At 63.3% G+C, this 230686-nt stretch carries 204 protein-coding genes and 1 other RNA gene (2 of these 205 only partly in view); 85 read left to right on the top strand and 120 right to left on the bottom strand.

All coding sequences use genetic code 11. The features are described 5' to 3' along the window. From murI to hemP, 9 genes are all read left to right on the top strand, one after another. On the top strand, nt 1–38 hold the final stretch of the coding sequence (murI, locus tag CDV44_RS17665; protein ID WP_087689211.1) for a glutamate racemase. The gene continues 835 nt to the left of window position 1, outside the view; only the last 38 of its 873 coding nucleotides appear in the window; its start codon lies off the left edge, out of view; the stop codon is at nt 36–38. 224 nt (nt 39–262) lie between these two features. Continuing rightward, complete coding sequence (locus CDV44_RS17670; RefSeq protein WP_058377508.1) at nt 263–529, top strand: bacterioferritin-associated ferredoxin; 267 nt, start codon at nt 263–265, stop codon at nt 527–529. Between the two features lie 432 nt (nt 530–961). Further along, on the top strand, nt 962–1660 hold the full coding sequence (locus tag CDV44_RS28280; RefSeq protein ID WP_058377507.1) for an energy transducer TonB: 699 nt from the start codon (nt 962–964) through the stop codon (nt 1658–1660). A 39-nt stretch (nt 1661–1699) separates the two neighbouring features. Continuing rightward, nucleotides 1700–2440, top strand: a complete 741-nt coding sequence (locus CDV44_RS17680) for a MotA/TolQ/ExbB proton channel family protein (RefSeq protein ID WP_058377506.1) — start codon at nt 1700–1702, stop codon at nt 2438–2440. 27 nt (nt 2441–2467) lie between these two features. Continuing rightward, a complete protein-coding gene (locus CDV44_RS17685; RefSeq protein ID WP_058377505.1) occupies nt 2468–2890 on the top strand; it encodes a biopolymer transporter ExbD in 423 nt (140 codons plus the stop codon). A gap of 222 nt (nt 2891–3112) precedes the next feature. After that, nucleotides 3113–4021 carry a pirin family protein gene (locus CDV44_RS17690; RefSeq protein ID WP_058377504.1) on the top strand — a complete coding sequence of 303 codons (909 nt, stop codon included), beginning with the start codon at nt 3113–3115 and terminating at the stop codon, nt 4019–4021. A 165-nt stretch (nt 4022–4186) separates the two neighbouring features. Next, nucleotides 4187–4597, top strand: coding sequence for an OsmC family protein (locus CDV44_RS17695; protein ID WP_058377503.1), 411 nt, complete (start codon nt 4187–4189; stop codon nt 4595–4597). 109 nt (nt 4598–4706) lie between these two features. After that, the gene (locus CDV44_RS17700) at nt 4707–5177 is read left to right on the top strand and encodes an SRPBCC family protein (RefSeq protein WP_087689213.1); all 471 of its coding nucleotides are present in this window, start codon (nt 4707–4709) and stop codon (nt 5175–5177) included. Between the two features lie 185 nt (nt 5178–5362). Then, the gene (gene hemP / locus CDV44_RS17705; RefSeq protein ID WP_058377501.1) at nt 5363–5614 is read left to right on the top strand and encodes a hemin uptake protein HemP; all 252 of its coding nucleotides are present in this window, start codon (nt 5363–5365) and stop codon (nt 5612–5614) included. Nucleotides 5615–6010: 396 nt separating this feature from the next. On the opposite strand, the gene CDV44_RS17710 is transcribed toward hemP, so the two are convergent. The 3 genes from CDV44_RS17710 to CDV44_RS17720 form a co-directional block, all read right to left on the bottom strand. Next, nucleotides 6011–6418 carry a heme-binding protein gene (locus tag CDV44_RS17710; RefSeq protein WP_087689215.1) on the bottom strand — a complete coding sequence of 136 codons (408 nt, stop codon included), beginning with the start codon at nt 6416–6418 and terminating at the stop codon, nt 6011–6013. 119 nt (nt 6419–6537) lie between these two features. Next, complete coding sequence (locus tag CDV44_RS17715; RefSeq protein WP_087689217.1) at nt 6538–7329, bottom strand: YdcF family protein; 792 nt, start codon at nt 7327–7329, stop codon at nt 6538–6540. A gap of 122 nt (nt 7330–7451) precedes the next feature. Continuing rightward, nucleotides 7452–7940: a Dps family protein gene (locus CDV44_RS17720; RefSeq protein WP_087689219.1), complete on the bottom strand. Its 489-nt coding sequence runs from the start codon at nt 7938–7940 to the stop codon at nt 7452–7454. 207 nt (nt 7941–8147) lie between these two features. Between CDV44_RS17720 and CDV44_RS17725 the strand changes: the two genes are divergently transcribed. Then, complete coding sequence (locus CDV44_RS17725; RefSeq protein ID WP_087689221.1) at nt 8148–8825, top strand: thiamine phosphate synthase; 678 nt, start codon at nt 8148–8150, stop codon at nt 8823–8825. Nucleotides 8826–8828: 3 nt separating this feature from the next. On the opposite strand, the gene CDV44_RS17730 is transcribed toward CDV44_RS17725, so the two are convergent. From CDV44_RS17730 to recG, 3 genes are all read right to left on the bottom strand, one after another. Then, nucleotides 8829–10289, bottom strand: a complete 1461-nt coding sequence (locus tag CDV44_RS17730) for a catalase (protein WP_087689223.1) — start codon at nt 10287–10289, stop codon at nt 8829–8831. Between the two features lie 350 nt (nt 10290–10639). Continuing rightward, nucleotides 10640–11584: a LysR substrate-binding domain-containing protein gene (locus CDV44_RS17735; RefSeq protein WP_087689225.1), complete on the bottom strand. Its 945-nt coding sequence runs from the start codon at nt 11582–11584 to the stop codon at nt 10640–10642. A 190-nt stretch (nt 11585–11774) separates the two neighbouring features. After that, nucleotides 11775–14096 carry an ATP-dependent DNA helicase RecG gene (gene recG / locus CDV44_RS17740; RefSeq protein ID WP_371328795.1) on the bottom strand — a complete coding sequence of 774 codons (2322 nt, stop codon included), beginning with the start codon at nt 14094–14096 and terminating at the stop codon, nt 11775–11777. Between the two features lie 115 nt (nt 14097–14211). Between recG and queA the strand changes: the two genes are divergently transcribed. The 7 genes from queA to CDV44_RS17775 all read left to right on the top strand — a co-directional run bounded on the left by queA (nt 14212) and on the right by CDV44_RS17775 (nt 22186). Next, nucleotides 14212–15294, top strand: coding sequence for a tRNA preQ1(34) S-adenosylmethionine ribosyltransferase-isomerase QueA (gene queA / locus CDV44_RS17745; protein WP_087689229.1), 1083 nt, complete (start codon nt 14212–14214; stop codon nt 15292–15294). A gap of 137 nt (nt 15295–15431) precedes the next feature. Continuing rightward, entirely contained in the window at nt 15432–16568 is a 1137-nt protein-coding gene (locus CDV44_RS17750) for an MBL fold metallo-hydrolase (RefSeq protein ID WP_087689231.1), read from the top strand. A 90-nt stretch (nt 16569–16658) separates the two neighbouring features. After that, nucleotides 16659–17789 (top strand): tRNA guanosine(34) transglycosylase Tgt, encoded by a 1131-nt coding sequence (gene tgt, locus CDV44_RS17755; RefSeq protein WP_058377492.1) that lies wholly within the window; start codon nt 16659–16661, stop codon nt 17787–17789. 228 nt (nt 17790–18017) lie between these two features. Beyond that, complete coding sequence (gene yajC / locus CDV44_RS17760; protein ID WP_233179920.1) at nt 18018–18284, top strand: preprotein translocase subunit YajC; 267 nt, start codon at nt 18018–18020, stop codon at nt 18282–18284. A 137-nt stretch (nt 18285–18421) separates the two neighbouring features. Continuing rightward, nucleotides 18422–20314 carry a protein translocase subunit SecD gene (secD, locus tag CDV44_RS17765; RefSeq protein WP_087689232.1) on the top strand — a complete coding sequence of 631 codons (1893 nt, stop codon included), beginning with the start codon at nt 18422–18424 and terminating at the stop codon, nt 20312–20314. Nucleotides 20315–20338: 24 nt separating this feature from the next. Next, the gene (gene secF / locus CDV44_RS17770; protein ID WP_087689234.1) at nt 20339–21316 is read left to right on the top strand and encodes a protein translocase subunit SecF; all 978 of its coding nucleotides are present in this window, start codon (nt 20339–20341) and stop codon (nt 21314–21316) included. A 183-nt stretch (nt 21317–21499) separates the two neighbouring features. Beyond that, nucleotides 21500–22186: a cytochrome b/b6 domain-containing protein gene (locus tag CDV44_RS17775; RefSeq protein ID WP_087689236.1), complete on the top strand. Its 687-nt coding sequence runs from the start codon at nt 21500–21502 to the stop codon at nt 22184–22186. A gap of 159 nt (nt 22187–22345) precedes the next feature. Here CDV44_RS17775 and CDV44_RS17780 read toward each other — a convergent pair whose 3' ends face one another. Continuing rightward, on the bottom strand, nt 22346–22795 hold the full coding sequence (locus tag CDV44_RS17780; protein ID WP_087689238.1) for a cytochrome c: 450 nt from the start codon (nt 22793–22795) through the stop codon (nt 22346–22348). A gap of 124 nt (nt 22796–22919) precedes the next feature. After that, nucleotides 22920–24293 (bottom strand): adenylosuccinate lyase, encoded by a 1374-nt coding sequence (gene purB / locus CDV44_RS17785; RefSeq protein ID WP_058380106.1) that lies wholly within the window; start codon nt 24291–24293, stop codon nt 22920–22922. A gap of 274 nt (nt 24294–24567) precedes the next feature. On the opposite strand from purB, the gene CDV44_RS17790 reads away from it, so the two are divergent. Further along, nucleotides 24568–25176, top strand: coding sequence for a glutathione S-transferase family protein (locus CDV44_RS17790; RefSeq protein WP_087689239.1), 609 nt, complete (start codon nt 24568–24570; stop codon nt 25174–25176). Between the two features lie 130 nt (nt 25177–25306). Here the strand turns inward: CDV44_RS17790 and CDV44_RS17795 are convergent, their stop codons facing one another. From CDV44_RS17795 to CDV44_RS17865, 15 genes are all read right to left on the bottom strand, one after another. After that, on the bottom strand, nt 25307–26212 hold the full coding sequence (locus tag CDV44_RS17795; protein WP_249277612.1) for a lytic transglycosylase domain-containing protein: 906 nt from the start codon (nt 26210–26212) through the stop codon (nt 25307–25309). After that, nucleotides 26209–27291, bottom strand: coding sequence for an EscU/YscU/HrcU family type III secretion system export apparatus switch protein (locus CDV44_RS17800; protein ID WP_087689241.1), 1083 nt, complete (start codon nt 27289–27291; stop codon nt 26209–26211). The genes CDV44_RS17795 and CDV44_RS17800 overlap by 4 nt, the downstream gene beginning before the upstream one ends. Nucleotides 27292–27297: 6 nt before the next feature. After that, on the bottom strand, nt 27298–28179 hold the full coding sequence (gene sctT, locus CDV44_RS17805; RefSeq protein WP_249277613.1) for a type III secretion system export apparatus subunit SctT: 882 nt from the start codon (nt 28177–28179) through the stop codon (nt 27298–27300). After that, nucleotides 28176–28442 carry a type III secretion system export apparatus subunit SctS gene (gene sctS / locus CDV44_RS17810; protein WP_087689243.1) on the bottom strand — a complete coding sequence of 89 codons (267 nt, stop codon included), beginning with the start codon at nt 28440–28442 and terminating at the stop codon, nt 28176–28178. Before sctS ends, sctT begins: the two co-directional genes overlap by 4 nt. A 20-nt stretch (nt 28443–28462) precedes the next feature. Further along, a complete protein-coding gene (sctR, locus tag CDV44_RS17815) occupies nt 28463–29113 on the bottom strand; it encodes a type III secretion system export apparatus subunit SctR (RefSeq protein ID WP_058377482.1) in 651 nt (216 codons plus the stop codon). A 132-nt stretch (nt 29114–29245) separates the two neighbouring features. Beyond that, on the bottom strand, nt 29246–29464 hold the full coding sequence (locus CDV44_RS17820) for a hypothetical protein (protein ID WP_087689245.1): 219 nt from the start codon (nt 29462–29464) through the stop codon (nt 29246–29248). Beyond that, nucleotides 29440–30108, bottom strand: coding sequence for a type III secretion system domain-containing protein (locus CDV44_RS17825; protein ID WP_170936033.1), 669 nt, complete (start codon nt 30106–30108; stop codon nt 29440–29442). Before CDV44_RS17825 ends, CDV44_RS17820 begins: the two co-directional genes overlap by 25 nt. Further along, nucleotides 30105–30854: a type III secretion system inner membrane ring lipoprotein SctJ gene (gene sctJ / locus CDV44_RS17830; protein ID WP_087689249.1), complete on the bottom strand. Its 750-nt coding sequence runs from the start codon at nt 30852–30854 to the stop codon at nt 30105–30107. Before sctJ ends, CDV44_RS17825 begins: the two co-directional genes overlap by 4 nt. 17 nt (nt 30855–30871) lie before the next feature. Beyond that, entirely contained in the window at nt 30872–31219 is a 348-nt protein-coding gene (sctI, locus tag CDV44_RS17835; RefSeq protein WP_087689251.1) for a type III secretion system inner rod subunit SctI, read from the bottom strand. Then, nucleotides 31216–31665: a DUF1039 domain-containing protein gene (locus CDV44_RS17840; RefSeq protein ID WP_087689254.1), complete on the bottom strand. Its 450-nt coding sequence runs from the start codon at nt 31663–31665 to the stop codon at nt 31216–31218. Before CDV44_RS17840 ends, sctI begins: the two co-directional genes overlap by 4 nt. After that, nucleotides 31662–31880 carry a type III secretion system needle filament subunit SctF gene (gene sctF / locus CDV44_RS28085; RefSeq protein ID WP_170936034.1) on the bottom strand — a complete coding sequence of 73 codons (219 nt, stop codon included), beginning with the start codon at nt 31878–31880 and terminating at the stop codon, nt 31662–31664. The genes CDV44_RS17840 and sctF overlap by 4 nt, the downstream gene beginning before the upstream one ends. After that, a complete protein-coding gene (locus tag CDV44_RS17850) occupies nt 31877–32677 on the bottom strand; it encodes a helix-turn-helix transcriptional regulator (RefSeq protein WP_249277614.1) in 801 nt (266 codons plus the stop codon). Before CDV44_RS17850 ends, sctF begins: the two co-directional genes overlap by 4 nt. A gap of 216 nt (nt 32678–32893) precedes the next feature. Further along, complete coding sequence (locus CDV44_RS17855) at nt 32894–34495, bottom strand: FMN-binding glutamate synthase family protein (RefSeq protein WP_087689260.1); 1602 nt, start codon at nt 34493–34495, stop codon at nt 32894–32896. Between the two features lie 73 nt (nt 34496–34568). Next, the gene (gene mnmA / locus CDV44_RS17860) at nt 34569–35741 is read right to left on the bottom strand and encodes a tRNA 2-thiouridine(34) synthase MnmA (RefSeq protein WP_170936035.1); all 1173 of its coding nucleotides are present in this window, start codon (nt 35739–35741) and stop codon (nt 34569–34571) included. After that, nucleotides 35738–36214 carry an NUDIX hydrolase gene (locus CDV44_RS17865; RefSeq protein WP_087689263.1) on the bottom strand — a complete coding sequence of 159 codons (477 nt, stop codon included), beginning with the start codon at nt 36212–36214 and terminating at the stop codon, nt 35738–35740. Before CDV44_RS17865 ends, mnmA begins: the two co-directional genes overlap by 4 nt. A gap of 396 nt (nt 36215–36610) precedes the next feature. Between CDV44_RS17865 and CDV44_RS17870 the strand changes: the two genes are divergently transcribed. The 4 genes from CDV44_RS17870 to CDV44_RS17885 all read left to right on the top strand — a co-directional run bounded on the left by CDV44_RS17870 (nt 36611) and on the right by CDV44_RS17885 (nt 40409). After that, complete coding sequence (locus CDV44_RS17870; protein WP_087689266.1) at nt 36611–37741, top strand: Re/Si-specific NAD(P)(+) transhydrogenase subunit alpha; 1131 nt, start codon at nt 36611–36613, stop codon at nt 37739–37741. 19 nt (nt 37742–37760) lie between these two features. Next, nucleotides 37761–38081: an NAD(P) transhydrogenase subunit alpha gene (locus CDV44_RS17875; protein ID WP_058377458.1), complete on the top strand. Its 321-nt coding sequence runs from the start codon at nt 37761–37763 to the stop codon at nt 38079–38081. After that, nucleotides 38078–39520: an NAD(P)(+) transhydrogenase (Re/Si-specific) subunit beta gene (locus CDV44_RS17880; RefSeq protein WP_058377457.1), complete on the top strand. Its 1443-nt coding sequence runs from the start codon at nt 38078–38080 to the stop codon at nt 39518–39520. The genes CDV44_RS17875 and CDV44_RS17880 overlap by 4 nt, the downstream gene beginning before the upstream one ends. A gap of 121 nt (nt 39521–39641) precedes the next feature. Beyond that, nucleotides 39642–40409: a 5'-methylthioadenosine/adenosylhomocysteine nucleosidase gene (locus CDV44_RS17885; RefSeq protein WP_087689268.1), complete on the top strand. Its 768-nt coding sequence runs from the start codon at nt 39642–39644 to the stop codon at nt 40407–40409. 90 nt (nt 40410–40499) lie between these two features. On the opposite strand, the gene CDV44_RS17890 is transcribed toward CDV44_RS17885, so the two are convergent. The 5 genes from CDV44_RS17890 to edd form a co-directional block, all read right to left on the bottom strand. After that, on the bottom strand, nt 40500–41810 hold the full coding sequence (locus CDV44_RS17890) for a class I SAM-dependent RNA methyltransferase (protein WP_087689271.1): 1311 nt from the start codon (nt 41808–41810) through the stop codon (nt 40500–40502). A 49-nt stretch (nt 41811–41859) separates the two neighbouring features. Next, entirely contained in the window at nt 41860–42402 is a 543-nt protein-coding gene (locus CDV44_RS17895; protein ID WP_087689274.1) for a gluconokinase, read from the bottom strand. A 70-nt stretch (nt 42403–42472) separates the two neighbouring features. Further along, nucleotides 42473–43828, bottom strand: a complete 1356-nt coding sequence (locus CDV44_RS17900) for a GntP family permease (protein WP_058377453.1) — start codon at nt 43826–43828, stop codon at nt 42473–42475. A 175-nt stretch (nt 43829–44003) separates the two neighbouring features. Continuing rightward, on the bottom strand, nt 44004–44630 hold the full coding sequence (gene eda / locus CDV44_RS17905; RefSeq protein WP_058377452.1) for a bifunctional 4-hydroxy-2-oxoglutarate aldolase/2-dehydro-3-deoxy-phosphogluconate aldolase: 627 nt from the start codon (nt 44628–44630) through the stop codon (nt 44004–44006). A gap of 55 nt (nt 44631–44685) precedes the next feature. Next, entirely contained in the window at nt 44686–46521 is a 1836-nt protein-coding gene (gene edd, locus CDV44_RS17910; RefSeq protein ID WP_087689277.1) for a phosphogluconate dehydratase, read from the bottom strand. A 424-nt stretch (nt 46522–46945) separates the two neighbouring features. Here edd and CDV44_RS17915 point away from each other — a divergent pair, with 424 nt between their 5' ends. Then, the gene (locus CDV44_RS17915; RefSeq protein ID WP_058377450.1) at nt 46946–47791 is read left to right on the top strand and encodes an SIS domain-containing protein; all 846 of its coding nucleotides are present in this window, start codon (nt 46946–46948) and stop codon (nt 47789–47791) included. Nucleotides 47792–47800: 9 nt separating this feature from the next. Here the strand turns inward: CDV44_RS17915 and CDV44_RS17920 are convergent, their stop codons facing one another. The 3 genes from CDV44_RS17920 to CDV44_RS17930 form a co-directional block, all read right to left on the bottom strand. Further along, nucleotides 47801–48781 carry an NAD(P)-dependent oxidoreductase gene (locus tag CDV44_RS17920; protein ID WP_087689299.1) on the bottom strand — a complete coding sequence of 327 codons (981 nt, stop codon included), beginning with the start codon at nt 48779–48781 and terminating at the stop codon, nt 47801–47803. A gap of 41 nt (nt 48782–48822) precedes the next feature. Beyond that, the gene (locus CDV44_RS17925; protein ID WP_087689301.1) at nt 48823–49443 is read right to left on the bottom strand and encodes a 2-hydroxychromene-2-carboxylate isomerase; all 621 of its coding nucleotides are present in this window, start codon (nt 49441–49443) and stop codon (nt 48823–48825) included. A 74-nt stretch (nt 49444–49517) separates the two neighbouring features. Continuing rightward, nucleotides 49518–49934: a CopD family protein gene (locus tag CDV44_RS17930; RefSeq protein WP_087689304.1), complete on the bottom strand. Its 417-nt coding sequence runs from the start codon at nt 49932–49934 to the stop codon at nt 49518–49520. A 279-nt stretch (nt 49935–50213) separates the two neighbouring features. Between CDV44_RS17930 and ruvC the strand changes: the two genes are divergently transcribed. The 3 genes from ruvC (at nt 50214) to CDV44_RS17945 (ending at nt 52964) form a co-directional block, all read left to right on the top strand. Further along, the gene (gene ruvC, locus CDV44_RS17935; RefSeq protein WP_058377446.1) at nt 50214–50756 is read left to right on the top strand and encodes a crossover junction endodeoxyribonuclease RuvC; all 543 of its coding nucleotides are present in this window, start codon (nt 50214–50216) and stop codon (nt 50754–50756) included. A 26-nt stretch (nt 50757–50782) separates the two neighbouring features. Next, nucleotides 50783–51868 carry a Holliday junction branch migration DNA helicase RuvB gene (gene ruvB / locus CDV44_RS17940; protein ID WP_087689308.1) on the top strand — a complete coding sequence of 362 codons (1086 nt, stop codon included), beginning with the start codon at nt 50783–50785 and terminating at the stop codon, nt 51866–51868. 109 nt (nt 51869–51977) lie between these two features. After that, the gene (locus tag CDV44_RS17945) at nt 51978–52964 is read left to right on the top strand and encodes an oxygenase MpaB family protein (protein WP_087689310.1); all 987 of its coding nucleotides are present in this window, start codon (nt 51978–51980) and stop codon (nt 52962–52964) included. A gap of 22 nt (nt 52965–52986) precedes the next feature. On the opposite strand, the gene CDV44_RS17950 is transcribed toward CDV44_RS17945, so the two are convergent. From CDV44_RS17950 to tyrS, 4 genes are all read right to left on the bottom strand, one after another. Further along, nucleotides 52987–53697, bottom strand: a complete 711-nt coding sequence (locus CDV44_RS17950) for a histidine phosphatase family protein (protein WP_087689313.1) — start codon at nt 53695–53697, stop codon at nt 52987–52989. 105 nt (nt 53698–53802) lie between these two features. Further along, nucleotides 53803–54429: a YbhB/YbcL family Raf kinase inhibitor-like protein gene (locus tag CDV44_RS17955; RefSeq protein WP_058377442.1), complete on the bottom strand. Its 627-nt coding sequence runs from the start codon at nt 54427–54429 to the stop codon at nt 53803–53805. A gap of 81 nt (nt 54430–54510) precedes the next feature. Then, nucleotides 54511–54978 (bottom strand): D-aminoacyl-tRNA deacylase, encoded by a 468-nt coding sequence (gene dtd / locus CDV44_RS17960; RefSeq protein ID WP_087689316.1) that lies wholly within the window; start codon nt 54976–54978, stop codon nt 54511–54513. Between the two features lie 30 nt (nt 54979–55008). After that, nucleotides 55009–56253: a tyrosine--tRNA ligase gene (tyrS, locus tag CDV44_RS17965; RefSeq protein WP_087689318.1), complete on the bottom strand. Its 1245-nt coding sequence runs from the start codon at nt 56251–56253 to the stop codon at nt 55009–55011. A 269-nt stretch (nt 56254–56522) separates the two neighbouring features. Between tyrS and CDV44_RS17970 the strand changes: the two genes are divergently transcribed. Next, nucleotides 56523–57800 (top strand): M23 family metallopeptidase, encoded by a 1278-nt coding sequence (locus tag CDV44_RS17970; RefSeq protein WP_322788727.1) that lies wholly within the window; start codon nt 56523–56525, stop codon nt 57798–57800. Between the two features lie 113 nt (nt 57801–57913). Continuing rightward, nucleotides 57914–59071 (top strand): anhydro-N-acetylmuramic acid kinase, encoded by a 1158-nt coding sequence (locus CDV44_RS17975; RefSeq protein ID WP_087689321.1) that lies wholly within the window; start codon nt 57914–57916, stop codon nt 59069–59071. Nucleotides 59072–59174: 103 nt separating this feature from the next. Here the strand turns inward: CDV44_RS17975 and erpA are convergent, their stop codons facing one another. The 4 genes from erpA to rplM all read right to left on the bottom strand — a co-directional run bounded on the left by erpA (nt 59175) and on the right by rplM (nt 61686). Beyond that, on the bottom strand, nt 59175–59540 hold the full coding sequence (gene erpA / locus CDV44_RS17980; protein ID WP_058377438.1) for an iron-sulfur cluster insertion protein ErpA: 366 nt from the start codon (nt 59538–59540) through the stop codon (nt 59175–59177). A 97-nt stretch (nt 59541–59637) separates the two neighbouring features. Then, on the bottom strand, nt 59638–60681 hold the full coding sequence (gene argC, locus CDV44_RS17985; RefSeq protein ID WP_058377437.1) for an N-acetyl-gamma-glutamyl-phosphate reductase: 1044 nt from the start codon (nt 60679–60681) through the stop codon (nt 59638–59640). A 171-nt stretch (nt 60682–60852) separates the two neighbouring features. Further along, nucleotides 60853–61248 carry a 30S ribosomal protein S9 gene (gene rpsI, locus CDV44_RS17990; RefSeq protein WP_058377436.1) on the bottom strand — a complete coding sequence of 132 codons (396 nt, stop codon included), beginning with the start codon at nt 61246–61248 and terminating at the stop codon, nt 60853–60855. A 9-nt stretch (nt 61249–61257) separates the two neighbouring features. Continuing rightward, nucleotides 61258–61686: a 50S ribosomal protein L13 gene (rplM, locus tag CDV44_RS17995; protein WP_010805091.1), complete on the bottom strand. Its 429-nt coding sequence runs from the start codon at nt 61684–61686 to the stop codon at nt 61258–61260. Nucleotides 61687–62352: 666 nt separating this feature from the next. On the opposite strand from rplM, the gene CDV44_RS18000 reads away from it, so the two are divergent. Then, on the top strand, nt 62353–62775 hold the full coding sequence (locus tag CDV44_RS18000; RefSeq protein WP_087689323.1) for an OsmC family protein: 423 nt from the start codon (nt 62353–62355) through the stop codon (nt 62773–62775). A gap of 104 nt (nt 62776–62879) precedes the next feature. Here the strand turns inward: CDV44_RS18000 and rnpB are convergent. The 3 genes from rnpB to pyrC all read right to left on the bottom strand — a co-directional run bounded on the left by rnpB (nt 62880) and on the right by pyrC (nt 65249). Continuing rightward, an RNA gene (rnpB, locus tag CDV44_RS18005) (RNase P RNA component class A) lies at nt 62880–63288 on the bottom strand. Nucleotides 63289–63341: 53 nt separating this feature from the next. After that, entirely contained in the window at nt 63342–64178 is an 837-nt protein-coding gene (locus tag CDV44_RS18010; protein WP_249277615.1) for a DUF3025 domain-containing protein, read from the bottom strand. Nucleotides 64179–64211: 33 nt separating this feature from the next. Then, nucleotides 64212–65249: a dihydroorotase gene (gene pyrC, locus CDV44_RS18015; protein ID WP_058377434.1), complete on the bottom strand. Its 1038-nt coding sequence runs from the start codon at nt 65247–65249 to the stop codon at nt 64212–64214. A 174-nt stretch (nt 65250–65423) separates the two neighbouring features. Between pyrC and CDV44_RS18020 the strand changes: the two genes are divergently transcribed. Then, entirely contained in the window at nt 65424–66254 is an 831-nt protein-coding gene (locus tag CDV44_RS18020) for a class II glutamine amidotransferase (protein ID WP_058377433.1), read from the top strand. A 139-nt stretch (nt 66255–66393) separates the two neighbouring features. Here the strand turns inward: CDV44_RS18020 and CDV44_RS18025 are convergent, their stop codons facing one another. From CDV44_RS18025 to CDV44_RS18055, 7 genes are all read right to left on the bottom strand, one after another. Then, nucleotides 66394–67119 (bottom strand): amino acid ABC transporter ATP-binding protein, encoded by a 726-nt coding sequence (locus tag CDV44_RS18025; RefSeq protein WP_058377432.1) that lies wholly within the window; start codon nt 67117–67119, stop codon nt 66394–66396. Next, on the bottom strand, nt 67116–67796 hold the full coding sequence (gene gltK, locus CDV44_RS18030) for a glutamate/aspartate ABC transporter permease GltK (RefSeq protein WP_058377431.1): 681 nt from the start codon (nt 67794–67796) through the stop codon (nt 67116–67118). Before gltK ends, CDV44_RS18025 begins: the two co-directional genes overlap by 4 nt. Next, nucleotides 67796–68536, bottom strand: a complete 741-nt coding sequence (locus tag CDV44_RS18035) for an amino acid ABC transporter permease (RefSeq protein ID WP_058377430.1) — start codon at nt 68534–68536, stop codon at nt 67796–67798. Before CDV44_RS18035 ends, gltK begins: the two co-directional genes overlap by 1 nt. Before the next feature lie 107 nt (nt 68537–68643). Beyond that, nucleotides 68644–69552 (bottom strand): glutamate/aspartate ABC transporter substrate-binding protein, encoded by a 909-nt coding sequence (locus tag CDV44_RS18040; RefSeq protein ID WP_087689329.1) that lies wholly within the window; start codon nt 69550–69552, stop codon nt 68644–68646. 165 nt (nt 69553–69717) lie between these two features. Further along, nucleotides 69718–71007: a Glu/Leu/Phe/Val dehydrogenase gene (locus CDV44_RS18045; RefSeq protein WP_058377428.1), complete on the bottom strand. Its 1290-nt coding sequence runs from the start codon at nt 71005–71007 to the stop codon at nt 69718–69720. Nucleotides 71008–71151: 144 nt separating this feature from the next. Beyond that, nucleotides 71152–72108, bottom strand: coding sequence for a LysR family transcriptional regulator (locus tag CDV44_RS18050; RefSeq protein ID WP_058377427.1), 957 nt, complete (start codon nt 72106–72108; stop codon nt 71152–71154). A gap of 94 nt (nt 72109–72202) precedes the next feature. Beyond that, complete coding sequence (locus CDV44_RS18055; RefSeq protein WP_087689332.1) at nt 72203–74125, bottom strand: ABC transporter ATP-binding protein/permease; 1923 nt, start codon at nt 74123–74125, stop codon at nt 72203–72205. A gap of 207 nt (nt 74126–74332) precedes the next feature. Here CDV44_RS18055 and CDV44_RS18060 point away from each other — a divergent pair, with 207 nt between their 5' ends. Beyond that, the gene (locus CDV44_RS18060) at nt 74333–74752 is read left to right on the top strand and encodes an acyl-CoA thioesterase (RefSeq protein WP_058377425.1); all 420 of its coding nucleotides are present in this window, start codon (nt 74333–74335) and stop codon (nt 74750–74752) included. Nucleotides 74753–74862: 110 nt separating this feature from the next. On the opposite strand, the gene CDV44_RS18065 is transcribed toward CDV44_RS18060, so the two are convergent. The 20 genes from CDV44_RS18065 to CDV44_RS18160 all read right to left on the bottom strand — a co-directional run bounded on the left by CDV44_RS18065 (nt 74863) and on the right by CDV44_RS18160 (nt 100638). Next, nucleotides 74863–75630, bottom strand: a complete 768-nt coding sequence (locus tag CDV44_RS18065) for an enoyl-CoA hydratase (RefSeq protein ID WP_087689335.1) — start codon at nt 75628–75630, stop codon at nt 74863–74865. A 126-nt stretch (nt 75631–75756) separates the two neighbouring features. Beyond that, a complete protein-coding gene (locus tag CDV44_RS18070) occupies nt 75757–76956 on the bottom strand; it encodes an acetyl-CoA C-acyltransferase (protein ID WP_058377423.1) in 1200 nt (399 codons plus the stop codon). A gap of 17 nt (nt 76957–76973) precedes the next feature. After that, a complete protein-coding gene (locus CDV44_RS18075) occupies nt 76974–79418 on the bottom strand; it encodes a 3-hydroxyacyl-CoA dehydrogenase/enoyl-CoA hydratase family protein (RefSeq protein ID WP_087689338.1) in 2445 nt (814 codons plus the stop codon). A gap of 17 nt (nt 79419–79435) precedes the next feature. Further along, nucleotides 79436–81223: an acyl-CoA dehydrogenase C-terminal domain-containing protein gene (locus tag CDV44_RS18080; protein ID WP_087689341.1), complete on the bottom strand. Its 1788-nt coding sequence runs from the start codon at nt 81221–81223 to the stop codon at nt 79436–79438. Between the two features lie 39 nt (nt 81224–81262). Next, nucleotides 81263–81856: a TetR/AcrR family transcriptional regulator gene (locus tag CDV44_RS18085; RefSeq protein WP_058377421.1), complete on the bottom strand. Its 594-nt coding sequence runs from the start codon at nt 81854–81856 to the stop codon at nt 81263–81265. A gap of 174 nt (nt 81857–82030) precedes the next feature. Continuing rightward, nucleotides 82031–83188, bottom strand: coding sequence for a cardiolipin synthase ClsB (clsB, locus tag CDV44_RS18090; RefSeq protein ID WP_087689344.1), 1158 nt, complete (start codon nt 83186–83188; stop codon nt 82031–82033). Nucleotides 83189–83203: 15 nt separating this feature from the next. Next, nucleotides 83204–83665, bottom strand: a complete 462-nt coding sequence (gene nudB / locus CDV44_RS18095) for a dihydroneopterin triphosphate diphosphatase (protein ID WP_087689347.1) — start codon at nt 83663–83665, stop codon at nt 83204–83206. A gap of 159 nt (nt 83666–83824) precedes the next feature. Continuing rightward, nucleotides 83825–85627: an aspartate--tRNA ligase gene (aspS, locus tag CDV44_RS18100; RefSeq protein ID WP_058377417.1), complete on the bottom strand. Its 1803-nt coding sequence runs from the start codon at nt 85625–85627 to the stop codon at nt 83825–83827. Between the two features lie 47 nt (nt 85628–85674). Further along, a complete protein-coding gene (locus CDV44_RS18105; protein WP_058377416.1) occupies nt 85675–86319 on the bottom strand; it encodes a DUF502 domain-containing protein in 645 nt (214 codons plus the stop codon). A gap of 143 nt (nt 86320–86462) precedes the next feature. Continuing rightward, entirely contained in the window at nt 86463–86843 is a 381-nt protein-coding gene (locus CDV44_RS18110; RefSeq protein WP_087689350.1) for an FmdB family zinc ribbon protein, read from the bottom strand. A 213-nt stretch (nt 86844–87056) separates the two neighbouring features. Then, a complete protein-coding gene (locus CDV44_RS18115) occupies nt 87057–88502 on the bottom strand; it encodes a sodium:solute symporter family protein (RefSeq protein ID WP_087689353.1) in 1446 nt (481 codons plus the stop codon). A 387-nt stretch (nt 88503–88889) separates the two neighbouring features. Beyond that, complete coding sequence (locus tag CDV44_RS18120; protein ID WP_087689356.1) at nt 88890–89585, bottom strand: methyltransferase domain-containing protein; 696 nt, start codon at nt 89583–89585, stop codon at nt 88890–88892. Then, complete coding sequence (gene ubiB / locus CDV44_RS18125; RefSeq protein ID WP_058377412.1) at nt 89575–91137, bottom strand: ubiquinone biosynthesis regulatory protein kinase UbiB; 1563 nt, start codon at nt 91135–91137, stop codon at nt 89575–89577. The genes CDV44_RS18120 and ubiB overlap by 11 nt, the downstream gene beginning before the upstream one ends. Nucleotides 91138–91140: 3 nt before the next feature. Continuing rightward, nucleotides 91141–91752: an SCP2 domain-containing protein gene (locus CDV44_RS18130; protein WP_087690699.1), complete on the bottom strand. Its 612-nt coding sequence runs from the start codon at nt 91750–91752 to the stop codon at nt 91141–91143. Between the two features lie 167 nt (nt 91753–91919). Beyond that, complete coding sequence (locus tag CDV44_RS18135) at nt 91920–92906, bottom strand: Tim44 domain-containing protein (RefSeq protein WP_087690701.1); 987 nt, start codon at nt 92904–92906, stop codon at nt 91920–91922. A 243-nt stretch (nt 92907–93149) separates the two neighbouring features. Beyond that, a complete protein-coding gene (ubiE, locus tag CDV44_RS18140; RefSeq protein ID WP_058377411.1) occupies nt 93150–93884 on the bottom strand; it encodes a bifunctional demethylmenaquinone methyltransferase/2-methoxy-6-polyprenyl-1,4-benzoquinol methylase UbiE in 735 nt (244 codons plus the stop codon). 47 nt (nt 93885–93931) lie between these two features. After that, nucleotides 93932–94348, bottom strand: coding sequence for a gamma-butyrobetaine hydroxylase-like domain-containing protein (locus CDV44_RS18145; protein WP_087689359.1), 417 nt, complete (start codon nt 94346–94348; stop codon nt 93932–93934). An 82-nt stretch (nt 94349–94430) separates the two neighbouring features. Beyond that, the gene (locus tag CDV44_RS18150) at nt 94431–94874 is read right to left on the bottom strand and encodes an HIT family protein (RefSeq protein ID WP_058377409.1); all 444 of its coding nucleotides are present in this window, start codon (nt 94872–94874) and stop codon (nt 94431–94433) included. A gap of 27 nt (nt 94875–94901) precedes the next feature. After that, a complete protein-coding gene (locus CDV44_RS18155) occupies nt 94902–96590 on the bottom strand; it encodes a Na+/H+ antiporter (protein ID WP_058377408.1) in 1689 nt (562 codons plus the stop codon). 52 nt (nt 96591–96642) lie between these two features. Then, nucleotides 96643–100638 carry an FAD/FMN-binding oxidoreductase gene (locus tag CDV44_RS18160; RefSeq protein WP_087690703.1) on the bottom strand — a complete coding sequence of 1332 codons (3996 nt, stop codon included), beginning with the start codon at nt 100636–100638 and terminating at the stop codon, nt 96643–96645. Between the two features lie 492 nt (nt 100639–101130). Here CDV44_RS18160 and CDV44_RS18165 point away from each other — a divergent pair, with 492 nt between their 5' ends. Continuing rightward, on the top strand, nt 101131–101589 hold the full coding sequence (locus tag CDV44_RS18165; protein ID WP_058377407.1) for a (2Fe-2S)-binding protein: 459 nt from the start codon (nt 101131–101133) through the stop codon (nt 101587–101589). 140 nt (nt 101590–101729) lie between these two features. Continuing rightward, nucleotides 101730–103844: a xanthine dehydrogenase family protein molybdopterin-binding subunit gene (locus CDV44_RS18170; protein WP_249277659.1), complete on the top strand. Its 2115-nt coding sequence runs from the start codon at nt 101730–101732 to the stop codon at nt 103842–103844. A 53-nt stretch (nt 103845–103897) separates the two neighbouring features. Here CDV44_RS18170 and CDV44_RS18175 read toward each other — a convergent pair whose 3' ends face one another. After that, nucleotides 103898–104524, bottom strand: coding sequence for a YqaA family protein (locus tag CDV44_RS18175; RefSeq protein ID WP_087689363.1), 627 nt, complete (start codon nt 104522–104524; stop codon nt 103898–103900). 120 nt (nt 104525–104644) lie between these two features. Between CDV44_RS18175 and CDV44_RS18180 the strand changes: the two genes are divergently transcribed. The 4 genes from CDV44_RS18180 to queF all read left to right on the top strand — a co-directional run bounded on the left by CDV44_RS18180 (nt 104645) and on the right by queF (nt 108704). Then, nucleotides 104645–105265 carry an NTP transferase domain-containing protein gene (locus tag CDV44_RS18180; RefSeq protein WP_087689365.1) on the top strand — a complete coding sequence of 207 codons (621 nt, stop codon included), beginning with the start codon at nt 104645–104647 and terminating at the stop codon, nt 105263–105265. Between the two features lie 120 nt (nt 105266–105385). Next, on the top strand, nt 105386–106915 hold the full coding sequence (ilvA, locus tag CDV44_RS18185; protein WP_087689367.1) for a threonine ammonia-lyase, biosynthetic: 1530 nt from the start codon (nt 105386–105388) through the stop codon (nt 106913–106915). Nucleotides 106916–106966: 51 nt separating this feature from the next. After that, nucleotides 106967–107890 (top strand): 5'-nucleotidase, encoded by a 924-nt coding sequence (locus CDV44_RS18190; RefSeq protein ID WP_058377403.1) that lies wholly within the window; start codon nt 106967–106969, stop codon nt 107888–107890. Continuing rightward, complete coding sequence (gene queF, locus CDV44_RS18195; RefSeq protein WP_087689370.1) at nt 107877–108704, top strand: NADPH-dependent 7-cyano-7-deazaguanine reductase QueF; 828 nt, start codon at nt 107877–107879, stop codon at nt 108702–108704. Before CDV44_RS18190 ends, queF begins: the two co-directional genes overlap by 14 nt. A 43-nt stretch (nt 108705–108747) precedes the next feature. On the opposite strand, the gene CDV44_RS18200 is transcribed toward queF, so the two are convergent. From CDV44_RS18200 to CDV44_RS18220, 5 genes are all read right to left on the bottom strand, one after another. Then, nucleotides 108748–109260 carry a hypothetical protein gene (locus CDV44_RS18200; protein WP_087689373.1) on the bottom strand — a complete coding sequence of 171 codons (513 nt, stop codon included), beginning with the start codon at nt 109258–109260 and terminating at the stop codon, nt 108748–108750. Nucleotides 109261–109264: 4 nt separating this feature from the next. Continuing rightward, complete coding sequence (locus tag CDV44_RS18205) at nt 109265–109756, bottom strand: hypothetical protein (protein WP_141118761.1); 492 nt, start codon at nt 109754–109756, stop codon at nt 109265–109267. A gap of 195 nt (nt 109757–109951) precedes the next feature. Next, nucleotides 109952–110338, bottom strand: a complete 387-nt coding sequence (locus tag CDV44_RS18210; protein WP_044457733.1) for a RidA family protein — start codon at nt 110336–110338, stop codon at nt 109952–109954. A gap of 41 nt (nt 110339–110379) precedes the next feature. Then, entirely contained in the window at nt 110380–111873 is a 1494-nt protein-coding gene (locus CDV44_RS18215) for an amidohydrolase family protein (RefSeq protein ID WP_087689379.1), read from the bottom strand. Nucleotide 111874: 1 nt separating this feature from the next. Then, nucleotides 111875–112756, bottom strand: coding sequence for a MurR/RpiR family transcriptional regulator (locus CDV44_RS18220; protein ID WP_087689381.1), 882 nt, complete (start codon nt 112754–112756; stop codon nt 111875–111877). 187 nt (nt 112757–112943) lie between these two features. On the opposite strand from CDV44_RS18220, the gene CDV44_RS18225 reads away from it, so the two are divergent. Beyond that, entirely contained in the window at nt 112944–114215 is a 1272-nt protein-coding gene (locus CDV44_RS18225) for an amino acid deaminase (protein ID WP_087689384.1), read from the top strand. 146 nt (nt 114216–114361) lie between these two features. Here CDV44_RS18225 and CDV44_RS18230 read toward each other — a convergent pair whose 3' ends face one another. Then, nucleotides 114362–114904, bottom strand: coding sequence for a MarR family winged helix-turn-helix transcriptional regulator (locus CDV44_RS18230; RefSeq protein WP_087689386.1), 543 nt, complete (start codon nt 114902–114904; stop codon nt 114362–114364). A 4-nt stretch (nt 114905–114908) separates the two neighbouring features. Beyond that, nucleotides 114909–116504 carry an MDR family MFS transporter gene (locus tag CDV44_RS18235; RefSeq protein WP_087689389.1) on the bottom strand — a complete coding sequence of 532 codons (1596 nt, stop codon included), beginning with the start codon at nt 116502–116504 and terminating at the stop codon, nt 114909–114911. A 401-nt stretch (nt 116505–116905) separates the two neighbouring features. Between CDV44_RS18235 and CDV44_RS18240 the strand changes: the two genes are divergently transcribed. Then, nucleotides 116906–117439, top strand: coding sequence for a hypothetical protein (locus CDV44_RS18240; RefSeq protein ID WP_141118762.1), 534 nt, complete (start codon nt 116906–116908; stop codon nt 117437–117439). A 413-nt stretch (nt 117440–117852) separates the two neighbouring features. Next, on the top strand, nt 117853–118362 hold the full coding sequence (locus CDV44_RS18245) for an AAA family ATPase (protein WP_087690707.1): 510 nt from the start codon (nt 117853–117855) through the stop codon (nt 118360–118362). A gap of 216 nt (nt 118363–118578) precedes the next feature. Here the strand turns inward: CDV44_RS18245 and CDV44_RS18250 are convergent, their stop codons facing one another. The 16 genes from CDV44_RS18250 to CDV44_RS18325 all read right to left on the bottom strand — a co-directional run bounded on the left by CDV44_RS18250 (nt 118579) and on the right by CDV44_RS18325 (nt 147043). Then, nucleotides 118579–131208, bottom strand: a complete 12630-nt coding sequence (locus CDV44_RS18250) for a filamentous haemagglutinin family protein (protein ID WP_249277616.1) — start codon at nt 131206–131208, stop codon at nt 118579–118581. 320 nt (nt 131209–131528) lie between these two features. After that, a complete protein-coding gene (locus CDV44_RS18255; RefSeq protein ID WP_087689398.1) occupies nt 131529–132521 on the bottom strand; it encodes a FecR domain-containing protein in 993 nt (330 codons plus the stop codon). Between the two features lie 127 nt (nt 132522–132648). Then, a complete protein-coding gene (locus CDV44_RS18260) occupies nt 132649–133155 on the bottom strand; it encodes an RNA polymerase sigma factor (protein ID WP_087689401.1) in 507 nt (168 codons plus the stop codon). Then, nucleotides 133152–133880 carry a TonB family protein gene (locus CDV44_RS18265; protein ID WP_087689403.1) on the bottom strand — a complete coding sequence of 243 codons (729 nt, stop codon included), beginning with the start codon at nt 133878–133880 and terminating at the stop codon, nt 133152–133154. The genes CDV44_RS18260 and CDV44_RS18265 overlap by 4 nt, the downstream gene beginning before the upstream one ends. A gap of 181 nt (nt 133881–134061) precedes the next feature. Further along, nucleotides 134062–134571 (bottom strand): flavin reductase family protein, encoded by a 510-nt coding sequence (locus CDV44_RS18270; protein WP_087689406.1) that lies wholly within the window; start codon nt 134569–134571, stop codon nt 134062–134064. A gap of 136 nt (nt 134572–134707) precedes the next feature. After that, nucleotides 134708–135736: a methionine synthase gene (locus tag CDV44_RS18275; RefSeq protein WP_058377389.1), complete on the bottom strand. Its 1029-nt coding sequence runs from the start codon at nt 135734–135736 to the stop codon at nt 134708–134710. A gap of 27 nt (nt 135737–135763) precedes the next feature. Beyond that, nucleotides 135764–136747: a DUF1852 domain-containing protein gene (locus CDV44_RS18280; RefSeq protein ID WP_087689408.1), complete on the bottom strand. Its 984-nt coding sequence runs from the start codon at nt 136745–136747 to the stop codon at nt 135764–135766. A 97-nt stretch (nt 136748–136844) separates the two neighbouring features. Then, the gene (locus CDV44_RS18285; RefSeq protein WP_087689409.1) at nt 136845–137516 is read right to left on the bottom strand and encodes an epoxyqueuosine reductase QueH; all 672 of its coding nucleotides are present in this window, start codon (nt 137514–137516) and stop codon (nt 136845–136847) included. A gap of 149 nt (nt 137517–137665) precedes the next feature. Continuing rightward, entirely contained in the window at nt 137666–138556 is an 891-nt protein-coding gene (locus CDV44_RS18290; protein WP_087689410.1) for a LysR family transcriptional regulator, read from the bottom strand. 154 nt (nt 138557–138710) lie between these two features. Further along, a complete protein-coding gene (locus CDV44_RS18295; RefSeq protein WP_087689412.1) occupies nt 138711–139586 on the bottom strand; it encodes a hypothetical protein in 876 nt (291 codons plus the stop codon). 180 nt (nt 139587–139766) lie between these two features. Continuing rightward, a complete protein-coding gene (locus CDV44_RS18300) occupies nt 139767–140912 on the bottom strand; it encodes a YgeY family selenium metabolism-linked hydrolase (protein ID WP_087689414.1) in 1146 nt (381 codons plus the stop codon). Nucleotides 140913–140949: 37 nt separating this feature from the next. Then, a complete protein-coding gene (locus tag CDV44_RS18305; protein ID WP_170936036.1) occupies nt 140950–142293 on the bottom strand; it encodes an MFS transporter in 1344 nt (447 codons plus the stop codon). Between the two features lie 199 nt (nt 142294–142492). Continuing rightward, on the bottom strand, nt 142493–143431 hold the full coding sequence (locus CDV44_RS18310; protein WP_087689416.1) for an N-carbamoyl-D-amino-acid hydrolase: 939 nt from the start codon (nt 143429–143431) through the stop codon (nt 142493–142495). A 124-nt stretch (nt 143432–143555) separates the two neighbouring features. Continuing rightward, complete coding sequence (locus CDV44_RS18315; protein WP_087690710.1) at nt 143556–144830, bottom strand: Zn-dependent hydrolase; 1275 nt, start codon at nt 144828–144830, stop codon at nt 143556–143558. 14 nt (nt 144831–144844) lie between these two features. Then, nucleotides 144845–146107, bottom strand: coding sequence for a diaminopropionate ammonia-lyase (locus CDV44_RS18320; RefSeq protein WP_087689418.1), 1263 nt, complete (start codon nt 146105–146107; stop codon nt 144845–144847). A 75-nt stretch (nt 146108–146182) separates the two neighbouring features. Next, complete coding sequence (locus tag CDV44_RS18325; RefSeq protein WP_087689420.1) at nt 146183–147043, bottom strand: MurR/RpiR family transcriptional regulator; 861 nt, start codon at nt 147041–147043, stop codon at nt 146183–146185. A gap of 296 nt (nt 147044–147339) precedes the next feature. Here CDV44_RS18325 and CDV44_RS18330 point away from each other — a divergent pair, with 296 nt between their 5' ends. From CDV44_RS18330 to CDV44_RS18340, 3 genes are read left to right on the top strand one after another with little or no spacing between them, the layout of a single operon-like run. Further along, complete coding sequence (locus tag CDV44_RS18330; protein ID WP_170936037.1) at nt 147340–147810, top strand: CreA family protein; 471 nt, start codon at nt 147340–147342, stop codon at nt 147808–147810. Continuing rightward, nucleotides 147807–148253 (top strand): GNAT family N-acetyltransferase, encoded by a 447-nt coding sequence (locus tag CDV44_RS18335; protein ID WP_087689423.1) that lies wholly within the window; start codon nt 147807–147809, stop codon nt 148251–148253. Before CDV44_RS18330 ends, CDV44_RS18335 begins: the two co-directional genes overlap by 4 nt. 39 nt (nt 148254–148292) lie before the next feature. Beyond that, entirely contained in the window at nt 148293–149270 is a 978-nt protein-coding gene (locus CDV44_RS18340; protein ID WP_087689426.1) for an Ldh family oxidoreductase, read from the top strand. Nucleotides 149271–149504: 234 nt separating this feature from the next. On the opposite strand, the gene CDV44_RS18345 is transcribed toward CDV44_RS18340, so the two are convergent. Further along, nucleotides 149505–150398 carry an NmrA family NAD(P)-binding protein gene (locus tag CDV44_RS18345; RefSeq protein ID WP_087689429.1) on the bottom strand — a complete coding sequence of 298 codons (894 nt, stop codon included), beginning with the start codon at nt 150396–150398 and terminating at the stop codon, nt 149505–149507. 191 nt (nt 150399–150589) lie between these two features. On the opposite strand from CDV44_RS18345, the gene CDV44_RS18350 reads away from it, so the two are divergent. Then, nucleotides 150590–151519, top strand: a complete 930-nt coding sequence (locus tag CDV44_RS18350) for a helix-turn-helix domain-containing protein (protein WP_087689432.1) — start codon at nt 150590–150592, stop codon at nt 151517–151519. On the opposite strand, the gene CDV44_RS18355 is transcribed toward CDV44_RS18350, so the two are convergent. Continuing rightward, nucleotides 151475–152779, bottom strand: a complete 1305-nt coding sequence (locus CDV44_RS18355; RefSeq protein ID WP_087689434.1) for an MFS transporter — start codon at nt 152777–152779, stop codon at nt 151475–151477. The two genes, CDV44_RS18350 and CDV44_RS18355, sit on opposite strands and share 45 nt — an antisense overlap. 92 nt (nt 152780–152871) lie before the next feature. Between CDV44_RS18355 and CDV44_RS18360 the strand changes: the two genes are divergently transcribed. The 9 genes from CDV44_RS18360 to CDV44_RS18400 all read left to right on the top strand — a co-directional run bounded on the left by CDV44_RS18360 (nt 152872) and on the right by CDV44_RS18400 (nt 163561). After that, entirely contained in the window at nt 152872–153792 is a 921-nt protein-coding gene (locus tag CDV44_RS18360; protein ID WP_087689436.1) for a LysR family transcriptional regulator, read from the top strand. After that, a complete protein-coding gene (locus CDV44_RS18365) occupies nt 153789–155021 on the top strand; it encodes a glycosyltransferase (protein ID WP_087689438.1) in 1233 nt (410 codons plus the stop codon). Before CDV44_RS18360 ends, CDV44_RS18365 begins: the two co-directional genes overlap by 4 nt. Before the next feature lie 154 nt (nt 155022–155175). Beyond that, entirely contained in the window at nt 155176–155490 is a 315-nt protein-coding gene (locus tag CDV44_RS18370; protein WP_058377377.1) for a multidrug efflux SMR transporter, read from the top strand. Between the two features lie 185 nt (nt 155491–155675). After that, on the top strand, nt 155676–156035 hold the full coding sequence (gene ndhC / locus CDV44_RS18375; RefSeq protein WP_212677131.1) for an NADH-quinone oxidoreductase subunit A: 360 nt from the start codon (nt 155676–155678) through the stop codon (nt 156033–156035). Nucleotides 156036–156292: 257 nt separating this feature from the next. After that, nucleotides 156293–157078, top strand: coding sequence for a DUF3050 domain-containing protein (locus CDV44_RS18380; RefSeq protein ID WP_087690714.1), 786 nt, complete (start codon nt 156293–156295; stop codon nt 157076–157078). A 102-nt stretch (nt 157079–157180) separates the two neighbouring features. Then, the gene (locus CDV44_RS18385) at nt 157181–158104 is read left to right on the top strand and encodes a diiron oxygenase (protein WP_087689440.1); all 924 of its coding nucleotides are present in this window, start codon (nt 157181–157183) and stop codon (nt 158102–158104) included. Nucleotides 158105–158114: 10 nt separating this feature from the next. Continuing rightward, entirely contained in the window at nt 158115–161699 is a 3585-nt protein-coding gene (locus CDV44_RS18390; protein WP_087689442.1) for an amino acid adenylation domain-containing protein, read from the top strand. Nucleotides 161700–161753: 54 nt separating this feature from the next. Further along, a complete protein-coding gene (locus CDV44_RS18395; protein WP_058377374.1) occupies nt 161754–162245 on the top strand; it encodes an SRPBCC family protein in 492 nt (163 codons plus the stop codon). Between the two features lie 89 nt (nt 162246–162334). Continuing rightward, nucleotides 162335–163561: a PLP-dependent aminotransferase family protein gene (locus CDV44_RS18400; RefSeq protein ID WP_087689444.1), complete on the top strand. Its 1227-nt coding sequence runs from the start codon at nt 162335–162337 to the stop codon at nt 163559–163561. Between the two features lie 60 nt (nt 163562–163621). On the opposite strand, the gene CDV44_RS18405 is transcribed toward CDV44_RS18400, so the two are convergent. After that, on the bottom strand, nt 163622–164560 hold the full coding sequence (locus CDV44_RS18405; protein ID WP_371328783.1) for a LysR family transcriptional regulator: 939 nt from the start codon (nt 164558–164560) through the stop codon (nt 163622–163624). A 181-nt stretch (nt 164561–164741) separates the two neighbouring features. Here CDV44_RS18405 and CDV44_RS18410 point away from each other — a divergent pair, with 181 nt between their 5' ends. Beyond that, entirely contained in the window at nt 164742–165824 is a 1083-nt protein-coding gene (locus CDV44_RS18410) for a sigma-54-dependent Fis family transcriptional regulator (protein WP_087689448.1), read from the top strand. A gap of 191 nt (nt 165825–166015) precedes the next feature. Here CDV44_RS18410 and CDV44_RS18415 read toward each other — a convergent pair whose 3' ends face one another. Beyond that, nucleotides 166016–167014, bottom strand: a complete 999-nt coding sequence (locus CDV44_RS18415; protein ID WP_087689450.1) for an aldo/keto reductase — start codon at nt 167012–167014, stop codon at nt 166016–166018. A gap of 408 nt (nt 167015–167422) precedes the next feature. Here CDV44_RS18415 and CDV44_RS18420 point away from each other — a divergent pair, with 408 nt between their 5' ends. The 6 genes from CDV44_RS18420 to CDV44_RS18445 all read left to right on the top strand — a co-directional run bounded on the left by CDV44_RS18420 (nt 167423) and on the right by CDV44_RS18445 (nt 172749). After that, the gene (locus CDV44_RS18420; protein WP_087689452.1) at nt 167423–168205 is read left to right on the top strand and encodes a 4'-phosphopantetheinyl transferase superfamily protein; all 783 of its coding nucleotides are present in this window, start codon (nt 167423–167425) and stop codon (nt 168203–168205) included. A 105-nt stretch (nt 168206–168310) separates the two neighbouring features. Continuing rightward, complete coding sequence (locus tag CDV44_RS18425) at nt 168311–168940, top strand: glutathione S-transferase family protein (RefSeq protein ID WP_087689463.1); 630 nt, start codon at nt 168311–168313, stop codon at nt 168938–168940. A 145-nt stretch (nt 168941–169085) separates the two neighbouring features. Beyond that, the gene (locus CDV44_RS18430) at nt 169086–169559 is read left to right on the top strand and encodes a hypothetical protein (protein WP_087689465.1); all 474 of its coding nucleotides are present in this window, start codon (nt 169086–169088) and stop codon (nt 169557–169559) included. Between the two features lie 181 nt (nt 169560–169740). Continuing rightward, nucleotides 169741–170532, top strand: a complete 792-nt coding sequence (locus tag CDV44_RS18435) for an alpha/beta hydrolase (RefSeq protein ID WP_087689467.1) — start codon at nt 169741–169743, stop codon at nt 170530–170532. A 121-nt stretch (nt 170533–170653) separates the two neighbouring features. Next, complete coding sequence (locus CDV44_RS18440; protein WP_087689469.1) at nt 170654–171328, top strand: heavy metal response regulator transcription factor; 675 nt, start codon at nt 170654–170656, stop codon at nt 171326–171328. 11 nt (nt 171329–171339) lie between these two features. Next, nucleotides 171340–172749 carry a heavy metal sensor histidine kinase gene (locus CDV44_RS18445; RefSeq protein WP_087689471.1) on the top strand — a complete coding sequence of 470 codons (1410 nt, stop codon included), beginning with the start codon at nt 171340–171342 and terminating at the stop codon, nt 172747–172749. A 15-nt stretch (nt 172750–172764) separates the two neighbouring features. On the opposite strand, the gene CDV44_RS18450 is transcribed toward CDV44_RS18445, so the two are convergent. Further along, complete coding sequence (locus CDV44_RS18450; RefSeq protein ID WP_087689473.1) at nt 172765–174351, bottom strand: PLP-dependent aminotransferase family protein; 1587 nt, start codon at nt 174349–174351, stop codon at nt 172765–172767. Nucleotides 174352–174650: 299 nt separating this feature from the next. On the opposite strand from CDV44_RS18450, the gene tauA reads away from it, so the two are divergent. The 4 genes from tauA to CDV44_RS18475 all read left to right on the top strand — a co-directional run bounded on the left by tauA (nt 174651) and on the right by CDV44_RS18475 (nt 179232). Next, nucleotides 174651–175709: a taurine ABC transporter substrate-binding protein gene (gene tauA / locus CDV44_RS18455; RefSeq protein ID WP_087689475.1), complete on the top strand. Its 1059-nt coding sequence runs from the start codon at nt 174651–174653 to the stop codon at nt 175707–175709. Nucleotides 175710–175782: 73 nt separating this feature from the next. Beyond that, nucleotides 175783–176607, top strand: coding sequence for a taurine ABC transporter ATP-binding protein (locus CDV44_RS18460; protein WP_087689477.1), 825 nt, complete (start codon nt 175783–175785; stop codon nt 176605–176607). A 24-nt stretch (nt 176608–176631) separates the two neighbouring features. Then, nucleotides 176632–177555 (top strand): ABC transporter permease subunit, encoded by a 924-nt coding sequence (locus CDV44_RS18465; RefSeq protein WP_087689479.1) that lies wholly within the window; start codon nt 176632–176634, stop codon nt 177553–177555. 273 nt (nt 177556–177828) lie between these two features. Then, nucleotides 177829–179232 carry an amino acid permease gene (locus CDV44_RS18475; protein ID WP_058377361.1) on the top strand — a complete coding sequence of 468 codons (1404 nt, stop codon included), beginning with the start codon at nt 177829–177831 and terminating at the stop codon, nt 179230–179232. 115 nt (nt 179233–179347) lie between these two features. On the opposite strand, the gene CDV44_RS18480 is transcribed toward CDV44_RS18475, so the two are convergent. From CDV44_RS18480 to CDV44_RS18495, 4 genes are all read right to left on the bottom strand, one after another. Further along, nucleotides 179348–180301 (bottom strand): GTP-binding protein, encoded by a 954-nt coding sequence (locus tag CDV44_RS18480; RefSeq protein ID WP_249277618.1) that lies wholly within the window; start codon nt 180299–180301, stop codon nt 179348–179350. 11 nt (nt 180302–180312) lie between these two features. After that, nucleotides 180313–181980 (bottom strand): amidohydrolase, encoded by a 1668-nt coding sequence (locus tag CDV44_RS18485; protein WP_087689485.1) that lies wholly within the window; start codon nt 181978–181980, stop codon nt 180313–180315. Between the two features lie 2 nt (nt 181981–181982). Next, nucleotides 181983–183401 carry a sodium:solute symporter gene (locus tag CDV44_RS18490; protein ID WP_058377359.1) on the bottom strand — a complete coding sequence of 473 codons (1419 nt, stop codon included), beginning with the start codon at nt 183399–183401 and terminating at the stop codon, nt 181983–181985. A gap of 99 nt (nt 183402–183500) precedes the next feature. After that, nucleotides 183501–183701, bottom strand: coding sequence for a DUF3311 domain-containing protein (locus CDV44_RS18495; protein WP_087689487.1), 201 nt, complete (start codon nt 183699–183701; stop codon nt 183501–183503). Between the two features lie 247 nt (nt 183702–183948). Here CDV44_RS18495 and CDV44_RS18500 point away from each other — a divergent pair, with 247 nt between their 5' ends. From CDV44_RS18500 to CDV44_RS18520, 5 genes are all read left to right on the top strand, one after another. Continuing rightward, the gene (locus CDV44_RS18500) at nt 183949–185409 is read left to right on the top strand and encodes an NAD(P)/FAD-dependent oxidoreductase (protein ID WP_371328784.1); all 1461 of its coding nucleotides are present in this window, start codon (nt 183949–183951) and stop codon (nt 185407–185409) included. A 67-nt stretch (nt 185410–185476) separates the two neighbouring features. Beyond that, nucleotides 185477–185866: a nuclear transport factor 2 family protein gene (locus CDV44_RS18505; protein ID WP_087689489.1), complete on the top strand. Its 390-nt coding sequence runs from the start codon at nt 185477–185479 to the stop codon at nt 185864–185866. A 335-nt stretch (nt 185867–186201) separates the two neighbouring features. Next, entirely contained in the window at nt 186202–188034 is a 1833-nt protein-coding gene (xsc, locus tag CDV44_RS18510; protein WP_170936039.1) for a sulfoacetaldehyde acetyltransferase, read from the top strand. Between the two features lie 138 nt (nt 188035–188172). Continuing rightward, the gene (gene pta, locus CDV44_RS18515; RefSeq protein WP_087689491.1) at nt 188173–189210 is read left to right on the top strand and encodes a phosphate acetyltransferase; all 1038 of its coding nucleotides are present in this window, start codon (nt 188173–188175) and stop codon (nt 189208–189210) included. Nucleotides 189211–189214: 4 nt separating this feature from the next. Then, complete coding sequence (locus CDV44_RS18520) at nt 189215–190000, top strand: sulfite exporter TauE/SafE family protein (protein ID WP_087689493.1); 786 nt, start codon at nt 189215–189217, stop codon at nt 189998–190000. Here CDV44_RS18520 and CDV44_RS18525 read toward each other — a convergent pair whose 3' ends face one another. Both CDV44_RS18525 and CDV44_RS18530 read right to left on the bottom strand, forming a co-directional pair. Continuing rightward, nucleotides 190001–191740: a cobalt chelatase gene (locus tag CDV44_RS18525; protein ID WP_087689495.1), complete on the bottom strand. Its 1740-nt coding sequence runs from the start codon at nt 191738–191740 to the stop codon at nt 190001–190003. Next, nucleotides 191737–192714, bottom strand: coding sequence for an AAA family ATPase (locus tag CDV44_RS18530; protein WP_212677139.1), 978 nt, complete (start codon nt 192712–192714; stop codon nt 191737–191739). Before CDV44_RS18530 ends, CDV44_RS18525 begins: the two co-directional genes overlap by 4 nt. Nucleotides 192715–192966: 252 nt before the next feature. On the opposite strand from CDV44_RS18530, the gene CDV44_RS18535 reads away from it, so the two are divergent. Then, on the top strand, nt 192967–193755 hold the full coding sequence (locus CDV44_RS18535; RefSeq protein WP_087690720.1) for an IclR family transcriptional regulator: 789 nt from the start codon (nt 192967–192969) through the stop codon (nt 193753–193755). A 59-nt stretch (nt 193756–193814) separates the two neighbouring features. Here CDV44_RS18535 and CDV44_RS18540 read toward each other — a convergent pair whose 3' ends face one another. Then, nucleotides 193815–194675 carry an IclR family transcriptional regulator gene (locus CDV44_RS18540; protein ID WP_087689498.1) on the bottom strand — a complete coding sequence of 287 codons (861 nt, stop codon included), beginning with the start codon at nt 194673–194675 and terminating at the stop codon, nt 193815–193817. 351 nt (nt 194676–195026) lie between these two features. Between CDV44_RS18540 and CDV44_RS18545 the strand changes: the two genes are divergently transcribed. The 4 genes from CDV44_RS18545 (at nt 195027) to CDV44_RS18560 (ending at nt 200994) form a co-directional block, all read left to right on the top strand. Continuing rightward, nucleotides 195027–196700, top strand: coding sequence for a GMC family oxidoreductase (locus CDV44_RS18545; RefSeq protein WP_087689500.1), 1674 nt, complete (start codon nt 195027–195029; stop codon nt 196698–196700). Nucleotides 196701–196752: 52 nt separating this feature from the next. Continuing rightward, nucleotides 196753–198081: an MFS transporter gene (locus CDV44_RS18550; RefSeq protein ID WP_058377348.1), complete on the top strand. Its 1329-nt coding sequence runs from the start codon at nt 196753–196755 to the stop codon at nt 198079–198081. Between the two features lie 141 nt (nt 198082–198222). Then, nucleotides 198223–199518 carry an MFS transporter gene (locus CDV44_RS18555; RefSeq protein ID WP_087689503.1) on the top strand — a complete coding sequence of 432 codons (1296 nt, stop codon included), beginning with the start codon at nt 198223–198225 and terminating at the stop codon, nt 199516–199518. A gap of 225 nt (nt 199519–199743) precedes the next feature. Beyond that, nucleotides 199744–200994, top strand: a complete 1251-nt coding sequence (locus CDV44_RS18560) for an EAL domain-containing protein (protein WP_087689505.1) — start codon at nt 199744–199746, stop codon at nt 200992–200994. A gap of 40 nt (nt 200995–201034) precedes the next feature. Here CDV44_RS18560 and CDV44_RS18565 read toward each other — a convergent pair whose 3' ends face one another. Then, a complete protein-coding gene (locus CDV44_RS18565; RefSeq protein ID WP_087689507.1) occupies nt 201035–201964 on the bottom strand; it encodes a LysR family transcriptional regulator in 930 nt (309 codons plus the stop codon). 154 nt (nt 201965–202118) lie between these two features. Between CDV44_RS18565 and CDV44_RS18570 the strand changes: the two genes are divergently transcribed. The 3 genes from CDV44_RS18570 to CDV44_RS18580 all read left to right on the top strand — a co-directional run bounded on the left by CDV44_RS18570 (nt 202119) and on the right by CDV44_RS18580 (nt 206242). Further along, on the top strand, nt 202119–203528 hold the full coding sequence (locus CDV44_RS18570) for an MFS transporter (RefSeq protein WP_087689509.1): 1410 nt from the start codon (nt 202119–202121) through the stop codon (nt 203526–203528). Between the two features lie 188 nt (nt 203529–203716). After that, nucleotides 203717–204781, top strand: a complete 1065-nt coding sequence (locus CDV44_RS18575; RefSeq protein ID WP_141118763.1) for a porin — start codon at nt 203717–203719, stop codon at nt 204779–204781. A 33-nt stretch (nt 204782–204814) separates the two neighbouring features. Beyond that, entirely contained in the window at nt 204815–206242 is a 1428-nt protein-coding gene (locus tag CDV44_RS18580) for a M20 family metallopeptidase (RefSeq protein WP_058377343.1), read from the top strand. A gap of 77 nt (nt 206243–206319) precedes the next feature. On the opposite strand, the gene CDV44_RS18585 is transcribed toward CDV44_RS18580, so the two are convergent. Next, nucleotides 206320–207426 carry an NADH:flavin oxidoreductase/NADH oxidase gene (locus CDV44_RS18585; RefSeq protein ID WP_058377342.1) on the bottom strand — a complete coding sequence of 369 codons (1107 nt, stop codon included), beginning with the start codon at nt 207424–207426 and terminating at the stop codon, nt 206320–206322. A 171-nt stretch (nt 207427–207597) separates the two neighbouring features. On the opposite strand from CDV44_RS18585, the gene CDV44_RS18590 reads away from it, so the two are divergent. Both CDV44_RS18590 and CDV44_RS18595 read left to right on the top strand, forming a co-directional pair. Then, nucleotides 207598–208521, top strand: coding sequence for a LysR family transcriptional regulator (locus CDV44_RS18590; protein WP_087689513.1), 924 nt, complete (start codon nt 207598–207600; stop codon nt 208519–208521). Nucleotides 208522–208611: 90 nt separating this feature from the next. Continuing rightward, nucleotides 208612–209730, top strand: coding sequence for a DJ-1/PfpI family protein (locus CDV44_RS18595; RefSeq protein WP_087689515.1), 1119 nt, complete (start codon nt 208612–208614; stop codon nt 209728–209730). Nucleotides 209731–209739: 9 nt separating this feature from the next. Here CDV44_RS18595 and CDV44_RS18600 read toward each other — a convergent pair whose 3' ends face one another. Both CDV44_RS18600 and CDV44_RS18605 read right to left on the bottom strand, forming a co-directional pair. Beyond that, a complete protein-coding gene (locus CDV44_RS18600) occupies nt 209740–210759 on the bottom strand; it encodes a GlxA family transcriptional regulator (RefSeq protein ID WP_249277619.1) in 1020 nt (339 codons plus the stop codon). 80 nt (nt 210760–210839) lie between these two features. Continuing rightward, nucleotides 210840–211994 (bottom strand): ABC transporter substrate-binding protein, encoded by a 1155-nt coding sequence (locus CDV44_RS18605; RefSeq protein ID WP_087689519.1) that lies wholly within the window; start codon nt 211992–211994, stop codon nt 210840–210842. Between the two features lie 219 nt (nt 211995–212213). Between CDV44_RS18605 and CDV44_RS18610 the strand changes: the two genes are divergently transcribed. After that, complete coding sequence (locus CDV44_RS18610; RefSeq protein ID WP_087689521.1) at nt 212214–213605, top strand: LLM class flavin-dependent oxidoreductase; 1392 nt, start codon at nt 212214–212216, stop codon at nt 213603–213605. On the opposite strand, the gene CDV44_RS18615 is transcribed toward CDV44_RS18610, so the two are convergent. Beyond that, complete coding sequence (locus CDV44_RS18615; RefSeq protein ID WP_087689523.1) at nt 213572–214672, bottom strand: tartrate dehydrogenase; 1101 nt, start codon at nt 214670–214672, stop codon at nt 213572–213574. The genes CDV44_RS18610 and CDV44_RS18615 overlap by 34 nt on opposite strands. A 112-nt stretch (nt 214673–214784) precedes the next feature. On the opposite strand from CDV44_RS18615, the gene CDV44_RS18620 reads away from it, so the two are divergent. Continuing rightward, nucleotides 214785–215753, top strand: a complete 969-nt coding sequence (locus CDV44_RS18620) for a LysR substrate-binding domain-containing protein (protein ID WP_087689525.1) — start codon at nt 214785–214787, stop codon at nt 215751–215753. 11 nt (nt 215754–215764) lie between these two features. Here the strand turns inward: CDV44_RS18620 and bglX are convergent, their stop codons facing one another. Beyond that, entirely contained in the window at nt 215765–218086 is a 2322-nt protein-coding gene (gene bglX, locus CDV44_RS18625; protein ID WP_087690722.1) for a beta-glucosidase BglX, read from the bottom strand. A gap of 282 nt (nt 218087–218368) precedes the next feature. Between bglX and CDV44_RS18630 the strand changes: the two genes are divergently transcribed. From CDV44_RS18630 to CDV44_RS18640, 3 genes are all read left to right on the top strand, one after another. Next, a complete protein-coding gene (locus CDV44_RS18630; protein WP_371328796.1) occupies nt 218369–219913 on the top strand; it encodes a glucan biosynthesis protein G in 1545 nt (514 codons plus the stop codon). Between the two features lie 369 nt (nt 219914–220282). Then, nucleotides 220283–221662 (top strand): MFS transporter, encoded by a 1380-nt coding sequence (locus tag CDV44_RS18635; RefSeq protein ID WP_087689529.1) that lies wholly within the window; start codon nt 220283–220285, stop codon nt 221660–221662. Between the two features lie 262 nt (nt 221663–221924). Beyond that, nucleotides 221925–222395: a hypothetical protein gene (locus CDV44_RS18640; protein ID WP_087689531.1), complete on the top strand. Its 471-nt coding sequence runs from the start codon at nt 221925–221927 to the stop codon at nt 222393–222395. Between the two features lie 18 nt (nt 222396–222413). On the opposite strand, the gene CDV44_RS18645 is transcribed toward CDV44_RS18640, so the two are convergent. Beyond that, nucleotides 222414–222776: a MarR family winged helix-turn-helix transcriptional regulator gene (locus CDV44_RS18645; protein WP_249277660.1), complete on the bottom strand. Its 363-nt coding sequence runs from the start codon at nt 222774–222776 to the stop codon at nt 222414–222416. Nucleotides 222777–222950: 174 nt separating this feature from the next. Continuing rightward, a complete protein-coding gene (locus CDV44_RS18650; RefSeq protein ID WP_141118764.1) occupies nt 222951–223913 on the bottom strand; it encodes an alpha/beta fold hydrolase in 963 nt (320 codons plus the stop codon). Nucleotides 223914–224151: 238 nt separating this feature from the next. On the opposite strand from CDV44_RS18650, the gene CDV44_RS18655 reads away from it, so the two are divergent. Next, entirely contained in the window at nt 224152–224628 is a 477-nt protein-coding gene (locus tag CDV44_RS18655; RefSeq protein WP_087689544.1) for a GNAT family N-acetyltransferase, read from the top strand. Here the strand turns inward: CDV44_RS18655 and CDV44_RS18660 are convergent, their stop codons facing one another. The 7 genes from CDV44_RS18660 to CDV44_RS18690 form a co-directional block, all read right to left on the bottom strand. Continuing rightward, on the bottom strand, nt 224629–225447 hold the full coding sequence (locus tag CDV44_RS18660; protein WP_087689546.1) for a DUF4852 domain-containing protein: 819 nt from the start codon (nt 225445–225447) through the stop codon (nt 224629–224631). A gap of 56 nt (nt 225448–225503) precedes the next feature. Beyond that, nucleotides 225504–226289: a hypothetical protein gene (locus CDV44_RS18665; protein ID WP_087689548.1), complete on the bottom strand. Its 786-nt coding sequence runs from the start codon at nt 226287–226289 to the stop codon at nt 225504–225506. Nucleotides 226290–226527: 238 nt separating this feature from the next. Beyond that, on the bottom strand, nt 226528–227217 hold the full coding sequence (locus tag CDV44_RS18670) for a hypothetical protein (protein ID WP_087689550.1): 690 nt from the start codon (nt 227215–227217) through the stop codon (nt 226528–226530). Next, entirely contained in the window at nt 227214–227963 is a 750-nt protein-coding gene (locus tag CDV44_RS18675; protein ID WP_087689551.1) for an RNA polymerase sigma factor, read from the bottom strand. Before CDV44_RS18675 ends, CDV44_RS18670 begins: the two co-directional genes overlap by 4 nt. Nucleotides 227964–228070: 107 nt before the next feature. Beyond that, nucleotides 228071–228496, bottom strand: a complete 426-nt coding sequence (locus CDV44_RS18680) for a hypothetical protein (RefSeq protein WP_087689553.1) — start codon at nt 228494–228496, stop codon at nt 228071–228073. A 74-nt stretch (nt 228497–228570) separates the two neighbouring features. After that, a complete protein-coding gene (locus CDV44_RS18685) occupies nt 228571–229992 on the bottom strand; it encodes a histidine-type phosphatase (RefSeq protein ID WP_141118765.1) in 1422 nt (473 codons plus the stop codon). Between the two features lie 207 nt (nt 229993–230199). Further along, on the bottom strand, nt 230200–230686 hold the 3' portion of the coding sequence (locus CDV44_RS18690; protein WP_087689557.1) for an IclR family transcriptional regulator. The gene runs 338 nt beyond the window's last position; the window shows 487 of its 825 coding nt (coding positions 339–825); its start codon lies off the right edge, out of view; its stop codon occupies nt 230200–230202.

Raw genomic sequence — 230686 nt, forward strand, 5'->3', positions numbered from 1 at the left:
ATGCACCAGTCAAAACGGGCTCGGCACTCGCCAACTGAGATTTAGCGGCGGCGAATGCCGGTCATCGGCCGCTGCCGCCCGTCCCACGGGCTTCTGCCCCACGCATCGCCCGGCAAACCTTCCCATAATTCCCAACTGTTTAGCCCGATTCAAACACCCGTATATCCATGAGCGTGCTATGGGATAGGGTATTTAGGCTTGCAAAATCTGATCGGTTAAATAATAATTATTCTCATTAGTGTTACATTTTGACGTTTTCATCATGATCGTTTGCGTCTGCAAATCCGTCTCCGAGCGCCAGATCAAGGCCTGTCTCGACGCTGGCGCCACTTCGATGGAAGATCTCCAGATCGACCTCGGCGTGGCCCTGTGCTGCGGCAAGTGCGGTCCGTTCGTTCAAGAAATGGTGGCCGGTGCGTCGCCGTGCTGCGGCCGCTCGTGCGGTGGCTGCTGCCAGTCCGCCTGCGACGTCACCACGACGACCACGACGGAAGTCGTCGTCATGCAAGAACTCGCGTTGGCAGCGTAATTCAGCGTTCGCGCCCGCCGCTGATTCATGAGCGCCGGGTAGCGCCTGTAACGTGTCATCCGTTTGGATTTCGCCATTGCGACAGGGCAACAACGTCGCGACGGCAAGGGAGCCAGCCAGGCGTCTCGCATGCGGTCAACCGCATCAGGCGGCCATGCGCCAGCCAGCGATTCGCGTCACCCACGGAGGTGTCAAATGGAACTCCTGATTGGCTTTGTCTCAACGTTATGCTTATCGTTCTTCCTGTTTCGAAGGTGAGTGCCCGGCAATCTCTCGGTTCACTGCTTTCGCGACATTCGCAGTTTTCGCCGACCGCGCCCCTTGGCGCGGTTTTCCTTTGATCGCACGTCCGGCCTTTCCGAACTCCCGAGTTCCGCACACCGCGCTTCTCTCACCGTTCACCGCCGCAATTAGCGTACCCTAGCCGTTACCATGTCGACCGTGCCCCCTACGACCCTCGCGCTCATGCCGAGCCGCGATCCGTTGATGTCGCCGCGAGCTATCGCGGTCGCCACAGCGATCGTAGTCGTCCATATTGCCGCCCTGATCGGGCTTTCGTTGATGCACAACGAACCCGAGAAGGCAACGATCGAGCCGACGACGTTTACCGCAACGATCATTCCGCTCACCCCTGCGCCCACGCCGCCGCAACCGGCACCGCCCAAGCCGCAACCTGAACCGCCCAAGCCGAAGGTCGCGCCGCCGCCGCCCAAGCCGCGCGTGCAGCCGCAAAACGCCATCACGCAGAAGGCCGAGCCTGTTGCACCGCCGGCCCCGGCCGAACCGACGCAGAACGCTGCCCCGACACCGCCCGCACCGCCCGCGCCGACGCCGGCCCCCGCACCGTCGGGTCCGATCGAAGGTCTGGCCGTCAAGTGCGACGAGCCGCGCGTGGTCTATCCTACGCAATCACGACGCGTTGGCGAGGAAGGCACCGTCACGCTGCGTCTGGTGATCGATACGCGTGGCGTGGTGTCGACGGCCAATATCGTCAAGTCGAGCGGTTTCCCCCGTCTCGATCAGGCGGCCCGCACCGCCGCGCTGGCGATGCGCTGTGCGCCCCCGATGCAGGGCGGCCGCGCGGTGGAAGCCGCCGCGACCAAACCGTTTAATTTCAATCTCAACGATTAACGTAACGATTCACGAACTGGATCTCCCGAGGAACGCAAAATGCAAGAGTATGGTTTGAGCCACGTCTGGGCGCAGGGCGATTTCGTCACCCGTGCCATCGCGATCGTGTTGTTGGTGATGTCGGTGCTGTCCTGGACGGTCATCCTCATCAAGGGCACGCAGATCTTCCGCCTGAGCCGCCTCACGCGCACGGCCGAGCCGGACTTCTGGCATTCGGAAAACTTCACCGCCGGTCTGCAAAAGCTGGGCGAATCGTCGGGCAGCAACAACCCGTTCCTCGCACTGGCACTCGCCGGTCAGGACGCGGCCGAACATCACCGCCAGAGCCAGCCGCATCTGCACGACAAGATGGACGTGAGCGACTGGATCACGCGCGCGCTGAAGAACTCGGTGGACGACACCGTCTCGCGCCTGCAAAGCGGTCTGGCCATGCTGGCCTCGATCGGTTCGACCTCGCCGTTCGTCGGCCTGTTCGGCACGGTGTGGGGTATCTATCACGCTCTGCTGGCGATCGGCGCGTCGGGTCAGACGACCATCGACAAGGTGGCCGGCCCGGTGGGTGAAGCCCTGATCATGACGGCCTTCGGCCTGTTCGTCGCCATCCCGGCTGTGCTCGGCTACAACGCCCTGACGCGCGGCAACAAGGGCGTGGTCTCGAAGCTCAACCGCTTTGCCCACAGCCTGCACGCCTACTTCCTGACCGGTGCCAGCCTGCATTCGCCGCAGTTCGCGAACAACGTCACGCCGGTGCGCAAGTCCACCCCGGCCAGCGCCAGCTAAGCCGCCGCAAGAGAGAAGGAGTTCGCCATGGCCATGGGGTCTTATAGCAGCGACGAAAGCATGGACGACGGCATGATGAGCGAAATCAACATGACGCCGCTGGTCGACGTCATGCTGGTGCTGCTGATCATCTTCATCGTGACGCTGCCGGTGCTCAACCACGCCGTCAAGCTCGACCTGCCGCAGGCAAGCAGCCAGCCGGAAGACACCAAGCCGGCCAAGATCGATCTGTCGATTCAAGCCGACGGCACGGTCTTCTGGGACAAGCAGCCGGTCGACGAGGCCACGCTGCACGCCCGCCTGCAACAAGCCGCCGACGCGCAGCCGCAACCCGAGCTGCACCTGTTCGCCGACAAGAACGTGCGTTACGAGAGCGTCGCCAAGGTGCTCGCCGACGCGCAATCGGCTGGCGTCACCAAACTGGGCTTCGTGACCGAACCGGCCAAGTGAGCGTCCGGGCAATTCACAAGTTGCAGAAGTCGAAAAGCGCGGTGTTCATCACCGCGCTTTTTTTTCGTCTTGTGCCACGACTTCCGCCCGATTGTTCCAATCGGGTAACAATCCTTCCCCGCTTGAGGGCTACTCCCCGCCCCACTCACCCCGATATAGTCTGCACATGACAACGGACTGATTACGCCACGGCGTGTCAGCCCTCCACAGGAGAGTCCCCTCATGAGCACGACCTACACCCGCCCGGTTGCCCGCGTCTTCACGGCTGCGCAAACGCAGGAAGGTGCCGGCTTTTACGTCAACCGCCCGTTCCCCACGCGCATGCTGATGGACTTCGATCCGTTTTTGCTGCTCGACGAGATGGGCCCGATGCAGGTCGCCCCCGGCGATGCCAAGGGCGCGCCCGACCATCCGCACCGCGGGTTTGAGACGGTGACCTATCTGCTCGCCGGCGAAATGGAACACCGCGACTCGCAAGGTCACGCAGGCAAACTCACGCCCGGTGACGTGCAATGGATGACGGCCGGGGCCGGTGTCATTCACTCCGAGATGCCGTCGAAGGCGTTTCAGGAACGTGGCGGTGAAATGCACGGTTTTCAGCTGTGGGTGAACCTGCCGCGCGTGGACAAGATGATGACGCCGCGCTATCAGGAACTGCCGGCCGCCGGTATTCCGAGCGCCACCAGCGCGGACGGCAAGGTGTCGGTGCGCGTGATTGCCGGTGAAGCCCTCGGTACGAAGGCCGCGATCGAGACCCGCACGCCGATTCTGTATCAGCACTTCACGCTGCAACCGCAGGCGCTGCTAGAACAGGCAGTACCGGCCGACTTCAACGTGTTTGCGTATGTGGTCGACGGGGAAGGCGAGTTCGGTACGGAAGCATCGGCGGCCAAGAAGCATCAGATGGTCGTGTTCGGCAGCAACGATGACGGCAAAGGCGAAGGCGTGACCGTACGCAACGTCAGCGACAAGCCGCTGTCGTTCCTGCTGATCGGTGGCAAGCCGCTGGGCGAACCGGTCGCACGCTACGGCCCGTTCGTGATGAATACGGAAGGCGAGATTCGTCAGGCGATTCTCGATTTTCAAGCGGGACGCATGGGTCACATTCCGGCCACGGGTTCCGCCGCCTGATCGAAGCCCATCCGACGTATCGACGTAGCGGCAGTAAGACGAACGGCGGGTATCAAGGTGCGAGGGTGCACCGAGATACCCGCCGTCGCACTTGAGGGACCAATTTGGGTCACAATGACACGCAGAGTGCGTTGTGATCCATTGGAGCATCTAACAGGAGTTGTTATGAGCGCAGAAGCGATTGTCACCGCCCATCTGGGTGCGGCCGGTTTTACTACGCGCCTGTCGGATGGCAAGCACGAATGGATCGGCGACGAACCCGCCTCGCTGGGTGGCGGTGATCTGGGCCCGATGCCCTCTGCGCTGCTGCTCTCGAGTCTGGGCGCCTGCACGTCGATCACGTTGCAGATGTATGCCCGCCGTAAAGAATGGCCGCTCAAGGAAGTGAAGGTCACGCTGGCCATGAATCCGGATGGCAAACCCGCGGCAGGCACGACGCAAATCACGCGCAAGATCGAGCTCGGTGGCGATCTGTCGGAAGAACAACGGCAGCGCCTCTTGGAAATCGCCAACGCGTGCCCAATTCACAAGGTGTTGTCGGGTACGATCGCGATCGACAGTTCACTCATCGAGTAACGCGACGACGGATGGCCGTCATTGCTGTGGATACGCGTCACAGCCCGCACCTGCTCCGCCGGCCCGCCAATGTGGCGCGCTGGCGGTTATCGATTCAAGGGGAAATTTCTTGCAGTACGAACACCTGATCGAGGTCAACGACCTCCTGAACCCGCTGGCCTTTTCGCTCTCGCGCGAACAACTCTGGAACGGGCTCGTGCTGCGCGCCGAGCAGCCGGCAAACTTCGTGCTGGGTCTGGACGAGTGCATCCTGCACGCGCGCACGGACGACACGCTGGAGCGCGAACTGCGCTTCGGCCAAGCCGTGGTGCGCGATCGCGTGATCTTCACGGCGCTGCAATCGGTGCGCTACGAGACCGCCGCCACCGAGCAGCACGCGGGCGGCACGCTCACGATGGCGATCGAAGAGCCCTCGCCCACGCACTACTTCGTGCGCTTCATCTACAGCACCACGCTGCCGGAAGACGCCGCCACGGCCGATACCCGCTACAGCGAGTTCGTGAAATCGGCCTATCGCGAGGCCGACATCGACACCATCGCGCATATTCGTGCCCTCGCCGAGCAAGGCGCCCTCGACTGAGCTGCGCGTTGCCCTTCGGTTGACGTCAGCAGTGACGTCGTGCCGGACGCCTCGTCATCGCGTCCGGCACGCTACGGCACACCACGAATTCAATAAATCTATCGTCATTAACAAAACAATAGACAAATTCAAATACAAATGGGAATGATTCTCATTTAATATTCTTCTCACAGTCAGACATACGGATGAGCGAGATGAGCGCAAGCCACACCACAGCACGCCAGACCACGCCCGCTACGGCGCCGCGCCGCACCTTGTCGGTGTCGCGTACGCAAGTGGCTAGCCCGGTGGCAGCCAAGCCGGCAAGCACGACCCCCGGCCGCGTCCTGACGAGCGACCATCTGCTGCAAGGCACGCAATGCGTGAACATCCTGCACAACGGCCAGACTTACCAACTGCGCGCTACGCGCTACGGCAAGCTGATTCTGACGAAGTAACCGAAGTAAGTTGCAAGAAGCAGCAAGAAGGCGAAGTAAAGAATTTTGGCGGTGGCTTGACCACGACCTTGCCGCCGCCTTCACCGAGTTTTGTGGGGACCACCTCGCCTAAGAGGTGTTTGGCAGTAGCCAGCGAACGCAACGCGATCCCATGTAGTTACGGCAAGCCCCTCTCTACCTGCGTTGCGCGCCAGCCAAGCCACTTTTTTTGTCCAGCCACAAGGGTTTCATTGATGTTCTCCTCGTGGCCCAACCTGCCAAGCCTCAGGTTGCGGCCATCCGGCCTGACAAGCCTTTAACCCGTTCGCGAGAGCGGGTTTTTCTTTTTTGGGCTGCCGGATGTGTGGTGGCGCTCAACGCGTCGCGAGACTTTCATCCCGCGACGCAGGCGCTAATTTACGCGCTAACGACAGCAGCAATACCGGCGCGCGCGATTTGCGCGTCCTGCGCCGACTTCACGCCCGACACACCCACGGCACCGATCACATTGCCGTCGACAACGATGGCAACGCCGCCTTCGAGCATGGCCGTGTTCGGCGCGCTCAGGAAAGCGTAGCGGCCGCCATTGATCATCTCTTCGAACACGCCGCTGTCGCGACGGCTCACCGCCGAAGTCTGCGCCTTGCCCAACGACATCATCGCGGTGCTGGGGGCAGCGCCGTCCATGCGATGCAGCGACAACGCGTGGCCGCCGTCATCGACGATCGTGATGCACACGTTCCAGCTGTTCGCGGTGGCTTCGGCCACGGCGGCAGCGTTGATCTTTTGTACGTCTTCAGCGGTCAGGACTGCTTTGGTCTTCATATGTCTCTCTCATTCGGGTGGGTGAGCAAAACAGAAAGCCGGCGCTCCGGTCGCGGCACGTGCGGCCGTTCACACGAACTATGCCGCCGCTTCGTGACATCAGGCACACCGGGGGCGGCTCAATGCCCCACGGACATTGCCATCCACTCGCGCAGGGCCACGCGCGTGGCGCGCATGCCGTCGAGTGTCGGCCACCAGCCGGGAATCGCATCGGGATCCAGCGCGCGCTCGTTGCAGCACGGTGCGGGTACCACCGTGAGTCCGGCGCGGACAAACTGGTCGCGGGCGCGGCGCATATGCCAGGCGCTCGTCACCAGATAGACGCGCGTGACGCCGGCATTGGCCAGCATGCGCGCACTGAACGTGGCGTTTTGGGCCGTGTTCAGCGATTGGGCCTCGGTCCAGCGGACCGGGACGCCGAATTCGTCGGAGAGCACTTGCGCCATCAGGCGGCCCTCCGCAATGGGATAGCCCGACGGCGCACCGCCGGACACAAGAACGGGAAGTTGGGCCCGTCGCGCGAGAAAAGCGCCGTAGCGCACGCGGCCAAGGGTCATCTCACTTACATCGGCACCGTCGGGTCGGCCGAATTCCGGCGCACCAAGACTGGTGCCGCCACCGAGGATGACCACCGCCTGCGGCAGCTTGGCGGCGGCCTCCGGCGACTGGCGCGCGGCGTCGAGCGCCTTCACATCGATCGGCACCCCGACATTGAGCGGGTGCGAGATACGGCTCGCCACCCACGGCATCGCCTGAAACCACAGCGCCAGCACGGACACTACGGCCAGTGTCTTGCCCAGCCGGGGCCAGCGCCGCCAGCATGCGAACGCCAGCACCGCCAACACCAGAACATTGGCGGGCGGAAGGAACAGACTGACGAAGAGATTGCGGATAAGCCAATCGGTAGGCATCCGGCCAGTGTACTGGACTGCCTATCCGAGTGCACCCTTTCTCTATGACATTTCTCGTACGATAGGGCGCTTATGCCAGCAACTCATGTCAGCAACTCATGTCAGCAACTTCTGTCAGCAATTTATGCCAGCAAGCTGCGTAGCATCCAGGCGTTCTTCTCGTGCAACTGCATGCGCTGGGTGAGCAGGTCGGCGGTCGGCTCGTCCGATGCGGCGTCCACGGTCGGGAAGATGCCGCGTGCGGTGCGCGTTACGGCTTCCTGCCCTTCGACCAGTTGGCGAATCATCTCTTCCGCGCTCGGCACGCGCTCGGCCTCGGGAATCGACGACAGCTTTGCGAATTCCTTGTAAGTGCCCGGTGCCGGATAGCCCAGTGCACGAATCCGCTCGGCAATCTGATCGACCGCGAGCGCCAGTTCGTTGTACTGGCCTTCGAACATCAGATGCAGCGTGTTGAACATCGGACCAGTCACGTTCCAATGAAAGTTGTGCGTCTTCAGATACAGCGTGTAAGTGTCGGCGAGCAGGTGATTCAATCCTTCGACGATGCGCTTGCGGTCCTTTTCGCTGATCCCGATATTCACGCTGGCGACGTTGTTTTTCTTAGCCATGATCACTCCGTTCGTTAGGTTCACTTTATTGGCCCTCGCGGGCACGCTCTCGCGAAATCGGCAGGCTTGCGGTGTCACGGCTTGCCGCCTGTCTTGTCACCCGAATCGCGTGACGATGCGAGGCACACTATTTGTCTGATGCGGCAACGCAGTGAATGTTCCGGTTACACTGCGCCCATGCCTGCCGACCTAGCCCGATTCCTGTCGATGTCCAGCCTGTCCGGTTCTTCAAGTGCGTCCAGCGCCGCCAACGCGCAGGGCGACAGTGCTGATGCCGCCCTGCCCCGTCAACTTCTGGTGACGCCGGAAGTCACGTCGCGCGCAGAGATCGCGTCGTTTGCGTCACGGCTCGCACAGGCGCTCGCGCGCGGCACCCGGCTTGTGCAACTCCGTAACCGTTCACTCGACGCCGACGGCTATCGCGCACTTGCGGAATCGGCGCTGGCACTCACGCATGCGGCAGGCGCGCAGTTGCTGCTCAATCCACGCGCCGACGTTGCCGATCTCTGGCTCGACGCCGCGAAGGGTCTTCACGCCGACACGGTGCCGCATGCCGACGGCTGGCATCTCACGAGTGCGCGGCTGTTGGCCTGCCGTGAGCGGCCGACCGGCTGGAAACTCGTGAGCGCCGCCTGTCATGACACTGAGCAACTCGTACACGCCGGTCGTCTTGGCGTCGACTTCGTGACGCTCTCACCGGTACTCGCCACCGCCACGCATCCCGACGCCACGCCCCTCGGCTGGCCGGCGTTCTCGGCGCTCGCCGCACAGACAACGTTGCCGGTCTTCGCGCTCGGCGGCATGCGTGCCGACAGCCTGACGGCCGCGCGTCACGCGGGCGCCTACGGCATCGCTGCCATCCGAGCGTTCTGGCCAGCCAGCTAAGCGTTACGACTTCGCCAGCGCCTCGCGCGCCGCCTTCACGCCCTGCGCGTAGGCCGGATCGATCTTGCCGAAATGCTCCAACTGGCGGTCCGCCACATCGTCGGGCACGCCCTGCATCGACGCGGCGACATTGCCGAACAGGCGCGCTTTCTGTGCATCGTCGAACAAGCGGAACAACGCGCGCGGCTGCGAGTAGTAATCGTCGTCGACGCGATGGTCGTAACGATCGGCAACCGCTCCGACGGCTTCGGGCGGATCACGAAACTCGGGTTGATCGGCGAACGCGCCGTAGCGGTTCGGCTGATAGTTCGTCGTGCCGCCCAGATTACCGTCCACACGCATCGCACCATCGCGATGGAAGCTGTTGTGGAACGGGCATTTCGGTGCGTTCACCGGAATCGCGCTGTGATTCACCCCGAGGCGATAACGCTGCGTGTCGCCGTACGAGAACAGGCGCCCCTGCAACATGCGATCGGGCGAGAAGCTGATGCCCGGCACCACATTCGCCGGGTTGAACGCCGCCTGCTCCACTTCCGCGAAGTAGTTCTCCGGGTTGCGATTGAGTTCGAGCACGCCCACGTCGATCAACGGGTAATCGCCATGCGGCCACACCTTCGTCAGATCGAACGGGTTGATGGCGTACGTCGCTGCGTCGGCCTCGGGCATCACCTGCACCTGCATGCGCCAGCGCGGGAAGTTGCCCGCTTCGATAGCATCGAACAGATCGCGCTGGGCGCTCTCGCGGTCACCGGCCACAACTTCAGCGGCTTGTGCGTTGGTCAGGTTCTCGACACCCTGCATCGACTTGAAGTGGAACTTCACCCAGAACCGTTCGTTCGCCGCATTGATGAAGCTGAACGTGTGCGAGCCGAAGCCGTGCTGCTGGCGGTAGTTCGCAGGCAAGCCACGGTCGCTCATGAGAATGGTGACCTGATGCAGCGATTCGGGGTGACGCGACCAGAAGTCCCATGCGGCCGTCGGGTTACGCAGGTTGGTCTTCGGGTCGCGCTTCTGCGTATGGATGAAGTCGGGGAACTTGAGCGGATCGCGCACGAAGAACACTGGCGTGTTGTTGCCCACGAGATCCCAGTTGCCTTCATCGGTATAGAACTTCAACGCGAAGCCGCGCACGTCGCGTTCGGCGTCGGCCGCGCCACGCTCGCCGGCCACCGTCGAGAAGCGCAGGAACACCGGGGTTTCTTTGCCAATGCCTTCGAACACGCGGGCACGGCTGAAACGGGTGATGTCGTGCGTGATGGTGAGCTTGCCGTAGGCGCCGGAACCCTTGGCGTGCACACGACGCTCGGGAATCACTTCGCGGTCGAAGTGGGCGAGTTTTTCGAGGAACCACACGTCTTGCAGCAGCGCCGGGCCGCGCGGGCCGGCAGTGATCGTGTTCTGGTTGTCGGGCACCGGTGCACCGGCGGCGGTCGTGAGTTTCTTGGGATTCGTGGAATCTGACATGCGACGCTCTCCTGTTTCTTGATCGGTCAGCCTGTCGGGCAGGCTGTGGGGGGAATGGGCTTACGCCGCCATCTGCGCAAACTCGGCAAGCATGTGCTCCAGCGTGGCTTCGATGTCGTGCAGATAGGTTTTCAGTGCGGTCATCGTGGTCGCCTCCAGTGGGTCGCAAAGGTTCGCAAACGCGTGTCGCTAGGTTAATAATTCTAATTAAAACAGTCGAATTAATCGTTTTTATCTATCGCATAGCCAAAAGCAATGCGCCGCGGCGGGAAGCAGCGGCGCATGACGTTCTTGGGGGAGAGACGGCCCGGTGGCGGGCCGCAGGCGTCTGGCTGGCCTTGGTTGGCCTCTTAGTTGGCCGTAGCCGGCAGATCGAGCGTGATCACACCGGGCAGATTGCATCGCGCGATGGCCTGCGCCACCGCCTCGATCGCGGGCAGGCGCGTGAAGCTCTTGCGCCATGCAAGCACGACGCGACGATCGGGCACCGGGGCCGAGAACGGCACGTAGCTCAGCAGGCTGTCGGACGCCTGAACCTCAGGCACCGACGTCTTCGGCAACACGGTGATGCCGACACCGCTCGCGACCATATGACGAATCGTCTCGAGCGACGAGCCTTCAAAGGTCTTCTGAATGCCATCGGCGTTCTGCGAGAAACGCATGAGCTCCGGGCAGACGCCAAGCACGTGATCGCGGAAGCAATGGCCGCTGCCCAGCAACAGCATCGTTTCCTGCTTCAGATCACCCGCGTCGATCTGATCACGGTTGGCCCACGGATGGGCGCGCGGCAGCGCCACCACGAACGGCTCGTCGTACAGCGGGCGCACCATCAGCCCGCTCTCGGGGAACGGCAGCGCCATGATCGCCGCGTCGATTTCGCCCTGCTTGAGCAACTCGATCAGCTTGAGCGTGTAGTTCTCTTGCAGCATGAGCGGCATCTGCGGCGTGGTCTCGATCATCTGCTTGACCAGCGCGGGCAGAAGATACGGCCCGATCGTGTAGATCACGCCCAGACGCAGCGGGCCGGCGAGCGGGTCGCGCCCCTGCTTGGCAATTTCCTTGATGGCAATCGTCTGTTCGAGCACGCGCTGCGCCTGCGCGACGATCTGCTCACCCAGCGGCGTGACGCTCACCTCAGCGGCGCCACGTTCGAAAATCTGCACATTCAGCTCGTCTTCGAGCTTCTTGATCGCCACCGACAGCGTCGGCTGGCTGACGAAACAGGCTTCCGCTGCGCGACCAAAATGGCGTTCTCGCGCCACCGCCACGATGTACTTGAGTTCCGTGAGGGTCATGTCGTCCTAACCTGTAAATTAATCGGATTACCGCAATCGATAGATTTTGTTTTTTATAGCACAATCGAGCGGTCATTGCCCGTTTTCAGGCGACGTCCGATCGTCGTCGCCGCATTGAGCGTGCCCCGGATTCAGCCAATGGCAGCCTGTTTCGACAAGACCGGCTTCCCGCTGAAGCGCACGTCTCCGCTCAGGCTTTCAGATAGTCTTCCCGCGCGCCGAGCCAGCGTTCCAGATGCGCCGCCACGGCGCCCGGATGCGAGGCCAGCAGTTGCTCGGCGGCTTCCTGCGCACCGGGAATCATCCAGCCGTCTTCGTTCAGATCGACGAAGCGCAGCATCGCGGCACCCGATTGCCGCGCCCCGAGAAACTCCCCGGGACCGCGAATTTCGAGATCGCGACGCGCGATGACGAAGCCGTCGGTCGTCTCGCGCATCGTTTGCAGGCGCGCCTTCGCGCCCATCGACAACGGCGACGCATACATCAGCAAACACACCGATTCGGCGGAACCCCGCCCAACGCGCCCGCGCAACTGGTGCAACTGTGCGAGGCCGAAACGCTCGGCATGTTCAATCACCATCAGTGACGCGTTAGGCACATCCACACCCACTTCGATCACGGTCGTGGCTACCAGCAGATGCGTGTTGCCACGCGTGAAGTCCTCCATCACGGCCGCCTTCTCGGCCGGCGAGAGACGTCCGTGGACGAGGCCCACACGTAACTCGGGCAGCGCGACCATCAGTTGCGCATGGGTGTCGACGGCGGTCTGCAATTGCAGCGCCTCGCTTTCCTCGATGAGCGGACACACCCAGTAGACCTGACGCCCGGCCAGCGCCGCCGCACGCACACGGTCGACCACTTCGGCGCGCCGCGTGTCACTAATCAGCTTAGTCACCACCGGGCTGCGGCCCGGCGGCAGCTCGTCAATGACGGAGACGTCGAGATCGGCGTAGTACGTCATGGCGAGCGTGCGCGGAATCGGCGTCGCACTCATCATCAACTGGTGCGGCATGGCGTTCGCGCCCATCCCCGCCGTCTGCATCTTGCTGCGCAACGCCAGACGCTGCGCAACACCGAAACGGTGCTGCTCGTCGACGACGGCCATACCGAGGCGCGCGAAAGTCACCGTGTCCTGAATGATCGCGTGCGTGCCGATGACGAGTTGCGCCTCGCCGCTGGCGACACGCGCCAACGCTTCACGCTTCTCTTTCGCCTTCATGCTGCCGGCGAGCCACGCGACCTGCACACCCAGCGGCGTCAGCCACCCGGAGAGCTTGCGCAGATGTTGTTCGGCCAGAATTTCGGTCGGCGCCATGATCGCGGCCTGATATCCGGCGTCGATGGCTTGCGCTGCGGCGAGCGCGGCAATGATCGTCTTGCCGCTGCCCACGTCGCCTTGCAGCAAGCGCTGCATCGGGTGCGGTTCGGTCAGATCCGCGCGAATTTCCGCCCACACGCGCTGCTGCGCGCCAGTGAGCCGGAACGGCAGCGCCGCCTCGAAGCGTTCGAGCAGGCCGCCGGGGACATGCTTGCCAAGCGAAGGCGCCGCCAGTCGACGACGTGCGGCCTGTGCCCGCTTGAGCGAGAGTTGCTGCGCCAGAAGCTCTTCACACTTGATGCGCAGCCATGCCGGGTGCGAGCGCTCCATGAGTGACGTCTCGGAGACCTTCGGCGGCGGCGCATGAAGCAAGCGCACGGCGTCGGCGAGCGACGGCAGCGGATGGTCCGGCCCGATCGAGGCTTGCAGGAGCCCGGGCGGCAGCAGTTCCGGGAGCGGCGTGCGCTCCATGGCGTTATGAATGGCTTTGCGCAGATACGCCTGCGACAGACCGGCGGCGCTCGGATAGACCGGCGTGAGCGCTTCGGGCAGCGGCTGAGCAGCATCGGACACCACGCGATACGACGGGTGCACCATCTCCAGACCGAAGAAGCCGCCGCGGACTTCACCGCGCACACGCACGCGGGTGCCGACGGAAAGCTGTTTTTGCTGGCTGCCGTAGAAATTCAGAAAACGCAGCACTAATTCGTGCCCTTCGTCTTCGATGCGTACCAGCCATTGGCGTCGCGGACGGTAGGCGACGTCACTCGACGTCACCGTGCCTTCGACCTGCGCGAGTTCACTCGGCAGGACGTCACCGATCTTGCTCAGGCGCGTCTCGTCCTCGTACCGCATCGGCAGATGCAGAATCAGATCGATGTCACGCTTGAGGCCGAGTTTGGCCAGCTTGTCCGCACTGCCCTTGCGGGCGGCGCTGCTGGTGGCAGCAGCGGGCTTTTCGGAAGATTTTGAAGACGCTTTTTTGGCGGCGCTTTTGGTGCTGTTTTTGGCCGATGCGCCAGCCGCGGTATCGTCGTTGGCGGAGACACCAGCCTTCGATTTCGCACCGCGCTTCGTGACAGCTTTGCCCCCGGTTTGCGCCGCGTCACCCCGTGCGGACGCGGCGCCGGTGGCAGTGCCATCGGCAGCATCGGCAAGGTCTACAAGGTCGGCGGCAGGCGCTGGGGCAGGCATTCGGCGTTCGGTCATGCAGTCGCGGCGTCGGGCGTTCGCCCTCGGGTGCACGCCTTATCGGCAAGCCATCGGACGAACCAAGTAAAATGTCGGTTGCTACGCATTGTAAACGCTGATGTATACCCTTTCCGATTTCGATTTCGACCTGCCGCCCGAACTGATCGCGCAGACCGCGCTCGCCGAGCGCTCCGCCAGCCGCCTGCTGGAGGTCGACGGCAGCGTCACGCCGCCGCATCTCTACGACCGCCGCTTTGCCGACCTGCCGGGCCTGCTGGCCCCGGGCGACCTGCTGGTGTTCAACGATACCCGCGTCATCAAGGCCCGCCTGTTCGGCCAGAAAGCGAGCGGCGGCAAGATCGAAGTGCTCGTCGAGCGTGTGATCGACAGCACCACGGTGCTCGCCCAGATCCGCGCCAGCAAGAGCCCGGGCCCCGGCACCGTCCTGCGGCTGGCCGACGCCTTCGAAGTCACCGTCGGCGAGCGCGTCGACCAGTTCTACACCCTGCATTTCCCGAGCGACTGCTACCCATTGCTGGAAACTTACGGCCACCTGCCGTTGCCGCCGTATATCGCTCACGAAGCTGATGCGGGTGACGAGACCCGCTACCAGACCGTCTACGCCCGTAACCCGGGCGCTGTGGCCGCACCGACCGCCGGCCTGCACTTCGACGATGCCCTGTTCGAACGCCTCGACGCGCTGGGCGTGCAGCGCGCCACGCTCACGCTGCACGTGGGCGCAGGCACCTTCCAGCCGGTGCGCGTGGAGAATCTCGGCGAGCACAAGATGCACTCGGAGTGGTACGAAATCACGCCCGAACTGGTCGATGCGATTGCCGCCACCCGGGCACGCGGCGGCCGTGTGATCGCGGTCGGCACAACGTCGATGCGCGCGCTGGAGTCCGCCGCACAGGCGACGTTGGCTGCGGGCGGTGAGGCGGGTACGCTACGCGCGGGCAGCACTGAGACCGACATCTTCATCACGCCGGGTTACCGCTTCCAGCTGGTCGACCGGATGATCACCAATTTCCACCTGCCCAAGTCGACGCTGCTCATGCTCGTGTCGGCGTTCTCGGGCATGGAGGCGATCCGCGCGGCCTACCGTCATGCGATCGAACAGCGCTACCGCTTCTTCAGTTACGGCGATGCGATGATCCTGTCGCGCGTGGAAATGCACGAGGCACCGAAGGCCGCGGCTTGATGGTAGGGCTGGGACGCCACCCTAAACCCTGATAGGACGGCATCCCAAAACGGCCGATTGTGACTCGCAGAGCGTTACGTCGGCCACATCCCCGGAGGCACACTGCGACACGCTCGTTCGCACCTCCGGAGTCTTTCATGCCAGCCCCTGCTTCTTGCTCTTCGCTGCATTTGCGGCATTCCTCGTACACCACTTGTTTCTCCCATCACCGTCGTTCTCGCCAGCGCTCGCTCGCAAGCGTTCTCGCTAGCTTCGCCGCCAGCGTCGCGATGGCGGTCACGATGACGATCGGACTGATGGTCGCGTTATGCGGTCCCGCCAACGCGTCCGTGGCCGGGGCGCACCTTCCTGCCCCCGCATCCACACCGGCAACGCCATCGGCGCCTTGTCCGTCCACCTCCGCGCTCGACGGACAAGGCTTTGCCATCGAACGCCTCGATGAACACCACTACGCCATCCATGAGCCGGGGTACTGGCAGCGCAACGTCGCGTATCTGATCGTCGGGAGTGAGCGCGCCCTGTTGTTCGACCCGGGCGGCAGCGCCGGCAAGGATATTCGCCGCGCGATTGCGCATCTGACGGACAAGCCGATTCTGGTACTCCCGTCGCATCTGCACTTCGATCACATCGGTGGTCTTAAGCACTTCGATGACATTGCCCTCATCGACCTGCCCTTCACCCGCCAGCTCATCGGCGACGACGGCCGCGTGCGGGTGCCCGCAGAGATACACCTCGGCAAGCGCGAAGGCTTTGATCCGCCCCCGTTTCGCGTGACCCAGTGGCTCGCCCCGGGGCATGCAATCGAACTCGGCGGCCTGACACTCGATGTGCTCTCCCTGCCCGGCCATAGCGCCGACTCCACCGCGCTGATCGAGCGCAACGGCAATCGCATCTGGACCGGCGATCATCTCTACGCAGGGGAGTTGCTGGCACATCTTCCCGGCAGTGACGTGAAGCAGTACCTCGTCTCACACCGCAAGCTGCTGGAATACGTAGACACCAATACGCGGATCTTCGGTGGACACAATGGCGTGCCGGCTCACTGCGATCGCAACGAAAGCACCGGTCCCAATGCTGGCGAAGACATCGCCGTCACCGTGCTGCGCCGGGGCGATGCCTTTGCATTCGCCGAAGCGCTTGAGCGGGCGGTCGTTCGCGAGGACGACACCTCGGGCGGAACGCCCATGGAAGATGCGTTCGGGCGCGGTGTGCGCTACCCCATCAACGAGCATATGACGCTTATCGAACCTGCAAGGCCCGAGCCGGTACAATAGCGGCCTGGCCGCGCATGGGGCGCGTGCCGCTTTATCCCGTCCCGTGCGGGCGCCGGCTTGTTTTGCCGGTGGTGCCGGGGCGCAAGACACATGCTCAAGTTCGAACTCATCACCACCGACGGACAAGCCCGTCGGGGGCGCGTCACGCTCAATCACGGCGTGGTCGAAACGCCCATCTTCATGCCCGTGGGCACTTACGGCTCGGTCAAGGCGATGTCGCCCGTCGAGCTGGTCGAAAACAACGCCCAGATCATCCTCGGCAATACGTTCCACCTGTGGCTGCGCCCGGGTCTGGAGACGATTGCCGCGCACGGCGGACTGCACAAGTTCATGGGCTGGGACAAGCCGATCCTGACCGATTCGGGCGGTTTTCAGGTCTTCAGCCTCGGTGAACTGCGCAAAATCAGCGAAGAAGGCGTGAAATTCGCCTCGCCAGTCAACGGCGACCGGCTTTTCCTCTCCCCTGAAATCTCGATGCAGATTCAGCGCGTGCTGAATTCGGACATCGTCATGCAGTTCGACGAGTGCACGCCGTACGAGATCGACGGCCGTCCGGCCACCGAAACCGAAGCCGGTCAGTCGATGCGCATGTCGATGCGCTGGGCCAAGCGCTCGATCGACGAATTCAACAAACTGGAAAATCCGAACGCCCTGTTCGGCATCGTGCAGGGCGGGATGTACGAGAACCTGCGCGACGAGTCGCTCGCCGGGCTGTCGGAATTGCCGTTCCACGGCTACGCCATCGGCGGATTGTCGGTCGGCGAGCCGAAGGAAGACATGATGCGCGTGCTCAACCACGTCGCGCCGCGCCTGCCGGCGGACAAGCCGCATTACCTGATGGGCGTGGGCACACCGGAAGATCTGGTGGCAGGCGTGGCCGCAGGTGTGGACATGTTCGATTGCGTCATGCCCACCCGCAATGCGCGTAATGGCTGGCTGTTCACCCGATTTGGTGATCTGAAAATTCGTAACGCGTCGCACAAGACCGACACGCGTCCGCTGGACGAAACTTGCGGCTGTTACGCCTGTCGAAACTTCTCGCGCGCCTATCTGCACCACTTGCAGCGAGCCGGGGAGATTCTGGGCGCGCGGCTCAACACCATCCACAACCTGCATTACTATCTGACGCTGATGCAGGAAATCCGGGATGCCATCGAGGCCCACCGTTTCGACGCTTTCGTCGCCCAATTCCGGGCCGATCGCGCGCGCGGCGTGCAGTGACGGCCGGCGCCTGAGGCTCAGGCACCGAATCCCCGGGGGAATGGGGTCGGGCGGTGGTAAAATGCCGGGCTTGGATCCTGCATCCTCGCACCGAAACACATGCCGCGCGTGACCGGACAACCGGCCACACGCGGCTTTTACACGTCTTACACATAAGGAGAACCGAACGTGCTGATTTCAGAAGCCTTCGCCCAGACGGCTGGCGCCGCCAGCTCGACCAGCAACCTGATGAGCTTCCTGCCGCTCGTACTGATGTTCGTGGTGCTGTACTTCATCATGATCCGTCCGCAGATGAAGCGTCAGAAAGAAACCCGCAACATGCTGGCAGCGCTCGCCAAGGGCGACGAAGTCGTGACCTCGGGCGGCCTCGCCGGTCGTATCTCGAAGGTCGGTGAGACCTTCGTGACCGTTGAGATCGCCGAGAACGTCGAGATCAACGTGCAAAAGGGCGCTATCACGACCCTGCTGCCGAAGGGCACCATCAAGGCGCTCTGATCCTTCGCGCAACCGCACGCGGCCGCCATTACCGGCGGCCGCAGCGCATGGCGGTACCGGCCCTTCGGGGCACCGGTACCGCCATGCGTCCGGTCTGAAGCACGGTTTGCCACGAGGCATCACCCTAGCCCGCCGCTATGAATCGCTATCCTCTCTGGAAATACATCGTCATTCTGGTGGCTCTTGCCATCGGGGTGCTCTACACGCTGCCGAACCTGTTCGGTGAAACACCCGCGGTACAGATTTCCAGCGTCAAGGCGACCGTCAAGGTCGACCCCTCGACGCTCGCGCGCGCTGAAGACGCGCTCAAGGCGCAGAACATTACCTATCAAGGGGCAGTGTTCGACAGCACCGGTAGCAACCCGAGCGTGCGTATCCGCTTCTCGGATACCGACACGCAGCTGCGCGCCAAAGACCTTCTCCAGACGTCGCTGAACGCCGACCCCACCGACCCGACCTATGTCGTCGCGCTGAACCTGCTCTCGGCTTCGCCCTCGTGGCTGACCAAGATGCACGCGCTGCCGATGTACCTCGGTCTCGACCTGCGTGGCGGTGTGCACTTTCTGTTGCAAGTGGACATGGCCGGCGCCATCACGAAGCGTCTCGACGCCTCGGCCGCCGACGCCCGTGCCCTGCTGCGCGACAAGAACGTCCGCCACAACGGTGTGACGCGCACGGACAGCGGCATCGAAGTCGCCTTCACGAGTCAGGATGAAGCCGATCGCGCCCGCGGCGTGCTCGCCGATGGTCTGCCCGATCTCACCTACACCACGCAAGCCGGTCCTAACGGCACGTTCAAGGTCGTGGGTGCGTTCACCGAAGCGGCCCGCCGCGCGGTGCAGGACAACGCCGTCAAGCAGAACATCGTCACGCTGCATAACCGCGTGAACGAACTCGGCGTGGCCGAGCCGGTGATCCAGCAGGAAGGCCCGGACCGTATCGTCGTGCAATTGCCGGGCGTGCAGGACACCGCCAAGGCGAAGGACATCATCGGCCGTACGGCAACGCTCGAAGCCCGTCTGGCAGACCCGGACGCGCCGCGTCTCGTAACCGCCGACACGCCGGTGCCGCCGCAGGACGAACTGTTCCTGCATGGCAATGGCGCGCCGGTGCTGCTCAAGCGTTCGGTGATCTTCAGCGGCGATCGCATCACCAGCGCCGCCGCCGGCTTCGACGATCACCAGCAACCGTCGGTGAACATCAAGCTCGACGCCGCCGGTGGCCGTGTGCTGCGCGACGTGTCGCGCGACAACATCGGCAAGCCGATGGCCATCGTGCTGTTCGAAAAGGGCAAGGGCGAAGTGCTGACGGTGGCGAACATCCGCAGCGAACTGGGTCAGAGCTTCCAGATCACCGGCATGGGCTCGGCACAGGGTGCCAACGATCTGGCGCTGCTGCTGCGCGCCGGTTCGCTGGCTGCGCCGATGGAAATCATCGAAGAACGTACGATCGGCCCGAGCCTCGGTGCCGATAACGTGCAAAAGGGTGTGGATTCGGTGCTGTACGGCCTGATCGCCATCGCCCTGTTCATGATGATGTACTACATGCTGTTCGGCGTGTTCTCGGTGATCGCTCTGCTGTTCAACCTGCTGCTGCTCGTCGCCATGCTGTCGCTGTTGCAGGCCACGCTCACGCTGCCGGGTATTGCCGCTATCGCGCTCACGCTCGGTATGGCCATCGACGCCAACGTGCTGATCAACGAGCGGATTCGTGAAGAACTGCGGGCCGGCGCTTCGGCGCAAAAGGCCATTTCGCTGGGCTTCGAACACGCCTGGGCCACGATTCTGGACTCGAACGTGACCACGCTGATCGCCGGTCTGGCGCTGCTGGCCTTCGGTTCGGGCCCGGTGCGCGCGTTTGCCGTGGTGCACTGCCTGGGTATCCTGACCTCGATGTTCTCTGCCGTGTTCTTCTCGCGCGGCCTGGTCAACCTGTGGTACGGCGGCCGTCGCAAGCTCAAATCGCTGGCGATCGGTCAAGTCTGGCGCCCGGACGGTGCGAAGAACGCACCCGACGCAGGCGAGCAATAACCGCAGGCGCGAGAGGAAACAGTCATGGAATTTTTCCGTATCAAGAAAGACGTGCCGTTCATGCGGCATGCCCTGATCTTCAACGTTATTTCGGCGCTGACATTTGTCGCGGCCGTGTTCTTCCTGCTCACACGCGGTCTGCATCTGTCGATCGAGTTCACGGGCGGGACGGTCATGGAAGTGGCCTACACGCAAGCGGCCGATCTCGAGAAGATTCGCGGCGAAGTCGGCAAGCTCGGCTATCGCGACGTGCAGGTGCAGAGTTTCGGCACCTCGCGCGACGTGATGATCCGTCTGCCGATTCAGACCGGCACGGACGGCAAGCAAGTCACCAGCGCCCAGCAGAGCGACGCCGTCATGAGCGCGCTCAAGGCTGACGCGCCCGACGTGCAGCTGCGCCGGGTGGAATTCGTCGGCCCGCAGATCGGCCACGAGCTCTTTACCGACGGGTTGCTCGCACTGACGTTCGTGGTGGTCGGCATCATCATCTACCTGTCGTTCCGCTTCGAATGGAAATTCGCCGTGGCCGGCGTGATCGCCAACTTGCACGACGTGGTGATCATTCTCGGCTTCTTCGCGTACTTCCAGTGGGAGTTCTCGCTGGCGGTGCTTGCGGGGGTGCTGGCGGTGCTCGGCTACTCGGTGAACGAATCTGTCGTTATCTTCGACCGGATTCGCGAAACCTTCCGCAAGATGCGCAAGGCCACCGTGCAGGAAGTGATCGATCACGCCATTACGACGACCATGTCGCGTACGATCATCACCCACGCCAGTACGGAAATGATGGTGCTGTCGATGTTCTTCTTCGGCGGCCAGACGCTGCACTACTTCGCACTGGCACTGACCGTGGGTATTCTGTTCGGTATCTACTCGTCGGTGTTCGTGGCAGCAGCGCTTGCGATGTGGTTCGGCGTGAAGCGCGAAGACCTCATCAAGCACAACAGCAAGGACGAAGAAGAAGGTTCCGATCGTAACGATCCGAACTTTGGCGCACGAGTCTGACGCGGCTCGCGTTGCCACTTGTCACTTGTCTGAAAAAACCGCCGGCCTGTCCGGCGGTTTTTTTTCGCTTGCGTTCGTCGACCCGAATGTCGAACCCAATACGTGCGCGCGCCACGGGCTTGCGGTAATCTCGCGAGATTCGTCGCTTACGACTATCTACAACATTCCCCGACATCCCTCGCCATGAAGCCGATCCGCATCTGGGACCTGCCCACCCGTCTCTTCCACTGGTCGTTTGTCGTGCTGGCGGTCACCGCCTACGTCACCGCCAAGACCGGTGGCAACGCGATGATCTATCACTTCTGGTGCGGCTACGCGATTCTCGCGTTGCTGATCTTCCGGCTGGTCTGGGGGCTCGTGGGCCCGCGTTATGCGCGTTTTTGCGACTTCATGACCGGTCCACGGACGTTTTTCCGGTCATTGCGCACGCCTGCTGCCACCGACGCGCGCTTTGCCGGGCACACGCCGCTCGGCGGGCTGTCGGTCATTGCCATGCTGCTGTTCTTCGGCATTCAGGTCGTGCTTGGGCTGTTCTCGAACGACGACATTTTCAACGACGGCCCGCTCGTCAAGTTCATCGACAAGGACCTGAGCGACACGCTCACCGGCTGGCACCAGCTCAACCAGTGGGTACTGATCGGGCTGGTGGTGCTGCATGTGCTGGCGATTCTCTACTATCGCTTCGGCAAGAAGAAAGACCTGATCACGCCCATGATCGTCGGCGACAAGCCGCTCGCCACGCCCGCCCGCCCTGCCCGCGACGACTGGCGCGTGCGCACCGGCGCGCTGGTGCTGATCGTGCTGGCGTCGGCGCTGGTGTACCGCATCGTCCATCTCACGCCGGCCGTGGCGTCGCTGCCGTCGTACTGATTTCGCGGGGGCTTTGGCCGAAGTCTGTCCTCACATCGCCCGAGCGTCGTCATCAGACAAAAAAAGACCGGTGCCCTCACGGGGACCGGTCTTTTTCTTTGGCAGCCTCAGACGGCAAAAGCCGCCCCACACATGCCGCAAATCGGCTGACTGACTGACTTACTTCGCGCGGAAGTTGTCGTGGCAGCTCTTGCAGGTCTGTGCAGCGTCGCCGAAGGCCTTCTTGATCGATGCCAGATCGCCGCCCTTGGCCACCGTGTTCAATTGCGCCACGGCCGTTTCCATCTTCTCCTGCGCTTGCTGGAACTTCACCTTGTCGGTGAAGACTTCCGGCTTGGCCTTGCTCTTTGCCGTGGTCTGACCGCCTTCGAAGGCGGGCCACGGCAGCTTCGAGAGCGTGGCGACGAGTTCGGCGTTCTTGGCCACGTCGTCCTTGTTGAACGGCGCGTCGCCCTTGACGACCGCACCGATGCGGCCGAAGTGGTTACCGAGCAGGAACAGGGCCGACTGGCGGTACTCCACAGCGTCGTCGGGCTTGGCGAACTGCGCGTGCGAGAGCGCCGGGACCAGAGCCGCGGCGAGGGTAGCGAGAGCAAGGGCGAGCTTCATTTCTGGGGATTCTCCTTTTGAGTTATGCGGCCATGATACACATCTCGTCAGTACCCCGTATGACATGCAAAAAGGGCCGCATCAGCGGCCCTTTTCTTTTCCAGCATGCGACGTGTCTGACGCGTCAGACGCGCTTGGCAAGCGACTCGGCAATACCGATGTAGTTTGCCGGCGTCATTTCCAGCAGAAGCGCCTTGGCATCTTCCGGAATCGCCAGTTGCTTGATGAAGGTTTGCAGCGCTTCACGGGTAATGCCCTTGCCGCGCGTGAGTTCCTTCAGTTGCTCGTACGGGTTGGGCACACCGAAGCGGCGCATCACCGTCTGCACTGGCTCGGCCAGCACTTCCCACGTGTTGTCCAGATCTTCGTTCAGACGTTGCGGGTTGACTTCGAGCTTGGCCAGACCGCGCAGGCACGAGTCGTACGCGAGCAGGCTGTAGCCGAACGCCACGCCGATGTTGCGCAGCACGGTCGAGTCGGTCAGGTCACGCTGCCAGCGCGACACCGGCAGCTTCTCGGCCAGATGGTGGAGCACGGCGTTGGCCAGACCCAGATTGCCTTCCGAGTTTTCGAAGTCGATCGGGTTGACCTTGTGCGGCATGGTCGACGAGCCGATTTCGCCGGCCTTCGTCTTCTGCTTGAAGTAGCCGACCGAGATGTAACCCCAGACGTCGCGGTTCAGGTCGAGCAGGATCGTGTTGGCACGCGCCACGGCGTCGAACAACTCGGCCATGTAGTCGTGCGGCTCGATCTGGATCGTGTACGGGTTGAACGTGAGGCCCAGACGCTGCTCGATGACGGCCTTCGAGAAGGCTTCCCAGTCGTATGTCGGGTAAGCCGACAGGTGGGCGTTGTAGTTACCCACGGCACCGTTCATCTTGGCGAGCAGCTCGACGCGGCGCACGCGCTCGAGCGCACGGGCCAGACGCACGGCCACGTTGGCCAGTTCCTTGCCCAGCGTGGTCGGCGAAGCCGGCTGACCGTGGGTGCGCGAGAGCATCGGCTGCGATGCGTGTTCGCGGGCCAGTTCGCTCAGCTTGGCCACCAGCGATTCGAGCGCGGGCACGATCACCTTGTCGCGCGCGCCCTTGATCATCAGGCCGTGCGAGGTGTTGTTGATGTCTTCCGACGTGCAGGCGAAGTGGATGAACTCGCTGGCCTTCTCGAGTTCGGCCTGACCCTGCACCTTCTCCTTGAGCCAGTATTCGACAGCCTTCACATCGTGGTTGGTGACCTTCTCGATGTCCTTGATGCGCTGCGCATCGGCGTTCGAGAAGTTGGCCGCCAGATCCAGCAGGAATTTCTCCGCTTCCGCCGAGAACGGGGCGATCTCAGCGAAACCGGCCTTCGACAGGGCGATCAGCCAATGGATTTCGACCGTCACGCGATGGCGCATGAAAGCGGCTTCGGACAGCCACGGACGCAGGGCGTCGGTCTTGCTGGCATAGCGGCCGTCGAGCGGGGAAAGCGCGGTCAAGGGGGAGAATTCGTCGGACATGGCACTGGGCACCGAAAAAGAAAACCGGGGAGCCGGCGAGGCCTGCCGCAGCACCCGCACGAGCCCGGCCGTCCCCATGGGGGAGCCCGGAACACCGCGCGACGCCGGCCAAACCTTGCAAAACGGAAACGCCAACTCGGAAAGGCCAATATTTTACCATTGCCCGCCCGGTTCACGCCCTTTCCGCTCCCGGCGGGGCTGCCCGGGGCGCTACGCGATGCCCCGGGCAGCACGTTATACTCTGCGGCGCTATTGCGATTTATCAAGGATTCACATGAAGTTGATCGGTGCCCTCGCCAGCCCTTACGTTCGAAAAGTCCGCATCGTGCTTGCGGAAAAGAAGCTCGATTACAAGCTTGAGCTAGAGAACGTGTGGGCCGACGACACCCGCATCCAGCAGTCCAACCCGCTGGCCAAGGTGCCATGTCTGGTGATGGAAGACGGGGAAGCCGTCTTCGATTCGCGGGTGATTTGCGAGTATCTCGACACGCTCTCGCCGGTGGGCAAGCTCATTCCCCCTTCGGGCCGCGAACGCGCCGAGGTGCGGGTGTGGGAAGCGCTCGCCGACGGGGTGACCGACGCCGCCGTGCAGATTCGTGTCGAAATGAAGTTCCACGATGAGGCCACACGCTCACAAGCGCTCATCGACCGTCAGCGCAGCAAGATCGACGAGGCGCTGCGCGCCATGTCGCAGGGGCTCGATGACCGCCAATGGTGCGCGAGCAACCGCCTGACACTGGCCGATGTGGCTCTCGTCTGCGCGCTCGGCTTCCTTGACTTCCGCTTTCCGGAAATCGAATGGCGCCGCGACCACCCCAATCTCGAACGCCATTTCGAGCGCATGTCGGCACGCCCGTCGGTCGCCGACACGGCACCGGCGTAAGTCCCCATCCAAGGTCATCCAAGGTCATCCACGGCTATGCGCGACGCTGGCCGTGGCTGAGCGCATGACCGGCCGCGTGACCGGCGGTAACTCGCCATGACTAACCGGGCCTAACCGGGCCTAACCTTGCCTAACCGTGACTTGGCGGCCGCCGCTTGGCCGGTACGGCGACGGCCGGTGCGTCGCGGCCTTGCAAGGCCGCACCACCGTCTGGCGCGTCCGACGGACTACGCGTAATCAACGCGCCAAGCCCCCTCAGCAGTTGCCACGCCCGGGAATTCTCCGGCGGGGCCGCCGCAACGCCGACTTTGCGCGCGCTCACCGGTGCCCGCTCTGCGGCGGTCACCGGCACGCGGGCTGCCACCAGCCGCGAATAGCCGGCCATCACTTTTCGAACGTAACCCTGCGTTTCCGGGTATGGCGGAATTTTTCGCCCATACCGCAGCACCGCGCCCTCCCCCGCGTTGTACGCCGCCAGCGCCAACGACAAATCGCCGTCGAAGCGCGTGAGCAGCCATTGCAGGTACGTGGCGCCCGCGCGCAGGTTCTCGGCCGGATCTTCCAGACGACGAAATCCAAAGCGCGCGCCCGTCTGTGGCCGCACCTGCATCAGACCGATGGCGCCTTTGCGCGACACGGCCAGCGCGTCATATCCCGACTCCACGTTCACGATGGCATGCAGCAACGCGGCATCGAGCGACAGGTCGTTCGCCGTCGTCTGCACCAGCGCGTCGAACGGCAGGCTTGGCGACGGGGCGTCCTCAATTTCATCGTTTTGATCGCCTAACGCGTCAACGCCCGACGCCTCAGCCTCATGGGCAGACGCGCTTGCGGCGACAGGCGCGGCACGCCGTACCGGCACCTCGATGCCCGCTTCGGCCATGCGCGGATGCGAGGGCAGCGTCAGGCGGTCCTGCGCGGACTGCACCCCCAACGGCACGTGGATGAGCCCCACTGCCAGCACGACGCCGGGTACCCAGACCGGATACGTCATCCGTACCCGCCAGCGCCACACGTCAATCGTCGATCGCGTCACGACGCCTCTCCTTCGCCCGGCTTGACGCCCCCATTCACCTCATAGGGCAAATCGAGCGCAAGTCGCAGAATCGCTGCCACGACGTCGAAAAGATCCGACGGAATCGGGGCGTCGATAGCAACCTCTGCCATCAGCCGTCGCGCCACCGGAATGTGTTCGACCACCGGCACGCCTTCGCGCTCGGCTAACGCGACGATCGTGCGTGCGCGAGCGTCACGCCCCTTCTCGATCACACAGGGCACCGGCGTTTCTCCGGCCACATAACGCAGGCACACGGCCAGCCGCGTGGGGTTTCGCACCACCACCGTCGAGCGCTTTACATTGCTGGCGAGACTGCCGCTCTCGATCGTTTCCCGGTGAATTTCGCGGCGTTTGTGCTTGATCTCCGGATTGCCGTCGACCTCTTTGAATTCACGCTTGATCTCGTCATGCGACATCATCAGTTGCTTGTGAAGGTTGTATTTCTGATAGGCGAAATCGAGCGCACCAAACACCACGTACGCGATGATGAGCACCGACATCAGCCAGAACAGCAAGCGTGCCGTCAGCGTGAGGCCGCAGTCCGCGCCGCATTGCGGCAGCACGGCGAGCGACGGTGTGTACTGCCGGATCAGATAGAAAAACACCGTGCCGAGTACGCCGACCTTGAGTAACGACTTCGCAAACTCGAAGAGCGACTGCATCGAGAACAGTTGCTTGGCTTTGGCAATGGGATCGATGCGCTCGAATTTGGGCGTGATCGCGTCCGGTGCCACCAGCACGCCGATTTGCAACACCATGACGAGCCATGTGGTCACGATCAGCACCACGGCCAGCCCGCCGCAAAATCGCACGAGCAGCAGTAGCGACGGCACCAGCAGGCCGCGCACCGCTTCGCCGACGGGATCGCCCAGCACGAGCAACATCCGCTGCACGAGCCCCACACAGGCGCCGTACAACTCAGGCCCTTCGAAGACCAGCCAGGCGAGCACTACGCCGAGTTGCGCGCAAACCGCGAGGTCGGCGCTCTTCGCGACGCGCCCCTTCTTGCGCTCGTCCTGAATCTTCTTGGGGGTGGGCGGCTGATTCTTTTCGCTCATGGCCGCTCAGCCACTCCCCAAGGCAGTCACCACCCACGCCTGAAATATCTCGGGCAGCCGATACCAATAGCCCAACGGCACGGCAATGGCGAACGGCAGACTGGCCAGCGTGACGAGCAGCGCCATCGCACTCTTGACCGGCATGGCAAGGAAAAACACGTTGAGTTGCTGTGCAGCGCGATTGATGAAGCCCATCGCCATGTCGACCAGCACCATCACCACCATGGCGGGCAACGCCACCGCGACGCACATCGTCTGCATGGCCTGCCAGAGCGTGAGCAACCACGGCAGGCCCTGCGCTTGCCAACGCCATGACGTGCCGGGCGGCAATACGGCGTACGAGTCGTACAACGCCGCGAGCACCGAATGCGCTGCCGGCGTCACGAAGAACAGCACGCACAACATTTGGGTGAGCGCGATGCCGAAGATCGACGACTGGGCCCCCATGAGCGGATTGAGCACGCTCGCCATCGACGCACCGCGAATCGTATCGATCACGTAGCCGGTCATGTCGACCGCCCAGAAGGGCAGCGCGGCCGCAAAGCCGAGCAAGAGCCCGACGCTCAATTCCCCGAGGATCAACATCGCCCATGAGCCCCACTGCGGCGCGATGTCGAGGCCCACATGCACCAACGGCACGACGGGCAGCGCCAACGCCAGCACGAGCGCATTGCGGAGCATGCCGGCGCCGAGCATGCCTTGCGAGAACACCGGCAGCAGCATCGCCACGCCAAGCGGGCGCAGCGCCGCCACGCCCCACGCGAGCAGCCAGCCGGACAGGTCGCCCCAGAGCCGCATGAACAACGCATCGCCAGGTGCCGCCCCAAGTGCCTGTCCGATCGGTGACCCGAGTGCCGGGCCCAATATCGATGCGAGGGCGCCGGTCATTGCATTCGGCTGATCTGTTCGAATGCGCTGCCCGCGTAATTGAGCAGCACATTCCCCATCCAGCCATAGGTCGCCACCAGCGTGACCGACACCGCAAGGAGCTTGATCAGGAACTGCACGGTCTGGTCCTGCACCTGCGTGAGCGCCTGCACCAGCGACACGAACACCCCGACGGCCGATGCCACGATGACCGTGGGCAGCGACAGCAGCAGCGTGAGCCAGAGCATTTCGCTCGTGAATTTGACGACGATCGCTTCACTCATGCCAAATCACCCATACCGAATCACGCGTACGACAGCAGCAACTGGCGAACCAACTGCTCCCACCCGTTCATCATCACGAACACCAGCAGCTTGAACGGCAGCGCAATGGTCATGGGCGAGACCATCATCATCCCCATCGCCAGCAGGATGTTCGAGATCACCAGATCGATGACGACAAACGGCAGGTAGAGCAGCAGCCCGATCTTGAAGGCTTCGGCAAGCTGGCTCAGCGTGAACGCCGGCATCAGCACGAGCAAAGAATCGGGACCGATGCGGGCACGGTGCTTTTCAGGCCACGTATCGCTCGCAATTCCGGCGAAGAAGTCGCGCTGGCGTGGGTCGGTATGCCGCGTGAGAAAGGCGCGGTACGGCACCAGAATGCTGGCGTCGGCATCGGCCACCGCACTGGGCGAGGACAGCGCCACAGGACGTTTCGCGAGATTGGCTTCGATGTCGAAAACGACTGGCGCCATGATGAAACAAGTCAGCACGAGCGAAAGACCGTAGATGGCGATGTTGGGAGGAATTTGTTGCGTGCCGAGCGCATTGCGCAGCAAGGCGAACACGACGGCCAACTTCAGAAACGCCGTCCCGAGGACGACCAGCAGCGGCAGGATCGACAGCAGCGAGAGCAACACCACGAGCTGCACCGGGTGGTCGAGCAGGGACATACGGACTCCGTTGAATACCCGAGGCCGGCACGCGTGTGCGGCGTGGAAGTGCGGCAGCGTGCGAGCGCCTGACGATGCGGCGCGGCGTGTTCCGCAGACGATGCACGGGATGCCACGACAAGTGGCGCGATCTTAGGGGGTCTGCGGGTGCACGCCCATCAGGTCCCCGACCGTGCCTTCGTCTACGCGCGCCGTCACAATCAGCCCCTCGCCACTCACGCGCAGCCACTGTTCACGGCATCGGGATTCTTCGCGCATCAGATCGAGTGTCTCGCGCGCAATGATGGCGCCCTGGGGAACAGGGCCGTCCAGCGTTTCTATCGACGTCAGCGGGTAGTCGATGACAGACATAACATCTTCTCCAATGCCGCCATTCGCGCCCAAAGGTCCGGCGGCGCCGTCAGGTCGACGTGCGCGGGCCGTTCCGATTCGCCCGGTGGCAACAAGATACGCGTCGCCCGGCAGGCGACACTGACGTCCGAGGAGGGGGAAGGGCTTGCGGGCATGGCGTCGAGCAAGGCCGCCATCGCGGTGAACGCGGCATCGACAAGCTGGTCGGGTGTGAACGCCGCGCGCCCCAGCCAGTCACGGCGCGTCAGCAGCAAGCGATCACATTGCCACGCATCCAGCCAAGGCGACAGGGCGCGTCGATAATCGCCGAGCCACAGATAGTCGGGGCACCCCATCATGCGTAGCGCGTACGCCAGCGCCACACGGCGCAGATTCGGCACCAGACGCAACGTCACGCACGCGGCGTCACTCAGCGGCAGTGCCAAACCCAGCCCGTCCGGTGTCGTCGGCCACCCACGACGTTCGACCAGGCATCGATCAATGGGTGGGCGCGTCGCCGGCTGGTGGTGATAGACATATTGCCAGGGCGACATGTCCAGCGCTTGCCACCAACCGGCATCCATAAAACGCCCCGGCTGCCAGATGAGTTGAACCAGTTGTGTGGCCTCGAAGGAGATCGCCCGGATATCGACCGCCGCTGTCACAGCGCCTCCGGCACCCGTACCTGCCCTTTCGACCGAACGCGCCACGCGAGTATCGCGGCGGCGAACAGGGCGATGCCCGCGACAACGCCGGCGAACCACCATCGGCTCATCGCGCTACGACTCGCTTGCGGCTCGCCGTTCGTCGTCTCCGTGGCAAGTGCCACGCGAGGCAAACGATAGTCGGCCGGTTGCATCACGACACTGATACGCTCCGGCACGACGCCGGGCACGCTGTCGTGAATCAGGCTGCGAATATCCGTCATGCGTTTGGCCATGTTGATCTCCGGGCTGTACTTCACGAAAACGGCAACGCCGGGCGGCAGTGTTGCGCGCCCGGCGGAATCGATCGGCACCTGAGCGATCGAGACTTCGGCGACCATCACCCCGTCGAGGGCGGCCAGCATTCGCTCAAGTCGTTGCTCTTTGAGATAGACCAGCTTTGCCTGCTCCTGCACGGGCGAACTCACGAGTTGCCCGGGCGGGAAGACATCCTCCACCGAAGCGCGCTTTTCACGGGGCAAGCCGTGCTGACGCAGCACTTCGACAGCACGCACGAAATCGTTTCTCGCCACACGTACTGTCGCCCCCGTGGTCTCCGCACGCTTGTCGGCGTCCATCCCCGAAATGAGAAGCAGCGCGAGCATCTGGTTGGCTTCGGTCTCACCCAATCCGCGATGCAGATCCTCTTTGCAACCCGATACCAGAAACGCAAGCGCCAGCACCGCAACCACGCACCGCAGACGCATGAATGAAATCCCCCGCGTCATTGCATGTGAACAAGTTTGTTCACACCCTGCGTCGTGGCACCGGCCACTTTCGCGACAAGTTCGAGCGACAGCACGCGCTCGGTCAAATCGCGCTGCAATTGAAGCAGGCGTTGTGGATCGTTCAGCGTGCGGTCGTCGAGCGTGACGCGCGTCGTCAGGTTGTCGGTGTTCGCTGCAAGCTTGCCTGCGGCACTCAACAAGTGATGCTCGGGCAAGGGCGCTGCGTGCGCCAGCACCTCGGCGAAGCGGGTGGCTTCGCCCGCTTCGGCAAGGGTTGGCCGCGACGTCGGCAGGCTGACAGCGGTGATCCGCTGCACGCTTTCGTGGATCGAATCGACACTCATGATCTGGAGAAGGAATGAATTTCGGGAAGGTTGCGCGAGGCGTCGTTCGCACTCGACGCACTTGCTGCACTGGGTGCACTCGGTGCGATCGACGGTAAGGCCGCCGTTGCGGCGAGCCAGTCATACAGAACCTGCGTTGCTGCCGGATCCGATGCCGCAATTTGCGCGTCGTTGACGAGCGCTGCGCGAGCCGCCTCGACATCGCCCAGCGCCATCAGCAGTGCCGTGTGCAGCCACTGCCGTGTCTCGACATCGTCAATCAGACAGGGCAACGCATCGAGGATAGCCCGCGCTTCGGTTGCCATGCCGTGGCACGCCCCCGCGAACGCCAGTTCGACGATGGCCTGTCGCGTCGACACGTCGAGCCATCGACCGGCAGCGGAGATGGCATCCGTTTGCCGGTCCGGCGTCCGCTCCGGCATCGTTTCACGGGCCGCTGACATCATGCGATCTTGGCGATGATGCCCATCAACACATCTTTGATGAGCTTGATAATCGAGCTGTGCAGGCCAAAGAGCGTCGTCGCCTGCTGCAATTCGAACTGCACGGCGATCATCTGTGCCGGGTCATCGAGCTTTCGCGTGCGCAGGCTTTGCATCGCCTGCTCCGACACCCGGCGCGACGATTCGCCGAACTGGCTGTTGATTTCCTCGACGTTCACACCACGCCTCCGTCGGCTAGCGCACCATGCCCGGCGACAAGATCCGCGCGCATGGCGGCGTAGGCATCGGCGCGTGTCATCGCCACGCGCTGGCCGCCACGCTGCGGGGGAGTGCCGAGACGAATCTCCGTGGGTGCGCAATCGAAACGCTTGCGGAAGGTATCGGTGAAATGCGCGTGATTCGTGAAACCGCATTCGAGCGCAATGTCGAGCACCTTGTGTCGCGTGGAGAGCAGCAGATCGCGCGCAAGCCGCAAGCGTCGTTCAAGCAGCCATTGCTTGGCGGGCATGCCGTACGTTTGCTGAAAGAGATAGCGGAACTTGCGAAGCGGCATGCCGAACTCGTCGGCCAGCCGTCCCACCGGCCACGGCTTGTGGAAGTTGGCTTCGACAAAATCGAACAATGAATGGCTGCCTGCGATCGACTGCCGCAACATCGCGGAGAAATAGCGCTGATCGCGACACAGGCAATAGACATAGAAGAACCGCAACATGGCCATGCGGTCGATGTTCTGCAACGCGACGGCTACATCGAGCATGCTCGGCTCAAGCAATAGCGTGCGCGCCGCCTGCCGATGAAAGACGCCGAGCGGGCGCCGGTCGAGCAGATCCACCACATCCGGATACAACGCCTGCAAATCGCACACATGAAAATCGTGTGCCGTCGTGCCGTCCGAGGCGTCTGTTTCCGCATCGGAACTGGTTGCCGTCATGCTACCGGCGGGCAAGGCTTGCACGAGACCATTCACTTTCAGATTGGTGTCGTTGCGGCTGATGAGAAATCGCACCGTACTCATGGGTCCTCCTGTACGGAAGTTCAGGGCGGGATGACAAAGTCAGTCTTCGCAAGATAGGCGGGTGCGCCTGCGAATGTCATCCGGTGGAGACCTTAAAGTGAGTGGTGTCGCCGCTGCGTTACGGGTTCTGCTCCCCGATTGTCGAATCCATGAAAAAACCCGGCGTTCTCGCGCCGGGTTGTTGTTTTTCCTTCCTCTGATGCTTTGCGGTTTTGCTCAAGCCGCCGTCGCCGGCGCAAAGCTGTCGGCCCGTCCCATCGGCCAATACTTCTCGTAAAGCTGGTAGCGGAATTGTCCGCGCAGCAGGTCGCCGGGTTCGAGATACTTCAGCGACTCCGACATCAGGCGGATCTCGTTGGACGACACACGCTTGACGATGTGATGCGCCCGAAGATCGGACGGATGCGCCAGCCCTGCGGCCTGAATCAGCTCCTGCAACGCGTGCAATGTGTGCTGGTGGAACTGATGAACGCGCTCGGCCTTGTCGGGCACCACGAGCGCACGCTGACGCAGCGGGTCTTGCGTGGCGACGCCGGTCGGACAGCGGTCGGTATGGCACTTCTGCGACTGAATACAGCCGATGGCAAACATGAAGCCGCGCGCCGAGTTGCACCAGTCGGCGCCAATCGCCAGCGTGCGCGCAATGTCGAACGCCGTCACGATCTTGCCCGACGCGCCAATGCGGATCTTGTCGCGCAACCCCGCGCCCACCAGCGTGTTATGCACGAGCAGCAGCCCCTCTTGCAGCGGCGTGCCTACGTGATCGGTGAACTCCAGCGGCGCAGCACCGGTGCCACCCTCCGAGCCATCGACAACGATAAAGTCGGGCAGGATGCCGCTCTCCAGCATCGCCTTGACGATGCCGAAGAACTCCCACGGATGCCCGATACACAGCTTGAAGCCGGTCGGCTTGCCGCCCGACAGATTGCGCAGACGATCGACGAATTGCAGCAGGCCCAGCGGCGTGGAGAACTCGCTGTGACGCGCGGGCGAAATGCAGTCCTGCCCCATCGGCACGCCGCGCGTCGCCGAAATCTCGGGCGTGATCTTCGCGGCCGGAAGCACCCCGCCGTGACCCGGCTTCGCCCCTTGCGAGAGCTTCACCTCGATCATCTTCACCTGCGGCGTCGTGGCCTGCGCGGTGAATTTCTCGGCACTGAAGGTACCGTCGTCGTTGCGGCAGCCGAAATACCCCGACGCCACTTCCCAGATCAGGTCACCGCCCTGCTCGCGGTGATGCGGCGAAATCGAACCTTCGCCGGTGTCGTGAATGAAGTTGCCGAGCTTGGCGCCCCGGTTGAGCGAGCGGATGGCATTGGCCGACAACGCGCCGAAACTCATCGCCGAGATATTGAAGATCGACGCCGAATAAGGCTGCGCGCGATCGGGCCCGATGGTGATGCGGAAGTCGTGGTTATCAAGCACGGTGGGCGCCAGCGAATGCGCAATCCATTCGTAGCCCGCGGCCTTCACGTCGATTTCGGTGCCGAAGGGGCGGCTGTCGACGTCCCCCTTGGCGCGCTGGTAGACGATGCTGCGTTGCGCCCGCGAGAACGGTGTCTCGGACGTGTCGTCTTCCACGAAGTACTGACGGATTTCCGGTCGAATGAATTCGAACAGAAAACGGAAATGTCCCCACAGCGGGTAGTTGCGCAACACGGCGTGGCGTTGCTGCACCACGTCCCATGCCCCGAGCGCCACCAACGCCGCGAACGGCAGCGGCCATAACGGATGCCATCCGTCGAACAGCACTAACGCAAGCGTTGCGGCGAGCAACGCGACAGCCAGCCACAGTGCCAGGAATCGGCGCGAAAACATGAAACCTCCTTGCTTTTGGGGGGACACACGCCGGCACGCTGCCGGGTGTCCCCCCGGCGAGCGCCGGCGGCTTTTAATGCGTATTGAGGATCGTTTGATTCGCGGCGTTCGTCGCGTTGCCGGTGGCCGCCGGGTTAGCAGCGGCCGTTGCCGGATCGATGGCCGTGGTGGACGCAATGATGCCGCCGCCCAGACAGATATCGCCGTCGTAGAGCACCGCCGACTGACCCGGCGTGACAGCCCATTGCGGCTCGGCAAACGATAACGTCAGCGCTTCGGCACTCGCCTGCACGACTTCGCACGCGGCGTCGGCCTGACGATAGCGCGTCTTGGCACCACACCGCAGGCCGCAGGCCGGGGCTTCGCCCGCAACCCACGACACGTCTTCGGCGTTCAGCGTGCCCGAGAGCAGCCACGGATGATCGTGACCTTGCACCACGTATAGCGTGTTGTTCGCCATGTCCTTGCGTGCGACGAACCATGGCTCACCCGAGCCGTCGCGGCTACCGCCCAGACCGATGCCCTTGCGCTGACCCAGCGTGTAGAACGCCAGACCGACGTGCTCGCCCACCACCGTACCGTCGGGCGTCTTCATCGGGCCCGGCTTGGTCGGCAGGTACCGATTCAGGAAGTCGCGGAACGGACGCTCGCCGATAAAGCAGATGCCCGTCGAATCCTTCTTCTTCGCGTTCGGCAGGCCAATTTGGGCTGCGATTTCACGCACCTTCGTCTTCGGCATTTCGCCGAGCGGGAACATCGTGCGCGAGAGCTGGTGCTGATTCAGGCGATGCAGGAAGTAGCTCTGGTCTTTGGTGTGATCGACCGCCTTGAGCAGTTCGAATCGCCCTTCGCGTTCGCGCACGCGGGCGTAGTGCCCGGTCACGATCGTCTCGCCGCCCAGTGCAATGGCGTGATCGAGGAACGCCTTGAACTTGATCTCGGCGTTGCACAGCACGTCCGGATTGGGCGTGCGGCCCGCCGAATATTCACGCAGGAACTCCGCGAACACGCGGTCCTTGTATTCGGCGGCGAAGTTCACGGCTTCGACGTCAATGCCGATCAGATCGGCGACCGACACCACGTCGATCCAGTCCTGCCGGGTCGAGCAATATTCGCTGTCGTCATCGTCTTCCCAGTTCTTCATGAACAGACCGACGACGTCGTAGCCTTGTTGTTTGAGCAGCCATGCCGTGACCGACGAATCCACGCCGCCCGACATGCCCACTACTACGCGTTTTTGACTCATGTATTGCCTTGCCCATCGGTCACCGCCGGATGGGTCTGAAGTAGCGCGAGGTCGTATCGTACGCCCCGCAGGTAATCGTCCACGCACCGCTCCAGCAGCGGCGAGCGGTGACGCGCGCGCTGGGCGCGCACCTCGTCTGGCGTGAGCCAGACCGTGCCCACGATGCCCTCGTCGAGCGTGCGCGAAGCGTCGTGCTCGCCAAGCTCGCCGGTGAAGGCAAAACGCAGGTAGGTGATGTCGCCCGGGCCCGGTGCCAGATAGACGCCAAGCAGTTGCCGTGGCGTGAAGACGTACGCCGTCTCCTCCAGCACCTCGCGCGCAACCGCGTCGAGAATCGATTCGCCATGGTCGAGATGCCCGGCCGGTTGATTGATCAACAGGCCCGTGCTTTTCTGCTCTTCGACAAAGAGAAAGCGGCCGTCGCGCTCGACAACCGCCGCGACCGTCACGTTGGGCTTCCAGCGCTCATCCATGGCGCATCCTCACTGGTCGCGGGACGTTACCCCGATAAAAGCGACATTTTACCGTCTGGCGGTAATCGGCGCTCAAGACGGGGGGGCGACCGACCGGTCGGTCGGCCTTGTATGGCCGCGTCACCCCCTCCGGCGCGAATATCCATATGCCGTTTCGCGCAATAGGCGCGTTTGTCATCTTCGGGTAAGCTGCGAGCACCAGCAGTGTGCAGTGGCAGTACCGCCTCATCGGTTTGTGCAGTAGTTCGTTCGCAGTGGTTTGTTGCAGGACTAATGTCATCAGTGGCGATATGGCCGGCGCGGGGCGCCTCTCCGGCCGCCTTGCTCCCCCAGCAGCACTGGCTGCGGCTCCTTGGCCGTTGATGAGATCAGTTCACAAACCCAAGGAGAGACGCAATGAGAATCGGCATCCCCGCCGAGACGCTTGCCGGCGAAACCCGTGTGGCGGCCACGCCAGAAACGGTCAAGAAGCTGGTCGCGTCAGGTCATCAGGTGGTCGTTGCACATGGCGCAGGAGACGCAGCCAGCGTCCCCGACGCCGCTTTTGTCGCCGCAGGTGCTTCCATTGGCAGCGCGGCCGAGGCATTGGGGGCGGAACTCGTCCTCAAAGTGCGCGCCCCATCCCCGGAAGAACTTGCGCAGATCCCCCGCAGCACGGTGCTCGTGGGCATGCTCAATCCGTTCGACGCCGAAAACAACTCGCGCATGGCCGCCGCGGGCATTACCGCCTTCGCGCTCGAAGCCGCGCCGCGCACCACGCGTGCGCAAAGCATGGACGTGCTGTCTTCACAGGCCAACATTGCCGGTTACAAAGCCGTGATGCTTGCCGCGAATCTGTATCAGCGTTTCATGCCGATGCTGATGACGGCGGCCGGTACGGTCAAGGCCGCGCGTCTCGTTGTGCTGGGCGCTGGCGTTGCAGGCCTGCAAGCCATCGCTACGGCCAAGCGACTCGGTGCGGTGATTGAAGCGTCGGACGTGCGTCCGGCGGTTCGGGAACAGATCGAATCGCTCGGCGCCAAGTTCATCGACGTGCCGTTCGAAACCGACGAAGAACGCGAGATCGCCAAGGGCGTGGGCGGCTACGCTCGCCCGATGCCTGCGGCTTGGCTCGCCCGCCAATCGCAGCTCGTGCATACGCGTCTGACGCAAGCGGACATTGTCATCTCCACCGCGTTGATCCCGGGGCGTGCTGCGCCGACGCTGATCGCGGAAGACACCGTCAAAGCCATGAAGCCGGGCTCGGTCATCATCGACCTCGCCGCAGGGCGTGGTGCCAACGGCGGCGGCAATTGCCCGCTGTCGGTGGCCGACGAGATCGTGAAGGTACACGGCGTGACGATTGCCGGTTACACGAACCTCGCAGGCATGGTCGCGGCTGACGCGTCGGCCCTGTATGCGCGCAACGTGCTCGACTTCCTCAAGCTGGTGATCGACAAGGAAAACAAGCTCGTCATCGATACCAACGACGACATCGTTGCGGCCTGCCTGATGTGCCGCGACGGTCAGGTGCTGCGGGCTGCATAAGGCATAAGGGGACACAAGAATGGAAATGATCAATCACACGGTGATCAATCTGATCATCTTCGTGCTGGCGGTGTACGTCGGCTATCACGTGGTGTGGAACGTCACACCGGCGCTGCATACGCCGCTGATGGCGGTCACGAACGCCATTTCAGCCATCGTGATCGTGGGTGCCATGCTCGCGGCGGGCCTGACCGAAGGCGGTCTGGGCAAGACGATGGGTGTCGTGGCCGTGGCACTGGCAGCGGTGAACGTGTTCGGGGGCTTCCTCGTTACGCAGCGCATGCTCGAGATGTTCAAGAAGAAAGACAAGCCTGTTAAGGCTGAGGGGAACAAGCAATGAGCATGAATCTCGTCACGTTGCTCTATCTGGTTGCATCGATCTGTTTCATTCAGGCACTCAAAGGCCTGTCGAACCCGAAGATGGCGCGGCGCGGTAACGCGTTCGGCATGATCGGTATGGCCATCGCCGCCGTCACCACGATCGCCCTGATTTACGAATTGCGCAGACTCTCGGGCGGCAACTATTCCGGCCTCGGTCTGATCCTCGCGGGTCTCGTCGTGGGTGGCGGCATCGGTGCATACGTCGCTCGCAAGGTCGAGATGACGAAGATGCCGGAACTGGTCGCGGCCATGCACTCGTTGATCGGTCTGGCGGCGGTGTGTATCGCAGTGGCCGCCGTTGCAGAACCAGCCGCCTTTGGCATCGTGCCGGCCGGTGAAACATTGTTGCCGCCGGGTAACCGTATCGAGTTGTTCATCGGCACGTTCGTCGGCGCGATCACGTTCTCGGGCTCGGTCATCGCCTTCGGCAAGCTCTCGGGCAAGTACAAGTTCCGCCTGTTTCAGGGCGCACCGGTGCAGTTCACGGGGCAGCACACGATCAACCTGCTGCTCGCCATCGCCATGCTCGGCTTCGGCGTGATCTTCTTCCTGTCGCAAAGCTGGCTGCCGTTCATCCTGATGGCCGCCATCGCTTTCGTGCTGGGTGTGCTGATCATCATCCCGATCGGCGGCGCCGACATGCCGGTGGTCGTGTCGATGCTGAACTCGTACTCGGGCTGGGCCGCGGCCGGTATCGGCTTCTCGCTGAACAACCCGATGTTGATCATCGCGGGCTCGCTGGTCGGCTCATCCGGTGCGATTCTGTCGTACATCATGTGCAAGGCCATGAATCGCTCGTTCTTCAACGTGATTCTCGGCGGCTTCGGCGCACAGGCAGGTGCTGCGGCAGCAGGCGGCGAACAGCAGCAACGTCCGGTGAAATCAGGTTCGCCTGATGACGCTGCGTTCCTGATGAGCAACGCCGAATCGCTCGTGATCGTGCCGGGCTACGGCTTGGCCGTGGCGCGCGCGCAGCATGCGCTCAAGGAACTGACCGACAAGCTCACCGAAAAAGGGGTGCAGGTCCGCTATGCCATTCACCCGGTGGCAGGTCGTATGCCGGGCCACATGAACGTGTTGCTTGCCGAAGCCGAAGTCCCCTACGATCAAGTGCTGGAAATGGACGAGATCAACGGCGAATTCGGCCAGACCGACGTTGTGCTGGTGCTCGGCGCCAACGACGTGGTGAACCCGGCCGCAAAGAACGATCCGCAATCGCCGATTGCCGGTATGCCGATTCTCGAAGCCTACAAGGCCAAGACGATCATCGTGAACAAGCGTTCGATGGCCGCGGGTTATGCCGGGCTGGATAACGAACTGTTCTATCTCGACAAGACGATGATGGTGTTCGGCGACGCGAAGAAAGTGGTTGAAGAAATGGTCAAGGCCGTCGACTGAGGCCGCACGGACCCGTGCGCTGCAATGGCGCACGACGCAGGACAAGCGGGGCGGCGAAAGTCGCCCCGCGCTACAATGCGCGCTCATTCTCACCCTGCCTTACGGCACACGGAATCGCGCCATGACGTCTGGCCCGCTCGGCATTGTTGCCGCTCTGCATGAAGAAATTGCCGACCTGCTCGCGGAAATGGCCCCCGGTGCCCGCGTCGAACACCTCGGCATGCGCGACTATCACGTGGGGCAGCTCCACGGGCAAGACTGCGTGATCGTGCTCGCGCGCATCGGCAAAGTGGCCGCCGCCGCGACAACCACAGCCCTCATTCACCGTTTTGGCGTCAGCGAAATCGTCTTCACCGGGCTCGCGGGTGGCCTCGCCCACGGAATCGCTGTCGGCGATGTCGTCGTGGCCGACACCCTCGTGCAGCACGATCTTGACGCCAGCCCCCTTTTCCCGCGTTTCGAAGTGCCCCTGCTCGGCCGCGCCACGTTCGAGACCGAACCGTCGTTACGCGACGCGCTCGCTCAAGCCGCGCGCGACTGGCTCGCACAAGAGATGCCGGACCACGTCACGGCGGACGCACGACGCGAACTGGGCATGAGCGCACCGCGCGTGCACGTCGGACAAATCGCGAGTGGCGATCAGTTCATCAGCAGCGCCGGGGAAGTCGCGCGTTTGCGCGAGGCGTTGCCGCAGACATTGGCCGTGGAAATGGAAGGCGCAGCGGTCGCACAGGTGTGCCATGAATATGGCGTGCCGTTTGCCGTCATGCGCACGCTCTCCGACGCCGCCGACGATGCGGCTCACGTCGATTTTCCGAGATTTCTGCGCGATGTCGCGAGTGTGTATTCGCACGGCATTCTTGCGCGATTTCTGTCAGCACGAAGCTAAGCACGCACAACGAAAAAGACCGGCCAGTGGCCGGTCTTTTTTCATGGCGTTATGTCTTGGCATTACCACTGCCAAGTGCACAAGTGCAGATCACGCCTCGGGTTTGCTGCTTTCGGCTTCGCCTTCCTGCGGGCGCTTGCGCACCGAGCCGGCAATCAGATCGAAGCGGAACAGACGGCATTCGAGCGCGCCGTTGAAGAGCGGCGTGCGGCGCGATTCGCGCAGACGCATCTGGCCCGGCAAGCTCATGTCGGCCGTCAGCAGATAAGCGCTCCAGCCCGTGAAGCGTTGCTTGAGCATGTCACCGAAGGCCTTGAAGAACTGCGCATCCACGCCGTCCGGCTGCGCGCGCTGGAACTGGCCGCGACCGCCCGACGATTCGAAATCGCCATCTTCCCCGGCATCGCGCGGCGAACGGCGGCCGCGCACCTCAATACGCTCGCCATACGGCGGGTTTGCCACGATGATGCCCGGACGATCCACCGGCGGCGCCATGTCGCGCGCATCCACCTGCTTCAGGCCCACGTCGCCCACACCCGCGCGCTCCAGATTCGCACGCGCCTTGACCAGCATGTCGCCCGAGATATCGCTGCCGAAAATCGTCGACGGCACACCGCGCACGCGGGCATCGCGTTGCGCTTCCTGCGCCTGCACCTTCATGGTCTGCCACGCGTTGATGTCGTAGCCCTTGAGCTTCTCGAAACCGAAGCGGCGCGCCACACCGGCCGGCACGCCAAGCGCAATTTGTGCCGCTTCGGCGAGGAACGTGCCGCTGCCGCACATCGGGTCGTACAGCACCATGTCGGCAGCCGTGTCCGTGCGCCAGCCGGCCAGACGCAGAATGCCCGCCGCAAGGTTCTCGCGCAGCGGCGCCGCGCCCTTGTCCAGACGCCAGCCGCGCTTGAACAGCGCCTCGCCGGACGTATCGAGATAAAGCGTCGCGTCGGTCGCCGTCAGGAACGCGAACACGCGCACATCGGGTTCAGACGTATCGATGTTGGGGCGCGAGCCGGTCTTCTCGCGCAGACGGTCGCACACGGCATCCTTGATGCGCAGCGTGACGAATTCGAGACTGCGCACCGGTGCCTTGATGCCCGTGACGTCCACGCGCAGGGTCTGCTGGTACGAGAACCAGTCTTCCCAGCGTTGGCCGAGGGCGAAGGCGTAAATGTCCTGTTCGGTGCGATAGCCTTGCTGCGCGATGCGCAGCAGCACGCGGCTCGCAATGCGCGAATGCAGGTTGGCGGCCATGCCGGCTGCCCACGGGCCCGCAAAGTGCACGCCGCCGGGCACCTGCTTGCCGACCGACAAGGGGGCCAGACGCCCCAGTTCAGCCAGCTCGGCGGCGAGCGCTTCTTCCAGTCCACGGGGACAGGGCGCGAAAAATTCGAAGGAAGCCATAGTGATGCGTACGGCCGGCGCACGGGGCGCCGGCAGAGGGAATAAAGCGCTATTGTACGCGTGCCGGCTTGCCCGGCGTGTTTGGCGTGAGGGGGATGCCACCCGGGCAGGCGGCGAGTTTGTGCAGCAACGTCTCGACGATGGCTTCGGGCGATTCGCGGATGTCGATCACGAGCGCGTCGCGCGGCTCTTCGAGCGTATCGAACTGGCTTTGCAGCAGTGCCGGATCGAAGAAATGCCCGCCGCGCGACGCCAGACGCTCGCCGATCACCTCGGGCGCGCCTTTCAGATAGACGAACACGACGTCGCCGTCATGCTCGCCCAGCACGTCGCGATACCGCGAACGCAACGCCGAGCACGCAAACACATGGTGACGCCCCGCCACACGGCGCGCGACGATCGCCTCGCGAATCGCGGCGAGCCACGGTGCGCGGTCGCTGTCGTTGAGCGCCTCGCCGCGACGCATCTTGTTGATGTTCGCGGCACTGTGAAACGAATCCGCGTCGGAAAACCCGCAGCCCAGCCGGTCGGCCAGCATCTGCCCGACCGTACTCTTGCCGCTGCCCGATACGCCCATTACCACGACGATCATGGCTCGTCTCCCTGTGACCTGCCGACTCGCGTCAGCGTGTTGCCGATGTTGCGTGCCCTGCATGCTTACCTCACACCACGCTGGCCAGACCCAGCGTGAGCAGCAGTGCCACCACCGAAATGATCGTCTCGCAAACCGTCCACGTTTTGAACGTCTGCGGCACGGTCATGTTGAAGTATTCCTTGACCAGCCAGAAGCCGCCATCGTTCACGTGCGACAGGATCAGCGAGCCTGCGCCCGTGGCCAGCACCATCAACTCGGGCTTGACCGTGGCACCGGCTGCCGCCGCGATCGGGGCGACGATACCGCAAGCCGTGGTCATGGCGACCGTGGCCGACCCCGTTGCCACGCGAATCAGCGCCGCCACCAGCCAGCCGAGCAACAGCGGCGAGAGGCTGGCATGCGTGGCCACGTCGACAATCGCCTTCGACACGCCGCCGTCCATCAGAATACGCCCGAAGCCGCCGCCTGCGCCCACCACCAGGGTAATCGTGGCGATCGGTGCCAGACACTCGTTGGTGAACTTCAGAATCTGGTCGCGGTTGAAGCCGCGCTGCTTGCCGAACGTGAAGAAGCTCACCAGCGTGGCAATCAGCAGCGCCATCACCGAGTTGCCGATCAGGCGCAGGAAATCATTGGCGAACGTCTTCGGTGCGAAGAACAGGTCGGCCCAGCTCCCGATCAGCATCAGAATGACCGGCAGCAGAATCGTGAAGAGGGTGATTCCGAAGCCCGGCAGTTGGCTCATCGGACGATCTTCGTCGACGAACTGCGACAGCAGCGGGTTATCCGGGTTCGGCACCACGTGGCGCGCCATCAGCTTGGCGAACAGCGGGCCGGCAATGGCAGCCGTCGGGATACCGACGATCAGCGCGTACATGATGGTGTGGCCGATGTCCGCGTTGTAGGCGGTCACGGCGAGCAGTGCGGCCGGGTGCGGCGGAATCAGACCGTGCACGACCGACAGGCCGGCCACCATCGGGATACCCACCAGCACCATCGAGGTACCGGTGCGCTTGGCGACGTTGAACGCGATCGGGATCAGCAGCACGAAGCCGACTTCGAAGAACACCGGCAGACCGACGATGAACGCGATCACGACCATCGCCCAATGCACGTTCTTCTCGCCGAAGAAGCCGATGAGCGTGCGCGCAATGCGCTCGGCCCCGCCGGACTCCGCCATCATCTTGCCGAGCATCGTCCCCAGGCCCACCACCAGCGCAATGTGGCCAAGCGTGTTGCCCACGCCGGTCTCGAACGCCTTGACGATGCCGCCCATGGGCATCCCCACCGCGAGGCCCAGCACGAGCGACACGACGATCAGGGTGATGAACGGGTTCAGTTTGAATTTCGCGATCAGTACGATCAGCGCAATTACCGCGACAAGCGCGTACACCAGCAGCAAGTTACCTTGCACCGCAGCCATGGGGGTCTCCTCGATTGGCTAGTTGGGCGGCTGCCCGCAGGGCTCACGCCCCATTGTTGGAATCCTGTTTTATTCGGTCGATGCCTGAATCAGTCCTGCGTCTTTCAGCCCTGCTTCCTGCAACCTGCGTCCTTCAACCTGCGTCCTTCTGCCCGCTTCCGTCAGCCCGCTTAATTCAGCCTCGGGGCAGTGCCGTCGCCGCACGGGCCAGACGCGTAATGCCGTCCCAGTCCTTGGCGTCGACGAGTGCCTTGGGGGTGAGCCACGAACCGCCCACGCACACCACGTTCGGCTGCGCGAGGTACGACGGGGCCGACTCGGCGCTGATACCGCCCGTCGGGCAGAAACGCACGTGGCGGAACGGGCCGTACAACGCCTTGAGCATCGGCACGCCGCCCGACGGTTCTGCCGGGAAGAACTTCACCGTGTCGTAGCCGTCGGCCAGTGCCGCGAGAATGTCCGAGGGGGTGACCACGCCCGGCAGCAACGGCAGGCCGGCCGCCTTGGCTGCTGCACCGAGCGCGGGCGTGTAGCCCGGCGAGACGCCGAAGCGCGCACCGGCGGCCACGGCCTGCGCCATTTCTTCAGGGCGCGTGAGCGTGCCCACGCCGACGATCAGCTCGTCCGACAGGCTGGCCACGTGCTTGATGACGTCCATCGCCGCCGGCGTGCGCAGCGTGATTTCGAGCACTCGTACGCCGCCCGCGAGCAGTGCACGCGAGACATGCTCGCCCTGCTCTACGGTGTCGAACTGGAGCACCGGGACCACGGGGCCGGCACGAACGATGTCATTGATGTCCATTGCGTTTTTCCTTGAAGTCGGCGGCGCGGCCTGCGCGCCACCGGGGTCTTCCCACTTATTCAGATCCGAAGAACACGGAAGCGCCCGCTTCCGCCGCGCCTACGGCGGCGCGCATATGGCCGAACAGCAGGCGGCCGGTGTCGTCGCCCGAGGCGGGCACCGGCGCAAGCTCGCGCGCCGCCCACACGTCCGGGCTCACTTCGGCATGCAACATGCCGGCCGCGGCATCGAGCACGATCAGATCGCCATCGCACACGCGGGCGAGCGGGCCGCCACCGGCGGCTTCCGGCGACACGTGAATCACCGCCGGCACCTTGCCCGAGGCGCCCGACATGCGGCCATCGGTCACCAGCGCCACGGCAAACCCTTCGTCCTGCAAAGCACCGAGCAACGGCGTGAGGCGATGCAACTCGGGCATGCCGTTGGCGCGCGGTCCCTGACCACGCAACACCACCACCACGTCGCGATGCAGCTCACCGGCGTCGAACGCGTCCTTGACCGCTTCCTGCGACGCAAATACGCGTGCCGCTGCGCTCACACGCCGATGTTCCGGCTTGACCGCCGACACCTTGATGACGCCGCGGCCCAGATTGCCGTGCATGAGGCGCAGTCCGCCATCGGGGGCGAACGGCTCGGCATGGCCGCGCAATACGTCACGATCACCACTGTAGGCGCTACCGTCGCGCCATGCCAGCCCTTCGGCCGAAAGCCACGGCTCCTGGCGGTAGCGCGACAGGCCCGGGCCCGCCACGGTCTGCACGTCGTCGTGCAGAAGCCCCGCGTCGAGGAGTTCGCCGATCAGGAAGCTCATGCCGCCGGCGGCGTGGAAGTGGTTCACGTCGGCCTTGCCGTTCGGGTACACACGGGCCAGCAACGGCACCACGGCCGAGAGCGCATCGAAGTCGTCCCAGTCGATCACGACGCCGGCTGCGCGGGCCATCGCGACCAGATGCAGGGTGTGATTGGTCGAGCCGCCCGTCGCGAGCAGGCCGACGATGCCGTTGACCACGGCGCGCTCGTCGACCACATGGCCGATAGGCGTGTACTCGGCGGTATCGGCACCGATGGCCAGCACGCGTGCGAGGGCGGCGTCGGTCAACGCGTCGCGCAGCGGCATGTGCGGATGCACGAAGGCCGCGCCCGGCAGGTGCAGGCCCATGACTTCCATCAGCAACTGATTGCTGTTGGCCGTGCCGTAGAAGGTGCAGGTGCCCGCGCCGTGGTAAGCCTGCGACTCGGCTTCGAGCAACGCGTCGCGGCCGACCTTGCCGGTGGCGTACAACTGGCGAATGCGGGCTTTCTCGTCGTTCGACAGGCCGCTCGCCATCGGGCCCGCCGGCACGAAGATCGTGGGCAGATGGCCGAACTGGAGCGCACCGATCACGAGACCGGGCACGATCTTGTCGCACACGCCGAGCATGAGTGCCGCGTCGAACATGTTGTGCGAGAGCGCCACGGCCGTGCTCATTGCGATGATTTCGCGCGAGAACAGCGACAGCTCCATGCCCGCGTTGCCTTGCGTCACGCCATCGCACATCGCGGGCACGCCACCGGCCACCTGTGCCGTGGCGCCCAGCTTGCGGGCGGCTTCGCGCAGACGCGCCGGATATTGCTCATACGGCTGGTGCGCCGAGAGCATGTCGTTGTAGGCCGTCACGATGCCGACGTTCGGGCGACGTTGCTCGCGCAGCATCAGCTTGTCGTTGGCCGGCATGGCCGCAAAACCGTGGGCGAGGTTGGCGCACGAGAGTGCCCCGCGCTGCGGGAAACTGCCACGGCTGGCGGCGATGCGTGCCAGATAGGCGGCGCGCGAGTCGCGGCTGCGCGCGGCAATGCGCGCGGTGACCGCCATCAGGGTCGGGTGCAGGGGCTTCGTTTGCTCAGACGTCATGCCGGCTCGGCTTGAATTTGATGTGCCCGGCTGGGCACGATTGGGAGCGGAGTTTAGTAGAAATTCTACATCCCATCAATCAAAAGCCATCGGCATACGGGGTTTTACTGAGTGTTTTCCATGAGTTATGGCGATTATTGCCGTATTAAGAAAACAACCACCATAATGTGAAATGCCATATTTTTGTAGTTTTTGTACATTCCAATCATTCCCATCCGTCGTTGAGCCATGACGGACGGACCACGGCACCTTGCGGCGCGGGTGCTATAGTGAGCGCCTGACAAGCCGGGCGTTCCACGCGCGTGAACGCGCGCCAGCGCCCGGCCCAATGGGGTTGTCGCAGAAGGGTTTCACCCGTCCGATGCGCGCAGTAGACAGCGCGAGGCTTGTGAAACCTGATTGCTTATGTGGGTTGCTGCCTGCCATGCTGAACCGAATCGAAGCCACACTGACTCAATTGCGCCCTTCAGAGCGCAAGCTCGCCACCTATGTGCTGGACGCCCCGCGTGAAGTCGTCGATCTGTCGATGAACGAACTGGCCGAGCGCGCCAACGTCAGCCAGCCGACCATTGCCCGTTTTTGTCAGGCGGTCGGATGCAGCGGGTATCGCGAATTCAAGATCCGGCTGGCGCAAGGCATCGCCCAAGGCGTGCCGTTCGTACACCGCGACGTGCGCCCCGACGAGCCAGTGCCGGGCATTGCCAGCAAGGTACTCGACCGCACCATCGGCAGCCTAATGCAAGTGCGCAACAACCTCTCGCCCGACAGCATCGGGCTCGCCATCGACCTGCTCGCCAATGCCAAGCGCATCGAGTTCTATGGCGCGGGGGCCTCGGGAATTGCCGCACAGGACATGCAGCACAAGTTCTTCCGACTGGGCGTGCCGGCCGTGGCCTATAGCGATCCGCACGTGTACGGGATGTCGGCCGCCTTGTTGCACGAAGGTGATGTAGTGATTGCGATTTCCAACACCGGGCGCACGCAGGATTTGCTGGAAGCGGCCCAGTTGGCGCGCGCGGCCGGGGCGAGCGTGATTGCCATCACCCACAGCAATTCGCCATTGGCGCGACTGGCCAGTGTGGCGCTCTTCGCCGATGTCGACGAAGACACCGATGTGTACTCGCCGCTGACCTCTCGCATTGCGCATCTGGCCATTGGCGATGTGCTCGCCGTCGGGATGGCGCTGCGTCTGGGCGATCGTCTGCCCGCCCAACTCGCCCGCGCGAAGGAAGTCATCAACCGCCGCCGCACGGCGAGCGACGGTCGATAACCGGGGGAGTTATCCCCGCTTTGCGTCCGGATTCACCGCGTTTTGCAGTGACTTTCCGGTGAGCGCCGCAATCAGATTGTCGGCCGCACACGACGCCATGGCGTGACGCGTTTCGTGCGTGGCAGAGCCGATGTGCGGCAACGCGACGACGTTCTTCATCTTCAGCAACGGCGAGTCGACCGACACCGGTTCGCGCTCGAAAACATCGAGCCCTGCGCCACGCAGATGGCCGGATGCCAGCGCCTCGATCAACGCCGCTTCGTCGATCACCTTGCCGCGCGCCGCGTTGATGAAAATCGCACCGGGTTTCATCTGCGCGAATTCCTTCGCACCGATGATGCGCTCGGTCGCCGGCGACAGCGGCACCAGCGTGACGACGAAATCGGCTTGTGCGAGAAGCTCCGGCAAGGTGCGGTACTGCGCACCGTAGGCCGTCTCTGCCGCTTCGTTGCGCGAACGGTTGCTGTACAGCACCTTCATGCCGAAACCGAGCGCCGCCCGGCGCGCCACGGCACCGCCGATACGCCCCATGCCCACGATGCCCAGCGTCTTGCCCTGCACGTCGGTACCGAAATACGCCTCGCCCAGACTGCCCTTCCAACCGCCCGCCTTCACCAACTCGGCGAGTTCCACCACACGCCGCGCGCTCGCGAGAATCAGCGAGAAAACCGTGTCGGCCGTGGTTTCGGTCAGCACGTCGGGTGTGTTCATCAGCACGATGCCGCGACGCGTGAGGTCGGGCACATCGAACTGGTCGTAGCCGACCGAGATCGTGGCCCATGCTTTCAACTTCGGTGCCGCGTCGAGCAGCGCAGGCGTGACGTTGGCGCCCACGCCGATCGCGCCATCGGCACGGCCGAGCGCCGCCGTGAACGCTGCACGATTGGCGTCGTTCACACCGTCGAATTCACTCAGTTCGAAATGCTCGGCGAGACGCGCACGCACGTCCGCCGGCACGCTCTTGTACAACACGACTTCCGGACGACTCATCCTCTTGACTCCCTGTTAATGCTCGATTGGTGCCACAGTCATCAGCTTTGCTTCGCACGCGCAACGGCAAACGCGCGCTCGAGAAAGTCGAGGCGATCCTGCCCCCAGTACGGCTCGCCTTCGAACACGAACCAGGGCACGCCGTACACGCCGGCCGACATCGCATCTTCGGTGTTCGCGTCATACGCCGCCTGCACGCTCGCGCCTTGCGACGCAGTGAGCAACGACTTGCCGTCGAGCGACAGATCGTTGGCAATCGCCAGCAGCGTGGCTTCGTCGGCGATGTTGCGCTCCTGCGTCCAGAGCGCCGCCGAGATGACGCCTGCGAGTTCGAGCGCCTTCGCCGTGCCGTGTGCGAGTTGCGTGGCGATGATCAGGCGTGCAGCCGGATCGCCCGCCACCGGGAAGAACTTCGGCTGCGGGTTGAGCGGCAAGTCGAGGTACTTCGACCAGCGCGCGAGTTCAACCAGACGATACGCCTGACGCTGCGGCGTGCGCTTCGCAAGCGGCAGGCCGCCCGAGACCGCAAACACCCGGCCAAGATCGACGGGCTTGAGCTGGACCTGCACGTCGTACTCGCGTGCCAGTTCGATGAATCGCGCGTGGCCCATATACACATAGGGCGACGGCGGGGCGAGGTAGTAATCGCAGGTCAGGCTCACGGCAGGCTCCTCTCGGTTCTCGTTGAATATCGGTATTGATGCAATTCGTGTGCGATGCGTGTGCAATACGTGTGTCAGAACGGCTTCACGACCGCAAGAATCACAGCGGCGAGCAGCCCGAGCACAGGGAATTCGTTGAAATAGCGATACCAGCGATGCGAGTGGGTATTGCGGCCGGTTTCGAACTTGCGCAGCAGGCGGCCGCACGCATGGTGATAGCCGAGCAGCAGCACCACGATCAACAGCTTGGCGTGCAGCCAGCCACTTTGGCGGCCAATGCCGTAGTACAGCCACAGCACCAGTCCGAAGGCGAGCGCGGGCACGGCCAGAATCGTCATGAAGCGGTAGAGCTTGCGGGCCATGAGCAGCAGGCGCTGCGTGGCGGTGGCGTCGGTCTCCATCGCGAGATTGACGAAGATGCGCGGCAGATAGAACAAGCCCGCGAACCATGAGGCGATGAAAACGATGTGAAACGCTTTGATCCAGAGCATCGGGGACAGGCGGCCACGGGCGGGCCATCGAATATTTTGAACAGCAAGCAATGTACAACAATCCGCTCGCTCGCGAAGGGCGCCGTCACGTCTCAGCGGGGCACGGGCATGCGGCAAATCGACGCGAGGGCATGACAACGTTACGGCATCACGGCGTCTTGCCCTATGAAACATCTCCGGCACGCGACGCCCCCACCCGGCTGTGCCAGAATACGGGCCATATCGGCTTACGACGCTTTTACCCCTTCGGCGCCCTGCGCGCCGGCCACCGGCCCCTGCATGAGAATTCTTGGTATCGACCCCGGCCTGCGTGTCACCGGCTTCGGCGTGCTCGAAAAGCACGGCAACCGCTTGCAGTATGTGACGAGCGGCGTCATTCGCAGCGGCGAAGGCACGCTGTCCGCCCGTCTGCGCATCATCTTCGAGAGCGTGGCAGAACTGGTCGCCACCTACCAGCCCGATCAAGCCGCCGTTGAAAAAGTCTTCGTCAATGTGAACCCGCAGTCGACGCTGCTGCTCGGGCAGGCGCGCGGTGCAGCCATTACCGCGCTGTCGGTCGGCGGGCTGGAAGTCTTCGAATACACCCCCTCGCAACTCAAACAAGCCGTGGTCGGCACCGGCCGGGCCCGCAAAGAGCAAGTGCAAGACATGGTGATGCGCCTGCTGGCGCTCACGGGCAAGCCGGGCACCGATGCGTCCGACGCGCTAGGTGTCGCCATCTGCCACGCGCACTGCGGCGAAACCTTCACGGCGCTGGCCGACGTCTCGCCCGCGCTGGCCGGCAAAGCCCTGCGCGTGCGGCGCGGACGGCTGGTCGGCTGACACCGCCAAAGCGCTACAATGCTGCCATGATCGAAACCGACAAACTCGCCGCCGAGCGCATCATTGCGCCGACACCGGCCTCGCCCAACGAAGAAGCCTTCGAGCGCGCGCTGCGCCCCAAGCTGCTCGACGAATACGTCGGCCAGCGCAAGGTGCGCGGCCAGTTGGAAATCTTCATCGAGGCAGCCCGCAAGCGTGCCGAGCCGCTCGACCACGTGTTGCTCTTCGGCCCGCCGGGTCTGGGCAAGACGACGCTCGCGCACATCATCGCGCGCGAGATGGGCGTGCATCTTCGCCAGACCTCGGGCCCGGTGCTCGAGCGTCCGGGCGATCTCGCCGCCCTGCTGACCAATCTTGAAGCCAACGACGTGCTGTTCATCGACGAAATTCACCGGCTCTCGCCGGTCGTCGAAGAAATCCTGTACCCCGCGCTCGAGGACTATCAGATCGACATCATGATCGGTGAAGGGCCGGCGGCGCGCAGCGTCAAGCTCGACCTGCAACCGTTCACGCTGGTCGGTGCCACCACACGCGCCGGCATGCTGACCAACCCGCTGCGCGATCGTTTCGGCATCGTCGCGCGGCTGGAGTTTTATTCGGCGGACGAACTCGCCGGCATCGTGCGACGCTCGGCCGGCCTGCTGGGCGCGGTCATCGTCGACGACGGCGCATTTGAAATCGCACGCCGCGCGCGGGGCACGCCGCGTATCGCCAACCGGCTGCTGCGCCGGGTACGCGATTACGCCGAAGTGCGCGCCGACGGACGTATCACGGCAGAAGTGGCCGACGCCGCGCTGTCGATGCTCGATGTCGATGCCAGCGGCCTCGATGTGATGGACCGCAAGTTGCTCGAAGCCGTGCTGCACAAGTTCGACGGCGGGCCGGTGGGCGTCGACAATCTGGCCGCCGCCATTGGCGAAGAGCGCGACACCATCGAAGACGTGATCGAGCCGTACCTGATCCAACAAGGCTTCTTGCAGCGCACGCCGCGCGGCCGCGTGGCCACGCTCGCGGCCTATCGTCACTTCGGCCTGTCCGCCCCCGGCAGCGCGCCCACGAGCGACTCACTGTGGTCACCCGAACCGCCAGCCGGCGCGACGGGCGGCAACTGACGGTGCGCCGTGCGTCACAGCACGGCTGCCATCCCGGCGCACGTGAGTCTGCCCATCCGCCCATGTCAACTCCCCGCCGCCTCCACGATCTTGTCGTAGTCAGCCGCGTATGAGCGCACAGGACGATCTCCCCACCCCGCCGCCGAAAACACCGCTACAGCCCGCCGGCCCCGTCGTGGGCGTGTCGGGCCGGGTGCGGCACGCGATTGCCATGCGGCTCGTGAGCCTCACTTCCGGCCCCGGCGCACCCCGTCTGAATTACGACACCCCTGCGGGCGACCCCGGCCTGTTCGGCCCGGACGCCGCCTGTTGGCATGTCCATGGTGACTTCACGTCGATGATGATCGGCGGCATCAGTGCGCTGTTGATGCAGTCGCTGCATCCGCTCGCGATGGCGGGCGTCTGGGATCATTCGACCTTCCGGCAGGATGTCATCGGCCGCCTGCGCCGCACAGCCACCTTCATTGGCGGCACGACGTTCGGCAATACGGCCGATGCCGAGGCACTGCTCGATCGGGTGCGACGCATTCATCTTCAGGTGAAAGGCACCGCGCCGGATGGCAGGCCCTATGCGGCTTACGATCCCGATTTGCTGACGTGGGTGCACGTAGCGGAGACGTCGAGTTTTCTGCGCAGCTATCTCGTCTACAAGAACCCCGCATTCCCGCGCAGTGAGCAGGACCGGTATTACGCGGAAGTCGCGCGCATTGCGATTGCGCTGGGTGCGCGCAACGTGCCGGCGAGCGTTGCCGAGATTGACGCCTATCTGGCCGCCATGCGGCCCTCGTTAGCGACGAGCGAGCGAACCGACGAAGTGGTACACGTGCTGCGCAACCTGCCGTCACCGTTTGCCGGCGCGCGCGTCTTCGGGGGATTGCTGTTCCGTGCGGGAGTGGATTTGCTGCCCGATTGGGCGCAGGGGATGCTTGGCTTCGAACAGGGTGCCGTCGTCCGGCGCCTTACGGTGCGTCCGGCCGTGCGTCACACGGCACAACTGGCACGATGGGCGATGCGCAACAGCGTCGCGCATCGGGCACGCAAGCGAGCGCTGGCGACACCCGACGCCGTCTCGCAAGCGCCGTCGCTGGAGCGGTGACGCCGAGCGCGTCACAAACGCATCAAACCACGCGAGGATCTACGCGATCGGTCGAATTGCCCTCGGCCGGCTTATCGTTGATCTCGTCGCGCACGGCATCATCCAGATGCGTGACATCGCCCCAACTCAACACCTGCCAATGCTCGCCATCGAACGCGATGCGGTTCACGCTCGCATTGAGTAGCGGGTACGAGCGCGGCGCGGACAGATCCAACCCTGTGGCCAGCCGGTAGCAGCAGTCAAGCACGCCGCCATGCGCCACCAGCGCGAGATGCTGCCCTTCGTAGTCGCGCACCAATTGGCGGACGAAATCGGTAATGCGTGTGTAGAAACCGCGCGTCGACTCACCGCCCGGGATGGTGAAATCCGGATCGCGGGTCTGCCATCGCACATAGTCCTGCGGAAATTGCGCCTGAATGTCGTCGGGCGTGCGCGTCTCGAACGCACCGTAGTGCCGTTCGCGCAAGTTAGCCGTGCGCAGCAGCGGCAGCCCACAGGCCTTTGCCACCGGCTCGGCCGTCTGCACCGCGCGCTGCAAGTCGCTCGTCAGCACCTGATCGAATACGTGACCTTGCGCCGCGACTTCACGCGCCACGCGCGCACCCAATCGCACGGCCTGGTGCTCGCCCTCGGCGGAGAGCGGAATGTCGGTATGCCCCTGAATGCGCTTCACGCGGTTCCAGTCGGTCTCGCCATGGCGAATCAGGGTCAGCGTCGTTGTCTTGCCAGTCATTCTGAGAATTACGTTCGTGCGCGATTGCGCGAAGGTCTGCGGGGATCTGCCGGAGCAACGGACGGGGCAACCTCGCCCCATCCGCCCTCACGAGTGACTCACCCGTTATGCCGCCTTCGGGTTGAGGGTGTAGGTACCGGTCACGCTTGCTTTGCCGAGCACATGCGACTGAATCGCATGGACGACGTCGTCACCGCCAAAGCGGCCGTCGAGCGGCACGCGTGCAACGTCGAGCGCATACACGGTGAAGTGATAGTGGTGAACGATCGTATCGTTCCACGGCGGGCACGGGCCGTCGTAGCCGTAGTAGTCGCCCTTCATGCTTTCGTCGCCAGCGAACCACGCGGTGTAGTCGTTGACGCCGTGACGCATGCCGTCGAGCGCGTCCGGGCCGAACTTGCCACGCGGCGTGACGTGATTGCTATGGCTGGCGGCCGGGATTTCGTTGACCGATGCCGGTACGTCGACCAGCACCCAGTGGTAGAAGTCGACGCGCGGCAGATCGGCCGGCACTTCGCGGCCTTCCTTGTTGACGTCATCGCCCTGGCTCGGCACGTCGCTGTCGGTACAGATCACGACAAACGAACGCGTGCCCGCAGGCACGTCAGACCACGCCAGATGCGGATTCTTGTTTTGCGACAGCGCCACGTGCGACTGCGCGTCCGGCTTACCGAACGCAAACTGTGCATCTATCGCCGCATTGTCGGCGAACGAGTCACTCCAGACTTTCATCAGCTTCTCCCTTGCGATGTCATTTCAAAACCCAACGACGGTATCACACCGTCGAGTATCGCGTGAGATGCCAAGTCTGAATTACACGCCTTCGGGACGCGTTTGCAGCCAGAACGTGACGGGGCCGTCGTTGACGAGCGAGACACGCATATGCGCGCCGAATTCGCCCGTCTCCACCTGCGGATGACGCGCACGCGCCTGCGTCACGAAGTGGTCGAACAGCCGCTGACCGTCGGCCGGGCTCGCTGCCGGCGTAAAGCTCGGACGCGTGCCGCTGTTGGTATCGGCCGCCAGCGTGAACTGCGAGACGAGCAGCAGCCCGCCCGCCAGTCCGTTGCCGTCCAGGCTGCTCACGCTGCGATTCATCTTGCCCGCATCGTCGGAAAAGACGCGATAGCCGAGCAGCTTCGTGAGCAGTTTGTCCGCACTCGCCTCGGTGTCGCCGCGCTCCGCGCAGACCAGCGCCAGCAGGCCCGGCCCGATGGCGCCCACGGTGCGGCCATCGACCGTTACCGCAGCTTCCAGTACGCGTTGAATGAGCGCGATCATGAGAGGGAAATTTGCGTCGTGCCGAGGTGATTACGCCAGCGTGACGCGGGCGAAGCGGCGCTTGCCGACTTGCACCACGTACGTGCCGGCGTCGATCTTCGCGCCCTTGTCGGACACCACTTCGCCATCGACACGCACACCGCCCTGTTCGATATTGCGGTTGGCTTCCGAGGTCGACGGCACGAGGCCCGCCTGCTTGAGCAGTTGGGCGATGCCCAGCGGGGCGCCATCGAGGGAAACTTCCGGAATATCGTCCGGCACGCCGCCCTTGGCGCGCGCGTTGAAGTCTTCGAGCGCGCGCTCGGCATCGGCCTGCGAGTGGAAGCGGGCAACGATTTCCTGCGCGAGCAGCACCTTCACGTCGCGCGGGTTGCGCCCGCCGTCGACGTCCTGCTTCAGTTGCGCAATCTCTTCGAGCGTGCGGAACGACAGCAGCTCGTAGTAGCGCCACATCAGGTCGTCTGAGATGCTCATCAGCTTGCCGAACATCTCGCTCGGCTTTTCGCTGATGCCGATGTAGTTGCCCTTGGACTTCGACATCTTCTCGACGCCATCGAGCCCCACGAGCAGCGGCATGGTCAGAATGCACTGCGGCTCCTGACCGTACTGCTTTTGCAGCTCACGGCCCACCAGCAGGTTGAATTTCTGGTCGGTACCGCCCAGTTCCAGATCCGACTCAAGCGCCACCGAGTCGTAACCCTGCATAAGCGGGTACAGAAACTCGTGAATCGCGATCGGCACCCCGCCCTGAAAGCGCTTGGTGAAGTCTTCGCGCTCCAGCATGCGCGCCATCGTGTAGCGCGACGCGAGCTTGATCATGCCGTCGGCGCCGAGCTTCATCGACCATTCGCTGTTGTAGCGAATCTCGGTCTTGCTGCGATCGAGCACCAGCGCGGCCTGTTCGAAGTAGGTCTTGGCGTTCGCCTCGATCTGCTCGCGCGTGAGCGGCGGGCGCGTGCTGTTGCGGCCCGACGGGTCGCCGATCAGCGAGGTGAAGTCGCCGATCAGGAAAATGACCGTATGGCCCAGATCCTGCAACTGGCGCATCTTGTTGAGCACCACCGTGTGGCCGATGTGGATGTCCGGCGCCGTCGGGTCCAGACCCAGCTTGATGCGCAACGGCTTGCCCGTGGCTTCGCTGCGCGCCAGTTTCTGAAGGAACTCCTCCTCCACCAGCAGCTCGTCGCAGCCGCGCTTGGCGATCGCCATAGCGGCCCGCGTGGCGTCAGTCACTGGGTACGTCTTTTCCGGGGTGAGTGTGTGTTCACTTGTCATAACTTCATTGTCCAGACTGCGTTAGGATTTCCCCCAACGCAAGAGATGTTGGCGCGTCTGCTATAATCGCCGCTCAATTCTCGGCTCGGGCCAAGGCGCCGCCGGGTTGCCGGAAGGCAATTCGAAGCGTGTCGCTCCGCCCGGGCTTTTTCGTAAGTTGCGCAGAATTTTACGTGATGTGGCCAAAACTCCGTGATTTTTTTGCGCGTGAACTGCTGACCCTGATTGATCCCACGCAGCCGAAGCACCGTCGAAGAAAGGTGCAAATCGTGGCGACGGTCGGTTCGGCCCTGACGTTGGGAATGGTGACCGCATTCGGCGTGGCCCCCATGGTGCCGGACTCGGCACGCAATGGTGCCAGCATCACGCTGCCGCTCACCTTCCCCGATCTGGCCCGACAAATCCAGCAGCTCGACGCGCAATCCCAGACCTTCATCCATCAAGTGGCGCTGCGGCGCGGCGAGACGCTTGGCGACATGCTTTCACGGCTGTCGATCCAGGACCCTGCTGCCGAGCGCTTCATCCGTGAGAATGCCGTCGCACGGCGTCTCATCGGCGTGCCCGCCGGTCAGGTCGTTCAGGCCGAAACCGACGACGACGGCAAGCTCGTTACGCTCTCCACCCTGATCTCGTCCGGCACGGCCAACGCCCAGCAGCTCGTGATCGAGCGCAATGACGCCGGCAAGCTGCGCGCCCGCATGGAACAGCTCGCGAACGACACCGAGTGGTCCATGCGCTCGGGTGCCATCGCAGGCAACTTCTTCACGGCCATGGACGACGCGGGCGTGCCCGACGCCGTGGTCGCGCAGATGGTCAACATCTTCTCCGGTGTGATCAACTTCCAGCGCGACGTGCGCCGTGGCGACCGGTTCCGGCTGGTGTACGAAGTGGTCAAGCAGCAAGACCGCACCGTGCGCACCGGCCGCATTCTCGCCATCGAGTTCATCAATCAGGGCAAGACGCATCAGGCCATCTGGTACGCGGACCCGCAAGGCAACACCGACGGCGCGTATTACGGCTTCGACGGACGCAACCTCAAGCAGGCTTTCCTGCGCACGCCGGTCGAGTTCTCGCGGATTTCGTCGGCATTCGGCGGCCGTGAGCATCCCTTCCAGCATCAGTGGAAGAAGCACGAAGGCGTCGATCTTGCCGCCCCGGTCGGCACGCGCGTGTTTGCTGCGGGCGACGGCGTGGTGAAATTCGTCGGCAAGCAGAACGGCTACGGCAACCTGATCGAGATCAACCACGCTGGCGACTATCAGACGCGCTACGCCCACCTGTCGGGCTTTAGCTCGGGCTTGAAACCGGGGGCGCGCGTCACGCAGGGTCAGGTCATCGGCTTTGTCGGCCAGACGGGCTGGGCAACCGGTCCGCATCTGCATTACGAACTGCGCTACAAGAACGTGCCGCGCAATCCGTTTGCCACCGATGTGGCCGCCGTCGCACCGCTCTCGGGCCCGCGCCTGAAGCTGTTCGACATGTATGCCGCCAACCTTCTCAAGCGCATCGATCTGATGCGCACCGTGCAGGTCGCCGAGCGCGACTGAGGTATGCTGGAGGGCGCACCGGCGGGCGATGACGTGCGAATCGCAGGATTCGCATGCGTCGCCCGCCGGTGCGAGAAGTTTCCCGGCTCCCCTCGAACGTCTGCGCTCCGCTCATGACCGACACCGCTTCCCAAGGCGCCCATCCGGCCGCCGCCGCTGCAACTTCCCACTTCATCGGTCTTATGTCCGGCACCAGCCTCGATGGTGTCGACGGTGTACTCGTTGCGTCTCCCGGAGGCCACGTGCTTGCCGAAGCGTACGTCCCCTTTCCGGCGGAATTGCGGGAGACGCTCATGGTGCTGCAAGCGCCGTCGGAGAACGAATTGCACAGGGAAGCACTGGCCGCGAATGCGCTCGCACGGCATTACGCCGATTGCGTGAAAGCACTCCTCGCGAGCGCCGGGTTACCTGCGGCGGCGATCGCCGCCGTGGGCGCACATGGACAGACCATTCGCCACCGTCCCGGCGAATTTGACGGCGTGGGTTACACGCGTCAATTGAATGCGCCCGCCTTGATTGCAGAACTGACCGGCATCGACGTGGTTGCGGACATTCGCAGCCGCGACGTCGCTGCCGGTGGCCAAGGGGCACCGCTGGTGCCCGCCTACCATCAGGCGAAGTTCTCGGACGCGAGTGAGACCCGCGTCGTGTGCAACCTCGGCGGCATCAGCAATGTGACGATTTTGCCCGCTGCGGCATTGGGCAAGCCGGTGACCGGTTTCGATTGCGGCCCCGGCAATGCACTGCTCGACGGTTGGGCCGCACGGCATATCGGCAAGGCCTATGACGATGGCGGTGCATGGGGTGCCAGCGGACGCGTCGACGATGCCCTGCTCGCCGCACTGCTGAGCGAACCCTATTTCACACAAACTCCCCCCAAGAGCACCGGGCGCGACCTGTTTCACGCGGCATGGCTGGACGCCCATCTGGCGGCCTTCCCCGGCATTGCGCCGGTCGATGTTCAGGCGACACTGGTCGCGCTCACGGCCCAATGCGTGGCCGACGACGTGCTTCGCTATGCACCGGACTGCAAAGGCTTCTACGCCTGCGGTGGCGGCACGCGTAATCAGGCGCTGATGCAGGCGATTGCCGCCCGCCTGCCGGGAATGACGGTCACGACGACGGATGCGCTCGGTGTACCGCCGAATCAGGTCGAAGCGCTCGCCTTCGCGTGGCTGGCTGAGCGGTGTCTGGCGCGCCTGCCGGGCAATCTGCCATCGGTCACTGGCGCTGCCGGCCCGCGCGTTCTCGGGGCGATCTACCCCCGCTGACGGGGATACGGCGGCGATACCGGCTGTTGAGATGACGCGTTAACGAGAAAAGGGCCCTTGCGGGCCCTTTCTCTTGATACTTCCGGTACTGCCGTCGTGTCGCTCAGACCGAGAACGACGAGCCGCAGCCACAAGTCGTGGAGGCGTTCGGGTTCTTGATCACGAACTGTGCGCCGTTGATGTCTTCCTTGTAGTCGATCTCGGCGCCCACCAGATACTGGTAGCTCATCGAGTCGATCAGCAGCGAGACACCGTTCTTGTCGAGCACGGTGTCATCTTCGTTCACGTCTTCGTCGAAGGTGAAACCATACTGAAAGCCGGAGCAACCGCCACCCTGCACGAAAACGCGCAGTTTGAGTTCCGGGTTGCCTTCTTCGTCGATCAGTTGCTTGACCTTGTCCGCGGCGCTGTCCGTAAAGACCAGAAACGCGGGCATTTCCGTGACGGCGGCCTCAAGCGGTGCGTTCATCGCAAATCTCCATAATTCGGTTGGGTACCATTCTATTCCCTATTCCGAAATCGTGCCGACGGCAGAAAAATCAAGAGCTTAGGGACAAAAAATACCGTTACGGCAGTACGGGAATATGGGTCAGACCCATGTTCTCCGGCAGGCCGAACATCAGGTTCATACATTGCACGCCCTGACCGGACGCGCCCTTGACCAGGTTGTCCTCGACCACGAGGATGACCAGCGTGTCTTCGTTGCCCGGGCGATGCACCGCCACGCGCACGTAGTTCGAAGCACGCACCCAACGCGTTTCCGGCATCGAACCCGCCGGCAGCACGTCGACGAACGGCTCGTTCTCGTAATACGTTTCAAACAATTGCTGGAAATCGGTGTCGCGCGCTTCGGGCAGGATCGTCGCGTACAGCGTCGAATGAATGCCGCGAATCGTCGGCAGCAGGTGCGGCACGAACGTCAGGCCCACATCGTAGCCTGCAATCGCTTCGAGGCCCTGCTTGATTTCCGGATGGTGGCGATGGCCCTTCACGCCATACGCCTTGAAGTTGTCCAGCGTCTCGGCCAGGATCAGCGAGGTCTCGCCCTTGCGGCCGGCACCGCTGGCGCCCGACTTGGCGTCGGCGATCAGGTGCTTCGCATCGACCAACTTGCGGCCCCCGGCGAACAACGGCGCGTAGCCGAGTTGCACCGACGTCGGGTAGCAGCCCGGCAGGCCGATCACACGGGCCTGCTTGATCTGCTCGCGGTTGATTTCGGGCAGGCCATAAACGGCTTCTTCGAGAATATCCGGGCAGGCATGCGGCATGCCGTACCACTTCTCGAACGTCGCCGTGTCCTTGAGACGGAAGTCGGCGGCCAGGTCGATCACGCGCACGCCGGCAGCGAGCAACTCTCGCGCCTGCGCCATCGCCACACCGTGCGGGGTCGCAAAAAAGACCACGTCGCAATCGGTCAGACGGGCGTCATCGGGCGTGCAAAACGCCAGATCGACGCGGCCACGCAGGTTCGGATACATATCGGCGACCAGCGTACCCGCTTCCTTGCGCGAGGTAATCGCCGTCAATTGTGCTTCCGGGTGCTGCGCCAGCAAACGGAGCAGCTCCACACCGGTATAGCCGGTGCCGCCTACGATACCTACCTTGACCATGTCCTACCCCAACGAAATTGGAAACGGGATTCTATCAAGCTTCGACGACACGTGTGAGACGGCGCCGCACCCCGAAACATCACAAACTGGAAACATAAGAAAAAAGGCCGCGCGAGGCGGCCTTTTCTCCGGATCTGCCGAGTCGGCAGATGCCAACAAGCACTCGTGCGATTAACGCTTCGAGAACTGTTTACGACGGCGGGCCTTGTGCAGACCAACCTTCTTACGTTCGACTTCACGAGCATCGCGGGTAACGAAACCAGCGGTCGACAGCGACGGCTTGAGGGTCGCGTCGTAGTCGATCAGTGCACGCGTGATGCCGTGACGAACCGCACCGGCCTGACCCGTTTCACCACCGCCCGACACGTTGACTTTGATGTCGAACGTTTCAGCGTGGTTGGTCAGTTCGAGCGGCTGACGCACGATCATCAGCGACGTTTCGCGAGCGAAGTACTCTTTGATCGGCTTGCCATTGACGACGATGTCGCCCTTGCCAGCCTTGATGAACACACGAGCCACTGCGCTCTTGCGACGGCCCGTGCCGTAATTCCAATCGTTTTTGAACATGGCTGGCCCTTAGATCTCGAGCGACTTCGGTTGCTGCGCTTCGTGCGGATGGTTACCGTCGGCGTAAACCTTCAGCTTCTTGATCATCGCGTAGCCCAGCGGACCCTTCGGCAGCATGCCCTTCACGGCTTTCTCGAGCGCACGGCCCGGGAAACGCTCTTGCATCTTGCCAAACGTGGTTTCGTAGATACCGCCCGGGTAACCCGTGTGACGGTAGTACTTCTTATCAGTTTGCTTTGCGCCCGTAACTTTCAGCTTGGCAGCATTGACGATGATGATGTAATCACCCGTGTCAACGTGCGGCGTGAATTCCGGTTTGTGCTTGCCGCGCAGACGGCGTGCCACTTCGCTGGCGACACGGCCGAGGACTTTGTCCGTCGCGTCAATCACAAACCATTCGCGCGTCACCTCTGCCGGCTTAGCGGAAAACGTCTTCATGATCGATCCAATTAAAAAACTGCTTGCCCCATAGACACCAACTTCCTGCTTGTCTGCCGGCCGCGTCCTTGTGATTTGGGTCACATGGCGCAGTCCTGTGCTTGCAGGCTCTCCCTGATGCTTTTTCCGTGGGCATTTCCGGAAAAGCCGTTGATTATACAGAAAAAACGACCGCCCGGTAAACGCGCTTAGGTAAACCGCCTTTTCGCAGCACTTTTCGGGGGCACAAAAAAAAACCCGAACCTCATTGGGTCCGGGTTAAATCCACCAAAGGAGGAGGGTGGAGGAGACACTTGCAGAATTGCTGTGAAGCACAACAACCAATGACTGAAGTCTAGCAAAGGCGATGGTGCGTTGCAAGAAAATTTATAGTGCGAAATACAACACCACATTATGAAATTCTCAAAAATCGCACACAAACCAATATTGCCTTTTAAGTTCAATAACTTACGAGGAAATCCGTGTTCGGATCGCTCTGCGCGCTAGAGCCTTTTGCCTAAATTTAGGGTTTTTCCCCCTGAAAACCCGATCAAAAAAGCGCCAATATTGCGACGCAACAACTCAGACCGCCCGGAGGCTGCCGGACGCGAGTCGGACGGCGTCGTACGCACTATTGCGGAAGCCGCTACAATTTTTGCTTGAACGAGAATTCGGGGTATCGAGATTATGGAATGCAAGGTTAGCTGGATGGGCCAGGATGGCATGGCCTTCATCGCGGAAACAGGCAGTGGGCATATCGTCGCGATGGATGGAGCGCCGGAAGGCGGTGGCCGTAATCTGGCGCCGCGTCCGATGGAGATGCTGCTGGTCGGCACCGGAGGGTGCACCGCGTATGACGTGGTGATGATCCTCAAGAAGAGCCGCGCAGAGGTCAAGGATTGCAGCGTCACGCTCAAGGCCGAGCGCGCCAGCGAAGACCCCAAGATCTTCACGAAGATTCACTTCCACTTCACCGTGACGGGGCGCAACCTGAACCCGGCCACCGTCGAGCGCGCCGTGACGCTCTCGCACGACAAGTACTGCTCGGCGTCGATCATGCTCGCCAAGACGGCCGAACTCACGCACAGCGTGGAAATCGTCGAAGGCTGAGGCCGCAGGGCGCGAGCGATTACCGTCGCGCCTGCCACGCCTTGGAAGGCCGCGTCGCAGAAAGACAAAAGGCTCCCTCGCGGGAGCCTTTTGCTTTTGTATCGATGCAGAGACGGCCGATAAGCCGGATTCTGTGAACGCGACTCGCGCCGCGCCTGACAACCATTCCTCTAGGCGACGCATCACTACGCCGCTCAAGCTTCCTACCCGCAGGCTCCCGGGGGCCCCGTTGCCGACACACGCACAAGGCGCATGCCGCTCACCTGCCTATTTGGAATTGCTCCGGGTGGAGGTTACCGTGCCGTGTGCGTTGCCGCACGCCGCGGTGCGCTCTTACCGCACCGTTTCACCCTTACCTGATCCGCCTGGCTTTCGCCAGGGGCCATCGGCGGTCTGTTCTCTGTTGCCCTGTTCCGCGTCTCACGACGGATGGCCGTTAGCCATCACCCTGCCCTATGGAGTCCGGACTTTCCTCCCCCTTCCGAAGAAGGCGGCGATTGTCTGGCCGACTCTGCGGGCCGAAGTGTATCACGCGCGCGCCTTCCCCCACGCCCGACCGCCCCGGATTACCGCGCCTGCGGCTGCCCTGCGGGCAAATCGGCCCGGCGCCCCGGGCGAAACACCGACGTGTCGTTGTAATAGTCTCGATCGCCGTTCGCCGGCCACCACCCCGGGATGCCCAGTACCGGCAATGGCGCGAAATCGCGCGGCGTGAAAGGAATATCGGCGAGCCCCGGTGCCAGCCGGGCGTCGAGCCAGTCGAGGCGCTCGGCAGGTGTCAGTCGGAAGTAATCGACCGGCACATCGACAATCCATGCATGCGCCGTGATCGCCTTATAGGGCACGACCAGCTTCTCCAGCAAAGCGTGCCCGAAGGGCTGCACCTCGCAGGCACGTCCCCAATCCGCGCGGCGCGTGACGAACAGGGTCTGCCAGTCGAAGCCGCGCAGCGCAGTGCCCAATGCCGGGTCGCTACAGGCAAAGATGACGGCGTTCTCGTCGAACAAGGTCGCCGCGTCCCGGGTTGCCCCACGGGTGGCCTGCACGCCATCGGCTGCAATGGCGGTGGCTTGCCGGGCGTTGAGCGCCGCCTTGCTGCGCGGGTAGGCCAACCAAATCAGCGCATTGAAGAAGTCATGCAGATTGGGGCGGGTCGGCACGCCGCCGGTCGCGGCGATGAAGGCTTCGTAAGCCGTCCCTTCCGGTAAATCCCCTTGTGCGACGAAGCACAACGGTTTGCCGTGCCCGCTGACCTGAGCGGCCGCCCTCGCAAGTGAAGACAGCGCCACTCGCCAGTCGCCGCTGGCGAGCGCGCCCTGCCCGTGCGCCCTCACCGCGGCAAACCATGGTTGCGGCCAGTCGATATCCGGCAACGCCTCCGCCGTGTGCGGTTGGGTTGTCACAGGCAACGCAGACAGCATCTACGACGCCCTGCCTCAGCCCTTGAGCTTCCAGCCGATGACTTCGCCACCGCGCAGCGGCACGACGGTCGCGTCGCCCATCGGCAGCTCGGCCGGCAGTTCCCAGTCTTCGCGCACCAGCGTGATTTTGTCGGCGTTGCGCGGCAGTTCGTAGAAGTCCGGGCCGTGGAAGCTGGCAAATCCTTCGAGCTTGTCGAGCGCGCCCGCGTTGTCGAACGCTTCTGCGTACAACTCCACCGCGTGCAGGGCGGTGTAGCAACCGGCGCAGCCGCAAGCCATTTCCTTCGCGCCACGGGCGTGCGGGGCGCTATCCGTGCCCAGGAAGAAGCGTGCGCTGCCCGACGTGGCGGCCTTGACCAGCGCTTCACGGTGGATTTCGCGCTTGAGCACCGGCAGGCAGTAGTAATGCGGACGGATGCCGCCGGTGAAGATCGCATTGCGGTTGTACAGCAGGTGGTGCGCGGTGATCGTGGCGCCGATGGGGCCTTCGGCCTCGGCGACGTACTCGGCGGCATCCTTCGTGGTGATGTGCTCGAACACCACCTTGAGTGCCGGGAAATCACGGCGCAGCGGCTTCATCACGCGGTCGATGAAGACCTTTTCGCGATCGAAGATATCGATATCCGAACTCGTCACTTCGCCGTGCACGAGCAGCGGCATGCCGACTTCCTGCATGGCCTCGAGCGCGCCGCGGCACTTGGCCAGATCGGTCACGCCGGCGTCCGAATTCGTCGTGGCGCCTGCCGGGTAGAGCTTCACGCCGTGCACGAAACCCGACGCCTTGGCGCGACGGATCTCGTCACCGGGAGTGTTGTCGGTGAGATACAACGTCATGAGCGGCTCGAACGTGTTGCCGGCCGGGCGTGCCGCCAGAATGCGCTCGCGGTAGGCGGCGGCATGCTCGGTGGTGGTGACCGGCGGCTTGAGGTTCGGCATGATGATCGCGCGGCCGAACTGGCGGGCGCTGTCGGGCAGCACGCTCTTGAGCACGGCGCCATCGCGCACGTGCAGGTGCCAGTCATCGGGACGGGTGATAGTCAGTTCGGTGGTCATGATCGGTTCCGGGGCTGCTGGGCCGTGCCGGCGGGTGGGGCGTCGGCGCGACGAACTTTTTAGGACGGGAATGTACGTGCACAGGGGCCGGTGCTATGCTTGTGCAACCCCATATTGTAACGGCAGCTGCGCACTGACACGACGTGAGCTGCCAATCAGAGATTTGCCCGCCCCATGTGCCAACTGCTTGGAATGAATTGCGCAGAACCGACCGACATCACGTTCTCATTTACCGGTTTTGCGGCGCGCGGGGGCGGCACTGACCATCATGCCGACGGCTGGGGTATCGCCTTCTTCGAAGACAAAGCCTGCCGGCTCTTCATCGATCATCAGGCCGCCGCCAATTCGCCCATCGCCGAACTGGTGAAGAAATACCCCATCAAGTCGAAAAACGTCATCGCGCATATCCGCAAGGCGACGCAAGGTATCGTTGAGCTGGAGAACTGCCATCCGTTCCAGCGCGAACTGTGGGGACGTCACTGGATCTTCGCGCACAACGGCGACCTGCACGATTACGACCCGTTCCTCTCCGGCGTGTACCAGCCGGTCGGCACCACCGACAGCGAGCGCGCCTTCTGCGACATCATGCAGGGCCTGCGCAAGCGCTTCCCCGGTTCGCAACCGCCGCTCGACGAGCTGTTCCACGCCGTCGAAGACATCACACGCACGATCACCCGCCACGGCGTGTTCAACTTCGTGCTCTCGAACGGACAGGCCCTGATCGCCCACTGCTCGACCAAACTGCACTTCATCGCCCGTCAGTGGCCGTTCGCCAAGGCGCACCTGATCGATGCCGACTGGGAAATCGACTTCGCGAAGTTCACCACGCCGGCCGACCGCGTGGCCGTCATCGCGACGGTGCCTCTGACTGACAACGAAGTCTGGACGACCTTCGAGCCGGGCGAGTTGATTCTGTTCGAAAACGGCGCCCCGACGCAGCGCGCCGTCGTCCCGATTCCGGAAGCCGTGCGCCTGCGCAACGCGCAGAACACCGCCTGCCAGTAAGCCTCCGGTGCGTCTCGTGCGCACCGAGCGGCCATAAAAAAAGCGTGCCCGAGGGCACGCTTTTTCGTTGCTGCGAGTACTTCGAACCGTACAGCAGCGCGTCGCCTCGTGGGCTGACGCGCCGTGCCGTGCCCCGAGTTCAGTGCAGGATCTTGGCCAGGAAGTCCTTGGCGCGATCCGACTTCGGGTTGTCGAAGAACTCTTCCTTCTTGTCGTCTTCGACGATCAGGCCCTGATCCATGAAGATCACGCGATTGGCGACCTTCTTGGCGAAGCCCATTTCGTGCGTGACCACCATCATGGTCATGCCTTCGTGCGCCAATTCGACCATCACGTCGAGCACTTCATTGATCATTTCCGGATCGAGTGCCGACGTCGGCTCGTCGAACAACATGGCGATCGGGTCCATGCACAGGGCACGGGCAATCGCGACACGCTGCTGCTGACCGCCCGACAACTGGCCCGGGAACTTGTGTGCGTGCGCCTTCAGGCCCACGCGCTCAAGCAGCTTCAGACCCTTGTCGTTGGCTTCGTCCTTGCGGCGGCCGAGCACCTTGATCTGTGCGAGCGTCAGGTTTTCGGTAATCGACAGATGCGGGAACAGTTCGAAGTGCTGGAACACCATGCCCACGCGCGAGCGGAGCTTGGCCAGGTTCGTCTTGGGGTCTGCGACCGAGGTGCCGTCGACGATGATCTCGCCTTGCTGGATCGGCTCGAGACCGTTGACGGTCTTGATGAGCGTGGACTTGCCCGAACCCGACGGGCCGCACACCACCACGACTTCACCCTTCTTGACTTCAGTGGAACAGTCCGTGAGCACCTGGAACTGGCCGTACCACTTGGAGACGTTTTTGAGGGAAATCATTTCGCCAACCTCTTTTGAAGACGTTTAACCAACATCGAAACCGTGAAGCAGATCACAAAGTAGACCGCCCCGGCAAACACAATCATTGCGGGCAATGTGCCATCGCGCTGACCCACCTGGTACGACATTCCGAAGAAGTCGGACAGGGCGATCGCATACACGAGCGACGTATCCTGGAACAAGATGATGCCCTGCGTGAGCAGCAACGGCACCATATTGCGGAAGGCCTGCGGCAGCACCACGAGACCCATTGCCTGCCAGTACGACATACCGAGCGCAAACGCTGCCGACAACTGGCCGCGCGACACGCTCTGAATACCGGCGCGAATGATTTCCGAATAATACGCTGCTTCAAACAGCGAGAAGGCGACGAGCGCCGAGACCATCCGGATGTCCCACGTGGGCGGCACATCGAGCAACGAGCGCAGCACCTGCGGCACGATCAGGAAGAACCACAGCAGCACCATCAGCAGCGGGATCGAGCGGAACACGTTCACGTAAAGATCCGCGAACCACTTCAACGCCGCCACGCCCGACAGACGCATCATCGCGAGCAATGTGCCCCACACGATGCCCACGATCACGGCGAGCGCCGTGATCTGCAACGTGGTGACCATGCCCTTGACCAACAGGGGCCACGCGTCTACCACGCCGCCCCAAGCGAAGATCTCACCCATTATTTGCCCCCGATGTAGCCCGGCAGGCGGGTCTTCGTTTCGAGCCAACGCATGAACGTGAGCACGACGATGTTGATGATCATGTAGGCAACCGTCACGGCGATGAACGACTCGTAGCTATGCGCCGTGTAGTCGATCAGTTGCTTGCCCTGGCCGGTCAGTTCGAGCAGATTCACTGTCGAGATCACGGCCGAGTTCTTGAAGATGTTGACGAATTCCGAGGTAATCGGCGGGATCACCACGCGGAAAGCCACCGGCAGCAGCACGAAGCGGTACGTCTGCGGCAGCGTGAGCCCCATGGCCAGACCGGCATTCTTCTGACCCTTGGGCAGCGAATTGATACCGGAACGCACCTGTTCACACACGCGGGCGGCCGTAAAGAGACCCAGGCCAATCACACCGGTGAGCAGCGAGACGTTCGCCGGATTGAGCGAGAACAGCCACTGGCGGATCGCTTCCGGGAGGAAGTCGGGCGCCACGTAGTACCAGAAGAACAACTGCACCAGCAACGGGATGTTTCGGAACAGCTCGACGTACCCCGCCGCGAAGCCCGAGATCCACTTATTGGGAACGGTGCGCATCACGCCGAGCACGGAGCCGACGATCAACGCGATGATCCAGCCGCCGAGGCCGACTTCAAGCGTGAGCTTGAAGCCCGAGAGCAGCCACCCGAAATAGGTGCTGTTCTCACCGGTCGCTACCGGCTGGAAGAAAAAACTGAAATCGAGACCGAGAGCCATGATCTCCCCTTTTCTACTTGTCTTGCTTAAAAAGAAGCGGAAGGATGACTCCTTCCGCTTCGGCATTACTTACTGATCATGCTCAGCGTTGCGATAAGCCACAAGGCTTACTTGGCAGGCGTCACGTCAGCGCTGTCGTTCGGCGCCTTCCACAGTGCGGCCATTTCAGCCGACGGCGGGAAGTCCATGTTCGTGCCGTTCAACGCCGGGATCGGCGACTGGAACCACTTCTTGTAGTCCGTGAAAGCCTTGCCCGACTTCTGGTAGTTGGCCACAGCCGTGTCCACCACCTTCTTGAAGCCCGGATCGTCCTTGCGCATCATGCAGCCGTACGCTTCGTACGATTGCGGCTTGCCGACGATGGTGTAGTCCTTGGCATCCTTGAACTTGGCGCGCTCACCGGCGAGCAGGGCGTCATCCATCATGAACGCAACGGCACGGCCTTGATGCAGCGTGATTGCTGCCTCGCCGTGATCCTTCGCGCTGATGATGTTCATGCCCATGTTCTTGTCCTGATTCATCTGACGCAGCAGACGCTCAGAGGTCGTACCGGCGGTGGTCACGACGTTCTTGCCCTTCAGATCGTCGAAATCCTTCACGCCCGAGCTGTTCTTGGTCAGCAGGCGCGTACCGATGATGAAGAAGGTGTTCGAGAATGCCGCTTGCTTCTGGCGCTCGGCATTGTTGGTGGTCGAACCGCACTCGATATCGATCGTGCCGTTTTGCACCAGCGGAATACGGTTCTGCGACGTGATCGGGGTCTGCTTCGCGTCGAGCTTCGTGAGCTTCAGTTCTTTCTTGACTTCATCGACGATGGCCATCGCGACATCGTTCGCGTAACCAACGACATTATGGTTGTTGTCATAGAACGAGAACGGGATCGACGACTCCCGGTTACCCAGCGAAATCACGCCGGTGTCCTTGATCTTCTTGAGCGTACCGCTTTCCTGCGCTTGTGCAGCACCTGCCATCAGGCCCACACAACACAACGCCAATGCAATTTTCGAGAGGGTCATTCCTTGGTCTCCTTGGCACAAAACGAATGCATTTTAGCACTGCAATTGCCTGTTTTTTTATTCTCGAATGTTCGGAACGTACGTCTTTTTTGACGCATTTCGCCCCGAACATTCGTTTTTTACGCATTAGTGCGTATTACTACTTAGAGCAAAAGCACCGCCAGATCAGGGGTACAGGCCGCGCATCTCGCGCGCTTGCAGGATACGGCTACACGCCACAATGAATGCCGCCGTACGCAGCGACACCGAATGTTCCTGCGCCACGTGCCACACGCCGTCGAAGGCTTCGCGCATGATGCGCTCCAGACGGTGGTTGATCTCTTCCTCGGTCCAGAAGAAGCTCGAGAAGTCCTGCACCCATTCGAAGTACGACACAGTAACACCCCCGGCGTTGGCCACCACATCGGGCACCACCAGAATGTTCTTGGCACGCAGAATGTCGTCGGCCGCCGTCGTGGTCGGGCCGTTGGCGCCTTCCACCACGACCTTCGCGCGAATCTTGTCGGCGTTCTTCTCGGTGATCTGGTTTTCCAGCGCCGCCGGGATCAGGAATTCGCAGTCGAGCGACCAGAATTCGTCGTCCTTGATGGTCTCGGCTGCCGGGAAACCGCCCACGCCGCCGGTTTCGGCCACGTGTTTGAGCAGGTTCGGCACATCGAGGCCATCCGACTTGTAGATCGTACCGGTGTGATCTTGCACGCCGATGACATGCGCGCCGGCTTCCGCGAACAGGCGGGCCGCAATGCCGCCCACGTTGCCGAAGCCCTGCACGATCACGCGCGAACCGCGCACGTCCATGCCCAGACGGCGGGCCGACTCGCAGCTCACCACGAACACGCCGCGGCCGGTCGCTTCGCGACGGCCCAGCGAGCCACCCAGCGAGATCGGCTTGCCGGTCACGACGCCCGTGGCCGTGGAGCCCTCGTTCATCGAGTACGTGTCCATCATCCACGCCATGATCTGCTCATTCGTGTTGACGTCGGGTGCCGGAATGTCCTTCGTCGGCCCGATGATGATGTTGATTTCGCTGGTGTAACGACGCGTCAGGCGTTCGAGTTCGCCGCGCGAGAGCTTGCGCGGGTCGACGCGGATACCGCCCTTGGCGCCGCCGTACGGCACGTTCACTGCGGCGTTCTTGACCGACATCCAGGCCGACAGGGCCATGACTTCGGAGAGCGTGACGTCCTGGTGGAAACGCACACCGCCCTTGCCGGGACCGCGCGAGGTGTTGTGCTGGACGCGATAGCCCTCGAAGTGGGCGATGGTGCCGTTATCGAGTTCGATCGGGCAGTCGACGATCAGGATGCGCTTCGGGCGCTTGAGGGTTTCGACCCAACGCGAGAGGTTGCCCAGATAGGGCGTAACGCGGTCGACCTGTTGAAGATAGTTGCCCCAGGGGCCGAGATCATCGGCTTGGAGGTAGGAAGGCAAGGCGTGTTGTGACGATTGAGACATCTCTGGATTCTCCGGCTTCAATCAGCGCCGCACGCACACACCGTGCTTGCGACACGAATGGCAGGCACTTTACCTAGAGCCGCAAAGAACAATCCAATGCCGAATAAACATGCATCTATGCGTTTCGTGCATAGATTACAAATCTCACCCTTTGACCTGATCGCGCACGGCCTGCCAGAACGCCTCAACGGCTTCGCGCTTGGCCTTCTCGCGGCGGTTGCTGGCGTCAGCGTAGGCCAGACGGTCGCGATAAAGCCGGATTTCCATATCGAGATGCCACGGCGCGGCAGTCTTGCCCGGAGGCGCGAGGTCGATCAGTTCCTCGCGGGCGACGGAGTCGACCACGGCGCTTTCCGGCAGAAACGCCACGCCGTGCCCCGCCAGCACCATGGCCTTGAGGGCCTCGGCCATGTCGGTCTCGTAGACCTTGTCGAAATGAGGCGGGCTGGTCGTGTCGCCAACCAGCAGGTCGGCCATGCGCCCGAGGTAGGCGTTCGACGTGTAGGCCAGATAAGGCACCGGCGCTTCCGCCGTGCCGGGGAGCTTGAAGCGCGCCCGCTTTTGCGGCGTCGGCGCGCTGTAGGGGCTGAAGCGCTCACTGCCGAGCACGACCATCTCGTAGCGCGCCACGTCGAGCTGCAACGGCTGGCTGGGATGGTAGTAGCACATGAGCAGGTCACAGCCGCCGTCGGTCAGCGACATCGCTGCGTCGTGCACGTTGAGCGCCCGCAGACGGGTGCGCAGCAGGCCGAGCCGCTTTTCCAGCGTCTTGAGCCAGCGCGGGAAGAACGTCATCGACAGCGTGTGCGGCACGGCAAAGTCGAGCACCGAATGGTCGGCGGAACGCTGCTCGCGCAGCAAGGCCCGCGCTTCCTGCGCTTGCGAGAGCAACGCGAGCGCCTGCTCGTAGAAGACTTCACCCGCAGGGGTGAGCCGGGTCGGATAGCTCGACCGGTCGATCAGCTCACTGCCGAGCCACGCCTCAAGGGCCTGAATGCGGCGCGAAAAGGCGGGCTGCGTCACATGGCGCAACTCGGCCGAGCGGCTGAAACTGTGCGTCTTGGCGAGCGACACGAAGTCTTCGAGCCATTTGATTTCCATGCGGAGCCCCCGGGGCTGACGGTGTCAGCGCGCTAGTCTACTCAATCGGACGCGCGCGCGACAGAGCCGCACCCAACGGTGGGACGTCGGCCGCTCAGGACACCACCGTCGCGAAGTGCGATGCCTCGGCGTCGCCCTCGCCGCCACGCCGCTGTTGTTGCAGCGCCCACATCTGCGCGTACAGCCCTTCGGCATGCAGCAACTCGTCGTGCGTGCCGCGCTCGACGATGCGGCCCTTGTCGAGCACGATGATCTGCGCCGCGTGCACGACCGTCGACAGCCGGTGCGCGATCACAAGCGTGGTGCGTTCCCGGGCGATATTGCGCAATTCCGTCTGAATCGCCTGCTCCGAGCGCGAATCGAGTGCCGACGTCGCTTCATCGAAGATCAGGATGTGCGGATTCTTCAGAATCGTGCGTGCAATCGCGACACGTTGCTTTTCACCGCCCGAGAGCTTCAGCCCGCGCTCGCCGACCATCGAGTCATAGCCCGCCGGCAGGCTCTCGATGAAGTCGTGAATGTGCGCCGCACGTGCCGCCGCAATGACCTGCTCGCGTGAAGCCGACGGATTCCCGTAAGCGATGTTGTAGTAGATCGTGTCGTTGAACAGCACCGTGTCCTGCGGCACGATGCCGATGGCGGCCCTCAGCGAGTCTTGCGTGACGTCGCGGATATCCTGCCCGTCGATGGTGATGCGCCCCGCCGTGGTGCCGGGGAAGCCCACGTCATAGAAGCGGAACAGCAAACGCGACAGCGTCGATTTGCCCGAGCCGCTGTGGCCCACGACCGCAGTGGTCGTGCCTGCGGCGATGGTGAAATCCACGTCGTGCAGAATCTGGCGCGTCGTCTCGTAGCCGAAATTCACATGCTCGAAGCTCACCGTGCCGCCGGTGCAGATCAGCGCGGGTGCGCCGGGCGGGTCGGCCACTTCGCGGTTGACGTCGAGCAGCGTGAACATGCGGTCCATGTCCGTCATGGCTTGCTTGAGTTCGCGATAGATCACGCCGAGGAAATTCAGCGGGATATAGAGCTGCAACATGAACGTGTTGACCAGCACCAGATCGCCCAGCGTCATCCTGCCGCTCATCACGCCCTGCGTGGCGTGCCACAGAATCAGAATCAGCCCGGTGGCAATGATCACCTGCTGCCCGAAATTGAGCACGGAAAGCGAATTCTGCGAACGGATGGCCGCCGCCCGATAGCGCTTCAGATTTTCGTCATAGCGCTCGGTTTCGAACGCCTCGTTGCCGAAGTACTTCACCGTCTCGTAATTGATGAGCGAATCGATGGCGCGCGCGTTAGCCTTCGAATCGAGCTCGTTCATCGTGCGGCGGAAATGCGTGCGCCACTCGGTCACCTTCACCGTGAACGCGATGTAGAACACGAGCGCCGCGAGCGTGACCAGTGCGTAGAACGCGTCATAGCGCACGACGAAGAAGCCGAGCACGAGCGCCACTTCAATGAGCGTGGGCAGAATGCTGTACAGCGAGTACGAGATCATCGACTGGATGCCACGCGTGCCTCGCTCGATGTCGCGGCTCATGCCCCCGGTCTGTCGCTCCAGATGGAAGCGCAGCGAGAGTGCGTGCAGATGGCGGAACACCCTGAGCGCCACTTGCCGCACGGCGCTTTCCGTCACCTTCGAGAACAGGATTTCCCGCAGTTCGGTGAAGAGCGACGTCGACAGGCGCACCACCCCGTAGGCGATCACCAGCATGCCCAGCCCGCCGACCACGATCAGCGCCGGGTCGGCGGTGGCACGTGCGGTGGCAGAAAGCGTTGCGACCGGCCCCAGCGCATCGACGATGTGCTTCATCAGAATCGGCACACCGAGGTTGGCCACCTTGGCCAGAATCAGGCACGACAACGCGAGCGTTACCCGCCCGCGGAATTCGAGCAGGTATGGCAGCAGCGACTTGAGCACCTGCCAGTCGTTGCGCGGCTTCTTCGGAAGGTTCTTTGCGTTCGGGGCATTGGCCGCCGCCGGCGCAGGCTCGGCCGGAGTAAAACGTCTCATGATGCTGTGGGGGCGGGGTCCGGCCCGGGCAACAGGTCCGGTGGGGGGCTTTCCGCTAAAATCGTCAATGGCGTATTTTCGCAGAACCCGGCGTCTCATGCTGAGCCAGCGCCGGGCGGGCCTCTCCTTTGGGGGAGCCCCCTCGAATGCCCCGCCTGCCGGCGCATTCCCGAGTTTTCCCGCTTTTTGGCTCACGCAAGGAACCCCATGAGTACCCCGACCCCTGCCCTCACGGCCCTGCCGGACGAAAAAGAACTGGCGTTGCGCGTGATGCCGATGCCCGCCGACGCCAATGCCCATGGCGACGTGTTCGGCGGCTGGATCATGTCGCAGGTCGACATCGCCGGCTCGATTCCCGCCGCGCAACGCGCCAATGGCCGCGTGGCAACGATTGCCGTCAACTCGTTCCTGTTCAAGCAGCCGGTGTTCGTCGGCGATCTGCTGAGCTTCTACGCGAAGATCGTCAAGACCGGCAACACGTCGATTACCGTCTACGTCGAGGCCTACGCACAGCGCATGCGCCTGTCGCACGAGATCGTGAAGGTGACCGAGGCCATGGTCACCTACGTGGCCACCGACGAGGACCGCCGCCCGCGCCAATTGCCCAAGCTCGAAACGCTGGGCTGAACGCCGGGGAAGACGTCAAAAGGCAGTAAAAAAGGCTGGCGACCCGAGGGTTGCCAGCCTTTTTATCATCGCGACGTTGCGACATTACGCCGGAGCGCCCGGTTTCCGTCTTACGAAAACTGGCTGAAGTCCGGCTTGCGCTTCTCGAAGAAAGCGGTGAACGCCTCGCGCGCTTCGGGCGACAGCAGCCGCTTGCCAAACTCCAGCGCCTCGTCGCGAATGCGCTCCTGCACGTCGCGCGCGCTGTCGCCCTTCATCAGTTGCTTGGTCACCCGCAGCGAGCCCGCCGGCATCGCGGCCAGTTGCGCGGCGCGCTTCGCCGCGAATTCCGCCAGTTCAGCCGCCGGCACGATCCGGTTCACAAACCCCATCGCCACGGCTTCATTCACGTCGAACGGCTCACCGAACAGCAGCTTCTCGGCAGCGCGGTGATAGCCCGCCACGCGCGGCAACAGCCAGCTCGACGCGGCTTCCGGCACCAGCGCCAACTGCGAGAACGGCAGCGAGAAACGGGCCGTCTCGGCGGCGTACACCACATCGCAGTGCAGCAGCATCGTCGTGCCGACACCCACGGCGTTGCCCGCCACCGCAGCCACGATCGGCTTGGTCGCCTGACTGATCTGGCGCAGAAACTGGAACACGGGCGCGTCGTCGTCCTTCGGCGGGTGCTTCAGGAAGTCTTCGAGATCGTTGCCGGCGGAGAATGCCTCCGGCTGCCCCTGAATCAGGATCACGCGAATGGCAGGATCGGCATCCGCCTCGGCCAGCCCATCGGCAAGCGCCTGATACATCTCGGCGGTGATCGCGTTTTTCTTGTGTGCACGGTTGAAGGTCAGCACCTGTACCGCGCCTTGGCGTTGCACCAATACGTCGTCCATCTCGACTGTCTCCTGATCCTGAATGTCGCGTTCGTCTTATGAGAAACGCCGGGGGCAGATACGCGCACTACGCGATCCACACCCCGGCGCCTGATGACCGGTCACTTGCCTGTCCGGTCCCCGTCCTTACATGCGCTCGATGATCCCCGCTGCGCCCATGCCCGTGCCCACGCACATCGACACCATCCCGTACTTCAGGTTGTGACGACGCAGAGCATGCACGACCGTAGCCGCACGCACCGCACCGGTGGCACCCAGCGGGTGGCCCAGCGCAATGGCACCGCCCATCGGATTGACGCGGCTGGTGTCGAGATCCAGATCCTGAATCACGGCGAGCGCCTGTGCGGCGAACGCTTCGTTCAACTCGATCCAGTCCATGTCCGACTGCTTGAGGCCTGCGGCGCGCAGCGCCGCCGGAATGGCTTCCTTGGGGCCGATGCCCATGATTTCGGGCGGCACGCCGCGCACGGCGAACGACACGAAACGCGCGAGCGGCGTGAGGTTGAATTGCTTGAGAATCTTCTCGCTCACCACGAGCAGCGCACCGGCGCCGTCCGAGGTCTGCGAGCTGTTACCGGCCGTGACCGAGCCCTTGTTGGCGAACACCGGACGCAGCTTGGCAAGGCCTTCGATCGTCGTATCCGGACGCGGGCCTTCGTCGAGCGACAGCGTACGCGTCTTGATCGACACTTCACCGGTGGCGAGATTCGGGAAACGTTCAACGATCTCGATCGGCGTGATTTCGTTCGTGAACTCACCGCGTTGCTGCGCAGCGATGGCCTTCTGGTGCGAAGCCAGTGCGAAGGCATCCTGCGCTTCGCGCGAGACCTTCCACTGCTGCGCCACCTTCTCGGCGGTCAGACCCATGCCGTAGGCGATGCCCACGTTCTCGTCGCGCTCGAAGATCGACGGCGAGAGCGACGGCGTGTTGCCCATCATCGGCACCATGCTCATGCTTTCGATGCCGCCGGCGAACATCGCGTCGGCTTCACCCACACGAATGCGGTCGGCCGCCATCGCGAGGGCCGTCAGGCCCGAGGCGCAGAAACGGTTGACCGTCACGCCGCCCACCGTGTTCGGCAGGCCCGAGAGCAGCGCACCGATACGCGCCACGTTCAGGCCCTGCTGGGCTTCGGGGATGGCGCAACCGATGATCGCATCTTCGATCACTTTCGGATCGAGATCGGGCACCTGAGCGAGCGCGCTCTTGAGAATCGTCGCGAGCAGGTCGTCCGGACGGGTGTTCTTGTAGCTGCCCTTCGGTGCCTTGCCGATCGGGGCGCGCGTGGCGGCAACGATGTAGGCGTCTTGCAGTTGTTTGCTCATGTCAGTCTCCGATCGGCTTAGTTGCGCACCGGCTTGCCGGTTTGCAGCATGCCCATGATGCGTTCCTGGGACTTCGACGTGCCCAGCATTTCGATGAAGGCGCGACGCTCGAGCGCCAGCAGCCATTCTTCGTTCACCAGACTACCGGCTTCGACGTCACCGCCGCACACCGCTTCCGCGATACGCGAGGCGATCAGGAAGTCGTGCGCCGAGATGAAGTTGCCGTCGCGCATATTGACCAGTTGCGCCTTGATCGTCGACACACCCGAGCGGCCTGCCACCGGAATCCCGGCCGGCTTGAGCGGCGGGCGGTAACCGGCCAGCGACAACGCGCGGGCTTCGTTACGGGCAACCGACAGCAACTCGTGCACGTTGTAGACGATGGTGTCCGACGGCTTCAGGTAGCCCATGTCGCGCGCATCGATGGCCGAGGCCGAGACCTTCGCCATGGCGGCGTTGGTGAACGACTTGGTGACGAATTGCAGATACTGGACGCTGCCTGCTGCGGTGGCTGCTTCGGCCGCACGAATCGCAGCTTCCTTCAGACCGCCGCCGGCCGGCACGAGGCCTACGCCGACTTCCACCAGACCGATGTAGCTCTCGAGGGCCGCCACACGCTTGGCGCTATGCAGCAGCAGTTCGCAGCCACCGCCGAGGGCGATGCCCGAGACGGCGGAGACGACCGGCACCTGCGCGTACTTCACACGCATCATGCCGTCCTGGAATTTCTTGATGAACGGCTCGATACCCTTCGCGCCGCCCATCATGAAGGCCGGCATGGCGGCTTCCAGATCGGCACCCGCGGAGAAAGGGCCACCCGGCGCGCCGAGCTTGAGCGACGTCGGTTGCCACACGACCACGCCGCGATATTGTTCTTCGGCCAGATCGATGGCGCGCACCAGACCGTCGATGACAGCCGGTCCGATCGTGTTCATCTTCGACTTGAACGAGACGATGAGCACGTCGTCCTGCCCCGGGGTCTCGTCGACCCACAGACGCACGGCGTCGTTCTCTTCGATCGTCTTGCCGAACTTGCGCGGGTCGTTGCCGGCTTCGCCGACGAGCGCCGCCGGGAACACCTGACGCTGGTACACCGGCAGCGTGCTGCGCGGCACAAACGCGTCCTTAGCGGGGGCGTACGAGCCTTCGGCCGTGTGAACACCACCGGCTTCGGCGACCTTGCCGCTCGTCACCCAAGCGGGCAGCGGCGCGTTCGACAGGGCCTTGCCCGCGTCGATGTCTTCCTTGACCCACTGGGCCACGTCCTTCCAGCCGGCGGCTTGCCAGTCTTCGAACGGACCGGTGGTCCAGCCGAAGCCCCAGCGAATGGCGAAGTCGACTTCACGCGCGTTGTCGGCGATCTGATCGAGATACACGCCGATGTAGTGGAACACGTCGCGGAACACGGCCCACAGGAACTGCGCCTGCGGGTTGGTCGATTCACGCAGCAGGCGCAGGCGCTCGGCCGGGGCCTTCTTCAGAATACGCACGACCATCTCGTCGGCCTTCTTGCCCGACTCGACGTACTCGCCCGATTGCGGGTCGAGCACCTTGATGACCTTGCCTTCCTTCTTGTAGAAGCCCGCGCCCGACTTCTGGCCCAGTGCGCCCTTTTCTACCAGTGCTTTCAGCACGGGCGGCGTGGCGTAGGTCGGTGCAAACGGATCGTCCTTGAGGCCGTCCTGCATCGTCTTGATGACGTGCGCCATCGTGTCCAGACCGACCACATCGGCGGTGCGGAACGTGGCCGACTTGGCGCGTCCCAGCTTGCTGCCGGTCAGGTCGTCGACAACATCGAACGGGATACCGTACTTCTGCGCTTCGGCGAACACCGCCAGAATCGAGAAGACGCCCACACGGTTGGCGATGAAGTTCGGCGTGTCCTTCGCGCGCACCACGCCCTTGCCGAGCGTGGAGGTGAGGAACGTTTCGAGTTGGTCGAGAATCGCCGGCGCCGTGGTGGCGGTCGGGATCAGTTCAACCAGATGCATGTAGCGCGGCGGGTTGAAGAAGTGCACGCCGCAAAAGCGTGCCTTCAGTTCCGCGTCGAAACCTTCCGAGAGTTCGGTGATCGACAGGCCCGACGTGTTCGACGCGAAGATCGCGTGCTTGGCCAGATGCGGGGCGACCTTCTTGTACAGGTCGTGCTTCCAGTCCATGCGCTCGGCGATCGCTTCGATCACGACGTCGCAACCGGCCAGCTTCTCGAGGTCGTCTTCGTAGTTGGCGGCTTCGATGTATTGCGCGTCGGCCTTATCGGCGAACGGCGCGGGGCTCAGTTTCTTCAGGCCGTCGATGGCGCGCAGCACGATGCCGTTCTTCGGGCCTTCTTTCGCCGGCAGATCGAACAGCACGACAGGCACTTTCGCATTGACCAGATGAGCGGCAATCTGCGCGCCCATCACGCCGGCGCCGAGCACGGCTACCTTGCGAACGACCAGGGGTTTGTTGGTTTGACTCACGGTGATCTCCTCCGCTCTCAGAACAGGTCGACGTCGACTTCCATTTGCGTCTTCGCGCCGGCACGTGCCACGCGGATGTGATACGCGGTCTCAGGCAGCAGCTTGGCGAAGTAGAAACGCGCCGTAGCGAGCTTCGACTCGTAGAACTTGTCGCCGCTGCCTTGCTTGTCGAGGGCAATCTTTGCCATGCGCGCCCAGAAGTAGGCGAACACGAGATGGCCGACCACGCGTTGGTACGGCACCGCCGCCGCGCCGACTTCGTCGGGGTTGGCCATCGCCTTCATGCCGATTTCCATCGTCAGCTTCTGGACCTTGTCGCCGATGTCCGCGAGCGGGTTGACGAACTCCTGCATGTCTTCGCGCACGCCTTCGGCTTCGACGAAGTCCTGCACGAGCTTGCCGAACTTCTTGAGCTTGGCGCCCATGTCGCCCAGCACCTTGCGGCCCAGCAGATCGAGTGCCTGAATCGTGTTCGTGCCTTCGTAGATCATGTTGATACGCGCATCGCGCACGTATTGCTCCATGCCCCACTCGGCGATGTAGCCGTGGCCGCCGTAGATCTGCATCGCGTGGTTCGTGCACTCGAACGCGTTGTCGGTCAGGAAGGCCTTGATGATCGGCGTGAGCAGCGCGACCAGATCGGCAGCCTCTTTACGCTCGGCTTCGTCGCCGTGCGAGAGTTCCTTGTCGATGTGCAGCGCGGTCCAATACGAGAAAGCGCGGCCGCCTTCGACATAAGCCTTTTGCGTGAGCAGCATGCGGCGCACGTCCGGGTGGACGATGATCGGATCGGCAGGCTTGTCCGGTGCCTTCGGGCCGGTGAGCGAGCGCATCTGGATGCGTTCCTTCGCGTACACCAGCGAGTTCTGATAAGCGACTTCGGTCAGGCCCAGACCCTGCATGCCCACGCCCTGGCGTGCGGCATTCATCATCACGAACATGGCGTTCAGGCCCTTGTTCGGTTCGCCGACGAGCCAGCCCTTCGCGCCGTCGAGGTTCATCACGCAAGTGGCATTGCCGTGAATGCCCATCTTGTGTTCGATCGAACCGCACTTGATACCGTTGCGCTCGCCCGGTGCGCCGTTGGCATCGGGGATGAACTTCGGCACGACGAACAGCGAAATGCCCTTGGTGCCCGGGGGCGCATCCGGCAGACGTGCCAGCACAAGGTGGATGATGTTGGCGGCCATGTCGTGCTCGCCAGCCGAGATGAAGATCTTGGTGCCCGAGATGGCGTACGAGTTGTCGCCGTTCGGCTCGGCCTTCGTGCGAAGCATGCCCAGATCGGTACCGCAATGCGGTTCGGTCAGGCACATCGTGCCGGTCCATTCGCCCGAGACGATCTTCGGCAGATAGGTGGCTTGTTGTTCGGGGGTGCCGTGCGCGTGCAGGCATTCGTAGGCGCCATGCGACAGGCCCGGGTACATCGTCCACGCCTGATTGGCCGAGTTCAGCATCTCGTACAGCGCGTTGTTGATGACTTGCGGCAGGCCCTGACCGCCGAATTCCGGATCGCAGCCTAGCGAGGCCCAACCGGCTTCGACGTATTTCTGATAGGCCTCTTTGAAGCCCGTCGGCGTGGTGACCACGCCATCGCCTTCGTATTTGCAGCCTTCGCGATCGCCCACTTGATTCAGCGGGAAGACCACTTCGCTACAGAACTTGCCGGCTTCTTCGAGCACCTGATTGATGGTGTCGGCATCGACGTCCGCATGCTTCGGCAATGCTTTCAATTCGTTTTCCACGCCCAGCAGTTCGTGCATGACGAATTGCATGTCGCGCAGCGGCGCGTTGTACTGTCCCATGACCTTCTCCTCCGAAACGATTCGCGGACGGCTCGCGCCTCACCCGCGCTGATAAGACGAAATCAGTTTTTCCAGTGCCACCCGGGTCATCTCTACGGCACCCGGTTCCCGCAGGAAGCGCGCGTCGTGATGCAGGCCGAGCGTCAGGCTGTACATTTCAAAGAGCATCAGGCGCGGATCGGTGTCCGAGCGCAGATGCCCCTCCTCCTTCGCTTGCGTGATCGCGCGCAGCAGGGCCGAACGCCACAACCGCACACTCTTCACCAAGGCTTCGCGCACCGGACTGGCCGCGCGATCGTCGTACTCGACGGCACCGCTGATATAGATGCAGCCCGTCGTGACTTCGCGAATCCGTTTGTCCATCCAGCGATCGACCAGAGCGCGCAGTCGCGGCAAGCCGCGCGGCACGTCCATGCTGGGGGCAAACACTTCTTCTTCGAAGCGCCGGTGATATTCGCGCAGCACTTCGATCTGCAAGTCTTCACGCGAACCGAAATGCGCGAAAACCCCGCTCTTGCTCATCTGCATGCGATCGGCCAGCAAGCCGATCGTCAGGCCTTCGAGTCCGTCACGCCCCGCCAGTTCTAGCGCAGCATTCAGGATCGCGTTGCGTGTCTGTTCACCCTTTCGCATGTGTATGGCATCGCTTTGGTTATCCGTTCTCCGATGCTAACCATAAAATCGAACGGCCGTCCTATTATTGGGGGACGCCCATGGGCGAACAAGGAATTTATTAGATCGGAATACCTAATCGAAACACGTGGCGGTGGGCGTGAAAACCCCGGCCAACCGGCCGTCTGGCGGGTGTCAGTCGTACTTGCCGCGGGTGATGGCTTTCATCGCCAGCCGGTACAGCCGGTAGGCCGCCCACTGGCGAAACCGCCGCCATAACGAGCGGCCGCCGTATTGGGCGGCGTCGATCAGGCGCGCTTCGGCGAACGCTTTGCGGATATGGTCACGCAGTTCGATGACAACCGGATCGTCGAGTACGACGACGTTGGCTTCGTGATTGAGGAAGAGAGACAGGGCGTCGAGATTGGACGACCCGACCGTCGCCCAGACGTCGTCGATCACCGCGACCTTGCCGTGCAACTGGCGCATGTCGTATTCGCCGATGCGCACGCCCGCGTCGAGCATCTTGGCGTAGAGCCACGGCACCGCCATATCGAGCAGTCGGAATTCCTTGCGCCCGATGAGCAGATGCACGGCCACGCCACGGCGTGCGGCCTGCGTCAGCGCGCGGCGCAGGCGACGTCCCGGCACGAAGTACGGGTTGGCGAGCCAGACCTCGTGGCGGGCCCGTCCCAATGCCATCAGGTAGGCCTTTTCGACCGAGCGGCGATTGTGCAGGTTGTCGCGTGCGACGAATGCGGCCTGCCCGGCGACCGACGAATGCAAGCGCCCGCGCTGGCCGCGGCGACGGTGCCGGAAGGGTGTGCCGAGATAGCCAGGCGCGAGACGCAGCCACTGGATATGAAACGCGATGGCAATTTCCGCGACGATCGGGCCACGGCATTGCACCGCGAAATCCCAGCGCGGGTCGCTCATGCGCACGCCGCCGCCCGCGTTGTAGTCGTCGATGACGTTGATGCCGCCGACAAACGCGACCTCATGGTCGACGACGGCGAGCTTGCGATGCGTGCGTGAAAAACCGAATTTTCCGAACAGATGCGGGTTGTAGACGCGATGCATGACACCGCACTCCCGCCAATCCTCGACCAGTGGCAGGCGACGGCTGGTGCCGATGCCATCGGTGATCACACGTACGGAGACGCCACGCTGGGCGGCGCGTTGCAGCGCTGCGGAAATGTTCTGTCCCGCGTCGTCGGCTTCGAAGATGTAGGTCTCGATCACCACTTCGCGCCGGGCGGCGTCGATGGCGGCGATCAGCGCCGTGAAGTACGCCTCGCCGAGGTAGAGCAGCGTCAGGTCGTTATCGTGGGAAAACGGCAGGTACTTGCTCATCGGCGCGCCGGGGCGTCAGCGCACGCGCGTGGGTAACTGCCGGATCGCGTCGCCGTTCGATGGCGAAAAACAGCGCGCTGCGGCGGCTTCCCAAGGCAACCATTCGTAAGCGACGTGCTCACGCGGGGCCAGCGTCACCGGGGTGTTCGCCGGGACACACAGGCCGAACCAGTGTTCGGTATTGCGCGTGACGTCCGGGGCATAGCGATGCGCCCAACGCGGGTAGATGTTGTACTGAATCTCGTGCTGCCAGTCGGTCAGTGCGCTGGCGGGCAGACCACCTTCCCCCACGCGAATGCCCGTTTCCTCGAACACTTCACGCGTGGCCGTCTCGATCAGCGGCTCGTCGAGGCGATCTTTGCTGCCGGTCACCGACTGCCAGAAATTGTCGGCATCGGCCCGCTCGATCAACAACACATCGAGCGCCGGCGTGTAGATGACGACGAGCACGGATTCGGGAATCTTGAAGGGCTTCATGCAGGTGGTGAGCGAGGGAAAGCTGCGCCGGTGCGTCGCGCTGGTGAGTCATTGTAATGGGCAATGATGCGGAGCCGGTGCCCATAAACAAAAACCCCCTCGCCTTGCGGCAGAGGGGGTTCGAACGTTTCATCACGAGCGGCACGCCCGCGAGATTCGTTAGGCCTTCGGCGCTTCCGACTGACGCAGGCGGATGTGCAGGTCGCGCAGTTGGCGCTCGTCGACCGGCGACGGGGCTTGCGTGAGCAGATCCTGCGCGCGTTGCGTCTTCGGGAACGCGATCACGTCGCGAATCGAATCGGCACCGGCCATCATCGTGATGACGCGGTCCAGACCGAAGGCGATGCCACCATGCGGCGGCGCGCCGTATTGCAGCGCGTCGAGCAGGAAGCCGAACTTCGCACGGGCTTCTTCCTCACCCAGCTTCAGCGCGCGGAACACCTTGCTCTGCACTTCCTCTTGGAAGATACGGACCGAACCGCCACCGATTTCCCAGCCGTTGAGCACCATGTCGTAGGCCTTCGCCAGGCACTTGCCCGGGTCGGTCTCGAGATAGTCGATGTGCTCGTCCTTCGGGCTCGTGAACGGGTGATGGCAGGCCACCCAGCGGGCGTCTTCCTCGTCGTATTCGAACATCGGGAAGTCGACGACCCACAGCGGACGCCAGCCGGCTTCGAACAGGCCGTGGCTCTTGCCGAACTCCGAGTGACCGATCTTCAGACGCAGCGCGCCGATACCGTCGTTGACGACCTTTTCCTTGTCGGCACCGAAGAAGATGATGTCGCCGTCTTGCGCGCCGGTGCGCTCGAGAATCGAGGCGATGGCAGCGTCGTGCAGGTTCTTCACGATCGGGCTTTGCAGACCGTCGCGGCCCTTGGCCACTTCATTGACCTTGATCCAGGCCAGACCCTTCGCACCGTAAATCTTCACGAAGTCGGTGTAAGCATCGATCTCGCTACGCGAAATTTCCGAACCGCCCGGCACGCGCAGGGCCACCACACGGCCGCCTTCGGTCGTGGCAGGCACAGAGAACACCTTGAAGTCCACGTCGCCCATCACGTCGGTCAACTCGGTGAATTCGAGCTTCACGCGCAGGTCCGGCTTGTCCGAACCGAAGCGGCGCATCGCTTCCGAGTACTGCATGACCGGCACCTTGGCGTCGAACTCGACGTTGATCGCTTCCTTGAACACGTGACGAATCATGTTCTCGAACAGGTCGCGAATCTCTTGCTCCGACAGGAACGAGGTTTCGCAGTCGATCTGCGTGAATTCCGGCTGACGGTCAGCGCGCAGGTCTTCGTCGCGGAAGCACTTGGTGATCTGGTAGTAGCGGTCGAAGCCGGCCACCATCAGCAACTGCTTGAAGAGCTGCGGCGACTGCGGCAGCGCGAAGAACATGCCCGGGTTCACACGCGACGGCACCAGATAATCGCGCGCGCCTTCCGGCGTGCTCTTCGTGAGCATCGGGGTTTCGATGTCGATAAAGCCTTGCGCGTCCAGATACTTGCGCACTTCCATCGCCACCTTGTAGCGCAGGCGCAGGTTGTATTGCATCTGCGGGCGGCGCAGGTCCAGCACGCGGTGCGTGAGGCGCGTCGTTTCCGACAGGTTCTCGTCGTCGAGCGGGAACGGGGGCGTGACCGACGGATTGAGCACTTGCAGCTCATGGCACAGCACTTCGATCTTGCCGCTCGTCAGGTTGGCGTTTTCCGTGCCTGCCGGACGGGCGCGTACCAGACCGGTAATTTGCACGCAGAACTCGTTGCGCAGGCCTTCGGCGGCCTTGAACATCTCTGCGCGGTCCGGATCGCACACGACCTGCACCAGACCTTCGCGATCGCGCAGGTCGATGAAGATGACCCCGCCGTGATCACGGCGGCGATTGACCCAGCCACAAAGCTTGACCGTTTGGCCCAGTTGTTGCTCGGTCACCAGACCGCAGTAGGAGGTACGCATGGACATTTTGCTGTTCCGATTTTCAAAAAATGACGCCGGGAGTCACCGGTGGCTCACAGGAGCGGGCCGGGACGCTGCTGGCGCGGGTTGTGGGCGGGCGCCACCACGCCCATCGATACGATGTACTTGAGGGCGGCATCGACCGTCATGTCGAGCTCGACCACGTCGCTCGCCCGCATCATCAGGAAGAAACCTGACGTGGGGTTCGGCGTCGTCGGGACATAAACGCTCACATACTCGCCCTGCAAGTGATTGACCACGTCGCCGCCCGGCGCGCCGGTCAGGAAGGCGATGGTCCAGGAATCCGCGTGCGGATAACGCACGAGCAACGCCTTGCGAAACGCGTTGCCATTGCTCGAGAGCAATGTATCGGACACCTGCTTGACGCTGCCGTACAGCGGTCCGACCACGGGAATGCGCGTGAGCACGGCTTCCCACCAGCCGACCAGCTTCTGGCCAATGAAATTATGCGCCAGAAGGCCGACGACGAACACGAACGCAAGGGTGACCACTACGCCGAAGCCCGGCACGCGCATGCCGATCAGGTGCGACGGCTGCCAGTCGTCAGGCAGCAGCAGCAAGGTCTGATCCATCGTGCCGATGATCAGGCCCAGCACCCACAACGTGATGGCGAGCGGCACCAGCACCAGCAGGCCGGTGAGGAAAATCGTCTTCAACGCGGGTTTTTTGACGCTCATGGCAGGACTCGCGAATGTCGGCGGCTACTGGGTCAGCGGGGTCAATCACGCGCCAGGCCGCCGGGCCGGACGCGTCGTTCTGCTTAATCTTGCAATTCAGGCAATACAGGTAATTCGGGCAATACGGGTCATGCTGCCAACACTTAATGACAAGCGCAGCCGCCACCGCAACTGGCCGCCGGGGCGCTCGACGACGCGCCGTCCGAAGCGGACGAAGCCGACGAACCTGCCGATGCGTCCGAGCCGCCCGACGAGCCCGACGATGCCGAAGCGCTATCGCCCGGCGAGGCTGCTGCCGTCGACGCCGCCGCGCCGGAAGCCGGTGCACTTGCGCCGCCCGAACCGCCCCGGAAGTCCGTGACATACCATCCCGAACCCTTGAGCTGGAAGCCCGCCGCAGTCACCTGCTTGCGAAACGTTTCCTTGCCGCATTCCGGGCACTGGGAGAGCGGGGTATCGCTCATTTTTTGCAGCACATCTTTCGCGAAACCGCATGTTTCGCAACGATAGGCGTAGATAGGCATGATTCTTTCCGACGGGAAAAGGCGCGCAAAGCCTTGAATTATAACCGCTTCACAAGGCTTTCGGGATTTGTCCGGAGATATATGGGCATGCGGTGACGCAAGATCAAGGTCTCGCGTCACCGTATTTGACGTTTCTGCCCCACAGCGACGTGGAACGGCATCTCGCGTAAAAGCGAGCGCTCACACAGTCGCCACGCTCGCGGCGCAGATGGCTCAGATCGTCGACACCTCTTGGCCCGGCGGCTGACCGCGCTCGGAGGCCGGTTGCAGCAGCGAACCCACGACCATGCCCGTAATCGAGGCCAGCAGGCCAGCGAGTTGCGGCGGCACGAGGGCCTCGGGCGCCAGGACTTCGCAGCCGATCCAGGCGGCCAGACCGCTGAACACGGCAAGCGTGCCGCCCAGCGAGCTCGACCGCTTCCAGTACAGGCCGAACGCCAGCGGCACGAAACAGCACACCAGCGTGACCTTATAGGCGCTCTCGACCATCTGGAAGATCGACGCCTTCGAATTCAGCGCATACACCAGCACCAGCGCGGTGAAGCACAGCACCACGATGCGCATCAGGCGCAGCAGGTGCTTGTCGTCGATCGGGCCGCGCAGCATCGGGCGAATGATGTTTTCGGCGAACGTGACCGACGGCGCCAGCAGCGTGGCCGACGCGCAGCTCTTGATCGCGGACAGCAGCGCCCCGAAGAACATCACCTGCGCCACGATCGGCACGCTGGTGAGCACCAACTGCGGCAGGATCTGTTGCGGATCGGTGCCGATGTACTTCTGCACCATCGACGGGGCGATCAGCAGCGCGGAGTAAGCAAGGAAAATCGGGATGAACGTGAAGAAGAAGTACAGCACGCCACCGGTGATGGAGCCTGCGACCGCGATGTTCTCCGTCTTGGACGACATCACGCGCTGAAACACGTCCTGCTGCGGTATCGAGCCGAACATCATGGTCACGCCCGCCGCGATAAACGCCAGCACGTCGGCGGGATTCATCGCGGGCAGGAACACGAACTTGCCGGCGTCGGCCGCATGGGCGATCACGGCCGTCGCGCCGCCCGGCACCATGCCCGAGACTTCCACGGCGATGTAGACCAGACCGACCACGATGATGATCATCTGGATGAAGTCGGTGACGGCGACCGAAATCATGCCGCCGAGCAGCGTGTATGCGAGCACTGACACCGCGCCGATGATCATGCCCGTGGGCTCTGACATCGCGCCGCCCGAGACCGTATGGAACACGAGGCCCAGCGCCTTGATCTGCGCGCCCACCCAGCCGAGGTACGAGATCACGATGGCGATACTCGTCACGACTTCGACGGTGCGGTTGTATTTGAGCTTGTAGAAATCGCCGATCGTCATGAGGTTCATGCGATACAGCTTGCGGGCGAAGAACACGCCGACGAGCACCAGACACATCGACGAGCCGAACGGGTCGGCCACGATGCCGCGCAGGCCGTCGCCGATGAACGTGGCCGGGATGCCGAGCACGGCTTCCGAACCGAACCACGTGGCAAACACCACGGCGATGACCATGCCATACGGCAGGCGGCGCCCGGCAACGGTGAAATCTTTGGTATTGCGGACCTTGAGGGCGGCCAGCAGCCCGATGGCCACCGAAATGACCCAATACAAAATGACAAACCAGATCAGCATAACGCGGCCCCAGCCAAGCCCCAGGGCGACGGTAGCGGCGGCAGCGTCAGTGTGCGGGGCGTGATCCGGCCGCCGGCGGCCGCACACGCGAACTAACGAAACCGTGCCGCGGGCCGCAGCCTTCCGGGCAACAGAAATTCAGGTCGAGCATGACGGGGCTGATGCTGTTCAGCGCTCGGGGGCGCCCGTTTTTGCCACCTGGCGAAAAAATTTGGGCCGATTATAGCGGCGCGGGACACGCGCGGGGAAAAAATCACAAATCCCGGTGCCGGACGTTGCAGATTTCGGGAAACGGTGGGCGCAGGCCTCGGTCTTGCGTGCTCCTGAGCGTCTCGCGCCAGTGGCACCGTGCCATCGCGGCACACGCTGGGCGGGCGCCTCAGCGGCTCAGCGCCGCCGCCAGACCATCCAGTGTTCAGCCCCGGCGAACACCGGCACCGAATCTGCCGCATCGACGGGATGATCGACTTCGCAGACGAAATCCTGCGCCAACAGGGCGTCGAGCGCCTCGGGCGCAATGCCGAACGGCGGTCCCTTGGGGGTTTCGCGCAGGAAGAAGAAGCCTGCCAGACGGGCGCCGCTCGGCAGCAATTGCGCCACCCGGCGGGCGTAGTCCTGCCAGAGCGTGCGCGGCAATGCGCAGAGAAACGCGCGCTCGTAGATCACGTCGATCGTGAACGGCGGCGTATAGGCGAAGAAGTCGGCCTCATCGACCAGTTCAGCGCGCGAGCCCAGCAGCGCCTTGGCCTGCTCGACTGCGACCGGCGAAAAATCGATAGCACGCACCGGCCAGCCCTGACCATCGAGCCATGCGGCTTCGTAGGCGGCCCCGCACCCGGGAATCAGCGTCGCCTGAGGCGCGGCCTCGCTGGCGACAAACTCGCGTAGCGCGAGCGGCACGCCGGCAGCGTCCCAAGGCATGAACGCCTTCTCGAAGCGTTCATTCCAGAACTCGGCACGCGACGAATCACGGTGCGCGAATGCCGGTACGGATGAGCCCGTCGCGCCGGGGGTGCCGTTCGCGGCACTCGACACACTCTCTCCGCCCTGCCCGCCCTGATCCTGCTGAGATTTATCCGCCATAGATCCACATGAACGCCGCAAGCACCCCGATCACGACACCGCCCACCAGACAGAACGCGCCGGTCAGCAGGCGGTTGGTGCGGCGTTGCTCCTGAAGCAGCGCGAGCAGCACCGTGTCGTCCTGCGGACGGGCATGGGCAGCGAGCGCCTGATGAATCAATCGCGGCAGTTGCGGCAGGGTCTTGCTCCACTGCGGCGCTTCGGACTTCAGCCGTTCCAGCCAGCCACGCGGGCCGATCTGCTCGGCCATCCAGCGCTCCAGGAACGGCTTGGCCGTCTTCCACAGATCGAGATCCGGATCGAGCTGACGCCCGAGCCCTTCGATATTGAGCAGCGTCTTTTGTAGCAACACGAGTTGCGGCTGAATTTCCACGTTGAAGCGGCGCGACGTCTGGAACAGGCGCATCAGCACGAGCCCCAGCGAGATTTCCTTGAGCGGGCGGTCGAAGTACGGCTCGCAGACAGCGCGAATCGCCCCCTCCAGTTCCTCGACGCGCGTGTCGGACGGCACCCACCCCGACTCCAGGTGCAGCGACGCCACCCGGTGATAGTCGCGACGGAAAAACGCGAGGAAGTTCTGCGCCAGATAGTTCTTGTCGAACTCGGACAGCGCGCCGACGATGCCGCAGTCCAGCGCGATATAGCGCCCGAACGTGGCCGGATCGAGACTCACGAGAATATTGCCCGGGTGCATGTCCGCGTGGAAGAACCCGTCGCGCAGAAACTGTGTGAAGAAGATCTCGACGCCCTCACGCGCCAGCTTCTTCAGATCGACGCCTGCCTCGCGCAGCACATCGATCTGGCTGATTGGCACACCGCGCATGCGCTCCATCACGAGCACCGTGCTGGTGCTGAATTCCCAATACATCTCGGGCACCATCAACATGCCCGAATCGATGAAATTGCGACGCAACTGCGCCGCGTTCGCGGCCTCGCGCATCAGGTCGAGCTCGTCGTGCAGATACTTGTCGAACTCGGCCACCACTTCGCGCGGCTTCAGGCGCTTGCCGTCCGGCCAGAGCCGTTCGACCCAGCCCGCCAGATCGCGCAGGAGAGCGAGATCGCTGTCAATCACGCCGAGCATGTTCGGGCGCAGCACCTTCACAGCAACTTCCTTGCCCGCATGCTGGCCTTCCCGAATACGCGCGAAGTGAACCTGAGCAATCGATGCGCTGGCTACCGGCGAGCGCTCGAACTCCACGAACACTTCTTCCAGCGGGCGGCCCAGCGACTTCTCGATGGCCGCACGGGCCAGCTCCGGATCGAACGGGGGCACCTGATCCTGCAAGCGCGCCAGTTCCTGCGCGATGTCAGGCGGCATCAGGTCACGGCGCGTCGAGAGCACCTGTCCGAACTTCACGAAAATCGGTCCAAGCGCTTCCAGCGCCAGACGCAAACGCTCGCCACGCGGTGCCTTCAGTCCGCTGCGGCCGAACGACAGCACGCGCATGAACGTGCGTGCGAAGGGATGGGGAATGCTGGAGAGCACCAGTTCGTCGAGGCCGTAGCGATAGCAGACGAACAGAATCTTGATGAGGCGCAGAAGTCGCATCGGTCAGCGGCCTCCGGTGGAACGCGGCACGCCGGGCTGGCGCTCAAGTTTCTCGAGTCGCTTTTCGAGTCGCGCCAGATCGTCGCGCAGCGTGCCGATCTCGTCGCGCATGGTGTCCAGCCGTGGGCGGGCCACAAGCAATGGGTTCTCTTCCACGAGGTAATCGGTCAGCGAGCGCGCCAGCGTCGCGCCCGTGCGGCGTGCGCCGGCCACGGCAGCCTTGCCGGTTTCCGTCACTCGATGGGCGGCGGCATCACCGATCACTCGGCTCAGGTCTTCGGCGGCCTCCCAGCGCAGGTGCTGGGCAAGATAGGACACCGTATTGGCGAATTCGGCGTCGCCCTCGATCTTGACGTGACGCATGACAGCGGCCTGACCACCGCCCGCAAAGTCGGCCAGTGCCGACGGGGGCACCGCGATGCTGACGTCGCAAGGGGTGTCGGCCTCGAAGGCGGCGAGATAGCCGTCGTCGCCCACCTGCAAACGCAGGTCGAACGGGGACATCGCCAGCCGGGCGGAGGCGCCGATGTGTTGGCGCAGGCGTTCGCGCGCCCACGGTTCGCGGGCGAGCAAGTGATTCACGGTGGCGGCAAAGGCTTTGGCGGCTACGGTCATGAGCTTGGCGGCCGACCGGCGCAGAACACCGGTCGCACCGAAAGACGTCGCCCGGCATACCTCGCCGGGCGGCAAAAACAAAAGAGCCCGCGCTTCAAACGCGGGCTCTTATTGTAAGGCAGGTTACGGCAAAAACGGCGGGAGCTTAATGCTGGCCCAGCGCCTGCTTAGAGCTGTTGAATCCCGGCCAGTACCCAACCCGCATTGCCGGTCACCGGCTTGGTCAGGTTCCAGACTTCGTTGAACGGCTCGGCGGCAGCGCCTTCCGTCTCACGAATCAGACCCGAGAAACGCACGCTGGCCATGTACTCGCTCGTCGTTTGCTCGATGCCGAGCAGTTCGGCGTCGAGTTGAACCACGTCGGTACGGTTGGTCGACTTGCCGCGCTCTTCGAGGTCCATCTTGATTTCCGCGAACATCTGCGGCGTGGTGAACTCGTTGATGTCGGCTTGATCGCCCTTGTCCCAGGCGGCTTGCAGACGGTTGAAGTACACCTTCGAGCTGCGCAGGAAGCCTTCGACATCGAAGCCTGCCGGCACGCCGAACGGGCCTGCCGCAGCGGCTGCGGCACCCGCAACACCGGCAGCGGCCGGGACGGCGGACAGCGCCGGTTGCGTCGACGAAGTCGAAGCTGACGGTTGTTGAGCCGGTTGCTGGCTATCCCACGACTGGCGCAGGGTGTTGTTCGACGCGTCGTTGCCCGCATTGGCACCGGCGTAGGCCGGGGTCTGCGACTGCGACTTGTTGCCGCGGAAGCGACGGATGACCCACAGGACAGCGAAGGCGATCAACGCGATGATGATGACGTTGGCCATCATGCTGGCGAACGCGCCACCCATACCGAAGTGCGACAACAGGGCTGCAATACCCAGACCAGCGGCCAGACCGGCGATCGGGCCGAGCCAGCGGTTGGCCGGCTTGGCAGCGGCGGCCGCCCCTGCGGCGCCTGCGCCGGCAGCAGCCGGTGCGGCTTGGTTCGGTGCGGCGTTCGGGCTTTGGGCCGGTTGTTGCGGCGTCGCCTGACGCTGCGTCACGGTGTTGGACTGCTTGCCGACGCTCCGGCCGCCGCCAACGCGCTTGGCGTCAGCGTCTGCGATCGTCATGCCGACCGCCAAAACGCCGGCCACTACGCCCAACAACAGCTTGTTTTTCATGAACTGGAACATCGCTCTGGTCTCTCCGTGGAGTTATAAGGTGCTGTTTACTGACAGGCGTTTATCGGATTGGTTCAGCATCTTTTTTACGTACTGAAACGGGATAACGCGACGGCTGATTCTGCCACAGCAAAATTAGCCTGTACTTAGAGAAACGCCCCGGTGTGGAATTTTTCCACCAACCGGGGCGCTGCGCCGCATCAAGTAAGTGAGTGCTTATTCTCGGCGCATCCGCTCAGTGCATCAGAACTTGCGGCCGATGTGCAGCGCGACTACGCCGGCGGTGAGGTTGTGGTACTCAACCCGCTCCAGACCGACATCTTCCATCATCGACTTCAGCGTTTCCTGATCCGGGTGCATGCGAATCGACTCGGCCAGATAGCGGTAGCTTTCCGCGTCGCCCGCGATGCGCGAGCCAAGCCACGGCAGTACTTTGAAGGAATACGTGTCGTACGCCTTCTCAAGCGGCTGCCACACCTTCGAGAACTCCAGCACCATGACCTTGCCGCCCGGCTTGATCACTCGGCGCATTTCCGCCAGTGCGGCGTCCTTGTGCGTCATGTTGCGCAGTCCGAACGCTACGGTCACCACATCGAAATAGTTCGACGGGAACGGCAGCTTCTCGGCGTCGCACAGCAGCGCAGGCGTAACAATACCGGCGTCCAGCAGGCGATCGCGGCCCACGCGCAGCATCGATTCGTTGATGTCCGTGAGCCAGACTTCGCCGGTCGGACCGGCCTGACGGGCAAACGCCTTCGACAGATCGCCCGTGCCGCCGGCAATGTCGAGCACCTTGAAACCGGGGCGCACGGCGGCGCGGCCAATAGTGAACGCTTTCCAGATGCGGTGCAGGCCGCCCGACATCAGATCGTTCATGACGTCGTACTTGCTCGCTACCGAATGGAACACTTCGGCGACTTTGCCGGCCTTTTCCTTCTCGTCGACGGTCTCGTAACCGAAGTGGGTCTGTTCACCCATCGCAATCTCCAATTCATGAAAGCGGCGCACGCAGCGCCGCCGGTGCATCAGTGGTGGTGGCAGCCGTGGCCGCTGGCGGACGACGGCATCGGCGTGTCGCGATCGACGCCTGCGGCTGCCAGCTTGTCGAGATACTCCTGCCACAGCGCGTCCTGACGCACGCACAGCTCGTAGAGGAAGTCCCAGGAATAGATGCCGGTGTCGTGGCCGTCCGAGAAGACGGGGCGCACCGCGTAGTTGCCGATCGGCTCAAGGCCGTTCAGTTCGACCTCGCGCTTGCCGGTCTGGAGCGTTTCCTGCCCCGGGCCGTGGCCGCGCACTTCCGCCGACGGCGAGAGTACGCGCAGAAGTTCGAACGGCAGCCGGTAGTGTTTGCCGTCTTCATATCCCAGCTCGAGCACACGCGAGACGCGATGCAGCGTGAGGGAAACAGGAATCGGCGTGTCTTTCTCCAGCCCTGCCATGTGTGTCACTCCAGAAATTCAGTCGATGTGCCGCGCACACCGGCCGGAAGTATAGCTGCTCAGGGGATTGGCGGCCACGCGCTCAGGCGGACGCCGGCCAAACCGGCATGCGGCTCAATTCTGCCACGATCGCTTCGCGCAACGCCGGCAGCCACGCAGCCCGCTCGGCGAGCACCGCCGGCGCCACCTCGCGCTGCGGCGCGCTCCAGACCGAGCCCGGGAAGTGGATATCGTCCTGATACCGGGGAATCACGTGCCAGTGCACGTGCGGCACCATGTTGCCCAGACTCGCCACATTGACCTTGTGCGGCGACATCACCGTGCGCTGCGCCGTCTCGACCGCAAACACCGCCCGCATGACGTGTTCGCGCGCCGCCTCGGGCAAGTCGCTCATCTCGGCCACGTGCGCACCCCACACCACGCGCGCGAAGCCCGGATAACCGGCTTCGTTCGCCAGCACCACCCGCAGCACCGGGTCGCGCCACACGACGTCGCCGCCGTCACCTGCGCAAAACGGACAATCCATGATGTTCTCCCTTGATCCCCGCACCCGTCAGTGCTTTCTGCGTTTCGTGCGCTTGCCTGTCGCCGGGTCCACCGACCCGAGCGCGAGTTCGGCGAAATCGATTTCGCTCAGCATTTCGCGCAGCGTCTCGTCATTGATGCGATGCGTGATGCGCAGCCGCGACAACTCCACGCGCTCCGCCTGAAGCGCCGCCGCGCGCAGCCTGCGCTCGACTTCCACCTCCCGCACTGCTCGCTCGCGCGTCTCATCAGTCGCTGTCGACGCATTGAGCGTGCGACGGTAGCGCCCCATCACGCGGGCCGCCGCTTCGGCGCACACGGCGGTATCGAGTTCGTCACCTGACTTCGCAATCACTTTCTGCAACGACTCGACGGCGCGAATCGCTGCCTCGGACGCCGCCACACGGGCCTCGCCCATCTCACGATTGCGCGGGTCTTCGGCCGGCCAGCGCACGCCGCGCAGCAGAATCGGCAGGCCGAGACTCCCGCCCACCAGCGATAGCAAAATCACACCGGCGGCCAGAAAGATCAGCAGATCCCGCCCGGGAAACGGCGCACCACCGGGCAGCGCCAACGGCACCGAGAGCGCACCGGCCAGCGTCACCGCGCCGCGCACGCCCGAGAGCGCCGTCACCCCCGTAAAACGGATGCCCGGCTTGAGGGTAATTTCGCCGCGCCGCATGCCCATGAAATACATCACGCGCCACGCCACCCACACCCAGCAGAACCGCAGCACGATCAGTACAGCCGAAATCGCGCCGACGTAGAACATCAGTTCGCCCAGCTTCGTGAGCGTGCCCCACAGGTGCTCGTTCGGCCCCAGCGCCGCGCGCACGATATCCGGCAGTTGCAGCCCGAGCAGTACGAACACGGCACCGTTGAAGACGAATTCCAGCATCGACCAGACGCCGTTGCCAAGAATGCGGGTGACCGTGCGGGTATTGAGCAGATCGGTCGAACTCACCGTCATACCGGCAGCCACGGCCGCGAGAATGCCCGAGAAGCCGAAGTGTTCCGCCAGCAGATAGGCGGCGAAAGGCATGAGCAGCAGTAACAGCACGACCGTCGCAGGTTCTTCGGTCGAGGCGTCCATCACGCGGCGGTGAAACTGCGTGAAGAGCCACGTCACGGCCCAGCCGGCGAGCAGGCCGCCCAGCGCAATGACGAAGAACGAAAACGTGGCGTTGCCGATGGAGAAGATGCCGGTGGTCGCCGCCACGAGGGCGAACTTGAACACGACCAGACCCGACGCGTCGTTCATCATCGCCTCGCCTTCGAGCACGTGCATGAGCCGCGTCGGCATACGCATGCGCCCGGTGAGCGCAGATACCGCCACCGCGTCCGTCGGCGAGAGCACGCCGCCGAGGGCAAAAGCCACGGCCAGCGGAATCGACGGAATCATCCAGTGAATGAAGTAGCCAACGCCGAGCACCGTGAAGATCACGAGGCCCAGCGCCATCGCGATGATCGGCACCCTCAGGTGCCAGAACTCGCGCTTGGGCATGCGCCAGCCGTCGGCAAAGAGCAACGGCGGGATGAACAGCAGGAAGAAAATCTCGGGGTCGAGATCGATGTGGACGCCCGCGCCCGGATAAGCGAGCGCAGCGCCCACCGCGATCTGGACCAGCGGAATCGGGAGAAACCGCACGAAACTGCCCAGCACACCAGTGAGCGCCACCACGAACAGCAGGATGAGCGCAGTAAAAACTACTTCCATGCCACCTCCATGGTCCGTCGGTCAGGCATCGGCCGCGTCCACGAAAATGCCATCAGACGAGAACGCGCTCGATACCGCCGTTGTTCGCATCCTTCACGTAGTCCGCCATCCACTGGTCGCCGAGCACGTGCTTGGCGATTTCCACGACGATGTAGTCGGCAGTGATGTCGGCATCCTCGTTGTAGCGCGACAGGCCTTGCAGGCACGACGGGCAGCTGGTGAGGATCTTCACCTCTTCCACCTTGCCATCGGCGCGCAGCTTGGCCGCGCCCTTGCGCATCTCTTCTTCCTTGCGGAAGCGGATCTGCGTCGAGATATCCGGGCGCGTGACCGCCAGCGTACCCGATTCGCCGCAGCAACGATCGTTCTTCTCGATCTTGTACCCGTCGTGCTCGCTGCCCATCAACTGGTTCACGAGCTTGACCGGGTCCATCGTCTTGATCGGCGTGTGGCACGGGTCGTGATACATGTAGCGCGTACCGTTCACGCCCTCCAGCTTCACGCCCTTCTCGAGCAGATATTCGTGGATGTCGACGATGCGGCAGCCCGGGAAAATCTTCTCGAATTCATAGCCGGCGAGCTGATCGTAGCAAGTGCCGCACGACACCACCACGGTCTTGATATCGAGATAGTTCAGCGTGTTGGCTACCCGGTGGAACAGCACGCGGTTATCCGTCACGATCTTCTCGGCCTTCTCGCCCTGTCCCGAGCCACGCTGCGGGTAGCCGCAGCACAGATACCCCGGCGGCAGCACCGTTTGCACGCCCACGTGCCAGAGCATGGCCTGCGTGGCGAGCCCGACTTGCGAGAACAGGCGCTCCGAGCCACAGCCCGGGAAGTAGAACACCGCTTCCGAATCGACCGACGTCCCCTTCGGGTCGCGGATGATCGGCACCACCTTGTTGTCTTCGATATCGAGCAACGCGCGCGCCGTCTTCTTCGGCAGGTTGCCCGGCATCTTCTTGTTCACGAAGTGGATCACCTCTTCGCGCAGCGGCGGCTTGCCGACCGTGGCCGGCGGATGTGCCATCTGCTTCTTCGCGAGTTTCTTGAAGATGTCCGCACCGAAGCGTTGCGCCTTGTAACCCCAGTCGATCATCACCTTACGGGTGATATTGATCGTCTCCGGGTTCGTCGCGTTCAGGAAGAACATGCCTGCTGCCGCGCCCGGGTTGAATTTCTTCTTGCCCATCTTGCGCAACAAGTTGCGCATGTTCATCGTCACGTCGCCGAAGTCGATCTTCACCGGGCACGGCGTCGCGCACTTGTGGCAGACCGTGCAGTGATCGGCCACATCGTTGAACTCGTCCCAGTGCTTGATCGACACACCACGGCGGGTCTGCTCTTCATACAGGAAGGCTTCGATCAGCAGCGACGTGGCGAGAATCTTGTTGCGCGGGCTGTACAGCAGGTTCGCGCGCGGCACGTGCGTCGCGCACACCGGCTTGCACTTGCCGCAGCGCAGGCAGTCCTTCACGCTGTCGGCAATCGCGCCGATGTCCGACTGCTGCATGATCAGCGATTCAAAGCCCATCAGCCCGAAGCTGGGCGTATAGGCATTGCGCAAATCGGCCGGCAGGTCGGGCATGTCGAGCAGCTTGCCCTTGTTGAAGCGCCCTTCCGGATCGACGCGCAACTTGTAAGCGCGGAATTCGCCGATCTCTTCTTCCGTCAGGAATTCGAGCTTCGTGATGCCGATGCCGTGCTCGCCCGAGATCACGCCATCGAGCGAACGGGCAATTTGCATGATGCGCGCTACAGCCTTGTGCGCATCCTGAAGCATCTCGTAGTTATCCGAGTTGACCGGGATGTTCGTGTGCACATTGCCGTCGCCCGCGTGCATGTGCAGCGCGACGAACACACGCCCGTGCAGCACGCGCTTGTGGATCGCCTGCGCTTCGTCGAGGATCTGCTTGAACTCGCCGCCCGTGAAAATCTGGCGCAGTTCGGCGCGCACTTCCTGCTTCCACGACACGCGCACCGTGCGGTCTTGCAGTAAGTCGATCAGGCGCGTTTCCGGATGCTTGTTCAGCCGGTCGTTCAGCGCCACATTCATGTCGCGAATGCCGTGGCGGTTGAGCAGCGGAATGGCGTCGTTCAGCGACAGCTCGAAGTTGTCGCGCAGGAACACCCAGCGGGCGCGCACGTCGCGCAGCAGCGTAAGGGCGGTCTGCACGCGGTCTTCGAGCAGTTCGGCCGACGGAATCTCGTTCGCGTCGTCGGTCTTGCCCAGCGGCAGGTTGCCGGCTTCGAAGAACTTCTCGAGGGCGTCGATCAGTTGCAGCTTGTTCTTGAGCGACAACTCGATGTTGATGCGCTCGATGTGGTCCGTGTACTCGCCCATGCGCGGCAGCGGAATCACCACGTCTTCATTGATCTTGAAGGCGTTGGTGTGGCGCGCGATGGCAGCGGTGCGCGAACGGTCGAGCCAGAACTTCTTGCGGGCTTCGGCCGACACGGCGACAAAACCTTCGCCGCTCTTGCCGTTGGCCATGCGAATCACTTCCGAGGTGGCCTGCGCCACGGCGGTGTCGTCGTCGCCGACGATATCGCCGATCAGCACCATCTTCGGGAAAGCGTTGCGCTTCGACTTCGTGGCATAGCCCACGGCGCGCAGATAGCGTTCGTCCAGATGCTCCAGACCGGCGAGAATCGCGCCGCCCGCAGCCGTCTGCGCAAACATGTAGTCCTTGATTTCGACGATGCTCGGAATCGCTTCCTTCGCCTGACCGAAGAACTCCAGACACACCGTGCGCGTGTGCGCAGGCATCTTGTGGAGAATCCAGCGCGCGCTCGTGATCAGGCCGTCGCAGCCTTCCTTCTGAATACCCGGCAGGCCGGCGAGGAACTTGTCCGTCACGTCCTTGCCGAGACCTTCCTTGCGGAAGCGCTTGCCTTCGATATCCAGCGATTCGGTCTTGAGCAGCACCGCGCCCGGCGCGTGATTGCCGTCGAACCATTTCAGTTCGAAGCGCGCGACCGGAATATCGTGAATCTTGCCGAGGTTGTGGTCGAGGCGCGTGACTTCGAGCCAGTTGCCCTGCGGGTCGACCATGCGCCACCACGCGAGGTTATCGAGCGCGGTGCCCCACAGCACGGCCTTCTTGCCGCCGGCGTTCATGGCGACGTTGCCGCCGATGCACGATGCGTCGATCGACGTCGGATCGACGGCGAAGACCAGCCCGGCGCGCTCGGCGGCGTCCGCCACACGGCGCGTGACCACACCGGCGCCCGAGAAAATCGTCGGCACCGGCTTGTCGACACCCGGCAGTGCCGAGTATTCGACTTCGTCGAGTTGTTCCAGCTTTTCGGTATTGATGACGGCCGAGAACGGCGTGAGCGGAATCGCCCCGCCCGTGTAGCCCGTGCCACCCCCGCGCGGAATCACCGTCAGACCAAGCTCGAAGCAGCCCTTCACGAGCGAGGCCATTTCGGCTTCCGTATCGGGCGTAAGCACCACGAACGGATATTCCACGCGCCAGTCGGTGGCGTCCGTCACGTGCGACACACGCGACAGGCCATCGAACTTGATGTTGTCGTGTGCCGTCGTGCGGCCCAGCACCTTCTTCGCGCGGCGGCGCAGTTCCGCCATCTTCTCGAACTCACCGGCGAAATCGGCAACGGCGCGGCGCGCGGCCACTTCCAGTTGCTCAACGCGCGCGGCACGTTCGCGCCCCGTGGCGTCGGCGTGTTCGGCCACGTCGGCGCGGCGACGCTTGTCGATTTCGTTCAGACGGTGGTTGAGCGCGTCGATCAGCAGCTTGCGGCGCTTCGGGTTGTCGAGCAGATCGTCCTGAAGGTACGGGTTGCGTCGTACCACCCAGATATCGCCGAGCACTTCATAGAGCATCCGGGCCGAGCGGCCGGTACGGCGCTCCGCGCGGAGTTCGTCGAGGATATTCCACGCGTCGGCGCCCAGCAGGCGAATGACGATCTCGCGATCCGAGAACGAAGTGTAGTTGTAGGGGATTTCGCGCAGTCGAGGGGGCTGTGCGGCTACGGCATGCTTTGCGTCGTGCGGCTCGAAGGCAGGCAAGGGTGCGTTCATCTTGTCGGGCTCGTCAATGCGGCGGTGCATCCGCCGTCGGCGTTCGTCTCGCGGGACGCGCCGAAAGTCAAATTGGGTATGCGCTAGAAATTGCCGGCCGCTGGCGACAGGTGTGTGCGGGGCCGGCAAGGACGATCAGCGAGATCGCCGACTGCCGTGCATAGACGCCGATGACGAATCGTGTCCGGTCATCGAGCAGTAGCACTGAGGGGTGAGGCAGTTGATGCGCATGCCCAGATCTTTCTTCCGGCTTTGGAAAGTGTTGGTAGGGGAATGTAGGCCGAATTGTACTTCATTGCACCGCAACACGTCGGCTCCCCAACCAATTCGCGGCTAAGGGCCTGCGGGACGCCGAAAACACGAAATCCGCTAAAACGGACCGCTATATCCTTTTGAATACAACGACTTACCAGCATTCGTGGGCTGAAAATTTCTCCGAACAGGAGTATGTTGGCGCGATCCCCCAATCATTCACCCGCCAAGAGGTGTCTCATGGTCTCGTTTCAACTGAACGGCCGTCCCGTGCAGGTCGATGTCGACCCTGCCACTCCCCTGTTATGGACCCTGCGCGATGCGCTCTCGATGACCGGCACCAAGTTCGGATGCGGCATGGCGCTATGCGGCGCCTGCACCGTGCATCTCGACGGCGCCCCGATTCGCAGCTGCATCACGCCCATCTCCGCCGTGGCCGGTAAAAAGGTCACGACCATCGAAGCCGTCGGCACCGATCCCGTCGGCAAAGCCGTGCAAGACGCATGGGTCAAGCACGACGTGCCCCAGTGCGGCTACTGCCAGAGCGGCCAGATCATGTCCGCCGCGGCACTCCTGCGCGAGAACAAGCAGCCCAACGACGACCAGATCGACGCCGCCATGGCCGGCAACATCTGCCGCTGCGGCACGTATGCGCGCATTCGCGCCGCCATCAAGGACGCTGCGGCGTCGCTGGCCTGACGCGAGGAGACATCACCATGCGCGAACTTCGTTTCCACGGGCTTCGTTTTGACTTACGCCCCGGTGCCACGGTAGGCGACTACACCGGTGTGTCCCGCCGTGCGTTTCTGAAGACCTCCGCCGTTGCGGCGGGCGGCCTGATGCTTGAAATGTCGTGGCCCGGCGCGGTCCGGGTGGCCCATGCCGAAGGCCCGGCCGCCACGCCCGTCGTGCCGTCCGCGTTCGTGCGCATCGCGCCGGACGACACCGTCACCATTCAGGTCAACCGCCTCGACTTCGGTCAGGGCGTGCAAACCGCCTTGCCCATGCTCGTCGCCGAAGAGCTCGATTGCGACTGGTCGAAGGTGCGCAGCGAGCTGGCCCCGGCGGCTGACGTCTATAAAGACCCGTTGTTCGGCATCCAGATGACGGGCGGCTCCGGCTCGGTCGCACACTCGTGGCTGCAATACCGGCGCATTGGTGCGTCGGCGCGCGCCATGCTGATTGCCGCCGCCGCGCAGCAGTGGAAAGTACCGGCTGCGCAATTGCGCACCGAAAACGGCGTCGTCCTCGGCCCCAACGGCCAGCGCGCCACCTTCGGCAGTCTGGCCGCCAAGGCGCAGGCCTTGCCGGTGCCGGCCGACGTCAAGCTCAAGGATCCGTCGGCCTTCCGCTTGCTCGGCAAACCGACCGGGCGGCTCGATGCGCGCGCCAAATCAACCGGCACGCCGATGTACGGCATGGATTTCAAGTTGCCGAACCTCAAGGTCGCCCTCGTGGCACGCCCGCCGGTTTTCGGCGCGAAGGTGAAGACGTTCGATGCCAAGGCGGCACGCGCCGTCAATGGCGTGCGCGACGTGCTGGAGATTCCCGACGATCGGGGCGGCACCGCAGTGGCAGTCATCGCCGACGGCTACTGGCAGGCCAAGACCGGCCGCGACGCCCTGAACGCGACGTGGGATACCAGCGGCGTCGAGCATGTCGACACGACCGCACAGCTGGCCAAGTACAAGGAACTGGCGAAGACCCCGGGCGTGGTGGCGATCGACACCGACGTCTCGAAGCTCAAGGGCGCACCGAAGACACTCGTCGCCGAATACAGCTTCCCGTATCTCGCCCATGCCCCGATGGAGCCGCTGAACTGCACCGTGCAGCTCAGCGACAAGGGCGCCGAAGTCTGGACCGGCACGCAATTCCAGACCGTCGATCAGGCGGCCATCGCGGCCACGCTCGGCCTCAAGCCCGAGCAGGTCAAGCTGCACACCTTGATGGCGGGCGGCGGTTTCGGCCGGCGCGCCGTGCCGACCTCCGACTACGGCGTCGAAGCGGCGCAGGTCGCCAAGGCGTGGCGAACCGCCGGTCACCGCGAGCCGGTCAAGGTGATCTGGAGCCGCGAAGACGATATCCATGGCGGCTACTACCGCCCGATGTACGTGCACCGCGCGGAAATCGGTCTGGATGCGAAGGGCAACGTGCTGGCGTGGAATCACACCATCGTTGGGCAGTCGATTCTGCAAGGCACGCCGTTCGAAAAGATGATGGTGAAGAACGGCGTCGACAGCACGAGTGTCGAGGGTGTCGCGGCCACGCCGTACGCGGTGCCGCTGCGTCTGTCCCTGCATAGCCCGAAGGCCAACGTGCCGGTGCTGTGGTGGCGCTCGGTCGGCAACACGCACACGGCGTTCGTGATGGAGACGTTGATCGACGAATTGGCGAAGAACGCGGGGCAAGACCCGGTCGACTATCGCTACGCGTTGATTGGCGACAAGCATCCGCGTCACCGCGCCGCACTGGCGTTGGCTGTGGAGCGTTCGGGCTACGGCAAGACGAAGCTGCCCGCGGGTCAGGCGTGGGGCGTGGCCGTGCACGAGTCGTTCGATTCGGTCGTCGCGTATGTCGTGGTGGCCGAGGTGAAGAACGGGTCGCCGCGTCTGGTGAGCGCGACGGCGGCGGTGCATTGCAACTTCGCGGTCAACCCGCTGACGGTCGCGGCGCAGGTGGAAGGCGCAGCCCTCATGGGCTTGGGCACGACGTTGACGGGTGCCGCGATCACGTTGAAAGACGGTGAAGTCGAGCAGAGCAATTTCCACCAGTACACGGTGGCGCGCCTGACCGACATGCCGGCAATCAGCGTGCATATCGTGAGTTCTGGCGATGCGCCGACGGGCATGGGCGAACCGGGGTTGCCGCCGCTTGCCCCGGCGTATGCCAATGCTGTCTTCGCGCTGACCGGCAAGCGTCTGCGCGCGTTGCCGTTCGATCTGACGACGGCATAACGAGCGCGTCTCGGCGGGGGCTGGCGCATTGAAGCGCCGGCTCCCTCCCGTCTTCAACCGATCAGCAAATGTTTGAACGGCGCGAAGATGCCTTGCCAGAACGACTCGGGCACCTTGAGCATCAGGTAGGTAATGAAGAGGTAGCGCAGCGTCTTGCCGATGGCGATGTACACGAGACACGTGCGCCACGGCAGGCGTAGCCAGCCCGCGAGCGTACAGAGCGGGTCACCGATTACCGGCAGCCACGAGACCAGCAGCAACGGCGGACCGAAACGGCGCATCCAGCGCCGATACCGATCGTTCATCGGCGCTTTGGTCTCGGCACGCTTGCCACCACCACTACCTTCCCCCGCGTCCCCAACCGCCGTCACCACCGCTGCACTCCCAGCAAGCGCCGCCGCCCGCGCATGCGCTCGCTTGCGCGCTTTCAGCCGTACATAGCCGCGCCGCGCGGCGAACCCCATCCACCAATCGACCATGCCCCCGGCGGTATTGCCGACGCTCGCGACCACGATCGCGGGCCAGAACATATGCGGATTGAGGGCCACGTAGCCGAACAGCGCGGGCTCCGAGCCCATCGGCAGCAGCGTCGCCGACAAAAATGCGATGAGGAAGACGGCTGGCAGGCCGACACCGGGCAGCGCTAGCGCGCCCAGCAGCCAGGGAATGAACGACTCCATGCAACTCCGGCGGAAATAAGGGGAAGTCAAAAAAACCGACCGGCCGGTCGGTGTCTCGCGAGCTACGGGACGGTACACGCGTTTGGCGTAAACAAAAAGTCTGGCGCATAATGCATGCCCATGACCCGACCTTCGACGCCGCCCGTGGCCATTCTACTGGCAGGCGGACTCGGTACCCGCTTCGATGCGGCTGGGCGCCGGAACAAGCTGCTCGCGCCGCTGCCCGGCGATCCCCTGAACCGACCCGTTGCCCTCGCCAGCGCCCACGCGCTGCTGGCGGTATTGCCGCGCGTGATCGCGGTAGTGCGACCGGATTCGGCCGAGTTGGAGAACGTGCTGTTGCAGGCGGGTTGTGAAGTCGTCATGAGCCACGCCACCAAGCGCGGCATGGGTGCGACGCTCGCTGCCGGCATTCAGTCCTGCGTGGACGAAGCGCCGCCCCCCGGGCTCGAACATCTCGACGGCTGGCTGGTTGCGCTGGCCGACATGCCGTACCTCAATCCCCATACCATTCGCGTCATTGCCGACGGGCTGACTTCGCCCGAAGCCATTGTCGCGCCGAGTTTTCAGGGACAGCGCGGCCACCCGGTCGCCTTCGGTTCCGCTTACACCTCCCGCCTGGTCGCCCTCGATGGCGATGCCGGCGCGCGCGAGTTGTTGATTAGCGAGCACATTACGATCGTCGATGTCGACGACGCCGGAATCGTGCGCGACATCGACACCCCAGACGACCTTCGCTAGGGCGCGCACTCCCCTTTCCCGTTTTTTCCCGAGAGACCTTGCGCGACCGCCCCGGCGGACGTGCTGGTCTATCATTGTCCTTTTGTTCCTGATGTGCCTAACCTGAAGAAGCCTTAAATCATGTCCGACGCAGCTCCCGAATATCTGAAGAAGATCCTCACCGCAAAAGTCTACGACGTCGCCAAGGAAAGCGAACTCGAATTGGCACGCACGCTTTCCATGCGGCTGCACAATCGAATTTACCTGAAGCGCGAAGACAACCAATCGGTGTTCTCCTTCAAGATTCGAGGCGCGTACAACAAGATGGCGAGCCTCAGTGAAGCCGAACGTGAACGCGGTGTGCTGACCGCCTCGGCCGGCAATCACGCACAGGGCGTGGCGTACTCCGCCGCACGCCTCGGCTGCAAGGCCGTGATCGTCATGCCCGTGACCACGCCGCAAGTGAAGATCGATGCCGTGCGCACCCACGGCGGGCGCAACGTCGAAGTCGTGCTCGCCGGCGACTCGTACAGCGACGCCTACGCACACGCCATGACCTTGCAGGAAGAGCGCGGCCTGACCTTCGTGCCGCCGTTCGACGACCCCGAAGTGATCGCCGGCCAAGGCACCATCGGCATGGAAATCCTGCGCCAGCATCAAGGCCCGCTGCATGCCATCTTCGTGCCGATTGGCGGTGGCGGACTGGCCGCTGGCGTGGCCGCGTATGTCAAAGCCGTGCGCCCGGACATCAAGGTGATCGGCGTGCAATCGGTCGATTCCGACGCGATGGCGCAGTCGATCCACGCCGGCGAGCGCGTGCTGCTCAACGATGTGGGTCTCTTCGCCGACGGAACCGCCGTGAAGTACGTCGGCGCGGAAACCTTCCGTCTGTGCCAGAAGTATCTCGACGAAGTCGTACGCGTCGACACCGACCAGCTCTGCGCCGCCATCAAGGATGTGTTTCAGGACACCCGCAGCGTGCTCGAACCGTCGGGCGCGCTGTCAGTGGCCGGTGCCAAGCTGTATGCCGAGCGCGAAAAGCTCAAGGGCGAGACGCTCGTGGCGATCACCTCGGGCGCGAACATGAACTTCGACCGCCTGCGCTTCGTGGCCGAGCGCGCCGAAGTCGGTGAAGCCCGCGAAGCCGTGTTCGCCGTGACGATTCCGGAGGCGCGCGGCAGCTTCAAGCGCTTTACCGAAGTGGTGGGCAGCCGCAATGTGACCGAGTTCAACTACCGAATTAGTGAAGCGTCCAGCGCCCACATCTTCGTGGGTATCCAGATGCACAACCGCGACGAAGGCGCGCGCATCAAGGCCGGTTTCGAGCGTCACGGTTTTCCGACGCTCGATCTGTCCAACGACGAGCTCTCCAAGCAGCACATCCGTTACATGGTGGGTGGGCGTTCCGCGCTGGCGAGCCACGAAGTGCTGTTCCGCTTCGAATTCCCGGAGCGTCCCGGCGCGTTGATGAAATTCCTCTCGGCGATGAGCCCGAACTGGAATATCAGCCTGTTCCACTACCGGAATCAGGGCGCGGACTACAGCAACATTCTCGTGGGCATGCAGGTGCCGGATGAGGACAAGGCGGCGTTCAGCGACTTCCTCGCCACGCTCGGCTATCCTTACTGGGACGAAAGCAACAACCCCGTGTACAAGCTGTTCCTCGGGTAAGCCGTCGCATCATCTATTCATCCGAAACCGCACAGGAAACCGTCCGCCGCCATGCCGATCACACTCGAAAACAAGCTCGTCGTTGCGATCTCCTCGCGCGCGCTGTTCGACTTCGAGGAGGAGAACCGCGTCTATGAGACCGGCGTGGCGAGCGGTGACGATCAGTCGTACATGCAGTACCAGCTCGACCGGCTCGACGTGCCTGCGCGTATCGGCGTGGCCTTCCCGCTGGTGCAGAAACTGCTCGCGTTCAACCGGGGCGATGAGCATCGCGTGGAAGTCGTGGTGCTCTCGCGCAACGATCCCGTGAGCGGTCTGCGCGTCTTCCGCTCGGCCAAACAAGAGGGGTTGAAGATCGAGCGCGGTGTGTTTACGCGCGGACGCGAACCGTTCGGCTATCTCAACGCGCTCGGGGCGCATCTCTTCCTCTCGGTCAACGAGAACGATGTGCGCAGCGCACTGATGGCGGGCTTTCCTGCCGCGCGCGTGTACCCCGATTCGGCCAAAGAGGCGGAACTGCATCCCGACGAAATCCGCATCGCGTTCGATGGCGACGCGGTGCTCTTCTCCGACGAGGCCGAGCAGATCTTCCAGCGCAACGGCCTCGATGCGTTTCAGCAGCACGAAACCGAGCGCGCCGCCACGCCGCTGCCGCCGGGTCCGTTCAAGCCGCTGCTGCTCGCGCTGCACCGTTTGCAAGTGCTGGCGGGACAGGAAGTGCCGGTGAAAATCCGCACGGCCCTCGTGACGGCACGCTCGGCGCCCGCGCACGAACGCGCCATCCGCACGTTGATGGACTGGAAGATCAACATCGACGAGGCCATGTTTCTGGGCGGGCTGGACAAAGGCGCATTCCTGCGCGAGTTCGAGCCCGATTTCTTTTTCGACGATCAGACACGCCATTGCGAGTCGGCCGCGCGGGTCACCCCGACCGGCCACGTCATCAGTGGCATAGCAAACCATGACAACGCCTGACCAATCTCCGCTCGGCAAAGAAGTTGGCTACACCGAGCAATACGACCCGTCCCTGCTGTTTCCGATTGCCCGCGCTCCGGCGCGCGCCGCCATCGGCGTGCCGGACGCCCTGCCGTTCTTCGGCGCCGACATCTGGAACGGCTACGAGCTCTCGTGGCTGGGCGACAAGGGCAAGCCGCACATCGCGCTGCTCACGGCCATCGTGCCGGCCGACTCGCCGAACATCATCGAGTCGAAGTCGTTCAAGCTCTATCTGGGATCGTTTGCGCAGACCAAACTGGCGAATGCCGACGCCGCGCGCGCGTTGATTCAACAGGATCTGTCGGAAGCGGCGGGCGCCTCGGTACAGGTGAAGCTGGTCGAGCCGAGCGGCTTCGGCAAACTTCAACTGGACGAACTCGACGGCCTGCTCGTCGATCGACTGGACGTCGAGACCGATATCTACTCACCGGATGCCAGCCTGCTCAAAGCGGCGCAGGGCGAGCCGCATGTGGAAGAAACGCTGGTCTCGAATCTGCTCAAGTCGAACTGCCCGGTGACCGGACAGCCCGACTGGGGCAGCTTGCAGATTCGCTACAACGGCCCGCCGATCGATCAGGAAGGCCTGTTGAAGTACGTGATCTCGTATCGCCGGCACACCGGCTTTCACGAGCAATGCGTGGAAGGCATCTTCATGGACATCATGCGTCAGTGCAAGCCGACCCAGTTGGCGGTGTACGCGCGTTACACGCGGCGCGGCGGGCTCGACATCAACCCGTTCCGCACCAACTTCACGCAGCCAATGCCGGACAACGCGCGCAGTGCGCGTCAGTAACGCACGCTCGCAACATTCGCATTGTTCGGCGCCCGGGCCGGGATCAACATCTGAACCCGAGCGCCGAAAGATGCTTTTGCGCGGTGCTGGCCACCGGTGCATGTCTCGGCTGTCCGTCGCAACGCAAGAGCGTCTCTTTCAATGCGCGCACGGCTGGCCCCCAGCAATGCAGCCTGAGCAGGCATTCCCCGACGCGATACATCGGCCCGGGCGCTGTCTCGTCCATCATGGCGGCGGCGATGAGCAGCGGCAACGCCGCCTCGGCTTCATCGGCGCGGCAAAGCGCCAGCCCAAGCGCGACGGCATAGTCGGGTTCCAGCGGACACGCCGACAGCAGCGGTGCGAAGCACTCGATCGCGTGAATAAAATCGCCACGCTCAAACGCGCCGTAACCGCATCGGTACACGGCGTCGCATTGCGCGGCATCCCATTCCCCCGGCTGCGGCAGTGCCATCTCAGGCACCGCAGACACCGACGAATCGCCCTCGCGGATCGTTTCCAGCGCGATTTCGATCTGGCTCGCGATGCTCCTTGAAGTCGGCCCGGGGCGAACCATTCGATTAGATGTGTCCACTCGACCCCACCTCCGTATCACGGGTTATCGGGCTGGCGTGTCGCCCCGATGGGAGCGGCGGCGATGGCTCGCCGCGACACGCCGTCACGCATCGGCAGGCGTGCCGCAGTCCTGAGGCCACCAACACCAGCGACAACGCACCCATCGTCCCGCCCACGGCGTAACGGATGTGCTTGTCGGCAGCGGTCGGTGGCGGGTCGGTATCGAATGCGCTGTCGTAAAACGCGAGATAGGCGGCAGCCGCCGCCCCCGTCGTACCGAGTGCGGTGAGCGCGACGGCGACCCAACCATTCACGTAAGCCGAATGACTGCGCTCGCTGATCGAGCGCCGCGATGCCCGACCGCACGAGCGCATGTCATCGGGCGACGTCAGTCCCTCGATGTTGAACAATTCATCGCCGTCGCCGCCTGCGCCGCTGCGCAATTGCAAAACTGCGACACGCGGCACCGTCCCCATCGAAATCGATTCTGTCCTCACAAGTCGCCTCCTCGTTAAATGAGAGACGCCATCGTGCAGGCGCGAGTCCGGCATCGCCATCGAAGCCGAACCGCAGACTTTGCGGAACCGTCACCGACGTGTCCGCCCTTGCCTATACCCCCCGCGGAATTCGGCGGCGGAAAAACAAACGGCCGACACATCGGTCGGCCGTTTGTCGCGTACTGAGACTTCTCGTCAGGCGGCGGGCTTCTTGTAGGCCACGCAATCCACTTCGACCTTGCAGTCGATGACCATGCTCGACACCACGCAGGCGCGTGCCGGCGGATGATCGCCGAAGTATTCCTTGAACACCTTGTTGAACGAGGCAAAGTCACGCGGGTCGTCGAGCCACACGCCGATGCGCATCACGTGCTCGGTGCCATAACCGGCTTCCGTGAGGATCGCGATCATGTTCTGAATCGCCTGATGCGACTGCGCAACGATGCCGCCGTCGATCACTTCGCCGTCTTTCATCGGGGTCTGTCCCGAGACGAACAGGAAGCCGTCGGCTTCGGTAGCTCGTGCAAAGGGCATGCGTTGGCCGCCCGTGCCCTGCCCGCCTTCTACGCCATATCGTTTGATGCTCATCATCGCTCCTTTCGACAAAACTGCCTGAACTGCATTTACAAAACCGGTTGCGGCGTGCCGCGCCGCACGAAACGGCCCGAGCGAGCCGCCGACGTCGGGGCGCGGTCCTGCCACGACAACACGCCGTTGACCCACACCGCCGCGATACCGAATGCGGGCTGCATCGGGTCGGTAAACGTCGCCGCATCGCCCACGGTTTCCGGATCGAACAACACCAGATCGGCCCAGTAACCTTCACGCACGAAGCCACGCTCCGTGAGCCCGAACCGCTCGGCCGACAGACCGGTCATCTTGCGCACTGCCTCGGCCAGCGGGAACAGTTGCTGCTCGCGGCTATAACGGCCGAGCACGCGCGGGAATGCGCCCCACAGCCGCGGGTGCGGCAGCGGGTCGTTCGGCAAGCCGTCCGAGCCGACGACGGTGGCGGGGTGACGCAAAATCCGGCGCACGTCGTCTTCTTCCATGCAGTGATAGACCGCACCGGCCGGTTGCAGCCGCTTGGCTGCTTCCATCAGATCGACGCCCCATTCGGCAGCAATCGCCGCCAGCAACTTGCCGCCTTGCGCCGGATGCGGTTGCGACCACGTCACGAGAATGTCGAAGTCGTCGGTCACCTGTTTCAGATCGAGCGTGCTCGAACTGGCCGTGTACGGATAGCAATCGCAGCCGACCGGCTGGTAGCGTTGTGCCTTGTCCACAGCGTCGAGAATCTCTGCGCTGCGGCCCCAGTTGTCGACACCGGCGCACTTCAGATGCGAGATGACGACCGGCACGCGCGCATGGCGTCCGATGCGAAACGCTTCATCGAGCGCTTCCAAAATTTCCGCGAATTCCGTGCGCAGATGCGTCGCGTACAGACCACCGGCTTGCGCCAGCGGTTCGGCGAGCGCGAGCACTTCTTCCGTCGGCGCTGCGTTGGCATTGGCGTAAGCGAGACCGGTCGAGAGACCGAGAGCGCCATGATCGAGCGCCTCGCGCAGTTGCGCGCGCATGCCGTCGATTTCTGCCTCGGTGGCCGCACGATCGAGCCGATCCATATGATTGCTGCGCAGCGCCGTATGACCGATGAGCGCTGCCACGTTGATGGCAGGCTGCGCCTTTTCGAGCGCTTCGACGTAGGCGGCAAACGTCGGGTATTGGAACGCTTCGGCCTCGCCGAGCAGGTTCATCGGATCGGGCGGATCGCCCTTGAGCGACACCGGCGACGCGCTGATACCGCAATTGCCGACGACCACCGTCGTCACGCCTTGCGACAGCTTGGGCGTCATTTCCGGGGCGCGCACGACATTGGTGTCGTCGTGAGTGTGCACGTCGATAAAGCCGGGGCTCAGCACCTGACCGGCCCCGTCGATACGTTGTGCCGCGTGCCAATCCGACAGCGTGCCCGTCGGCGCAATCGCGTGAATGCGGCCATCGCGCAATGCCACGTCGAAGCGCGCCTCGGACATCGCGGCGCCCGAGCCATCGGCCACGCGCACGTTGGTAATCAGCGTGTCCACGGTTTGTGCGGTTTCAGGGGTATCAGTCATATCAATCTCCCAGAGGCTGGCGGTCGCCGCCACCCCGATGCGTGTCGAGCACGTACTTGATCCGCCGCAGCAGCGCCTGACTCTGCGGCTTGGCCAGCAGCGCCAGTTCGGTAGCGAGCACATCCATGGCCAGCAACATGGCGTAGCGCGACGACGACGGTTTGAAAATGAAATCGGTTTCCAGCGCACGAATCGGCAGCACTTCGTCCGCGAGCGCCGCCAGCGGCGAGCCGGTGGCGGTGATCGCGATCAACTGCGCGCCGTATTCGCGGGCGACCTCGCAGGCCGACAGCAATTCAGGCGTGTGCCCGCTGACGGAAAACGCCAGCACCACATCTTCACGATTCAGCGTGCCCGCGACCATGCGCGCCAGCACGGCGTCCTGATAGCTGGCAATCGGACGCCCAAGCCGCACGAGGCGGTAACGGGCTTCGTCGGCCATGAGCGACGAGCCGCCGCCCATCCCGAACGCGTAGACCATGCGGGCGGACGCGAGGCGTTCGGCAGCGCGACGCACCGTGTCCGGCTTGATGAGCGCGCGGTGCACCTGTAGCGTTGTCTGAATATCGTCCGCGATGCGATCGATCGTCTCGCCCGAGCCGTCCTGTCCGTTGGCGGCGTTCGCGCCAAAGAAGCGCTGCCCGACCACCGCCGCCTGCGCCAGACGAAGTTTGAGGTCGCGCACGTCGCGGCAACCCATCGCCTTCGCGAAACGCGTGACGCTCGCCTCGCTCACGCCAGCACGGTCTGCGAGCACGTTGATCGATGAGGCTGCGGCGCCCGCCACGTCCTCGAGCACCACCTGCGCGACCTTGCGCTCGGCTTGGCTCAAGGCGTCGCTGCGTTCTGCCACGCGCGTCACGATATCGAAGGGCTCAGTCATGTATTGGGTCGCGGATTGGATCGCAAATTGGGTCGGTGTGGGGCCCCGATGGGCGCCGGTTTCAGATTTTGACGAATTTTTGGTACTTTATAACAAAATTGTCAAACGCTGGTAATTCAACGCTATTATAGGAGCCATTCGGCTAATGGCGAGGCATGGCCCGCGGGCTCTTCGTGGAGAATTCTCAATGACTGATACAAACTATCAACATGGCATGATCGATACCCTCAACAAGGGGCTCGGCGCATTGGATGCCGCCTTGGCGCCGTCGGCCACGACGGGACTGGGCTGGAATTTGCTGAACGAAGACCTGAGCCTGCCGACGGCGGTGCTCTACGAGGACAAGATTCGCCACAACCTCGCGTGGATGCAACGTTTCGTTCACGAATACGGGGTGAAGCTCGCGCCGCACGGCAAGACGACGATGGCGCCGAAGCTGTTCCGCCGTCAGTTGGACGGTGGCGCGTGGGGCATCACGCTGGCCACCGCGCAGCAAACCAATGCCGCGTATCACCATGGCGTGCGTCGCGTGTTGATGGCCAACCAGTTGGTGGGCAAGCGCAACATGACGATGATTGCCGACCTGCTCGCCGATCCGAGTTTCGAGTTTTTCTGTCTGGTCGATTCCGCCGCAGCGGTCGCACATCTGGGTGAGTTCTTCCGCGCCCGCAAGCAGCAGATTCAGGTGCTGATCGAGTTGGGCGTGACGGGTGGCCGTACCGGTGTGCGTGATAGCGCACAACAGCAGGCGGTGCTCGATGCGCTTACCGAGTACAAGGACGCCGTGAAGCTGGCGGGTGTCGAAGTCTACGAGGGCGTACTCAGCACGGAAGCCGACATTCGCGCGTTCCTGCAACGTGCGGTCGGCATCACGCGCGAGCTGATCGCGGCGGGTCGCATCGAGCGCACGCCGGCGGTGCTTTCGGGGGCGGGCTCGGCGTGGTACGACATCGTAGCGGAAGAGTTCGCCAACAAGGATGTGGGCGCGCCGCTCGACGTGGTGCTGCGTCCCGGCTGCTATCTCACGCACGACGTGGGCATCTACAAGGCTGCGCAGGCGCAAATCGCCACGCGTAATCCGATTGCGAAGCAAATGCGTTCGCAACTGCAACCGGCGTTGCAACTGTGGGCTTACGTGCAGTCGATTCCGGAAGCCGAGCGCGCCATCATTGCGCTGGGCAAGCGCGACGCGGCGTTCGATGCGGGCATGCCGGAACCGGCACAACGCTTCCGTCCGGGCAAGGACAAGGCCCCGGCCGCGACGCCCGAGCACTGGGAAATCACGGGCATGATGGATCAGCACGCTTATCTGCGCATCGCCCCCGGTGACGATATTCAAGTGGGCGACATGATCGCGTTCGACATCTCGCACCCGTGCCTCACGTTCGACAAGTGGCGTCACCTGCCGGTGGTCGATGGCGATTACAACGTGGTCGAAGTCGTGCAGACGTTCTTCTGATCAACTGACGAACGCAGGTGAAAGCAAAGAAGCCGCCCGAGGGCGGCTTCTTGCATTGAGGCGGGTGCGATCGCCTCACGAGGCTGACCGGCGGACCGAATGGCGGACTGACTTTCGGGCGGACTGTCGGCTGACTGGCGGACTGACTAAGTGGCTATCGACTTTTTCGCCGCACGCTTGCGAGGGGCAGTCGATGTTTCCTGCGTCGCGTCGCTACCCTTCTCGGTGGCCGCTTTGCCTGCATCCTCGCCGCCGCGGGCACGCGACGATACCGATTTAAAGCGTGCTTCGAGATGAACCAATGCACTTTCCAGCGCGGCGATGTCGGCGGCGGTCATGCCGTCGAGCGCATCGTCGAAGAACGCCTGACGGCGCGGCGTGGCTTCATCGTGCACGCGCTGGCCATCATCGGTGAGCGTGACATTGGTGAGCCGGTTGTCATCGGGATCGGTCACGCGCGTGAGCCAGCCGAGCGCTTCCATCGATTGCAGTTGGCGCGTAAGTTGTGCCGGATCGAGACGGCAGTGTTCGGCGAGAAACTTCTGCGAACAGGTACCGCGCTCGGCCAGCGCAAAAATGATTCGCCAGCGTGGCAGCGGGTGCCCGACCTTGGCGTCGAACGCGCTCATCATGGCGCGATACGTCAGGCTCAGTTGCTGAATGACGTTGCGTTTCAGTGGTGTCGGCATGCCATTACTCTCCGGCAGGCGGCGTCGGCTTGGCGCCGCGCGAAAGACGAATGAGCGGCACACGGCGAACAAACCACAGCCCAGCAAGTGCCGCGGCGAGCGACAGCATCTGTCCGTTGTGAATGGCACCGACGAGCGCCGTGCGCGACGCCTCGATCAGCAGCGCGCCGTTCTGCCCCATATGCGCCACCGTTGCCAGAAAATCGCTCTGCGCTTGCGCGTTGACGAGAATCTGCGGATCGGTGAGTTGCGCCGTCCATTGCTGGCCACCGGTAGCGACGAGCGATTCCTTCACGCGCGCGGTGTAGCTATGCCCCACGAGCGTACCGACGATTGCCGTCCCGAGCATGCCGCCAATCATGCGCAGCGACTGCATGAGTGCGGTGGCAATGCCAAGGTGCGCACGTCCCGCCACTTCTTGCGCAAACACCGTGAGGTTCGGCAACACAAAGCCGAGGCCCAGACCGGCGAGCAGCATATAGAAAGCGATGAGGCCATGCGGTGTGCCGCGATGCGTGGTGATCACGCCTGCACAAGCAATCGCGAGCAATAAGAAGCCGCCATATAGCATGACATTCGGATTGCGCAGACGCGTGATCAGTCGACCATTGGCAATACTGCCGACGGTGATACACACCACCATAGGCGTGATCAGCAAGCCGGTTTCGCGGGGTGACAGACCAAAGCCGCCTTGCAACATCAACGGCGCGTAGAACAACACACCGAACATTGAAAAGCCGCCAAAAACCGCGAGCACAAAGAGCGCCGCCAGACTCGGGTTGCGGAACATTTCGAACGGAATAATCGGGTGCGACGTGCGTTGTTCCCACCAGTAGAGCGCGAGCGACGTCACGACGAACGCGACGAAGAGAAACACCACACCGCGCGAGAGACCGTCTGCCGGCAACCATTCGACCAACATTTGCAGGCTGCCGAGTGCGGCGGCGATCAGCAGTGCGCCCAGCCAGTCGAGACTGGCCTTGCCGTGTTCGTCGGCGCGCATATGGGGTAGATGGCGAGCGACAAACCAGAGGCCGAGCAGGCCGACGGGCAGGTTCACGTAGAACACCGAGCGCCAGCCATAGGCTTCCGTGAGAAAGCCACCGAGCGAGGGGCCGATGGCATTCGCAATACCGAACGCCGAGCTGAGCATGACTTGCCAGCGCAGGCGCACGTGCGGATCGGGGAACAGTTCAGGAATGCAGGCGAAGGCGGTACCGACGAGCATGCCACCGCCAATGCCTTGCAGCGCACGCGCGATCACGAGGAACGGCATGCTGTTTGCCGCACCACACAGGACGGAAGCGCCGGTGAAGACGACGATAGCGGCGATCACAAACGGCTTTCGCCCGTAGTAGTCGCCGAGCCGTCCGAAGATCGGCACGGTGATGACGGAGGTGAGCAGATACGACGTGGCAACCCACGCGTAGTACTCGAACCCCTTGAGTTCAGCGACGATGGTCGGCAGCGCGGTCCCGACGACGGTCTGGTCGAGCGCGACCAGCATCGTACAGAAACACAGACCCAGCATCGCCACGATGGACTGCCGAAAAGGCAACACCTGCCCCGCCGAATGCGGGGTGGACGGATTAGAAGACATTTTTTGGACGGATCAATGTTTGATCAGTCAACGATTATATCACGTTAGTTGCGGAGGGCGCTGAGGCGGTGTTAATCGGAATAAAAACGGTGACGGCGTAGCGGAGTCGGGGTGCCCCGTGGGCCACGCTGCCGGGCGCGGGCCGTTTAGCGGTCAAAGTGCGAGGACCGCTTTCGGCCAAAAGCGGTCGTTCAGTATGCCTCTACAACGCGTTCGTGGATGCAATCCCATGTCTCGACGCACCTTGTACGCGTACGTTTGTGGCGCAAACCTGACGGGCCTTGTGGAATACCTGTACTTCGTAGAATCTGAGACTCCACCTTAGCAAGCTGAGAGATACCATTGGGACCGCCGTTCCTTCGACACCGTAACCAACTCACAATCTACGAATGCGTCCTACTTTGGCAGCAACGCTTGCAGCCGTCAGCGTTTTTTCTGGCCTTGCTGACACTGCTTATGCCCAGCAGCGCCTCTCTCCTACCGAAATTGCCGCGAGGGCCGCAGTAACCCCCCCATTCTCGGAGGAGAGAAATGCGGCAACCGGCTTCATTGCAACGCGAACCTTCTACATCGGTCGGATGGCGTTGACATGCAAGGCACTCCTGGGCGAAGAGGAGTCATTTCCAGCCGACATGGTGGCGAAGTGGAGGACCGCAAATGCTTCATATGCCCGTGCCACTGCCAGGTATACCAACGAGTTACTTAAATCGATTCCAGACTCGCTGGGCGCTCAAGCTCTTGCCAGCTACATCAACAGCACGGTTCGGCGTGACGGGCAGAAAGCCGTCGATGATGTGCTCAAAGGCACTGAAGAGGAGAGGCGGACCGCGTGCATGAAGTTTGTAATCCTTTTTGCAAATGGTCAGTACAACGTCTCCGATAAAGAGCCATTCTTTGCCACGTTGCAAGAACTGGTCCAGGGGTTCGACTGGTAAGGGCATTACGCGGTCTGGCGAACGTCTGCCTCCAAGAGGCTCGATTGCCTGCTTCGGGTCGAAAGCCGCCGTTCGTTATCATCGACGTAACCGACTTTATTCCTCAGCACTACGCAGATCACTCCCCGCGGCGTGACGGTAACCGTTTGAACAAGGAATGGCCATCCCTCTGCTTTCAAGTAGTTACTACGCTTCGAGGTAACCGTTTTTATTACTAATATCAGCGGTGTGTTAATAGGAATAAAAACGGTAACGGCGTAGGGGAGTCGGAGTGACCCGTAGGCCCCCCCCACCGGGCGCGGGCCGTGTAGCGGTCAAAATGCGAGGCCCGTTTTCGGCCAACACCGGCCACTGGAGGTCGCGACAGGAATCCGCGACAATCGGCCAATATTCCAATGCAGAGAGCGTCGAAAATGTTGATTGCCTTCGGAGGGCTGCCGGGCACCGGAAAGACAACGGTAGCGCAAACGCTTGCTCGTAAGCTCGCGGCAGTTTATCTGCGGATCGATACGTTGGAACAGGCATTTATCGCGGCCGGGAGCAACGCGGCGGATATCGGACCTGCCGGCTATCTGGCCGCATATGCGGTTGCGAAAGATAATTTGCGCCTTGGGTTGACCGTCGTTGTGGACTCAGTCAATTCGTTGCATGTGACGCGTAGCGCTTGGAGACGTGTGGCGCTCGAAGCAGGTGTGAGCATCTTCGAGATTGAGTTAATTTGTTCTGATAAAACGGCGCACCGTCTGAGGGTCGAGGAGCGACGGGCAGACATCCTTGGCCACAAGCTGCCAACCTGGAAGGACGTGCTCGAGCGTCAATACGATGCATGGGAATCAGAACATCTTGTCATCGACACAGCTCATGTTTCGGTTGAACATGCTGTCGAAACTATCGATCGTCGGTTGTCGATGCCGGAGCCATAAATCCGAATGCTGTAGCGTTCGAGAAAATTCGCTTTCTTGGGTATTTCTGGATGACGCCAAGACCTCAACGTCCGCTTCGGAGCGGCGCGTCCGTTTTCAATCGCGTCTGCCCCCAGCATTTCCCGGGCCACAGGCCCCCCAAAATAAAACAGCCCACCGACCGAACTCCCGCTCAGACCGATGGGCTTCTTCCCCCTTGCGATTCAACGTCGAGACTTACCGGTCCTGCCGCAACGCCAGACGTTCCGCATCGCTAAGACGTGACCACAGTGCCTGATCGACCTTCTCCCCGAGCCCCACGATCTGCACCGGGTTGGACGCGTTGTAGCCGGTAGTCGTGGGTGACAGCGACGAGCGCAACGGTGCCGCTCTGCCCGTCTCCCCGGGCGCCGGTTCACTGCCCTGCCCCAACGTGCGCACCGTGAAGATCGACGGCTGTGACTGACGTGCGGCATTACGCTCACGCTGCACGGCGTCCTGTGCCGCAGCGGCCGCCTGCGATGCGCTCGCGCTGGCATTGGTCAGCGCGGCAACGTTCACGCCAGCGACAACCGGCAATCCCGCCGACTTGCCCTGCACCTGAATGTTTGCAGCATTTACCACTTGCAGCGCCACCAGGTTCAGACTGCCCGACACACGAATGCCCGCCTCGCCAGCATCGATCGTCCCCAACGGTGCCAGCAGATCAACGTCGCCTGCCTTCACTTCTGGAATCGGATTGAGCGTGGCGATCCCGGCACCGGTACTCGGCACCTGCGGCGATAGCTTGACGTTGCCCCATTGGTCGTATTCACGCTTGGGCGGCGTGTACACCACGGTCGACTTCGAGCCCCGACCGGCGTTGATGTCGCCTTCCGACGACCATCCCAGAATGTCGCCGCCAAACGTCGTCATGATGCGGCTCTGCCCCAGCAAAATGCTGCCGTGCGAGAACATCTCGATGTTGCCGCCCCCTTGCGTCAACACCCCCGATTGCGCAGGCGGTGCCGCACCTTCAATGCCAACCACCATTCGGCCACCCGGCGTCAGCATCTGAATATCGCCGCCGAAATTGGTTCGGACGAAACCACTGCGCGGCGTATATTCATACCGCCGGTTGAGTTCGTCATACGTGGTGCGCAGCCCCCGGAACATCACGATATCGCCGGCGTACGTCACCGGGTTGCCATCGGCGTCGATCTCGGGTGCGAGTGTGGCAATCGCATTGCGGCTGCGCAGGAAGCTGCCGTAGCGCGGGCTCGCCGGATCGTTGTACTCGCGACCACCGGCCTTCAACTCCGCAAAATAAACGTTGCGGGCAAAGACACGCTGCTGCGCCACCGGCAACGCGAAATAGAAGGCACGCGCTTCGTCTGCCGTCCCCGAGAATCCGTAACGTTCGCCAAGCCATGTCACGAGTTCGGTTTCGTACGTCTTGACGACCTTGCCCGCCTGATCTGCCAGCGGTACGCCGGTACGCGCCAGATTCGTCGCGTCCAGATAGGGTTTGACGAACTGGAGGTAATCCAGTCCCTTCGCCCCCACGCCCGCCTGCATGGCGATGCCCGCCCCGGGGCGCGTGTCGCTCGACACCACCGGCCCCAGACTCGTAACCCCCGCTCGATCCTCCATCAGAATATTGCGACCGGCACTGATATCCAACGTGCCGGGGCCGGCCACGTTGAACGTGCTGTACAGAATGTCGCGACCGGCGGACACAACCGAAACATCGGACGCATTGCTGTGCACGAACAAGTTCCCCGTGCCGGTGTAGCCGAACTCGGCATTCCCGATTCCCGCACCGTCCTCGAGCACCAGACTCCCGCTTCTCACGATGTCGCGCCCTGCCCGCATGGCGACCGGCCCGCCTTCGTACCATGTGCGGCCGAGTCTCGGGTCTTTTTCGAAGAAGTTTCCTTTGCCGGTGAATTTCAGGACACGTCCGGTGTTCACGCCGACGAGATCACCGTCCACCGCGTAAAAGAGCGACGTTGACGCGCCCGTATTCGGCAACCCTGCCGCAGAGTTTGCACCGAAGACAAACATCGGGAACGTCGAGCTGTTCGCGCGATTACCGTCCCCCGCATAGTTGCGGGCGTCCGCCGTCGACGCGTATGACCCCCCAATGGGGTACATCCACGCGAGATACGCAGGCCGTTGCGGTGTCGGCATCGTGCTCGTCGGCGCGCTCGACGGGCTGACCGTGAACACCCCTGCGAAAATCGAATCGGCTGCGAGAAATTGCAACTCACCGCCCGACGCCGACGGCGCAAGCAGCAGGGGCATGGGGGAGACGCTGCTGTCAGCTTGGTAGAAACGAACCGCCTGGCCGTAGTACAGGCTGCCACTCGGCGCAACCGCCCGCAGAATCGATGGGTACACGATCCCCTCGTCGGTGACGGTGCCGACCATGCTCGTCAAGGGTGTGAGATTTCCCCCGGCGGACACCATATCGATGGCGGTGCGATTCGTCCACAAGGTGAACCAGCTCCAGCCATAACCATTGATGGCGGATTTGCTCACGTAGGGCGAATAAAACTCCAACGGCAGGCGGCCCGGGTCCGCGACGTCCTGCGTGACCTGATCCGACAACGAATACAGGCTAAAGGTGGCGTCCCCCGGCACGAGTGTGAACCCGCCCCGCGCAATGCCTCGCGTCGACCGGAAAGCATCGAAGGCGCGCGTTTCATTCGGCGTATGTTGGGTGGACGTGCTCCCGTAGGTCAGATCGATCGCGCCGATCGTCGCTGCCTTGATCTCCGTATGACCTCGCAGATTGGTGACCACGCCGTTTGCGTGATTGAGGGCGCTCACACCGATCGGATTGATCGCACCGCTCACACGCACGTCGAGATCGCCGCCGCCGGTCAAGGAGATGCTGCCATCCGGCGCGACGCGCCCGGTGCCCCCGACGGCCAGGGCAAGCCCCTGCGGCCGCGCGTTCACGTTGATGTCATACCGGCTGCCCACGAGCCTTGCCAACTGACCTGCGTCGCCGTCGACCTGCGCCGTGAGATTGCCGCCGCCCAGCGTTCCGAAGCCGGTAAAGCCGACCAGACGCGTGACACCGTTACCCAACCCACTGACAAAACTACCGAAGTTGATCCACCATGCCGTAGGCTGCGCCGGTGCACCGATATCGACATCGGCACTGCCCTGACGCCAGAGCCACGTGCCGACATTCGCGCTGTCATAGCCGGCATCCCCCGGCAGCGGTCGCGTGGAGCTCGCCCCGCTCGGTTGCAGCAACGATCCCGTCAGGTTCCCCCCGACGCGCAGCAACAGATTGCCGCCCTGATCGGGATACCACGCGCGATACAAGCTCTCCTCGCCGCCGTTCACGAACGGCTCATTGTTGCCTGCCACTTCGCTGAGTACCTTGCCCAACGAATTTTTCCCGCGCGGCTGATTGAACGGGTCCCCCGCACGCGTGGCGCTCGACGACGTGCCTGCGGTATAGACGCCGAACAGCGAGTCCATGCGCATGTTGCCGCCGCTGAGCAGTTCCAGATCGCCCGTGCCCGTGCGCAACACGCTAAAGCGTTGGTTCGTCGGGGAGTAGGCATAGGTCATGCCCGGGGTCGTACACCATGTCGGGTTGTCCTCGCACAAGGTTGGCCAATTCAAGCCCACGGTATCCACCACGTCACCCGCGCGAACGCTCGGGTCGGCAAATTCGTCCGCACCTTGTTGGGTCCAGGTGTAGCTCACCTTCACCTGACAGTTTTCCGAATCGTTCTTACAAAACTCTTCGGCCGTCATGTCGACGCCAATGCTCTTGAGAAAATCATCTTCGATCTTCTCCCCCGCCACAATGCCGTCGATGCCGAGGTCTGCGGCGGCTTGCGTCCAGTATCCGACCCCCTTGGGCGGAATACCCCGGCCATACATGCCGTAGTGACTGTCCGCCAGTCGCAGATCGCCATGCGGCGGGCGCGCTTGCACAATGCGGCTGTCGGCGGCGTCGGTGTCCGCGCCTGCCACCAGTCGCATCGACCATGACTGCGACCCCTCCGGCAGCATTTGCGCGAGCGCCCACACCTTGCCCTGACGTCCGCCAATCTCCGGGCGCAACGCCACCGAGTCGGCATCCCCCGGCAGTTTGACGTCGGTTCCCGACGGAATGATCGCACCGGCAGCAAGCGCTTTGGCGCCGTTAAGCGATACGAAGTTTCGCGTCAGGGTCCCCTCTCCCGGGTCCGGCATACCGGGCAACGGTATGCCTTTCGGCCAGATCATCGCGCTGACGCTCACGCCAGAGGTGAACACCGACCCTGCGTCGAGACGCGCGTTCGCGGCGATGGTGACCGTCGTTTTCAGGACGGTGCCCGCCGCGTAAAGCACGTTGCCGGCGCTGTCGCGTATGGCGGCTGCGAGCACCGTCCCGGCGGGCAACACCAACGGCTCGGCGAGCGTGACCGATACCGGCACGCGCACCCCTGCCGGGATAACGAAGCCTCTGATCGGCACGTCGTAATTGAGAATAGAACCGACGGGGAAGGCCGTGCCGTCGGCCAGCGTCACTCCAACGCCCGGCACCACAATGTCGTCGCCGCCGAAGTTGATCCCCTTCAACAGCATCCAGCCCGAGTCGTCCTTGGTGACCGGCGGCGGCGAGAAGCCGTCGTTGATGCTGCCGAAAATGTCGAGATTGCCGCCGGCGCGCACGGTCAGCATGCCCACTTCGCCAGAGCCATAGACACCGGTCTTCGCCGTCAGCGGATTCAGGCTCGCGTAGCGGTAGCCGGACAAATCCACGTCGCCACGAACGACCATGTCGCCGTCGGCGGTCTTGCTGACGACTTCAACGCCGGGACGCAAATGCAAGACGTTGAGGTAGTTGGCGTTGTTCAACCCCGCCATCTTCGCGTTCAGCAGATTGCCGTTGACCAATGCATGGTCGATGAATTGCGTGCTGTCGGCGTGTTTGGCGTCGAGGTAGGCCTGATCGATCACCTGATACGGGCGGCCACCCGCCGCCAGTTCCAGCACCGGTTTGCCATTGACGTCCAGCACCACATTGCCGTTAGCGTCCTTGACGGTTGCATAAGGCGCATCGGTGTAACGCTGCATGCCATTCAGGGCAATCGACTTCGCGCCGCGAATCGTCACGCCGCCACGCGCATCGATGGCGATGTCGCCATACGTGGGGGCGTCGGCATCGTCGACACGGCCCTGACTGCCCACGCGCGGGGCATTCAGCGTCAGGGTGCCGCGCGACACCCCATCGTTCTGCCCCGGCCCCGTACCCAACGCCGCTCCTGTGCCGTGTCGCAGATCGATCTGCGCACCGCCCGCCAGCGTCAGCGTGCCGTCACCCGAGCTGAGTTCGACGATGGCCCGGTTCGGGCTGTCGATGATCTTGCCGTAGCTGTCCACACGCAGCAGCGTGCCATGCGCGTCAAGAACGGCACCGTCGGTCAACGTCAGCCCATTTTTTGCGGCCAGACGGATGGTGCCGACAGCGTCTCCACTCGCATCGATGCGCCCTGCCACCGTCAGGCGGCCATTGTCGACAGACACGTTGACTTCGCCCGCCTTGACCTCGTTACCGATCGTCAGATCGCCGCGTTTGAGCTGGAAGCTGCGACCACCCAATACGCCTGCCTCGTTTAGACGCGTGTTGAGTGCCGCGAACTGGGTATCCAGAGAACCCGCACCCAGCGATTGCGCACGGACTTCCATCCGGGCGGACTTGAACGGCACGAGCGTGCCGCTCGCGTCGTAATAGCCGCTGCTCTTGCCCAGAATCCTGCCTTGCAAATCCACCTGCCCCGCTGCCGCATCGAGGGCCACCGCCTTGAGCGTGCCTGCGCTGCTGTTGACGGCGGAGATGTCGATCGTCGACGCCGCTGACTGGAAGATGTTGCCGCCACGGCTTTCCAGCACGACGTCGCCACCCCACGTGTATTTGTCGACGTCGAAGAAGCTTCGCTTGCGTCCTGCCAGATCGATCTGCGCACTGTCGGCCAGCGTCAGGTCCTTGTCGGCAATCAGCGTGAGCTTGCCGCTCGGCAACACCACGGCGGTGGCCACACGCAAGGTGTCGCCGTGCAATGTCAGATCCGCGCCAAGGGCATCGATATCGCGGGAGTGGTCGACGGGCGTTGCGCCCGCCGGTGCCGCGACGGAAATCGCACCGCCTGCCGTGATTCGGCTGGACGAACCCGCGGCCCCCGTCATCAAGGGCGTCGTCAGGTTCAGGTTGCCGCCTTGATATTGGAACCCGTTGTAGGTGTCGTAAGCGCCTTGCGACTGGTACACCGACAGGCTGCCCCGGTGGTTCGACGTGATGCGCTCGCTAGCCTTGATGTTGACGTTCGCGAAGCCCAGCGCCAGGCGCTCATACGAGGTCACGCTGCTCGGCTGAGCGAACGGGCTGAAGCCGAATTCGAAGCGATCCGTCTCCAGATTCAGCGTACCGGCCCCCGTGCCTGCGCCGCTGGCAATCACCGTGCCGGGCGTGTTCGACGTGCCGCCCCAGACGAGATTCGCCGTGCGAATTGTCGCGACGCTTGCGCTGTCGCCTTGCCCATACATGGCCGGGGTCGTCAGCACCAGACGGCTCAGCGACGACTTGCCGGTGGCCTTGTCATAGGTATCGAGTACCGAGTCGCCATAGAAATTGATGCTGTTTGCGGCGCTCAGCGTGAGCGTTTCCAGCGCGGGGGCGCCTGTCGACGTGTCACCGTGCAGCAAACGATCCAGCACGCGCTGGTTCATCGCCAGCCCCGCCGCAGCGGTGCCGTTTGCCTGCGCCGCTGCGAGCGCCTGCGTGGACCCGATGTTGATCGCGCCCACGGCCAGCGTCAGATTGCGCGTGCCGTAGCGCACCGCGTCGTCAATGGTGAATGTCCCGGTGGTCGACGCGGCCAGCGTGCCTTCTGAATAGAGCGTTGTCGTGCCGACACATTCGCCGGTGGGACACACACCGATCTCCAGTGCGCCACGCGCGCTACTGGTCGACGGCAAGATATTGAGCAGCCCGTTGGACGCGGCAAGCACATAGCGGTCCGATTTATAGACGAAGCCGTCGGCGGCGTCGTAAGCGACCTTGCCACGGCCGAGCGTATTGATACTCGCGCCCTGCTCCACCCGGATCAGGCCGCCGGGTGCCGTCGGGTCGGAGGATTCCGATGCCACCAGGAAAACTTCCGGTGCCGAAAGCGTGGTGCCGCTGCGCAGGTAGATCTCCAGCGGCGTATTTTCACCGAACGTCACATAGTTGCCGCCTTGCCCGTAGGTCGTCGTTGTCATGCCGCCGATGACCATGCGGGCTGCGCCGATATTGTTCAGGCTGTCTGCCCGCAGCGTGACGCCGGCAAACCCGGCGGTGGCCTGTGCGGCGACAATTTCGATCGCCTGTTTTTGACCCACGTTAGGCACGACAACGGATACTGTCCCCCCGTAGCCCCCCGCTGCGGGTGCAAAGCGACCGATGCCGTCGAACCGGAAGGCATCCGCCCCCGCCCCTTGCTGCAACGTCAGTTGAAGCGTCTTCGCGTCGGCCGGCAATCCGGGACGTGGAATCCCTCGTCGAGCGGCATCCGCCAGCGAAAATGCGGTGAAGCCGGTTTCGTTGTACTGAGAATAGGTCCGCAGGACCTTTGCAGGCGTGAGAATGATCTGGCTGGCGAGGCTATCGTGCGTACCGGTGCCTGCGACCGACAGCGTGCCGGACGCCGACCACGATCCATTGCGCATTGCCAGCGCCACCCCGCCTGCGCCCTGTCCCGCGCGTGCGTTGATCTCCACCCGGAATGCGCCCGGCAGCAGCGCATACGTCGAGGGCATCAGCGTGTAAGTGCCTGCCGGAAGTCCGGGCACCCCCGCGCCAATGGTGATCTGACGGCCGATGGCCGGATCGGCGGCACCGCCGCCCGACGACGGCGCGTAGCCACTTTGTGTGCCGGGAACAATCGCGTAAACCGGATTGGTCTTCAGGTCCGGCAACGTCAGTCCGCCGTTCGGCCCCACTTGCACCAGCGGATAGAAGCGAGCGTCCGTGGACCCTCCTCGCCCGGAGACGAAGCCTGCCCCCGTCAGTTCCCCGCCACCGGAAAGGTCCAGCACTGCGCCGCTATCGACAGTGATCGACTTCCCGCCCAGCACCATACCCCGCACGAGGTTGCCGCGGAAGTCAGACCCGCCCACACCGTCTGGCGTGACGTCTTTGCCGTTGTACTGCCAGCTTTGCCCATCGGTCGTGCCGCCGTACGGCATGACAAGCCCGGCACCGCTCACGGAACTCACGCTCCCGGGGAGCAGGTGAACGTTCAGCGTGACCTCATCTTTGAAGCCGGTTGCGCCTATCCGAAGGCGTCCAAGCGGCGCGCGAACGATCCCGCCCTGTTCGATATTCGCTGCCAGCAGCGAAAGGGTGCCGAACACCGAGAAAGGGACATCGGGGATGGTATCGGTCGTGCGTGCAATGGTCAGCGTGCGTTTCGGGTCGTACCCGCTCGCAATGCTTCCCGCGATAACGGCCGCCCCTGCGTTCGTATCCGGGTACAGCTGTGCCGCGCGCAGCGTGATGTCGCCGGGGCCGACCAGCGACGTGGCAGGCGCTTGCCCGTCCCATCCGTCGACCGTCGCCATGAAGCGCAGGTCTCCACGACTGGTCAATTCGATGAGATCGGCGTTGAACATCGTATTCCCGCGCACATCGATCAGATTGGCGAGGGCGTCCATTTTGGCGATGACCGGACGGACCTGTGGCGTCGTTGTGCCGGGGGTGACATAGCCGTCCCGGCCGCCCGGACGTTGCATGGCCAGACGAAGGTACGAGGATTCAAGATGCACGTTCGGCGAACCGGTGGAACCCGCCACCGTGGTGATCCCCCCGTAGAACTGAAGATTCTGGTTGACCTTGAGCGACACGTCACCGGCGACGGCGGTGGATGCGAACAAAGAGAGATTGTCGAAGCCGCCCGCGTTGATCTGGGCAACGGACAAACGGCCATAGCCGTACGTCAATGCCGCAGCCGCCTGCGCGGGCGTCTGGATCGTGCGCAACGGGCTCGCGCTCTGCGTCTGTTCAAGAATCAGCTCGCGTGTTTTCAAGACACGTTGGGTGGCGTCGTTCTTCCGGTACATCGCGGTGATTTGCGCCACCGACAGGGTGCCGCCGGCCGCATTGCCGCCCCCCGATGCGGCCTTGAAAGCGCCGTCCAGATAAAGACCGCTGTTGGATGCCAGCGAGATGCTGCCGCCATTCGATGCGACGAGCCGGTTCCCTTGCGCGTCGACATTGAGGGTTGCCTGCGCACCCGACGCATCGAGCAATGCGCCATCACGCACGACGATGAACAGGTCCGAGCCCGTCGCGGTGCCGTTGACGTGATTGATATCGCCACCGATGACGATGTTGCCGCCGTTGCGCACGAAGCCGTAAGGATTGCCGCGCGCGTCGAGCGCCGTGGCCGCGCGGGCTGCGACGTCAAGCACCGCGTTCTCGCCGATCCAGATCGAGCGGCCGTGCCCGATCGCATTCACGGTCTCGGCGATCAGCCCGTTTTCCTTCATGTCGCCCAGCGTGATATTGCCGCCCCAGGCGTTGAGGGTGCCATCGATCGTCATCTGACCGACGCTGTTCAGCGTGATCGATTGGCCCGGATCGACGCTGACGACGGCCCCCTTGCCGATCGTCAATTGCGATGCCGCCATGTCTGCTGCCGTGGACAGGTAGTTACCCGTCTGGAGCATCAGACTTGCGCCCTTGCGCTGGGTCAGTTTCGCCTTGGCGGCATCGGCCTGATACAACGGCGGTGTCCAGACGGTGAACATGTCACGCAGGTCGCCGGTCGTCAGATCGCGGGTTTCATCGGCGCGACGATAGACCGGCATGGTGACGTCGATGTACGCGCCGTCGTTGACCGCCACGCCCGACGCCCCCGTGACGCGGTAGCTGGAGAATCCTTTATTGAAGAATCCGGCATCCCACGCCAACGTGCCGGGTTCCGGCGCTGCCGATGTGTCGCCGATGACGATCTTGCGCGACTGAACGTCCAGCGTGCCGCCGCCGCTAAAGCCATAGGCACGAATCGCAGCGTTCGGATCGAGGGCCAGCGTTGCACCGTTGCCCACGGCCGCCAGCGTCACGTCGCCGCCCCGTCCGCCCTGCAACTTTCCGTCGCTCATGACCGCCAAACCGGAGGACACGTCCACGAGGCTGCCACGCGCGAGTGCCAGATTGCCGCTACCGCGAATGGAGACACTGCCACCGTCGCGATATGGCAGACCATCGACGCCATCGGGGGACGTCAACAAGTTGCGCCACAAGCCGCTCGCGTCGAGTTTCACCCCCTCGGCAATGGCTACGTTCCCGATGGGCGATGCCGCATTGGCGACCGTATCGGCGAGGCCGTTCTGGCCCATCTGATTCAGCAGGCTGCCAATCTGGATACGCCCGCCATGCGCCGTCACATCGGCATTCACGGCAATATCGTTGCCGAACAGCGTGAGCGTGCCGCCCGAGGCCACCTGAAGCGCGCTGCCCACCTCGATCTTGTCCTTGGCTGCAACACGAATCGCACCGAGAGCAAAGCCGTTGAGCAACGACGTGTCGAGTACCAGCCCGCCCTGACGATCGGCAGGCAGTGCCGTCGTGAGATCCAGCCCCGCCGCAATCTTCGCCTGCGCCTCACGCAGGTCGACCTGACGCATCACCGCGCTCAGGTTGTCGTACAGCAGCCCGCTCGTCTTGTCATACATCGGCTGGATTTGGCCGACGATCAGTTGACCGCGACGAGCGGCAGCGTTCTGCGACTGGTTGTACGAATCGAGGTCAGGTGCCGGCGCTTGCGTCTGGCGCGCGCCCTGAAACACATCGCCCACGATGCCGCCTTCGAGCACGGCACCTTGGGTCGAAATCACGAGACGGCCGGCATCGCGGCCAACCGTGTAACCATTTTCCAGCCGCGTGGTCGATCCGATGAACGGCGTGGCGTAATACTGCGTCGCCTTGTCGCCCCACCGCGCGTGAGTGTCCTCGAAACCCTTGTATACGCCCGTGTATATCAAGTCGCCGGGGGCCGACGATACCTCGTAGAGACGTCCGTCAGCGCCCTTGAGCCACGTCTGGTTCAGGGTGCCCGTCTGCACATTGAACGTGCCGCCCGACAGGTTGATCTTCGAGCCAGCTTGTGTGACGACGTCTTTGCCGCTGAAGGTCAGCGAGCCGCCCTGCGCCATCCACTCGCCGACCGTATGACCTTGTGTGCCGAGATAGCCGCCGACTTCCAGCAAGCCGCCACCGGTGTACCACCGGTCGCTGTCGTAGCCGTTCGTGCCCTTCGGGACAAACACAACTTTGCGCCGGTCGATCCACACGTCATTGCTGTTGAGCAGCAGGTTGTCGCGATTGCCCGGCGCGTCGCGTTGCTCGTTGCCCTGCACGTTGACCTTGACGTTGTTGCTCTCCATCGACAGATTGACGCCGACGGCACCCGAAACATCGAGTTGCGCACGGTCGCGCACGAGACTGCGTGTCGCGGCGTTGACGACAATCTGCCCGCCGGTGGCAAGCGTCAACGAATCCGGCAGAAAGTCGATGGTCCCGGAACTCGTGATTTCCACGCGCGACTGATCGCGACGGTCATTCACCGGGTTGATGTCGTACGCGCTGTCGACGGGCGGTCCGAGCAGGGAACTGCGCTGGCTGTTCAACGCGCTGCCATTGCCTTCGATGACGATGGCGCTTGTTGCGCCGGGGCCAAGGGCCACCTTGCCGTCTGCGCCGAGGGCCACGAAATGCAGCGTACCGCGCGTGTTCACCGTCGTCGTGGCGATGGCAACGGCGTTTTGCTGTACGTCACGCCCAACGAGCGATACGTCGCCCTCCCGCGCCACGATCAGCCCGGTATTGCGAACCAGCCCCGACGCGCTATTCGCATCGAACTGCGGCGTGACCATGTTGCCACGCGTCGTCAACGTGGGATCGCTGTCGGTGCCGACACCCCGCCGGATGATGAAGCTGTCGCCGGCCGCCATGGCGGTCTGCCCTCGGGGTGTGGCAATGCTGCCCGCGTTGTGGACTTCCTGCCCGAGCAGCAGCACGTAACCGCCCCCGTCCGTCGACGCGTTCGGTGCGCGCGTGCCGATCTGTGCGCCCGCCTGCACCTGCACCTTGCCTGCGGCCCCCGTGAAGGTGGGCGTGTTCGTGCCAGTGCCGTAAATACCATTGTTCTTGAACTGATCGTTCGTGATGCTGGCGGCGGCAGCCACGAGGTTGCGCGTATCGACCTGACTCGTGCCCGTGAACAAGATCCCGTTGCGGTTCGCGATCAGTACGGTGCCGTCCGCCTTGATCTGGCCCTGAATGACACTCGGACGCGCCTGCGGATCGTTCACCCGGTTGAGCACGGCCCAATCGCGCTGTTGATCGAACGCAACGGTCGTGTTCTTGCCGACGTTGAACGTCTCCCAGTTCAGAATGGCCTTGTCGGCGGTCTGGCGAACGGCGACCGTGGTCTTGCCGTCGGACGTCGTCTGCGTCGGCGCGTTCGCGTTGATCCAGCCTTGCGTCAGGCTGTTGGTATCGACTTTGAGGCCGCCCGTGATCAGTCCATCCGGCACGGAAGCATCGTTCTGCGCGGCCTGACGCGCTGCCGCTTGCATCGATTGTTGCGCAGCAAGGGCCTGCGCCGTGATACCCAGATTATCGATGGAGCGCTGCAATTGAATGTTTGCGAGACGCTGCTGCTCCGAGGGCGTATTCAGTGACGACACCGGCATGCCATTGGGCAACCGGCCCGTCTGCGTGGCCGTGCTCTGCGCGGCGCCCCGGGCAGCGAACCATCCAGCGCTGAACGCCTGCTGGGCGTGGGCGTCGACGAACAGGCCGCCCGTCGCAAGGGCTATCGCCACGGCGCGCGTCATCGGCGAGACACGGAACAACCGATGAATTTTATTAGGATGCCGTAATTTTTGTGATGCGCCCTTGTGCCCGCGTGTGTTCATCTCAGATCCTGCCGATAGAGGGTGTCATACCCGTTCAACTGCCCGCCCCGTGCCGGACAGTCCTGTTCATCGGGTCGCGCGCGGCGGCTACGGCGTACCGCCCGGCCTGCGTCGCAGCCCTATGCCCAAGGACGAACGAAGCGCCCCTCTACCCGCAGATTATTTTTTGATTATTTTTATTGTTCGCAACACGACACCCACGCGGCGTGCATGTCTCGTGGAAACGGTCAGGAAAGGACAACCAACCCGCCCGGCAAACTACGGGCGTTCAAATCGAAGGTCCGCTGCAACTGCGCCACGGCGACGTCAAGCAGCGTGATATCGAAACTACCGCTGACCGGCTGATTCGCCAGCGATGCATTCATCAGTACCACCCGCCCGCGACGATATCGGTTGATCTCCTCGATGACGTCATTCAAGGGGGCCTGGCGGAAGACCAGCATGCCTTTTCGCCACGCCGACACATCCGCGACTGCGACACGCTTCACGCGCCCCACGGAAGCGTCGTCATACACCGTCTGGTCACCCGCGCGTAACACGTGGCGCCCCGCCGGATGCTCGACGCTCACCGTACCGTCGACGCACGTGACGCACACGCCGCTGGTGAGCCGGCGCACTTCGAAGCGCCCTGCACTCGCCTGACTGCGCCCGGCACCCGCAACTACAACAAAGGGCGTGGGGCTCGCGGCAACGTCCACCGCAGCCTCCCCCGACAACAGGCGAATGCCGACGGTCGCGTTACCCGTCGTTTCCCGGCGAATGCTGGTATCCGTGTTGAGCGTGACGCTGACGGTCGATGCGACCTGAATCGAGCGCTGCTCGCCGGTCGCCGTACGAAAGTCCGCGCCCCACGTCGAGGGGGCGGGCCAGAGACCTGCGGGGGGGTGGAACACGGCGAAGCCGGTCACGGCAGCGGCACTCACTGCCGCGCCGAGAAACGCCCGGCGGCCAACGCTCGGCCCCTGTAATGCACGAGCGTGCTGCCGGGACGCTTCGGGATTACCGTGCAGTACCTCGCGCGCGGCGGGCCTGATCAACGCCCACTCCCGCTTTGCCGCACTGAAGGCGCTCTGGTGGGCCGGGCTGGTGTGCAGCCAGCGTTTGAAAGCGTCGGCGTCCCACGACGTCACATCGCCTGAGCCGAGGCGGCGCAGCCACGTCCACGCCTGACGCTCAAGCTCGTCGGGCGTGGGCGGACGGCGGTCATCACGTGCGCTCATGCGATTCCCCTCACGCCCTTGCCATCCATGACGGACAGGGCTTTCGCAGGCGAACGGCGGGGGGTGGAAAGTTTCGGGTCATAGGTAAGGACGAACGCGCCCCCCACATAACCGCAGAATATTTTCATCATCGGTCTTTCCGGGCGATCAGATGATCGTGTGCCCGCTTCAGATCGGACTCGACCGTGCGCAGCGAAACGCCGAGCCGCCGGGCCACTTCCTTTTGCTCCAGGCCGTCCCAATGGACCATCAGCACGACCTGACGCCGCCGCCGGGGCATGCGGTCGATGATCTGACGCATCGCCGTCATTCGGGAGCGCGCCTCGACCACTTGCTCCGGCCCGGGGGCGGGATCGGCCATGTCCATGAGTTCCGCGACCTCGTCGAACGACAGCGAACGCCCCTGACGCCGCTGGATGTCGACCGCGATATTGAGGGCGATGCGCAGCAGATAGCCTGCCGGACTTTGAATCTGCTCGGCGTCTTCACGGCTGTGCATGCGTAGCCATGTGTCCTGCAAGGCATCGCCGGCGAGATCCCCGTTGCCGAGCAATCGCGTCATGCGGGACTTGAGCGTGGTGTAGTGCTTGGTGAGGTAGTCCACCAGCACCATCGGCGGCGTATCGTCGCTCATGAGCCGGCCCTGCCCCCTGCGGCGGGGTCGCACGGCAGGCCAAACTCGGCGTCACGCGGGAGCAGCAGCAGGGTGACCGGCTGCGGCATGTCGTTCGGGGGTGCGGCGTCCATGCGGATGTCGCGCAGCGTTTCCAGCACAGCGGTGTCCCGGCGAGCGTCGCCGGTCGATCCAATGAGCCGTGGCCGCTCGACGTGGCCGGCCGCATCCAGTTGAAAACGCAGGACGGCACGATAGCGCCCGGGGGCGGTCAACGGGTTCGCGCAGAGCGCCTGCCAGACACGTGTCTGCACGAGACCGGGATAGCCGGTGCGATCGCCCAGCCCATTGGCGACCGGCGCAGCGACCGAATCGCTTGCCGCCTTGAGGATGAACGCGCTGCTTTGCCCCATGTCGAATCTTTCGGCGCTCAGGCCCGTGCCTTCCAGCAACAGGTGCAGGGCGGCCTCGGGCGAATACCGGCCGCGAACGGCCGTGGAGATTTGTCCCGTCACAATTTCACTGCGATAGAGCGCAGGCTGACGCGCGACGGCACCATAGCGCTGTAACGCGTCGTTCAAGGGCTGGGCAGGGATATCGAAGTCGAAGTGCGGTTCGCCGGTCTGCACAGGCATCGCTGCCGTTGGGGAACTCGCCTGCGCTGCGCTCGTGACGGCCGGAAAGCCCAGACCAAACGCGCATCCTGCCAGCGCAAGCCCACTGAGCGATGCCGGGATGCCTGTCATCTTCTATCGCGCGATCGTCCGTATTCCATGAAGCCGAGTCGTCTCGGCCCCATGGCAAGTACGGATCAGGCTACCGGTCGAACGTGAAATTTCCATGACAATTGATACATCACGTCGCAGTCCTGATCGTCAGATTGCCGAATTTTTTAGCTATGTCGCCGAATGGGCCGGCCGAGTCAGTTCAAACTGCGCTGTGTGTGGCGATGTTGCAGTACTGCCCTTTGAAATACAGCAACGGCTGCGTAGCGGCAGCCGCTTGTTGGTCTAGCGCTTTCACTTCACCGATCACGATCAGGTGGTCACCGGCGGCGTGCTCGGCGTAAATTTTGCAATCCAGCCAGTGGAGGCTGCCGGCGATGACCGGATTGCCTAGCGGCGATTCCTGCCAGTCGACGCCGTGCCACTTGTCGGTGCCTCGCCGGGCGAATTGATTGGAAATTGCGACTTGTTCGCCTGACAGGATATTGACCGCGAATCGTCCTGCCTGCCGAATCTTGGGATAGCTGGCCGAGCTGGCCATCACGCTGAACGACACCAGCGGCGGGCTCACCGATACGCTATAAAACGACTGGCAGGTGAAGCCAATCGGCTCGCCATCGACGTGCGAAGTAACCACCGTGATGCCGGATGCGTAGTGCCCGAGCGCTTCACGAAAGCGCAATGGCTCGATAGCAGTGCTGGAAAGAGACATGGTGCTGACTAAATACTGGGTGATGCTCGATCAGCGCAAACCAACCCGCTGGCGGTGCCTCTCGATCAGGTTCGATCAGAGACAACGCCTTGCGGGCTGGCTCGCGCTCCGGCTTCAGATCGGAAGCCGCTGACAATCAGTTCGAGAGTTCTCGACGGACGATTTCTGCGCCTGCGCTCAGTGCACTCAGCTTGCCTCGTGCGACGTTACGGGACAGCGGTGCCATGCCGCAATTGGTGCACGGATAGAGCTTGTCGGCATCGACAAACTGAAGTGCCTTTCGCAGCGTCGCGGCGACTTCCTCCGGCGTTTCGATGGTGTCGCTGGCCACGTCGATAGCCCCGACCATCACCTTCTTGCCTCGAATGAGTTCGATGAGGTCGATGGGAACATGCGAGTTATGGCATTCCAGCGAGACGATATCGATGTTGGATTTTTGCAGCTTGGGGAAAGCTTCTTCGTACTGGCGCCACTCCGACCCCAGCGTCTTTTTCCAATCCGTATTGGCCTTGATACCGTAGCCATAGCAAATGTGGACGGCAGTTTCGCACTTGAGCCCTTCGATTGCGCGCTCCAGCGTGGCAACGCCCCACTCATTCACCTCATCGAAGAAGACATTGAAGGCAGGCTCGTCGAATTGAATGATATCGACGCCGGCAGCTTCCAGTTCCTTGGCTTCCTGATTCAAAATCTTGGCGAATTCCCAAGCCAGCTTTTCGCGGCTCTTGTAGTGATCGTCGTAAAGCGTGTCGATCATCGTCATCGGCCCCGGCAGCGCCCATTTGATGGGTTGCTTGGTTTGCTGACGCAAGAACTTGGCATCCTCGACAAACACCGGCTTTTGGCGAGCCACAGCCCCAACAACCGTCGGCACGCTCGCGTCATAGCGATCACGAATTCTGACGGTCTGACGGTTTTCGAAATCGACGCCGCTGAGGTGTTCGATAAACGTCGTCACAAAATGCTGACGCGTTTGCTCACCGTCACTGACGATATCGATGCCCGCGTGTTGTTGCTCTTGCAAAGACAAGCGCAGCGCATCTCGCTTGCCTTCGACCAACTCCTCATCTTGCAACTTCCACGGCGACCAAAGTTTCTCGGGTTGCGCGAGCCAGGAAGGTTTCGGCAAGCTGCCGGCAGTCGACGTCGGTAACAGTTTTTTCATGGTGGATGATCTTGCGTTATTGATGAATCAAATAGCGTAGTTAGCGGACCACTGTTCAAGAACCGTCTGGTATGGCTTGATGAAATTCTCTTCAACAAACCTTCCCTGCTCGACAGCCAGACGGCTACGTTCTTCTCGGTCGTACACAATTCGCGTCAGCGAAAAGTCCTCGTGCTTCAGACTCGGCTGATAGGATTCCCCTGCCGCGGAATTGGCGTTGTAAATCTCGGGCCGGTAAATCTTCTGGAAGGTATCCATCGTGCTGATGGTGCCGATAAGCTCAAGACTGGTGTAATCAGCAAGCAGATCGCCAGAGAAATAGAAAGCCAAAGGCGCGACACTGCCCGGCGGCATGAAGTAGCGGACCTTCAGCCCCATCTTCTTGAAGTATTCGTCGGTCAGGGAGTACTCGTCTTGGAGGTATTCAATACCCAAGACAGGATGTTGGTTGGCGGTCCGGCGATAGGTTCTGCTGCTCGACACGCTCAGACAGATAACGGGCGGCTTGTTGAAATTGCCTTTGTAAGCACTCGAATTCACAAAGTACTTGAACAACTTGCCGTGCAGATCGCCAAAGTCCTCCGGCGCACTGAACTTCGGCTGACGCTTGTTGTGTTCCAGCAGCAGCACGCTGAAGTCGTAATCGCGCACGTAGGACGAGAAGTTGTTCCCTGCGATTCCCTCGATACGCTCGCCAGTCTTCCGATCGACGATATTCGTCTTCAATATCTCGATCAGCGGGAGCGACGTTCCGTTGCTTTCGCCATCGATACTCATCTCGACGGAAATGATCTCGAGATTGACCGTATAGCGATCGCCTTTAGGGTTATCCCAATGCGCCAAGGCATTGAAACGATTGTCGATCATCCTGAACGTGTTGCGCAGATTCTCCCGACGGCTGCTGCCTCTGGCGAGGTTGGCAAAGTTGGTCGTGATGCGCGTATTGTCCGAAGGGTGATAGTCCTCATCGAAGCAAATGCTCTTGATGGCAAATGTGAAATCTTTACTCATTGCGTACTCATTGCGATTGATGCCCTAATTTCCGAGAGATAGCCTGCGCTGGCTTCGTGCGTCTTCAGCGCTTCCCAATGGGTGCTGAACGGCGAGTTCAGGACTCCATGGCGGAGTCGTCGTCCCCGTAGAACTTCACGCCAAGTTGGATACGTTCGCGCCCGCTCTCTACGCGGTGACGGTTCGTATCACGCAGCGAATAGACGCAGCCGCAGTACTCCTGCTGGTAGAAGTTCTCGCGCTTGCTGATCTCGATCATGCGAGCCGAGCCGCCGCCTTTGCGCCAGTTGTATTCCCAGTACAGGAGGTCGGGATAGTGCAACGCCGCCCGCACGCCGCAATCGTTGATCTGCTGCATGTTCTTCCAGCGCGAGATCCCCAGCGAACTGGTGATGACCGGGAAGCCATGCTCATGGGCGTATAGCGCGGTGCGCTCGAAGCGCATGTCGAAGCACATCGTGCAGCGCACGCCGCGCTCCGGTTCGTTCTCCATGCCTTTGGCACGTTCGAACCAGTTATCGCGGTCGTAATCGGCGTCGACGAAAGGGATGCCGAACGTTTCCGCAAAACGGATGTTCTCGTTCTTGCGAAGTTCGTATTCCTTGAGCGGATGGATATTCGGGTTGTAGAAGAAGATCGTGAAGTCGATGCCGGAGGCTTGCATCGCTTCCATCACTTCACCCGAGCAAGGCGCGCAGCACGAGTGCAAGAGCACTTTCTGGTGCCCGCCGGGTAATGCCAATGGCTTGCGTTCGATGGCGGACGCCACAAGAAACCTCTCTGAAATACGCCCGCGTTCGCTGGACTAGGAGGCTCGAATTATGGTGTCCGACCGGGGATCATGAAAATGGATAAGTTCTCATGTTCTTATGAGCTTCACTCATGGAGGCCGCTGCCGCGCGGTATCAGGTCACAGCATCAGGTCACAACAGGATGCTTCGCTTGCTCGATGAAGGCACGCAGGTAATCGATCTCCATATCCGCTTCGCGCGCGCCCAGATAGATGTGTTTGGCGATGCCGTTCTTGCCCAGCCGGACGGGCACCACATCCATCGTGTCCGCGTATTCCAGCACCAGCCAGCGCGGCAGCGCAGCCACGCCACGGCCGCTGGCGACCATCTGAAGCATGATGTCGGTGGTCTCGATCGGCTTATGCCGCTTGGGCGTGATGCCGGCGGGCGTGAGGAACATGCTGTAGATATCCAGACGATCGACCGGCACCGGGTAGGTCACCAGTACCTCGTTGGTCAGTTGCTTGGGCTTGATGAATTCCTCGCTGGCGAGCTTGTGGTTTCCCGCGACGACCAAGACTTGCTCGTAGTCGAACACCGGTTCGAAGACGAGACCGGGTTTGTCCAGCGGATCGGGCGTGACCAGCAGGTCGATCTCGTAACCGAACAGGGCGCCGATGCCACCGAACTGGAATTTTTGTTTGACGTCGACATCCACATCCGGCCACGCGGCCAAATAGGGCGACACGACTTTCAACAGCCACTGGTAGCACGGGTGACATTCCATGCCGATCCGCAAGGCGCCTCGCTCACCTTGGGCGAACTGCCGCAGGCGTTCCTCGGCCAGACTCAACTGCGGCAGCACCCGATTGGCCACCGCCAGCAGATATTGGCCGGCCTGCGTGAGGCGCAGGCCACGGCCTTCACGCAGCCAGATGTCGGTGCCCAACTGCTGCTCCAACTTTTTCATGCTGTGGCTCAACGCCGACTGCGTCACATGCAGCACGCCCGCCGCAGCGGTCAGCGACCCCTGCTTCTCCACCTCTTGCACGATGGACAAATGAATACGATCAAGCATGATGAATGAGCAAATTTCATATTTTATTGAGATTGCAACATTCTAATTCATCAGTGACGAGCTCGTGATCTGCCGATTAGCGGTTTCGGGGGGAGCATCGAGGCCGCCATGCGCTGAGTCGGTACCGCGACACCAGTGCTGCGATGCCTGTGTTTCAAGCGACGTGAGCGCTTTCCGATGCATCTGGGCGCCCGAGACTCGAAAAACAATTCAATAGAAGCGCAACGATGGCGATCAGCGCAAAGTGGAAACACATCACGCGATATGGCATGTCCCCACGCACCACGGCTTCTGGCAAATACATATGCAGGGAAGTGTTCAACACCGTACTCGCGATGAGAATCATCCCGAATGCCATGCAGAACACCATCAAAGGTATGTTCGCGCTCCGTAACCTGCGTGATTTAGGAGCGAGTCCAACGCCAACAATGAACAGCATCACGGCCGGTACAAACAAATGCGATGGATGCGCCATGGGGAAAACGTACCAGCCCCAGAAGCCCGGGTCTGATGCGGCGAGCAAGGCCCAGAGGTGCAGTGCGCACGATAGCGTCAGACAACTCACAGAAACGATGCGGCGCAAGGTCAGACGTTCGTGGGGTGCAGGGATGGCGTTGGCGTCCGAATCAATGCTGTTGTGCAGCAGAAGAATCGCCACGATGTACACGGGCAGATTCACGAATACGACGATCAAGTAGATCAGCCATGAAACCACCAGCGTCCACAACACGATCGTCCAGATAAACACCGGAAGCGCCCACGGCTTTCGCCATAGTAGTCCGATGCTTGCGACCAACAACCCCAAGTTCGCAAGGATCACAACAACTTCCAAGCACAACGCACGCCCCGGTGTCGTTCGAATGATCTCTGTTACATCGTGATCGTAAGCAAACCAGAAAATGAATGCCCGAATGAGCGATGTCAACGCTACCAGGATGGTGCCGCATGCGATGACGGGCACAGTGAATCCGTCACGAGCAAGAGGTCGAATGATCTTCGATTTCGATGCGTTTTCTTTAGTATTCCTCATCGAATATCGCGACTCATTCGTTGCCCCTCTTGAACGGAAGCGACGGAGAATAGCACTTGATCGCGTGAATCTAGAGCCCCATAGTGCGTCGACTACGAGATTTGAGCGATTTCTGATGTTGGCTCAGGACGTCGTCCGCAAACGACGCCCCTCATGCATCTACCTGAACGGGCTACGGCATCACCCCGCCATCCCCAACACCAATTCACGATAAATATCGCGCGCCCCTTCCAGTTGATCGAGCGCGATGGATTCGTCAATCGTGTGAGCATCCTCCTCGTTACCAGGGCCCAGCCCAATGGTTGGAATGCCGCGCCGTCCTGCCGATTCCGAGCCGTTGGTGCAAAAGCGCCAGGTGCCCAGACTCGGCGTGCGCCCTGCTGCCTGCACTGCCTGCGCGGCACTCGACACGAGCGCATGATCGTCGGCGATCTGCCAAGCCGGTAGCCACCGGAACGGCCGCGCACAACACCCAGTGAACGTGCGCACCTTGTCACCCGTCACCGCGAGCGTGAACCGACCCAGCCCTGCCGCGCGCAACCTTGCTTCGATTGCTGACAAAACATCTTGCGACGTCTCCCCCGGCAACGTGCGACGATCAAAGCGAATCGTCGTCGCGGTCGGGATCATCGAGATCGAAGGGTACGGCGTCGACACGATATCGGTCGGTACCAGCAACGCATCCCCCAGCGATGCGTGCGTCGGCAATTCAAGGTTTTGCAGCACGATCAACGCCTGCGCTGCCGCATGCAGTGGATTGACGCCGCATTCGGGCGACGCCGCATGCGCGGGCGTGCCCTCGAACGTCAGCAGAATCTCCATCCGCCCCTTCTGCCCAGACTTGATCTGAAGCTTCGACGGCTCGCAAATGACCACGGCCGCCGGTGAGCAGAGATCGAGCACGGAGGCCAGCGCAAACCCCTCCACCACCTCCTCCATCACGCTTGCAGACACCGCCACGCGCCGCGTCAGGCGTCCAGTGCGCGCCGCTTCCGCAACACCGCACAGTGCGGCGGCAATGCCGCCTTTCATGTCCGTACTACCGCGCCCATACAGTCGGCCGTCCCGGATCTCACCGCCAAACGGCTCGGTCGTCCACTCGCCGACGACAGGCACAACGTCCATGTGACCGTCGAGGAGCAACGCGAGATCGGCATTTTCGGGGCCGACAATCCCGAGCACCGAGCCGTTATCGTCACGACGCACGTCGGTAAAGCCGAGCTCGCGCATGCGCCGCTCCACCAGCGCCGCCATGTTGCCTTCGTCTCCCGAGAGACTGGGCGTGCGCACCATTTCCTGTGTCAAAGCAATGACGTCGATCGTCATGAGTCCGGGTCCGAAATAAGAGGGGGTGACAGAAGAATCAACGATTGACCAGCTTCGCCGGCACGCGCAATACGAGGATGGCGCCGATAAACGCAAAGCTCGCGAGGAAGTACATGCCCCAGTCGGTCGAGCCCGTGCTGTCCTTGATCCAACCGATCGCATACGGGCTCACGAACGCGGCCAAGCCGGCGAACGCATTGATGCCCGCGATGCCCGCGGCGGCACTCCGGCCTTCCAGAAACGCCGTGGGCAAGCTCCAGAACAACGGCGAGCAGACCATGCAACCTGCCGCAGCGACCGACAACATCGCAACCGCCACCGTCGGGTTGTGACCGAACAGCGTCGACAGAATCAAACCGATGCCACCTACGATGAACGGAATCACCATGTGCCAGCGACGCTCACGCGTCTTGTCGGAATGACGGCACACCAGAATCATCGACACCACCGCGCAAGCATTCGGAATCGCCGTCAGCAAGCCAATCTCCAGCAGCGACGTCACACCGGTCGACTTGATGACCGACGGCACCCAGAAAGCGAGGCCCGACAGACTCGACACCGTGCAATAGCAGATCAACGCCATATGCAGCACGCGACGGTCTTGCAGCAACTTCCACAGCGATACGTGCTCGACCTTCTCACGCGTCTCGGCGGCCACGTTGTGCGCAAGGCGTGACTTCTCCGCGTCGCTCAGCCAGCGCGCGTCGACAATGCGGTCATCGAGATAGGCCAGCACGGCGATGCCGAGAATCAACGAGGGCACCGCCTCGATGATGAACATCCACTGCCATCCGGCCATGCCGTGCCCCATGTGGAACGTCTGCATGATCCAGCCCGACAGCGGCCCGCCGAGAATGCCGGCGAACGGTACGGCCGTCATGAAGATCGCCACGATCTGACCGCGTCGTGCCGACGGAAACCAGTACGTCAGGTACAGGATGATGCCGGGATAGAAACCCGCCTCGGCGGCACCCAGCAAGAAGCGCAGCACGTAGAACTGCGTCGGCGTCTGTGCAAACGCCATCGCGGCCGAAATGAATCCCCACAGCACCATGATGCGAGCCAGCGTTTTTCTCGCGCCGATGCGATGCATCAACACGTTGCTGGGCACTTCGAACAGAAAATAGCCGATGAAGAAGATGCCCGCGCCGAGGCCGTACACCGTTTCGGAAAAGCCGAGGTCGTCGAGCATCTGAAGCTTGGCAAAGCCGACGTTCACGCGATCGAGAAATGCGGCCACATAGCAGAGCATCAGGAACGGCACGAGGCGCCACGCGACACGGCGGTACAGTGCATTATCAGAGGCGTCGCTCATGGCACGAGGGTCGGCATGGCTCGCGGAAATGCCCGCGAGATTGGCAGGGGGAGGTGCGTTTTTCATCATAGGCTCCAGCGCGAAAAATAACGTGACGTACTGTTGGCCAGGCGTGATGTGCCCGAAGACTTCGGCATAAGCTTCGGGCAACACGTTCCCCTGCGGGCCTGTCGGCCTGCATGCCTGATACGGGGGTTGAACATTCGGAAGAGGCCACGCGTTGCCTGACGCGCGCCTCGGGTGAGACGGTGCTACAACGGGCGCATTACCCTTGTGGTGCAACCGCGCCGCGACGTTCGACGATCATGCGATAGGCCTCCGGACGACGGTGTTTGGCGAAGTTGAAAGTGGTGTTCTTGTACGAGTTGCAGAGATCCAGATCGCAGCGCGCGATGGCGAGTTCGTCGCCCTTGGTCGAGCACGCCGCCACCACTTCGCCCGACGGCGCAATGATGCAGGTGCCGCCGATCATCTCGCAGCCCTCTTCGTTGCCTGCCTTGGCGACACCGACCACCCACGTGCCGTTCTGGTACGCGCCGGCCTGCATCACAAGCTGGTTGTGGAACATCGAAAGGTCGTCGTGCTCGGGCGCAGGCGGGTTGTGCACCGGCGTGTTGTAGCCGAGCAGAATCATCTCGACGCCTTGCAGGCCCATCACGCGATAAGTCTCCGACCAGCGACGGTCATTGCACAGCGCCATGCCCATGACACCGCCGAAACCACGCCATACGTCGAACGTCTCACCCGGCTCGAAGTAGTACTTCTCAAGATGCTGGAACGCCCGCCACGGCTCGTGTTCGGCATGGCCCGGCAGGTGGACCTTGCGGTACTTGCCGATGATGTTGCCGTCGGCCCCGACAAGAATCGACGTGTTGAAACGATGCGGCCGGCCAGCGTCGTCGAGCGCGATCTCGGCGTAACCCAGATAGAAACCGATACCGAGACGCTTGGCGGTATCGAACAATGCCTGCGTCTGCGGACCGGGCATCTCGCGCTCGTAGAAGGCGTCGATCTCGACCGGGTCTTCCATATACCAGCGCGGGAAAAACGTGGTGAGTGCCAGCTCCGGGAAGACGACAAGATTGCAGCCCATCGCATGGGCGTTGTGCAGGTGAGCGAGCAGACGCTCCATCACGTCGGCACGGGAATCGGCGCGCTGGATCGGCCCCAGCTGCGCGGCGGCGACGTTGACGATACGGGACATTACGTTATCTCCTTGATGAATCCTCGAACACCCGCGAGCACAATGGCCCGGGGCATCTTCGCTGTCATGCGCGGCATATCGCGCGCTACTTCAATCTGAATCCGAATCACAATCGGCATGCCGATCACGCGGCCAACTCGCACATCAACGCGAGCAGCATGTTGGCCCCGGCATCGATGTCGGCGTCGTGGGTAAATTCGGCCACGTTGTGCGACAGCCCCTTCACGCTGGGCACAAAAATCATGCCGGCCGGACACACCCGCGCAAGCATCTGCGCGTCGTGCCCGGCACCGCTGGGCAGTCGACGCACGGAGTGGCCACGCGCCTTGGCGAGCGATTCGACCCGCGCAACGATGCGCTCGTCGAATTGCACCGGCGCGAAATCAGCCAGCGAACGGCGCGTGAGGCGAACGCCCTCTGCGTCAGCCAGCGCATCCGCCTTCTCGAACACACGGCGCACGGCCTCTTCCAGCGCATTCGCGTCGGTGTTGCGCAGGTCGAGCGTGAAGACGGCCCGGTTTGGAATCACGTTGACGAGGTTCGGCGAGAGCGTGACGTGGCCCACCGTGGCGAGTTGTCCGCCACCGATCTCGCGCGCCACTTCACGCGCGAACCGCGCTATCTCGAATGCGACGTAACCGGCGTCGTGACGCATGTGCATTGGTGTTGTGCCCGCGTGGTTCGAGACACCCTCAATGGTGAACTCGGTCCAGTGAATGCCCTGCACGCCCGTCACAGCACCGATGGTGATGCCCTCGTGCTCCAACACCGGACCTTGTTCGACATGAAGCTCGACGAAGGCGTGTACATCCGGTTGTCCGACAGGTTGCGGGCCGTCGTAACCGATGCGCGTCAGGTTCTCGCGCACGGACGTGCCGTCGATACCCACGGTATCGAGTGCGTCGTCGAGCGCCATGCCACCGGCGTAGACGAGGCTGCCCATCATGTCGGGCGAGAAGCGCGCGCCCTCTTCGTTCGTGAAGAACGCGACCGCCAGCGGACGTCGCGTCACAACCTCGGCGTCGTTAAGCGCGGCGATGACTTCCAGCCCCGCAAGCACGCCGAGGTTGCCGTCGTATCGCCCGCCGGTGCGCACCGTATCGATGTGCGAGCCAGTCATGACCGGCGGCCCATCCTCAAGACCGGCGCGCACACCGACCACGTTGCCGATGGCGTCGACCGTCACTGTCAGACCCAACTCCCGCATCCAGCCGGCAACCAGGTTGCGGCCTTCTCCGTCGGCGTCGGTCAGTGCGAGACGGCAACATCCGCCGCCGTCAATCGCGCCGACCTCCGCCAATGCGGTAATGCGCGAGAGCAAGCGCGGCAGAGAGATGCGCAGACCGGTGTGCAGGTTGTCGATCACGTCGGTGGGCGTTGCTGTGAATAACGTGCTCATGGTGCGGTCCGGCGTCACGCAGCTTGTTGCGCGATGCCTGCGGCCACGGCTTCGGCGGGCTTGCCGACGATTTTCTCGAACAGCACAGGATCGGTTGCCCCTTCGCTGCCGAACACCAGCACGCGGCTCGTTGCGTCGAGTCCCAAGGCGGCACGCGTCTCGGCGTCTGCGGCAGCACCAAGACAGCCCGCGAGGCCAGCCACCGCCGACTCACCCGCGACCATCGGGGCATCGCCGAAGCGGCCGTCCGCGAGAATGCGCATCGTCTCGAGCGCGGACTCGTCGTCGATGGTGAGGAATGCTTGTGCTCCCGGCGCGAGGATCTCCCATGCCAGCAGCGAAACCTCCCCGCACGCAAGACCGGCCATCACGGTATCGAGATCGCCGTGAACCGCCACCGGTTGGCCCGCACGCGCGCTTTCGAACAGGCATGCCGCCTTGTCCGGCTCGACCACGACGAAACGCGGACGCGCTTCGCCGGTGAGTTCGAGCGTCTCCCAGAAATGGGCCAGCACTGCCGCCGCGAGTCCACCGACACCGCCTTGCAGAAACACGTGCGTCGGCAGTTGACCAGTCGCATCGCGAAACTGACGCAGCGCTTCGTCGGCCATGACGGCGTAGCCTTGCATCACGTCCTTCGGGACATCCATATAACCGGGGTACGACGTATCCGAAACCACGAAACGGCCGAGACGCGCGGCATCTTCCGCGGCCTGACGTACGGCATCGTCATAGTTACCGGCCGTGCGCACCACTTGCGCGCCGTAATGCGCAATCGCGTCGACGCGGCCCTGACTCACCGTGGCGTGCACGTAGATGACGCATTCGCAACCGAAGCGCTGGGCGCCCCATGCCACCGACCGGCCGTGGTTCCCGTCGGTCGCGCAGGTCACGCACAACGTGCGCGTCAGCTCGGCGAAACGCCCTGACAAGAGGTCTGCCACCGTGACACCCGTCTCGCCCGTGCGCGCTTCGATCTCGCGAATCAGCAGCCGGCTCACGGCATAAGCGCCGCCTAGTGCCTTGAAGCTGCCCAGACCGAAACGCCCGGCCTCGTCCTTGTAGCGAATCTGCGCTACGCCAGCAGCGCGGGCCAGACCACTCAACGACACCAACGGGGTAGTGGCATAGCCGGGCCAGCGCGTGATTTCTCGCGATGCCGTGGCGAACGCGTCACCGCCGAGAATCTCGCGGCGGGCATCGCCGTACGGTGCACCGGGCTGTTCCGCCGGGTTCACGAAGCGCTGCAAGCGCAGATTGGGAAGGGGGGGCGTCATACGTGTCTCCTCAGTCTTTGGATAGATGCTTGAGATCGCCGGATCGGTAGGGATCAAGCGCTCACCGCACGCCGGTCAGCGATGCAAATCGCCGTAGTCGTCGTGCAGGCGTTCGATACGGGCAAGCCGCTCACGCGCGGCGTCGCCCAGTGCAATGCCGAGGCGGGTGCACAGGTGATTGATCAGGCTCATGGCAGCGATGTACGAGTCGAACATGCCGGCGGTGCGGTTCACGCAGCGCAGCACGACGTCGCTGCGCGCGGGCAGTTCGGTGGCCGTCGGGTCGGTCAGTATCACCACCCGTGCGCCGACGCGGTTGGCATGCTCGACCATCGGGCGCAACAACGTCACGCGGCGACGGAAGTCCATCACGATCAGCACGTCGTCGGCGCTCAGGTCGGCGAGGTCTTCCGCCAGATTCAGGCCTGCGCCCGGCACCAGCAGAACGCCGTCGCGCACCTGCGTCAGCAGGGCCCACATGTACTGCGCCAGCACCCGCCCGTTGCGGAAGCCGGCAATCGCGACACGACGGGCACCCGCAGCAATCTCGACCGCGCGGTCGATATCGCCCGCGTCGATGCGCTCGAAGGTGTGCGCAAGGTTTTGCAGGTCGGCGGCGAGATGGCTGCCCAGCGCCCCCTCAGGTGCGTTGGTCGAAGGTGCCGGTGCCGCAATACCCGCCAGCGCGTAGAGCGGCGAGCCGTGGTCGGCGTCGTCGCGCATGCGGGTGCGAAGGTCGTTGAACGTTTCGTAGCCGAGCCGCCGGAAAAACCGGGCCGCCGATGCCTTCGAGACCTGCGCCATGTCCGCCAACTCGGTTGCGGAATAGGCCGCGAGCTGGGACAGATGCGCCAGCGTTACGTCGGCCAAGCGCTTCTCGCTCGGCGTGAAATCGTCTTGCAGTTGCAGGATGCGGTCTTGCAGCGTGCCGTTCATGGTGATGTCCAGTCGCCCGTCCGTTACCGGTGGGCGGAGGTTTGAGGGTTCCGGGAAGTTGCCACAACGCGCCGGTTGCGTCGCGTGTTTCAGTGTCATTGTCTTTTTGGAACCGTTGTTTCAGTAAACTATGTATACGAAAATAAAGTGTCAAACGAAAAAAATAGATTTTTAGCCGTGCCCTCCGAAACGCTGTCGCAATCGCGCGATCCGGGACGAGTAGAATCCGCCTGTCGCAGCGTATGGTCGGCAATGGTCCCGGCCGCAGGCGACGCTTAACTGGCACGGGCATGGACATGAACATCAAGACAGCAGTCGCGCTGGCGCTGACAGTGGCCGCGAGTTGGGCACACGCCGAGAAGATTGGCGACGTGAGCACGGCGTTCAAGTGGGTGGGACCTGATCACAAGATCGTGGTCGATGCATACGACGACCCGAAGGTGCGCGGCGTCACGTGCTACGTGTCGCGGGCGAAGACGGGTGGCGTGAAGGGCATGGTCGGGCTCGCGGAAGACAAGGCCGACGCCTCGATCGCGTGCCGGCCGGTCGGGCCGATCACGTTTACCGGGCCGTTACCGAAGGAAGAAGAAGTTTTCTCGGAGAGCCTCTCGCCGCTGTTCAAGAAGCTGCGGATCGTGCGCATGGTCGACAAGGCGCGCAACACGCTCGTCTATCTGACCTACTCCGACAAACTGATCGACGGTTCGCCGCAAAACGCCGTCACGGCCGTGCCCGTGGATCGCGCGATGGTCATTCCGACAAAATGAACCAGCCTTCGACCCTGACCTTCACCGCTACCACCCCCGCCGACGCCGACCTTCTGGTCGACATGCGGATTGCCGCGATGCGTGAAAGTCTGGAGCGCATCGGACGCTTCGATCCTCAGCGCGCCAGAGACCGCTTTCTCGCCTCATTCGATCCGGCGCTGTGCAAGTTCATCGAGATCGACGGCGTCCGCGTTGGCTTCGTACTCGTGCGCCCAGAGGCAGACCACTGGCGACTGAATCACCTTTACGTGCTTCCGGAACATCAGGGCAAGGGCATCGGCGCGCGCGTTCTGCAAGACCTGTTCAATCGTGCCGACGCGCAGCGCATGCCGATTCGTGTGGGGGCCTTGCGCGGCAGTGATTCCAACCGCTTTTACCAGCGGCATGGCTTTGTAAAAACGGAAGAATCGGAATGGGACATCGACTACGTGCGTCTGGCATAGTCTTGCGACAGGTCATGACTCACCATCACGGGAGCGTACATGCAACTCGGGATCGACGAAGCCAAAGCACTCGCACGACGCGCCGCCATGGCGGCGGGCGCGAGCGCCCCGACCGCCACATCACTTGCCAATGCCACGGTTGCCGCTGAACTCGCGGGCCACGCGTCGGTAGGTTTCGCCCATCTGCCGGACTATCTCGAAGGCTTTGCTACCGGCCGTATCGCCAGTGCCGCGCAACCCGACATCAGCGCACCAATGCCGACCACCCTGCGTGTCGACGCAAAAACCGGCATCGCCCAACTCGGCTTCGATCTGGCGTTTCCCCGACTCGTGGAGAACGCAAAGCAATACGGTGTCGCGCTGTTCTTGCAAGCCAACAGCTATACCGTGGGCGAATTGAGCTATTACACGCGGCGACTGGCCGAGGCGGGACTCGTCTGTCTGGCAACGTCCAACGGACCTGCGATGGTGACCACCGAGCAAAGCCGCCAGCCGGTATTCGGCACCAACCCGTTGTCATTTGCCGCACCGATCGACGGTGGACGCCCGCTTGTCGTCGATCAGGCCTCGAGTGCCACGGCGTTCGTCAACGTCCGCGAAGCCGCCGCACGCGGCGAGGCCATCCCCGAAGGCTGGGCATTGGACGCCACCGGTGCGCCGACGACGGATGCGCACGACGCACTGACCGGCATGCTGCTGGCGTTTGGTGGTGCCCGCGGTGCCAACATCGCGTTGATCGTGGAAGTGCTGTCCGCAGGGCTGACCGGCGCGAACTGGTCGCTGGATGCCCCGTCGTTCCAACAGGGCGACGCATCACCGGGAGCTGGGTTGTTCATCGTCGCTATCGATCCGGCCGCGCTCGCGCCCGACTTGCCCGCGCGGCTGGCTGCGCACGCCGAACGCCTGTCCGCCAAGGGCATCTATCTTGCAGGGCGTAGCGCACCGCCGGATCACGTCACCATCTCGCCTTCGGTGCTTGCCGATATCGAACGCTTCGGTCGAGCCGCTAGGGCATAGGATCGTCAGGCGATTTAGAAAATTCCAAAGTCGTCATTGCTATCGGGAATCGCGCACAGTAATTCCTCAAGCCCCTGCCATCGTAGTCTTTTGGCAATACCTTCCAGCAGGCGGTAAGCGGTCGGCACCGAGACTCGGCGTCCGGCTTCAGCGCGGGATTTCACCACGTATAGGCGCGTGGCGCATGTCATTGGGCAATATTGCATTTGATATCCCTTAAAGGACGCGACGAGGCTAACGCGCGTTGAAAGCCGACATCAACGCCGCCAACACATCGCGCAACTCGGTCGTGCCGAAGCGTCGCTCGCTACCGGCTTCAACGTCGATTCTTCCGGCGTTCTGCGCGTCGAACGTATTCATCACGAGTTTCGCGAGGTTCGTGTTCAGCCCTGCGCGTGCCAACACATTCGCCCACTCGCTGCGCGGCAACGCGAAGGCCGCGACGCCGCGCCCGCTGAGTTCGCTCAGTGTTCGCGCGACATCCTCGGCGTGGTAACGACGCGGCCCCTCGACACTGACGACACGAGCGTCATGGCCGTCATGGCCATCGAGCAAAAGCTGCGCGGCGACAACGCCGACATCCTTCGCCGCAACGGTCGGAAATGGCCTGTCGACGGGATGATGAAAGCTCGGCAGGCGCCCGGCAGACAACGCAACGAGCAATGTGCGCGCCCAGTTATGCATGTGCTCCGCCGAGCGCAGCAACGTGAGACGACGCGCCACTTCCCGATACGCCGTCTCAAGCTCGCGAAACAGCATCGTGATCCCCGAGTCCGCATCGAGTTCTGCGCCATAGTCCGACAACGCGAGCACATGCAAATGCGGATACTCACGCAATGTGCGCGCCGTCGTGCGAATCGTGTTGCGCATCGCGGCTTCAGGGTCGGCAGCACCGTGCACCACCGGACACAGCAACTGCACCGCCTGCGCACCCTCGAGCGCGCGATGTAACGACGCTTCGTCGTTGAGATCGGCGGCCACCACCTCGCATCCCATACGTTTGAATGCCTCGTGTTGTGCCGGGTCTCTCACGACAGCTCGCACGGCTTGCCCCGCCTGCCCAGCGCGCAACAGCGCCGCCACCGTCGAACGGCCAACGTTTCCCGATGCGCCAAAGATCACGTACATAGTGCCTCGCCTCTCATTCTTGAGTCTTGAGTCTACGAAGCCTCACGCCTGAAAACTCGCACAGACGGATGTTTCCGAACAGATTCGGATGACAACGTGAGCCCTCTATCGACGTGCGTCATGTCGCCACAAGCACGCCGCCTGAAATTGCAGGAGAATGCGACATCGCGTCGTCTCATGGAAGGCATGCAATGACTGCAACTCGTGCAACTCACACCACGCTGACGCCGCACTCCGGCCAGCGGAAAAGCCTGCTGTCGAGCGCGTCGCTTGGGTGGTCGGGGTTTGGTGCCGACCTGTTCAGCGTCGCCGCCGGGGCGCACCGCATTCCCGGCATCGCGCATCACCGTGTCGGCGTGCACGTTGGGCGCCCCGTCAAGGCAGTGTGTCGATGCGAAGGCCCGCCCACGGCGCGCATTCAGTCCCACGGCGACACCGACGTGATTCCCGCCGGCATGCCGGGCGAATGGTCCGACGACAACGACTGCACGATCCTCACCGTCTGGTTCGCCGACGATTTTGTGCGGAACACTTACGACCAGCTCGGCCTCACGGCTTCCGAGGCGCAGATTCGGCCGCAGTTCCAGTGGCGCGACACACGCTTTCAGCAGATGGCGTGGGCGATGCGCGCCGAACTCGAAGCCAAAGACGCCTCCGATCCGCTCTACGCCGAAAGCCTGTGCACGGCGATGCTCGTGCGTCTGGCGGGGGCTGGGGTGGCCGACCGTCAGCAAGATCGCAAAACGCGCACACTCTCCGCTCGCGCCGCCTCGCGCGTCATCGACTATGTCGAAGCGCATCTCGACGAGCGCCTTTCATTGACAGAACTGGCCGCACTCGTCGACCTGAGCGTGCCGCATTTCAAAGTGCTGTTTCGCGAAACGATGGGCGTGCCCGTCCACCGCTATGTCGTGCAACGCCGCCTCGAACGGGCTAAGGCGCTGCTGATTGAAGGCCGGCTGAGCGTGAGTCAAATCGCGCTCGAAGCCGGCTTCTCTCATCAGAGCCATATGGCGACGTGGATGAAGCGGGAGCTTGGCGCAACGCCGCGCGATATCGCAGCGAGCGCCGCCACCTCACGCACGGCGCCCTTGCGAAGCGCGATCCAGCCAGCCGACTAACGACAGCGCGACGGCAAACGCGAGCGCAACCATGCACACGCCGCTCCATCCGGCCCACGCCCACGCGGCCCCAGAGAGTGCCGCACCCATCGCGCCGCCGACAAAGAAGATGCCGACGAAGAGCGCGTTCAACCGGCCACGCGCCGCAGGGTTAAGCAGGTTGACCGCACGGCGTCCCAGCGTCTGGTCGGTGATCACACCCGCGTCGAGCGCTGCCGCCCCAGCGACCAACATCGCCAACGCCAGCACGGGATGTGCCACCGGCGAGAAACCGCCCCATCCCGCGCCCGCGGCGCCGAGCATGAGTACGGCGGCAATCATCACGATGTGCGAGACGATCTGCGTCGCATGCCCTGCGCCACGGTCGCCGAGATACCCGGCAAGCGGCGTCACAATCGCCCCCGAGGCCCCCGCCAGTGCGAACACGGCGATACCCTGCATGCCGAGGGAGAACGGGGGCTGCGCGAGTCGCAATGCGATGGCCGTCCAGAACGCGCTGAACGCCCCCAGCGCGAGCGCCGCCTGCAAGGAGCGACGTTGCAATACAGGTTCAGTCCGCAATAACGTCCAAAGCGAGCGGAGCAATGCCGGATAGGTCGCGCCGGTGTGCGGCGCGTGATTCGGCAACCGGAGGTACAGCACGACCGCGAGCAACGCGTCGGCGGCCGCCTCGATACCGAAGAACACACGCCACCCGAACGTGCCCGTAATCAGACTCGCCAGTGGACGCGACAACAAAATCCCGAGCATCAATCCGCTCATCACGTTGCCAATGGCCTGACCGCGCCGCTGCTCGGGCGCCATCGATGCCGCCATCGGCACCAGCATCTGTATCACGCTCGACGTCGCACCCGCGAGAAATACCGACGCCAGAAACACCCACCCCGAATGGGCCAGTGCAGACAGCGCCAGAAACGCCGCGCAGCACGTCAGCGTCACCACGATCAGGCGGCGATTCTCAAGCAAATCGCAGAGCGGCACGAGCAACAGCAGCCCTGCCGCATAGCCAAGCTGCGGCAACATCGCGATCAAGCCCGACAACCCTGCCGGTAAATTCAGCGCATGGCTCACCGGGCCTGTCAGCGGCTGCGCGGCGGACAAATTCAGGATGATGATGCCGACCGCTGCTGCGAAGAAAAGCGTCATTTGGCGGCTAAGGCCGACACCCGAGGGGGCGGCCGAGGGCGGTGGCAACACGGTTGACGGTAGCGGCGATGCCGTAGCGAAGTCGCGTGTACAGACGGAGGGTGGCTGAGTCATTTGGCGATTCCTGTGAGTCGGTCCGCCGATTGTAGGAACACCAACGTTATGCCACAATTGAATTATGTTTATATTGATTATGCGAGTTTGTTTTGAACACACATGACTTGCAGGCCTTCGTCGCGGTGGTCGAAAGCGAATCGATGGTGCGGGCGTCGGAGAAGCTCTTTCTGACGCAGCCGGGTTTGACGCGTCGCGTCCAAAACCTCGAAAAGATGCTCGGCATCGAACTGCTCGACCGTCAGAGCAAACCGCTCAAGCCCACCGCCGCAGGCGAAGAGGTCTATCGGCTGGCGCGCACCGTATTGCGTGCCGTCGACGACCTGATGGCCGTGGCGTCCACCGATCGCGAGCCGACCGGTGAGTTCAATATCGGCGTACCGCCGTTTCTGTCCGAACTGGCGCTGGAGCAACCGATCGATCGGCTGCGCAGTGCCTTCCCAAAGCTGACGCTTCGCGTGACGGCGGGCTGGTCGCCGGGCCTGTTGCAGAGCGTCGAGCGCGGCAAGCTGGACGCGGCTATCGTGCTGCTGCCCGAGCGTGCGGTGATGCCGGAAGGCCTGACGACGACGCTGCTCGCGCACAAACCTACGGTCGTGGTCGCGCCCCGCGCGTTCGGTCTTGCCGATAAATCCGCGACGCTCGCCGAATTGGCAGGGCATCCATGGGTGCTCAATCAGGATGGCTGCGGCATGCGCTCGGCGCTCAGCCGTGCGATGTCGACTGCGGGGTTGCCCTTCAATGTGGCGGTCGAAGCCTTCGGTTCCGAATTGCAGTTGTCGCTGGTCGCGCGTGGTCTCGGCGTCGGCCTCGCCGCGCCGGAAGTACTCGCACGCAGCCCCTATGCCGACACGCTCGAAGTCATCGATGTACCGGAATTCAAAAGCGGTCTGAACGTGTGGCTGGTACATGGCACGTTGCCGACCCGCCTCGTCCGCCCCGTCGCGCTGATACAGGATGCGCTGATCGCCGAGTTGGAAAAAGACGCCATCCAGAGAGTCAAAAAATCATGAGATTCGTCGTCGCAACGTACGGAACGGAAGGTGACACGCGCCCGCTGGCCATGCTGTGCCGGGCGTTGATGGACGCCGGTCACGAAGCCCGCCTGCTCGCCGACCACGCCACGCTCGACTTCCCGGCCAAGCTGGGGGTGCCTACCGTTGCGCTGGCCGGTGACATCAAAGGCACGCTGCGGCCTGAGCTTGCGATTGCCAACGTGGTGGCTACCCAGCGCGGCTTCTCCAGCATGGCGAGCGCACTGGCCCACATCGCCAATACGCACGCGCAGGCATGGCTGGAAACCATCGTCCGGGAAGGCGAAGGCTGTGACGCCGTCATCGTGTCGGGACTGGCCGCGTTTGTCGGACTCTCTGCGGCGGAGCATCTCGGCATCAAGGCCATCGGCACCGGTCTCATTCCGATCTCGCCCACGGCGGCGTTCGCCTCGCCCTTCTTCCCGCCGAAATGGGTCCCGTCGGTCCTCAACCGGGCCAGTCAAAGCTTCGTGAATCAGATGCTATGGCGGGCGTTCCGAAAGCAGACCAATGCCGCACGCGCTGCCGTGTGCGGACTGCCGCCGAGGCAGGCCTTGTGGACGCAGCACCCGATGCTGTACGGCATCTCGCCCAGCCTCGTCCCGCGTCCCACTGACTGGCCGGAAAACGCACAAATCTGCGGGCAATGGGTGTCGCCCTCCGCCGAATGGGTGGCCCCGCAGGCACTGACCGATTTCCTTGCGGCAGGCGAAGCGCCGATCTATGTCGGCTTCGGCAGCATGACGGGGTTCGACACCGAAAAACTGCTCGCGGAAACGGTCACCGCCGTGGCCGGTCGCAGAGCGCTGTTCTACCCGGGCTGGAGCGGTGCGAATACCTCTGGACTGCCATCTAATTTTCACGTGCTTGGCGACACGCCACACGACTGGCTGTTCCCGAAAACATCGCTCGTCATCCACCATGGCGGCGCCGGAACGTCACATTCGGCGACAGGTGCCGGTGTGCCCTCGGTGGTCGTGCCATTCGCTGGTGACCAGTGGTTCTGGGCCGATCGGTTGCGGCGTGCAGGCGTGGCGGATGAAGCCTTGAGCGGGCGGTCACTACGGGCCGCATCGCTGGCCAAGCGCCTCGAATTCGCTGAGCGCGCAACGACAAAGTCACGTGCGCAGGCACTGGGCGAACAGATGCGCTCGGAAACCGGTTTGCGCAACGCGATCAACGCCATCGAGCGGCTGATGACGGCGTGATACTGACGGCTCACCACACGCCATCCGCCCATTTCTGGCAATCAGTCCACGCACTTTAGTAGCCATTTGCGTTATAGTTTCACGTTGAGGACGACCTCAGCCTGCTGGCAAAACAATCCGGGACGGCCCGGCTCTACCGAAATAGGAGAGCCATATGGCTTGGATATATTTGCTGTTCGCAGGTCTTCTCGAGATCGTTTGGGCCTTTACGATGAAGCAGTCTGCGGGCTTCACGAAGTGGGTCCCCTCTGTCATCACCTTTGTCACCATGGCCGCCAGCTTCGGTTTGCTGTCGGTCTCCATGAAGACGCTTCCCCTTGGCACGGCTTACACCATCTGGACCGGTATCGGTGCCATCGGCGCATTTACCGTGGGTGTTCTCGTGCTCGGTGAGGCCGCCAGTGCCATGCGACTTCTCGCCGCCGTGCTCATCGTGAGCGGGCTCGTGCTGATGAAGCTCGCGTCATAACGCCGCACCCCAAAAGCCTGCATTGACGGAACCCTTGCGGGGGCGCGCGTGTCCGTATCACGAGTGACATCCGATGCCCCCTCCGCCGATTGCCCTTCAGCGACAACCGGCATTCAACCGTCACTCAGTCGTCATTGCGTCGCCAAGTACGCCCCTTCCCTGAACCCTTCCCTTTAGGAGGCCCGGTGGACCTCTCCGAGTACTTCCCTGCCTTGCTGTTTCTGCTCGTCGCCCTGCTCATGGGCACGGCGTTGCTGTTCGTTGCCAAGCCCATCCGCCCGCACCGGCCGGATGCCGAAAAGAACTCGGCGTACGAATGCGGATTCAATGCGTTCGGGGACGCGCGCAAACAGTTCGACGTCCGCTTTTATCGCGTCGCGATTTTCTTCATCGTCTTCGATATCGAACTCGCCTTCACCATCCCGTGGGCGGTCTCCATGCGCGAGGTCGGCTGGCCCGGCTTCATCGCGATGATGTTCTTCCTGTTCATTCTGGCGTTGGGCTTCGCGTACGAATGGGGCAAGAAAGCGCTGGAGTGGGAATAAGTCCAAATAGCCCCCCGTTCACTTCCGACACCCCCGTCAGCACCGACACTCGCGTGCACACCTGTTCATAAGCTGAACAGGTGTCATGCGCGAACACCCCTTCCAAACTCGGCGGAATTTATCTCGATGCCCGAGATACTTACGTTTCGAGGGATTGGTATCGAACTTGCTAATCCTTGAACGCGACGACGAGAACGTCGCGCAGCGCTCCCCTCGCGCAGGTTGAACTCATCTTCATTACCTCAAGGATGCTTACCGTGGACAAGATCGAATACCTCGAACGGCAGATCAAGGAACATCACGCGACGCTCGCACACCACCCCGTGTTTCACTCCATCGAATCGATACAAGGTTTGCAGGTCTTCATGGAGTGGCACGTCTTCGCGGTCTGGGATTTCATGTCGCTGGTCAAGCGTCTCCAGGCCGACCTCACCACGATCACGCTGCCGTGGGTTGCTCCGCGCAACATCCACGCAGCACGCCTGATCAACGAAATCGTGCTGGGCGAAGAGTGTGACGACACCCCGCAGGGCCCGATGAGCCACTTCGATCTCTACCTCGCCGCCATGCGCGACGTGGGCGCCGATACGCGCCAGATCGCCCAACTGATCGATCTGGTGAAAAAGGGCAACAGCGTGAGCGCATCGCTCGTGACCGTGGGTGCCCCGGCGCCGGTCGTGCGCTTCGTCAACTCGACTTTCGCCACCTGCTACGAAGGCGCCACGCACCAGGTGCTCGGCAACTTCTTCTACGGCCGCGAAAACGTGATTCCCGACATGTTCCGCACGCTGCTCGACGGCTGGAAGATCGACGCGAAGAGCGTGCCGTTGCTCACCTACTACCTCGATCGCCATATCGAAGTCGACTCGGGCGAACACGGCCCGGCCGCGCGCGCCATGATCGTCGAAGCCGCGCAGGGCGAAGAGCGTCTGATGATCGAAGCCCTCGAAGCCGGACTGCGCGCCATCGACGAGCGCCTGCGCCTGTGGGACGGCCTGCACGAACACATCGTGGCGCTGCAAAAGGAAGCGGTCGCCGCCTGAGTGCCGAGTTCTGGCGGGTCGTCGCTCTCACCCGCAGCCCCCGGGCGGACGCCCCCCGGTCCGCCCAGCTTTTCGCCAGTCCCCACGATCCGAGGCAACGCCATGTCATTGCAGAGTTACGTCAGCCACGCTGACCAATGGGAGCAACGCGCCACGATCCGCTCGCGCCCGCGCCGTATCGTCGAAGACGACGAGCTGAGCTACTACCCGGTCGAGCGTCAGCCGCTCTACGCGCATCCGGCGGTGATCGATGCCGGGCGCGACGTGCAGGAGTACATCCTGCTGCAAAGCTTCTACAAGTACATCAACGACGTCATCATCTTCGAGACGGAAATCGTCAACAAAACGGCACTCGCCATCGCCAAGTTGCGCTTTCCGTTCGAATTTCCGTTTGCGTGCCGCAGCGACGCGATGTCGGTCGTCATCGACGAGAACTACCACGCCTATGTGGCGATGGACTATCTCGATCAGGTGGAGCGCAACACCGGCATCGCCCCCATCGAGCAGAACCGCGAAATCGAACTCTCGCGCGCCATTCCCCGCGCGATGGAATACGTGCCCGAGCAATACGCCGCCGGCATGGAACTGCTGGGCGTGGCCATCTCCGAGAACACCGTGACGGCCGAAGTCGCCGCCTTCTCGCGCGACAACACGCTCAAGCGCTCGGTCAAGGGCGTGATGGCCGATCACCTCGCCGACGAGGGCCGCCATTCGGTGTTCTGGATCAATCTGGTCAAGCTCTACTGGCAGTCGATCGACGAGACGGCACGCATCGAACTCGGCCGTGGCCTGCCGTTCTTCCTCACGGAATACCTCACGAACGAGCTGCAACTGGAGTTCGATCGCCGTCTGATCAGCACGCTTGCGCTGCCGGCCGCCACGCGCGAACAGATCGCCAACGACATGGTCGGCGCCTACCCCATCACGAATCAGCACCCGATGATCGTCAACATCCGCAAGTTTCTGAAGATGGCCGGCCTGCTCGATCACGAACCCACCCGCGCCGCTGTTGCGCAATACCTCTGAGGACCGGGCCATGAGAGCGATTTCTTTCGCCGTCGTCGGTAACAACCGTCTGGGCGCACGTGTGTTTCAGGCACTCCACGACATGGGTCACGATGTGAGCCCGGCCTGCGCCGACGCCGGGCCCTTGCGCGATATCGCCGAGCAGTTGGGTGCCGCCGTGCCCGCCTCTGGCACGGTACTCACCGGTATCGAATGGCGCATCGACTGCGGCGCGGCCGATCCGCAAATCGGCTGCGAGGCACAACATAGCCTCACCTTCACTGCGCGCGCCCCGGCGTTCCCGCCCACGCGCGCCGATCTCGCGTGGCAATGGGCAGGCCCGAAGGGAATCGCCGACGTCGTGACCAGCGTCTGCCAGTTTGGCGAACCCGTGTGTGGCGCCGATCTGGCCGCCCAGATCGATATCGAAGCCGAAGCCCTGCTCGTGGATACGGTGAGCCGCCTCGGCCGCGATGCGCTTTCGCTCGACGACCTCAAACCGGCAAAGAAGAAGCCCGGCGGCGTCGCCCTCGACTTGCATCAGTTGTCCGGCTGGCATCTGACGAACGAAACCGCGCGCGACGTCGTACTCGAACCGTCGCTGCCCGAAATGGTGTCGCGCCGGGCCGTTGCCACGCCGTCCGCGATTGCCCTGCGCGATGCCGACGGCGACGTCGACTACCGCACCTTCGTGGGTGCATCGATGAAGCTGGCGTCGCAACTCGCTGCATTGATGCCGGCAGCGTCAGCCGACGACGATGCCCCGCGTGTCATTGCCGTGCGTCTTCGGAAGTCGCGCCTGCTGTACACGGCCATTCTCGGTGCCATCGGCGCGGGCGCCGCGTACGCGCCGCTCGACCCGTCGTTCCCGCCCGACCGCGTGCGCCAGATTCTGGAACAAAGCCGCGCCGTCTGCCTGCTCACCGATGAAGACTTCGACGCGAGCGTGCTGGCGGGTCTCGACGTCAAGGTGCTGCGCATCACGGCCCTCGACGCAGAGAACATCGATATCGCCAACACCTCGTGGCCGGTAGAGCGTCAAGCCGATCGCACGCAGCGTTGCGCCATCACGATCTTCACGTCCGGATCGACGGGCACGCCCAAGGGCGTCATGCTCACGCATCGAAATATCGTGCACTTCTGCCATTGGTATCGCGACTACATCGGCATGGACGCCAGCTCGCGCGTGTTGCAGTTTTGCACGGTGGCCTTCGACGTCTCCCTGCTCGACATCTTCCCGACGTTCCTTGCGGGCGCAACGCTTGTGATCCCGACGGAAGAACAGCGCCACGCACTGGATGACCTGAGCGCGCTCATCGCCGACGAAGCGCTGACGCATGCGTTCCTGCCGCCCGCCCTGCTCGCCGTGATGCCGGACGCCGAATGGCCTGCGCTGCGGCATCTGCTGACCGGCGGCGACGTCTGCTTCCCGGAAACCATCGCGCGCTGGAGCCAAGGGCGCGAATTCCACAACATCTTCGGCCCGGCCGAGTGCACGGTGCTCGTCACCATCGCGCGTCTGAAGGCGGGCGACAGCAACCGCATGATCGGCCGCCCGATTGCCAACGTGCGCTGCTACGTGCTCGACGAAGCGGGCGAACCCGCGCTGACCGGCCAACCGGGCGAACTGTGTGTGGCGGGTGCCGGCGTTGCCGACGGCTACCTGCACCGGCCGGATCTGACGCAAAACAGCTTCGTGCCGAATCCGTTTGCAGATGCCGACGGTGTCTGGCCTGCCGCCAGCGACGAGACGCTGTATCGCACGGGCGACATCGTGCAGTGGGACGACAGCGGCGTGCTGCACTTCGTGGGCCGTCGCGATGCACAGGTGAAGATTCGCGGCTTCCGCGTGGAAATGGGCGAGATCGAAGGGGCCGTGCTGGCCACTGGCCTCTATGGCCAGTGCGCTTGCGTGGTGGATGAGCGCAAACGCATTCGTGGCTTCGTCGCACGCCCCGGCTCGGCGCAGGCGACTGGCGACGCGGTGCGCGAACAACTCGCCGCGCGGCTGCCCGACTACATGGTGCCGTTTGAGATCGTGGTGCTCGACGCCCTGCCCGCCACCAACAACGGCAAGATCGACCGGGGCGCGCTCTCGCGCATGCCGGCGCAGCGCATCGTTGCGGCCACGGAAGACGAACCGCTCACCGAAACGGAAACGCAGTTGCGCGCGCTCTGGGCACGGCTGCTTGATCTCGAACCGTTCGAGATTGGCCGCGACGATTCGTTCTTCAATCTCGGTGGCCACTCGTTGCTGGTCTCCCGCCTGATGCTGGCCGTGAAGAAGGAGTTTGGCGGCAATGCACCGCTCGCGCGCTTCATGGAGCGTCCGACCGTGGGCGCGTTGGCCTCGCTGCTGACCAGCGACGATCTGAAGAAGGGCGAGCGCATTCCGCAGCGCGTCTTCGACGACATGGCACTGCCAGAGGACATTCGCCCGGTCGATGGACTGCGTCCGACGCCCGACGGTGCCAAGGCAATTCTGCTGACCGGCGCCAACGGTTTCCTCGGCACGTTTATCGCAGCGGAGTTGATCGCGCAAACGTCCGCCATCGTACATTGCATGGTGCGCGCGCCCAGTCAGAAGGACGGTGAAGGCCGTCTCGCACAAGCGCTGCACGCCAACGGTCTCGGCGCACTGATCGGGCACCCGCGCCTGAAGGTCGTGCTCGGCGATCTGGCCAAGCCGCATCTTGGACTCACCCCCGATACGTGGCACGCACTCGCACGCGACATCGATGCGATTTATCACAACGGTGCGCACGTCAACCACGTCTACGACTACCCGTATCTGTACGACGCGAATGTCGGCGCGACGCTCGAACTGCTGCGGCTCGCCTGCGAGTACCGCAACAAGTCGATGCACTTCGTCTCGACGCTGTCGGCAGCGAGTGCGATGGACGACAAGGGCCACGTGCTCGAAGCCGGCCCCGCGCGCAATGCCCCGGCGTTCGTGAACAACGGCTACAACGTGACGAAATGGGTCGCGGAGCATCTGGTCTGGGAGGCCGCCGAGCGCGGCGTGGACGCGACCATCCTGCGCCCGGGCAATATCACGGGCGTGGCGAGTTCCGGCCTGTGCCAGCCCACGCGCAACCGCATCCTGCTGCTCGTGAAGGGGTCGCTGCAACTGGGCGCAGCACCGGCCGGCGACACCGATTTCGACTTCACACCGGTCGACTTCCTCGCGCACGCTGCGGTGCGTTGCACGACTGACCCGCAGCGCGAATTGCGCGTGTTCCACCTGCAAAACCCGCAACCGCTGACGTGGGAAGACTATCTCGGCGCATTGGCACCCTGCGGCTACGCACTGGCGTTGGAAGAGCCCGCCGACTGGCGCAACCGCCTCACGTCGATCGATGAAACGAACGCGCTGTTCGATGTCGTGGCGTTCTATCTCGACGACAGCCAGGAAGACATCGGCGACATGGCGCGCATTGCGCACCAGCGCACCGCCGAAACGCTGGGACGTCTGGGCGTCGCTTACCCGCGCAAAGACCCCCAGTTGCTGGCGGCGCACTTCAACTACCTGATCGAAAGCGGTTTTCTGCCGCTGCCGGCCGCCGTCGACGAGCCGTACACACAACGAGAGCTGGACACCGAGCCGGCCGCCTGACCTCGTGGATTCAATGATTCTCGTGCAGTCCCTTCTCACCTCAAGGAGCACATCATGCTGCAAAAAGTCCGCACCGAGCTGCAACCCGACACGCTGATTCACAACCTGAGCACCACCGTGCATGCCGGCGTCGCGGATCTCGACGCCCCTGCACGCAAGGTGTGGGACGTGGTTGGCCGCTTCGACGGCTACAACCGCTTTGTCACCGGTCTGGAGTACATCCAGATGACCGGCACCGCCACCGGCCCGCGCTCGCTGCGCCACAAGCACTTCACCGGCGGCGACCTCGTCGTGGAGCAACTGAACACGCGCGACGATGCCGGCATGACGATGAGCTGGACGCTCATTTACACCACGTTCGACATCGGCAACATGTGGGCGTCGATGGAAGTCGTGCCGCGCGGCGACAACGGCTGTACGGCCACCTACCGCATCGTCGGCGAAGCCAAATCCGGCAACCCGAAAGACCAACCGGCGTTCGACGCCTTTGCCGTCGCGTTCCTGAAAATGGCGATGGACAACCTGCGCACGATGTTCAACGGCTGACCGGGACGCTGCGAGACGTTGGCTGCCCTTCGATCCTCCGCGGCGCTTGCTGCGGAGGATTTCTTACCTGCTTCGTCACGGACCGCCTCATGGACAGACATCTCCCGCCCGCCGGGCGCTGGCAACTTGCGATGCGCGCGCAACGCATGAAGCCGTCGTCGTTGCGAGAACTACTCAAGGTCGCCGAACGTCCCGACATCATCTCGTTCGCCGGCGGCTTGCCTTCCCCCTATGCCTTGCCCGTCGAACGGCTGCGCGCTGCGGCCGACGACATCCTGCGCCACGACGCGACCGGCGCGCTGCAATACGGCCCCTCGGAGGGCTACACGCCGTTGCGCGAGGCCATCGCCGAGCGTCTTTCGACAGGCGGCACACGCATCAACGCGTCTCGGATTCTCGTCACCACCGGCTCCCAGCAAGCGCTCGATCTCGTGGCCCGCGTGCTGATCGACCCGGGTAGCCGCGTGCTGGTCGAAACACCGACGTACCTCGGCGCCGTACAAGCGCTCGCGCAGTACGAACCGGCCTTCGAAGAAGTGCCGACCGATGCCGCCGGCCTGCTTCCCGACCGGCTCAGCGACGCCTCGATGCGCTCCGCCCGCCTGCTCTACACGCAGCCCAACTTTCAAAATCCGACCGGGCGCACGCTGTCCCTTGAGCGACGCATTGCGCTCGTCTCTCGCGCCCACGACGCGGGGTTGCTGCTGGTCGAAGACGACCCCTATGGCGAACTCGTGTACAGCGGCCACACGCCGCCATCGCTGCTCTCGATGGCGCCGGAGAGCGTGGTTCACCTTGGCTCGTTCTCGAAAGTGATTGCGCCGGGATTGCGCGTCGGCTATCTGGTCGCGCCAGAGGAACTGATGGTCAAGCTGTTGCAGGCCAAACAGGCGAGCGACCTCCACACCACCGGCCTCACGCAACGGCTTGCCCACGCGCTGCTCACCGACGGCGATTACGACGCTCACCTCACGGCCATCCGCCTGCGCTACCGCGCGCAATGCGCGCTGATGCTCAAATGCCTCGCGCAATACATGCCCGACGGTGTTTCATGGACGCGTCCCGCTGGCGGCATGTTCCTGTGGGTCACGCTGCCCGAACAAATCGACAGCGCGCACCTGTTCGAAGACGCCCTCAAACTTGGCGTCGCGTTTATCCCCGGTGCATCGTTTCACGCCATCTCACCGCAAGCGAATACGTTGCGGCTGACGTTCGCGACTGCGACGCCCACGGAGATCGAAACCGGTATTGCGCGTCTGGCCGATGCCATCAAGGCACGCCTGCGAGAAACGGCGGTCTGCGTCGCCGTGCCCTGACCCTCACCCGCTCCCTCACCTTCAACACGGTGCATTGGCCGTCGCGCCCGGTGCACCGCCTCATGCACACGCCTGAAGCGTGGTGTCCGTTTGTTCGGTCAGTCCCAGGTGTTGCGCGATTTGCCGGAATCGCGCGACGCACGGGTTGGTCGTCGCTGCACTCCACACCAGCGCAACGTCGATGAACGGCGCGCGCAGCAACGGGATGAATTTCACGTTATCCGCGTGTGTGCTGCGCATCGAGTTGTGCACCAGCGCCACCCCCAGCCGTTGTCCGACCAGATTGACGATGGTCTGCTGAAAGTTCGTCTCGAGACGCACCTGCGGCATGAAACCGGCCTGCCGGCAGTGTTCGGTAATGGTGTTGTAGATATAGGGCGACGCGTCGCGCGGCGAAATGATGAACGAATCGTCCTTCAATTCGGCAACGGAGATTGCCGAACGAGACTCCAGCCGATGCCCCGCCGGCAGCGCGGCCACCAGCGGCTCGCGAAAGATGGTTTCCGTGCACAGCTCGTCGGTCGCATCCGACGAATACATGATGCCCACGTCGAGCTTGCCGCTGCGCAGATCTTCCGCCAGCGTGGTCGGAATCGTCTCTCTGAGTTTGACTTCAATACGCGGGAAGGCCGCTGCATAGGCGCGCGTCAGGATCGGCAAGACACTGCACGCGACCGCAAACATGAAGCCGGCCGATAGCGTGCCGGCGTCACCGAGTTCAGCGGCGCGCGCATGCGAGCGTGCGCGATCGAGTGTGGCGAGCACCGAGCGCGCATCGCCATAGAAGCGCTGACCGGCAGCGGTGAGCTGCACGCTGCGCTGCGTTCGCTGGAACAACACGACGCCGAGCTCTTCTTCGAGCATGGCGATCTGTCGGGAAAGCGGGGGTTGCGAGATATGCAAAAGACTCGCTGCACGACCGAAATGCAGCGTTTCAGCCAGTACTACGAAATAGCGGAGTTGCCTCAGTTCCATGGAGCCTGCCCCTAAAAAGAACATCGGTTTCTATTCATAGCGAACCGGTATCAGTCATCACATCATATGGTATTGGAGGCCTCCGGCGAATCGAACTATGCTTGCTCTTGCTTTATGGAGCACCCCCCACGGCAGTCGCCATTTTGCGATCCGGTGCCGCCAAACGCGGCACATGCCACTTCCTATAAAGTTAATGAGAGACGCTATGACCGCCCACGATCCGCTGGACAGTTCAAACGCACACTTTCAGTCTTCACCACGTCCGTCGCTCGATCAGCTTTGTGGTGCCGACCCGACCATGCTGGCCACGTTGGCCCGTGCCCGCCTTCTCATCGATCGTCAACTGCCGATTCTGGTGCTGGGTGAAACCGGCACCGGCAAGGAATATCTCGCCCGTGCACTGCACGACTACAGCCTGCGCCGCCACGCCGCCATGGTGTCGGTGAACTGCGGCTCCATCCCCGAGAACCTCATCGAAAGCGAACTCTTCGGTTATCAGCGCGGTGCCTTCTCCGGTGCCTTGAACTCAGGCATGAAAGGCAAAGTCGTGCAGGCCGACGGCGGCACGCTGTTTCTCGACGAAATCGGCGATATGCCCGCAGCGCAGCAAACGCGATTGCTGCGTGTGCTATCCGAGCGCGAAGTCACGCCCATCGGTTCGGCCAGACCCATCGCCGTCGACCTGCAACTCGTTTGCGCAACGCACCAGAATCTCGAGTCGCGCGTACAGGCCGGACTATTTCGTGAAGATCTTTACTACCGCATTGCGGTCGGCATCGTGCATCTGCCACCGCTACGCGTACGGCATGACCGCGACTGGCTGCTCGGCGCAATGATTGCCACCGAATCACGCGGCACCGCCAATCTCGATTCGCTCGAGCGCGAGGCGCGCGAGCTGCTGCTGTCGTACTCATGGCCGGGCAACCTGCGCCAGATGCGCACCGCCGTGCAATACGCCTGTGCGGTCAAGAGCGACGACACCATCCGCGTGCGCGATCTGCCGGCCAATCTGCTGCAAAGCGCCAGCCGTCACGCCGCCAGCGCCGCCCCGGTGGCCGCCGCGATGCCGGGGCTCATTCAACCCACACCACTGGCGTCGCTTTCGCCCATCGCCAACGGCGAACGCGAGATCATCATTCGCGTGCTTTCCGAGCGTCGATGGAATATTTCTGCCGCCTCGCGCGAGCTCGGCATCTGCCGCACGTCGCTCTACCGGAAGCTTCGCGAGCTGCACATCCCCCACGTTCGCGACATGGGCAGCGACGCCCTGCTCGGCTCGCATCGCTGATGCTTCGCCATTCACCCTACGGTCCGTCTCTGACATGGCAAGCGGCACGTCCGATGTTTGGACGTAAAGCTCCAGACATTTCCCGCAATGCAGCAGACGGGTGACGGCCCGCCTGCTCCCTTTCCTTCCACCCGAACGTGTGATCGTGTGATCGTGTGATCGTGTGAACGCGTGAATGCGAGTTCGCCGCGTCAGGCCCGGTCTGCCAGCAACGCCATCATGGCGGAGTCCTTGTAGCGCGGCCCCGTCGTTGCGCCCGCCGGCATCTGCGCATCGAGTGCGCGCAGGATTCCCGCATCGATGCGCGCCGTCGCCGCCCCCAGGTTTTCTTCCAGCCGGGCGATGCTGCGCGTACCGGGAATCGGCACGATATCGTTGCCGCGCGAGAGCACCCATGCCAGCGCGAGCTGCGCGGGCGTCACGCCGGCCTGCACGGCGTAGGCCGCCAGCGTTTGCGCCAATCGCATGTTGGCCGCGAAATTCTCCCCTTGCAGACGCGGATCGGAGGTGCGGCGCGAATCGCCTTCGGGGAAATCTTCCGCGCGGCGTGCCGTGCCAGTCAGAAAGCCTCGCCCTAACGGGCCAAACGGCACGAGCCCGATGCCCAGCTCTCGCAGGCAAGGCAGAATTTCGGCTTCGAGATCGCGATGAAATAACGAATACTCGCTTTGCAGCGCGCTGACCGGATGCACCGCGTGGGCGCGGCGAATCGTGCGCTCGCTCGCTTCAGACAAGCCGAAGTAGCGCACTTTCCCCGCACTGACGAGGTCGCCAACGGCGCCCGCAACGTCTTCGATCGGCACGTTCGGATCGACGCGGTGTTGATAGAGCAAGTCGATGTAGTCAGTGCCCAAACGCGCGAGACAGCCATCGACAACGGTGCGGATGTGCTCGGGACGGCTATCCGCGCCGGTCACGGCACCGTTATCGAAACGGAATCCGAACTTTGTCGCGATGATGGCCTTTTCGCGCTGGCCTTTGAGCACGCGCCCGAGCAACTGTTCGTTGACGAAAGGCCCGTAGACTTCGGCCGTGTCGAAGAAATTGCAGCCAAGCTCCAGCGCCCGTTCTATGACACGAACCGATTCGGCGTCGTCAGCGGGGCCATAGGCATAACTCATGCCCATGCACCCGAGGCCCAAGGCGGGCACCTCCAATCCCTGCGTCCCCAGCCGTCGTTTTGGCAGCATCGTATTGCTCCTGTGCGATGTCGTGCAGTGTGGTTTCGATTGATATGATCTCTTGCCCTGATTGCCCCGACACAAACGCGCCAGTGCACACGCTCACAATGCAAGTTTCGAACCACTGCGCGTCTCGTCACACCACGCGTAGCGCGAATACCGCATGGCGGCTGGTTTTGCCGTCGATGCATCGTTTTCGAACGCGCGTTGGAAGTCCTGTAGCAATCACACATACGCGTGCGACATCTGTCGCACCACGCGACAGGTGTCCATGCCGGTGAGACAGTACACGGCGCCTACCCCCGTTTCAGGTGGTGATTCCAGAGTCCTTTCCGGGTCTGCACGGCCACATGGCATCCGAATTGCTTGGAGTCCGTTATTTCGTCCATGCCCGTCATGCACGGGTGACTCATTACAATGACCGAAATCAATACGGCAAGTCAGGCGAGCACGGGGCTCGCCCTGTATGGCGAAACGCGCAGCATCATGGCCCGCTTCTCGGGCTGGCTGACGCATCTGACCGCCGACGAGCAATGTCGCGCACGCGCCTTTTCCCGACCGGCCGATCGGCAGGATTATGTTGCGGCGCACATTCTTGCGCGCGTCGCTGCCGCCCGTGTGACCGGTGTCACCAGTGCGGCGGCCGATCTTGCGCGCACCTATGCGCTGGTGCAGCGCTGCGAGCAATGCGGCGGTGCACACGGGCGTCCACACCTGCCCGCGCATCCCGGACTGCATATCAGCCTGAGTCATACGCGAGGTGCCGTCGCCGCCGCGTGTGCCATCGAGCCGGTCGGCATCGATGTCGAACACTGGGATCAGGCGTTGTCGGTCGATCTGGATCTTGGCGATCTGTCGGAAGACATGGGTATCACCGGCAGTGAACGCGACCGCCTCGCCGCCTTCGCGAGCGTGGCGCTCACGCACCATGCGCCGTCACCCCGTGCCTTGGCGTGGCTGCGACTGTGGACCCGTAAGGAGAGTCTGGTGAAAGTGGGTGTCACGACGCTTTCCGGTCTGGGCAGCGTCGACCTGTCCGGCCTGCCGATGAGCGAAGCCCCGCTGCGCGCTTGGCAGCGCCGGGTCGCGCACGGCATCTGGTCAATGACCGACTGGCTGGACCCTGCCATGCGCATCAGCGGCACGGTGACCTGTACCGGTGCGGTCACCATCGAGCAGATCGAGGCAATCGAGGCGTAGCGCGGGTCGACTGTTCCCGTCACAGGGCGTGGCAACTGTACCTGTCGCACAGCAACGGAACCCCGCTAGAATCGATTCACCTGTCACCCATCCAAGGTGGTTCTCATGATTCGCGTACTCGGCCGACCGGGGTCCATCAACGTGCGCAAGGTGCACTGGCTCTGCCACGAACTCGACGCGCCATTCGTCAACGAACCTTGGGGCGATGCCACGGGCGCGCTGTCGCTCGCCGACCCGGGATTCATCGCCCTGAACCCGAACCGGATGGTGCCGGTGATCGACGACAGCGGCTTCGTGATGTGGGAGTCGAACAGCATCCTGCGCTATCTGGCGGCCACGCGCGGCAGCAGCGCGCTGTACCCGGCGGCACCGCGTCAGCGCGCTCGCGTCGATCAGTGGATCGACTGGCAGGCTGCCGATCTGAATCCCGCATGGCGCTATCCGTTCATGTCGCTGGTGCGCCGCGCGCCGGGCTACGACAACCCGGCCACGCTGGACGCCAACGTGCAGCGCTGGTGCGACCTCATGTCCGTACTCGACCAGCAACTGCAAGCCACTCAAGCCTTCGTCTGTGGCGAGACGTTCACGCTCGCAGACGTCCCCATCGGCTTGTCGGTGCACCGCTGGTTCAGCACACCCATCGAGCATCCGCCGCTCGACGCCGTGACGGCCTACTACGACCGGCTCTCACAACGGGAAGGATTTCGCCTGTACGGACGAAACGGCACGCCCTGAAAGGCAATGAAAGGGGCCGGAAGGCTATGAACTTTGAGGGGCCGGGAAACTGGCACAGACGCGCCACTTGTTGTAGATTTCGTTTCAGCAGACAGAACCATCGCAATTCTGCACCGGATCATTAGGATTGCTGAAAGGAACGACCATGAGAATCGACAGTGGCCTGAGTTATCTGGGCGCCAACGGCACGCAATCTCCCGCGGCCGCCAAGCGCACCGACGCGTCCTTTGCCGCGGCACTCGCTGCCACGACGCAATCGCCGACACACATCAGCAGCACGCCTTCGCAGAAAGCCGCCGAGGCCAAGCCGACTGACTTCACGAGCATGACCCGGCAACAGATGCGCGACTGGGTCAACACGCAGATTCAAAGCGGGCAGATGTCGCTCGACGACAGCTCGCCGCTGATGGCCATGACGATGAAGATTTCCGTCGACACGGGTATCGAAGTCCCGGCCGGCAGCGATACCGAGCAGATCGACTTCACCAACCGGGCCCGTCAAGGGATTGCCGCCGCCCTGTCGCGCAACGAACCCGGGAATGCCAAGCGCTTGCAGGTCGCACTCGACCTCCTGCTCAAACATCAGGGCGAGACGTTCGGCGTGAATACCCACGCCTGACGCTTCGTTTTTCGCCCGCCCCCGTCGCCCCGCCCCCGGCAGAGCGCGCTGTTGGCGGCCCACACGGCTGTCATTTCTTTGTAATCCCTGTGCAAGCCCGGTGTGGGAGGCGGCTCCCTAGACTGGCATCGCGTGATCGGAAATCCGATCGAGCCCGTGCCACTCTTCAGGAGCCAACCCCATGCCGTACGCCGTCCGTTCTCTCGTTGCCCAATCTGCCGTTGCCCTCGCCTTGCTCACAGGCGCTGCCGTCCCCGCTTTCGCCGCCCCCGCAGCCCCCGCCGCTGCCCCCATCAAGAACATTGTGCTGGTGCATGGCGCGTTCGTCGGCGGCGCAGGCTGGCGTCCCGTCTACGACATCCTCGTCAAAGACGGTTACCACGTCACGCTGGTGCAAGAGCCGCTCACCTCGTTTGCGGAAGACGTGACTGCCACCAAGCGCGTACTCGACACCCTCGACGGCCCGGCCGTGCTCGTGGGCCACAGCTACGGCGGCGCGATCATCACCGAAGCGGGCAACGACGCCCACGTCAAGGCGCTGGTCTACATCGCCGCGCACGCCCTCGATACCGGCGAGACCGAAGCCAGCAACGGCAAGAAGTATCCGAATGCCACCAAAGCAGTCGTCAAGACGGCCGACAACTACCTGTACCTGAACCCGGCCGACTATCCGGCGGACTTTGCCGCCGACCTGCCGCGCGCGCAGGCCGAATTCGAAGCCCATGCGCAGATGCCGACGTCGGCGTCCGTTTTCACCGCGAACATTCCCGACCCGGCATGGAAGACCAAGCCGAGCTGGTACATGGTCGCCAAGGCCGACCGCATCATCAATCCGGATCTGGAACGCATGTATGCCGCCCGCGCGCATGCGCACACGGTAGAAATCGACGGTGCCAGCCATTCGGTCTACGAGTCGCACCCGAAGGAAGTCGCCGCGCTCATCGAACAGGCCGCAGAACACGCCGGCGAGTGAGCTTTCACACTGCTGCACACCTGAGCGCCGCAGGCCATACATCGCCAAAACGGCTATGCTGTGGCCAGCGGCGCGCTGACATCACCGCACGCCTCCACGCCACTACTTACGCCGCAACATCATGCGAATTCTTGTCATCGAAGACGAAGCCAAGACGGGTGACTACCTGCGTAACGGGCTGACCGAGGCGGGTTACGTCGTGGATGTCGCGACCGACGGCATCGACGGTTTGCATCTCGCCACCGAGACTGCCTACGACCTGATTCTGCTCGACGTGATGATGCCCGCGATGGACGGCTGGACCGTCATGCGAAAACTCGGCGAGCGCTCGCGTACCCCGGTACTGTTCCTGAGTGCGCGCGGCACGCTCGAAGACCGTCTCAAGGGGCTGGATCTCGGTGCCGACGATTACCTCGTCAAGCCCTTCTCATTCGCCGAGTTGCTCGCCCGCATCCGCATCATTCTGCGGCGCGGCCAACCGCAGGCGAGTGACGACGCACTTGTCGTCGGCGACCTGCGCATCGACGTCTCTCGCCGCCGTGTCGAACGCGGCGGCACACGCATCACCCTCACCCCCAAGGAATTCGCGTTGATGCGGTTCTTCGCGGAGCATCAGGGCGAAGTGCTGTCCCGCACCCTGATCGCGTCGCGCGTGTGGGACATGAATTTCGACAGCGATACCAATGTGGTCGACGTGGCCGTGCGCCGCCTTCGCCAGAAGATCGACGATCCGTTTGCCACGCGACTCATTCATACCGTGCACGGTGTGGGCTATCGCTGCGAAAGCGAAGCGTGAGGCAACCGCCGATGCCAGTCCCGATGCCAAGCGCCAAGCGCCTCACCCTCTCCACCCGGCTCGCGTTGTCATTCGCGTTGCTCGCCTTCATCGCGACGGCGGGTGTCGGCTTCATGCTCAACTGGAAGCTCGAAGCGCAGTTGAGTGTGCGCGACGACGGCGCCCTCGTCACCCGCGTGGATCAACTGCGCACGCTGATGCAGGATGTGGACGCACACGATCTCATTCGTGACAAGCCGCACCTGTTCGCCAATATGCTCGGCAACACCGAGTCGTTACTGGTGGTCGGTTATCCGGGCGAAGCGCCGCTCATCGACGTCAATCCGGGGCACTCGCCCGTGCCCACGATGCAACCGGTCGCGGCCGACGCGCCGCTCACACTGGCCGCTGTACGCCACACAACGATGCCCGATGGCACGCCGTTCATCTACGTCGCAGCGGCTGCGCACGGTGTCACGGGGCAGCGCGACTTGCAGATCGTCTCCGGCCGGTTGATGACGGAGCGCACAGAAATGCTGCACGACTATCGCCGCCAGATCGTGCTCTTTGCACTCGCTGGCGCCGTGCTCGCCGCGCTGCTCGCGTTTGCGCTCGCCCGCTATGGCCTGCGGCCGTTGCGACGCCTTGCCGCGCAAACCGCTGCCATTGGCGTGGGCACCCTGTCCACGCGCATCGCGCGGCACAATGCGCCGCCAGAACTCGATCCGCTGGTCGACGCGTTCAACGCCATGCTCGACCGGCTGGAGCGTGGTTTCACGCAATTGAAGCAAGTCTCCGCCGACATGGCGCACGACCTGCGCACGCCGATTGCCAACCTGCTCGGCCAGACGGAAGTGGGGCTGCGCCAGACGCGCGAGCCCGCCTATTACCAGCAACTGCTCGGCTCGAATTTTGAAGAGTTGCAGCGCTTGTCGAAGATGATCGACAACATGCTGTTTCTGGCACGCGCCGAACACGCCGACCATGCCATCGACCGGCAGTCCGTCGCACTCTCGGAAGAACTGCCGCGTCTGGTCGAATACTTCGAAGGTCTGGCAGACGAACGTGGCATCCGTCTGGAATGGCAAGGCGACGCGCATGTGCTCGCCGACGCCCAATTGCTGCGCCGCGCGCTCGCCAACCTGATCGTCAATGCCATTCGATATGCCGATGCAGATACCGTCGTCCGTATCGGCGCCGATCCGCACGATGGCGCAACGGCATTGCACGTCGAGAGCTTCGGCCCGACCATCGACGCCGCACACCGCGAGCGGCTGTTCGACCGGTTCTACCGCACCGACGCTGCGCGCCACCAACCGTCCGGCTCGAATGGTCTCGGGTTGTCGATCGTGCGCAGCATCATGCAGCTTCACGGCGGCACGTGGGCCGTGCACAGCGAAGCGGGTGTGACACGATTTACGCTGACCTTTCCTGACGCATAAACGCGGCTCCCCGCATCACACCGACTCGGCCATCGTCTCTCGCATCACCTGTGCGAGCGCGATCACGCCCGCTTCGATGTGTTCCGAACGGATCGACGAGAAGCCGAGCCGGAACATATTGCGCGGCGGCGCATCGCCCATGAAGAACACGTCTCCCGGCTCGATCAGAATGCCGCGTGCCTTGGCACGCAGCGCGAGCAGGTTCGCATTCAATCCCTCGGGACCACGCACCCAGCAGGACGCCCCGCCCTTCACGCGCACGAACGTGGCCTCCGGCATGTGCGCACTCAAGGCAGCGGTCAGCACCTCGGCTCGCTTGGCGTAGGTATCGGCCAGACGCCGCAGCAGCGCGTCGTGGTGCCCCAGCGCGAGGAACATCGAGAACGAGCGCTGAATGAACGCCGACGGGTGGCGAATCATCAGGCGTCGCAACGCGCGCAACTCGGCCACGAGCGCCGCCGGCGCCACGATGTAGCCGAGCCGCAGCCCCGGCGCGAACGACTTCGACAAGCTGCCGATGTAGATCACGCGGTCGCTGCGATCCAGACTCTTCAACGCCGGAATCGGAATGTCCGAATAGCTGTTCTCGCTCTCGTAGTCGTCTTCGATCAGTACGAAGTCTTCGGTTTCCGCACGCCGCAGCAGTGCCTCACGATGGGCGAGCGGCATCGTCGTCGTGGTCGGACACTGATGCGACGGCGTGACATACACGTAGTCGCACTGCGACAGGTTGTCATCGACCGGCACCCCGAACTCGTCGACCGGCAAGCCGATCAGCTTCGGCGTGCGTATCGCGAAAATATTGCGCGCATCGGGATAACCGGGGTCTTCGATGCCGACCGTCGTGCGCGCGCCGACCAGCAGGTCGGCCAGCAGGTACAGCGCCTGCTGCGCGCCATTGGTCAGCACGATCTCGTCGGCATCGGCCCACACGCCCCGGCGCGGCAACACACGCGTGCGAATCTGCTGAATCAGCGTTTCGTCGTCGCGCGCGATCATGTCGGGCGCCCAGTCGCGGATCTCCATGATGGTGAGCGCCTTCTGGCAACATTCGCGCCAGTCGGCCGTCGGGAACATCGTGGGATCGAACTGCCCGTAAATAAACGGATATTGGTACTGCTGCCAGTCGATAGGCTTGACGATGTTGCGCTGCCCCGATGGCCGCACCACATACCGCCCCTCCCAGTCGGGTGTCAGCGGGTCGAGCGGCGCGATGGTGCCAGCGGCAGCGCCCGCAGGTGTGTCCCCTGCATTGGCGACTACACCGCGCGCGCTTGCATTCGCCGCCTCGCGTGACTCGGCACTTTGCGTGCCGACGCGTGGCGCGAGGATGTCGCCATTGACGAAGTAGCCGCGCCGCTCCCGTGCGATCAGATAGCCCTCGTCGACCAACTGCTGATACGCCAGCACCACGGTGTTGCGCGCCACACCCAGCCCCTCGGCCAACTCGCGCGACGACGGCACCGCAGCGCCGCGCATGAGCCGCTCGTCAAGAATCGCCGACACCAGCATCTGGCGGATCTGACTTTGCAAACTCATGCCGGCACGCGCCGACACCAGAAACAACTGGTTCCACATTGCCGCAGAAATCCGGCTCGACATCGCGTCCCCTTTCTTATTGATACTTCCAGAGCGTCAATTATTACTCATGGGACGGTGACGTTAATTCCGAATTCGGGTTTATCCGCAGTTTGGCTCCATTGCGTCAGATTCCAGCATTCATGCGGGTTAGCGGCCGATTTCGACCAAACGGAGCCAGTTGGCATCATCAAATGCGGCCAACTGGCTCTAACGAACAAAAATACGCGCGGCAATGATGCACTCACCTGACGCGGATTCGTAACCCTTACTGCGTCAACCCGAAAGTGTTCCACCGACAACCTATCGATTAGAGGTGAACCATGAATGGACTTCCGAACCGGCTGCGACGCGTCTTCGCCGCCACGGCGTTGGCGGCAGCAGCGCTGCCTGGGGTATTGGCACTCGGGCTGGCGGCACCGGCCACTGCGCAAGCGCAGGAGAAGGAGGTCACGATCGCTTACCAGCAGATCGTCGATCCGTGGCTGGTGGCGATGGCCAGCGGCGAGTTCGAGAAGGCCACGGGTTACAAGATTCACTGGCGACAGTTCGAATCGGGCGCGAAGGTCGCGACCGCTCTGGCGTCAGGTGACATCAAGATCGGCGTGCTCGGCTCCAGCCCGATGGCGGCGGCCGTCTCGCAGGGGCTGGACCTGCAACTGTTCTGGATCCTCGACGACATCAATCAGGCCGAGGCGATGGTCGTGCGAAATGCGTCGAACATCAAGACGCCGGCCGACCTCAAGGGCAAGAAGATCGGCGTACCGTTCGTCTCGACCACGCACTACCACACGATGTTTGCCTTGCAGCAATGGGGCATCAAGCCGACGGAAGTCCAAGTGCTCAACATGCAGCCGAACCAGATCGTGGCGGCGTGGGAGCGTGGCGACATCGATGCCGCCTATGTGTGGGATCCGGCGCTCGCGCAGATCAAGCAGACCGGTCATGTGCTCATCACCTCGGGCGAGTTGTCGAAGCAAGGCAAGCCGACCTTTGACGGCATTGCCGTCGACCGCAAGTGGGGCGAAGCCAACGCCGACTTCATGGCGAAGTTCGTGAAGGTGATTGCCGCCGCAGACGCGTCCTACCGCCAGAATCAGGCGGCTTGGACGGCCACGTCGCCGCAGGTCAAAGCCATCGTGAAGACGATTGGCGGCAAGCCGGAAGACGTGCCGGGTGCGCTCTCGCTCTATGCCTACCCGTCGGCGCAGCAGCAAGCGTCGGCCGAATGGCTGGGCGGCGGCAAGAGCAGCCGCGCCGCCAAGGCGCTCAAAGACACGGCCGAATTCCTCAAGAGCCAGCAGAAGATCAACGAGGTCAAGCCTGATTACACGACGTACGTCACGTCGCGTTACGTCGACGCCGCGCTCAACCTGAAGTAAGCCGTGCCGGGGCCGCCGCGCCCAGCGCGCGGCAGCCCCTCCCCGATCGATGGATCGACAGGAGAAGGGCTTCATGGAACAACTCATCGTCAACGACGTCAGCGTCGTCTACCCCGGCCGGCGCGCTGGCGAGCAAGTGCAGGCGCTCGCCCACGTCAATCTGACCATCGCGCCGCGCGACTTCGTGGTGGCCCTCGGCGCGTCGGGCTGCGGCAAGACCACGCTGCTCAGCCTGATGGCAGGCTTTATTGCGCCGACGTCCGGCGAACTGCTGCTCGGCGACGCCCCCATCGAAGGCCCGGGTGCCGACCGGGGCGTGGTGTTCCAGAAACATGCGCTGCTGCCGTGGCTCAACGTCATGGAGAACACCGAGTTCGGCCTGAAGCTGCAAGGCGTGCCCAAACAGGAGCGACGCGCCCGGGCAGCGCGCAATCTGGCGCTCGTGGGCTTGCAGGACTTCCACAACCACATGATTTACCAGCTCTCCGGCGGCATGCAGCAGCGCGTGGGCATTGCGCGCGCACTCACGTGCAATCCGTCGATGCTGCTCATGGACGAGCCGATGGCTGCGCTCGATGCCCTCACGCGCGAGACCATTCAGGAACTGCTGCTCGATGTGTGGCGCGAGACCGGCAAGATGATTTTCTTCATCACGCACAGCGTGGAAGAAGCGCTGTTCCTCGCCAGCCGCCTGATCGTCATGTCGCCCCGCCCCGGGCGCATCACGCACACCTACGAACTCGACTTCAACCAGCGCTATCTCGAATGCCGCGATGCGCGCGCGATCAAGTCGAGCCCGGATTTCATCGAGATGCGCGAGACCGTCCTCAGCATCATTTATGGCGACGAACGTGCCGGCCAGACCTCAGCGTCCAGTGCCAGTGCGGTCGCTGCCTGACCCAGCGCCGGAGCCGTTGCCATCATGATGACCAAACCCGTTGCTACCAGCCCGGCACACGCGCCGGTCTCACCCACCGCAGCCGTCACGCCAAGCCCGCGCGCACGGCGCCAGCGCGGCCCCATCGCCCGGCTGTTTGCACCGCGCCCCGTGAAAGCTGGCGAATCGTTCGGCGCACCGGGGCAAGGGCCCAGCCTGCTGATCAGCGTCGTCACCGTCGTGGCGCTGTTGCTGGTGTGGGTTGCCATTACCTCGTCGGGCATGATCAAGCCGCTGTTTCTGCCGGGTCCGCGTGCCATCGTCGAGAAGTTCATTCAGGTGTCCACCGAAGGTTTCGCCGGCTCTACGCTCTGGCAGCACACGCTCGCGAGCCTGTATCGCGTGTTCGGCGCGTTTGCGCTGGCGTGTATCACGGCGATTCCGGTGGGCATCCTGATGGGCGTGTCGCGCATCGGGCGTGGCGTGTTCGATCCGCCCATCGAGTTCTATCGGCCGCTGCCGCCGCTGGCCTATTTGCCGCTCGTGATCATCTGGTTCGGCATCGGCGAGTTTTCCAAAGTGTTCCTCATCTATCTGGCGATCTTTGCGCCGCTCGCGATTGCTGCGCATGCGGGCGTGCGATCGGTCTCGATGGAACAGATTCACGCGGCGTATTCGATGGGCGCCTCGCCGCGCCAGATCGTCATGCACGTGATCGTGAAGTCTGCGTTGCCGGAGATCTTTACCGGCATGCGCATCGGCATCGGCGTGGGCTGGACCACGCTGGTGGCTGCCGAAATGGTGGCGGCATCCAGCGGCCTCGGCTTCATGGTGCTCAACGCCGCAGAGTTTCTCGCGTCGGACATCGTGATCATGGGGATCATCGTGATCGGTTTCTTCGCCTTCGGCTTCGATCTGATCATGCGTTATCTCGAGCGTGTGCTCGTGCCCTGGAAAGGCAAGGTGTAAGCGGTTCAGCGGTCATTAAATAAGGCGCAGGGCGGCTCCCCCGGCCGCACCTGACGCCCAACGTGTATTCAGGAGGTTGTGTGGCAGTCGAGACATTGCAACGCGGGCACCTTGCCCGCGAGCGGCATTTCGCCGCGTCCCCCCGTAATTTCCATTCCCCCGAGCTCTCCCCGTCTTCCCTGCATTCCCTGCATTCCCAGTATTTCCCCGACAACGTGTTTGCCTTCATCGCGGACAACAGTGGCGTCCCCGTACCTTGCATGGGAGGTCGCCATGGCCGGTCATGACAATGGTGCCAAGCTGCATTCAAGCCTGAAGCAGCGCCACATGAGCATGATTGCGCTCGGTGGCGTGATCGGTGCGGGTCTGTTCGTCGGCAGCGGCGTGGTCGTGCATGCGGCCGGTCCGGCAGCGGTGCTGTCGTTTCTGATCACCGGTGCGCTGGTCGTGCTGGTGATGCGCATGCTGGGTGAGATGGCGTGCGCATTGCCCGCCGTCGGTTCGTTCTACGAGTACGCCCGCCTCGCGTGGGACGACAAGCCTGTGGGCGGTGAACTGGCCGGCTTTCTGACCGGCTGGATGTACTGGTACTTCTGGGTGATCGTGGTGGCCGTCGAAGCGGTGGCGGGCGCCAATCTGATTCAGTTCTGGCTGCCGGATATTCCCGCGTGGGCCATCAGCCTCGTGCTGCTCGTCGTGCTCACGCTGACCAACCTCGTGTCGGTGGCCTCGTACGGCGAGTTCGAATTCTGGTTCGCCTCGATCAAGGTGGCCGCCATCGTCGTGTTCCTGTTCCTCGGCGGGTTGTTCGTGTTCGGCATGTGGCCGGGCGCGGTTGCCAGCACCGGCAATCTGCTCTCGCACGGCGGGTTCATGCCGAATGGCATCGGCCCGGTGATGGCCGGGGCGGTTGCGGCGACAGGCTTCTACTTCGGCGCCGAGATCGTCACGATCGCGGCGGCAGAAGCGGCCGAGCCGCAACAGGCTGTCGCCCGTGCGACGAACTCTGTGATCGGACGCGTGCTGTTCTTCTACATCGGCTCGATCCTGCTCGTCGTGATGCTCGTGCCTTGGAACTCGGCGGGCATGGCCACGCCGTATGTCAGCGCGCTCGAAGCGATGCGCATTCCGGCAGCTGCCCACATCATGAATGCTGTGGTGCTCACCGCCGTGCTCTCGGCGTTGAACTCCGGCCTGTACGCGTCGTCGCGCATGTTGTTCGCGCTGACGCGTCGTGGCGACGCGCCGCGCTCGCTGGCCAAGCTGAATTCACGGGGCGTGCCGGTTCGCGCGATTCTCGTGGGCACGCTGTTCGGCTACGCTGCCGTGGTGATGTCTTACGTGTCGCCGGATACCGTGTTCGCGTTCCTCGTGAACTCGTACGGCACGGTAGCCATCTTCGTCTACGTGCTGATCGCGTTCTCGCAGTTGCGTCTGCGCAAGCGTCTTGAACGTGAAGCCCCGGGCAAGCTCAAGGTGCGCATGTGGTGCTTCCCGTACCTCACTTGGGTGGCGATCATCGGCATGCTGTCGATCGTGGGCGCGATGGCTTTCATCCCCGATCAGCGCACGCCGCTCGCGCTCGGCATTGTCAGCCTGACGGTGCTGCTCGTGGCGTTCACGGTGCGTTCGATCTGGCGCAAGCTGCGCTCGCCGGACCCCGGTTACGAAATCTGATCCATCGCGATAACGTGATCGAACACGACACCGGCCGCAGATTTCTGCGGCCGGTGTCGTTTTGGAAGGGAAAATCCGGCGAATGAAGTGCTAACGCCGAGACGGGTTACCGGCGTCAGTGGCAGGCCGAATGCAGTGCTTGAGAGAGCAGACGCTGTTCGTCGTCGGAGAAGATGCCGATGAGCACGATCACCGACGTTTGCGAAGGAAGATCCGGACGACGGGTAAGCATAGAGCGACGCCCCACGACATGCAGCTCGCTCATCTGGCCCGGTTGCAGCGAGACGAAGCCCTTGGCGCGCCAAAGCTGGCCCGGATACATCGCCAGCGCAGCCTTCAGGCGGGTGCGATCGAACACTTCAGACGTTTCCACGTTGAAACTGCGCAGCCCTGCGGGCAATGCACGCGATACCGCTCGCAGCGGACGCGCCGGGAAGTCACCCGACAACGCGATTTCGTCATCGGGAAACAGGATCGCCGTCGGCACGACACCGTCTTCTGCCTGCACGACGACCTGAGTCGCGCCCAGCGAGGACAACCGGTTGCGCACAGCGCGCAGCTTGTCTTCGTCAACGAGGTCAGTCTTAGTGAGTACCAAGGTGCTTGCCGCTTCGATCTGCCGCCTTGCGATATCGCCGACGTAACGATCGTCGAGCACATCGTCGATACCGTCGACATCCACGGCGACCACAATGCCGTGCAGTCGGAATGCCCGGTCGAGCATGCCGACCTGAGCAATGCGCACCGGATCGGAGACGCCACTCGCTTCGATCACCAGCAAGTCGGGGCGCTCCGCACGTTCCCCAAGTGCCAACAACGTTTCCACCAGACGGCCGCCGATGGTGCAGCACACGCAACCGTTCTCCAGTCCGATCACATCGTCGCCACGCTCGCGAATGAGCGCGGCATCGACGTTGATCGAACCGAAGTCGTTGACGAGCACCGTCACGCGCAAGCCGTCCGCATTGCGCAGCAGGGCGTTGATCAGTGTCGTCTTGCCGGCGCCGAGATAACCGCCCAGCACGACCATCGGAATCGGCGGGCGAGGTGTTCCGCTCCCCGGCGTCATAACGGTATCCATCACGCTGGCGAGCGGAACACCTCGCCGCCCAGCACCGTGCCCCAGACCGGCATTTGCCGCAGGTCGTCGAGCGGCACCTCGTATGGATCGGCGTCGAGCACCGCGAAGTCCGCATACTTGCCGACTTCGATACTGCCGATCAGATGATCCATGCCGAGCGAGAAGGCGGCACCCAACGTGACGGCGCGCAACGCGTCGGCAACGGGCAAGCGCAGTGATTCACCGAGAATTCGGCCCGACGACGTCTCGCGCTTGGCCGCACACCACGCGGTGAACAGTGGGTTTAGCTGCGTGATCGGCGCGTCCGAATGCAGCGCAAACGGCAGCCCGAGTTGGCGCGCGATCTCGGCGGCATCCATGCGGTTCGCACGATCTGGCCCCATCGTCTGCTGGTAGTGTGCGTCGCCCCAGTAATACACGTGATTGGCGAAGAAGTTCACGCACATGCCCAGCCGTTGCGCACGCGTGAGCTGCGCAACATCGGCCATCTGGCAATGTTGCAGCGTGTGACGATGATCCACACGCGGGTGGCGCGCCAGCAGCGTTTCGATGGCGTCGAGCACCACGTCGGTCGCTTCGTCGCCGTTCGTATGGATATGCAGTTGCAGACCTGCCGCATGGAACGGCATGAACGTGTCGACCAGTTGCGACGGCGGAATCAGCCAGAGGCCGTTCGGCTTGCCGTTGAAGTACCCCGGCCAGCGCACGCGCGCCGTAAAGCCCTGAATCGAGCCGTCGACGATGAACTTCACCGGACCGTAATGCAGCTTGTCGGTGTTGCCTTCGCGCGCATTCAGAACGCGTTGCGGCCCGCCTTCCGGACAGCGTTGCGGCGCGAACGCGGGCACGATGCGGATCGGATAAGCGGGATCGGCCGTGATCTCATGCAGGTTGGCGTTACCGGTCTCGGTCAGGTCGTTGACGAGATCGGTCGCCGTGGTCACCCCGGCAAGCTGTGCCACGCGTCCGAAATTCCAGATCGCGCGCGGGCTCTCGCTGGCAGCAATCGACAACCCTTCGCCGATCACGCGGTACACGGGGAACATTGCGGCGAACTCCTGCAACTCGCCCGTCGGTTCGCCATCGGTGCCCATCACGACACCTTCGACATCGGTGTCGCCATCGATGCCTGCAAGTTCCAGCATCGCCGTGTTCACATTCATCAGATGCACGCTGGCGTGCAGAATCGCGATGGGACGCGTGATCGAGATCGTATCGAGGTCGCGCGCCACGAGCGGCGTGTCTTCGAAGAAAATCGGATCGTAGCCCCATGCGAGCAACGGCTTGTGATTGTCGGTCAGCTTGCGCTCGGCTTCGCGCAACCGGTCGATGACGGCGGCGGGCGTCTTCAGGCCTTCCCACAAGCAGCCGTCGGGGCCGCGCCGGTCGTAATAGCCCACATACACGGCGTCCCACATTGCGCCTTCCATCAGGTGGCAATGCCCCTCGACCAGACCGGGCATCAGCACCTTGTCGCGCAACGTGTCGTCGGGGGCGTCGTCGGTCCAGCGGCGCATGTCGTCCAGACCACCGACCGCGAGAATCTTGCCGTCGCACACGGCCACGTGCGTCGCGACCGGTTGCGCCGCGTTCATCGTCAGAATCTTGCGCGCGGCAAAAACACGCACGTCGCTCCTTGATACCGCCTTGTTGTCTCTGTCTGTCATTTCTACTTCTTGTAGGTGGAAAGCGTGCCCACGGCGGGGCCCATCGAGCGCTCACGGCTGCCGCCGAGCATCAGGTGCAACACGGCCATCACCACCACGTTGACGATCAGGCAGATCAGTCCGAGGTTCACGCCGCCGAGGTCCGGGTTCTTGAAGTAAAGCACGAGCGCGAGCCCTTGTCCTGCCAGCACGCCGGCCGCCACCGCCGAGGCACGCACGCGCAGGCGGAACACCACGGCGATCACACCGGGCAGAAACTGCGTCACGCCGTAGTACGCCATATTGATCAGCGTAAGCATGAGGTTGGGCGTGAGCAGCGTCAGCACGATGGAGCCCAGCAGATACAGCACGATCACGACCTTGGAACTGGCCTTCTGCCGATGCTCGGGCATGCCGGACAGGATGTTGCGCGTGACGATCGGCCCCAACGCGAGACAGATGCCCGCCAGCACCAGCAGCCCGGAGAGCGCGGCACCCGCGGCCACCAGCCCGACGAGCCACGACGGCAGCAGTTGTGTCACGGCCGCGAAGAACGCCTCGTTAGGCGAGCTCAGCGTGATGTTCTGACTGATGGCGTAATACGACGCCAGCACCAGAAACGGATACATCAGCATGTAGAGCGGCATGGCGACCTGCGTGCGGCGGATCGTACTGGCGCTCTTCGCCGTAAAGAAGTTCTGCACGCCAAATGGCATCACATACATGCCGAGCGACTGAAACACGATCGTCGTCATCGCAAACGTCAGTTGCTGCGTGCTCATCGCATTGCTCACGTGCTGGCTGGCCGCTTGAAACACAGGTGTTACGCCCGCCTCCCACGCCACGGCCACGCCGGTGATCACGATGGCCGCCACCATCAGGATGTCTTTGAGCACCGCGATGTAAGCCGATGCACGCACCCCGGCGATCGCAATGTAGATGAACGCGAGCAGCGCCGAGAACGAAATCAGCCAGAGCGGCTGGAAGTTCCAGCCCAAGCTCTTGAGTGCGGCGACCAGTCCGGTGAACTGCAACTGGCCCCACGGCAGCAGGAACACGATGGCGGTTACTGCGACCACCAACTCGAGAAAACGGCTGTTGAAGTGCCCCTTGAACAGATCGGGCAGCGTGATCGCGTTGTAGCGCTTACCGGCGTCCCAGATTTTCGGCCCGAGGAAGTAGCCGATCGGGTATGCCAGCAGGATGTAGCCAAGGAACCAGACGCCATACGTCGGCCCCTTGGCGTAGATGCCGCCCGGAAACCCGACCATCGTGCCGATGCTGTAGATCTCGCCGGCCGCGAGAAAGAACACGAGCCATGCGCCGAACTGACGCGATGCCACGAAGAAGTCGTGCATGCTCTGCGGCCCACGGCCGCCGCGCGCTCGCAATGCGAGATACACCGACAACAGAATGAAGCCGGCAAAAATGAGGGTGGCCATCGAGGTAATCTCCGAAAGGCGCGTAACGAAGGGGGAACGGCTAGCGCGCGAGGGCGCAGACGAAAGTGGGCGTAAGCGGACGAATGCAGAACGCGGGGCTTAAGCGGGGTCTTCGACCTGATGGCGGTCGAACAACATCCAGCACAGATAGAGACAGCCCGAGGTCAGCACGAACCACAAGAAGATCCAGCCGTAGATGAACGGCACGCCGAGCACATACCGGTCGACGGACGCCGCCCACGGTAAGAGCCCGACGACGCCGAGGTACGGCAAACCAAGTCCAATGAGCAATCTGAGCATGTCCTGTCTCCGGCACGCGACACGTTGTTCGGCAGGTGTACCAGCACGGCTGGCCACCTAGTTGTCTGGCCCAGTATCTACAGCCAAAAATCACGACGTTTAGAGCCACATCGCAGGAATGTGTGGTGCCAGTCATGTGATTTTGGTGGACCACCGACGACGCGTCGCGGTTGTGCCGACGGTGCTTTTCGCTGGCACCATCACAAAGCGCCGGTGGTACTAATGCGCGGAAATTGTTCTTGGCAGTATGGGCTCATTTCCTCAGGAGCCTACCGTGGGTACGATTGATTCCTTCGCGCTGGATCGTCGCTCCGAAGCTGCGCCATACGATCCGCTTTACGATCCGCTAGTCTCGGCAAACCCGGGACTCGGGATGGATTACGCACCGACCTACTGGGTCGCCACCGCCGGCGATCCGCCCGAAGACGACGGCCCGCTGCCCGGCGATGCCGACGTCGACGTGGTCATCGTGGGGGCGGGTTTCACCGGCCTTGCGACAGCGCTATTCCTCGCTCGCGAACACGGCATCCGCGCGACCGTGCTCGAAGCCAACCGTACCTGCTGGGGCTGCACCAGCCGCAACGGCGGACAAGGCCAGAACGCCAGCGGACGTCTCTATCGTTCGCAGTGGATCGAGCGCTGGGGCAAAGAAACCGCACTGAAGCTCGACGCCGAAATTCGCGAAGGCTTCGACACCTTCAAATCGCTGGTTGCCGAAGTGCCCGCGTGCGATCCACAGCCGGGCGGCCATCTCTACATCGCGCACCGCGAGCGCAAGATGGACTTCCTGCGCAACGAAGCGAAGGTCATGCGCGACGTGTTCGGATACGACACGCGCATCCTCTCGCGTGACGACGTGCGCGAGCAATACGTCGACGATCAGGAGAACTGCGGCGCGCTGCACGAGCCGGACGGCATCGGCGTGCATCCGCTCAAGCTCGCGTTCGGCTATCTGCGCATGGCGCGGGCGCTCGGCGCGCGTGTCCATCCGTCAACGCCGGTGCTCAGTGTCGAAACCATCAACGGCGCGCATCACGTGCGCACGCCGCGCGGTGTCGTGCGCGCCAAGGCAGTCGCCTTCGCCACCGGCGGCTACACCCGCAACGACGTGACCAAGGCGTTGCGCGCGAAGATCATGCCGATTCTGTCGAACTCGCTCGTCACGCGCGTGCTCACGCCGGAAGAACTCGCGGCCACCAACTTCCGCACGCACGAAGTCATCACCGATACGCGCACGCTTCGCTATTACTACCGGCTGCTGCCCGACAACCGTTTGCAGATCGGCAGCCGCAGTTCGATCACCGGCGCCGATGCGCAAAATCCGAAACACATGGCTGTGCTCGTCGAGGGGCTGCATCGCAAATTCCCGGCGTTGCGCGGTATTCGCGTGGACTACTCGTGGTGGGGCTGGGTCGACGTCAGCCACGACATGATGCCGCGCGTCACCCAACCCGACCCGCGCCAGAGTCTGTTCTATGCCGTGGGCTACGGCGGCAACGGCGTGTCGTTCTCAGCGCATGCCGGACGCCGTCTCGCCCAACGCATTGCCGGTGAGCGCGATCCGTCGTGGAGTCTGCCGATCTACGACTCGGCACTGCAATACCCCAACGTGTTCGGTACGGTGCAATGGCAAGGCTTCGCACCGTTCCGCCGCATCGGCCAGCGCTTTCTTTATCAGCGGTACCACGCGCAGGACGAAGCGCGTTGATTCGCTGTGCGCTCTGCCTTACTGGCCTCACCCGATTCACCTGAATCACTTGTTTTTGGACTGATCAATGACGACATCTAACGCCTCCGCCGACCTCCAGTTGCTGGCCTCGTTCAACGACGCCTGGAACCGGCACGACATCGACGCCCTCATGGCGTGCATGACCGACGCGTGTGTGTTTCACGCCGTGGCGGGCCCCGACATGATGGGTCGCACCTTCGAGGGCCGCGAGGCTGTGCGCGCCGCCTTCCAATCGGCGTGGGAAAACTTCCCGGATGCCTCGTGGACCGAAGGCGACCACTTCGTGAACGGTAACCGCGGCGTCTCCGAATCGACCTTTCGCGGCACCAAGGCCGACGGCACCCGTGTGGAAGCGCGCATGGTCGACGTGTTCACCCTGCGCGACGGCAAGATCGAAGTGAAGAACGCCTTCCGCAAGGATCGTCCGGCGTTCTGAACGATGTCGGCAAGACCATGACACCTGTCAGCCACCCGGCGTCGCCCCCCCCCTTCGCGCGCGGCAGTTCACTCTGCCGGCCACCTGTTGCATGCGGGTGGCTGAAGGACCAGACGCCGGGTTCTTTGCCCCGCCTGTCGGGGCATTTTTTCTTTTTGCCGACGGCGTCTCGTCCCATTCGCCGTCTTTGCACCAAATCAAGTGTTACATTTTTCAATACAAAACATACCAATAAATAAAAATACAGATTGACCAGGGCGAACGAATCGCCTAGATTTCCACTTACGCAATGAAATCGGAATTATTTGTTCCGTTTATTTTTCACTGGAGACACCATGAACGCCAAAGACCCGGCTACGGCCACCCAGCAACTCACGGCCACCGACGCGGGCCCGCAGACCATGACGCCGTCTGAGGCGTTTGTCGAAACGATGGTCGCCAACGGCGTGAGCGAGATGTTCGGCATCATGGGCTCGGCCTTCATGGATGCGATGGACATCTTCGCGCCCGCAGGCATCCGTCTGATTCCGGTCGTGCACGAACAAGGCGCCGGCCACATGGCCGACGGCTACGCTCGCGTGTCGGGCCGTCATGGCGTTGTGATCGGCCAGAACGGCCCCGGCATCAGCAACTGCGTGACGGCGATTGCCGCCGCTTACTGGGCGCACAGCCCGGTCGTGATCGTCACGCCGGAAGCCGGCACGATGGGTATCGGTCTCGGCGGCTTTCAGGAAGCGAAGCAACTGCCGATGTTCCAGGAGTTCACGAAGTATCAGGGTCACGTGACGCATCCGGCCCGAATGGCCGAATTCACGGGCCGCTGCTTCGACCGCGCCATGGCCGAAATGGGCCCGACGCAACTCAACATCCCGCGTGACTACTTCTACGGCCAGATCAAGGCCGAGATTCCGCGTCCGCAACGCCTCGATCGTGGCGCAGGCGGCGACGAGCGTCTGAACGAAGCGGCCGAACTGCTGGCGCAAGCCAAGTTCCCGGTCATCATCTCGGGCGGCGGTGTGGTCATGGCCGATGCCATCGAAGAATGCAAGGCACTCGCCGAGCGTCTGGGCGCACCGGTCGTCAACAGCTATCTGCACAACGACTCGTTCCCGGCCAACCATCCGCTGTGGTGCGGTCCGCTCGGTTATCAGGGCTCGAAGGCCGCGATGAAGCTGCTCGCACAGGCCGACGTCGTCGTGGCATTGGGCTCGCGACTCGGACCGTTCGGCACGCTGCCGCAGCACGGCCTCGACTACTGGCCGAAGAACGCCAAGATCATCCAGATCGATGCCGATCACAAGATGCTCGGTCTCGTGAAGAAGATCTCCGTCGGCATCTGCGGCGATGCCAAGGCCGCCGCTGTCGCGCTGTCGCAGCGTCTGGCCGAACGCACGCTCGCGTGCGATGCCACGCGTGGCTCGCGTGCCGACCAGATCGCGACGGAAAAGGCGGCGTGGGAGAAAGAACTCGACGAGTGGACCCACGAGCGCGATCCGTACAGCCTCGACATGATCGAAGAGCAGGCGAAGGAACGCACGTTCAACGGCGGCCACTATCTGCATCCGCGTCAGGTGCTGCGCGAACTCGAGAAGGCCATGCCGGAAGATGTGATGGTCTCGACCGACATCGGCAACATCAACTCGGTCGCGAACAGCTACCTGCGCTTCAACAAGCCGCGCAGCTTCTTCGCTGCCATGAGCTGGGGCAACTGCGGTTACGCGTTCCCGACGATCATCGGCGCGAAGGTTGCCGCGCCGCATCGCCCGGCCGTGTCGTACGCCGGTGATGGCGCATGGGGCATGAGCCTGATGGAAACGTTGACGTGCGTGCGCCACAACATTCCGGTCACGGCGGTGGTTTTCCACAACCGTCAGTGGGGCGCGGAGAAGAAGAATCAAGTCGACTTCTACAACCGCCGCTTTGTGGCGGGCGAACTCGACAGCCCGAGCTTTGCCGGTATCGCCAAGGCGATGGGCGCGGAAGGCATCGTGGTCGATCGTCTGGAAGACGTGGGCCCGGCGCTCAAGAAGGCCATCGACATGCAGATGAATCACGGCAAGACGACCATCATCGAAATCATGTGTACCCGCGAACTGGGCGATCCGTTCCGTCGCGATGCCCTCTCGAAACCGGTGCGCACGCTCGACAAGTACAAGGACTACGTCTGATCGTAGTGCCGTAGTTTTGCGCTGGTGTTTTGAACTGTATGCAGGGTGATAGCGCTCCCGGCTCTGTGGGTGCCGGGAGCGCTTTTTTTATTCCGCTCGCCATGTCGTCATGACGGCGAGCTTCTGGGCTTTGACATCATGAAAGCCATGCACCGTATTCTCGACACGGCCCGCAGCGCCCCCCAGCGCATCGTGCTGTGTGAATCGGAAGACCCCCGCGTGCTTGAAGCGGCCGGACGCGCCACGCGCGAAGGCATCGCCCGCATCGTGCTCGTCGGCGATATCAACAAGACGCTGCGCGCGGCTGACGCGGCCGGGGTCGATCTGGCCGGGATGGAAGTGATCGATCCGGCTACCTCGCCGCTGGCTGACGAGTTCGCGCAGACGTGGTTCTCCATGCGCGAGAAGAAGGGCATCACGCGCGAGCAAGCCGCCGCCGAGATGCGCGCGCCGCTGGGCTTCGCCAACATGATGCTGCGTCTCGGTCATGCCGGCGGCTCCGTGGCCGGCGCGGTCAACACCACGGCCGACGTGGTTCGCATGGCCATTCAACTGGTCGGCGTACAGCCGTCGTTTCAACTCGTGTCGAGCTTCTTCCTGATGATGCTCTGCGAGCCGTTCCATACGATGAAGGGCGGCCTGATCTTTTCCGACTGCGCGCTCGTGGTCGACCCCGATGCCGCGCAACTGGCGCAAATTGCCATGGCCGCAGCCGACAGCGCACAGGCGTTGCTGATGGAGTCCCCGCGCGTGGCGATGTTGTCGTTTTCCACCAGCGGCAGCGCGCGGCATGCAGCGGTCGACAAAGTGGTGGAAGCGACACGTCTGGTGAAAGCGGCTCGTCCGCAGCTCGCGATCGATGGCGACGTGCAACTCGACGCGGCCATCGTTGCCGAGATTGCTCAACGCAAGGTCGCTCACTCGCAAGTGGAAGGCCACGCGAATACGCTGATCTTCCCGAGTCTCGATGCCGGCAACATCGGCTACAAGCTCGCCGAACGGATTGGCGGTGCCAAAGCCATCGGGCCGCTGCTGCAAGGGCTCAACCGCCCCGCCAACGACCTTTCGCGCGGCTGTAGCGCCGACGACATCTATTACGTCATCGGTGTCACCTGCGTGCAGGCACAGGCCGCACTGGCCCGGCTCGCCGGTACCGCAGCGCCCGCCGTCGCATGACGGCATGACACTTCCTTCGCTTCTGGCGCTCCCGTCACTACTGCCGCTGTTGCCGTTGCTGTTGTTGCTCGGCTTTGCCACGTACTTTCAAACCGTGACCGGCTTCGGTCTGGGCATGATCGTGCTGGGTGGCGCCAGCGGCTTCGGCCTGGCCCCGGTCGCCAGCGTAGCCATCCTCGTGAGTCTGGTCACGCTCGTCAACAGCGCGCTGGCGCTGCCCGGTACATGGCATCACATCGACTGGCGGGCCGTGGGCGCCGCCACGCTCGGCATCATCCCGTCGGTCGTCGTGGGCGTGCTGCTGTTCGACTATCTCAACGGGATGGCATCGAATGTGCTGCACCTGCTGTTGGGTGCCGTCGTGCTTTATGGCGGCATCGGTGCGGCCTTGCGGCCAGCCCCCAAGCCTGAGCGCTCGGGCGACAAGGGCTTCTTTCTCAGTGGGATCTTCGGCGGCTTGCTGAGTGGGATGTTTGGAATTTCCGGGCCGCCGCTGATCTTCTATTTCTATCGGCAACCGCTGACGCTGGTGCAGATCCGCTGTGCGCTGATTCTGCTGTTTGCCGTGACCGCATCGATCCGCACGGTCTACAGCGCGTTCGCCGGGCAGTTGCCCGCGCCGGTCTGGTGGCAGGCGGGGATGGCACTCCCTGTTGTCGCGCTGGCCACGCTGCTGGCCCGCCGGCATCCGCCGCCGCTCTCGGGCGTCGTGACACGGCGTATTGCCTTCACGACGCTGATGCTGCTGGGCGCCCATCTGATGATCAGCGCCCTGCGCGAAATGATCTGATCAGTGGCCCCGGCGGCCACCGCTGCCGATCCACTCCACCAGCTTCGAGAACATCGTCATGTCGGGGAGCGACGTGAGATCGAGCGCCAGCGCATTGCGGTAGTACGGGCTCAGATCGAGACCGACACCCAGCCCCATCACCTCGACATCGCCACGCGCTTGCTGTTGCGCCACAACTTCGCGCAGATGGTGATCGAGATAGTGCTCGTCGTTGACCTGATTGGTGGCGGCGTCCATCGGGCTGCCATCGGAAATCACGATCAACAAGCGCCGGTTCGCCACGCGCGAGCGCAGCCGCTCGCAGGCCCATTCGACCGCCTCGCCATCGACACCTTCCCGAAACAGATCGGCCTTGAAGAGCGAGGCAATGTCGGTGCGCGCACGCCGCCAACTCGTCACAGCATCTTTGAAAATCAGATGCGACACTTCGTTCAGGCGCCCCGGAAACGGCGGCTTGCCGCGCGCGAGCCAATCGGCGCGCGCGCGCCCGCCATTCCATGCGCCGGTGGTAAAGCCGAGGATCTCGTTGGTCACGCCAGCCGCATCGAGCGCGCGGGAGAGGACGTCCACGATCATGCCGACCGATTCGATCTGCGCTTTCATCGAGCCCGAGCAATCGATCAGAAAACTCACCATCGACTCGGCGACGAGCGTGTGTTTCTCCAGCCGGAAAATACGACGCTCCGCCGGTGAGCTGACCAGTTGCGCCAGACGTCGGCCATCGATGCGCCCTTGTTCCTCGCCGAACGACCAGCCGTCACGTTGCGCGACGGCCAGCGCAGCTTTGAGCGCACGCGCGAGGCGCGGCACGTTGATGGCCTGCGCGACGATGCGCTCGTCGAGCCGTTCGCGGAATTCCGCGAGCAAGGTACGGCGCACCAGCGCGCCCGCATAAACCTCGCGATCGTAGCGGTTCGTAAAGACACGATAGCCCTGCTCCGACGCCTTCAATACGCGGCTGTCGCCGGAATGCACCAGCGTAATGCCGTCGTCTTCGCGTTCGTCGAAATCGAGAAACAGCGAGAACGCGTTGCGCACGCCCTTCTGGCCTTCATCTTCCTTGGGTTCGGCATCGTCGCGCTCGCCGCTCGCCGAGCGGATCATGGCGGCGATCTCGGCGGCCAGTTCGCGCGCGTGCACGGCAAACGCGGCCTGATCGGCACGCGTGCGGCGCATGCCCGCCAACGCGCCGCCGATGACAGGCGCAATCGCCATGCGCGTGGCTTCGATGAGACCTTCCGTCTCGTCGATCACCGGGTAGCCGGTCAGCCGCGACCAACTCATCTGCGCGACGGTGTAGAGCAACAGCCCCACATGACTGTCGGCAACGCCGGTTTCGTGCATCGCGCGCGACCACGCCTCGAAGCGCTCGCGCAGGTTGCTGGCGATGCCCGGCATGCCCGGCGGCACAAAGGTTTCGCAGCGCAATTGTTCGAGCAGTTCGAACAGCAGGCGCTCGAGCGGCGCGTCGGGGAGCAGGCTGCGATGCAACGCGGCATCGCTGTGACGCAACCGCAATGCGGCGCCATCGGCGGCCCCGCGCAGCGAACGGAACGGATCGTGCGGCGTCGGCAACGTTTGCAGGTGCGGGGCATGCAACGGCAACGGCCGCATGTTCCGGCACAGCCGCGCGCCGCTGTAGTGCAACGCGGCGTCGCCGGTGAGCGCTCGCACGGTCGCCGCGCACAGCGCTTCGCCGCGTGCGGCGCGCCGGGCGGCTTCGCGATCCGAGATCGTCATGACGCATCGGCCAGCAGCGAGCGCGTGCCGTCGTCGAGCGTCAGTTCGCGACCGAACGCGCGTTGGTAGTACTCGGCGACGATGGGCCGCTCAGCCTCGTCGCACTTGTTGAGAAAGGTCAGGCGGAACGCCAGCCCTTCGTCACGGAAGATGCCCACGTTTTCGGCCCAGTTGATCACCGTGCGTGGCGACATGAGCGTAGAGAGATCGCCGGTGGCAAAGCCCTTGCGGGTAAGTTCGGCCACGCTGACCATCGAGTCGATCAGCGTGCGCCCGGCATCGGTGCCGAGCTCCGGCACCCGCGCCAGCACGATACCGGCCTCGTCTTCGCGTGAGAGATAGTTGAGCGTGGCAACCACGTTCCAGCGGTCGATCTGCGCATGGTTGAGCACCTGCGTGCCGTGATAAAGGCCGTTCAGATTGCCAAGGCCCACGGTGTTCGTCGTCGCAAACATGCGGAACCCCGGATGCGGATGAATCACGCGGTTCTGATCGAGCAGCGTGAACTTGCCGTCGCGCTCGAGAATGCGCTGGATCACGAACATCACGTCGGGGCGGCCCGCGTCGTACTCGTCGAAGATCAGCGCTACCGGCCGTTGCAACGCCCACGGCACGATGCCTTCCTGAAACTCGGTGACCTGATGGCCGTCGCGTACGACGATGGCGTCTTTGCCGACGAGATCGAGGCGGCTGATGTGACCGTCGAGATTCACACGCACGCAAGGCCAGTTCAGGCGGGCGGCCACTTGCTCGATGTGCGTCGACTTGCCCGTGCCGTGCATGCCCTGCACCATCACGCGCCGGTTGTTCATGAAGCCCGCCAGAATGGCCAGCGTCACGTCCGCGTTGAAGCGATAGGCCGTATCGATCTCAGGCACGTGGTCGTCGCGCTCGCGATACGCAGGCACCTTCAGATCGACATCGATACCGAACACGCTGCGCGCGTCGATCAGGTGATCGGGTTGCGCCAACATGGGCTGACTTTGGGTTTCACTCTGGATTTGCATCACGTCCGTCTCCTGTACCGCGCCGTCTGACCGTCATTTTCGGCATCATAGCGTTAACTATTTTTAGAAACAAATTGTTCCGAAAAATATAATTAACGATTGACGCTCGAGATAGCGTCGTCTACATTCGAGCGAACTGAAACGCATCGGACCCTGCCAATGCCGTTCGACAACCCGTTTGGGTACAATACCGCTGATCCATTTTCCGGAACGGCGCATATGAACGACGCAGCGACCAAGAGCGACTCCTCGGCAGACAGCAAGGCCGACACCCCGACCCTGCGGGCGTTCGCCTTACTGGAATATCTGGTGACCGCCGACGCCCCGGTCTCGCTCGCCGACATGGCGCACGACATCCAGATGCCCAAGGCATCGTTGCACCGCATGCTCGGCTCGCTCGAAGCGGGCGGCCTCGTGATTCGCGAGCCCGGCCAGAAAAACGCCTATGTGATCGGCCCGCGTCTCGCGCAACTGAGTCTCGGCGTGATGATGCAGGCGGGCGCGCGACGCATGCGTCACGCGATTCTCGGCCGCTTGGTCGCCGACCTTGGCGAGACGTGCAACCTCACGATGCTCCACGAGACGGAAGTGCTGTATCTCGACCGCATGGAAGCGCCGTGGCCGCTGCGCCTCGATCTCAAGCCCGGCTCACATGTGCCTGCGCATAGCAGCGCCAGCGGCAAGTTGCTGCTCGCGATGATGCCGCGCGAACAGCGTGCCGCACTGCTGCGTGCGATGAAGCTGCAACGCTTCACGCCCAACACGCTGACCGATCCCGAATTACTCGAGAGCGAACTCGACCGCATCGCCCACAAGGGCATTGCCGTCGATAACGAAGAGTTCGTGCTGGGGATCGCCTGCGTCGCGGCGCCTGTGCTCAAGGAAGATGGGCAGTGCATCGCCGCCGTGGCCGTGCATGCGCCGGTGTCGCGCACGTCGCTCTCGAAAGCGATGGAATTCGTGCCGCGCTTGCAGGAAGCGGCCAAGGAACTCGCCAGTACGTTCTGATAGCGGCGATGGGATATTGGGGGCGCGAAGCTCGCGTTCCCTGCGCCTTGTTCAGCGTCTCAAACCTTCTCCGCTTCGCCCTTTTTCGCCAGCGCATCCAGCTTGCTCGTCCGCTGCCAGTCGAGTAGCGGCACCAACGCCGTCGCCGTCTCGCGCAGCGTCGGCACCAACCCCAGCAACTCCTCCAGCGTCACACGCGCCGTCGGGCCATGCACCGCCAGCACGGCACGCACATGGCCGTCGTCAGGGGCGCGCACCGGCACCCCCACGGCCACCATGCCGCGCACGAACTCTTCATTGTCGATACCGATGCCGCGTGCCGCCAGCCGGTCGAGTTCGGCGTCAAGCAGGCTCACGTCCGTGATCGTGCGCGGCGTCATCCGCTTGAGCGTCAGGCGCGCGAGCACGGCACGCCGCTCGGCCGCCGGCATCTGCGACAGAAACAGCTTGCCGCTCGCCGTGCAATGCAACGGCACCCGCATGCCCGGATGCATCTGCATACGCAGCGGCTCGTTGGTTTCGACACGCTCGATATAGAGCACCTCGTCGCCGTCGAGCGCCGTGAGGTTGACGGTTTCGCCGACGCGATCGACCAGCCCGCGCAGCAGCGAGCGCGCGGCACGCGTGAAGTTGTTGTTCGCCAGTGTGACCAGCGCCAGACGCGCCGCCCGCGGCCCCAGCGACAACCCGCGCTCCGAGCCGCGCGAATCGGGCACATGCGCCACGTAGCCGCACAACTCCAGCGCTTCGATGAGCCGCATGAGCGTGGCTTTGGGGATCGACAGACGCGTCGCCAGTTGCGACAGCGTATAGGGCTGCCCGGCGATCGCCAGGCGCTCGATGATGGCCAGTGCCCGCAGGTTACGCGCCTCTTCGCTCGCGCGAATGTCCAGTTCGTCCAGCGTGCCTGTCTCGCGCATCGCGCCTCCTCGCACCCGATCATCAAAATAAAAGAAACAAAATATACCAATTATTTGATGATCATCAGCCCCGGGATTACCCCTGTCCGAGTGACATTCGACAACGATTAGGGACGCGACATCCCTCGCTTCAGCGCCGCCCTCCTCTCCTAGTGAAACCCCGCAGATGCGCCGCAGCAATTGCATTGTTCTGAGACGCCATCGTCGAATTCCGTTTCAGTTTCCCGTTCCGCGCGTCTTTTCACTTGGCATTTATCAGACGCTCGCCGACATTGAATCGAAACAATCCGAAACGAATCGTTTCATCCGGGCGCAGTGCACGGATGCGAACTCAGGCAGGAGACAGGTGGCATGGAACATGAGGTGGACTATCTGATCGTCGGCGCAGGCTCGGCAGGCTGCGTGCTCGCGAACCGGCTGAGTGCCGACCCCGCGAACAAGGTGTTGCTGCTCGAAGCGGGCGGACCGGATAGCAATCCGTGGATTCACATTCCGGTCGGCTACTTCAAGACGATGCACAACCCGGAACTCGACTGGTGCTATCGCACCGAGGCTGACGAGAACGTCGCGAACCGTCAGATCGACTGGCCGCGCGGCAAAGTGCTCGGCGGTTCCAGCTCACTCAACGGGCTGCTCTATGTGCGCGGTCAGCGTCAGGATTACGACCGCTGGGCCTCGCTCGGCAATCGCGGATGGCGCTATGCCGACGTGCTGCCCTACTTCAAGAAGTCGGAAGATCAGGAACATGGCGCAAGCGAGTATCACGGTGCCGGCGGCCCGCTCAAGGTGTCTGACCTGCGGCTGCGCCGCCCCATCGCCGATCACTTCATCGCCGCTGCGCAAGACATCGGCATTCCGTTCAACGCGGATTACAACGGCGCGACACAGGAAGGCGTGGGTTACTTCCAGCAAACGGCATTTCGGGGCTTCCGCTGGAGTACGGCAAAAGGGTTTCTGAAGCCGGCGCGCGAGCGTCGCAATCTGATTGTCGAGACCCGGGCACAGACGTGTCGCGTGCTGTTCGACGGCAAGCGTGCCGTCGGCGTCGAATATTTGCAGGATGGTCAACGCAAGAAAGCCCGGGCACGCGTTGAGGTGATTCTCGCCGCCGGGGCCATCGGCTCGCCGCAGTTGTTGCAGAACTCGGGCGTGGGCCCGACCACCGTACTGGCGAAAGCGGGCGTCGCGCTGCGGCACGCGTTGCCGGGCGTGGGCCAGAATTTGCAGGATCACCTGCAAGTTCGCCTCGTCTTCAAAACGCGCGAGCGCACGCTGAACGACGAGGTGAACAACCCGCTACGCAAGGTCCTCATCGGCCTGCAATACGCGTTCGCACGCACCGGTCCGCTGACGCTGGCGGCCAGTCAGGTGACGATCTTCACGCGCTCACGCCCTGAGGTCCAGCGCCCCGACATCCAGTTCCATATGCAACCGCTCTCGGCGGACAAGCCGGGCCAAGGCGCGCATCGGTTCTCGGCCTTCACGTCGTCGGTCTGTCAGTTGCGTCCGTTCAGCCGGGGCAGCGTGGAGATCGCTTCGAACGATCCGCTGCAATACCCGGCGATTCACGCCAACTATCTGTCCGACGCGCGCGACCATCAGGTCGTCATCGACGGCATCAAGGTGGCGCGCCGCATTGCCGCTGCGCCATCGCTGGCACCGCACATCATCAGCGAATTCGTGCCGGGCGCGCAGTTTCAGAGCGACGACGAATTGCTGCAAGCCGCGCGCCGCTACAGCCAGTCGATCTATCACCCCGCAGGCACCTGCAAGATGGGCCACGACCCCATGGCCGTGGTGGACGACCGGCTGCGTGTGCACGGGCTCGCCGGGCTGCGCGTGGTGGACGCCTCGATCATGCCCGAGCTGGTCTCGGGCAACACGAATGCACCGACGATCATGATCGCCGAGAAGGCGGCGGACATGATTCTCGAAGACGGCCGGCGAGGGTCGGGCATGACGGAGATTCATCGCGACACAGAGACCAGAACAGCAGCACAGGCATCGACGGCGGTCGCAGTCTAGGCAGCGTTGGCAGTAAAGACGGCACACATCATTAAAAGATTCGGAGACAACCATGAATGCATCGACTCAGACCGACGCCCGGCAGATGCGCCGTGTCGTCGTCGCCAGCCTGATCGGCGCCACCATCGAGTGGTATGACTTTTTCCTGTACGGCGTCGTCGCCGGCATCGTCTTCAACAAACTGTATTTCCCGAGCGGCGACCCGCTGGTCTCGACCATGCTCGCCTACGGCACGTTCGCGGTGGGCTTTCTGAGCCGGCCGCTCGGCGGCGTGATCTTCGGCCACTTCGGCGACAAGCTCGGACGCAAGAGCATGCTCGTGATGACGCTCTCGATCATGGGCGTGGCAACCATGCTCATCGGGCTGGTGCCCACGTTCGCGCAGATCGGACTATGGGCGCCGTGTCTGCTGCTTTTTCTGCGCGTGCTGCAAGGCATCGGGCTCGGTGGCGAATGGGGCGGCGCAGTGCTCATGGCGTTCGAATACGCGCCCAAAGAGAAGCGCGGCTATTACGCGAGCATTCCGCAGGTCGGGCTGGCGCTCGGGCTGTGCCTTGCGTCGGGTGTGGTGGCGTTGCTGTCGTACACGCTCACCAACGCGCAGTTTCTCGCATGGGGCTGGCGTGTGGCGTTCTTCCTGTCGGTCGGGCTGGTCGCCATCGGCATGTACATCCGCCTGAACGTGATGGAGACGCCCGAGTTCTCGAAGATCAAGAAGGCCGGTGCCGAGATCAAGATTCCGATTGCCGAAGTGCTGACCAAGAGCCCGGGCAACGTGCTCGCCGGCATGGGCGCGCGCTTCATCGACGGGGTGTTCTTCAACATTTTCGGCGTGTTCTCGATTGCCTATCTGACGCAGACGCTAAAGCTCTCGCAGACCGAAGCGCTCATGGGGGTGATGGCCGCCGCGTTCGTGATGATCTTTACGATTCCGTTCTTCGGCAAACTCTCGGACCGCGTCGGCCGCACGCGTATCTACTTCTGGGGCTCGCTGCTCACGGGTCTGTCGTCGTTTGCCGGTTTCTGGCTGATGAAGTCTAGCGGCGGCAATGTGTTTCTCGTGTGGCTCGCCATCGTGATTCCGCTGGGCGTCATCTACGCCTCGGTGTACGGCCCCGAAGCTGCGCTGTTCTCGGAACTGTTCGACGCGCGGGTGCGCTACACCGGCATCTCGTTCGTCTACCAGTTCTCGGGAATCTTCGCGAGCGGCCTGAGCCCGATTATCGCCACCTATCTGTTGCAGAAGAACGGCGGCGAGCCGTGGCTGATCTGTATCTACGTGCTGTGTGCGGGGCTGATCAGTGCGCTGTCGGCCGCGTGGATTGCCAGCAAGAAGCGACGCCAGCATGTGTGGCACGGCGCGGGTATTGCCGAGCATTGAGACGCACCGAGTCGTCGCCGCAACGACAAAGCGTGCCCTTCGCGGGGCACGCTTTGCGCATGGTGTTTGATGCCGGGCAGGGTCGACGCGGGTGATCTCGTGCGATGATTCAGGGTATCGCTCACCTGCCCACGAGACACGATGCAGCGAGATCCGTCGCTCGACACCTCTTTGCCTGAAGACGAACCCGATCGCCGGGGCCCCCTCTCCGAAGGTGCCCTGCTCGGTGCGCCGTCGCCTGCGCCCGGTCCGGCTCCGGCTGATGCCGTGCCGCTGCCCATCAGCGTCTATCCGGCGCTCATGGGCATTCTGCTCGCCTACGGCGTGCTGGTCGTCGGCAACGGGCTGTTCGCCACATCGATTCCCTTCCATGCACTGCACTACGGCGCGTCGACGTTTACTGTCGGCGTGATCCAGTCGTGCTACTACGGCGGCTTTCTGCTCGGCGCGTTCTACAACCGCTCGCTCATCGAGCGCATCGGCCAGCATCGCGCGTTCGTCGCCTTCACCGCATTGGCCGCGCTGTTCGTCATGGGCTTCGCCGTGAGCGAAACCACGCTCATGCTCTGCCTGTTCCGCCTCGGCACCGGGCTCGCGCTCATGGGCGTGTACACCACGGTGGAGAGCTGGCTCAACGGGTCGGTACCCAACACCATGCGCGGGCGCGTGTTCGGCTCGTACCTCACGATCAACTATCTGGCCGTGGGCGCCGGACAATTTCTGCTCAACGTCGGCGAAGCCGGTAGCGAAGGGCAACTGTTGCTGGTCGCGGGTCTGTTTGTGGCCTCCATTCTGCCCATCACGCTGATGCAGGGCTGGCCCACGCGTGTGGCCGATGAGCGCCTCGTCAAGCAGCCGGCCATGAGCCTGTTCGACGGCATCACCGAGATGGCCCGCGCGACGCCGATCGCTATTCCGGGCTGTATTCTCGCGGGCTTTCTGTACAGCGCGTTCTACGCCATCGTGCCGATCTATCTGACGCGCATCGGCCTGTCGATCGGCAGCCTGTCCACGCTGATGGGCGTGGCACTGTTCGGTGCCCTGCTCATGCAATGGCCCTTCGGCCGGCTCTCCGACCGCATGGACCGGCGCACACTGTCGCGCCGGCTGGCGCTCGCCTCCGCCGCGTTCTGCGCGCCCCTGATCTTCATTCAGGCGCACTGGCTCGTGTTCCTGCTGATGTTTTTGTTCTCCGCCGCCAATTTCACGCAGTACGGCCTGATCGTCTCTCATGTGAACGATCGCACGGCGCCCGAGCAACGCGTGGTGGTCAGCGCCACGTTGCTGATCCTGTTTTCCGTCGGCGGCATTCTCGGACCGATGATCGCGTCGCTCGTCATGACGCTGGTCGGCCCCGGCGGACTCCATCTGTTCAATGTGATCTGCGCGCTGCTGCTCGCGCGGGTGGCGCGGCGGGCGCAAGTGCTTCAGCCCTGAGCAAAAGGCGCGGCTTTGATGGGGCTGGCGGGAAGGCCGAGGCTTTCGCTTCCCGCCCCAACATGGTGCGAACCCGCCACACACTGGTGCGATACCCGCGTGATGCAGCCCATTGGCGCCCGAAAATCACGGACAATAGCGCCGGCGCCGCCCCTGCGCCTTTGAGCACGGTTCTTGCTCACCTATTCTGTAAACAACATTGCCGCCCCCGTGCCTGTCCACACCATGAGCATGATCGACCTCGACGCCCCCGGTTTGTTGCCGCCCCGCCTCACGGCGGCGGACGACGGCCGCCGTATCGTCATTTACGGCGACTTCACCATTTGCAGCGTCTTCCAGCCGGTCTTCTCGGTGTCGCACCGCCGCGCCATCGGTTATCACGCGTCGCTGCGTGCGCATGACGCGCAAGGCCGTCACGTGCCGTCGCATGAGGTCTTCACGCTCGCGGCCCGTCATGGCGACATGCTCGAACTCGGCCGCCTCGCCGAATCGCTGCATCTGGGCAACTTCCATGAATTCGACAGCCGTGATGCCTGGCTCTTCCTGAACCTGCATCCGGCCGCGCTGATGGACACGGTCTACGGCGACGCGCTCATCGCAACGCTCAAGGCCATCGGGCTCTCGCCGCAACGCGTGGTGCTCGAAGTGCCCGAGCAGGCGGGCGGCGACACGCCGCGCTTCGGCGCCATCGTCGGCAGCCTGCGTAAGGCAGGCTTCGTGATCGCGCTGGGCGGCTTCGGCGCCAAGCATTCGAATATCGACCGGGTGTGGGATCTGCGCCCCGACATCGTGGTGCTCGATCGCGGCATTCTCGCGCAAGCTACCGAGCAGTCGCATCTGGCGCGGGTGCTCCCCGGGCTGGTGTCGCTGCTGCACGAATCGGGACAACTGGTGATGATGGGCGGGCTGACGACCGACCGCGAAGCGTTGATTGCGCTGGAGTGCAACGTCGACTTCGTGCAGGGTCAGTATTTCGCTGCGCCGGATGTCGATCCGGTCCCCTCGAAGGTCGCTGCCGAGCGCATGGATGCGCTGTCGGCCGCGCTACGCACGCAGTTGGTGGAACGCGAGCGTGCCGAACACGCGCGCCTCGCACCGTATGTGGCAGGTATCGAAGCGGCCGCCGCGCGTATCGCGCAGGGCACGGACATCATCGAGGCGTCGCACGATTTGCTGGCGCTGCCCGACGCGGCACGCTGCTTTCTGCTCGACGCGGCAGGCCGCCAGATCGGCGACAACGTGCTGCCGATCAACCATTCGTCGCAACGTGCGAAGCGCTTCCGTCCGCTGCTGCACTCGCAAGGCGCGAACTGGGCGCGGCGCCCGTACTTCATTCAGGCGATGCGCGAACCCGGCGAAGTGCATTTCACGCCGCCGTATCTGTCGATCAACGAGGCGCACCTCTGCGTGACCGCCTCCATCGCCACCCCGGCGAAGCAGGGCCTGCAAGTGCTCTGCGTCGACATCAACTGGTGATCATGCGGTAAGGCGGTGCGCTGGGCGTCGAGGTCTTGTCCTACGACGCCGTCCCCTTGCGCGCCCCTCGCGTGCCCTGCTCCGCCTTCACCGCATCTTCGATACACCGCACGAAGTATTCAGCGGGCGCGGTGAGAATCGCGCTGTCGCGGAACAGCAGGAAGAGTTTGCGGGCGGGCGGCTGCTCCAGCAGATCAAGCGTCTTGAGCTCTTCGGCCGCGCCTTCGGTGCGCAGCGCAAGGTGCGTCCACGACGTCACAACGTTGCTGTTGACGGCCAGACTGTAGAAGAGCGTCTGCGACGCGCAGCGCGTAATACGGCGTGGCGGCGCGAGCCCCTGCCGGGCAAACAGCTCCGTGAGGAATGCCTGAAATTCGCTTGAAGGTGCCGTGTGCAGCCATTCGGCATCCTGCAAGTCGGCAAGCGAGGTGGCATTCGCCAGTTGCCCCCGCCGCGCCACCGAAAACCACATCGGAAACGTCGCCAGATGCACCGCACGCACAGTCGCAAATTCACGCGCATCCACGCCAGAGCCCAGCGCAAAATCCAGCGCGCCGCTCTTCAACTGCTCCACCAGTTGCGACGCACTGAACTCCGAGAATTCGAGCGTCACGTCGGGCATCGTCTGACGAAATCGGTTGTACGCCTTGGGCAACACGGTGATTGCCGAGAGCGGCGTTACGCCGATGGCAACCCGTCCCTGCCGGGTATCGCGCAGGCGGGTCATCTCCGCCTCCGTGCGCGTCATCTCATTGACGATCAACTCGGCCCGCTGAAGCAGCGCGCGCCCCTCATGCGTGAGCGACACCCCGGTCGAACTGCGCACGATCAACATCAACCCCACTTCGGTTTCGAGATCACGTAACGCACGCGTGACGGCCGGTTGCGTGACGTGCAGCGTGCGGGCCGCTTCGTGAATGCTGCCCGTGTTGGCAACGGCCACGAGGGCGCGCAATTGGTGGAGTTTCATCGCTACATATCAAGGGTTATCACTGATAAATGGATGTTATCAGGATAAGAATTTATGCGTATCGGGATTATTACGGCTTGATTACTATCGGCCCGAATCGTCGCATGCGTGCGCATGGACAGAACGACACCCCCAATGCATGGAGACAACCCGTATGACGCCTAACGCCGCCCCGCCCCTCAATGGCGCGCTTGCCAGTTCGCCCCCGCCATCGGGACATGCGGTGAGTTCGTCGCCGTCCGCGACGAGCGATGCCGCCTCGCACGCTGACCGCGCTAACCGTGCGTCACGCCGCCGCACCATCGTCGCCACGTCGGTCGGCAACGGTCTGGAGATGTTCGACTTCACGGTGTTCAGCTTCTTTGCGGGCATCATCGGCAAGAACTTCTTCCCTGTGGGCTCCGGTACCGGCCCGCTGCTGCTCGCGATGGCAACGTTCGGTGTGGGCTTCGTCATGCGCCCGCTCGGCGGCATTCTCATCGGCAACTATGCCGACCGTGCGGGCCGTCGCGCCGCACTCTCGCTCACCATCGCACTGATGATGGTCGGCACGGCGCTGATCGCACTCACGCCGAGCTACGCCAGCATCGGCGTGATCGCCCCCGTGCTGATCGTGTTCGGGCGGCTGTTGCAGGGACTTTCCGCCGGGGGCGAAATCGGCGCGTCGACGACGTTCCTGATGGAATCGGGTCCGGCGTCGCGGCGCGGCTTCATGGTGTGCTGGCAGATGGTCAGTCAGGGTGCTGCTGCGCTGCTTGGTGCGCTCTCGGGAGCATTGCTCTCGTCGCTGCTCACCCCCGCGTCGCTGGAGAGCTGGGGCTGGCGCGTGCCGTTCATCCTCGGCCTGATGGTCGGTCCGGTCGGCATGTATATCCGTCGTAATCTCGACGAGACGTTCGAAGCCCCCGAGCGCGAGCAAAGCGCTGTGGGCGAGATCGTGCGCCACTACCTCGGGCGCGTGCTGCTCGGCACGTTGCTGCTCGTCGGCGGCACGACCATGCTCTACATCATCGTGTTCTTCATGCCCGCTTACGGCGTGCGCACGCTGCACCTGCCGGTGGCCACGTCGTTCCTCGCGGGATGTGCCTCGGGCGCCATCATCATGGTGTCGTCGCTCGTGTCGGGCCTTTGGATCACCGATCGCGTGGCGCGTCGCAAGCCGGTGGTGATCGTCACTTCGCTGATCACGCTGCTGTGCGTGTATCCGGCGTTCAAGTGGCTGACGACGGCGCCTTCCGTGCCGCTCATGATCGGCATCGTGACGGTCGTCATGGGCATTGCATCGCTCGGTACCGGCTCGTACTTCCTGCTGATCATGGAAGCGTTTCCGCGCCGCGTGCGCGCCACGGCGCTCGCGATGATCTACAGCTTCGGCGTGACGATCTTCGGCGGCTTCGCGCAGTTCAACGTGACGTGGCTGCTGCACCGTACCGGCGACGCCATGTCGCCCGCGTGGTATCTGCTCGCCTGCGGCGTGGTGAGCCAGATCGCGCTGTGGTGCTTCCCTGAACGCCCGGCCGATGCCGTGGCACCGGCCACGTCGGCAGCGGCACACAAGGCCTAGCCGCCTCACGGGCTCGCCCGGCTTCTCGCTTCTCGCACTTCCCGTACTTCTCGCACTCGACGTTGTACCGACAGGCCGCCGCTCCGGCGCGCGGCCCGGGGCTCTGCACGCTCGCGATTTCGTGCATCGGCCGCCGCGGTCGCGTCGCGCATCTGGCAAGACAGACCAACGACAAGATTCAGAGAGACATGAAAAAACGATATTCGCTCGCGCTGGCCCTCGCCGGTGCCGGCATCACCGCAGCGACGCCCGCCGGTGCCGCCGTGCAGATTTACGGCGCCGTCGACAGCTTTCTCATGTATTCGCGCAACAGCGGACAAGAGAACCTGCAATTGCTCTCGGGCGGGGCGTCCACATCGCGCTGGGGCATCACCGGTTCGGAAGACCTTGGCGGCGGCATGCGCGCCGCGTTCCGGCTGGAAAGCGGCTTCGATCTGATGAGCGGAAAACAGCAAAGCAGCAGCGCCTTCTACAACCGCGAAGCCAACGTCTCCTTGTCGTCCGTCGAGTGGGGCACGATCAAGTTCGGCAAGCAATATCCGGCCATCGGCCCGGAAGGCATCGATCCGTTCGTGTCGGTCGGGCAACTCTCGCCGTATGCCACGAGTGCGCTCGTCGTCTCCGATCTCGGTCCCGGTGCGGCGTCGATTCAGGCCCGCGTGGACAACGCCATCAGCTACGAGACGCCCGACATCGCAGGCCTCAACGCGACGGTGCTCTACGCGTCGCGCAACGTCGCGGGTTCCAGCCCGAACGCCAGCAACATCGGCACGGTGGTGAATTACGGACGCGGCCCGCTGATGCTCTCCGGCTCGTACAACGCCGTATGGGCCAACACGAGCACCAGCACGACGCCGGGTGCGCCGCTCAATGGCCCGCGCACCGACGCCTACATGCTCAGCGCCACGTATCAGTTCGGCGAAACGATGGGCTCGGCGAGCTATGTACTCACGCGTCCGAATGGCCCAGGCACCTTCATGGCGCAGGTCTACTCGCTGGGCATGGTCTGGCAGCGCGGGCCGCACGTGGTACGCGCCGGCGTCATCTATCGCAACGTGGCGGGCAAAGTCGATCACGCCGTCGGCGCGTTGCTCGGCTACGACTACCAGTTCTCGAAGCTCACCGGTCTCTATGCCCGCGTGGGCGGCTTTCGCAATTACGGGCAATCGTCACTCTCGTTCGGTGCCGATCCGCTCAGCACCCCCGGTATCAATCCCGTCGTCTTCGCCCTCGGCATGCGTCAGAAGTTCTGAGCGCACGCTGGCTTAATCCATCAGGAGGACTCCATGTCTGACATCGCTTCCCCGCTCGACTACATCGAGCAGCACACCCCGCAATTCACCGAACTCGCCGACAAGATCTGGAACCTCGCGGAACTGCGCTACGAAGAATTCGCATCGAGCGAGTTGCACATCGAAGTGCTCGAAGCCGCCGGTTTTCACGTGACGCGCGGCGTCGCCGGCATTCCCACGGCCTTCATCGCCGAAGCCGGCGACGGCGGCCCGATCATCGGCATTCTCGGTGAATACGATGCGCTCTCCGGGCTGAGTCAGGAAGCCGGTGCGCTGCAATGCCAGCCGTCGGCAGAAATCGGCAACGGCAACGGGCACGGCTGCGGCCACCATCTGCTGGGCACCGCCGCCCACCTGGCCGCGGCCGCCGTCAAAGCGCATCTGGACGCGACCGGACAACCGGGCACCGTGCGCTTCTACGGCTGCCCCGCAGAAGAAGGCGGTTCGGGAAAAACGTTCATGGCGCGCGCCGGGTTGTTCGACGATCTCGACGCGGCGTTGTCGTGGCACCCGGCCGTGCATAACGGCGTGTTCAACGGGCGCTCGCTGGCAAACGTGCAAGCGTACTTCCGCTTTCACGGCAAGGCGTCGCACGCCGCCGCGTCGCCGCATCTTGGCCGCAGCGCGCTCGACGCCGTGGAGTTGATGAACGTCGGCGTGAACTACATGCGCGAACACATGCTGCCCGACGCGCGCGTGCATTACGCAGTGACAAACACGGGCGGCACGTCGCCGAACGTGGTGCAGGCCAATGCCGAAGTGCTGTACCTTGTGCGCGCACCGCGCAACGATCAGGCATCGGAGCTGTTCGAGCGCGTGAAGAACATCGCCAACGGTGCCGCCTTGATGACCGGCTGCACGGTCGACGTCGTATTCGACAAGGCATGTTCGAACCTCGTGCAGAACAGCGTGCTCAACGACATCGTCTATCGCAATCTGGAGACGTTCGGCGCGCCCCAATACGACGAAGACGAACTCGCCTATGCACGCAGTGTGCAAGACAGTTCGCTGTCACCGGAAGACATTGAAGGCGCCACGCGTACGCTCGGTCAGGCATGGCGAAATCCGAAGCCGTTGTTCGATCACGTGGCATTGTTTCAAGCGGGCAATGAGCCGACGCTGCACGGTTCGACCGATGTGGGCGACGTGAGCTGGATCACGCCGACGGCGCAGTGCTTCACGACCTGCTATGCCTTCGGCACGCCGTTCCACTCGTGGCAACTGGTGGCGCAGGGCAAGAGCACGCTGGCGCACAAGGGCATGTTGCTCGCGGCGAAAACGCTCGCCGCGTCGGCACTCGATCTGTTCCGCTCTCCGGAGACGCTCGCCAAGGCCAAAGCCGAATTGCACGAGCGCCGCCAAGGCCGCCCGTACGTCTGCCCGATTCCGGCAGAGGTGAAACTGCCGTTCGCGCGCGACTGATCGCGACACGCTCAACGAAAAACCCCCGCGCGTCGTTTGACGTGCGGGGGTTTTTTCATGCTTGCGAAGCGAAACGCTTAGGCCGCGCGTTGCACCTGATAGCGTTCGAGCCAGTGCGCGTACGGTGCGGGCAACACCCACGACGGACGCGACACATCGAGTTCGCGCGCGGCGTAATACGGCCAATGCGGGTTGGCGAGCAGCGCCCGCCCGATCATCACCAGATCCATCTGACCACTGGCCACCACGCGCTCGGCCGCATGCGGATCGTCAATGCCCCACGACGACGCCACGGCAATGCCGGCTTCCTGCTTCACACGCTCGGCAATCGGCGCGAGGAATGCCGAACCCCAAGGAATCTTTGCTGCCGGGGTCGAGAAACCGACGCTCACGTTGAGCAGATCGAGGCCGCCCTCACGCATCTGACGCGTCAAGGTAATCGACTCGGCCAGCGTCTCTTCGTCGCGGCCATCGTATTCGAGAACGCCGAAACGAGCGGTCAGCGGCAGGTGTTCGGGCCACACTTCGCGCACGGCCGCGAGCGTCTCGAGCAGGAAGCGGCTACGGCCGGCGAGATCGCCGCCGTAGGCATCTTCACGATGATTGGCGTGCAGCGAGAAGAAGCTCTGTGCGAGATAACCGTGGGCGAAATGCAATTCCAGCCATTCGAAACCGGCGGCCAGTGCACGACGTGCGGCTGCGACGAAATCGGCCTTCACGCGGGCGATGTCGTCCAGCGTCATCGCTTTAGGCACTTTGCCGAGATGGCCGCCGAACGCCACGGCGGACGGCGAAATCGTCGGCCAGCCACGCGGGTCGTCTTCGAGAATGTGATCGTCGCCTTCCCACGGGCGGTTGGCGCTGGCCTTGCGGCCTGCGTGGGCAATCTGGATGCCGGGCACGGCACCGTGCGCCTTGATGGCCGACGCGATGCGCGCCATGCCTTGCGCTTGTTCGTCGTTCCACAGGCCAGTACATCCCGGGCTGATGCGGCCTTCCGGCGACACGGCCGTGGCCTCGACGATCACGAGCCCGGCGCCGCCACGGGCGAGTCCGGCGTAGTGGGCGAGGTGCCAGTCGTTGGTCACGCCGTCGACGGCGCTGTACTGACACATCGGGGGAATCGCTACGCGGTTGCGCAGCTTGACGCTTTTCAATTCAAACGGGGAAAACAAGGCGGACATGGTGTGCTCTGCGGTGTGAGGGGAAAGCGGCGCGGCCAGCGGGGAATCGACAACTCAGGAATCGCATCCCGGGGCCTGCACCTCGGCGGGGTTAGCCGACGCAAGCAATGGTAGCCCGTCGTCGCTATAATGAAAACCATCTGCCGATTATCAAGTTGATAACAGTTCATTATGGTCAACCCTCAATGGCTCAAGTCCTTCGCGACACTTGCGGAGCTGGGCAATTTCACTCGCGCCGCCGACCGGCTGGGCCTCACACAGGCCGCCGTCAGCCAGCACGTGAAGCATCTCGAAGACGAATTCGGACCGCTGCTGGTGCGGCGTCCGCGCGCGATCGAGCTCACCCCTGCGGGACACGCGATGCTCGCCTACTGCGCGGAAGTCGAATGCGCCAGCCGGCACCTGCGCTCGCGGCTCGACGACGCCAATGCCGACTGCGGCGAAATCACGCTCATCACACCGGGCAGCATCGGGTTGTATCTGTGCCCGATCCTGCTCGACATGCAGCAGGCCACCCCCTCGATGGCGGTACGGCATCGCTTCGCGCCCGACCGGGAAGTGCTCGAAGGCGTGCTGCAAAACCACTTCGAACTGGGCCTCGTCACGCTGCGCCCTGACGATCCGCGCCTTGCCGCCACGCCCTTCACGCAGGAACCGTTGGAACTCGTGGTACCTGCCGGTGACGACGTCCACAAGTGGGAAGATCTCAAGCGCATCGGCTACATCGACCACCCCGACGGCGAAGCGATGTCGACGCGTTTGCTCAGCCGCCGCTTTCCGGGCAATCCGGGCGTGCGCAGCTTGCCGAGCCATGGGTGCACGAACCAAATCAGCCTGATTCTGGAATATGTCGCGCGCGGGCTGGGCTTCACCGTGATTCCGCAGTACGCACGACAGGCGTTCGCCTCGCAGGACGCCATTCGTGTGGTCGATTGCGGGCCGCCCGTGGTCGATACGTTATGGCTGATTCATCGTGCAGAGTGGGCGTTATCGGCGCGCGCGCAACGTGCCGTGGCGTTGTTGCGTGAACGGGTGGATGCACCCCGTCCGCGTGCATTCGGCGCATTGACCGCCGCAAAGCGGGCGAGCGCGTAGCCGGGTTGGCAGAATCTGCGGCATCGCTGTCATTGCGGGGAAGATCGACGCGTCGCTACGCTAGGCGTCTTTCTTTCGCCTGAAACGTCGATGCCCTGCCTTCGCGTAATCTTCTGCTCCCTGCTCGCGCTCGTGCTCTCGCACACTGCCCCTGCCGCCACGGACACGGGCGACCGGGATGCCGCTGTCATCGCACAGCGCGATCTTCAAGACGCTTTGTCGAAACGGCCACGCGATCCGGTCATTGCCGTCATCGCATTAAACGAAGGCACGGAAACCACCGACTTCCTCGTCCCCTACGGCGTACTCAAACGTGCGGGAATCAAGAATGTGCAGGCGGTGGCCGTCGATGATGGCGATATCACGTTGATGCCTGCATTGCGTGTCGTGCCCGACACCACCTTCGCTGACTTCGACGCCCGGCATCCAGCCGGTGCCGATATCGTGATCGTGCCCGCCATGCATGCCGACAACGACCCGCGCATTCTCCATTGGCTGCAACAGCAGGCTTCGCATGGCGCGATGATCGTGGGCATCTGCTCCGGCGCGCGTGTATTGAATCAGGCAGGGCTGTTGAAAGGGCGTCGGTTCACCGGCCACTGGTACGACCGCAGCGACCTGCGTGACGCCAACCCTTCGGCTCGCTATGTGCCCGACGTGAGATATCTGCACGACAACGGCATCGTCACGACAACTGGCGTCAGTGCATCCGTGCCGCTTGCGCTTGCACTCGTTGAGGGAATCGCTGGCCGCGACCGCGCGCTCGACGTGGCACGATCGCTTGGCGCAACCGACTGGTCGGCCCAACATGTGAGCGCGGGTTTTAAATTGAACGCCCGACGTTTGTGGACGGTGGCAAGCAACGCCGTGAGTGTGTGGCGACATGAAACGCTAGCCATTCCCGTCGCTGACGGGGTCGACGATATCGCGCTCGCGCTGACCGCGGATGCGTGGTCGCGCACTTGGCGCACAACCGTCATGGCAACCCCCGCCTCGACGCACAGCACCGACCGAGTGCGGCTCGCCAGCGGCCTGACCCTCGTGACGACAGCGCTACGCCCCAGTGCTGCACGCCCGCTGGCGTTGCCGCCGAACCGCGACGCGATGACCCAGTTCGGGCAATCACTCCATGACATTGAGCAACGCTACGGCGCTGCCGAGCGCGATATCGTGGAACTCGCGATGGAGTATGTTCCGCCGTCGCGCTAGCCGCCCCCGTTATGCCTCGCGGCGATAGTCGGCCATCGACGTGCCGAACGTCGCGCGAAACGCACGTTGCAGCGCATCGACGCTTTGGAAACCACTGCGTTGCGCCACACGCTCCTGCGTCCACGTCGTCTGACGCAATAACGACGCGGCGAAGTCCACGCGCGAACGTGTGACGTATCGCGCAGGGGACGTGCCTGCCTCTCTTGAAAATGCCCGCGAGAAATTACGCGGACTCATGCGGGCGACAGCGGCAAGCGCATCGACGGACAAATCGCCGTCGAGGTGGCTTTCAATCCACGCGATCACATCGCGCACCGGCGATGACGCACCGCTTTGCAGCGTCAGCGAACGGCTGACTTGCGACTCGGCTCCCCCGCGTACGACAAACAGCGCGAGGTCGCGGGCAATATCCATCGCCACCGTGCGACCGAGATCGGCTTCGATCATGCCCAACGCCATATCGATCCCGGTAGTGACGCCGCCTGATGTCCAGACATTGCCGTCGCGCACGAACACGCGGTCGCGCTGCACCTGCGTGCCGGTGCACATGGATTCGAGACGGTCGCAAGCGCGCCAGTGCGTCGTCGATTGCCGCGCGTCGAGCAGCCCCGCCGCCATCAGCACGAATGCCCCCGTGCACACGCTCGCCACGCGACGCGCCTGTTGCGCGGCCTGCGCCATCCATTCAGCAGCACCATCGTCAAGAATGGCACGACGTAGCGCGGCCTCTTCGCCACCGGCGACGATGATCGTGTCGATCGGATCATCGGGACGGAGGGTGCCGCCAAGCGTCGACAGTGCCAGCGTGTCGGCAAGCGACAACCCGGCACTGGTGTGCACATTGCCGCCGTGTGGCGAGGCGATGGAGATGCGATAGGCCCCCGGCACCGCGAGCGAAGCCTTGGCGAAGGCGCTGGCCGGCCCGGCGACGTCAATGGCTTCCACGCCTTCGAAGGCAATGATGACGACGTGGCGGCAAAGACCGGAGGTATCAGCGGCGGTGTGGTTGGAACGAGCCTTGGCTGTCACGCATTTCCCCATGCAAACGCGAGCGACAATGCCCGCACGCAGGCGAGCATTGTAACGAGCGCACGAGAACGATGCGGGCCTTAGCGTGCCGCCTGCGTGAACTTGTTGAACGACGGATCGAACAGCCCCCGCACGTCGAAGCCCTTGGCAAGCGTGCCGGTCTTCACGAAATCGTCGACACTCTTCTGCGCCTCGGCGATTGACGCTTCAGTGAGCGGCTCGTAGCGAACGCGCGACGTGCTGAACCACTGATGGGCAAGCTTGGGATCGATGCGCGACTTGGCCGCCCACACGTCGGCATAGCGATCGATGTGACGCGAATCGGCGAGCGACCAGTCGCGTGCCCGTTGATAACGCTGCACGAAGTCACCCAGCAACTCGCGCTTCGTCTCGATGACCTTCTCCGTAGTCGACAGATAACTCTGTGCAGCGATCAGCCCACGCGCCGTCACCACCGTGCGAGCCCCCGCTTGCCGCAAACGCGACACGTACGGCTCCCATGTGGCGGTGGCATCCACCTTGCCTGCCTGCAATGCCGCCGCCGAATCGACCGACGCCAGATACGAATATTTCACGGCGTCGAGCGGCAACCCGGCCGACGTGAGCGCCGCCTGCACCAGTTGCTGCGACCAGCCGCCGCGCGTGATGGCCACCGTCTTGCCCTTGAGATCCTCCACGGTCTTGATCTGCGTGTGCGGCCCCGCGAGCAGCACGACGCTGTCGGGGCTGTCGCGATAGATACCGATGACCTTGATCGGCGCACCCTGCGCGGCGAGGAACAACACCGGGCCGTCGCCTTGCAAGCCGATGTCGAGCGCGCCTGCATTGACGGCTTCGATCACGGGCGTGCCCGCCGGAAACTGCTTCCATGCGACTGTGTACGGTGCATCGCGAAGCACACCCGAAGCTTCGAACAAGCTCTGCGCATTGAAAGCCTGATCGCCCACGACGAGCACCGGCTTCTCCTGCGCCTCTACAGCAGTGAACGGCAGAATCGCGGCGACACTCAGCCCGATCACCAGCGCACGACGCAGGCGCGAACGCCATGCGGGCCACCGGTTGCGTAACGTCGTCGCCAGATCGCTGCGTGCCGACTGCGCAAGCGTCGCGCGTATCAGCGCGGCACGGGACGGCAGCGGTGCGGCGATAGCCGGTGCAGGCGTGTGACGTTCAAGGGACGGGACGACAGGCGCGATGTGGGCGGTGTAAGCGAGATGGGAGGGCGAGTGCGTCATGACATGGCACCACGCGCGAGCGCAGCGATGAGAGTGGACGGACCGGCCAGTCTATGCAGACGGCGCTGGCCGCCCAACCATCCATTCTTGCGATGATTAGTGCGCACGCAACGCGTTTGCTTATGCAGGTTTGCTTATCGGATTTCGTTGTTTGTGCCGTCGCGCCGCGCTCAGTATCTTGGTCGTTTCCAAAGCCCCGAGCGCGAGACGCCAATCGTCATGAGTCAACCTGCCCGCAAGCTCCGGCTGGGCGCCTACATGTCGGGTTCCGGCGTGCAAGGCGACAGCTGGCGCCATCCCGATACCGACACCGACGCGCACCTGCATTTCGCGCGCTACCGGCACTACGCGCAAGAACTGGAGCGTGGCTGCTTCGACGCGCTGTTCTTCTTCGACAACCTCTTTATGTCGACCGATCCGGTCTCGCTTGCGCACAGCCCGGGGGCGCCGCGCTGGGACCCGGTCGTCCTGCTCGCCGGTCTGGCGGGTGCGACCCAACACATCGGTCTCGTCGCCTCGGTAAGCACGACCTACAGCGAGCCGTACAACGTGGCTCGCGCGTTTGCCTCGCTCGACCATCTTTCGGGCGGGCGCGCCGGATGGAATCTGGTGACGTCGACGGGCGGCGGGGAAAACTTCAATCGTGACGATCACGTCGATCATGCGCTGCGTTATGAACGTGCCAACGAGTTCTACGATGTCGTGACGGGGCTATGGGATAGCCATGCCGACGATGCCTTTCCGCGCGACAAGGCGACCGGCCAATGGGCCGACCCGGCGCGTGTGCGCAAACTGGATCATCGCGGCAAGCACTTCCGTGTGCGGGGGCCGTTGAGTGCGCCGCGCCCGGTGCAAGGCTGGCCGGTGATTGCACAAGCGGGTTCCAGCGAAGCAGGACGTGAGCTGGCCGCACGCGCGGGCGAATTGCTTTACACCGCTGCGCAGGACATCGACGACGCGCGCGCCTTCTATACCGATGTGAAAACACGGGCGCTCAAGTACGGACGCCGCCCCGAGCATATTTTCATTCTGCCGGGTGTCGCGCCCATCGTCGGGCGCACGCAGGCCGAAGCCGAGGAGATTTACGACGCGTTGCTGGAACACCGCGACCCGGCCGTCGCCTTACATGCCCTCGCCAACTACGCGAGCCTTGGCATCGATCTCGGCAGCCTGCCGTTCGATGCCAAAGTGCCACTGCCCGAGCACGTGCCGGAGACCAACTCCCACAAGAGCCGCCAGAAGCTGCTGGTCGACTGGATCCGGCGTGAACAGCCGACCGTGCGCCAGTTGTACACGCGCTTCACGGCAGGGGGCCATCGCGTGCTCGTCGGCACGCCCGAGTCCATTGCCGACGACTTCCAGCACTGGTTCGAGACGGGCGCGGCCGACGGCTTCAACATCATGTTTCCGAGCGCGCCGGCGGGCATCACATCGTTCGTCGATCTCGTGGTGCCCGAGCTTCAGCGGCGCGGCCTGTTCCGCACGCATTACGAAGGCCGTACCTTCCGCGAGAATCTCGGTGTGCCGGCCGTCCCGAACCGGCACTTTGCCCCACGTAACGCGCAGTCGGCGACGGATCAGCCTGCGGAGACGACCGCCGCAATCGCCTGACCGACCTCGGTCGTATTGGCTTTGCCGCCCATATCGCCGGTGCGCGGGCCGTCCTTGATGACCTGCGTCACGGCGGCGAGGATCGCGTCATGTGCTTCACGGGCGCGGCCTTCGCCCTTGCCGAGGAAGTCGAGCATCATCGCCGCCGTCCAGATCATGCCGATCGGGTTGGCGATGTTCTTGCCCGCGATGTCCGGTGCCGAGCCATGCACCGGCTCGAACAGCGACGGGAATTTGCCTTCCGGGTTCAGATTGCCCGACGGCGCGATGCCGATGGTGCCCGTGCATGCCGGGCCCAGATCCGACAGGATGTCGCCGAACAGGTTGGACGCCACCACCACGTCGAAGCGATCGGGGTTGAGCACGAAGCGCGCGCACAGAATGTCGATGTGCTGCTTGTCCCACGTCACGTCCGGATACTGCCCGGCGGCTTCCGCTGCACGCTTGTCCCACCACGGCATCGAGATCGAAATGCCGTTGCTCTTGGTCGCAACCGTCACGTGCTTGCGCTGGCGTTGCTGGGCCAGATCGAAGGCAAACTTGAGCACGCGCTCGGTGCCGTGGCGCGTGAACACCGACTCCTGCACCACGAACTCACGCTCGGTGCCCTCGAACATCACACCGCCGATCGACGAATATTCGCCCTCGGTGTTCTCGCGCACGATCATGAAATCGATGTCGCCCGCCTTGCGTCCGGCCAGCGGCGAAGGTACGCCGTCGAACAGGCGCGCCGGGCGCAGGTTGATGTACTGATCGAACTCGCGACGGAATTTCAGCAGCGAACCCCACAGCGAAATATGGTCGGGCACGGTCTCCGGCCAGCCCACGGCGCCGAACAGAATGGCGTCTGCCCCTTCGAGTTGCTGCTTCCAGTCGTCCGGCATCATCTGGCCATGTTCGACGTAGTAGTCGCAGCTCGCCCATTCAATGTGCTGGTACTCCAGCGCAATACCGAAGCGCTTGGCCGCAGCGTCGAGCACGCGCAGGCCTTCGGGCATCACTTCCTTGCCGATACCGTCGCCGGGAATCACGGCAATGCGCAGGGGGCGTTGGGACTTGTCGGTCATGGGTGTCTCTCCTGAGGGTTGGCAACGTCCGGGCCTAGGACGAATGCCGCTAGATTATTCCATTCCGGTCCGGATAGAATCCCCCAATCGGTTAATCCACTATCCACGAATCGTGAATAAACCCGTCAGCCCCCATCCTAATCATCCGAGTCATCCCAATCTCGACGACCTGCGCGTGTTCTGTCAGGTCGCGCGCCGGGCGAGCTTTTCCGCTGCCGCCGAGGCGCTGGGTGTCTCGCCCGCCTATGTGAGCAAGCGCGTCGGCATGCTGGAAGCCGATCTGGGCACCCGGCTGCTGCACCGCTCTACCCGGCGCGTCGCCATCACCGATGCCGGAGAGCGTGTCTATGCGTGGGCCGAGAAGATTCTGGATGATGTGAATCACCTGATCGAAGACGTCTCGAGCACGCGCCAGGTGCCGCGCGGCACGCTGCGGGTGTCGAGCAGCTTCGGCTTCGGCCGCCACGTGGTCGCGCCGGCCATGTCGCGGCTGCGCGCCCGGCATCCGCAACTGAACGTGCGGCTCGATCTGTTCGACCGGATTGTCGACGTGGCCGCCGAAGGCTACGACCTCGACGTGCGCATCGGCGACGAGATTGCCCCGCACCTGATCGCCCGCAAGCTCGCGGACAACCATCGTGTGTTGTGCGCGTCGCCCGCGTATCTCGAACAACACGGCACGCCCCGGCAATTGAGCGACCTCACCGGCCACGCGTGCATCGTCATCAAGGAACGCGATCACCCGTTCGGCATGTGGCGCTTGCAGCAGCGTGGCGAGGCGGTGTCGCTCAAAGTGACCGGGCCGTTATCGACCAATCACGGCGAGGTGGCGGTGCAATGGGCGCTCGACGGGCAAGGCATTCTGCTGCGCTCGATGTGGGATGTGAGCGCGCTCATCGAACGTGGCGCGCTGGTACAGGTGCTGCCCGACGTGATGCAGCCCGCCAACGTGTGGGCGGTGTATCCGTCGCGCGTGGCGTCGTCGGCAAAAGTTCGGGCCTGTGTGGAATTCCTCGCCGAGGAGTTCCAGCCACAGGCCCGTTTGATGTCGTCGCCGGAAGTGCGAGCGACGGGTGATTAACCGCTTGCGGTTTATTGAAGGACGAAGCCCGCCTGCTTCACGTTCTGCGAATCGAGGCCGATCTGCACGTTGAAGTCCCCCGGCTCGGCGACGTATTGCAGCTTCGCGTTGTAGAACTTGAGCAGGCTCTCGTCGATGTCGAAGTGCACCGTGCGCGATTCGCCCGGCTTCAACGCCACCTTCTGGAAGCCCTTCAGTTCCTTGACCGGACGCACGATCGACGCCGCCACATCCTGCAAATACAACTGCACGACGGTCTCGCCCTCACGCTTGCCCGTATTGCGCACGGTGACGCTGGCGTCGAGCTTGCCGCCCGCCGCAAGCGTCTTGGCCGAGAGCTTCACGTCGGACACATCGAACGTGGTGTAGCTCAGTCCGTAGCCGAAGGCATACAGCGGGCCGGAGTCTTCTTCGAAGTATTGCGACGTGTAGTTGGCCGGCTTGCCCGGGGTGAACGGACGGCCAATGCGCAACTGGTTGTAGTACGTCGGGATCTGCCCGATCGAGCGCGGGAACGAGATCGGCAGCTTGGCCGACGGGTTGTAATCGCCGAACAACACGTCGGCAATGGCATGACCGCCTTCGGTGCCGCTGTACCAGGTCTCAAGCATGGCGTCGGCGTTTGCCTTCGGCCAGTTCAGATCAAGCGGACGGCCGTTCATCAGCACCACGACCAGCGGCTTGCCGGTGGCCTTGAGCGCCTGCAACAGCGCCAACTGGCTGCCCGGCAGCGACAGGCTCGTGCGGCTCGATGCCTCGTGCGACATGCCGCGCGACTCGCCCACGGCCACGATCAGCGTGTCCGCTCCGCGTGCCACCTTCACGGCTTCGTCGATCATCTGCTTCGGCGTGCGCTTGTCCTGCACGACTTCGGGGTTGTCCCAGTCGAGGAAGTTGAGGTACTCGACCACACGCTTGTCGTCGGTGATGTTCGCGCCGCGTGCATAGGTCACTTGCGCGTTCGTACCCAGCGCGTCGCGCACGCCCTGAAGCAGCGTGACGGCCTGATCGGCCTTGCCCGCCGCCGACCAACTGCCCATGATGTCGATCTTCGCATCGGCCAGCGGCCCGATGACGGCGACCTTGCCCGCCTTGCGCAGCGGCAGCGTGCCGTGCTGATTTTCGAGCAACACGATGGACTTGCGCGCTGCATCGCGGGCCGCTTCACGGTGCAGGCGAACCGGCGCATTCACATCCTTCGGATCGTGCGCCGCGTCGCCGATACGACGGTACGGATCGGCGAAGAGCCCCATGTCGTACTTCGCGCCGAGCACTTCGCGCACAGCGCTGTCGATGTCGCGCATCGGCACGTCTCCCGACTTCACGAGATCGGGCAGGTTCTTGAGGTACTGCGTGTCGGCCATGCTCATGTCGACACCGGCTTCGATAGCGAGCTTGGCGGCTTCGCGGCCGTCCTTGGCCACGCCATGACGCAACAACTCGTCAATGGCACCGTGATCGCTCACGGTCACGCCCTTGAAACCCCACTCATCGCGCAGCAGATCACGCAGCAGCCACTTGTTCGACGACGCCGGGGTGCCGTTGATCGAGTTGAGCGCGATCATCACGCCGCCCGCGCCCGCATCGAGACCGGCGCGATACGGCGGCAGATAGTCCTGATACATGCGCATCAGGCTCATGTCGACGACGTTGTAGTCACGCCCGCCTTCCACCGCACCGTACAGCGCAAAGTGCTTCACGAACGCCATAAGGCTGTCGGGGTTGGCCGGGGAGGTGCCTTGAAAACCCTGCACGCTGGCGCGCGCACTCTGCGAAACCAGATACGGGTCTTCGCCAAAACCTTCGGACGTGCGGCCCCAGCGCGGGTCGCGCGAGATGTCGACCATCGGGGCAAACGTCGCGTCGACACCGTCGGCACTCGCTTCGACAGCGGCCACGCGTGCGGCCTGTTTGACGACGGACATGTCCCAGCTGGACGCCAGCCCCAGACTGATCGGGAACACCGTGCGATGCCCGTGCACGATGTCGTAGGCAAAGAAGATGGGAATCTTCAGACGGCTTTGTTTGACTGCGGCGTCTTGCAACGGACGGTTTTCCGAACGCGTGACCGAGTTGAACGTGCCGCCCACGCGACCGGCCGCAATCTCCTCGATGAACTTGGCTTGCGGCATGTCGCCGCCGATGCTGATCAGGCGCAACTGACCGATCTTCTCGTCAAGCGTCATGCGAGCGATCAAGTCATCGATGAACGCCTGCTTGGCCGCCGCCGAGGGCATGGCGAGCGCTACTGCGGGCGTATCTTGTTGGGTGGCAGGTGCGGCAACCGCCGATGTCATCACGAAGCCGGCCGCGAGCGCCAGCGCGGTGAACATTTTCATCTGATAGCGTCCCAATGAAGCTCGACGGGGCCGCCCCGCAGCGCTGAACCGCGCGGTAACATCGCCCGTCTTGTCGTCAGAAGCCGCGCACTGCCATATTGATTTGAACCGCGTGCGCGACACGAAGTCCGATACTTTGCCACAATGTGGTGCGCCGCCATTCGCGTTTCGCTCATTAATGCGGGCGATTTGGCGTGATTCTGCTCAATTTTTCCGGAGAATTGCGTGCTTTTGTCCCCCTTCGCTGTGTCCTGGCGCCAACGCGCGCGCACCTTCGTGCCCGCGCTCTCGGCTGTGGTTGCCCTGCTGGGTGCAGCACACGCGCAGGCGTTCTCGCTCGATGACGTCACCGCGCGCGCCAAAACGCTGGCCGATACCCCCTATGTCGCGCCCACGAGCAACCTCACGCCCGCGTTCGCGCAAATGCAGTTCGGCGACTACATCAAGATCCAGCCCAAGCGCGAAAACTTCGAGTGGAAAGATCAATCCACGCCGTTTCGTCTGGGCTTCTATCACCAGGGCATGCAGTTCAGCTCGCCGGTGAAGATCAACGAGATCGTCGGAAGCAATGGCGCCGATAAGGTCAGCGAGATCAAGTACGACAGCAGCCGTTTCGACTTCGGCGATCTGAAGCTCGACCGCAGCGCCACGCATAACCTGGGCTATGCAGGCTTTCGCGTGCTTTACCCGATCAACGAACCCGGCAAGCTCGACGAGATCATGAGCGTGCTCGGCGCGAGCTATTTCCGCGTGATCGGCAAGGGACAGGTCTACGGGCTCTCCGCGCGCGGACTCGCCATTGATACCGGCTTGCCCATCGCGGAGGAATTCCCCGCGTTTCGCGAGTTCTGGATCGTGCGCCCGACCGGTGACGAGAAGCGTCTGGTGTTCTACGCGCTGCTCGATTCGAAGCGTGCCACCGGGGCGTATCGCTTCGAACTCTCGCCGGGCGAAGACTCGGTGCTGAAGGTGCAGGCGCGTGTGTTCATGCGCGGGCCGGTGACCAAGCTGGGCGTTGCGCCGCTCACGAGCATGTTCCTGTTCGGCCCGAACCAGCAGCGCGATCCGTACAACTTCCGCCCGGCACTGCACGATTCGAACGGTCTGGCGATTCATGCCGGTAACGGCGAATGGATCTGGCGCCCGCTCAATAACCCGCGCCATCTCGCCATCAGCCAGTTTCAGGTCACCAACCCGCGTGGCTTCGGCCTGTTGCAGCGCGGCCGCGACTTCTCGCAGTACGAAGACCTGAAGGATCGTTACGACTTGCGCCCGAGTGCGTGGATCGAGCCGCAGGGCGACTGGGGCAAGGGGCACGTCGAACTGGTCGAGATTCCGACCGCCGACGAGACCAACGACAACATCGTCGCGTTCTGGACGCCCGATCAGTTGCCGCCCAAGGGCCAGCCGCTGCAAGCCGATTACACGATCCACTGGACGATGAACGAGCGCGGCATCATCGATCGCAATGTCGCGTGGGTGAAGCAGACGCTGCGCACGGCCGGTGAAATCACGCAGGCCAACCTGATTCGTCATTTCGACGGCAGCACGGGCCTCGTGGTGGACTTCGACGGCGGCCCCCTCGCGTCGCTGCCCGCAGGCGCTGTCACGCCGCAGGTGAGCGTGAGCGACAACGCCACGATCATCGAGCAGACGCTGCAACCGAACCCGGTGACGCGTGGCATGCGCCTGAATCTGCGCGTGATGGTCAAGGACCCGGCCAAGGTCACCGAGCTGCGTGCCGCGCTCGTCTCCGGCGGTAAGGCCGTGAGCGAGACGTGGAGCTACCAGTTGCCGCCGTTCTCGGTGGCCAAGCAGTAAGCAGAAAGCCTGACGTGCTCTGCCGCGACCGGCCTTCGGGCCGGTCGCCACCCCTCTCCTGCCCTCGTGGCACCCCCGATTAAACATGCACTTAAGTGCAATGTTCCGTCATGTAAAACCCTTAAACGGCAATATATGGCTTGCAGCGTTGGCGTTTTTCGCGTTTACTGCATGCACAATATTGCATAAATAGCCACCTTCCGGCCTCCGGAAAGGTGGTTTGCTTCATCGGCATGTCATTGGCGGCCTACCGCTTGTGGCAAGCAGGACGCCCGTGAAGCCCGGCCTCGTGCCGCTTGCGTCGGTCAAAAAAATCCTGAAAGACTCTCCGCACTTCGACGGAGGGCGATTTGTTATGGAGACACCCGCATGCGACACATCGACGTTCATCATCTTGCCGACGAAGCCCGCTTCAACGGCTATCACGGCCGCATCCTGATCTGGTGCGCCCTCATCATCATCTTTGACGGCTACGACCTGGCCGTCGCGGGCATCGCCCTGCCGTCGATCATGAAATCGATGGGCGTGGACGCGACCAGCGCCGGCTTCATGGTCAGTTCCGCGCTGTTCGGCATGATGTTCGGCGCCATCGTGATGGGCATGGTCGCAGACAGCATCGGGCGGCGTAAGGCCATTGCCATCTGCGTGCTGATGTTCTCGCTCTTTACCGCTGCGGCGGGCCTCACGCACGAACCGATCAGCTTCTCGATCACGCGCTTTCTCGCCGGTGTCGGCATCGGCGGCGTGATGCCGATCGTCGTGGCCCAGATGACCGAGTACTCGCCGCGCAAGCTGCGCGGCACGCTCGTCACGCTGATGTTCTCGGGCTACTCGGTCGGCGGCATGCTCGCCGCACTGCTCGGCAAGGGGCTCATCGAATCGTACGGCTGGCAGTCGGTGTTCTTCGCCGCCGGGGTGCCTGCGCTGCTGGTGCCGTTCGCGATGCGCGCGCTGCCGGAATCGATGCCCTTCCTGATCCGCACCGGCCGTCACGATGCGCTCAAGCAAGTGCTCGCCAGACTGTCGCCCGCCTATGTTGCACAAGCGGGTGACCAGTTCGCCTTGCCGGGGAGCGATCGCAAGTCTGCTGCCCCGCTCTCGCGTCTGTTTCAGGACGGCCGGGGGTTCAGCACGGCCATGCTGTGGGTCGCGTTCTTCATGTGCCTGTTCATGGTGTATGCGCTCAGCTCGTGGCTGACCAAACTGATGGCCAGCGCCGGCTATAGCCTCGGCTCGGCCCTCACGTTCGTGCTCGTGCTGAACTTCGGCGCGATGCTCGGTGCGATTGGCGGCGGCTGGCTCGCCGACCGCTTCAACATCAAGTACGTGCTCGTCGGCATGTACGCGCTGGCAGCGGTTTCGATCACGCTGTTGGGGGTGAAGGTGCCGACGCCGGTATTGTTCGTTCTCGTCGGTCTGGCGGGTGCTTCGACCATCGGCACGCAGATCGTGACGTACGCCTATGCGGGGCAGTTCTACCCGATGGCGGCGCGCGGCACAGGTATCGGCTGGGCCTCGGGCGTCGGTCGCAGCGGTGCGATTCTGGCGCCGATCGTGATCGGGGTGCTGGTAAGCATGTCGCTGCCGTTGCAGCAAAACTTTATGGCGATCGCCATTCCCGCCGTGGTGGCTGTCATTGCGGTGTTGCTCATCGACCACAGCAAATCGGCAACGGTGCAGCAGCAAGCTGCGGCGACGGCGCGCAGCGATGTACGGGGATTGGCGAATGGCGCGGGGGAACCTGCGTAATCACGCGCGTCAAGGGTGCCGGGACTCAATGGTGCTTCACAGCTTTGCATGGCAGCGCGCACGCGCGTTGCCATGCGAGAATCGCGCCGCGACTGGCACGGGAATGCCGGTCGTTTTCCGGTGACGTGCCACACCTTGGTGCAGGGGCAAAACAACAATAGCCCGAGGCGGATGCGCGACATGTGGAAGATCATTCAACCCGAGCACCTCAGGTGCCGATAACCAGATATCCGTCCCGTCGGATGGTCTGGGGAAAAACGACATGTTGCGCTCCGCATCTGCCTTAGCCTCTGCTGTATTCAGCACTATCGCGCTGGCCGCCGTGCCATTCGTCAGCGCCCCGGCCCTCGCGGCCCCTCCTGCCGATACGACCGGTGCCGTTGCGACCAACGTCGTGCAGATTTCCAACCGCCAGAGCATTACCAGCGACGCCGTGTTTTCCGGCGCCGCAGTGGCCACGCTCGGGGCCGACGCCTTGCGTGACGCCCATGGCAACTTCGGCGTGAACGTCGCCGCGGGTGCGCTCAACACGCAATCGAATCAACTGGTGCTCGCCAGCGCGTCCAATGTGCTGATCAACTCGCATCAGGACATTCGCAACGCTGCCACGGTCAACGCCGCGACGAATGCTTCGCTGGGTGAGCGCGCATTGATGGGCGCCTCGGGCAACATCGGTGTGAACGTAGCCGCAGGCGTCGCCAACGTCCAGTCGAACGCACTCGCCATTCACTAAGCGAGCGCGCGGCAGACGTTATTCGTCGGTCGGGAATTGTGTTTGCAGATTGCCCAGCCAGCGCGCAACGACAGTGAGTTCGGCTTCGCTGAAGTCGGCGTGCAAACGCGCGTTGAGTTCGGCCAGCACCTCGCGGGCACGGGTAATCGCTTTGCGACCGGCCGCCGTCACGCTCAGGCGTGTGGCGCGGCCGTCGACGGCGTCGGCGTGGCGTGCCAGCAAGCCGGCGTTCACCATGCGGTTGGCTAGCCCCGTCATCGACGAGGGCGACAGATGCAATGCCGTCCCCACTTCGCCAACCAGCGCGTCGTCGTGGTGCAACAGATAGAAGAGCACGCCCGCCTGCGCCGCGCTCACGCCAGCGCTGTCGTCCGCGCGCATGTCGATCCACCGTTGCACGTGACGTTGTCCGACGTTGAGCAGGAACAGCAACCGTCGATCAATGGCCTCGGTGGCCTCAGTGGCCTCGCTGGACTTGGCAGACTTGTTGGGGGCGCGATGAGACGTCTTGGCAGCCGGGGGAGGTGGAGTGACCGGAGGTTTCGCTTTGGGCATTCAGGCAAGGTGAGTGGAGACCGATGAGAGTGGCGCCGGCGCACTCGCTCGCGCCATCACGCCCTGCCCCGCTTGTCCTGCTTCCACTACCTCGTCTGCCTCGCCTGTCGACAACAGCCAATCGATAGTCTCGGGCCACAGGAACGCGCCGGCACGCTGGCGAAAGTATCCCATATGGCCGATCGTTCCGGTATCCGAACAAATAGCTTCGATGGTGCGGCGCACCACGGTGGTGTTACGCAATCGAGAGACCAGCGCTTCGATGCCGGCGGGCGTCGCCCAGAGATCGTCATCGAACCCCATCGACAGAATCGGCGTGCGCACGCGTGCAAAACGCGCTTCGGCATGCAGCGTCGGATCGTCGAAGAAGTAGTTCTCCAGTCGCGTCCAATCGCTCCATTCGAGGAATACCCCCGCAGGCAGGTCTTCACCGAGACCCAGCCGGCTGCCCGGCATATAACCCATGGCGCGCGTCAGCAATGGTCCGATCCAATGCAGCAGCAACGTGATGCGCCGGCATTCGCGAAGGTTGGTCACGACGCGCATCGACCCGGCATGCGAGGCAATTTGTACCGCAGCCCGCAGCAGATTCGTGCTTTCGCACAGTCCGATGGCGTGCCCGCCAAAACTATGACCCACGGCATAAAGCGGCAGCGATGGGTATTGCTGATGGGCCCAGCGAGTGACGCCTTCCACATCGAGATCGGCCCAGTCGCGCATGCGCGTCTCGAAACCGCGCAAGCGTGATGGCCGCGAGCCGTCGATGCCCCGATAGCTATAGGTAATGGCGATCAAACCCCGTTGCGCCACGTACTGCGCGAAGGCGAAGTACAGCCGCTCGGGGACCGCCGTCGCCGGATGCACGAGCACCACACCGCGCGCTGGCAACGTCTGCGGATACCACGCATGTGCGCCAAGCGGATACCCGTCGACGGCTTGTATTTCCAAGGCAAGGGATGACATGGCTTCACTCCTCGGCGCGTCATGCTTCGGGGGGATTGGGGGGGATTGGGGGGCGCGCCTCTGATGCAAACGGTGACCTTTCAATTTATTTCGCATGCGAAGTATATGTCATATTTTGTTTCGCTCACGAAGTAAATTAGAAGAAAGCCACGACGTGATCAGGGCCTTGCACCAAGCCGTGCACCGTCGAGGAGTAAGCTGACGACCGCCCCTATCCCCTCTTGTCTGGATCACTGCCATGACCGATTTCCTCGCCACCGCACAGGTGCGCAGCGCAACACGTGCCGACTTGCCCGCGATCGTCGCGCTGCTGGCCGACGACGTGCTCGGAACGTCGCGCGAGAGCACCGACCCGCAAGACCTGCCGATCTACGAGCGCGCGTTCGACGCGATGACCTCACAGGGCGGCAATGAATATCTGGTGGTCGAGCGTGAGGGGCAGCTACTGGCCGTGATGCAGTTCACGGTGATTCCCGGGCTATCGCGGCGCGGACGTACACGCGCGCTGTTGGAAGGGGTGCGCGTATCGAGCGCCTGTCGTGGCCAAGGTGTCGGCCGCTGGTTCTTCGAGCAAGTGATTGCACGAGCGCGCGCGGCCGGCTGCACGCTCGTGCAACTCACCACGGACAAACGCCGTGACGATGCACGGCGTTTTTACGAAAGTCTTGGCTTTCACGCCACTCACGAGGGCATGAAACTCGATCTCCCCGAGTAATTACTGCGACGCCAGCACGTTGCCCTGGCGGTCGACCAGCGTCACCTTGACGATCTGCGCGCTCACCGCCTTGTTCGCGATATCGGCGGACTGTGCGAACGCATAGACCACCAGATTCGGCGCTTCGCCGCGTGCACGCATCGACTCGATCTTGCGCGCTGCGTTCTCGTCCTGCACGCTCAGATCGTGAAAGCGCTCCCCGTTGCTGAAGCTCAGACGGTAGTCGCCGTTGTCGAGGAAGTAGCGGTATGACCCGGCCTCGGAGAGCGAGCTATCCAGCGGGAACGCTTTCTTGTCGAACGCGTACTGGCGGATGCCGTTGTTGATCGTCATGCGGAAGTAACGCTGCGTCTTGGCTTGCGACACCGAGCCGTCGATCTTCGGCTTGAGCGCGTCGAGCAGATCGTGCTTGCGGAACTCGTCATTCGAATTCGCGTAGTCCCGCGACATGCGCCGGGCCACCTGATCGTAATCAACGGGCAGATCTGCCAGCGCCAGATACGAGAACATCAACTGATTGCCGCTGTTCAGTTCGGCGTAGCTGGCGTCGGGCGTGGCGGGGTCGGCTTTCGGCAGACTGTCCTGCACCATCTGTTTTTGCAACTGCTGGGCGGCCTGCGGCGACTTGACGTCGTTGAGATTGGCAGGGGCCGCAGCGGCCTTGTCCGTCGGCGCGTTGGCGCCCTTGTCAACTTTGTCACCACAGGCCGCCAGCCCCATCGCGCAGGAGGCGATGAGTGCGGCGAACAGCAAACGCTTGACGGGCTTGGCGGGGCTGACGGATTTAGCGATCTTGGTCGAGTGGTTGAGCGTAGTCATGGTGGTTAAATCCTGATGGGTTGTCGTGGAGGTATCGCGGTGATCGAGGCGCTCGCTTAGCGCCCGGCGAGGAAACCGCGCAAGCCGGTCCCGGCGAGATACACGCTGACGATCAGCGACAGGTAGGCACCCAAGCCGAGCGAAATCGCCTTGAGGGCTTCACGCACCATCTGCGACGCGAAGTCCGAGGCCATGCGTCCGGCATCGCGTCCACCGAAGTACGACGCTGCCGTCTTGGCCTGCGACAGGCCGTCGCTGATGTTCAGATAGATGGCAATGCCGATCACGACCATGAAGACCAGCGGCAAGAGGTTCGCCAGATGCGCACGGCGGTCTTTGACGAAGTAAGGGGCCAGTGGTGCGACGATCGCCAGCACGGCCACCAGCCCGTAGATCCCCGCGCTGCCCCCGTTGCCGCCCATCGCGTTGATGACACCGCCCGGCGAGTTGATCAGGCCCAGCAACTTCCAGAACGAGATACCGACGCGGTAGTCCGCCGAGACCTGCACCGACACCACGTTGAGCATGAACCAGCCAATGGCAAGCAAGGCCATCGCCCCCAGCGTGCGCGGACCGAAGCGGGCGACGAGCGCGTTGCCCTTCTGCTTGACCGCCGCCATCGCCTCGTCGGCCGCTTCGCGCGCCAGTTGGCTCTCAGCGACAACGCTCAACGTGATCACGCGGCCGGTGTCGTCGAGCAACGCCTCGACGGTCATGTTCACCGCCGGGGCCTGCGACGATTGCCACACGCCTTCCAGGTCGAACGGATGCTGACGCGAACCGATCATCACGAGACCGGGGCCCGCGCTCGTGTCGCGCAAAATCTTTCCACGTTGCTTCATGTCGCTTTCTCCGCAATAGGGTTGCCATTTCACGGGTTCACCGTTTCGGCGTTCGTTGATCCGCTGTTCGGCTGGCACCTCCCTGACAGGTGGCGTGCGTCGCAGCAGTTACTCCCCTATTCGGAGCCCGGTCGAAAAACCGGGAGACTTTTTTCAGATTTTTTTGTGCTGGCCGTGGCCATAAAAAGCGGGGACCGAAGTCCCCGTCGTCGACACGCCGATGCCTCAGCAGTGAATGCTATTTGCCGTCGCTCGCGACATCGCCATAAACGATGAGCCCGGTCGCCTTGAGGTCGGCCAGCGCCTTCTTCGGGTCGCCCGCAGGCACTGCCAGCCAGAGCATGCCGTCGTCGTCCGGCCCGCGCACGATGTCGAGTTGAAGATCGCCAAGCGTCTTGCGAACCTGCGCGACGGTCGTCGTCTCGACAAAAATCACCTGCAACAGCGGCACGCCCGGCGCCGGTGATGCGCCGCCCCGCAGGGTGCTCGTGCCTTCGGTCGGCACGGCCAGTTTCTCCAACCCGGCGAGACGCACGGTTTGCAGCCCCGTGAGCAATGCCAGCGCCGCCACCGAAGCAAACGCCCAGCCCCGGCCCACCGGCGCACGCCACCAACCGCGCAGACGATCGGTCAGCGAGGCCGGTTTGCGCTGGCTTTTGGCGGTGCCGTTCGATGGCTTCGCACGCGCGGCAATCGTTTGCGCATCGGGCAGATCGTCGAACGCCACCAGCGGCGCACGCTCGGCGTAACTCGTTTCAATGGCTTCACGCGTGGCGCCGGCGAAATCGCGCTCCTCGCGCACGATCGATTGCCAATCGGGATGCGCGGCGATTTGCGCGTCCATCCACGCCCGTTCGCCCGCGTCGAGCTTGTCGCAGGCGTAGAGAAACGCCAGTGAGCGGAAACGTTCCAGTTCGTCGTGATTCACTCGCCCGTCTCCTTTGCATTGCCTGAAGTGCTTGTCTTGCCCAAGCCCAGTTTGCGCGACACACACCCGCGCATGCGCTCGCGCGCCTTCTTGACCCAGCCGCGCACCTGCTCGCTGTTGATCAGCACGCCGGGGGGCAACGTGCGTTGCATCTCCACGGTCATGTCCGCGTACGAGAGGTCCTCGTCGAGCGCCAGTTCCATGGCCAAACGATAGTTGGGATTCGAGCCGGCGGGCAGCGCATCGAGACACTTGCGCACCGCGCTCTGGATCTGATTGCCGTAGATGCCGTCGGCGGCACTCGGCCACTCGCACGCGATGTCGTCGGGGTCTTCCATCGGCGCATCGCCTGCGATCTGACCGAAGTTGCGCGTGTCTGCCGGGTCGCCGGATGGCTTGGCATCCTCGGCGTCATCGTGGGTAAAGCGGGAATGTTTGTAGTGCACGCGCAGCACATCGAGCGCGCAGTACCGGGTGATCATGTTGACCCAGGTCTTGACGGAGGCGCGCGACGGATCGTAGTCCTGCGCGCCCGTCACGATCTTGCACCACGCCTCCTGAACGGTCTGGCGGGCGAGGTCGTCGTTGAAACCGGTCGCCTGAAGCGCCTGCCGGTCGAGCGCACCGGCCATGCGATTGTAAAACTCGCGATGGGCCAGCTTGACGGCAGCGCTGCCGTCCCCCGGTTGGCCGAACTTGCGCAACAAGCGCGTGAGTTCTTCGTTTTCGATATCGTCGCGTTTCATGCGGGCTCACGTAGTCCAGCCGCGAATTCTACGTGAGTTTGGCCGCCGTGGCGCCGCACGAATTTTACGTTTCCTTGCGCTTGCCCGAGGCCACGGCGAGGCCTGTGTCAGGCGTTCAGCCGCCGGGCAGATGTTGTCGCTGGCGCGTGCGTGTTGATCGCCTCGGCAAACTTCATCAGCGCGTGGCTGAGTGCCCGCATCGACCGCCCCAGCAGCGGACACCAGCAAGTTTGGTCGGCGAACCACAACTCAACCGTGAGCCAGACCTGATCGCGCACGGTATAGATCTTCACCACCTTCATCTGACGGTTGATCTCGTCCATCGTAATCAACGCGCGAGAGAGTGATTCCTGCGATTCGATCTGGTAGACGTTAGGCAGCAGGAGCTTGCCGTAGCCCGGATCGCTCTGGTCGAAACACAGCACGTATTGCAGGCCTTCGCGCTTGAACGCGATATCGCCGTCATCGTCGAGATGCGCCGAATAGCCTTCGCCCTGAAGGTAGGTGAGCAGGGTCTGGATGTGGTCTTGCATAGCGGACTCCAAGGGTTAGCCGACACTACCCCATTCGGAGTGACACGCTGAAACCGGTCGCTTTTTTGGGCGGACTACCTCACCGCCTCAAGGCACGCCGGTGTCAGCGCTGACTTCGCCCGCTGTGCAAAGGCCGGCCAGCGACATGCACGGCCGTCCGGGCCGTCGGCACAATCGGCCAACGGCAGCGTGACGCGCTTGGCCGGCTCATCGAGCGAGAGCGCGGTGAGCTGACGCAACTGCTGCATTGATTGATAGATGAATTCGACCCGCACGAACGGCTCGCCTGCCGGGTTGCGCCAGAGCGAGAACACCAGCGCGCCGTCGGGCGGGGTGTTGTCAGGCTGATCGGGAAGCTGCCAGTCGAACTTGAGCATGCCGGCCAGATTCGCCACGTTGGTGTCGTGGCCAGTGAGCACATACACCCGGTTGCCGGCCGGCAACACCGGGCCGCGCACGGGCGCGGGCGGCGGTGCGCCCGCTTCGGCGGCCGAGCGGGTCAGTGCGTCGAGCACGACCGCGAGCAGCGGCGTGCCGTTGGTCGCTGCGAGATAGGGTGTGCGGTCGAGCAGATCGCGCTGGGCGTTGTGTGCTTCGAGCAGGCGTGCCCAGTCGCTCTCGTCACGAATGCGTCCCCAGGCTACGTCGTTGTCGGGGAAGCCCTCGCCGTATTGCAGCAAGAAGACCTCCGACGCGGTGGCCGCGCTGCCAAGGGCACCGCGCAGCGTCACGCCGCTTCCGTCGCCCTCGACACGCAGGCGCGTCGGCACGTCTTCAACTTTGCAGTTGCCCTGTGCACCGCACGCCGGACTGCGCGAATAGCCGAGCACTTCGCCCATGCGGGCAATCGTGGCGGCATAACGTTTATTGAGGCCCGCAACACCATCCGGCGCGAGACGCGCTTCAATCGCACCGCGCGCCGCGCCCGGGTCAAGCGGGCAGTCACCGGCGGCCACCGGATGGAACACGGCGTCGTACGTGGTGAGATCGGCTTGATGGGCCGTGCGCATGTCGCAACCCGGCGCGATGCCCTGCATCAAGGCGCTGCCGGTCTCACGCGTGCGTTGGTCGATGTCGGCCCAGCCGTAGACGGTACCCGGTGCGGGGCAGGTGTTCTCGGGCAAGACACGGCGCGCGCGCAGCCAGTCGCCGTAGTAGCGGCCCATGCGCTCGGCGAGCGAGCCGCCACGCGCCGTCAGATAACCGGCTGGGACCACCCAGCCGGGCCACGCGTCGGGGCTCAGCTTGTCGAGCGGCGGATGCGCATGCGTCGGAGACCGAACCCCATGACGGCTCACGATCACGGTCGAGACCAGCGTCCAGTCGGCGGGCATGCCGTCGACCTGAGCCGCCGACTCGGTCGGACGGGCGGGGCCCGGCTGCTGTTGTGGCGGTGACGCGCAGGCACTCAGCAATGCCGCGATCATCAGCGTCAGAGGCAACGTCCGGGCGAGCGCAGCGGCTTTCCCACGGGATTCGACGGGCATGCGAGTCATGGCGGCAGTGTGTCGGAATGACATGGATGGCGTTGGCGCCCATCTTAACCTTGCCGCCATGACATCGCGCAGTGCCGCAATTGCCCCGTCGTGCCCACGCGACGGCCCATGAATTTTGATGCCGGGGCCGCGAATTCACGGCCCCGATGTGTTACCGCATTGCGACGAACGACGACACCCGTGCGACGCCTTGCGACGGCTCGTGGGCTACACCGCCGAATCGGGCGAGCCGTCGTCCAATGAGCGACCGACGGCGCCAAAGCGCCACGACAGCCGATGCGCTGCGGCGATCAATGCACGGGCCGGTTCGCCCTCGGGTGTGGTGTCGAAGCTGCCGGACGACCCCATCAGCGCCAGCACCAGCGTGACTTCGCCGGTGTGATCGAACACGGGCACCGCGACGGTATCGATACCGGGCACCGGATTGCTCAACGCGGTATCGAGGCGATGCGTGCGAATGTCCGCCAGCCGGCCGTCGTAGTCCTTCGGTGGCTTGGCAGCACGGCCGTCCGCCCCCAGACCGGCCATGCGCACACTCTCTTGCGCCAGCATGCCGTCGAGCACCGCCGGCGGTAGAAACGCGGCAAACGTGCGCCCGATGGCCGTGTTCACGAGCGACAGCACGGTGCCAATGCGCAGGCTGACGTGTTGCGGGCGCATCGCCTCTTCCAGCCGGACGACGGTCGGCCCCACG

It is taken from the genome of Pandoraea sp. PE-S2R-1, from assembly GCF_002179865.1.
Taxonomy (GTDB): Bacteria; Pseudomonadota; Gammaproteobacteria; order Burkholderiales; family Burkholderiaceae; genus Pandoraea.

Coding starts and splice junctions, on each gene's coding strand:
- CDV44_RS18120 (WP_087689356.1), bottom strand. CDS start 89,585: ATGGCGGATAAATCTCAGCAGGATCAGGGCGGGCAGGGCGGAGAGAGT.
- pta (WP_087689491.1), top strand. CDS start 188,173: ATGAAAGCCATGCACCGTATTCTCGACACGGCCCGCAGCGCCCCCCAG.
- CDV44_RS28280 (WP_058377507.1), top strand. CDS start 962: ATGTCGACCGTGCCCCCTACGACCCTCGCGCTCATGCCGAGCCGCGAT.
- CDV44_RS18565 (WP_087689507.1), bottom strand. CDS start 201,964: ATGAAACTCCACCAATTGCGCGCCCTCGTGGCCGTTGCCAACACGGGC.
- CDV44_RS18610 (WP_087689521.1), top strand. CDS start 212,214: ATGAGTCAACCTGCCCGCAAGCTCCGGCTGGGCGCCTACATGTCGGGT.
- rplM (WP_010805091.1), bottom strand. CDS start 61,686: ATGAAGACGTTTTCCGCTAAGCCGGCAGAGGTGACGCGCGAATGGTTT.
- CDV44_RS17715 (WP_087689217.1), bottom strand. CDS start 7,329: ATGCCTACCGATTGGCTTATCCGCAATCTCTTCGTCAGTCTGTTCCTT.
- CDV44_RS17855 (WP_087689260.1), bottom strand. CDS start 34,495: ATGTTTTCGCGCCGATTCCTGGCACTGTGGCTGGCTGTCGCGTTGCTC.
- CDV44_RS17945 (WP_087689310.1), top strand. CDS start 51,978: ATGAGCGCACAGGACGATCTCCCCACCCCGCCGCCGAAAACACCGCTA.
- tauA (WP_087689475.1), top strand. CDS start 174,651: ATGAATGGACTTCCGAACCGGCTGCGACGCGTCTTCGCCGCCACGGCG.
- CDV44_RS18235 (WP_087689389.1), bottom strand. CDS start 116,504: ATGTCTTCTAATCCGTCCACCCCGCATTCGGCGGGGCAGGTGTTGCCT.
- CDV44_RS18405 (WP_371328783.1), bottom strand. CDS start 164,560: ATGTTCTTTTTAGGGGCAGGCTCCATGGAACTGAGGCAACTCCGCTAT.
- CDV44_RS18320 (WP_087689418.1), bottom strand. CDS start 146,107: ATGACGCCCCCCCTTCCCAATCTGCGCTTGCAGCGCTTCGTGAACCCG.
- CDV44_RS17800 (WP_087689241.1), bottom strand. CDS start 27,291: ATGAGCGAAAAGAATCAGCCGCCCACCCCCAAGAAGATTCAGGACGAG.
- CDV44_RS18595 (WP_087689515.1), top strand. CDS start 208,612: ATGCCCTGCCTTCGCGTAATCTTCTGCTCCCTGCTCGCGCTCGTGCTC.
- CDV44_RS18275 (WP_058377389.1), bottom strand. CDS start 135,736: ATGAAAAAACTGTTACCGACGTCGACTGCCGGCAGCTTGCCGAAACCT.
- CDV44_RS18540 (WP_087689498.1), bottom strand. CDS start 194,675: ATGCGCGAGACAGGCACGCTGGACGAACTGGACATTCGCGCGAGCGAA.
- edd (WP_087689277.1), bottom strand. CDS start 46,521: ATGACGTCTGAGCAAACGAAGCCCCTGCACCCGACCCTGATGGCGGTC.
- CDV44_RS18145 (WP_087689359.1), bottom strand. CDS start 94,348: ATGGCAGGGCTGGAGAAAGACACGCCGATTCCTGTTTCCCTCACGCTG.
- CDV44_RS18410 (WP_087689448.1), top strand. CDS start 164,742: ATGACCGCCCACGATCCGCTGGACAGTTCAAACGCACACTTTCAGTCT.
- sctS (WP_087689243.1), bottom strand. CDS start 28,442: ATGAGTGAAGCGATCGTCGTCAAATTCACGAGCGAAATGCTCTGGCTC.
- CDV44_RS17680 (WP_058377506.1), top strand. CDS start 1,700: ATGCAAGAGTATGGTTTGAGCCACGTCTGGGCGCAGGGCGATTTCGTC.
- CDV44_RS18305 (WP_170936036.1), bottom strand. CDS start 142,293: ATGAAAAACGCACCTCCCCCTGCCAATCTCGCGGGCATTTCCGCGAGC.
- CDV44_RS18440 (WP_087689469.1), top strand. CDS start 170,654: ATGCGAATTCTTGTCATCGAAGACGAAGCCAAGACGGGTGACTACCTG.
- CDV44_RS18435 (WP_087689467.1), top strand. CDS start 169,741: ATGCCGTACGCCGTCCGTTCTCTCGTTGCCCAATCTGCCGTTGCCCTC.
- CDV44_RS18430 (WP_087689465.1), top strand. CDS start 169,086: ATGAGAATCGACAGTGGCCTGAGTTATCTGGGCGCCAACGGCACGCAA.
- CDV44_RS18615 (WP_087689523.1), bottom strand. CDS start 214,672: ATGACCGACAAGTCCCAACGCCCCCTGCGCATTGCCGTGATTCCCGGC.
- CDV44_RS18465 (WP_087689479.1), top strand. CDS start 176,632: ATGATGACCAAACCCGTTGCTACCAGCCCGGCACACGCGCCGGTCTCA.
- CDV44_RS18020 (WP_058377433.1), top strand. CDS start 65,424: ATGTGCCAACTGCTTGGAATGAATTGCGCAGAACCGACCGACATCACG.
- CDV44_RS18520 (WP_087689493.1), top strand. CDS start 189,215: ATGACACTTCCTTCGCTTCTGGCGCTCCCGTCACTACTGCCGCTGTTG.
- CDV44_RS17880 (WP_058377457.1), top strand. CDS start 38,078: ATGAGCATGAATCTCGTCACGTTGCTCTATCTGGTTGCATCGATCTGT.
- CDV44_RS18505 (WP_087689489.1), top strand. CDS start 185,477: ATGACGACATCTAACGCCTCCGCCGACCTCCAGTTGCTGGCCTCGTTC.
- CDV44_RS18535 (WP_087690720.1), top strand. CDS start 192,967: ATGAACGACGCAGCGACCAAGAGCGACTCCTCGGCAGACAGCAAGGCC.
- CDV44_RS18000 (WP_087689323.1), top strand. CDS start 62,353: ATGGAATGCAAGGTTAGCTGGATGGGCCAGGATGGCATGGCCTTCATC.
- CDV44_RS18280 (WP_087689408.1), bottom strand. CDS start 136,747: ATGAGTAAAGATTTCACATTTGCCATCAAGAGCATTTGCTTCGATGAG.
- CDV44_RS18055 (WP_087689332.1), bottom strand. CDS start 74,125: ATGAGACGTTTTACTCCGGCCGAGCCTGCGCCGGCGGCGGCCAATGCC.
- CDV44_RS17890 (WP_087689271.1), bottom strand. CDS start 41,810: ATGGCTTCCTTCGAATTTTTCGCGCCCTGTCCCCGTGGACTGGAAGAA.
- CDV44_RS17955 (WP_058377442.1), bottom strand. CDS start 54,429: ATGAAAGTCTGGAGTGACTCGTTCGCCGACAATGCGGCGATAGATGCA.
- CDV44_RS18295 (WP_087689412.1), bottom strand. CDS start 139,586: ATGAGGAATACTAAAGAAAACGCATCGAAATCGAAGATCATTCGACCT.
- CDV44_RS18680 (WP_087689553.1), bottom strand. CDS start 228,496: ATGCAAGACCACATCCAGACCCTGCTCACCTACCTTCAGGGCGAAGGC.
- CDV44_RS18270 (WP_087689406.1), bottom strand. CDS start 134,571: ATGTCTCTTTCCAGCACTGCTATCGAGCCATTGCGCTTTCGTGAAGCG.
- CDV44_RS18115 (WP_087689353.1), bottom strand. CDS start 88,502: ATGCTGATCTGGTTTGTCATTTTGTATTGGGTCATTTCGGTGGCCATC.
- CDV44_RS17695 (WP_058377503.1), top strand. CDS start 4,187: ATGAGCGCAGAAGCGATTGTCACCGCCCATCTGGGTGCGGCCGGTTTT.
- CDV44_RS18350 (WP_087689432.1), top strand. CDS start 150,590: ATGACTGCAACTCGTGCAACTCACACCACGCTGACGCCGCACTCCGGC.
- CDV44_RS18060 (WP_058377425.1), top strand. CDS start 74,333: ATGAGTACCCCGACCCCTGCCCTCACGGCCCTGCCGGACGAAAAAGAA.
- CDV44_RS18585 (WP_058377342.1), bottom strand. CDS start 207,426: ATGTCCGCCTTGTTTTCCCCGTTTGAATTGAAAAGCGTCAAGCTGCGC.
- CDV44_RS18220 (WP_087689381.1), bottom strand. CDS start 112,756: ATGACTGAGCCCTTCGATATCGTGACGCGCGTGGCAGAACGCAGCGAC.
- CDV44_RS18425 (WP_087689463.1), top strand. CDS start 168,311: ATGATTCGCGTACTCGGCCGACCGGGGTCCATCAACGTGCGCAAGGTG.
- CDV44_RS18545 (WP_087689500.1), top strand. CDS start 195,027: ATGGAACATGAGGTGGACTATCTGATCGTCGGCGCAGGCTCGGCAGGC.
- CDV44_RS17780 (WP_087689238.1), bottom strand. CDS start 22,795: ATGAAGCTCGCCCTTGCTCTCGCTACCCTCGCCGCGGCTCTGGTCCCG.
- sctJ (WP_087689249.1), bottom strand. CDS start 30,854: ATGCGTCTGCGGTGCGTGGTTGCGGTGCTGGCGCTTGCGTTTCTGGTA.
- CDV44_RS18340 (WP_087689426.1), top strand. CDS start 148,293: ATGCAACTCGGGATCGACGAAGCCAAAGCACTCGCACGACGCGCCGCC.
- tgt (WP_058377492.1), top strand. CDS start 16,659: ATGCTCAAGTTCGAACTCATCACCACCGACGGACAAGCCCGTCGGGGG.
- CDV44_RS18635 (WP_087689529.1), top strand. CDS start 220,283: ATGCGACACATCGACGTTCATCATCTTGCCGACGAAGCCCGCTTCAAC.
- CDV44_RS18345 (WP_087689429.1), bottom strand. CDS start 150,398: ATGTACGTGATCTTTGGCGCATCGGGAAACGTTGGCCGTTCGACGGTG.
- CDV44_RS17915 (WP_058377450.1), top strand. CDS start 46,946: ATGCTGAACCGAATCGAAGCCACACTGACTCAATTGCGCCCTTCAGAG.
- CDV44_RS18500 (WP_371328784.1), top strand. CDS start 183,949: ATGGGCTCATTTCCTCAGGAGCCTACCGTGGGTACGATTGATTCCTTC.
- CDV44_RS18480 (WP_249277618.1), bottom strand. CDS start 180,301: ATGACGCCGGGGAGCGGAACACCTCGCCCGCCGATTCCGATGGTCGTG.
- CDV44_RS17975 (WP_087689321.1), top strand. CDS start 57,914: ATGACCGACACCGCTTCCCAAGGCGCCCATCCGGCCGCCGCCGCTGCA.
- CDV44_RS18650 (WP_141118764.1), bottom strand. CDS start 223,913: ATGTCATCCCTTGCCTTGGAAATACAAGCCGTCGACGGGTATCCGCTT.
- CDV44_RS18260 (WP_087689401.1), bottom strand. CDS start 133,155: ATGAGCGACGATACGCCGCCGATGGTGCTGGTGGACTACCTCACCAAG.
- secF (WP_087689234.1), top strand. CDS start 20,339: ATGGAATTTTTCCGTATCAAGAAAGACGTGCCGTTCATGCGGCATGCC.
- CDV44_RS18495 (WP_087689487.1), bottom strand. CDS start 183,701: ATGCTCAGATTGCTCATTGGACTTGGTTTGCCGTACCTCGGCGTCGTC.
- CDV44_RS18230 (WP_087689386.1), bottom strand. CDS start 114,904: ATGCCGACACCACTGAAACGCAACGTCATTCAGCAACTGAGCCTGACG.
- CDV44_RS18450 (WP_087689473.1), bottom strand. CDS start 174,351: ATGTCGAGCCGGATTTCTGCGGCAATGTGGAACCAGTTGTTTCTGGTG.
- CDV44_RS18675 (WP_087689551.1), bottom strand. CDS start 227,963: ATGAAACGCGACGATATCGAAAACGAAGAACTCACGCGCTTGTTGCGC.
- CDV44_RS17735 (WP_087689225.1), bottom strand. CDS start 11,584: ATGACCCTCACGGAACTCAAGTACATCGTGGCGGTGGCGCGAGAACGC.
- CDV44_RS17870 (WP_087689266.1), top strand. CDS start 36,611: ATGAGAATCGGCATCCCCGCCGAGACGCTTGCCGGCGAAACCCGTGTG.
- CDV44_RS17920 (WP_087689299.1), bottom strand. CDS start 48,781: ATGAGTCGTCCGGAAGTCGTGTTGTACAAGAGCGTGCCGGCGGACGTG.
- CDV44_RS18420 (WP_087689452.1), top strand. CDS start 167,423: ATGACCGAAATCAATACGGCAAGTCAGGCGAGCACGGGGCTCGCCCTG.
- CDV44_RS18580 (WP_058377343.1), top strand. CDS start 204,815: ATGTCTGACATCGCTTCCCCGCTCGACTACATCGAGCAGCACACCCCG.
- CDV44_RS18640 (WP_087689531.1), top strand. CDS start 221,925: ATGTTGCGCTCCGCATCTGCCTTAGCCTCTGCTGTATTCAGCACTATC.
- ubiB (WP_058377412.1), bottom strand. CDS start 91,137: ATGCGACTTCTGCGCCTCATCAAGATTCTGTTCGTCTGCTATCGCTAC.
- CDV44_RS18070 (WP_058377423.1), bottom strand. CDS start 76,956: ATGAGCAAACAACTGCAAGACGCCTACATCGTTGCCGCCACGCGCGCC.
- CDV44_RS18415 (WP_087689450.1), bottom strand. CDS start 167,014: ATGCTGCCAAAACGACGGCTGGGGACGCAGGGATTGGAGGTGCCCGCC.
- CDV44_RS17950 (WP_087689313.1), bottom strand. CDS start 53,697: ATGACTGGCAAGACAACGACGCTGACCCTGATTCGCCATGGCGAGACC.
- CDV44_RS17895 (WP_087689274.1), bottom strand. CDS start 42,402: ATGATCGTCGTGGTAATGGGCGTATCGGGCAGCGGCAAGAGTACGGTC.
- CDV44_RS18160 (WP_087690703.1), bottom strand. CDS start 100,638: ATGAACGCACCCTTGCCTGCCTTCGAGCCGCACGACGCAAAGCATGCC.
- CDV44_RS18165 (WP_058377407.1), top strand. CDS start 101,131: ATGGTCTCGTTTCAACTGAACGGCCGTCCCGTGCAGGTCGATGTCGAC.
- CDV44_RS18370 (WP_058377377.1), top strand. CDS start 155,176: ATGGCTTGGATATATTTGCTGTTCGCAGGTCTTCTCGAGATCGTTTGG.
- CDV44_RS18315 (WP_087690710.1), bottom strand. CDS start 144,830: ATGAGCACGTTATTCACAGCAACGCCCACCGACGTGATCGACAACCTG.
- CDV44_RS18265 (WP_087689403.1), bottom strand. CDS start 133,880: ATGACAGGCATCCCGGCATCGCTCAGTGGGCTTGCGCTGGCAGGATGC.
- CDV44_RS18525 (WP_087689495.1), bottom strand. CDS start 191,740: ATGACGATCTCGGATCGCGAAGCCGCCCGGCGCGCCGCACGCGGCGAA.
- CDV44_RS17865 (WP_087689263.1), bottom strand. CDS start 36,214: ATGGATGAGCGCTGGAAGCCCAACGTGACGGTCGCGGCGGTTGTCGAG.
- bglX (WP_087690722.1), bottom strand. CDS start 218,086: ATGTTCACCGCGCTGGCGCTCGCGGCCGGCTTCGTGATGACATCGGCG.
- CDV44_RS18130 (WP_087690699.1), bottom strand. CDS start 91,752: ATGACCGTAGCCGCCAAAGCCTTTGCCGCCACCGTGAATCACTTGCTC.
- CDV44_RS17720 (WP_087689219.1), bottom strand. CDS start 7,940: ATGGCTAAGAAAAACAACGTCGCCAGCGTGAATATCGGGATCAGCGAA.
- CDV44_RS18065 (WP_087689335.1), bottom strand. CDS start 75,630: ATGGACGACGTATTGGTGCAACGCCAAGGCGCGGTACAGGTGCTGACC.
- gltK (WP_058377431.1), bottom strand. CDS start 67,796: ATGGGTGAGATCTTCGCTTGGGGCGGCGTGGTAGACGCGTGGCCCCTG.
- CDV44_RS18385 (WP_087689440.1), top strand. CDS start 157,181: ATGTCATTGCAGAGTTACGTCAGCCACGCTGACCAATGGGAGCAACGC.
- CDV44_RS18605 (WP_087689519.1), bottom strand. CDS start 211,994: ATGACGCACTCGCCCTCCCATCTCGCTTACACCGCCCACATCGCGCCT.
- CDV44_RS18150 (WP_058377409.1), bottom strand. CDS start 94,874: ATGGATTGTCCGTTTTGCGCAGGTGACGGCGGCGACGTCGTGTGGCGC.
- CDV44_RS17875 (WP_058377458.1), top strand. CDS start 37,761: ATGGAAATGATCAATCACACGGTGATCAATCTGATCATCTTCGTGCTG.
- CDV44_RS18025 (WP_058377432.1), bottom strand. CDS start 67,119: ATGATTTCCCTCAAAAACGTCTCCAAGTGGTACGGCCAGTTCCAGGTG.
- CDV44_RS18550 (WP_058377348.1), top strand. CDS start 196,753: ATGAATGCATCGACTCAGACCGACGCCCGGCAGATGCGCCGTGTCGTC.
- CDV44_RS17725 (WP_087689221.1), top strand. CDS start 8,148: ATGTCCAGCCTGTCCGGTTCTTCAAGTGCGTCCAGCGCCGCCAACGCG.
- CDV44_RS18560 (WP_087689505.1), top strand. CDS start 199,744: ATGAGCATGATCGACCTCGACGCCCCCGGTTTGTTGCCGCCCCGCCTC.
- CDV44_RS18665 (WP_087689548.1), bottom strand. CDS start 226,289: ATGAAGCAACGTGGAAAGATTTTGCGCGACACGAGCGCGGGCCCCGGT.
- CDV44_RS17685 (WP_058377505.1), top strand. CDS start 2,468: ATGGCCATGGGGTCTTATAGCAGCGACGAAAGCATGGACGACGGCATG.
- CDV44_RS18445 (WP_087689471.1), top strand. CDS start 171,340: ATGCCAGTCCCGATGCCAAGCGCCAAGCGCCTCACCCTCTCCACCCGG.
- purB (WP_058380106.1), bottom strand. CDS start 24,293: ATGTCCGACGAATTCTCCCCCTTGACCGCGCTTTCCCCGCTCGACGGC.
- CDV44_RS17850 (WP_249277614.1), bottom strand. CDS start 32,677: ATGAGTACGGTGCGATTTCTCATCAGCCGCAACGACACCAATCTGAAA.
- CDV44_RS18530 (WP_212677139.1), bottom strand. CDS start 192,714: ATGTTGGCGCAACCCGATCACCTGATCGACGCGCGCAGCGTGTTCGGT.
- hemP (WP_058377501.1), top strand. CDS start 5,363: ATGAGCGAGATGAGCGCAAGCCACACCACAGCACGCCAGACCACGCCC.
- CDV44_RS18365 (WP_087689438.1), top strand. CDS start 153,789: ATGAGATTCGTCGTCGCAACGTACGGAACGGAAGGTGACACGCGCCCG.
- CDV44_RS18590 (WP_087689513.1), top strand. CDS start 207,598: ATGGTCAACCCTCAATGGCTCAAGTCCTTCGCGACACTTGCGGAGCTG.
- nudB (WP_087689347.1), bottom strand. CDS start 83,665: ATGAAGCCCTTCAAGATTCCCGAATCCGTGCTCGTCGTCATCTACACG.
- recG (WP_371328795.1), bottom strand. CDS start 14,096: ATGCCTGCCCCAGCGCCTGCCGCCGACCTTGTAGACCTTGCCGATGCT.
- ruvC (WP_058377446.1), top strand. CDS start 50,214: ATGAGAATTCTTGGTATCGACCCCGGCCTGCGTGTCACCGGCTTCGGC.
- secD (WP_087689232.1), top strand. CDS start 18,422: ATGAATCGCTATCCTCTCTGGAAATACATCGTCATTCTGGTGGCTCTT.
- CDV44_RS17750 (WP_087689231.1), top strand. CDS start 15,432: ATGCCAGCCCCTGCTTCTTGCTCTTCGCTGCATTTGCGGCATTCCTCG.
- aspS (WP_058377417.1), bottom strand. CDS start 85,627: ATGTCCATGCGTACCTCCTACTGCGGTCTGGTGACCGAGCAACAACTG.
- queF (WP_087689370.1), top strand. CDS start 107,877: ATGACAACGCCTGACCAATCTCCGCTCGGCAAAGAAGTTGGCTACACC.
- ubiE (WP_058377411.1), bottom strand. CDS start 93,884: ATGGGTGAACAGACCCACTTCGGTTACGAGACCGTCGACGAGAAGGAA.
- CDV44_RS18335 (WP_087689423.1), top strand. CDS start 147,807: ATGAACCAGCCTTCGACCCTGACCTTCACCGCTACCACCCCCGCCGAC.
- rpsI (WP_058377436.1), bottom strand. CDS start 61,248: ATGTTCAAAAACGATTGGAATTACGGCACGGGCCGTCGCAAGAGCGCA.
- CDV44_RS18475 (WP_058377361.1), top strand. CDS start 177,829: ATGGCCGGTCATGACAATGGTGCCAAGCTGCATTCAAGCCTGAAGCAG.
- CDV44_RS17790 (WP_087689239.1), top strand. CDS start 24,568: ATGAAGTTGATCGGTGCCCTCGCCAGCCCTTACGTTCGAAAAGTCCGC.
- CDV44_RS18685 (WP_141118765.1), bottom strand. CDS start 229,992: ATGACTCGCATGCCCGTCGAATCCCGTGGGAAAGCCGCTGCGCTCGCC.
- CDV44_RS18325 (WP_087689420.1), bottom strand. CDS start 147,043: ATGAACGGCACGCTGCAAGACCGCATCCTGCAACTGCAAGACGATTTC.
- CDV44_RS18655 (WP_087689544.1), top strand. CDS start 224,152: ATGACCGATTTCCTCGCCACCGCACAGGTGCGCAGCGCAACACGTGCC.
- CDV44_RS18110 (WP_087689350.1), bottom strand. CDS start 86,843: ATGCCTATCTACGCCTATCGTTGCGAAACATGCGGTTTCGCGAAAGAT.
- CDV44_RS17900 (WP_058377453.1), bottom strand. CDS start 43,828: ATGGCTGCGGTGCAAGGTAACTTGCTGCTGGTGTACGCGCTTGTCGCG.
- CDV44_RS17820 (WP_087689245.1), bottom strand. CDS start 29,464: ATGTCTGTCATCGACTACCCGCTGACGTCGATAGAAACGCTGGACGGC.
- CDV44_RS17670 (WP_058377508.1), top strand. CDS start 263: ATGATCGTTTGCGTCTGCAAATCCGTCTCCGAGCGCCAGATCAAGGCC.
- CDV44_RS17775 (WP_087689236.1), top strand. CDS start 21,500: ATGAAGCCGATCCGCATCTGGGACCTGCCCACCCGTCTCTTCCACTGG.
- CDV44_RS18460 (WP_087689477.1), top strand. CDS start 175,783: ATGGAACAACTCATCGTCAACGACGTCAGCGTCGTCTACCCCGGCCGG.
- tyrS (WP_087689318.1), bottom strand. CDS start 56,253: ATGACAAGTGAACACACACTCACCCCGGAAAAGACGTACCCAGTGACT.
- CDV44_RS18390 (WP_087689442.1), top strand. CDS start 158,115: ATGAGAGCGATTTCTTTCGCCGTCGTCGGTAACAACCGTCTGGGCGCA.
- CDV44_RS18045 (WP_058377428.1), bottom strand. CDS start 71,007: ATGTCTCAATCGTCACAACACGCCTTGCCTTCCTACCTCCAAGCCGAT.
- CDV44_RS18395 (WP_058377374.1), top strand. CDS start 161,754: ATGCTGCAAAAAGTCCGCACCGAGCTGCAACCCGACACGCTGATTCAC.
- CDV44_RS18180 (WP_087689365.1), top strand. CDS start 104,645: ATGACCCGACCTTCGACGCCGCCCGTGGCCATTCTACTGGCAGGCGGA.
- CDV44_RS17885 (WP_087689268.1), top strand. CDS start 39,642: ATGACGTCTGGCCCGCTCGGCATTGTTGCCGCTCTGCATGAAGAAATT.
- clsB (WP_087689344.1), bottom strand. CDS start 83,188: ATGAGCAAGTACCTGCCGTTTTCCCACGATAACGACCTGACGCTGCTC.
- sctR (WP_058377482.1), bottom strand. CDS start 29,113: ATGTCCCTGCTCGACCACCCGGTGCAGCTCGTGGTGTTGCTCTCGCTG.
- CDV44_RS18290 (WP_087689410.1), bottom strand. CDS start 138,556: ATGCTTGATCGTATTCATTTGTCCATCGTGCAAGAGGTGGAGAAGCAG.
- queA (WP_087689229.1), top strand. CDS start 14,212: ATGTATACCCTTTCCGATTTCGATTTCGACCTGCCGCCCGAACTGATC.
- CDV44_RS18190 (WP_058377403.1), top strand. CDS start 106,967: ATGCCGATCACACTCGAAAACAAGCTCGTCGTTGCGATCTCCTCGCGC.
- CDV44_RS18105 (WP_058377416.1), bottom strand. CDS start 86,319: ATGAGCGTCAAAAAACCCGCGTTGAAGACGATTTTCCTCACCGGCCTG.
- CDV44_RS17930 (WP_087689304.1), bottom strand. CDS start 49,934: ATGCTCTGGATCAAAGCGTTTCACATCGTTTTCATCGCCTCATGGTTC.
- CDV44_RS18080 (WP_087689341.1), bottom strand. CDS start 81,223: ATGGGACAGTACAACGCGCCGCTGCGCGACATGCAATTCGTCATGCAC.
- CDV44_RS18170 (WP_249277659.1), top strand. CDS start 101,730: ATGCTTGAAATGTCGTGGCCCGGCGCGGTCCGGGTGGCCCATGCCGAA.
- CDV44_RS18200 (WP_087689373.1), bottom strand. CDS start 109,260: ATGGTTCGCCCCGGGCCGACTTCAAGGAGCATCGCGAGCCAGATCGAA.
- CDV44_RS18085 (WP_058377421.1), bottom strand. CDS start 81,856: ATGCGAAAGGGTGAACAGACACGCAACGCGATCCTGAATGCTGCGCTA.
- CDV44_RS18175 (WP_087689363.1), bottom strand. CDS start 104,524: ATGGAGTCGTTCATTCCCTGGCTGCTGGGCGCGCTAGCGCTGCCCGGT.
- sctI (WP_087689251.1), bottom strand. CDS start 31,219: ATGAGTGTCGATTCGATCCACGAAAGCGTGCAGCGGATCACCGCTGTC.
- CDV44_RS18050 (WP_058377427.1), bottom strand. CDS start 72,108: ATGGAAATCAAATGGCTCGAAGACTTCGTGTCGCTCGCCAAGACGCAC.
- ruvB (WP_087689308.1), top strand. CDS start 50,783: ATGATCGAAACCGACAAACTCGCCGCCGAGCGCATCATTGCGCCGACA.
- eda (WP_058377452.1), bottom strand. CDS start 44,630: ATGGACATCAATGACATCGTTCGTGCCGGCCCCGTGGTCCCGGTGCTC.
- CDV44_RS18400 (WP_087689444.1), top strand. CDS start 162,335: ATGGACAGACATCTCCCGCCCGCCGGGCGCTGGCAACTTGCGATGCGC.
- CDV44_RS18155 (WP_058377408.1), bottom strand. CDS start 96,590: ATGGAAGTAGTTTTTACTGCGCTCATCCTGCTGTTCGTGGTGGCGCTC.
- CDV44_RS18300 (WP_087689414.1), bottom strand. CDS start 140,912: ATGACGATCGACGTCATTGCTTTGACACAGGAAATGGTGCGCACGCCC.
- dtd (WP_087689316.1), bottom strand. CDS start 54,978: ATGATCGCGCTCATTCAACGCGTACTGGAAGCTGCGGTAACGGTCGAT.
- CDV44_RS18555 (WP_087689503.1), top strand. CDS start 198,223: ATGCAGCGAGATCCGTCGCTCGACACCTCTTTGCCTGAAGACGAACCC.
- CDV44_RS18040 (WP_087689329.1), bottom strand. CDS start 69,552: ATGACCCTCTCGAAAATTGCATTGGCGTTGTGTTGTGTGGGCCTGATG.
- pyrC (WP_058377434.1), bottom strand. CDS start 65,249: ATGACCACCGAACTGACTATCACCCGTCCCGATGACTGGCACCTGCAC.
- CDV44_RS17840 (WP_087689254.1), bottom strand. CDS start 31,665: ATGATGTCAGCGGCCCGTGAAACGATGCCGGAGCGGACGCCGGACCGG.
- CDV44_RS17690 (WP_058377504.1), top strand. CDS start 3,113: ATGAGCACGACCTACACCCGCCCGGTTGCCCGCGTCTTCACGGCTGCG.
- ilvA (WP_087689367.1), top strand. CDS start 105,386: ATGTCCGACGCAGCTCCCGAATATCTGAAGAAGATCCTCACCGCAAAA.
- CDV44_RS18245 (WP_087690707.1), top strand. CDS start 117,853: ATGTTGATTGCCTTCGGAGGGCTGCCGGGCACCGGAAAGACAACGGTA.
- CDV44_RS18645 (WP_249277660.1), bottom strand. CDS start 222,776: ATGCGCGCGGACGACAGCGCTGGCGTGAGCGCGGCGCAGGCGGGCGTG.
- CDV44_RS17730 (WP_087689223.1), bottom strand. CDS start 10,289: ATGTCAGATTCCACGAATCCCAAGAAACTCACGACCGCCGCCGGTGCA.
- sctT (WP_249277613.1), bottom strand. CDS start 28,179: ATGACCGGCGCCCTCGCATCGATATTGGGCCCGGCACTCGGGTCACCG.
- CDV44_RS18310 (WP_087689416.1), bottom strand. CDS start 143,431: ATGTCCCGTATCGTCAACGTCGCCGCCGCGCAGCTGGGGCCGATCCAG.
- CDV44_RS18570 (WP_087689509.1), top strand. CDS start 202,119: ATGACGCCTAACGCCGCCCCGCCCCTCAATGGCGCGCTTGCCAGTTCG.
- CDV44_RS18660 (WP_087689546.1), bottom strand. CDS start 225,447: ATGACTACGCTCAACCACTCGACCAAGATCGCTAAATCCGTCAGCCCC.
- CDV44_RS18135 (WP_087690701.1), bottom strand. CDS start 92,906: ATGAAAAACAAGCTGTTGTTGGGCGTAGTGGCCGGCGTTTTGGCGGTC.
- CDV44_RS18355 (WP_087689434.1), bottom strand. CDS start 152,779: ATGACTCAGCCACCCTCCGTCTGTACACGCGACTTCGCTACGGCATCG.
- CDV44_RS18330 (WP_170936037.1), top strand. CDS start 147,340: ATGAACATCAAGACAGCAGTCGCGCTGGCGCTGACAGTGGCCGCGAGT.
- CDV44_RS18225 (WP_087689384.1), top strand. CDS start 112,944: ATGACTGATACAAACTATCAACATGGCATGATCGATACCCTCAACAAG.
- CDV44_RS18575 (WP_141118763.1), top strand. CDS start 203,717: ATGAAAAAACGATATTCGCTCGCGCTGGCCCTCGCCGGTGCCGGCATC.
- CDV44_RS18485 (WP_087689485.1), bottom strand. CDS start 181,980: ATGACAGACAGAGACAACAAGGCGGTATCAAGGAGCGACGTGCGTGTT.
- erpA (WP_058377438.1), bottom strand. CDS start 59,540: ATGAACGCACCGCTTGAGGCCGCCGTCACGGAAATGCCCGCGTTTCTG.
- CDV44_RS18035 (WP_058377430.1), bottom strand. CDS start 68,536: ATGGCTCTCGGTCTCGATTTCAGTTTTTTCTTCCAGCCGGTAGCGACC.
- yajC (WP_233179920.1), top strand. CDS start 18,018: ATGAGCTTCCTGCCGCTCGTACTGATGTTCGTGGTGCTGTACTTCATC.
- CDV44_RS18255 (WP_087689398.1), bottom strand. CDS start 132,521: ATGAGCGCACGTGATGACCGCCGTCCGCCCACGCCCGACGAGCTTGAG.
- CDV44_RS18490 (WP_058377359.1), bottom strand. CDS start 183,401: ATGGCCACCCTCATTTTTGCCGGCTTCATTCTGTTGTCGGTGTATCTC.
- mnmA (WP_170936035.1), bottom strand. CDS start 35,741: ATGAGTCAAAAACGCGTAGTAGTGGGCATGTCGGGCGGCGTGGATTCG.
- CDV44_RS18215 (WP_087689379.1), bottom strand. CDS start 111,873: ATGACTGATACCCCTGAAACCGCACAAACCGTGGACACGCTGATTACC.
- xsc (WP_170936039.1), top strand. CDS start 186,202: ATGAACGCCAAAGACCCGGCTACGGCCACCCAGCAACTCACGGCCACC.
- CDV44_RS17710 (WP_087689215.1), bottom strand. CDS start 6,418: ATGAAGACCAAAGCAGTCCTGACCGCTGAAGACGTACAAAAGATCAAC.
- argC (WP_058377437.1), bottom strand. CDS start 60,681: ATGGTCAAGGTAGGTATCGTAGGCGGCACCGGCTATACCGGTGTGGAG.